Consider the following 230,686-nt stretch of genomic DNA (forward strand, 5'->3'; position numbering starts at 1 on the left):
TGAGCCCGGTAAAATACCGAACTCATACCAGCCGATTAGCTGCATAAATTAAACTCTAACTTTAAGGGGTCACTACCGAGGGTAGCTTTTTCTTATGCCATTGTTGTAGAGTTCATTGCTTCTTCAATTTTGTCCCAAGAAAGGTTCATAGCTGCTGCTACACCTTGTCCGTAAGCTGGGTCTGCTTTGTAGCAGTGGATGATGTGACGAATCTTAATGAATTCTTCTACGCCTTCCATGTTACGAGCAGTGTTTTCGAATAACACTTGTTGTTGCTCTGGGCTCATTAGGTTGAATAACTTACCTGGTTGCTCGAAGTAGTTGTCATCATCCTCGCGAAAATCCCAGTTAGTAGCTGGTCCACTAATTGGAAGAGCTGGCTCTCTGAATTGAGGAGCTTCTTTCCATTCACCATAGCTGTTTGGCTCGTAAGTCATTGTGCCGCCTCTGTTGCCGTCTACACGCATAGCACCATCGCGGTGGAATGAGTGTACTGGGCACTTAGGTTGGTTAACTGGGATTTGGTGGTGGTTAACGCCTAAACGGTAACGAGCTGCATCTCCATAAGAGAATAGACGACCTTGTAGCATTCTGTCAGGAGAGAAGCTGATTCCTGGTACTACGTTAGCTGGTGTGAAAGATGCTTGTTCAACTTCAGCGAAGTAGTTTTCTGGGTTACGGTTTAATTCGAATTCACCAACTGGAATTAGTGGGAAGTCTTTTTTATACCAAACTTTTGTTAGATCAAATGGGTTGTAAGGCATGTTGTTCGCTTGCTCTTCAGTCATCACTTGGATGTACATTTTCCATTTAGGGAAGTTACCAGCTTCAATTGCTTCGTAAAGGTCACGTTGGTGGCTTTCACGGTCAGTTGCAATGATTTCAGCTGCTTCTTGGTCTGTAAGGTTTTCGATACCTTGTTCAGATCTTAGGTGGAATTTCACCCATACACGCTCGCCTTCAGCATTGATCATAGAGAATGTATGGCTTCCGAATCCGTGCATAGTACGGTAAGATTTAGGGATACCACGATCACTCATTACGATTGTAATTTGGTGAAGTGCTTCTGGAAGTGAAGTCCAGAAATCCCAGTTGCTATTTGGATTACGTAAGTTTGTACGTGGGTCACGTTTGATAGCATGGTTTAAGTCTGGGAATTTTAATGGATCACGGAAGAAGAATACTGGTGTGTTGTTACCAACTAAATCCCAGTTACCTTGTTCTGTGTAGAAACGCATTGCAAATCCACGAATATCACGTTCTGCATCAGCTGCTCCGCGCTCACCAGCTACTGTAGAGAATCGAACAAACATATCTGTCTTTTTGCCGATTTCAGAGAATAATGCCGCGCTTGTATATTTTGTGATGTCGTGAGTTACAGTGAAAGTACCGTAAGCTCCTGATCCTTTTGCGTGCATACGACGCTCTGGAATTACTTCACGATCGAAATGAGCTAGTTTCTCAATTAACCAAATATCTTGAAGTAATAGTGGGCCTCTTGCGCCAGCTGATTGTGAATTTTGGTTGTCTACTACCGGCGCACCAGCAGCAGTTGTCATGAATTTATTTTGCTTCTCTGACATTCTTATTCCCCCTAGATTAGAATTATTATAATACAAGACTTATTATATCAAAGAGGTTTCTAGAATGCTAGATTGAATAGAAATTTTTATTAAAAATATAATAATTTTTGAACGATTGTTGACATTATAAAATCCTTCAAAACCTTGGAATGAAAGGGTTTTTATTATATTAATAAATCAAATAGTGTGCTATCATTGTTTACTACTTTATAAGAAAAGCCATTCTCATTCAGTCTGGCTAGTAGAGAAGGATAATCCTCCTTAGCCTTTAATTCAATCCCTACCAAAGCAGGTCCGCTTTCTTTATTATTCTTCTTTGTATATTCAAATGTCGTAATATCATCGTCAGGTCCAAGCACCTTATCAAGGAATTGTCTTAGCGCTCCAGCCCGCTGCGGGAAATTGACGATAAAGTAATAAAGTAAGCCTTCATGTATTAAAGACTTTTCCTTTATCTCTTGCATCCTACCAATGTCGTTATTCCCACCACTGATAATACAAACAATCGTTTTTCCTTTGATTTCTTCCTTGTAAAAATCCAATGCAGCAACTGAAAGGGCACCAGCAGGCTCTGCAATAATCGCATGCTTGTTATAAAGGTTGAGAATGGTCGTACAAACCTTGCCCTCTGGAACTAGGACGATGTCATCCACATAATTTTCTGCGATTTGGTGAGTTAGCTGGCCAACACATTTTACTGCTGCACCATCCACAAACTTATCAATTTCGTCTAAAGCGATTGGCCCTTTATTCGCAAGTGCCGCTTTCATACTCCCTGCACCCTGAGGCTCCACACCAATAATCTTGGTAGCAGGGGAGAGGTTTTTTATATAAGAAGAAACTCCTGCAATAAGACCGCCACCTCCGACACTCGCAAATACATAATCTAATGGCTCCTCAATGTCCTGCATTATTTCTACGGCTACTGTTCCTTGTCCCGCAATGATCTCATGGTCGTCAAATGGGTGAATAAATGCATGATTCTCATTCTCAGCGAATTCTATCGCACTTTTTGCTGAATCATCAAAGGTGTCACCGGTCAATAAAATCTCCACAAACTGTCTTCCAAACATCCGCACCTGATCAATTTTTTGCTTGGGAGTAGTAAGAGGCATAAAGATTTTTCCGTAAATCCCTAGTTGGGCACATGCATAGGCAACGCCCTGTGCATGGTTTCCTGCACTAGCACAGACCACACCGTTCTGCTTTGCAATTGCTTCGATCGATTTAATCTTATAGTAAGCCCCACGTAGCTTAAAGGAACGGACATGCTGCAAGTCCTCTCTTTTAAAATAAATAGAAGCGCCATACTTTTCGGATAGATAATCATTTTTCTGAAGTGGAGTGTGAACAACCACCTCTTTTAATAATTGATGTGCAATCAGCACATGCTCTAGCTGAAGAGTCTTCTCTGTTAGCTGCGTCATCAAGCAAACCTCCCGTGTTCAAGTAATTTATACATTTTAGCACACTACATCAATAAATTACTACCTTCTATTCGGATGATTCGAAATTATTTAACAATTAATTGTGAGGGTTGAAGACTGTCTTAGAATTAGAGTGAGGCACCGAGTAGAGACCACTTTCGGAGGGCGGGGGATGGAGTTGCTCTCGGATAGCCAACATATACTCTCGGTTAGGCAAGCAGCTGCAACTGGATATCCGTTACTCTCAGTTAGCGCTCGGTTACTCTCGTTTAAGGTGACTTTATTCTTATTGGAGCCGACTTTACTCTCGGATGGGCCGCTAATACTCTCATTCGAGCCGTTTACTCTCGTTCGCAGGATATTTATTCTCGGATGGCCAGCATTTACTCTCACTCAGGCAAGCCGTTTGTCCCCGGATATCCGTTACTCTCAGTTAGCGCTCGGTTACTCTCGTTTAAGGTGACTTTATTCTCGTTGGAGCCGACTTTACTCTCGGATGGGCCGCTAATACTCTCATTCGAGTCGTTTACTCTTGGTTAAGGGATATTTACTCTCGGATAGCCAACATTTACTCTCACCGAAGCAAGCGGCTGCAACTGGATATCCGCTACTCTCGGTTAGCGCTCGGTTCCTCTCGTTCGAGGTGACTTTATTCTCATTGGAGCTGACTTTACTCTCAGATAGAAAACCAATACTCTCATTCAATCCGTTTATTCTCGGTCGTGAAAGATTTACTCTCGGATAGCCAACGTTTACTCTCACTCAGCAAGCTGCTCGGTTACTCTCCTTAACAACGGGGCAACTCTAAAAAAGTAGATTGATAACTTAGAACATTTTTAATTGACATTAATGTTAAAAACGAACATAATATGTTCATAGTTAACAAAATGTTGGTAAGAGAGGAAGATTAATCTTGCAACCAGCCGTTCGTAAAAAACGCATTATGGAGGAGCTCGCTCTATCCGGAAAAGTGGAGATTTTAGATTTAGTAAATTTACTAGATGTTTCAGCGATGACGATCCGACGAGATCTCGATGAGCTTGAAAAACAGAAGAAGCTTATTCGCACGCACGGTGGTGCTGCGTTACCACAAGCGATTATTGGAGAGCAATCCTATGAAGAAAAGCTTTCTGCTGCGCATCCACAAAAGCAGGAAATAGCGAAGATTGCTGCAAGCCTGGTCAAGGATGGTATGAGGATCCTTTTGGATTCAGGTACCACCACGCTAGAAATTGCTAAGCTACTGAAGACAAAGACAAACTTAACAATTGTAACGAATGATATCAAAATAGCTGCCGAGCTTATTGACAGTAAGGTAGAGGTTATCTTACTTGGAGGTAAGTTACAAAACGGGGTAGGGGCAGTGCTAGGCTCTTATACAGAAGAAATGCTTCGCAATATACATGTCGATATTTTATTTCTAGGGGCTCATGCAGTGCATGACAAGCTGGGGATTACTTCTGCAACCTTTGAAAAGGCCACTGTAAAGAAGAGAATGATAGAAGCTAGTGAAATCGTATATTTGACGGTAGATTCTCAAAAGTTTGGGAAGAAGGCATTTGCGAAAATCGCAGATATAGATTCTATTACGGGAATTATTACAGACCATCTGATCACAAAAGAGGATGAAGCTATTTATAAGGAAAAATCTCCGTTTATAAAGGGGGGAAAATAATGAAGGTTGGAATTATCGCGGATGATTTGACAGGAGCAAATGCTACTGGGGTACGTCTAGCGAAGAATGGCTTTACATGTGCGACGGTCGTTTTTGGCGGAGATGTGCCTGATTCCGGTCAGTTTACATCTATCAGTATCGATACGGATAGCAGATACTGTCCTCCAGTGGATGCTGCATCTCGTGTAGTTAGTGCATATCAAAAGCTATCTCGCTGGGGAGCAGATGTGATTGGAAAAAGAATCGACAGCACGGTTAGAGGAAATCTAGGAGTGGAAACAGACGTTTTGCTCCAAGCAATGGGCGATAAGAGTATCGCGGTAGTTGTTGCATCATATCCTGATTCTGGTCGAGTTGTTTCGGGTGGTTATTTACTGGTAGACGGGGTGCCAGTAGAAGCAACGGATGTTGCGAAGGATCCTATGAACCCAATAACCAAATCCCATGTTCCTACTATTATGCAGGAGCAAAGCGAACTTCCGGTTTCTCATATTGGACTTGGCACTGTGTTAAAAGGTCTGCCAACTATACTCGAGGAACTAATCAAACAAGTAGAAGCTGGAAATAGAGTAATTGTGGTAGATGCGGTTACAAATGAAGAAATCGAGCATATTGCAGAAGCGATGTCTTCTATTAAAGATTATCAGTTTGTGCCAGTCGATCCTGGTCCACTTTCAGCTGCATATGGAAGAGTGATGGCTCAACAATATGTCCCAACGAATAAAATCATCGTTACAGTTGGGAGTATCACACCACTTACCGGCAGACAGCTAAACTATTTAATAGATAAAAAGAATGTGAAACCTGTATATGTGAAGGCGGCAGCATTAGCCTCCGTTACTTCCTCATGGGAAGAGGAGATAGAGCGAGCAACCAAGGAGGCCTTACAGAGGCTGGACGAAGAAGAAATTCTGATTATCACGACTTATGCTCCGGGAATGGAGAAGCTAAATCTTTCTGAAATTGCTTTACGAGAAGGGGTGACCGAGGAAAAGCTTGCGAAGCGATTGACACATGGACTTGCATCGGTTACCAATCAAGTAATCCAGCAAACGAACTATAAGATTGATGGAACCTTTTCGAGTGGGGGAGACGTAACAGCGGCACTTTGTGCAGTAAGTAATGCCAAAGCCATTGCCCTCCAGGACGAGGTGCTACCACTAGCAGCCTATGGACATTTTATCGGTGGTACATTTGATGGGATTGCTGTCATTACAAAGGGCGGCATGGTCGGAGATAAGTATTCTATCTATAAATGTGTAAGATTTTTAACAAATCAAATGGAAGAGGAAGTGCATGTACGATGACAACTAGAGAGATTATTGCCATACCAATGGGAGATGCTGCAGGAATTGGACCAGAGATTACGGTTAAATCATTAGCAAAAGAAGAAATTTATGCAATGTGTAAGCCGCTCGTTATTGGCGACGCAAAAATTATCAAAAAAGCAATTGAAGTTACAGAGGTTCCTTTAACGGTAAATGTGGTTGCGTCACCTTCAGAAGGGAAGTATGAATTTGGTTCCATTGATGTCATTGATTTAGACAATATCGATCTTGATGTATTTGAACCGGGCCAAGTCTCTGCACAAAACGGGAAAGCATCGTTTGCTTATATTAAACATTCCGTGGAGTTAGCAATGGCTGGGGAAGTAAAGGCACTTGCGACTACGCCTATCAATAAAGAATCGTTAAAAGCAGGAGAAGTTCCGTATATCGGGCACACAGAGATGCTGGAGGACCTAGGGGGAGCTCCGGATCCATTAACGATGTTCCAAGTTCATGGATTACGTATTTTCTTCTTAACTCGCCATGTATCTGTTGCAGAGGCGATTACGCAAATGACAAAAGAAAGAGTACATGATTACTTAATTCGTTGTGATAAAGCACTTCAACGTCTTGGTGTGGAGAGTAGAAAGCTAGCAGTTGCAGGACTTAATCCTCACTCAGGTGAAGGTGGTCTGTTCGGAATGGAAGAAGTAGAAGAAATCAAACCAGGGGTAGAGCTTGCAAAAGCAGATGGAATTGATGTCTACGGTCCAGTTCCAGCTGACTCTGTATTCTTCCAAGCGTTAAACGGAAAATATGATGCTGTGCTTTCCTTATATCATGACCAAGGACATATCGCTGCGAAAATGACAGATTTCCACCGTACCATCTCTATCACAAATGGACTGCCGTTCCTTAGAACTTCTGTAGACCATGGTACAGCGTTTGATATTGCGTGGAAAAATATCGCATCAGAAGTGAGCATGTATGAATGCATCAAGCTCGCTGCTGAGTATGCGCCGAAGTTTACAAGAGAATCACTTTAAGTTTGATTAATGTAGAAAAGGGCCTCGTCCCTTTTCTATTTAATATAATTTATTGAAAGGGGTTTCAAGAATGAGTTTAGAAATGCAAATGGTTTTAGGCTTAGTCATTGGTATTGCTGTGTTAATTTTATTAGTTTTGAAAACAAAGATTCATGCTTTTTTAGCACTCATCATTGCAGCTTCCATTACTGGCCTTGTTGGTGGGATGGATCCATTAAAAGTAGGAAATTCTATTACCTCAGGGTTTGGTAGTACTCTAGCATCCATTGGTATCGTTGTTGGATTCGGAGTTATGATGGGAAGAATTTTGGAGGTTACAGGAGCGGCAGAGAAGCTAGCCTATTCCTTGATTCGAATAGTAGGAAAGAAAAAAGAAGAGTGGGCAATGGCAATTGCCGGATACATAGTTTCTATCCCTATTTTCGTAGATTCAGCTTTTGTTATTTTAAATCCACTTGTGAAATCTTTATCTCGTAAAACTGGGAAATCGGTTGTGACTCTAGGGATTGCTCTAGCAATTGGGCTAGCTGCAACGCACCATGCAGTACCACCTACTCCAGGTCCTTTAGGGGTTGCTGGTATTTTTAACGTAGACATTGGTCAAATGATTTTCTGGGGATTAATCTTTGCCATTCCAATTATTATTGTTGGTGTACTGTATGCACAATGGATTGGGAAAAGAATTTATCAAGTGCCGGAAGAAGAGGGAGAGGGCTTTGTACGCGGGAAATACTCCGATAATGTATACAAAGACTTTTTAGCAGCATCTTCGGAAAGAGAAAAAGAGCTGCCAAGCTTATTCTTATCCTTGTTGCCAATTTTGCTTCCAATTATCTTAATATTCTTAAATACTACTATTTCTGCACTAGAGCTTTCTGGTGGAGCATGGGATTATATCCTTTTCTTAGGACAACCAATTATCGCACTTGCACTTGGTTTAGTAGCTGCGATTTATGGCTTAGCAAACCGTATGAAAAAAGAAGAAGCGCTTGAACGTATGGAAGAGGGGATGACAACAGCTGGTATCATCCTTTTAGTAACAGGTGCTGGTGGAGCGTTAGGTACAGTTCTGCGTGATAGTGGAACAGGTGATTACCTAGCTGAAATCATTGCCGAGTTACCGCTTCCGGCTGTACTTATACCATTTTTTATCGCTTCCATTGTTCGTTTGATACAAGGTAGTGGGACTGTTGCAATGATTACAGCTGCATCCATCTCTGCACCGATTCTTGTAAATATGGATGTAAATATGGCACTAGCTGCACAAGCTGCAGCACTCGGTGCGATGCTATTCTCTTATTTCAACGACTCATTATTCTGGGTAGTGAATAGAATGCTAGGAATCACGAAATTAAAAGAGCAAATCTTAGTTTGGTCTGTACCGACAACGATTGCGTGGGGAACATCCCTAGTAATGATTATTATTGCGAATGCAATTGTTGGTTAAATATATGATTAGTAGAGAAGACCGCCAATTTGGCGGTTTTTTTCTTCCGACATACATGGAGTATTTGCCTTTATGTCTAATGAAAAATGTATATTTATGTTAAAAAATAAGGTAATATTATGTAATAATGGTTAAAAAGGAAAGAGGGAGAGACTATTTATAAATAACTTTAAGAAATGGATCATTGCTTCCTTAATTTTAGGCCTTGTTGGATTTGTAGCAGTGTTTTTTATAGAAGACTTTGCGAGAATTTCTGGTGAATTGAATAGAAGCTTCTTGTTCATCGGAACTCTTCTAATCTTTGTTATATTAATATCTTCTTTTATTAGTCTTCTGAAAGCAAATTCAAATAGAATTAAAAAGGAGTTAGTTATCTCCGCTATTTTTGGTGTGATCCCATTTACGGCGTTAGTCTTAAATGGATTAATCTTTGTTGTGTACTTTGTTGGAAAATAGCATAGGGAGGAAGGGAATTCATAACATGACTCATACAAAGAATGTAGAAAAGGTAATAAAAGAATTAGGTGATCTCCATTTAGTAGGATTTCATGTCGTCTGTGAAGGGGATCAATATCCAGTAGAGATACCAAAAGCAGCAGCTATACTAAAGGATAGAACGTCTGAAATTAAAAATACGATGCATGCAGGTAATCAAGTAGGTGCATTTATAGTGGATGCACCATCAGAAAAAGAAGATGGCTATTGGGTTTGTGTACAGGTGTCTGAATATTTCGATATTCCGGAGGGGATGGTTACGCTTACGATACCTTCACAAAAGTATGCAACTATTATACACGATGGACCAAATTATGAAATCATGAACAGCTACGAAACGTTACATCAATGGATAGCCGACAATAATTTGAAACGTGTAACGACAAAATGGAGCTTAGAATTTTATCAAAGACCAGAAAATACTCCAGCAGATGTTTTAGTGGAGCTATGTGATCCTATTTATTAAATAGTATCTATCAGGAGAGAATGTTCCTACTGAATAATGATAAATGGTTAGCCTTTTTTTTCATCGGAATAATTGCTTACACGGTGTTGATGATTTATTTTTTTGAAGATGCGCCAATCATTGCGGGACAAATAAATAATAGTGTCATTATTGGGTTATTGATTATTTTATTAATGAAAGTAAAAAAATAACATTACTTATTTAAGTGGATGTAAAGAAGCCATTAGCGTCCTTAGGAACGTTTTTTGCTATAAACAAATGGTAGTACTCTTTGAAAACGAAGGTGAAATGATGGATAAACATTTATTTCTTTTTGGAGGCGGTCCTCCATTCACAGGTAAGATGGCTAAGCAGTTTGTAATAAAAGCATCGGCCCAGAATACTCCTGTCTCCATTTTATTTGTAGAAAGGGAAGGATGGGAACAATACATGCCAACATATACACAAGAATTGGAGGAATTAGGATTAACTGATTTCTACTATCTACCCCTTCCTTCAACCCCAATAGAAAAGGTGGTAGATTGTTTAAAAAATAGTTCAGGAATTATTATTGGCGGAGGGAATACAAATTTATATGCTGACTATATTGTGGATACTGCTATATCCAATACTATAAAAGAAAGCTATGAATTAGGAATCCCTGTTGCCGGGTTTTCGGCAGGTGCTTTAATATGTTCGGAGCATTGTATTATTTCCCCTAAAGATAACGAACAAAACGAAACTCAATACAGAAAGGGATTGGGATTAATAGCTGAAGTATTGATAGCTGTACACTTTTCCCAATGGAATGATGAAAATCATTTAAGGAACGCAGTTAATAAATTTAAAGATCATCGTAATTATGGCATCGATGAGAACACTTGTGTTTATCTCTTAAATGGATATCTTGAAGCTACAGAAGGAAATGGCGTCTATAGTATAGAGAACGACAACATTAGAAGGATAAATTAATGGAACGGTACAATTTATTGAGATGAGGTTATTCATGTTGAGTAATGCAATCGCGTTAATTAAGCAGGCAAACATAATGGAGAATGGGGATGTATTATGCAAAAATTAAAGCGTCTCATCTTACCGGTTGTCCTACTGCTTGTTGCTGGTATTCTTCTAATGTCTTTAAAATCTGATTACCATGGTGAAATAGGCAATTTATCACAAAGCAAATTTATTCTATTTCCCTTAAAAGTAAACCCAGAAGAAGAACTTTTCACTCCGGAAGTATACTTTTCAAATGATACGGAAGTGACAGGTCTCACTTGGTTAGGCGGGAGTGCAGAAGAGCTATATAATGGAATGATTGTGAAGGTATGGGTGAGTGAAAAAAACGGAAAAGAGTATGCTCGTAAAATTAAGGTGATAAATAGATGAATCTTAGTAAGACGCCATGCTAGGGCGTCTTTTTTATTTGCCGATAAATAAAGAATACACATTGAAAAAGCAGACTTGTGAATAGAGATAAGTTTATCGTTCGTCATGACGGGAATAACTCACGTTGTAAGTATCCTGCAAGAAGGAATAAACTTTTCTAGAGAAAAGGAGATATGAAGATGCCAATTAAAGTAGCAGCAATCATTGGAAGCAATCGAAAGGAATCCTATAACCGTAAGTTGGTCGAATATATGAAAAGCCGATATGCAGATAAACTCGATATCGAACTCGTGTCTATTCAAGAGGTGGAAATATTTAATTCAGACATAGAGGATAAGCCTCCAGCGGGTGCTCAGGAATTTAAAAATAAGGTTGGCAATGCAGATGCAGTGCTTTTTGCCGTACCAGAATACAATTTCTCGATTCCAGGAGTGTTAAAAAATGCAATCGACTGGCTTTCCAGGAGTGGAAATGAGCTAGTGGATAAACCGACCTTCATCGTAGGTTCCTCTATGGGAAACCTAGGTAGTGTTAGAGCGCAGCAACACCTTCGAGAAATTTTATCAAACCCTGCTCTTCTGCCAAGGCTCTTGCCAGCGAATGAGGTATACATCGGTTCTATCCATACAAAGCTGAATGACCAAGGAGAACTTACAGATGAAAGCACGATTATGTTCTTGGATCAGGTGGTTGCCAATTTTGTGACCTTCTATAAAAAATGGATATAAGGTAAAAGTACATGGATACCCACTCCATGTACTTATTCTATTGATACTGATTTAACCTCGAAAAGAATTGCACGGTAAATGCATGAAAAACCTTTTCTGATGGAGAAAGGTCTCTCGTTAACGGCCTAATCATCCCGACTGTTCTTCTAATTGGTGGACTTGAAATTGGAACTTTTGTTGTAAATCTAGGAATGGAATCATAGAACGTGCTCTCTGGCAAAATACTTACCCCGATGCCTGCAGCTACAAGCCCTTTGATTGCATCCATGTCCTCTCCCTCGGAGGCATTTTTAGGTGTAAATCCAACAGAATGGCAGGCGTCCACGATGGTTTTGTGTAAAATATAGCCTTCTGGAAATAAAACAAAGTCCTCTTCTCGAAAGTCAATAAGTGGTACGGATGGTCGCTTAGAAAAAGGGTGTGAAGAAGGAACGAGTGCTGAAAAATTCTCCGTAAATAGAATCGTTGTATCGATCGTATGATCCTTAGGGGGAAGCGGTCCTAAGAAGGCGAGATTCAATTCTCTATTTTTCACTGCATCGATAAGCTGCTCATAGGAGCCCTGCTTTAAATGGAATGCTACATCCGGGTGCTCCTTTCGAAAAGCAGAGACGACCGTTGGTAACAGATGACCGGCCAAGCTTGTCGGAAATCCGATTTTGATTGTCCCTTTCTCAGGATCTAAATATTCATCAATCTGCTTTTTGGCATAATCAATTGCCTGTAGCGCGGAAATGCTATGCTCTAAGAAAATCTTCCCTATAGGTGTCAGCTTTACATTTCTGCCAATTCGTTCAAAAAGCTCCACTCCCAGCTCCTCCTCTAAGTTAGAAATCTGTCTACTGACTGCCGACTGAGCCACGTGTAAATGGACAGCAGCATCAGAAATATGCTCCCTTTCTGCTACCTCTATAAAGTATCGTAACTGCCTGATTTCCATGGTTTCCTCCTAACCTATCTCATTATTAGATGAATTATATCCAAATTATATATTGTTTATATTATTTTGGAAACCTACAATATTCCTAAGACACTTTTTTAGAAGATGGAGGTTTTACACATGACATTTCATAAGTTACCAGAAGCCCAAGGAATGTATAACCCGGCATTCGAGCATGACGCATGTGGGATAGGTTTATATGCAAATATAAAAGGTGCTGCTTCACATGATGTAGTCAAAAAGGGATTAGAAATGTTATGTCGCCTGGACCATCGAGCTGGCAGGGGAAGTGATGGCAAAACAGGGGACGGAGCAGGACTAATGGTTCAAATACCGGATGTTTTCTTCCGTGTAGTTTGCAGTGAGTGGCATCTACCTGAAAAAGGTCAATATGCAGTAGGAATGTTATTTTTTACAGAAGACCAAGATGAACGAGAAGCGATCGAGCAAAAAATAAATGATACAATTTCACTGGAAGGGCAAGAGCTACTGGGTTGGAGAACCGTACCAACCGATGCAAGCATACTTAGTAAAGCATCTAGAGAAACTGCTCCAGTGGTTAGACAGGTATTTATTAAACGGACAGAAAATTTAGATTATCAGTCATTTGAAAGAAAACTATATGTGATTAGAAAACAGGTAGAGCATTGGGCAAAGCAGGAAGGTAAAAAATTCTATTGCTCCAGTCTCTCCAGTCAAACAATCGTCTTTAAAGGAATGCTAACACCAGCGGAAGTGGACCAGTTCTACTTAGATTTACAGGATGAGCTGTTTACCTCTGCATTTTCACTTGTGCATTCAAGGTATAGCACAAATACTTTCCCTAGCTGGGAGAGAGCACACCCGAACAGATATATCGTGCATAACGGGGAAATCAACACGCTTCGAGGTAATGTGAACTGGATGAAGGCGAGAGAGCAGCAGTTTATTTCTGAAGCATTTGGAGATGACCTAGAGAAGCTACTTCCTATTATTGATTCGAACGGAAGCGATTCCTCCATGCTGGACAACGCTTTTGAATTCTTTGTGTTAGCTGGTAGAAGTCCTGCTCATACAGCAATGATGATGATTCCTGAACCATGGAGTGAAAATCCACATATAAGCGAAGAAAAAAAGGCATTTTATAAATATCATAGTAGCTTAATGGAGCCTTGGGATGGACCAACTGCTATCTCTTTCACTAACGGGAAGCAAATTGGTGCGATTTTAGATAGAAACGGTCTCCGTCCAGCACGTTATTATGTGACAAAGGACGATATGATTATTTTCTCCTCTGAGGTAGGGGTTGTCGACATCGAGGAAGAGAATATTTTATATAAGGAAAGACTTAGCCCTGGAAGAATGCTGCTGATTGATTTAGAGCAAGGGAGAATTATTTCTGATGAGGAAATAAAAACAGAAATGGCACTTGCTCGGCCATATGCAGAATGGTTAGAGGATAACCTCACTTCAGTAAAAGTATCAAAAGAAAAGGAAGAAAGACCGGACGATCTTTTATTCCGTCAAAAATCTTTTGGATATACGTACGAGGATATTCATAAATATATGCTTCCGCTCGCGAAGGAAGGGAAGGATCCGATCGGTTCGATGGGGAATGATACACCACTTGCAGTGCTATCAGACCGACCGCAATCGTTATTTACGTATTTTAAGCAGCTGTTTGCACAGGTTACCAATCCGCCAATTGACTCTATCAGAGAGCATATTGTGACGTCTACGATGACGATGCTAGGAGCAGAGGGTGATCTTTTACAGCCAGGGGTGCAAAATAGCAAGCGAATTTATTTAGACCATCCAATCCTGACAAATGGTCAACTAGAGGAAATACTTCTAATGAAGGATTTTCCATCAGCAACTATATCGATAAAGATGTCCGAAGATTTAAAAAATGATTTAGATAGATTATCCCAACAAGCAGATAGATTCATAGAAGAGGGCATCTCTTTACTTGTTCTTTCGGATAAGCTGGAGGGCAGTAGACCAACCATTCCTGTTCTATTAGCTGCTAGTCATTTACACCAGCACCTTCTTCGTACAGGAAATAGGACGAAGGTTAGCATCCTTGTAGAATCTGGAGAGGCTAGAGAGGTACACCATTTTGCAGCATTAATCGGTTATGGTGCAGATGCGGTAATTCCTTACTTGGCATATGCAACTCTCTCTGAGGCTATTGCAGATGGACATCTGGACGGTAGCTACGAGGAAGTGGTGAAAAAGTACAGCAAGGGTATTGCAGATGGAGTAGTAAAGGTCATGTCCAAAATGGGTATCTCAACGATTCAGAGTTACCGTGGTGCACAAATCTTTGAAGCTGTCGGTATAGGGAAGGAAGTCATTGATCTTTATTTCACAGGAACCATCTCCCAGCTTGGAGGAATAGACCTTCAAACAATACGAGAAGAGGCCTACAGACGCTATGCTTTAGCGCTTGAGTCCTCGAAGGATTCTCTGGACTCGGGCAGTGACTTCCAGTGGAGAAGCAACGGAGAACATCATGCCTTTCATCCGAAGACCATCCATACTCTTCAATGGGCAACGAGAAGAGGAGACTTTGGGTTATATAGACAATATGCAGAGATGGCGAACGAGGAACGAGTTGGCTTCCTGCGCAACCTGTTAACCTTTAAGGAAAATAAAAAGAGTATTCCGCTTAATGAAGTGGAATCCGTGGACTCCATCGTGAAGAGATTTAAGACAGGGGCAATGTCCTTTGGTTCTCTCAGCAAGGAGGCACATGAGACACTTGCCATTGCAATGAACAGACTTGGAGGCAAAAGCAATAGTGGAGAGGGTGGAGAAGATCCTGCCCGCTATCAGCCAGATTCAAATGGTGATAGTCGAAGAAGCTCGATTAAGCAAATAGCCTCAGGACGTTTTGGCGTGAACAGCCATTACTTAGTTGAGGCAAATGAGCTACAGATTAAGATGGCGCAAGGGGCAAAGCCTGGAGAAGGCGGGCAGCTCCCAGGGAACAAGGTATATCCGTGGGTGGCAGATGTGCGAGGATCTACTACAGGAGTAGGACTCATTTCACCGCCGCCACATCATGATATCTATTCCATTGAGGATATGGCACAGCTGATTCATGACTTGAAAAATGCGAACAGAGCAGCAAGGATCAGCGTGAAGCTTGTTGCCAAGTCTGGTGTTGGGACTATAGCAGCGGGAGTTGCAAAAGGCGCAGCAGATGTTATTGTCATCAGCGGCTATGACGGAGGCACAGGAGCGTCTCCGAAAACGAGTATCAAGCATACTGGATTACCTTGGGAGCTAGGACTGGCAGAGGCTCATCAAACACTGATGCTAAATGGCTTAAGAGAAAAGGTTGTTCTAGAGACAGACGGCAAGCTGATGACCGGTAAGGATGTCGTGATGGCTGCATTACTTGGAGCGGAGGAGTTTGGCTTTGCTACTGCCCCACTGATTGTTATGGGCTGTGTCATGATGAGAGCCTGTCACTTGGATACTTGTCCAGTGGGGATTGCCACACAAAACCCAGAGCTGCGTGATAAATTCACAGGAGCTGCGGACCATGTGGTCAACTTCATGCGATTCGTTGCAGAAGAGGTTCGAGAATACATGGCGAAGCTTGGCTTCCGAACAGTGGAGGAAATGGTCGGTAGAACAGATGTGTTAGAGGTGAGTGAAAGAGCGAAGGCACACTGGAAGGCAAAGCAATTAGACTTGTCACCGCTTCTTTATCAGATAGAGGGACAAAGAACAAAAGCTGTTTCACAAAATCACCAGCTTGAAAAGTCATTGGATATGCGCGTTCTTTTACCTAAAGTCCAAAAGGCGATTGAACAGGAGACAAAGGTGGACCTTCAGCTTCGAATCGCAAATACAGACCGGGTAGTAGGCACCATCATCGGTAGTGAAATCTCTAAGAGATATGGAGCGAGGGGCTTATCAGAAGATACAATCACCCTACGCTTTAAAGGAGCGGCTGGTCAAAGCTTTGGGGCATTTGCTCCAAGAGGGATGACGATGTATGTAGACGGCGACGTCAATGACTATTTTGGAAAAGGCTTGTCTGGAGGAAAGCTGGCTGCCACTTCTCCATTGAAAGGGAAAGCAGAGCAAAATGTGATAGCAGGAAATGTTGCGCTATACGGTGCGACAGGAGGCACAGCTTTTATTAACGGAAGAGCTGGAGAACGTTTTGGTGTACGAAATAGTGGAGCAGATGTGGTGGTCGAAGGAATCGGGGATCATGGCTGTGAGTATATGACTGGCGGAAGAGTTGTCATTTTAGGAGAAGTAGGGAAGAACTTTGGCGCCGGGATGTCTGGAGGAATTGCTTATATTCTAATGGAGGACATAGAGGAATTAAAGCATCTATGCAATAAAGAAATGATTGGCTTCGAACGTATCGAAACGAGAGACGAAAAGCATGCTGTACGCCAATTAATCATGGATCATTATTACTACACGCAGAGTACAAAAGCGATGGAGATACTAGATAATTGGGCAGTGGCTGTAAAGAGCTTCGTCAAGGTTGTACCGAACGATTATAAGATGATGTTAGAAAAAATCACCTCCTATAAGGAGAGCGGACTGACAGATGAAGAGGCAGCAATGCAAGCCTTCCTACTGACCTCTACAAAGCAGGAGAAAAAGCAAGAGCTGATTGGAAAGAAATAGAGAGGAGGACTCTTACATGGGTAAACCAACTGGATTTATGGAATATGAAAGAGAAAAAGGAAAAGAAGAAGCTCCTCTGAAACGATTAAAAAAATGGGGGGAGTATGCCAATCGATTAACCGATGACGCATTAAGCAGACAGGGTGCCCGCTGCATGGATTGTGGCACGCCCTTCTGCCATATGGGAATCGAAATTCGTGGGACTTCCGCTGGCTGTCCAATTAATAATCTTATTCCAGAATGGAACGACCTGGTATATAAGGGGAAATGGCAGGAGGCACTGGAACGTCTCATGCTAACCAATAACTTCCCAGAGTTTACAGGAAGAGTATGCCCTGCACCTTGCGAGGGATCCTGTACGCTTGCTATTTCGGAACCAGCAGTCTCTATTAAAAACATTGAATGTGCAATCATTGATAAGGCATTTGAAAACGGATGGATTCAGCCTAGAATTCCATCCCAAAGAACTGGCAAGCGAATCGCCATTATCGGTTCAGGCCCAGCTGGTTTGGCATGTGCGGATGATTTAAACCAAGCGGGACATTCGGTGACGGTTTTTGAAAGAGCAGACCGAGCTGGCGGACTCATGATGTATGGAATTCCAAACATGAAGCTGGAGAAGGACGTAGTGGAAAGAAGAATTCAGCTTCTCCAGCAAGAGGGAATCGACTTTGTATTAAATACAGAGGTAGGAAAGGATATTACTGCCGACGAATTAAAGCAAACGTATGACGCTGTTGTCTTATGTATTGGTGCCCAAAAGCAGCGTGCACTTCATATGGAAGGCAGCGATGCAAAAGGTGTCCATCTTGCAATGGAATATCTGACAACCACAACTAAGAGCCTACTAGATTCTAATTTTGAAGATAAACAATTTATCGATACAAAAGGCAAGGACGTTATCGTCATTGGTGGTGGAGATACAGGAGCAGACTGCGTAGCAACGGCTGTCCGCCAAAAATGTAAAAGTGTCGTACAGTTCGGGAAGCACCCACAGCTACCTTTTACACGAGCAGAGGATAACCAGTGGCCAACGGATCCCAACGTATTTAAGCTAGAGTACGCCTATGAAGAAGCACTGGCTAAGTTCGGAAAGGATCCAAGAGAATACTTGATCCAAACGAAAAAGATGGTTGCAGATGAAAAAGGCAATCTAAAAGAGCTGCATACGATTCAAATGGAAAAGGTGCTAGGGGAGGATGGGTTTCATTTCTTCAAAGAAATCCCTGGAACCGAAAAAGTATGGCCGGCACAATATGTCTTTGTGGCAATCGGCTTCGAAGGTCCAGAAACTACGCTAGCGGAGCAGTTTGGTGTGAATGTCGTAAATAGAAAGCTTCATGCGAATGCGAAGGATTTCTCTACTAATGTGGAAGGTGTCTTTACAGCTGGAGACGCTAGAAGAGGGCAAAGCCTCATCGTCTGGGCAATCAAAGAAGGCCAAGAAGCCGCAAAGAAAGTAAACGACTATGTGATGAAGAAAGCTTTAACACATTAAAAAAATGCGAAACCGGTTTTCGGTTTCGCATTTTGTATTTCTAATTCTATTCGTAGTTTGAGATGTAATTGCTTTCTTCAAATATTTCCTTTGGGCTTTTGGAGGTCCATTCTTCTACTGTCGAATTGGGATGCAACTCTAAATAGGATCTGATTATTTTATAGCCTTCGCTATATCCGTAATTAGCAGGTAATCCTTTATAGCCTCCAAGTATAAAATCATTTGAACGACCACTTTCAAGATATGTTTCGATCGTATTCCAATAGTCTTTGTTATAGCTCTCGTCTACAATAGAAGCAGCACTATTTACCTTTGGGTATACTAAGGTTTCAAACATCACTGCTTGCCCTTCCATTATTATACCATCTAATAATGTATGAAAATATTCGTCTGTATAATGCTTTTCAGTCCAAACACTATGATGATATTCATGGGCAAGGCCCCACCTGCTATTGTCTTCAAAATGACTTGAATAGTAAAAAGAACGAGGATAATAATCATCATCAGGACCAAGTAATAATACGATAATTTTCCCCAATCCAATGAGCATCATATCAGATGGAAACCTCTCATCTTGAGGAAATACACAAACTGTTGTTTTCTCCTCTGACGGTAGAATATCTGATGATTTGATAAGAGATTCTTCGAATATATTATTGAGATGTTTTAGATCAACTGCTTCAATTTGTTTTCTAATATTTTCATATTTACTTTCTTCCGGAACCCACTCAAATACACTAAATCTATAACTATCACTTTTAAAACATGCATCAAAAACGGGGTCACTAATCAACTGTTGAAATAATTGGTGTGGTGATTCATCGGGATATTCCTCTAGAGCTTTAAAATAGTCATCATACAGCTTATAAGCATGAAGGATAGCGAACTCTTGACCAGTATTTGGGTTTGTAAAAGAATAAGTGATATCCTGTAGGTTATTTTCCGTATTTGATTCTCCATTGGGTGGTTCATTTTCCGAAGTAATATCTTCAGCTATTTGTTCACTTTTCATCTTTGTATCTTCTTTCGCTTGTTCTGTTTCCTCACAGGCTGATAAAACAAGTATTAATAGTAGAATAAAAACCAGATTTATAGCTTTATTTGTGATATTCATGTCCATAATCTCCTTTTTCAACTATTAGTTCTATCTCCAGTGGTCACTGGCCATGCAGTTCCCCAATCATAACCGAGAGTAAAGTAACCCTAACCGAGAATAAATCTTGCTTGAACGAGAGTAACTGGCCTAAATGAGAGTAAAAGTGGTCTATCCGAGAATATTGTTTGGCTGAACGAGAATAAGCCTTACTTATCCGAGAGTATTGCCCGGCTATCCGAGAGTAACGCCTCAACCAATAGCCAAGTGATTATTGACCAAGCCTTTCCACCAATCATACCCAGAATAAAATACCTTTACCCGAGAACAAATTCTGGTTGAACGAGAGTTTATCTACCTATACTTTCCAATTATTATAAAAGTTTCATTATATATTATTTTTTATTAGTACTTTTGATAAGTTAGAAGGAATAAATTGGATTTTACCGTATTATATAAATATGGTGTTTTTAACAAAATAAAATCCTGAATTGAGTGGATAAATGAAACCTATTTTACTTTTTATATTGCTACTGAATTGTCTAGTGCTTATTGTTGTCGGCTTTTATTTTCGAAAAAAGAAAAACAGAAAATTAGAAGGCACTACATCCATCGTAGTGGGAATACTAGGAGCTTTGTTTGGGCTGGGATATCACTTTTTTAAAATCTTATAGAAAGAGGAGAAAACATGGAATGTATAGGATTCACGTATCTAAAGCGTTTAAAGGTGCTATAAAAGGAGCCTTTTGGGGATGTATTGCCCTAACATTTCAGATCCTCTTTATGTTAGGTAGTTTTCTATTTAAAATTTATCTTTTAGATTACAGATTTGAAGATGGAGAATTACATCTACCAATAGAAGCTTATATGAATGAAATAATCTCCTGAATGAAGAAAGTGGGCTATTATGCAATTATTGAAAAAAGGATTGATAAGGGGAGTAGCTCTATTTTTGGTACTGCAAATATTCTCCGTGGGAGCGAACGGGTTGGTTGGTCATTGGCACGACACTCTAATTAATGGTTTAATCCTATTTTTTTTCGGAACGGCTAGTGTCATCTATCAGATAAAAAAATGGAGCTTTTTAAAACAAGTCGTTGTACATTATATTGCCATGCTACTTCCTATTTTTCCAACCATGTTATTAAGTGGTTCTTACGCTTTAAATTCTGTTACTGATTTTTTAAAGGTATATCTAGAATTTAATCTGTCTGGCGTTATGTTATTTTTCTTCACATTTATTATTTTTAATTTATACCGGAAGCTTAAGAATAAGAAAACAACAGTAGTTTAAATCAACTGAATCCTTGATATATACAGTCATCCTAGAGTAGGGTGGCTGTTTTTTACTTGCTTAAAGCCAGACCTCACTCTTTCCCACACTAATACTCTAGTAAGTTAAAGTTTATTCTTTTAATTTCAACAATTAGATGGCATAATAAGAGTATAGAAGAAACGGAGGCAATAGCATGATTGGAATAATAGATTATGGAGCAGGCAATTTACATAGTGTGTTAAAGGCGATTGCCCGATTAGGATATGAAACGAAACTGATTACAAACCCAACGGATCATGATGATCAGATTACGAAATTGATCTTGCCAGGTGTGGGGAATGCCAAGGTTGCGATGAACGTGTTGAACCATACAGGCTTAAGTGAATATATGAAGGAACAAGTAGAAAAAGGAATGCCGCTTTTAGGAATTTGCTTAGGGATGCAGCTGCTACTCGAGGAGAGTAAGGAAGGGAATGTTCCTTGCTTAGGTTTTTTACCGGGTACTGTTCCGATGTTTGATGACAGTATAGAAAAGGTTCCGCATATGGGCTGGAATCAAGTAAAAGATGTTCAAGGTCATTTTCTCTTTAAGGAGATCCCGGATTTAACTGACTTCTATTTTGTACATTCATACTACGCTGAGCCATCCAAGGAGGAGCATATTCTTGGAACGACTAACTATGGAACAGACTTTGCATGTGTGATTGGCAATGAACAGGTGATGGGAGTTCAGTTTCACCCAGAAAAAAGCGGGAAATACGGGATTCAGCTGCTAGATAATTATTGTAAGCAAGGAGTTATGAGAGATGCTTAGAAAACGAATCGTTCCTGCCATCGACGTACTAGATGATAAGGCAGTAAAATATGTGCAGTTTCGTAATCCAACTATTATCGGAGATCCTGCTGAGCTTGGGCGCAAGTATTCGGAGGACGGGGCAGATGAATTAATTTATCTGGATACCACTGCTTCCTTAAAGGATCAGGATTTAAAAATTGAGTGGATTCGGAGAGTTGCAGAGCAAGTATATATTCCATTCTCGGTAATTGGTGGCGTACGGACGATTGATGACTTCAAAAGACTTCTTCGAGCAGGAGCTGACAAGGTAGGGGTAAACTCGGCTGCTGTCCAGCGACCAGAGCTGCTGAAAGAGGCAGCAGAAATCTTTGGAAAGCAATGTGTCGTCCTCGGCTTAGATGCAATGCCTATTTATGAGGATGAAGAAATCGTGCGCTGGGAGGTCTACACGCATTCTGGTCACGAAAAGACAGGGATGGACGTGGTAGAGTGGGCTCAGCAGGCAACAGAGCTTGGTGCAGGGGAAATTATTTGTACTAGCATTCATAAGGATGGAATGAAGAATGGCTACGATGTTCAGTTGATCAAGCTGCTTTCTGAAAAAGTACATGTGCCAATCATAGCCTCCGGTGGTGCTGGGAAGCTAGAACATATCGAAGAAGTATTCTCCGAAGGGCAAGCAGACGCGGCACTTGTTGCCTCCATGATTCACTACGGAGATTATACAATTGGAGAAATTAAAGAATACTTGCGTGAGAAAAACATTAACGTACGATTATAATAAAAAGATAGTAAGGAGAAGGGCTCCTTACTATCTTTTTCACTTTTCATAACCTAACACTTTTCCTTCCACATTCTCCAGAGGCAAGACACCAAAATCCCTACTGTCGACGCTTCTCCACCAGTTATCTCCTAGGACAAACACAGTGTTTTCTTCTACTTTTACCGGCTCCATAGAAGTTGCAAAATATTCTTTCCAAGAGTCATCATCGCCTCTATTAACAGGATCAACTTTCTCGAAGTATTCCTCTTGTTCCATTCCCTTATTTAAAGCTTTAGAATAAAAAGTATCTAATTTTTTCCCATCGATAAATACTTGACCATTTTTTATTTCTACCGTTTCTCCCTCTAAACCAACTACCCTTGAAAGGTAATAATCGGGCATAACGTAATTAGGGTTACTCGAGAATGTGAAGTCAGGTGATCTGTAGTAGATAACATCTCCTCGTCTTACTTCCTTGTTATTAGGGTCAACGACTAATTGTGAATGGGTGTATGTGTCGTAATCGTGGTTGCCTCTATCCATATTGTCTATATGCCAATCCACTAACAAGTAGTTATCAAGAGGGTCCACTGATTCGACCTTTGGTTTTGTAACAGTGTCAGCGACCATTTCTACTTCATTTGTAGAAACCTCAAGATTTTCAAACATCTCAGGTCCCTCTTTCATAAAATATAGATACATTTCTTCATTCGGTGTTTGCGTTGTCGTTTTAATTGCATCACCTGTTTCTTTAGAGTAAATAAAGTCATCATTATTAACACTAAATTTCAAGCCGTTATGCTCGTTAAACAATTGTTCCACATATTCTTTATCAATATTTGTATATATCGCGCTTACTAACTGGTCATCGAAAAAGGAGAAACTCACTTGCCCTCCATAATTCAAAGTGAAGTCTGAACCTAATCCATCTATATAGCCTATCAGATAGTCATCTCCAAATTGCTCTATAATTCTTGATGGAGCATCTCCTAATCTTATTCCTTGAAGACTTAGAGAGCCATTCTCTTCAGTGATTTCCGGCTGACTATAATCTACTATAGATCCTTGTAAAGGAAATTCCTCGCTTCTCAAGTTTTGATCTACCATATATAGAAATTCTGCTTTTTCTAACATCCACTGATTTTCAGAAGAAAAGGACAAGGTTAGCTGTTCTCCTTCCCATGAAGCCTCTATTAGCTGATTCGCATCACGTGTATATATAAACCGACCATCAAAATCACTGTTTATAGAAGTGAAGAAAGTAAAGCCATCATACTCGTCGAACAAAGTATTAAAGTAATTCGGATCTACATGTAGGAAAGTAAGGAGCTCAAGTTTATCCTCTTGGAAATAAAACCTTGCTCGATCGTCATATTCTAGTACTAATTTTCCGTCCTCTTTTGACGTTTGATAATCCTCTCCGAAGGCTGTAATCACATCTTCCTGAGAATCACCTAATGTAACACTATTTAAATAGAGAACGCCTTTTTCCTCGGAAATAGTTGGTTTCATAAAATTGGACGATTCTTGTAGAGGGGAGAGCTCAGTAGCATTCCTTAGAAAGAACAACATACTGAAAAGTAGAGCAGCTGTAATCGCAACATATTGCCATTTGATTTTCGGTTTTCGTTGTTTTCTTTCTATTTCATGTAACACATTTCCAATGACTCGTTGTTTGCTTTCATGTAAATCCTTCACTTTCGAAGGGAAATAATTACTCATTCAATAGCACCTCCCACTCGATTCCTTTCAGCTGATTTTTTAACAGTTCTCTTCCTCTTCTTAGCCTAGTTTTTACGGTGCTTTCAGGAATGGACAACAGCTTCGCCACTTCAGGAATCGTCATTTCATTAAAATAAAAATAGATAAGAATTTCACGATGCTTCAAGGGTAACTCAAGTATTGCATCTCCTATCATGGTCTTTTCATCTTGATGAACAAGGCTGTCTTTATTGATCTTAGAAGCAGGAGGGGATAGCTTTTGCTGAAGCAAAACTTTTTTATAGGCCCAGCTTTTCAAATAATCCTTGCTTTTATTCACGGTCATTCGAGTTAAGTACGCTTTTAACTCTCCACGCTCCTCGTAGTTCTGAAGATGATAGAACTTTATAAAAACATCCTGCACAATGTCTTCTGCAGAATGAAGATCTCTAACGTAACCATAAGCAACCCGAATTAAGGGCTCTGTATATTGAAGCATTATTTGTTTTAGCTTTTCACTCGTTATCAACCCTGAATCCCCCTTTCTCTATATAGTAAACGATTGAAGAATTGTGAAAGTTTGTTTTTACCATAAAATACTTTTATCGGAAGGATAAAGCCTTTATTTTAGCGAACTAAACGGTATTGGAGGGATTCATGTGGATATATTTGAAGAGGTAGTTCGTGGGGAAGAATCTCCTACGAGAAAAAGAAAAGGGTACACGCAGATTTCCTATGAAAGGTTGAAGGTGCCTGAGCTTATAAAAGAGGAACTATCACCCATTGCTCAATTCATATTAGCGCCGTTTCTGTTCGTTGGTATGGACGGAGAATTTAGTATCCCTTTTCAAGATACCAAAACAGAAGAGTTGATTCTTTCCAAAATAGCTCCTCATTTTCATTCTGTTAGAAAAATAAACAATGGAAATGAACTTTATATGACAATGAAAGATATAAAAGAGAGTTCTATAAATATATTTCGCCAGTTAGTAGAAGAAGGGAAGATGAATCCTATTGTAGAGGACATCTATTCTCCCGGAAACCGAAGTTGGGGAGGGAATTTTCCATCAAAAGAATATCGAGTAGATCTTGAGTTGATAAATACATCAATTAAGTACTACATATTAGCCTTATGGGATTTTTTTGAGTGTACTTTCCTACAAGCAAACGATGGGATGGTAATTGTACCAAGTGACTGGTCATTTGATGAATCCTTTAAAGAAAAAGTTGCTGTTCAGTCATTTGCCGGTGTTTGTGAGGAGATGATTGTAACGATTAACTGTGAAACGAATAAAATTGCTTCTATTTATATCAAATAAAACATTAGAAAAAATTGCAAAGGGGAAACTTGCATGAAAAAGTATCTCTTCATCTTAGGTGTAATGTTCGTATTGGGGGCTTGTATCCCTAAAAACTGGCCCTCCTCTCCTGCTTTTGAACAGGTGGAGGGGAGAGTGTCTATCGGAGAGCAAGCCTATCCTATGATAGTTGATCAGTATGAATGGAAGGAAAAGAATATAGAGGTAAGTAAATTTGGCGGATCGGATATATATGTATTGGCAGAAGATTTCCCAACATTAGAAGTGAGCAAAGAGGAGAAGCTAACAATTGATATAGATCAATCCCCATCTTCGATAAAGGTAACTCAATATAATGAAGATGGAACAAGCAAAGAAATTTCGATAACGGACAACCAAATACAGGTACCGATCGAAGAGGGTCACTATATTTTTGAGGTGCAAGCAACGTGGAGTCAAGGAGAGTATATTTTTATATTTGATTTAGAAAAAAACTGACTACTATCTTAATCGTAGTTCTAGAGCAAGGAACCATCCTGTGTTTCTTACATATACTATTTTTGGGGTGAGTATATGCCGAGAGTAAAATACCGTGATTCAGATGTGGACCTAGTGGCAAGGATGATGAGGGCGGAAGCAGAAGGCGAAGGTCAGCAGGGGATGTTATATGTTGGCAATGTGATTGTGAATCGCCTAGTATCCAATTGCTTAGACTTTGTAGATTTACGTACGATAGAGGATGTCATTTATCAAGTACAAGGAAATAACTATGCTTTTGAAGCTGTGCAAAAAGGGAATTTATTCTATCAAAGAGCTAGACCCACGGAAAAAACCCTAGCGAAAAGAACGCTAGATTATTGGAGAGAACTGCCGGCGAAATACGCTTTGTGGTACTTTAATCCATATGCGCCATGTCCCGATACATGGTATGGCCAGCCGTTTGCAGGACAATATAAGCAGCATTGTTTTTACGAGCCTGCTGCCGGGACGTGCGAGGGTGTTTATCAAGGGTAACGATAACATTTCACTAAGAAAGCAGGTGAGTAGCTGAGAGCTACTACACCTGCTTTTTTGGGTTTTATTCAATAATCGTCCAGCCTCGCTGAACTGCCACTTCTCGTAGTTTCTCCTCTGGTCTTACAGCAACCGGGTTTCCGACAAGTTCTAAAATATGTAAGTCTGAATAGCTGTCTCCATATGCATAGCTGTTTTCCCAATCGACATCCTGGCCCTCAAGCAATTGTTTTATTTTAGAAGCCTTCGTCGGTCCATTCACATGTTCAAGTGGAAGGGAGGTGTCCACTTTATCAGATGTGAACTTAATCTCCGTCCCAACAATCTTTTGAAAAGGATAATCTGCTACTACCTGCTCTAAAAATTGTGTGTAGGCTCCTGAAACGAGATAAATTTGTACATTGTCCTCGTGATGCTTATGTAATGTATCAATCACTTGTTTGTTTATATTAGCTGTGATGGCTGCCTTGAACTCTTCAAAGTAGCTCATTATTTCTAGCTTACTTAAGCCTGTAAATGCTTCTAGATAGAGCTGCATCGACTTCGCTCGCATTTTGGCCTTCGGATATAGCTTTACCTTGCTCGCTAAGTATGGGAGAAGGATAGCTCTGTGAAAAATTGGATATTTGTCTTGATAGACTGGATGCTCCTTCAAATGATTCATTAACAGCTTGAAGGTTTCCTCTGCATAAATGGTTCCGTCAAAATCATAAATAGCTACTCGCAAAATAAATCCCCTCTCTAACTTTCAAGTTTAGCGGAAAATGATCTCTTTCCACCAACCTATACTATCAGTGTACAGATAAAAGGTCCAAAATACCATTTCAAAAACTTGAAAACTGCTTGCAAATCGCAAGTAAATGCAGTCTATACGTAAGTATAACGGATGCAATCGCAAGTCACCTTTACTAATTCGAAAGTAAACTTAGAAGAACCGCAAGTAAATTAATTCTAATCGCACGTATTACCATTTTCTTACCATTCCCAACTCGCTCCACTATAAGAAAAGGGTGTCCGTTTAGGACACCCTTTTGACTTATTGCTTGTACATTGGGCCTTGAGCTGTACCATAAGAACTCATGATTTGTTGCATAGTTTGCTCATCAAAGCGTGGTACTTGATACCAGCCATTCTTATTCGCATAAAGTGATAGCTCATACGCCATTTCGATACAGTTCGGAACTGAATCTTGCAAAACACGACGTACAACAGGGTTTGTAGCTTCTAATGCAGCTGTTACTTTCCCTGTTGCAGCTGCTTTTGCCGATCCTAATAAGAATCCTGTGATTAACTCATCGCTAATCTCATTTGGTCCTTGGATTGGTTTTTTCGGCTGTGATGGAGTTAATCCATACTTTGTATCATTGTCTGTTTGCATCTTATAAGATGTTGTAGTGGTAGATGGATCTTTCCCTGTTTGTAAGCATTCTACAAGGGAATTGTATTCAGCTAATGTAAAGGCATATTGACGGTCCACGATGTTTAACAGCTCTTGGTCTTGAATATGTTGACGAAAGATTGTTTTTTGGTTAAGGGCACCGATCATTGCAGAAAGGATTTCTTTAACATCTAACAGTTCATGTGCACCATGGTTGAATTGCGGTACTACTGCTTGACCATTCTCCGACTGACTGTGATTCTGGCTGTATGCGTTTTGATCCAAATTAATTTCCTCCTTTTAAAAAATGGTTTGAAACATAAATAGTTTGAACCTAAGGAGCAGAAGTATGTATGTAAATGAAGAGAAGAAAAGCAGTTTATAGCTGTTATAAGGAAAAACAGTGGAAGATTTAAAATAGGGTAGTTAGAACCTAGGAGAGGCATGTTTTCTTAGAAAATTTATCAAAATTATAGATAGGAGCCACCTTATTTTTAAAGCCCAGGTTCTCCGCTGCGTCGGACGCTTGGAGTGGAGGCCAACAGGATGTTGGTCAGGAAAACGTTGTCACACGATGTGACGTTCTTAGTTTTCCCTCCACAAGGCAAGCCAGCACCCAACGCTTTCGCGTGTGGCTGTGCTGTCTCGCCTGTCACCCTTACTCCCACAGGAGTCGCCGACGCTGCTACGAACCAATAGTTAATACTACTAACAGTATTTTAACTGATTCTACAACCATAAGAGCTTCTCGTTTGATATGTCCTAACCGCTTTTGCCCAGTTTAAATTATTTTACTTCCAAGGAAGCAACTAAATGGAACAGTAGGTTATACAAGAATTGATAAGCTTCCAAAATCGTGAAGTTTTCATCAAAACCATCGATGTAGTTTAATGGTAAATTGATTTCCCATAAACCTTCTCCGCTTGAAAAAATCATACTATATTTCATCTTTTCGCTATGATAATGCTCATCAAGGAATTTACGGATTGCCTCTCCATACTTCTTCTGTACGGAAAGACCGAATAAAGCAGTATAAACTTCAAAAACTTCATCAAACTCTAAAGTAATCGAGTCAGTTTGTAAAATAGAAAAACTGTTTGATTCTACATACATAAATTCATTCACGCGTTGCATAAAATGATTTAGCGAATTTTGTAGGAATTCCTCGTTCTCTTTCGCAATCAGCTCTTCTGTTTCTTTATCAAGGCGCTCAATCACACTGTTCTTTGAAATAATACCTGTTTCAAATACAGTCAAATTTACATCGGATGTCAGCAAGCCTTGATCTTCAGCAAATTTCTTCTCTTGATTGGTTAAGAAAATAATGTCAGTTGCTTCGTTAATTTTTTTCTCTAGTGTTTTTTTAATCAAAATAATCGTTCCTTTCTTCTTCGGCGATAGTTTGCAAATCGTAAGCATCAATTATGTAGATGGGATACTCATTTTTTTCGACGTATTGTTCCGCTAATTTTTTTATGTACTTAGGAGATCCTTCGTTTTCTTCATCATACACGAGAAGCATCGCATCTGTATTACGTATTAAGAACTTATTTTTTTCAATAAATTGCCAAGGAGCCTCATATGGTTTCTTTGTTAGGGCTGTCTGGTAATCCGCCATTGCTAATAGTCTTTGATATTTTTCTTGTTTTTGCTCATTCCAATTTTTTTCTTGTTCTAAGAAAGGGGTGATGACGGCATATTTTAAGTGAGGATATTCTTCTTTCAGCTCTATCACAAGTTCTGCAGTCCATGTTTCTACTCCTTGCTGACCACTTAGAATAATCCATTCTAAATCTTCCTCTAGAAATTGTCGAAGTTGATTTTCAAGTGCTTTTTTAATAATCGTAATACCGGGATGGCTGTCTTGAAAGATGCCAAGCTCATGTGCCTTGTAGCCCGTCACCAGTAATCTCTTTACCATACAATCATTCCTTCGTGAATCGTTGTAAATGTGTCCATCTATACCATCTTCTCATAAACTGTAGGGATTGCAAAGAAAGGATGATGTGTGTGGCAGATAAAAAATCACATGTTGGGTATATTAGTCATTTTGAAGGTTACTTAAATGAAAAAGCTAAGGAATTACTTGGGTACCATGTAGCAGTGCAAACAACTAGGAATGTGTTGACGGGGAAATTAACCTCCGTAACTCCAGACCATATTATGTTAGATGTGACAGGAGTGCCATTTTATATCCGAGTTCAGCAAATAGTATGGATTTCTCCAACTATTGCAAAATAAGAAGGGATGATTGATTGTTTAATCGGATTGACAAGTTACTCATTGATCTGCCGAACCTAGAATACGGGGATGCAAATGCTGCTTCAGCAGTCCAAGAGCTTCTAGGTGGAAAATTTGGCGAAATGTCCACACTAAATAATTATATGTACCAATCCTTTAATTTTCGTGGCAAAAAGAAGCTAAAGCCTTTCTATGACTTAGTTGCTAGTATTACCGCAGAGGAATTTGGCCATGTGGAATTGGTGGCGAATACCATCAATCTCTTGCACAAAGGAACGAGCTTTGCGGGGGATCCAGATATCACACCATTGCAGGACGCAAAGGATAAGCGGAATACGTATGCCTTTATTGCGACAGCTCAGACATCCTTAGCAGGAGACTCTATGGGAAATCCATGGCGAGGGGATTATGTATTTTCGAGTGGTAACCTTGTACTAGATTTACTTCACAACTTCTTCTTAGAATGCGGTGCCAGAACGCATAAGATGAGAGTATATGAAATGACCGAGCATCCTACTGCTAGAGAAATGATTGGCTATCTGCTAGTGCGAGGTGGCACGCATATTATCGCGTACGCAAAAGCTTTAGAGATGGCTACAGGTGCAGATGTAACGAAAATGCTTCCAATCCCGAGCTTAGACAATCGAGCATTCGACCACGCGAAGAAATATGAAGACCGAGGCTATGGAAATGTATTATTTACATGGAATAACGTAGGTGACTATAAAGACATAGATAAGATTTGGAAGGGCCAAAACCCGACAAGCGGAGATCAATTGTTTGTTAAAGAAGGAAGTCCGAAAGGCTATAAGATACCTGAGTTAGATGAGCTACCAGAAGAATTCGCCCCTGGCATCGGTCCAGAAGAATTTCAAGCAATTGCAAAGAGACTTATGTGGACAATGTAAAAAGGATGGGTACACCACTTTGGAGTGGTGTTTTTTTATGGAAAATATAGCTTAATTAGTCTTACTTTTGCCTATTGTAGCTTTGAAATAATTTAATTGAGATTATTTCTCCTCTAGTATTTCTTTGGGGTTAAATGTTTTTTCGTTAGATATTTTAATTAATGTAAATAGTCGGAAGGGCATATAGGTATGTTTGTTGAATAATTTACTTTAAAGAGAGAGTGAGAGGTTTCAATAGAGTGGAAAAACATTATGAGGGGCATATTAACAATGCAATTTTACGGGCTAAAGGTCATCAGGATTAGCTTTTTAGAGGGTGCATTAGAAAGAAGTAAGGTAAGGAGAATTGTACTTAAAGTATAAAGTATTTTGATTCAAGAAGAATAAGGGGGAAGCAATTCTGGAGCCTGGGAAAAAATTAAAAGATTTAACATTAATCGATATAATTAATCGAAAGATGAATTTTATGAAATCTCAACAAACAATTCATTTTGATAATACTGGCGAGTTACAAGCATATAACGATATGATTCAAGATATTGATAAAATGACTGAAGATGAGTTTGTAAATAAGTATCTAAAAATTGTTAAAGATATTGAACTAAAATTTTCTCAAAATGAGATAATTAGTCAAGAAGATAACCATAAGATGGGCGGATATAGTAATGGAGTTGTTAACGTTCTGTTGTTAATTAACCCATTATACGAGGAAAAATTAAGTTTGTGGGGTTTTTGTTCCGATGAATTAATAAACAGACTTAAAGAGTAATTCAATAACACAACTAGTTATATGGTTGAATATTGGATACTCATAATAATTGATATAAAAAGCCTTATCCGGATAATTAAATATTTGGACCATCTTTGTTCCAAATAAGGGTTTTATATTCCATTAAGATCAGCATTTGTAGGCAATGGACGTGATTGCCTGATTGAAGATACAAGAGGGGTAGAATGTGAATGTTACTAGTTCACATACTCGCTGTTTATTTTGAAGAATGGAAGAAGTACTTCTTTAATTAAGTATATAAAAACAGGATAAAAAGGGGGAATGTAAATGTATGAACATACTTTTGTGAAAATCGAATTAATTGGTGGGATGAAACTAAAACCAAAAACAGATTACCACGAAATCGTTTACGACTATGAAAAAGAAGGGTGGGAGTTAGTTCAAATTTTTGCACCTTCGACTAAAGGTTATGGACTTGAAGAGTATTATGAGTTAATATTCAAACGGAAAAAGATGGAATGATTTTTCTGTTTTGTTGGGCAAATGACGAGGGGGCAATATATGAAAATTATGCTATTAGGGATAGCTGTTATACTTATCGGCATTGCAATATTATCAGCATATAGTTCAACGGGACTTGGATATTTAAGTGGAACAAGAATAGGACTTGGTATATCTTTTTTAGGTTTATTTATTACAATAGCGGGTTGCTTTACTAACCAGAAAAATTAATTCTTTTTTGATTAATGGGGCTTTCTTAACGGAGACAGCAAAAAAATACTGTGCGCATTTTCATTTTTCCAATCAAGCCCTCTAAAAATCATTCAAAAAGAAGTTACCAGTCCTATAGCTCCCTAAGAAAAAATTTCATCGTTTGTATGCTCATTTCTAACGGTGACTTAGCATACCCTGTATTTTTCCAATGATAAATTAAGCCCATCGTGGCACTGGAGCAAAACGAATAATATAGCTCATAATCTATTTTTTCTTTGATATGTTTTAAAATAATTTTTTTAGGAAATTCCATATAAGTTTCAATAAAGTACGTCATATATTTAAAAGGAAGCCGATTTGAAAATAGAACATCATAAAAAGACTGATGCTTTAATATATGCTCAAATATATCAACTAAGCCTTCCTTATCTTTTGAAATTAGCCTCTCAAAAGCCTCTGCATATTCTTTATGTAAATCACTCATAATCTTTCTAAAAAACTCTTCTAATAATTCATCTATATTGGAGTAATGTGTGTAAAAGGTCGAACGATTCACCTTTGCAGCGCTACATAATTTGGTGACTGTAATATCATCAAAATCTTGTTTCATTATAAGCTCTAATAACTTTTCGAATAATATCTTTTTCGTTTTAATTACACGTAAATCTTGCTCATTCAATTGGATTGCCAGCTCCATTACTAAACACTTTTTCTAAATTTGTTGGATAAACTCCTAAAATTCTTAGGTTGTCGTGTAAGTTTTTCTTTACTAAGTTAATATTTTACCATAGAACAATAAATGAATAATATTGTGTAGGGGGAATAATTCATGAAAAACGTCGTAGTAATTACAGGTGCAGCAACTGGCTTAGGTAGAGCAACAGCTTTAAAATTAGCAAAAGAAAGTTATAAGTTAGTAATTGTGGATTTCAACGAAGAAGAAGGTTTGAATACCAGAGATATGGCGAAGGACTTAGGAGCAGAAGCGATTTTTGTGAAAGCTGATGTGTCTAACGAAGAAGATGTTAAAAATTATGTAGCGAAAGCTGTTGAGGCATTTGGTACGATTGATTATTTCTTGAATAATGCTGGGATTATGATTCCTTTCCGCTTAGTACATGAATATGATTCAAATGAATATGATCGTGTGATGAACATTAATGTAAAGGGAGCATTCTTGGGTATTAAATACGTGATACCAGTTATGCTAGAGAATGGTGGCGGTACGATTGTTAATACTGTATCCTCTAACTCCTTTAAACCAACTGCATATAACGGTCTTTATTCGGCTACGAAACATGCTGTTAACGGAATTACAAAATCGATCGGTCAAGATTACCAAAACAAAAATATCTTTGCTGTAGGTGTTGCTCCAAATAACATGAAAACGAACATTTCAGCAAGCGCTGCTGTAACGATGAATGAAGAAATTGGTTTAGCGATCCATGCTACTACTCCACCAAATATAGCAGCTACTGCAGAAGAGGTTGCGGAAGCAATGATTTTTGCAATGAAAAACGGAAAATTACTAACTGGTTCTACGATTAACTGTGCTGGTGGTCAAATCTTAATATAAATCTCGCTCTAATGCCAAATGGTGAATTGTTTAAAACAATTGACCATTTGGCTTTTTTTATGCAATGAAAGGATAAAATTCCATGCAAAGCCAAAAACATTTCAGGTCATAGCTATGCTGCAAAGAGAATAAAAAATATCATTGCACTCCTTTGAGGACAATGATATTTTCTCTTTCTAATCTTTCAGAATGGTTATGCTCCTAGCTTCCTCCATATTCCGGACACCCGCCAAGGTCATGGAAGTTTTAAATTCATCTAATATTTGCGATAACACCGTTTCGACTCCTTGCTGACCGTTATAGGCAAGTCCCCAAAGTACAGGACGCCCAATACAAACTGCTGTCGCGCCTAATGCGAATGCTTTCAGTGCATCAATTCCTCTTCTGATACCGCTGTCAAATAAAACAGGAATTTTTCCATCTACCACTTCTACAATCTTGGGCAATGCATCGATGCTAGCGATGGTTCCGTCTAGCTGTCTACCACCGTGATTGGAAACAATAATGCCATCTAATCCAAATTCTATTGCTTGAAGGGCATCGTCTGGGTGTAAGATTCCTTTTAATAAAATAGGGAGACTCGTCCTTTTTCTTATTTCCGCAACATCACTCCAGTTTAAGGTAGGGTGATTTATGTTCTCGATAATTCCTTGAACAATTGCTTCCTGTTCATTCGTTTGTAAAGAACTCATAAATACTGGATCGGATGTATAATTCCCTTGTCCATAGCCGCATGAAAGGGGAGAATACCCATTCCGAACATCCTCTTCCCGCCAGCCTAGAATAACTGTATCAACAGTTAGAACGATTGCCTCATAGCCGGCCTTTTCAGCCCTTCTAACCAAGCTGTACGCAACTTCTTTATTGCTTTGCCAATATAATTGGAACCATTTGGAACTATCAGGTGCACTTACAGCTATTTCCTCAATGGAGTAGCTAGAAACCGTACTTTGCATATAATTGTACCCCAATTTTTTGGCAGCTTTAGCGACTGCAATCTCACCATCCGGATGGGCAATCTTATTGACTCCGGCTGGAGCGATAAATAGAGGATGGGGATATGTTTTACCGAAAAGCTTTACTTGTAAATCTAACGTGGAAACATTGTTTAGAAACCTTGGGAGGATTGAGTATTTTGCAAATGCATCCGTATTTTTCTTGTAGGTTTCTCCTCTACTGGCCGAGCCGTAAATGTAACCGAATGGCTCGTTCTCTAGCTTTTCTTTAGCCAATGCCTCTAGCAATTCATAGGAAAGAGGCCCTTTATCTATTTTCATCTTATTGATTCGTAAATCATTATTTATTGTGCGTTCCATCTTCATTCCTCCAACTCAAACAGCTCCAATTTTGCAATACGGTTCATCGCTTCCTCTAGACGGTCCTCGTCTACTAATAGTCCGACTCTCACGTAGCCTTCTCCATGTGGTCCAAAGCCATTTCCTGCGGCAACTGCTACATCTGCCTTTTCTAACAATAGATTAGCGAATTCCTCGCTCGTATATCCATTAGGTACAGGTAACCAAGCGAAGAAGGACCCTGGTGGAGCTTTTATTTCCCAGCCGATTCGTTTAGCTGCCTGTACAAGCGTATTTCTCCTACGCTCATAGAGATCGACTAATTTGGCCACACATTCTTGATTTTCCTTTAAGGCTACTGCTGCGGCTGTTTGGATAGCTGGGAATAAGCTGACGAATAAATGGTCTTGGATCAGGTTAATTGCTTCGATTATCTCTTCATTCCCAACTACAAATCCTACTCGCCAACCAGCCATATTATACGTTTTAGATAGCGTGTACATTTCTACACCGACATCCTTTGCTCCTGGAGTTTGCATAAAGCTCAATGGCTTTTTACCATCAAAGCCAATTGCTCCGTAAGCAAAGTCATGCACGACGGCTATGTCATGGTCCTTTGCAAGCTGCACTGTCTCCTCGAAGAATTCTTCCGTAGCGACAGCGCCAGTTGGGTTGTTTGGATAGTTTATATACATTAACTTAGCATGTTTCTTTTGTTGCTCTGTTAGTTTGCTGAAGTCAGGCAGATAATTATTTTCCTCCAAAAGGGGCATAGTATCAAATCGAACATCAGCAAGGCTAACTCCAGACAAGTAATCAGGATAACCAGGGTCCGGCAGTAGCATCAGCTCTTGCTCGTTCATTAACGCAAGCGGCAGCTCCACTAAGCCAATCTTCGCTCCAGATAAAATAGCGATCTCTTTATCTGGATCAAGGGATACTCCATACTCTTTTTGATAAAAATCAGCGGCCGCCTGTTTTAGCTCGGAAGTTCCACGAAACGGGGAGTATTTATGATTAAGAGGGAGCTCGGCAGCATCCTGCAACGCTTTCACAATGTGAGAAGGAGTAGGCTGATCTGGGTTCCCTTGTCCTAAATTAATCACATCTCGGCCTTCTTCAACAGCCTTCGCAACCCTTTTAACTAGGGTCGCAAAAAATTGAGGCGGGAGGTTCTGCAAACGATTAGAAATTTTCATATCTATGTACCTCTTTTTCTAAATAATAAATTTTCATAACTCTCCGTATGGGTATCTATTTGTTATTTTATCATGAATTAAAAATAGGTGTGAAAACATTCTGAAAAATAGTATCTCGATAGGGACTGGATTTAAAGATAATGGATGTGAGAGTAGAAACCTTTTAATCTCTAAATTCTCTAGTTGAGCATGATATGTGCAATTGTAGAAGGGAGCCTACTTTAGGTGGGGAAATGAGAAATGATTCTTACAAAAAATGTTTTCTATGTAATGAAGCTTCCCTAAGCAAATGAGTCTACTGTTGAATAAGTTAGTTTTAATGGAATATTTCCAATTAACTCACTAGAAAGGTTGTTAAAACTAGGTTATGAAAACAATTATATTTATAGGCTGTAATAAATCAGGATCAAGTAGGGAGGCGATAAAAGCAGCGGAAAGGCTAGGGTTTTTTACCATATTGTTTACAGATAGAGAATATATGTTTAAGAATAGAATTGATTATCCAGATGTTCACAGAATGATTCTTACGGAATTGAGTAATGTTGATTTATTAATAGAAAATATAAAAGCAGTCCAAGATCAAGGGAAAGATATAGCAGCTATAATAAGCTTTATTGATCCTTACGTACATGTAGCTGCACAGCTGTCAAAAGAATTTGAAATAACAGCTGTTCCGCCAGAGCCATTAGCGAAAATGGAGGATAAGCTCTCCACACGTGAATTACTAAAAGACCTATCAGTATCTCCTTATTTTGCAAGGATTGAAAAAGAAGAAGCATGGAAGGAAACTGTCGAAAAACAAGCTGCATCATTTCCTCTCATTGTAAAAACACCTGTTTCGACTGGTTCAAAAGATGTGTTATTAGTCAAAAATAAAAAACAACTAATCCGTTCCATCAATAATTTTTTCAAAAAAGGCAACAAGGAGGTGTTAATGGAAGAATATTTAGAAGGACCTCAATATTTGATTGAGGCCTGTGTATATAAGGGTCAGGTGCAAATAATAGCAGTTATTGAGCAAGAGATCACCTTTTCTGAACGTTTTATCGTTACCGGATACTGCTTGTTGGGGAGCATGGATAAAACGTTTTATGACGAGCTCTATAAAACGGTTTGTGTGATTTTAGACCGTTTTAACCTGAAAAATGGTTCTTGTCATTTAGAGATGAGGCTGGTTAATAACCAGTGGAAATTAATTGAAATAAACCCTCGCATTTCTGGAGGGGCGATGAATAGAATAATAGAAATAGGAACTGGCATTAATTTAGTGGAAGAGACAATTAAAATCTTTTTAGGACAAGAGCCTAACTTCGAAAGAAAATATAGCAAGTTTGTGTTCGCGCAGTACTTAATAAGCGATGCGACTGGAAAATTACTAAAGGTGACAGGGAAAAACCGTTGCTCGAGGGTACCCGGTGTAGAGGAAGTTTTTATAAAACCGAAAAAAGGGAAAATCCTTCATCCGCCGCTATCCATGGGGGACCGCTATGGATATGTATTAGCAGCTTCAGATGACAAAGAAGAGGCAAGAAGTATTGCGAAAGAGGCTGCAAAAGAAATTCAGTTTTACATTGAACCAATAGAATAGGAGGGGATAAACAATGATGAAACATGGACAATCGGAGGGAGAATACAATATTGCATCCATTTTGGAATTAATCTACGAAATGCAAAGGAAAGCAAAATTGCCATTCTTTAAAGACATACTTCACGATACTATTCCAGTTGTATTTACTACTTTAGATGTTGCCAATCCATATGTTGCTTATGCATCTTCCCCGACATCTGACTCCCTGTTTAGTACTTGCTATTTCCGTATAGAAGCTGTAACCCACTCGCTTGTCCATTTGTCCTTGTTATACCCAATTGATATAGAGGGGAATACTATCAATACGATGGAATCACCTTATGGATTAAAGATAACGGAAAGTAAAATCACTGTTCCCATACAAAAGTTTTGTAGTATTCAGTGCATTAATCCGAAATTAATTAATCGTCAAATTATCATTATAGGAGATAAATAGTTTCCCATAAAAAATATGTTAAAAGAGGAGCTGAAAAAGCCATCATGACTTTAGTCGGTATGATGCATCATAGAGCAGACCCAGAAAAAGTGAAAAAAGCATACGCTTATTCGGTCGTAGCAAAAGCAGAAGGAGTAGAATTCTTTTACTTTACACCAGGGAAAGTAGATATTCCAAATCAAAAAATAATAGGTAAATATTATGAAAACGGAAGCTGGATAGAAAAGGAGTATCCTTTTCCAGACGTTATTTATAACGCTAGTTATCCATTGACTAGTAAAGCAGAGAAAATAGTGGATTATTTATACGATAGAATCCCATTTACCAGTCATTCAATCGGCAGTAAATTGAGTGTCTATAAAAGGATTCAGCGAGGGAAGGAATTTCACCATTATCAAATACCAACGATCGAACTAACAAACACGAACATTTTGTTGGACATGATTAATCTATATTCAAAAGTAGTAATAAAACCTACTGTCGGTCACCAAGGGGAGAACATTCTTTTCATTGAAAAAGAAGATGAACATTTTAAATTAAATGAAGCCGGAAAGATTGCCACTCTGACAAAAAAAGAGCTACTGGATACTGTTACTTTAAAAATGAAGGAAAAAGATTATATTGTGCAAAGATTTGTTACTTGCAGGATAAAATCTGGACATGTATATGACTTTCGTTTACATGTTCAAAAAGACGGAGAAGGTAAATGGGTGATTACGTCGGTCTACCCTCGTATTGGCCATAAAGGAAGCATCACCTCCAATATTGGCAGTGGCGGATACACAGCCTATCTGGACCGTTTTTTACAAAATGAGTTTCATGACGACTGGTTTAATATCAAAAGGGAGCTAGAGCATTTTTCCTTAAGCTTTGCAAACCATTTTGATACATTATTTGCAGGTTCTCCGTTGGACGAGTTAGGAATAGACGTTGGAATCGATGAAAATAAAAGATTATGGCTGTTCGAAGTAAATTGGCGACCAGGAATCCCAATCATATTTAACAGTGAATTAGACGTAGCAAGAAACACCATTCACTACGCCAAGTATTTAGCTATGACAAATAAAAAATCGACCTCGATAGGCCAGTAGAAATTTTGAAAGAAAACCACCAACCAGCGAAGGGAGGTGGTTTTCACCTATCAATAATCTGAATAGTTGCTTATATTAGGGAAATCTTATAATCTTTATACTATTATATCTTTAGGGTGGTGACGTTGTGAAAGTTGCTTGTGTACAAATGGATGTAGAGTTTGGAAATCCAGAGAATAACATGCTACAGGTTGAAAAAAAGATTAGAGAGACTGCGATGCTTGGTGGAGAAATCATTGTACTGCCTGAAATGTGGAATACTGCCTATGCTTTGGAGGAATTAGATTTATTAGCGGATGTTGATGGGAATAAAACAAAACAGCTACTATCTAGTCTTGCAAGTGAATTAGATGTACATATTGTCGGTGGATCGGTTTCTACCAAAAGGGGAGAAGATTACTATAATACAATGTATGTGGTTAACAATCGAGGAAAGGTAATCTCTCAGTACGACAAGGCACACTTGTTTAATTTAATGAACGAGCATCTTTTCCTCAAAGCTGGCAATGAAAAGAATCTGTTTAGCATACAGGATACGCAAATGGCCGGAGTCATTTGTTATGATTTACGTTTTCCAGAGTGGTTTCGCACGCATGCATTAGCAGGTGCTAAGGTAATTTTTGTTCCTGCTCAATGGCCTTCCAAGCGAGTGGACCATTGGAGAGTCCTCCTGCAGGCGAGAGCCATAGAAAATCAGTGCTATATCGTGGCGGTGAATAGAGTAGGGAAGGACCCTGACAATGAATTTTCTGGACATTCGATGGTTGTCTCCCCGTGGGGAGAGATTCTTTGGACGGCTGTCGACAAAGAGGAGATTGGCATTGTTGATCTGGATATGTCCGTGACAGAGGATGTTCGCAAGCGGATGTCTGTATTTCAAGATAGAAGAGAAGAACTTTATCAATAAAACAACAATCCTTATTGACCTATAGAACCCTTTTTTGTATGGTTTTGTAAAGGGGGAATGAAGGATGGGAGAAATAATAAAAGCAATACAGGATGATTATGCAGACGATTTTGCATGGTGTTATGGCTGCGGACGCTTAAATGAAGAGGGGCATCACTTCCGTACATATTGGAACGGGGAGCACACAGAAACAGTGTATCACCCGAAAAAGGAGCATACCGCAATTCCTGGTTTCGTCTACGGGGGTCTACTAGCCTCTTTGATAGATTGCCATGGAACTGGCTCTGCAGCATTAGCTTTGCACCGAAAAAATGGTTTTGAGCCTGGAAGTGGAGAGCCAGCACCACGATTCGTAACAGGCAGCCTGCACGTGGATTTTTTAAAGCCTACACCACAAAACATAGAGCTGAAAGCAATCGGCACAGTAGAAGAAATCCACCCGAAAAAGTGGAAGGTAACAGTTCAAGTCTTTGCAGGTGATACCCATTGCGCAAATGGGGAAGTTGTGGCTGTTGTCATGCCTAAAACCTTTAAAGCTGAATAAAATTATCAAGCACGGTGGTATATCCACTGTGTTTTTTGCGTTTTTATTACAAAAAATGGGGAAAGGTAGTAAGAAAGGAGGCATTTCATTGGACACTTTTTTATATTTATTTTACACAGCAGCCTATCTCGTACTACTCCTTTGGGGGTTAAAAGGAATCAATGCGACCGAACTCAAAAAGTGGAGCAGCTTCGTATATCTCATCATTCTGGCTCTCATTTATGATAATTTAATACTAGGTATTGGAAGGTGGATTGGCGAAGGGAATACACTCGAGAACTTAAACTACGCTAGGTTTTGGACACATGCATTCCTTACCCCGTTGTTAACCTTGTATTCTGTCGGGGTGCTTAGAGAAGCAGGAATTGAATGGGCAAGAAAAACTTGGCTTAGTGTAGCGGCAATCATATATACAATCGGACTTATCATTCTAGAGCTCACTACCGAGGTATTTGGCCTTACATTGAAAGCCGAGGAAAAGTTTGGGGTGCTGAGCTATGTATCAACGGAGGAAGCGGGCGGTCCACCAATAATGGTTTTATTCGTGACCGTTGTGTTATTGGCTGCCGGAATTATTCTCTGGGTGAAAACTAAATGGTCAGTATTTTTCTTCGGAGCCCTTTTAATGACCCTCGGAAGTGCAGTTCCAATGGATTTCATAGACAGCGGAGCTATTACAAATGCATTCGAGCTAATCTTATTAACAAGCCTTGTCTGGACGAAACGAAAGCTCATTAAGAACGAAATCTGGGTGAAGTAGAGAAAAAGGTAATATGGTACCCCACTGGCTAGGCAGTGGGGATTTTTTTGTTTAGTCGCGTTCGAAGTTCATTTAGTCACTTTCGAGTGAAATTTAGTCGCGTTCGAAGTTCGTTTAGTCACTTTCAGATAGAATTTAGTAACGTTCAAATAGGATTTAGTCACTTATCGGAAATTTACTGGAAATTAAATGTGGGGAGAAAACGCCAATCTCTATTGTTCTAGTAATCCCCATAGGGTAACACTCCTATTCCTTTTGATTTGTTCCATCATTAAAAGCACCGATGCAAATGCAACGGTGCTTAATTTTTTTTAAACAGCATCAACAGGAACAGCCTGTTCTTCTTTAGTAGGCTCTGGAACTCTTGATAGAATAATAATCCCGATAATGAATAATATGATTAAACTGAATACCCCGTAGGAGGATTTCCCAGTAAGCTGAGAAGTAACTGCCACTAACAGGGGTCCTAAAATAGCAGCAAATTTCCCAAAGATATTATAGAACCCAAAAAACTCATTCGAATTTTCCTTAGGAATCAGCTTGCCAAAATAAGATCTACTCAATGCTTGAATACCACCTTGAGAGGTTGCAACTAGCATTGCGAGTATCCAAAAGTCCGTGATGGTATCCAAAAATATCGCATAGCCACACACAATCATATAAATAATGATTCCAACATATAGCATCTTCTTTTCCGAAAAACGATTTGCAAGCCTGCCATATAAAATAGCAAATGGAGCAGCCACTACTTGTGTGACAAATAAAACAATCAACAAGGAATTCGTATCTAATCCGACATCTGACCCGTAAGCAGTAGACATATTAATAATCGTACCGACCCCGTCAATATAAAAGAAGTATGCTAATAAAAACAAGAATAGGGTTCGGTATTGTCTAATTTCTTTAAAGGTCTTGCCAAGCCTTCTAAAGCTTTGGGCAATAGGATTTTTTTCTCTCTCAATATAGTGTATTTGCTTCACATTCTTAAGTAATGGAATGGAGAAAATTAGCCACCACACAGCAGTGATAAGGAATGCTATTCTACTAGCAATTAAAGATGAAATCGGTAAAACTTCATTTTGGGCAAGTAATATTATTACAATGCTGATTAAGAAGGGGATAGTACTCCCAATATAACCAAGAGCGAATCCTCGTGACGAAACTCGAGCCATTCTTTCATTGCTGGTAACATCTACGATAAACCCATCATAAAACACATTCGCTCCGGTTGCTCCAAGCGCTGCAAACGTATAGCAAACTAGTAATAGAAGCCAATTATCATAGGGAATAAAAGCAAGCATCCCAGTGGCACCGACACCCATTATAAAAAAGAAAAGAAAGAACTTCTTTTTAAGACCGCGGTAATCTGCAATCGTTCCTAAAATTGGACCTATCATGGCAAGTATAAATGTGAAAATGGCAATTGTGTATCCTAGATATGCAGTAGAATCAGCTGGCGCAACCCCAGCTGCAGTAGCAGAACCCTTATAAAAAATCGGAAACACTGCAGTCGTAATGATAATCGAATAGGCAGAGCTCCCCCAGTCATAAATAGCCCAGCTCTTCTCATTTTGCGTTAACTTAAACTTCATTCATTTCCCCCTTTCTCCTTAAAGATATTGTACATGATTTGATTCAGACTTTGTTAAAAATTCTCAAAAATTACTCTGCTTTTACATAGGGATTTATAGGTTCTGAGATTCCTCGCTTACGATAAAAGCCAAATCATCATTCCCAAAGAGCTGAAGGGTATACAGTAAGGTATCGACGCTTATGTGCAAGTCATTCTTATCCGTTTCGTCTATTATTTGTTGTAGCTCTTTATTCTTTGGCTGATTTGGGTAAGCAGCCTTATATAGTGCCAACGGATCCTTTCCGTTATTCATACACCATTGCACATATAGCTGAATCATCATCTGCTCATCTTCCTGATATCTCTCTATTACTCTTTTATCCAATTCCATCTCCTCCAATCTCGTTCTTTTATCATACTTCAAAATGAAGGGGTAAGTAAAAAAGAGAAGCCTTTCGATATGGGAGGGATCAATAGAAAACTAACATGTTAAAGGCACTTCCGTGGGTGATTAGCCAGAGCAAGTTTAACCAAAATGCTCCAATTCCCAAATGAAGATTTCCAGTAAATTTCCGCTTGCAACTAAAAAAAGAGTGAACGTAACTAAACTATGTCCATAAGCAACTAAATAGGTAGCACGTGCAACTAAATTTAAAGTAAGAGCAACTAAATTATATCCAAGGACAACTAATCAAAAGTAATCGATACTTAACTTACAAATCTCAGCTACTCACTACTCATTCTAGTAGAAAAAATGTGAAATCGTGGAATTTATTGAATGACTGCAAGTAAATAGGTGGAAATCGCAAGTAACTACTCATTAAACGCAAGTAACCAGGGGCCAATCGCAAGTAACTACTCATTAACCGCAAGTAACAGTCAGCATAGCGCTTGTATTACTAATTAACTTCCAATTTTTCATCTATTGATTCAGGGTTAGATTATATAAGTATACAAAAATGTAAATTTCTCAATTATTCTGGAATTAATTAATACTTCACAAGGTGAAATGTAAAATTGTGGATTGTTATTCATCGGTATGTGGAATCAGATGAAAAGGAGGAATGATCAATGAAAAAATTAGTTATTATATACGTTACTTTAATTGCATTAATGATTGGGTTAACTATCTTTTTCATATTTCCAATAAATAAAAGCCAAGAACCTATAGAACATACGATGGAAGGCATTGTGAAAAATGTGTCTGGGAAAACTTTCGTACTTGTGGAAGGCTTAAGTACAGAAGATGTAATGAGGTTGACGGAACAAGAGATATTAGAAAAAGGAGGGGGAGTGACCTATTTCACACATGCTGACGATCGTGTACAAGTTCAAGTGGGGGATGAAGTGGAAGTTTGGTATTCAATATTAGATACATCTAATCCGGCTTATGGTATTAGTGAAAAAGTAGAAATAAAAAAGTAAGACATTGCTTATAAAAAGTGAGCATGAACGGAATAAACTTATTTGAGCATTCAAGGAAGTTACCCCTCTCGATCAACAACTCTTTTTGATATTTATTTATCAAAATTAATTTATTATAAGTAATTCTATTGGTTCGTAGCAGCGTCGGCGACTCCTGCGGGAACAGCAAATGCCATTTGCGACGAAAGTGGAGCGACAGGAGCACCGAGCGTAAGCACCCGGACTGAGCGTAGCGAGGGAGAAGCAAAGGAACAAAGGCAAAAAACGTCACTTCGTGTGACAATGCCTTTGTGACCAACATCCTGTTGGCCTCCACTCCAAGCGTCCGACGACGCGAAGAACCGAAGGTTTCAAAATAAGAAAGCACTTATGATTATTACAATCATAAGCGCTTGATTTAGCGTGAAATAAATTATTTACCTTCGATTTCTTCTGTCAATGCTTCTAACTGGTCGATTAGTGAGCCGATATAAGCAACTGTATCCTTAAGTGGCCCATCTGTTGTAATATCTACTCCAGCCATTTTTGCTAGCTCGACTGGGGTTTTTGTGCCTCCAGCTTTTAGAACTTCTAGCCATTGGTCAACTGCCACTTGACCTTCTTCCAGTACACGTTTCGCTACTTGGGTAGAAATTGTCAATCCGGCACTATACGTGTAAGGATATAATCCCATGTAGTAATGCGGTTGGCGCATCCAAGTATATTCTGCACCCTCTACAATATCCACTGCATCGCCCCAGAACTCTTCTAAAACAGAACGTTTATATTCGTTTAGTATCTGTGCGTTTACGTTTAACCCTTGATCTACTCGCTCATACACTTTTCGTTGATACGCTGCCTCTAAAAGATGCGTTACGAAGTTATGATAATAAGTTCTAGCCACAATACTAGAGATTACCCAACGCTTGAATCTTGGGTCATCAGAGCTTTGTAATAGATGGTTTGCCACCAGCATTTCGTTCATCGTAGAAGGAGCCTCGATAAAGTACAAAGATGGTCGTGAATTAAAGAGATTTTGCTCCTGGTGTGCAAAGTAGAAGTGGCCTGCATGTCCTAGCTCATGTGCTAGAACGAACACTTCATTCATACGGCTTGACCAGGAGATAAGGATATACGGATGACTGCCGTATGGACTTGAGCAGAATGCTCCAGTAGATTTTCCTTCATTTTTAGCAAAGTCAATCCAACGCTCATCATAGGAACGTTTCAACATCTCCAGATAATCATCACCCATTACACTTAGGGAATCAAAAATATATTTTTTCGATTCTTCTATCGTAATTGAAGGCTCATAGGTTGGATCTAGAGAGATTTTAAGATCTGCAAATGTCATCTTGTCTAATCCATGTGTCTTTTGAAGCAGTTTAGCATAGCGTTGCATATGTGGTGCAAGCTCTTTCATAATAATATCGATTTGTCGGTTGTAAAGGGAGCGATCCACTTCTTGGTCGAATAAGAGATATTCAAATACTGATTCATATCCACGTAAGTCTGCAGATATTTTTTCCTGCTGTAAGTGAATATCATATGTTTTAGCAGTTGTATGCTGATATTCTTTTAATTTATTGGAGAAGGCCTGAAACGCGGCTCTTCTTATTTCTGTATTAGACTCGGCTTCCCAATCATCCTCAAAAAGTACATAGCTAAGTGGATAGGATTTACCATTTACCTCAAACTCACCAAAATTAATATCGAGTAGCTTAGTTGTTTCGTACAACCCATAAGGACCATCGAAAGTAGAGGAATAGGCAGCTAACGCCTTTTCTACTTCTGGGTGCAATAAATATTTCTTTCTCTCTATTAACTTCTCTAGATAGTTTTGGTATTCAGGAGATAGCTGAGCAGCTTCCTTTAGTACCTCTTCTGGTAACTCGACAAGCTCACTATCAACGAAAGTAGTTTGGCTGGAGACCTTTGCTGCCAAGGTGCTGAATTTGCCTGCACGCATTTGAGATTCCGTGTTAGATTGGTCGACTGTAATTGCTAGACGCGCGTACGCACCTAACAAAGCGAACTTCTGATAAAGGTCCTTATAGCTTTCTAACGCACGAATAACTGTAGCTGCATCATTCATATTGCCTTTATAGAGTGCATTGAATTTAGGGACTTCTTGTTCGATCTCCTTCATGTAGTTGTTATAGTCTTCCTCTGTTTTGAATAAATCTTCTAAATTCCAAGTCTCTTCTAGTTTTACTTCTGACCTTTTGGGCATACCTTGAACTTGTACCATTCTCATCTCTCCTTATTACGGTATTCGAACTAATTAAATTATATCGAATATTAGGGTATAAGTAACTAAATTTTTAAAATATTTCACTAAAGCTATATTGCTACTAGAATATAATATTTTGGATATGTCAAATTATTATAGACTGAATAGTTGGAATGTTTTAAAATGAAGTTGTACAGAGTTTATGGTAATAATAACCTTGTTTTGTACAAATTGGAGAGAAGAATTACAAAAGAAAAATGGGGGTTAATGAATGAAAAAGTCCAAATTTGCTTCAATCCTTTTAGCATCTTCTTTAGCAGTTGGTTTACTGGCAGGTTGTGGCGCTGGTGGCACAGCAAGTAGTGGGGACACGATTAAAATTGGCGTAAATCTAGAGCTGACTGGAAGCGTTGCCTCCTATGGAACTTCTGAAGATGAGGCAATTGAGTTAGCAGTGGAGGAAATCAATGAAGCAGGAGGTATCGATGGGAAAAAAATCGAGCTTGTCAAGGTTGATAATAAGTCAGACGCTGGAGAGGCAACAAGTGGTGCGTTGAAGCTGATTGATAAAGATAAGGTCGTAGCAATTATCGGTGCTGCAACAAGTGGAAATACAACTGCACAGGTGCAAATTGCTAATGACAAAAAAATACCGCTGATTTCACCTTCTGGAACGAGTACAACTGTGACAGTAGATGATAAAGGAAAGGTACATGAATATGCATTTAGGACAGCTTTTATCGATCCTTTCCAAGGAACAGTGGCAGCAAATTTCGCTGCTAATGAATTAAAAGTAAAAACTGCCGCTATTTTTGCAGATAACGGAAGTGACTATGCAATAGGCCTAGCAGAATCTTTCAAGAAGGACTTTATTGCTGCAGGTGGAGAAATTGTTGGGGAAGAATCCTATATGGCAAAAGACAATGATTTCCGTTCTACACTAACTCGTATAAAATCTGCGAATCCAGAGTTCATCTTTATCCCTGGATATTATGAAGAGGTAGGTTCTATCGTTAAGCAGGCACGTGAGCTAGGAATTAAAGTGCCACTTATGGGGGCTGACGGCTGGGATTCTCCTGATCTAGTAGACCTTGCTGGAGCAGATGCGCTAAACAACTCTTACTTAATTACAGCTTTCTCCTCGGAGGATCCAGACGGGAAGGTAAAGTCGTTCTCGGATAAATTTAAGGAAGAGTACGGAAAAGCTCCTAACTCGTTTAATGCACTTGGTTATGACACGGTCTATCTGTTAAAGGATGCAATTGAGCGAGCTGGATCAACAGATGGTGAAAAGATTAAAAATGCGTTAGTGGAAACAAATAATCTAGAGCTAATTACGGGACTTTATTCGATGGACGAAAACCACCATCCGATTAAATCTGCTTCTATCATCGAGTTTGTGGATGGAGAGCAAGTATTTAAAACAAAGGTTAATCCATAACGAAAAGAAGGGGGGGAGAAGTCCCTCCTTTCGTATTTAGGGAAAGGGGTTCGCAGATGGAATGGATTCAGCAGTTGGTAAACGGAATATCAGTTGGTAGTATATACGCACTAATAGCGCTTGGCTATACAATGGTTTACGGGATTATTAAGCTGATTAACTTTGCCCATGGCGATGTGTTCATGGTCGGTTCCTTCATAGGTTTTTATTCGATTACCGTATTAGATTTTGGTTTTTTTCCAGCACTTATTTTATCCATGACTGCTTGTGCAATTTTCGGTGTGATGATTGAACGAATCGCCTATAGAAGATTACGAAATGCAACCAGGATTGCAGCATTGATCACTGCTATTGGGGTATCTCTTTTGATAGAATATGGCGTTATTTACATAAGAGGCGCACAGGCTGCTGCATACCCAACCATTTTTGAAAATCGCTCCATTGATTTGTTTGGTATACAAATAAGTATGCAGGCCCTTATTATTTTGACGATTGCCCTTATTTTAATGGTCCTTCTACAATTTATCGTACATAAGACGAAAACGGGGAAAGCCATGAGAGCGGTATCGCATGATATGGAAGCTGCTAGATTGATGGGAATAAACGTGGATAATACGATATCCGCAACCTTTGCGATTGGCTCTGCATTAGCTGGAGCAGCAGGCGTTATTTTTGGTATTTACTATACGAAGATTGACCCTTTAATGGGAGTCATTCCTGGAGTAAAGGCTTTCGTAGCAGCGGTATTAGGTGGAATTGGTATCATTCCAGGCGCTATGGTCGGAGGCTTACTGTTAGGAGTTATTGAATCCATTGTGAGTGCACTTGGATTTTCTTTATGGAGAGATGCTGCTGCTTTTATTATTCTCATTCTCATTTTGATTTTCAGACCATCTGGCATCTTCGGTAAAAATACGCGGGAGAAAGTGTAGGTGGATCAATGATGAAAATATCAAAACAATTTCTTCTATTCATTGGCATAGCGGTTGCCGTTTATATTGCAGTACAAGGAATGATAGTGTCAGGGCTGTTAGATTCCTATACAGCAGATATTTTAATCAAGATCATTATCAATATTATCCTTGCGGTTAGCTTGCATCTAGTCATTGGTATTACTGGACAATTCTCGATTGGACATGCCGGATTTTTGGCTATTGGTGCATATATATCTGCCATCATTACCATGAAGCTAGGGATGTCCTTCTTATTAGCAATTCTTGTTGGTGGTATTGTTGCTGCCCTTGCTGGTCTCGTTATTGGTATTCCGAGTTTGCGTTTAAAGGGAGATTACCTGGCGATTGCCACCTTGGGGTTTGCGGAAATCATTCGGATTGTCTTTTTAAATATTCCTTACGTGGGTGGAGCTGCCGGTCTTCAAGTTAGTCACCAGACGACTTGGACAATCGCTTTCATTTGCTTGGTGATTACGATTGTGGTTATCTCCAACTTCACAAGGTCGAGGCATGGGATTGCCGCTATCTCGGTAAGAGAAGATGAGATTGCTGCAGACGCAATGGGTATTAACACTACCTATTATAAGGTGCTTGCTTTTGCAATCGGAGCCTTTTTCGCAGGGGTAGCTGGAGCGCTTTATTCTCACAATTATTATATTATCCAACCCTCTCAATTTGGCTTTTTAAAATCATTTGATATTTTGATATTCGTCGTTTTAGGTGGACTTGGTAGTCTTTCAGGGGCCGTTATATCGGCGATTCTTTTAACAGTTATCTCTGCATATCTTCAGGACTATACAGAAACAAGAATGATTATCTACAGTCTTGTGCTTATTCTTGTTATGTTGTATCGACCAAAAGGGTTAATGGGAACGAAAGAGATTTCCGATTACTTTACAGGCTGGGGCTCACCGAAGGGAGGCAAACAGCATGGAAAATAAACAACCTCTGTTAGAAGTGAAAAACGCTGGGATACAGTTCGGAGGGTTAAAGGCTGTTCAAGGATTAAATATGACCCTTTTTCAGGGAGAATTAGTTGGAATGATAGGACCTAATGGTGCAGGCAAGACCACTAGCTTCAATCTCTTAACGGGAGTGTATGCTCCTACAGAAGGGGATATCGTGTTTGATGGGAATAAAATAAATGGGTTTGCTCCGTACAAGGTGACTCGAAAGGGCATCAGTCGAACATTTCAAAACATACGACTCTTTAAGGAGTTAACTGTGTTAGAAAATGTGAAGGTAGCCTATCATTCCTTGGCAACGCACTCTATCATCAGCTCCATCCTTAGATTGCCGTCTCATTTTGCTGGGGAAGAGGAGATGGAGAGAAAGTCTATTGAGTTTCTCAAAATTTTTAAGCTTGATTCCTATAAGCATGAGCTTGCTAAAAATCTGCCATACGGGCAGCAACGTCGTCTAGAGATTGCACGGGCGCTTGCAGCTGGTCCAAAGCTCTTGCTGCTAGATGAGCCAGCTGCCGGGATGAATCCTCAGGAGACAAAGGACTTGATGGAGTTAATTGCTTTTATTCGGAAAGAGTTCAATTTAACGATTCTTTTGATAGAACATGACATGAATCTTGTAATGGGTGTTTGCGAGCGAATATACGTCCTGGACCATGGGCAGTTATTGGCAGAGGGGCCGCCTGAAGTGATACGAAACGACCCTAAGGTGATAGAAGCTTATTTAGGGGAGGAGATTCATGATGCTTAAGGTAGATAATTTAGATGTTTTCTATGGAAATATCCAAGCGCTACGGAATGTTTCCATCGAGGTGAATGAAGGAGAGATTGTTACTTTAATAGGAGCAAATGGTGCTGGAAAAAGTACCTTATTGAAAACACTCTCTGGACTAATAAAATCAAAAAGTGGGACAATTGAATTCCTCGGAAAATCAATAAGTGGGAAGGCTGCGCAATCTATCGTAAAAGCAGGTGTCTCTCATGTTCCGGAAGGCAGAAGAGTGTTTGCTAACCTAACGGTTGAAGAAAATTTAGAGCTAGGAGCATTCCTTCGTAAAGGGAAAGATGCGATTCAGAAGGATTTGCATAAGGTATATGAAACCTTTCCTAGGCTACTTGAACGAAGAAAGCAGCATGCTGGAACACTTTCTGGAGGAGAGCAGCAGATGCTTGCAATCGGCAGGGCGATCATGGCAAAGCCTAAGCTTGTTTTATTGGATGAGCCTTCTATGGGTCTTGCCCCCCTTATGGTTAAAACTATTTTCCAGGTCATTGAGGAAATCAATAAAGAAGGAACAACTGTTTTATTGGTAGAGCAAAATGCACATATGGCATTATCCATAGCAAACAGGGGATATGTAATCGAAACAGGAAAAGTTGTGCTTTCCGGTTCTTCCAGCGATTTGCAGGATAGTGAGGAAGTGAAGCTAGCCTACCTTGGTGGTCATTAAAGGAAGAGGTATGGATAAAAGCAAGGAATCATATCGGTCGTTTCCTTGCTTTTATAATGTTAGAAAAGTTTTAAAAATATTGTTCCAAATTACACTAGGAATGCTATAATCAGACAATGTGCATTTATTTAAGTAATAATTTGGAGGAAGTATGTTAAAGTCTCTTCGTTTTTGGATATTAATACTAATTGTATTTACAGTGATCGGAATTTTAAGCAGTGCTTTGCTGTCTAATTATATTGTTACTAAAAATAGTTTGATTAAGAACTCGTTAGAACAGAACGAGGTGTATTCTCAGAAGCTTTCCCAGATGACTGAGGAGTTATTTGAGCACATGTGGGTCACTTTGGAGGCTCGTAAGGTGGATGTTATCGAGCATCTCGATGACAGCGAACAGCTAACGGCTATACTTGATCAGATATTGGTTAGCGGAAAAAATTTTAACTCCTTATCGGTAATAGATAAAGAGGGAGTTGCCATTGCTACCTCTCCCAATGTTGGAATAGCAGGGAACCGTATAGACTCGGAGGGAGTAAGAGAAGCGTTAAAGGTGAAAGAAAATATTGTCACTCGTCCTTATATGGCTATTACTGGGAGGCTTCTTATACTAGTGTCCACGCCTCTTTTTACTGAGGACAATGAATATCTAGGTATGTTAAATGGGACCATTTATCTTCAAGAGGATAATTTTATTCAGAAGGTGCTAGTCGAGCATTACTCACAAGATGGTTCTTATGTGTATGTGGTAGATAAGGAAGGAACATTGATTTATCATCCTCAGGAACATAGAATCGGAGAAAACGTGGGAGATAATCCTGTTGTTCAAGAGCTACTAGATAAAAACAGTGGATCTATGTCTACGGAGAATACTCAGGGTGAGGATTTCTTAGCAGGCTATTCCTATATCCCGCCAGCGGAATGGGGCGTAGTTTCCCAAACTCCTTATAAAAGTAGTCTGCAGCCGCTAGTTGGCATATTGACAAAGGTTTTTCTGTATTCATTACCACTAGCCGCACTTTTTATTTTTATCGCCTTTCATTTATCAACAAAGCTAGCGGCCCCATTGCAGCGCCTTGCTCTCTATACGATGCAGAGGGAGGGAGAAGCGGGAGAGTTAAATATCCCAACCTTTTATTTTGAGGCGAAGCAGCTTAAAGAGACGATTGAAAAATATAGAATTATGCAAGAGGAAACAGTGGAGGACTTTAAAAACCAATCCCTTACGGATGCCCTTACTGGATTGAAAAATAGAAGATATGCAGATTATTTATTTAATAGCTTAATAGAAAGTAAACAGTCCTTTTCTGTGATTATGCTAGATATTGATTACTTTAAAAAAGTAAATGATGAGTTTGGACATAAGGCTGGAGACGAAGTGCTTCAATTTTTAGCAGCAATCATGCAGGAGTCAGCTAGAGAGAAGGATACGTGTATCAGACTTGGAGGAGAAGAGTTTGCACTTGTACTTCCTGGTATTTCTGAGGAAGATGCCTATGAAATAGCGGAAGCTCTTAGGGCGACTGTTGCCAACTTCCTACCACCTACGAACAAGTATATTACCATTTCAAACGGAGTAGGAACCTTCACGAATTTCCAGGAGCCTGTTGCTGACTTTATGAATCAAGTAGACGAAGCCTTATACAAAGCAAAAGAATCCGGACGGAATCGTACAATGAAGATTAGTGAGATGGATGAATAGACCGAGGGGAATTGGTAGTAAGTAACGTTAATGTGAAAAGGGGTTTACCTAAAAGTTTAAGTTGGCACTTACAATTGATCGTTTAAAATTGTAAGTGTTTTTTATTGGGAAACGGATAAGGATATGCTGAATAAAGAGCAGGAATTATTGTTCCTTGCTCTTTTTCAGGATATATAAGATTCCTTCCACAATAAAACCGATAACCAAGCCAAAGGAAGTAAAGATGAATAAGGAAAGGATACCTAACACATCTCCTTCACCATTTGCATCGATAATGAAAGAACGAAACAAATCAATGAAACCAATTGCCAATCCAAGCGTAAACAAATAAAATGCCTTATTTAATTTATAAATAAGAAGCGCCCCTGCAAATACCCCAACAACGATGGAAAAGGCTGCAAAGGCAATGAAATTCATCAGAACTAAATCCTGGCCAAGCACGTATCGAACGCCTAAGATTAAAAGGAACATGGATAATACGATAATAGAAATGGTGATTTTTCCGTAATTTTTTAACAAAGTGAATCCCTACTTTCTCCTATTAATCATAATAGATTCAGAAGATTTTTCAAGTACACATAAAGGGGTAGATAGATTTGACCGTACACCAATTTCATTTAAAGGCTGACTGGCCGGGAAATAGAAATGACGTAGGAACCATTGAGACAAAGAATCTTCATACCAAAATCTCCATTCCAAAAGAGATGGATGGACCAGAAATCGGAACAAACCCAGATGAAATGCTGTTAGGAGCAGCTACAACCTGTTATATCATCACACTCGCCGCCATGCTGGAGAGAAGTAAAATTCCAAAAGAAAAACTGCAGGTAGAATCTACGGCCTTTGTTGATGTGACCAATGGAGTTTTTACATATCAACGGATACAGCATCGGCCATATTTAGTTGTGACAAATGCAAAAGATTTATCTGTTGCAACCAAAATAGCCTACAAGGCAGAAGAAAATTGTATGATCAGTAGGGCACTTAAAGGAAACGTGGAGATAGATGTAGAACTAACGATAGAAGCTGCGAATGAATAGGAAGGATGATGGAATATGATGTGGATTGTTTTACTTTTAATCGGTGTACCTATTACGAAGTTAATTACTTCGCATTTAGAAGAAAGACAAAGAATAAAAGCTTCTGTGATAAAGGACCAGCTAGAATTAGAAAGAATAAAAAACGATAATTTTATTATGGAAACTGAAAAGATGAGATTGGAGCTAGAAAGAATGAAGCTACAATCACCACCTGGCTATACCTTTGATATAGAAAACAAATGAGCTTGAAGTAGCGTCACTTCAAGCTTATTTTTTGTACTTCTAGTTGTTCTAGAATAACCCCAAGAATATCTTCTTTCGTCATGTTATCAGTAAAGAGTGTTTCTCCTCCTACATCTAGATAATCACCTGCGTTCCACCATTCACGCAATGAGTCTTCGCCAAATTTTGCAGCCTTTTCTCTCGAGCTATGCCTTCTTACTGTTTCTTCAAAGCTTAGGTCAAAATAATAGGTATATGTATTGTTCTCATAATGGCTAATTAAGTCCAGAATCATATCCTTGTATCTGCTAGAAGTTAGTATTCCCTCTAGAATTACATACTGGCACTTACCTTTGCCGTACTCTGTAATTTGCTTGATTAACTCAATGGACAGATTTCCTTTTCTATCTCTGGCCAAAAGCATATTTCTTCTAATCATATCTTGGGATACTAAAAGTGTTCCTTCTCCAAAATACGCTTGAAGCGCTTTCGCTATTGTAGTTTTCCCGCTACCTGAATTTCCCCTTAAAATAATAAGCTTCGATTCCATTTTCTCCTCACCATCCTATATTGCATCATAGCAAATTTTTCTTCCAGGTGGCAATTTAATCCATAAAAAAACGCCCGTCCAATGACGAGGCGCTTTCCTTATAATACATAAACATATATACAAATAAAATGACAAATCGTACCTAGTAGAATAAATAAATGGAATATCTCATGAAAGCCTAAACGTTTAATAAAAGAAATATTAGGCTTTAACCCGTAAATAATTCCTCCAATGGTATAAAGAACGCCACCTAGAACTAAATAGGTTAATCCACCAGCACCGAGACTATCCATAAGCGGAGATATAAGAAAGATGATAATCCAGCCCATTCCTATGTAAAGTGCTGTTGAAACCCATCTCGGACAATTAAACCAAATCATCTTAAAGATGATGCCGCTAATTGCAAGGGTAGAGATGATGAGGAATAATGTATATCCTGTCACGCCTTTTAGAGTAATTAAACAGAACGGAGCATAAGTTCCAGCGATTAAAAGATAGATCATCGCATGGTCTATGCGTCTCAACAATTGGATGACGTTGTCCTTTGCAATTACTGCATGGTAGATTCCTGAAGCTGCATAAAGAACAATCATACTAATCCCAAAAATGAGTACTGCGGTTATCGATAGAGGGGTCCCTCCTTGCTCTATTACCTTGAACAGCATAGCAACAAGCCCAAAGACACCAAGAACAGCACCAAACAAATGGGATAAACTATTAAACGGTTCCCTGATAAAATTATGCATCTAATCTCCTCCATCACTATATGTAGTTTCTATAACTACTTATTATGATATATGCATAATGATTAATAGTCAAGATTTACGTATTCAGATAATTACGTTACTATTATGGTTATACCCACTCTTGGAGGTTTAAACATGAGTTTTTATAAAAAAATTGAAAAAAATTTTTCGCTAGATGACAGGATTTTGCCTACTGATATACCGGATATAGATTTATATATGGATCAAGTCATTCAATTATTTGATTCCAAATATCATACTTCCTTAAGAAACGATGAAGACAAAGTCCTCACAAAGACAATGATCAATAATTACGCAAAAGGAAAACTCCTTTTTCCAATCAAAAACAAGAAGTACTCAAAGGAACACATTATGCTGATCAGTCTGATCTACCAGTTAAAGGGTTCCTTATCGATTAATGATATTAAAAGTGTACTGGAACCATTAAAGGAAGAGAATATTCGTTTGGAGGATTTTTATTCTTTCGTAACGGAGGAACAGGAAAGTCATTCACAAATGGTACTTTCGAGTATTGAATCATTAGAAAAGAAAATGGAAGTTACTGAGATGGATGATTTACATCATCAGCTTCTCTTAATTGTGGCATTATCTAATATCAGCACTCTTTATCGAAGAGCCGTAGAGTACTTAGTGGATGATTTGGCAGCTAAGAAGGAGAAGAAAGAATGAAAACGATGTGGGCGGATGGAGAAATAATCACGATGATAGCTGAAGGGGACCAAGTAGAAGCTATTTTGACAGAGGACGGAAAGATTACCAGAGTAGGTACTAAGGAAGAAATAGCTCCCTATGCTGATCAAGTAGTGTCGTTGCAAGGGGCTGCTATGTATCCCGGATTTGTTGATAGTCATATTCACTTAATTGGCCATGGAGAAAAGCTCTCCTATTATGACTTATCCAATGAGTCTTATATTAAAGAAATTATAGAGGGTGTCGAGAATCGACTTACAAAGGGTCAATGGTTTATTGCAGAAGGCTGGGATGACAACCGCTTGGAGGAGAAGCGTGCCATAACTTCTGCTGATCTCCAGCATGTGGAGGACACTCCTGTTGTCTTGAAGAGAATATGCAGACATGTTCTAGTTGCCAATAAAAAAGCAATGGAGCTAGCAGGAGTCACGGAAGACACTGAAAATCCCAAGGGGGGCGTCATTGGTAGAGATGAACATGGACGGTTAAACGGACTGTTCTATGACGAGGCACAAAAGCTAATAACGGATGCCATACCACCTGTAACTAGTGAATATTTAACGGAGGTCATTACAAAAAGCGTGAAGGATCTTCAAAAAATGGGCTTTACCGGAGCGCACACAGAGGACATGTCTTATTATGGGCATTATTCCGTTCCATTAGAAGCTTATCGTAGAGCGATTGCCGGTGATTTCAGACTTCATCTCTTAAGGCATCACCTTGTCTTTGAAGAAATGTCGGGGGAACAGGAAGAGGATTTTCTAGAGTTTGGCGCAATGAAAATATTTATAGATGGTTCGCTTGGGGGCAGAACTGCCCTATTAACGGACGATTATGCAGATGAGCCGGGTAACAAGGGATTAGCTGTCCATTCAATAGAAGAGCTGAGAAGTTTCGTGCAGCTGGCAAGGAAACACAATGAAAATATTGCGGTTCACGTAATTGGGGACAAGGCTACAGAGATGATACTAGATATAATAGAAGAATTTTCGGTTCCTGCCGGGAAAAAGGATCGTCTGATACATGTAAATATCTTACGGGCGGATCTCATTGAACGAATGAAACGACTGCCAGTGGTATTAGACATCCAACCTATATTTGTCCCTTCCGATTTCCCTTGGGCAGCTGAACGACTGGGGGACAGCCGTCTAGCGTATTCCTACGCATGGAAAACCCTACTTCAAGAAGGTCTCGAATGCTCGGGTGGTTCCGATTCTCCTATAGAGAATGCTGACCCAATTCTAGGCTTAGACGCTGCAATCAACAACAAGTGGCTACCTCAGCAATCGCTTACCGTTTTTGAGGCAATTGCTCTTTACACATTGGGAAGTGCAAAGGCAATCGGCAAGGAGCACTGCCGTGGGAAAATAGCAATCGGATATGATGCTGACTTCACCATATTTGATCAAGTGATAACAAAAGAGAATATATTGGACCGAAAAGCAATCATGACTATTGTCAACGGACAAGTAGTCTACGACGGTCGAGGTTGAATCGATTTCTGTCTAACTGAATAGGATAGAAGGATGGGGGTGTACACCTACGAGTAAGCCGAGTATGACCTGGTAGGTGGGACCTCTTGTAAGGGGTACCTCCGAGGCTAAGCAGCTTGCCTAGGACGAGGAAGTTGGCATATCGCTAACTGAGAGTAAATTCCACCTAACTGAGAGTAAACTGCCTCCGACTGAGAGTAAACGACTTGAATGAGAATAAATTGCTGCTATCCGAGAGTAAAGCTAGCTCGAATGAGAGTAACGACACCCCGAACGAGAGAAAGTACTCTCTAACTGAGAGTAACGCATCCACGTGGTCAAGCGGCTTGATCAATAGGGAGTGATTTCTGCCTATCTGAGTCTATTAGCGGACCGACGGAGAATAAAGACATAAATGGGGGCGGCTTCGCCTATCTGGCAATCAAGTTGCTTCGATTAATGGATTCCGTTTTCTGCTGGCAAGCGGGTTATCATTACTGAATGAGAATAAATGTGTGCTATCCGAGAGTAAACTGCCCCCGACTGAGAGTAAATGGTTTGAATGAGAATAAATCGCTGCTATCCGAGAGTAAAGCTAGCTCGAATGAGAGTAACGACATCCCGAACGAGAGTAAGTAGTCTCTAACTGAGAGTAACGCATCCACGTGGTCAAGTGGCTTGATTAATAGGGAGTGATTTCTGCCTATCTGAGTCTATTAGCGGACCATCCGAGAATAAAGACTAAAATGGGGGCGGCTTCGCCTATCTGGCAATCAAGTTGCTTCGATAAATGGACCCTATTTCTGCTAGCGAGCGGGCTATCATTACTGAACGAGAATAAATGTGTGCTATCCGAGAATAAATCTTCCCTGAACGAGAGTATTCCCCTTGAATGAGAATAAATTGCTGCTATCCGAGAGTAAAGCTAGCTCGAATGAGAGTAACGACATCCCGAACGAGAGTAAGTAGTCTCTAACTGAGAGTAACGCATCCCGTGTACTAGCTAATTGGCCAGCCGGCAATCCTAGAATAAGAGATTCCTTGCAAAGTCAGCATCCCACTAACAGAGAATAATGCATTTCCAGGATTCTAGCTGCCGACAACTCGAGTGGAGCCTATCAACTGCCATTTATTGCTGCCATTCTTGACCGGATGTTAGTATCAAAAACCCTATGCAAGACAATAATAAATTGTAAAGGAGCTTATCAATTGGAGAACAAAGGATTCAAAGTGCTGCTACATGCAAGTACCTGGTTTGCCCCATTCTTGGTACCTTTTTTGTTGTATTTATTGATAGATAGTTCGGAAATTAGAAGATTGTCGCTGGAGGCGGTTCTATTTCAGCTAGTAATGTATGGTTTAATGACAATCTCTGCGTTTTTGGTAATTTTTTTAATTGGTATTCCAATGCTTATAATCTTTGGTATAATGGCATTTGTCATACCGATAATAGGAATTGTAAAAGCATTGAATGATGACTATTTTCAATATCCTATCGTTGGCAACTGGATAAAATAAGCATTATCAAAGGGGAATGAACATGGCTGTAAGATTAGGGATAGATGCTGGAGGAACTTTAATAAAGATTGCATATTCAAACGAAGAAGGGGAGATGTGCTTCCAACATTTCCTTTCCTCTAATTTTCAGGCTGTAAAGGATTGGATAACAAAACATCATCCTAATGCTTCTATATGTCTGACTGGCGGTCGTGCGGAACAATTAAAAAAATTCCTATCATCAGAGAAGGATATACCATACATAGTAGAATTCGATGCTACAATGAACGGGGTCTTCTATCAGCTGCAGCAAGAGGAAATCGAAATCAACTCAGCTATTATTGCAAATATCGGAACGGGAACATCTATACATAAAATGAGTAAGAATAATCATATAAGAATTGGTGGGACAGGCGTAGGCGGTGGTACGCTAATGGGCCTTGCGGTTAGTACTACCGGAATCTCCGACTATCAAAAAATTATATCGCTATCTAAAGAAGGAAAACGTTCGTCAATAGATGTTTTAGTGAGCGATATTTATAAAGACAATAAGCTACCTATTAAGGGCTCTTTAACAGCAAGTAACTTTGGCGGAGTTTCATTAAAAAGCTCAGAAGCTAACGTCCATGCTGATCTACTTGCAGGTATCCAAGGGCTTATTGGGGAAGTAGTAGCTACGCTTTGCATTCAGGCCGCAGAATCGAATGATGTGGAAGATATCATCTTTATTGGTTCAACGCTGGAGGAAAACGAGCTTTTGAAAGAAATTATCGAATCCTACACAAAACTAAAAGGGAAGAATCCTATCTTTCTTGAAAAACATGGTTATAGTGGAGCAATTGGTGCTTTGGTGGAAAATGTATAAAAAATTTCGGTAAATTGGTTGCAATATAAGTTTTACCATGTTATATTATAAGAGGATTATTTTTGTTCGGTTAGTTAGTAGGTGGCAACACTTTTACTTAACAGTGTTGAGCAAGGATAGTAACAAAATGTATGCTGCAGTTAGCATACGAGGAGGAAACAAACATGGAACAAGGTAAAGTAAAATGGTTTAACTCAGAAAAAGGATTCGGATTCATCGAGCGCGAAGGCGGAGACGATGTATTTGTACACTTCTCAGCTATCCAAAGCGACGGTTTCAAAACTCTTGATGAAGGTCAAGAAGTGACATTTGAAATCGAGCAAGGCCAACGTGGTCTTCAAGCTACTAACGTAGTTAAAGCTTAATTTTAAACCAATAACTTGAACAGACTCTTTCGAGAGTCTGTTTTTTTGTGCTATGATAGAAGTAACATAACTTACATAAGGAGCAAATAGCATGAAAAAATGGAAAAGAGAGATTCAGATAGACGTTCCAATCGAATTTGCTTGGCCCTACTTTTATGGAAATTTGGAGAAGAAGAAAGCAATCTTTCCTAAAATAGAGGAAGAAGAGTATACGAATATAACAAATACCATTGTGGGGTCTACATTCAAACAGACATATAAACTTACAACTTATTCGGATACGTATGACATTACGATTACGAAATATGAGGACACAGAAGATTACAAAGTTATTGAGGAGAGCTTTGTGTTAAGCAATCGTTTTAATATGAAGACTGCTTATGAGCTAAAAAGTAATCCAGATGGAACGACAACCTTTATTTATACATCGGTAAACAAACCGAAAAATCCTTTATTGATTTTATTTCAGCTATTTGGAAAAGATGATGCGATTGTCAGCTTTTTGAATCGCACAAAACAAACGATTGAGGCAGCGTACAATACGCAAGCTGAGGGAGAATAATAAAAACCGATAGATTACTTAACTATTGTAGTGGTATGAATAAAAGGTTCCGTGAGGGTAAGCGAACAGCTAAAAACATAGATAAACAGACCTGATTATTTCCAATTTTCTATCTGAGGCCAACTTTGGGACAATCAGATCACCCTTTTCAAGATGACCGACTTATCCTGCTTGCAGTTCAATTTCAAGCTCGTTCCTTTAAATATTCCTCCAGAGCATCCTTTACCTTATCTGGTTTTGGGGTCACTCTGGATAGCCTCTTTTGGATATCAGCTAATAAGTATAAGCCTCTAAATAAGATGCCTACCACAATACCAAAACCAATGACGACACCAAATGGACCCATCAAAAAGAGTACTGCCCCTAAAAGTCCTGAAAGAACTATGGATATCATTAAATGCAAAGCAATTCCCCCTTCTAAATAAATATCCTTTAATTACCATATTGCTTTAAATTCCAATAAAATACAACACTATTTAATAGATGGACCAAATAAATGAAAAAACAGACCAACATAATGTAAGTTGATCTGTTTTTCTTTCTAAAACCGTATACCTTCCTATTGAGATGTCCCTTTTGCAACAGCTTCACGAGCTAGAGCATGGGCTGCTTTGTTTTGCTCGTCAGGAATCCATTTGATAAAAAATAAATCAAACGTATCGGCTATAGCCAGGATTTTTTTGAGAATTTCTGCAAATTCTTCGTTTTTAGCATATCGTTTTTCTACTGCAGCTAAAACGGCTTGAGAATCCGTTCTTACCGATACGATGGAAGGGGAGAGCTTTTGCACTTCTTCAACAGCTCGTAATAAGGCTAAAAATTCCGTTGTATGATTTGTATATTCTCCTATATATTCGCTTATTTTAATATGGTGGCCTTCTCCTTTAATGAAAACTCCAATTCCACTGGGACCTGGATTTCCAATTGTAGAGCCGTCAATATATACTTCTAGCATCAAATTTCCCCTTTATTAATCCGTCTTCATTACTTGCAAGGACGAGAAGTCTAGTTGTACAATCAATAAATATTAACTTCAAGGAGCGATTAAGTATATGAAGCATACAGATATTATGAATGAAATTGATCATTTACTGCAAACATATTGTGATGGCTGTTTGGTAAAAGCTCAGCTTCGTAGGGAAAGAGGGAAGACAAAAGCCCATCATTTCTGTATTAAAGACTGTACCGTTGGAGAGGAAATAAAGGAATTTGGTCAGAGGCTTACAGAGTCCAAATAAAAAACCCTGGAAAAGATCCCAGGGAAGGACGTATTATTGCTGCTTGATCACATTAGCAGCTTGAGGACCGCGATTTCCTTCTACAATTTCAAAAGTAACAAGTTGTCCTTCTTCCAAGGCTTTAAACCCGTCCCCTTGTATGCCGGTAAAGTGAACAAACACATCCTCGCCGTCATTGTATTCGATAAAGCCGTAGCCCTTCTCATTATTAAACCATTTTACCTTCCCCTGTTGCATTCTGTTCCTCCCTTAATCCACCAAAAATTCTGAAAATGGATAGTTTCACTATACAGAAAGTGACACAAACTGTCAATTATTTGTTGTTTTATTTAACAATTCACTTATATAGAGACTTTTAAGTGGGCCTGCTACGGTCACTCTATAAATTTTGTTATAATAGAAATACAAATCGGGATTACAAGTAAGCTTGTAAGCATTAACTATTGCTTTAATCTTCGTTTCTGTAGAACGTATACATAGATTTTATTTGCAAGAAAGGAGATACTTATGGACACGGTTACTTATTGTGAGTCGCTAGTAAAAGGAATCTATGAAAAATTTGATGCTAGCCATGATTTTCAACATATACAAAGAGTCAGGAATAATGCTATGGAAATTTTAAAGGATGAAGAGCAGGCTAACAAGGAGCTAGTGCTTCTCTCCGTCTTGCTGCATGATGTAAGTGACCCAAAATATTCTAATGGGAAAGAGTTAGAGGTCTCCATACTAGAGAAGCTATCGCTAGATAAGGAAAAGAAGGAACAAATCCAGCGAATCATTCAATCTGTCTCCTTTAATGGTGGGCATGAGCTACCTGCCGAGTCGGTAGAAGCGAGAATCGTTAGAGATGCGGATCGATTGGATGCAATCGGTGCTATTGGGATAGCGCGAACCTTCGCGTATGGAGGAGCAAAAAGCCGAAAGCTTTATGATTCTAGTGAGCAAGCAAGAGAAGAAATGACGGAGGAAGAGTATCGGTCCAAAGCAACCTCCTCAGTGACACACTTTTATGAGAAGCTGTTAAAATTATCTAAGGGAATGCTCACAAAGAGAGGGCAAGAGCTTGCTATGGAAAGACATCAGTTCATGGAACAATTTTTAGAACAATTGAGAAAAGAAGTAGGAGAAGATATATGAGTCATTTAATCATATCCAATTTAACAAAAACAGTAGGAGAGAAGACGCTTTTTGAAAACATCTCCTTCACGATACATAATCAGCACAGAGCTGGTTTGATTGGTATTAACGGAACGGGGAAGTCTACCTTTTTATCCATTATTGCAGGAGAACTGGAGGCAGATTCTATTGAGCGTGACCATCCAAACAAATTTCGTGTTGCTTATTTAGAGCAGCAGCCTGTTTTTACGAAGGATGAAACGGTGCTTCAAACTGTGTTCAGTGGAGACTCTCCTATTCTAAAAGTAAACAGAGATTATGAAGAAGCGTTAAAGAGACTATCGGCTGACCCAACTTCAGAGGTGCTACAAAATAATCTATTAGCCCTTCAGCAAAAAATGGACGAGCTAGAGGCTTGGGATGTAAATGCTCTTGCAAAGACTGCTTTAACCAAGCTTGGAATCACGCAATTTGAGCAATCGATTCTTCATTTATCTGGTGGGCAGCAAAAAAGAGTGGCGCTTGCCAAGGTGTTAATTGAGCCGGCAGATTTGTTGCTGTTAGATGAGCCAACAAACCATCTAGATAAGGAATCCACAGACTGGCTTCAGGAAACGCTTCAGCGAATAAATGGTGCGATGATTTTTGTCACTCATGACAGATACTTTCTGGATGCAGTTGCTACTCATATATATGAGCTGGCTGACAAGCAACTATATACGCATACTGGAAACTATGCAGATTACCTTGAATCGAAGGCATTAAGAGAAGAAATGAATGCAGCATCCCAGCAAAAGCTGCAAAACCTTTACCGGAATGAATTGAAATGGATTCGAAGAGGGGCAAAGGCTAGGACGACCAAGCAAAAGGCTAGAATTGATCGCTTTGAAGAGTTAGACTCGAAGATAGATAGAAATAGTGGGTCCCAATCTTTGGACATGGAGCTAGCTTCCTCTCGCTTAGGGAAGCAGGTACTAGAAGGCAAGAATATATCTAAAAGCTTTGGTTCAAAGAAAATCGTAGAGGATTTTTCCTTTCTTCTACAGGCTGGTGACAGAATTGGCATCGTGGGACCAAATGGAGCTGGCAAAAGTACGTTGCTAAAGATGCTTGCGGGTGAATTAGCTTTAGACAGTGGAGAAATCATTGTTGGTTCCACTGTTAAGCTGAAACATTTTTCCCAGCAGCTACCACCACTAAACGAGCAAACACGTATGATTGAATATATTAGAGAGTCTTCTAACTCAATTGAAGTATCATCTGGTGAGAAGTTATCTGCAGCTCAAATGCTGGAACGTTTTTTATTTCCCCTACACACACATGGTACTCAAATAGGCAAACTCAGTGGAGGAGAGAAGAAGAGGCTGATTCTACTAAAAATGTTGATGGAGCAGCCCAATGTATTGTTACTGGACGAGCCTACAAATGATTTGGACATCCAAACCTTGTCTGTGCTTGAGGACTTTATTGAATCGTTTCCAGGTGTTGTTATCACCATTTCCCACGACCGCTTTTTCTTAGACAGAATTGCCAAAAAGCTTTGGATAGTAAATGGAGATGGGACAGTAAAGGAATGGTTGGGTGTTTACTCCGATTATTTAGAGGAAAATAAAACAGCAGAAAAAGAACAGCCGGTGAAGAAAGAAGAACCAACTGTAAAGCCACAAAAGGAAAAGAAGAAGCTTTCCTATAAGGAACAAAGAGAATGGGAAGCAATTGGTGGAGAAATCGAGAAGGCTGAGCAGCTCATTATGGAGCTAGAAGAGCAGCTTACAAACGCCGGAGCCAATTACGATTTGGTAAGAGAATTAACCGAAAAACTGGAAAAAGCAAATGAAACATATGAGCAGCTTATTGAAAGATGGTCGTATTTAGAAGAGTTAGCAACCAAGTAATGGAGGGAATAGCATGAAAATCGTATCCATTGAACCAACACCTAGTCCAAATACAATGAAGGTCAATATCGACCAAGAGCTTCCATTTGGGAAGAGTCATAACTATAACAAAAACAATATCCAAGATGCACCAAAAGAAATCCAAGAGATTTTTGCGATAGAGGGAGTCAAGGGTGTCTATCATGTAGCCGATTTCTTAGCAATTGAGCGTATCGCTAAATTTAGCTGGGAATCCATATTAGCTTCTGTCGAAAACGTTTTTGGGGCAGAGAATGACAGTCAAGACAGTGACAAGCCTGCTGATCACTACGGAGAGGTCTATGTGCATGTGCAGCAATACAAGGGAATTCCTCTTCAAGTGAAGGTGTTTGATAGTGAGTCGGAAACTCGCTTTGGCCTGTCTGAAAGGTTTACAAAGGCACTAGACGAGGCGATGGAGGGGGACAAGGAAAACTATATCCTTCTTCGTAAATGGGTAGATTATGGTGTGCGATATGGAGACCAAAAGGAGATTGGAGAGCAGCTGGTGAAGGAGCTGGAGGCAACCTTCCCGGAAAGCAAGCTGCAGGACCTCATAGAGAATAAAGATAATAGTGAAGAACGCAAGCCGGTTCGTGCTCCGTTCACATTAGAGGAATTCAATCATCCAGACTGGAAGGTACGATTTCAGCTGCTAAACAACTTGATCAACCCTGAGCTGGAGGACTTACCAATCCTCGCAAAGGCATTGGAGGATGAGCAAGTATCTATTAGACGTCTAGCGACGGTTTATCTCGGACTTTTAGAGGACGAAGCAGTAATCCCATACTTAGAAATAGCATTAAAGGATAAAAGTGCTTCAGTTAGAAGAACTGCTGGCGACGCGATGAGTGATTTGGGCTTCGAGCAATTCTCTACTGCAATGAAAGAAGCATTGTTTGATAAAAACAAATTAGTAAGATGGCGTGCAGCGATGTATTTCTATGAAGTAGGGGATGAAGAAGCACTCCCTGCATTAAAAGAAGCAATGGATGACAAAGAATACGAGGTCCGCTTACAAATTCGCATGGCAATCGCACGAATTGAAGAAGGGGAAGAAGCAAAAGGATCTGTTTGGAAGCAAATGAATGAAGCGAGAAGTAAATAAAATAACATCTTTTCAATTACTCAGAAGCTAGTTTGATAGTATACCAGGGAGCCGCTATATAAATGGACATTCCTATGCAGGCTTTTGAGTTTGAGATATGCGGTAAGAGGAGCACTTATGATTCTATCATTTGATAAGAATCATAAGTGCTTTCTTATTTTGAGTGTTAGGTTCTCTGCGCGTCTCTCAAACTAAACGAAAGCCCCAATTAGGGGAGTGGTGAAATTGCTCGGAACAAAGTTGCAAAGAAACGTTTGGACTTTGTCGTACTCTTTGCTATTTTTTCTCCTATCCCCATGAATCATTTCTGTCTACATCTATAGTTCTTTACTCTCACACAGCATTGTATTATTCTTAATTTTTATCAAAAAATATAGATGAAATATTATTTTTCTGTACTTTCATATGATAAAATAATAGAAAAATTTTCTAGTCTATTTCGTCACGAGCGGTTGGAATATTTCCATATGATAAGGAGAAAAACATTTGTAAATAAAATGTAATTAAAATTTCCATAAATGTATGTGTAAACATGAGGAAAAGTGTGAATAATACAATAAAAGACGGCTTGTAGAATTGAGGGATCTGTATGGCGAAGAATTTTAAAAGAGAAGAACTGAATAAAAAGGAAGAGCTAAAGATCACTTATTATTTTACGTTGTTCATGACGTTAGTGGGTACTCTTTTGATTATGTTTTTATTAAGCTATAAGGTAGAAGAGCTCAATCTTTTTGTCGTATTGTTGTCTATCTCCGCTGGTGGTCTTCCCCTCGGAATTGTGGGCGCATACTTCGATTATCGAATGGCAATGTTGAAGAAAAAGTATCAAGAAATGAAGTACAGAGAAAGATTGTCCGGTAAAGGTTTAAATAAGTCATTAGAATAGTACTTACGGGTTCTTCTATTTATGGGAGGGCCCTTTTTTATAGAAAAGGCACACTACGATACATGTCGCCGTGTGCCTTTTAAACTTTCTCTTACCTGTTCAAATCACTTAATCCTGGACTATGCTCATTTGGCATAACAGGGAGTACAGGAACAGGGAAACCTTGCGGTGGTGGAGTAACCTGAACTTGTCCACCATTCCTGCTAGGAGACTGTCCTTGAAAGATTTCTTGTACCCTTGTTGGATCTAAGCGGAAATTGAACTGTGCATTATGATAACCCATATCTACGAACTTTTTGCACTCGGGATACTTATTGATATCGTAATTAGGTATCGGCAAGATTTTGCCCCAATCTACACCTAAGGTCTCTAATGCTTTGGCAAATACATTTTGATGTGCATTATCTCTGACAATCAAAAATGCCAAAGTTTCTCTAAATGTTTGATTGGAGCTCATTTCATAAATACGTGTTTTTTGAAGAACTCCGGTAGATTCTAACACGACATTATCCAAAAGGTCTGCAATTAGATTACCGTGAGCATATACCCAAGAACCGTTCCATGGATTTCCAGCAGCGTCTACTGGAAGAGACCCCTGTGCCCCTATAATGAAGTGATGTGGGTTTGCATGCTTCGTGGCATCATCTAGCGGTGCACCATCCATACCCGCATTACCGGCTTGATCAGACATACCAGAATCATTCAGTAATTGATTGATCGTATTTTGAACAAGCTCTACGTGAGCAATTTCCTCTAAAAAGACTGCCTTCAAGAGATCTCGGTATTGGGTTTCTGGACCGCGAAAGTTGGACCCTTGGAAGAAATACTGCATCATCGTTCTCATTTCACCGAAGTGTCCACCAAGAATCTCTTGTAAAATTTTAGCGGCTGCTGGATCCGGTTTGTCAGGCTTAATAATATTGATTAGCTCTTCCTTATAGTAATACATCTATTTTCCTCTTTTCATCAGACAATTTGTACAACCTGTTTATTAGGATGTACGGAATGTTGACTGATATACGAGGACTTTATTTCATTAAACATAGGCTTTTATTCTGGATAAATACCTTAACGTTTCCATATCGTTTGTTGTTGGAAAAGAATATTCCTGCTGATAAGTTTCACAGCCTTTTCCTGTAATAACCACCCAATCATCTTCTTTTGCTCTTTCCCATGCATAATGAATAGCCATTGTTCGATCAGGAATAATGATACATTTTTCGTGATTCCCTAATGCTTCTAACTCCATAATCATTTCCTTATAGGAAACTCCATTTAAATCATCAAATGTAAGAATGCAGCAATCACTATATTTTAAGGACATCTCCACCATTTTTCTTCTTTTGCCAGTGTCGCGATTTCCTCTAAAACCAAAGATATGAATGATATTGTTTGGCTGTTGTGACCTCACTGTATCTAAGATATGGAAGAACGCATTAGCCGTATGAGCGTAATCGACTACAAAAGTTGCACCTATTGGAGACTTAAATAATTGATATCTACCTGGTAAGCCTGAAAAAGTTCGTAGGGATACTGATATCAACTCAGGTTCGATTCCTAATGCTCTACAAGCACAGAATGCATTTGCTGCATTTTCAATGTTATGGCTTCCTTTCATTTGGGTGAGGAGGGAGTAACTTAGGAGTTGATAGTCTTGCTTTTCTATCAGCTCATTTCCATTTATTATGTATGTTGGATTTGATCCGTCAATTTGAAGTACCTTCTTTCCAATTGACTGAACGTATGTACTTAATCTTTCTCCGTAATCATTCATACAGTGAACGACTGCAGTACCATCCGGCTTTAAGAAATCAAATAAGGATTTCTTAGCTTCAAAGTATGCTTCCATATTTTCATGATAATCTAGATGCTCGTGCTCGATGTTCGTGAAAATACACACGTCAAATTCGAGACCTTCAATTCGGTGTTGTATGAGACCGTGTGAAGATACCTCCATAATTACTACTTGGTCATCACTTTCGGCAAGAAACTGGTGAAAGGTCAGCGGATCCAAGGTAGTATGTGGGGAAGGATGCTCTTCTCCATTGATAACCACAGCAATACTGCCAAATAAGGCACAAGAAATTCCTTGAGCCTCAAAAATATGCTTAACCATATAGGATGTTGTTGTTTTTCCGTTCGTACCTGTAATACCTATGAAAATCTTTACGCTAGCAGGATTGTGGTAGTACGCTTTTGCCAAATGGGCTAAGGCTCTTCGAGAATTCTCTACCTGAAAATAAGGATAGGTGGTGGATTCACTATCTCTTTCACCGATTATGGCGGCTGCACCTTTCGTAATCGCATCCTCTATAAAAAGATGCCCATCTGTATTGGTTCCTGTAATTGCAACAAAAAGATAGCCTGGCTTTACCTCTGAGGAATTAAATGCCAGTCCTGTGATGTCAATATCCTCCGTAACCTTTCCTCTATGTTGTACTGATGTTAATAATTCACTTAGCTTCATTCTATCTCGCTCCCCGTCTATTTATCTACTACTACGAGAGGAAAATCCGTTCTTTCATGTAAAGAAATGAACTGTTGGAACAGCTTTCTATTTATATGTACTGTTCTAATTGTTCACTAAGAAATTCCTTTCGATTACATTTGGTAAGCTGCCTACTAAACATATAGATGCTTTGTCGTATGTTTCTTCTTAGATTAGCCCATTTTAGAGCAAGTATTAACCCCACTAATAGTAAATACACGTTTTTGATATAAAACTAACCTAAAAAAGATAAAAATATATAAATTTTATAAAAAAGGGGTAAATGTATTTATATGAAGTATAAAGAAAGTAAGAAGAAGGTATTAGATAAATGTTTCTAAATCGGAGGAAATCCATTTATTTGTCTAAATTGTCCTATTTTTAAAGAATCATAAAGAAAGTGATTTGGAATAAAACGGAACATTCCCGTTGGTAGAGTTCAAATGAATGAAATTATATGCTGTTGGAGGTAAAATGAATTGAAAGAACAATATAAAAAGGTAATTGGAAGGAGCATGTAAGCGTGAATGCATACGATGAATATATGAAAGAGGTTGTAAAGCCAATGAGAAGAGAGCTGACGGATGCAGGCTTTACAGAATTAATAAGCGAAGAGCAAGTGCAGGAGCATATGGAGCATGCACAAGGTGTTTCACTTATTATGATCAATTCCGTTTGTGGCTGTGCAGCAGGATTAGCTAGACCAGCAGTGGTTGGTGCTATAGAAGAGCTACAGGAAAAACCGGATCATCTGGTAACTGTTTTTGCTGGACAAGACCAAGAAGCAACAGCTACGATGCGTGGATATTTTGAAGAAGTGCCTCCAAGCTCTCCTTCTATCGCAATTTGGAAGGATGGGCAGTTAGCTTATTTTATTCCAAGGGAACAAATTGAAAACCATGAGATGGAATCTATTAAAGAGCATCTAACAGGTGTTCTTGCTCAAATAATCGCAGAATGACACTCATTGTAACGACACCTGGAAGAACAGATAAGGAGCATATTAGTCAGGCAAGAAAGATTGCAGCTGAACTGAATGTTCCTTATGTAGAAAGGCGTAAACGTTCCATAGAGCGCATGCAAAAGGATACGAATGCTGATATTGTGCTTGTGAGCAAGGAAAGACTAGAGTTCTATAGTCTTGGAGCGAAGGAACCATTCTTTTTTCATCCTAACTCTGCAGCATTTCGCTTGAAAAGATTAATAAACGGAGAGCAAGATTCCATGCTCGAAGCAACAGGTCTTACCGAAGGTGATTCCTTTCTAGATACTACAGCTGGCCTTTCCTCCGACTCTATTATTGCCTCCCATGCGGTAGGGAGCAGTGGAATGGTGCATGCATGTGAGAAAAATAAGATTATTGCCTACCTCGTCGGGAAAGGATTGAAGGAATATACCTCCGATAACGAGATGCTCAATGAATGTATGAGGCGGATAAAGTTATTCCAAGAAGACTCGGTGAACTTTCTTAAGCAAAGCGAAGATAATGCTTACGACGTGGTCTATATGGATCCAATGTTTGAAGAAGAGATAACGGAGTCAAATAACTTTCAAGCGTTACGAAAAGTGGGGGTGCAAGATACATTAACCGCTGAGTGGGTGAAAGAGGCAACTCGAGTAGCCAAAAGGCGAGTAGTGTTGAAGGCACACTTCCGATCTCCTTTATTCCAACAATATGGCTTCTCACAACAAATCAGATTAACCTCCAAATTTCACTATGGAATAAAGGAGAAATAAAAGAAGAAGTTGGGACAAATCCAATGAGAAGCACTTATGGTTCTAATATATGATTAGAATCATAAGTGCTTTCTTAGTTTTTGAGACTCAGGTTCTCCGCTACGTCGGACGCTTGGAGTGGAGGCCGACAGGATGTAGGTCAGGAAAACGTTGTCACACGACGTGACGTTCTTAGTTTTCCCTCCCCCGTAAGCCAGCACCCATCGCTGACGCGCATGGCTGTGCTGTCTTACCTACCACCCTGCTCCCGCAGGAGTCGCCGACGCTTCTCCAAACCATTAATGTTTCCTACTTAAATTGAAGTTTAATCAATACATTCCAAAAAGAATATAACCCATCAAGAAAAATTTTGTCCCGGCCCTTTTTTTACTGCTTCCATCCGTTGAAGAAAATGGATATTTAGTATCTATCTAGCTTTTCAATTAATTCCAAAGAGATCAAATCCGTTATTTCTAATTGATCGGTTTCCTTTTCCAAATCTTTTTCGTTTAAGGGACCTAACACTTTACGACTGTTTACATCAATGATCCAATAAGAATTGTCACTTTTGGTGGGGTTCTTTGGAGGCTGCTCATAGCCTCTTTCATCAGCTACTAACTCTATTTGCTTAGCAACTATATAATCATCGTTCCACCAAATACCTGTGACTTCGGTTGGGACATAAAGATAATCATAGCTAGTGTCATCCTCCGAGTATTTAGGCTTCTCTCCATAAATGGCAATACAATGAGCTGATCTACGGTCTATACGAAATCCATTATCTAGTGGAATGGTATAATCGGCTAAACCTGCACAACCGACTAAAGGTAAGAATAGCAGGAGGACCAACGCTATTTTTCTGTTGTTACCAAACATTTTGAGCCATTCGTATTTTCTCAAATCAATCCTTCTTTCAAGTTGGGATTACTTTTTGGTAGAATAGATTATTTCCCCTGATTCCGATAATCCTTGAATGTTTACAGGGTATACAAACCCTTCAGATTTTAAAAAGAAAAAGCGACCTTCGTTCAGAAATAGAGCATTTTCAAAGGAGTTCTTTCCTGTCTCCGCCTTTATTTGTTTTATGTCGTTGTTCAAGACTTGACCAAAGAAATAGGCTGGACTTGAACCGGAGGCACTCCATGTAAAAGTCTCATCTCGAGAAGGAGGATAGTAGGTGGAAGCTAGTGTACTTTCTGACCCTTCGTCATTTTTAACCTCCCAAAACCCTAACCAATTTTGGTCTAATCGAGCAATCATAACAGAGTGTTTGTTTCGAAAAATGGTTAACCATTCCTCGCCAACCTTTTCAATTGAAATGACTTCCTCTGTCTCTGGATTCCAGCCCTCCGTAGCATTCCATACATCTGTTTGTGTCGGTGATTGTCGATGATTGTAAATTAGAAATACAGAAAAAATCACAACAAGTACTCCCAAAAACATATATACTTTTTTGATAGTTGGTTCCCCCTTAGTGTTACCTGTTATCCATATATTAACATATACCCTTAGAAGAAAGTTTTTTTATATAAATTAGCTTAGATAAAGTTCCTAAAATGGTTAAATATGTTAAAATTTAAATAAAATTCTGAAAAAGGAAGGGGTAACTATGAGAGCGAGGTTCCTTCTTATTCTTTTGGGACTACTATTGCTAACAGCTTGTAAGTCAACGCCAATAAAAGGGGATTTAGGACAAATCTATATCGTGGCATTGGAATCCATTTTGCACCAGGAACAAGTACTAAGTGAGAATATGGAATATATCGCGATTGATACGAGTAATTTTGAAGATACAGAGGAAGAGGACATAATTAAAATCCTAAGCTACTTCGAGGAAAAATATTCAATAGAAGTATTAGAAGCTACTCTGGAGCAGCTAAAAGAAAAAGAGCACTATGATTCAGAAACAAAGGTTTTAAACGGTGTACTTCTTAGAATAGACAAGATTCAACCCGAGTCTGATGAGGCCGTCTTGTTTGAAGGTTCCAAATACCGGTCTGGTGATGGTGCAGTGGGAGTACAAGGCAGCATATATTTTGAAGACAATCAATGGAAATCCAAAGAAGTAGCAATCACCTGGGTTTCTTAATTCCAGATCAAACAAAGGGTGGGACTGCATGCTATTAACTCCATTAGGGGAAATCAAATTACTAGTGAACGGATTAGAAGTAGAGTATGAAGCGATAGAAATAGAAAAAGATCGTTTGTGCCAAGATGTAGATGGCAGGTATATGATTTTATTTGAAGTAAAAAATGAAAATAATATAAAGGAAATTACATGCTGTATCCCAGGTTTAGATATCAAGGGCTATACGGAAAGTGGAGAGATGCTAGAAGCGATTGCATTCTATAAGGATGATATAAAGCTGACAATCGGCGTGGTTGGAGAATTCAATTATCCTATTTATCAGCAGGATTATAATGGAGTCTATTTAGATAACGGCATCCAGTATATCCCATTTCCTAATTTCGCTAGCAGAACAATTAAATTTGGGGTGTGCTGGATTCAACCAGTGACAGAAGATAATGATATCCAAACACACTTTGGGGTCGATCTTGGATATTTGGGGGAGAGAAAATGAGATTAGAATTGGTGGGTGTATTCTTTATTTTTCTAAGTGGAATATTTTTTACTGCTGAAAGAATTGCCGAGGTATTAGCGGCTGGAATGAGACTTAGTGTAGATGTTTATTATCCCGACTTCTTTGATAACTTTTTCGTTTGGTTCTTTTTTGTAATTGGTCTACTTTTAATCGTAAATAAATTCCTATTGAAGCTGTGGAAAAACTATCATTCCTTCGTCTCACAGGGGAACTCAAATATAAATTCATAACTATAAGTGATCAAATGAAAAAGGGGAACGTGATGAGTAAAAAACACATGGTATTTTTCCTGTTTTTATTGTTAGTTGGATGCGAAAATGAGAGCGATATTATCAAGAAAAATGATACACCACAAAAAGAAATTCAAGAAACCATGGCGGTTGTAAATATTCCAGATGCACTTCTCACTGAAATCTCCCAACAAATTGAAGTTCCAAAAGAAGAACTAACACATGAAGATTTAGTTTGGGTAAGCACTTTAACCATTGATAGTCAGAATAATGATGATTTATCAGCATTATCTGAAATGAAAAATTTAGAACATCTTTACGTGACGGCTCCTATAGATATTAACTCTATCAGTAAATTAAGTAACTTAAAATATCTATATCTCCAGAACACACCTATATCAGAAGTGTCTTTTTTAAGTTCTTTTAAGCAATTAAATACGTTGGAAATATCAAATAGTGGCCTAGAGGAGCTGAAGGATTTTCCAGAGTTAAAAAATATAGTAAGTCTTAATTTGGTTAATAATCGAATAGAAGATTTAGCTCCACTGGATACCTTGATTTCTCTCAAAGATTTAGATATTACCAACAATCAAGTCATCTCGTTGTCTCCACTCGAAAGACTAGTGAATCTTGAAAGTCTTATTTTGATAGACAATCCAATTAAGGACTTTTCAACACTTGGTAAATTAGAATCTTTACTTTTTCTTTCGATGAACGGAACGTCTCTTCATTCTCTTGAATTTGTTAGCTCGTTGAATAATCTGGAGAGTCTGCAGGTTTCGGATACAGAGATTTCAGATTTGTCTCCTTTATCAGATTTACGTAACCTAACATACCTAGATATTCGAGATACAAATGTAACGTCTATCCAACCGTTAAATAATATTAAGGGGCTAAAATATTTATTAATAAACAAAGAGAAAGTCAAGGATTGGAGGCTACTCGAAAACAGAGAGGATCTAGTGATCTCTGAAAATGTTATAATAGCTGAATGAGTAAGAAGAAAAGAGCACCTCCGACTAACCATAAGTTCGGAAGTGCTCTTTAATGTTTTTTAAAAGATAAGCTAATTAGTCCGTGAAACACAAAGAAGTTAAATAACCTAGTAAAAATAGAAATCCGATCCCTATTACGACTGAATTCATGAGAAATTCCTCCTTCATAAAAAACCTACTGAATGTTTCCACTTTTTATTGTACAATGAATATGAAAAAGAGGAAACCTTTTGTTCTTTTAGACGTATATGTTTATACAAGTTATGACAAATTTGTTCAAAAAGAAGGTGTTTAAGTTGAAAAAGTGGCTTCAGAAATCCATTATTATCACAGTTGCATTCTTGACGTTTGGATTAATTTCCCCGAACCATTTAATTTGGGAGCAGCTGCTTGAAAAAGAATCACCAAATACTTTCTCATCGGCTGATACGGGTATTGAATATAGTAGTGTCATAGAGGAAACCGTTGATCAAAAGGAACTTCTGGCTATTGCAGCAAAAGAACAATCATACATAAAATTTGGACACCGAATAGGACCTGTTATTCAGGATGAGTTTGAGCAGGTGATCTTCCCTAGAATGCAAGAGGCAATCGATGTCGCTGTACAGAAGCTGGACAACCAGTCCATCAAACAGCTGGGCATTACAGAAACACCATCTGGAGACTATCATGAGAGGATTTTCCATATCTTTGATGAAAAATCTAAGAAGGATATTATTAGATTTCATGTTCGTACAGATAAAAAGCCTTTAGATGGATACTATTTTAATTTCCATTATCATTTAGCCGAAGATCACTATGCAAAGCATTATGTGTTAGGTGAGATATATTGGTCTAAAAATACACCACCAAAATGGCTCTCCTAGTCGAGAGCTTTTTTTACTTGAATCAGAAAGTGAGCGATATAAATGGAGCAATATTTGAATCTAATGCGATATATTAAAGAGAACGGGGTAGAAAAAGGCGACCGCACTGGTACAGGCACAAAAAGTGTCTTTGGTTATCAAATGCGCTTTAACTTGCAAGATGGCTTTCCACTTATGACAACAAAGAAAACGGCATTTCGTTTAATTGTGGGAGAGCTTCTCTGGTTTTTAAAGGGTGATACAAATGTGAAAACGCTGATCCAAGATAATATTCATATTTGGGACGAATGGGCGTTTGAAAAATGGGTAAATAGTGAAAAATATAAAGGACCGGATATGACGGATTTCGGAAGAAGGGCAGCAAAGGATCCAGCTTTCAAAGAGATTGTTCAACAAGAAATGGAGAAGTTTTGCGAACAAATTCTTGCTGATGAAAAGTTTGCAGAGGAATTTGGTGATTTAGGACCTGTCTATGGTAGACAATGGCGTTCTTGGCCCGGAAAGAATGGGGAGACGATTGATCAATTAACGAAGCTTATTGATCAGCTAAAAACGAATCCTGATTCTAGGAGACATATCATAACAGCCTGGAATCCGTCTGAGGTGGACGATATGGCACTGCCACCTTGTCACAGCTTCATGCAGTTCTATGTGGCAGATGGAAAGTTGTCCTGTCAGTTATACCAACGTAGCGCAGACGTATTCTTAGGGGTGCCGTTTAACATTGCGTCATACGCCTTGCTGGTACACTTGATAGCAAGAGAATGTGATCTTTCAGTTGGTGAGTTTGTCCATACATTAGGAGATGCACATCTTTACTTAAACCATATGGACCAAGTCGACACGCAGCTCAGCAGAACACCAAGGACTCTTCCCGAGCTTGTCCTTACAAAGGAAGATAAATCTATCTTTGATTTTGAAATAAAGGATATTACCATTCAGGGCTATGATCCTTATCCAAAAATCAAAGCAGATATTGCCGTATAAATAGGAGGAGAAGCAATGATTTCATTAATCGTCGCACATGATCCGGACCGAGTAATCGGATATAAAAATAAATTACCTTGGCATATCCCTGGTGACCTTGCTTACTTCAAGGAAAAGACGATGGGAAAAGCAATGATTATGGGGCGTAATACGTTTGAGTCAATAGGTAGAGCACTTCCTGGTCGGAAAAGCATCGTGGTGACTAGAAATCCTGATTACCAGGCAGAGGGAGCAGTTGTCACGACTAGTTTGATGGAAGCTGTTGAAATAGCAAAAGAACACCATGAAGAAGTAATGGTAATTGGAGGAGAGCAAATCTTCCGTACGATTCTTCCGAATGCTGATCGTTTATATATCACCTATATTCAACAGAACTTTACAGGTGATACGTATTTCCCACCATATAGTGCAAGTGACTGGGCGCTTACACAGACTTCAGAGGAAATGCAAACATCTGATGGAATAACATATGTATATTTGGTTTATGATAGAAAGGTTCGTGACTAGTTTGTTTTCATCTTTAAGAACGTTTGGCTTCTTATTTGGTTATTTGCCGATAAGTATGCCAAGATTACGCAAGATAAAGGAACAGAAGGGCAAGCTCTCTACTGAAGAATATGACAAGCTTGTACATTCTGTTCCCCAAATGTGGGCAGAAGGAATATTAGAGCGTACAAAAAGTACGTTTGAAGTGAAAGGGCTGGAAAATTTGCCAGAAGGGCCAGTTCTACTGATTAGTAATCATGAAGGGAACTTTGATATCCCTACGTTACTCACTTATATTCCGAAGCCTTTTGGGTTTATTTCAAAAGTAGAAGTGAAGAAACTACCGATTATTCGAACTTGGATGGAAGAAATGAACTGTGTCTTCTTAGATAGAAGCAGTAGAAAAAGTAGCTATCAATCTATCTTAGATACAATCGAGCAGTTAAAAAAAGGACATTCCATATTAATTTTCCCGGAAGGAACGAGAAGTAAAGGACAAGGAATCGGAGAATTCAAATCGGGTTTTATTCGTATAGCGAAAGAAGCACAAGTTCCGATTGTTCCCATTGCTATAAAGGGAACTTCTGAGATTATGGAGAAAAATAATAACAAAATCCGTCCTGCGCATGTTCAAATAAGTATTTTACCAACATATAGTAGTACAGAGGTTTTAGGAACAAATAGCAAAGATATGATACAGTTAATTCAGCAAAGAATTGAGCGAGAGCTCGTTCTTATGAATAATTCCAATTAATTTACATAAAGGGTTGCTTCTTTTTAAATAGAGGCTACTAAGGAAGGATTGATATGATTGTCACAGGTTCATATTGTTACAGATTCAACAGCAGATTTACCACAGGATATTGTTGAAAAATATAATATTCATGTAGTACCTTTAACAATTCAAATTGAAAATGAATCTTACATTGACGGGGTAAATATTCAGCCAGCAGAGTTTCTAGAGAAAATGGCAAAAACGAAGGAGCTGCCTAAATCATCTCAGCCAGCTATAGGAGTGTTTAAGGAGCTCTATGATGAATTAGGAGCAAAAGGAGATTCCATCATTTCCATCCATATGACTGGTGGGATGAGTGGGACAGTGGAATCAGCAAAAAGTGCCGCTGAATTAACCAATGCAGATGTTACAGTAATTGATAGTAGATTTATCTCATTCGCGCTAAGATTCCAGGTGGAGGAAGCAGCAAAAATGGCTATCTCTGGTGAATCGAAGGAAGCGATTATAGAAAAGGTATATGATATCCGCTCTAAAACCCATCTTTTTGTTGTGGTAGACACATTAGAGAATCTGGTGAAAGGCGGAAGGATAGGAAAGGGAAAGGCGATGATCGGCTCTCTATTGTCGATCAAACCAATCGCCTCTTTAGACGATGGTGTTTATACGCCGATTGCGAAGGCAAGAAGCCATAAGCAGGTAGTAAACTATCTATTTAATCAGTTTATGGAGGACACAAAAGGGAAAGTAGTAAAAGCAGTAGGAATTTCTCACGCAAATGGACTGAAAATGGCTACTCCATTAAAAGAGCTTATAGAAGAGTCTGGCTTTCAAGATGTGAAACTGTCGATTACCTCACCAGTAATTAGCACACATACTGGCCCAGGAGCAGTAGGCTTTATGTATATGACAGAATAAATCGAAAGGCAGGGAGGTGTTTGTCCCTGCCTTTATTTATAAACCGGCTACAAATAATAGGTGAGTGTTAGGGTAGGTAGGAATAAGGTTACAGCGTTTTATAGTAAAGGGGTTAACAATGAAGTATTTCATTCAAATTTGTTGTATCGTGCTACTTCTTGCAGCGTGTAGTGGGGAAGAAATAAGAGAGGTAAGTTTTCAAGAAAAACAGACAGTTTTGTTTGAAGAGTTATCCGTTCCTGAAAAGTTTTTCCCGAAGACATTGGATATAGTCGGACTAGGTGATTCACTGACACAAGGAGTAGGGGATAGCCTTAAAAGAAATGGTTATGTTGGCAGGTTGCAGAAGGAAATTTTAGCGTATAAAGGAATAGAAGACGTGATAATAACCAATACTGCAAAAAGAGGTAGAAGAAGTGACCAATTGTTAAAGCTTTTGAGAGACGGGGATATTGATCATCATGTTCGAAGGGCAGACATCATCACCGTAACGATTGGTGGTAACGATATGATGAAGGTATTTAAGAAGGACCTTTTTAACTTGAAGGTAGAAGCCTTTGAAAAAGAATTGGTACGTTTTGAAAACAATTATGATTCTATCTTAGAGGAGATTCGAGAGATTAATAGTACTGCTCCAATTGTGATGATTGGTATTTATAATCCAATAACCATTGTATCCGAAGAAACAAGTGAAGTTGATCAAATTGTTACGGATTGGAACGATACAATTGAATCTCTTTCCTATAGTGATATAAATGCCTGCTACGCACCGATAGATACTTTATTTGATACAAACGCAAATCTTGTTTATCATACGGATTTCTTCCATCCCAATAGTAAAGGCTATGAGCTTATTACCGACAGGGTTATCGAATCGCTAGAAAATTGTGGTTTGATTGATAAGGAAAGTAGGGAATTGTTTTTTATAAGGGATTAGAAAATATTTTTTTCTAATGATTGTTTAGCTCGAGCGTTCTCGCACGAGGATAAATAGGAGCATATTGCAGTGGCCGAGTGTATACTTGCTGTGTTTCATTTGCTTTTTGCAACGGACATAGGCGCTTGCGCTTTTCTTAAGGGGTTGATGAAATGAATAAATGGAAGATAGCGTTCTTTTTGCTCCTTATTATCATTGTAGGAAGTATTGGAGCGTTCATCTATTGGATAACTGCTCCTTCTGACTACGTAGAGGAGCCTATAGAAACAGAGGCATTTGCTTCGGGACATGTGTTAACTGTCAACACGACAAAAGAGGATTTTGAAGGAATAGCGAATTCCTTTATCCATAAAGCGATGGGTGGCAAACCACTGCCTCTGAAGCTAGAGGTAGACGATCAAATTGTCCTTACATCTGAACTTACAATTTTTTCCCTATCGTTACCTGTGAAGATGTATTTTGATCCTTATGTGGAGGAAGATGGGAATATACGGATGGAACAGTCTTCTGTAGAAGTCGGAAATCTACAAATTCCTCCTGAAACAGTTTTAAAGCTGTTAAGGGATTCCGTCGATTTACCTCCTTGGATGATTGTAAAGCCACAGGATGAAGAGGTCCTACTGCAGCTAACGAGTATTCCTGTTGCCTCTGGTGTCAACGTCCGAGCAAAAGAGTTGGATTTAAAGGTAGATAAGATTATCCTAGAAATAGTCGTACCTACAAAATAAGGGGGGATCTACCATGGAATTAGCTACGTTTGCTGGCGGCTGCTTTTGGTGCATGGTAAAGCCATTTGATACCTACGACGGCATTGAGAAAGTGGTATCAGGCTATACAGGTGGACATGTAGAGAATCCGACGTATGAACAAGTTTGTTCAGAAACAACCGGCCATTATGAGGCTGTTCAAATCACTTATGACCCAGCTGTCTTCTCCTATGATCGTTTATTAGAAATCTTTTGGTTGAACATTGACCCTACTGATGAAGAAGGGCAATTTTTTGATAAAGGGTCTTCCTATCAAACAGCCATCTTCTATCATTCTGATGAACAAAGGGAAAAGGCGGAGGCATCTAAAAAGGCGTTAGAGGAATCTGGCAAATTTAACAGGAAGATAGCGACGAAGATTTTACCAGCTTCCACTTTCTATGAAGCAGAGGAATACCATCAGGATTACTATAAGAAAAATCCGATGCACTATAATCGTTATTTCGAAGGCTCTGGAAGAAAAGCCTTTGTGGAAGCGAGTAGGAGGTATCATAATGAAGGATAAGCTAACAGAAATGCAGTATTATGTGACACAGCAAAATGGTACGGAGCCACCTTACCAAAACGAGTATGATCAGCATTTTGAAGAAGGAATCTACGTGGATATCGTCTCTGGCAAACCACTTTTCCATTCGAAGGATAAGTATGATGCAGGCTGTGGCTGGCCAAGCTTCACAAGACCAATCGAAGCGCAGGAAGTAACAGAACACTTTGATGACTCCCACGGGATGAGACGAGTAGAGGTTAGAAGTAAAACGGCTAATTCCCACCTTGGACATGTGTTCCCAGATGGACCAAAAGAGGAGACAGGCTTACGCTACTGCATTAACTCTGCGGCAATGCGTTTTATTCCAAAGGATAAGCTTGAAGAAGAAGGCTACGGCGAATATTTAAAGCTATTTTAAATAAACTACCTCGAGAGTCTAGGCTCTCGAGGTGTTTTCTTTGTACTGTGTAGCCGAGCGAATTACTCACTAAAGGAAATAGGAAGTGTAGAGACGTGTTAACCGGTCGAGGATGCTATCAAACGAGTTTGGGGGCATCAATCAGTAAATGTGTTTTACCATGCGATAAAAGAAGGCTATCGCGCGGTGGGAGGCAAGGGCTTGGGCTATCAATCGAAACCAGCAGTCTATCGAGCGATAAGAGTTAGCTATCGAGCGGAAAATGGATCCTATCGCGCGGAACTAGAGCAGTATCGAGCGGTGGGAGGCAAGGGCTTTAGGTATCGATCGAAACCAATGGTCTATCCGCGATAGGAGTTAGATATCGCGCGGAAAATGGACCCAATCGCTCGGAAAATGGATTCTATCTCTCGAAAATGACGAGGTATCCCTCGAAACTGAGGAGGGGCATAGTCTACTGCTCGAATCCACGGACCTTTTGCGCTGAACGAAGTATCTACTGCTCGGAAATAGGTTGTTAATGCTCGAAACAAGGTATTTATCGCTCGGAACCGACGTCCTGTCCTTTACCCAAAGGCTCTTTTCGCCACAACACGCAAGCGATAAAAAAACGATGAGCCCCTTAGCGAGCTCATCGTTTCTCTTATAGTTTAAATTCATTTACCACTTTTCTTAGTTCATCTGCTTGATGGGAAAGCTCTACGGCGGATGCGTTGATTTCTTCCATTGCGGCAGAGCCTTCTTGGGCAGCGGCTGCGGAAGTTTCGGTGTTTGCAGCAGTGTTTTCTGCGATTTGTGTTACTTCGATGAATGATGCCGCAACCTCTTGGCTGAAGTTAAGCGTTTGTTCAATTTGACTTACCATTTTTTCAATAATGGTGATAGTCTCTTCTGTCTGCTTCATGATTTGTTCTAGGGAGCTGGTTGTTTCATTGGCAACCTCGACTCCTTTGATAACACTTTCAACACCTTCGTGATTTTGTTTCACGATAGAAACTACTTCATGCTGGATGGAAGTGACGATATTGGTTACTTCTTTTGCCGCATTCTGAGATTGCTCGGCAAGCTTTCGTACTTCATCTGCCACCACAGCAAATCCTTTCCCATGCTCACCCGCTCTTGCTGCTTCGATTGCGGCATTAAGAGCAAGTAGGTTTGTTTGTTCTGCGATTGAAGTAATCGTCTTAATGATAGAAGTGATTTCATAAGATTTCGTTCCTAAGCTCTCCACAGTTTGAGAGGTAGTAGCCATCGTTTCTTCAATATTAAGCATTACTTTAGAAGAAAGCTGAACGGATTCTACTCCTTTTTTTGCAGCTAAGGACATATGATCGGTTGCTTTCTTTACCGTTTGTGCATCCTCGTTTAAATATCTTGTTGCTTCCTCTAAGGAATTCATTTTATTAATTGCTACTGTCATGCTTTCCATTGTTTGCTCGCTACCGGATGCAATCTCACTTGTTGAGTCCGCGATCGATTGAATGGTGATGGCAGTATCATCCGAAGAGGCCATTAGCTGTTGACCGCTTGCGGATACATTTTCAGTCAAGAGGCTAACTCTTTTCACTAAGCTTGCGATGGATCCAATTAAAACATTTGTATTGGTAGCAATCTCAGCGAATTCGTCCTTAGAACGTACTTTTACTCTTCTAGTTAGATCTCCACCAGCCTGTGCAATTTCCAGTATAGACTGGTTAATAGACTGGGTACTTTTGCCGATAGAATTGAATAAAAATATTCCGAAAATTAAGGTTAGAACCACCGCGATAGCAGTTAGTGAGATAAAAAGAATCAATGCGTTTTGATTATCATTTTCCATTTGTATTATTTTAGCTGCATTCTGCTTTTGAAGTAATTCGTTCATGGATCCAATCTGGACATCCATTTTACTCATTTCAGCCTTTCCACCGCCTGCATTTACTAGCTTTTGGGCAGCCTCGAAGCTGACAGTGTCTCTTTGGTTTATAACACGATCCGAATACGCCAGATATGCCTCTAGATGCTCGCTAATTGAAGTTATTTTCTTAAACTCCTCTGGGCGATTTTTATAGGTATTCTGGAGATTTTTTAATTGCGTAATAGCAGAGTCTTTATAATTCCGATAACTTGTCTTATAATTTGATTTACCTGTTATGATATAACTCTGCTCAGCGTTGGAAAGTTGGGCTAAAGTAGTAGCTATTTCATTTACCATCAGCTGTTCCGTAATTCCTACATTTATGTATTCTTCTAGTTCATTTTGAAATTGATGCATTTTCGATGATGTTAAAAAAAGCATAGCTACTAATATAAGTATTAACATGGAAAAAGCAACTATAACTCTTCCTCGAATAGAATGCAGGAGAGTTGTTTTCTTGAAAGATTTTTCTTTCCTTTTCTGTTTTTTAGGTGACGTGTTTGTTTCTACGCCTTGCCTATGTACTTTTTTATTTGACTCTTGTCTGTTTTTTCTTTTAAATAACAAAAAGAACAATCCTTTCGTGTAGTATTTTCTTAATATTTAAAGTTTACTTGTTTTGGAATAATTTATCTACTAAATTTTCAATTTATAGGAGTCTTTATGACTAAAGGAGGGGAAAAAATGGTTCAATCCTTTTATTTATTTGCGTTAAAATTTAGAGGGGGACAAAAGGAGGATAGCAAATCAATTTTTGCAGAGGCGATGTTTATGACGCACGATTTTCCAAAAACGGAAACTTCTTTCGTGGAGATTTCTAAATATATAGAAGAATTAGCACATCCAGATATGCCGGCAACTGTATTTGACGACATTTGGAGGCTCTATGAAGAACATATCCAATAACCACTTCTGAATTGCATTTACAGATAAAAACGGTTATTATTAACACGACAACTTTAGAAAAGAGGTTAAATGTAATGAGTATTCACATTAACGCAAAAAAAGGCGATATTGCCGATACTATTCTACTTCCTGGAGACCCACTAAGAGCAAAATATATTGCAGAAACTTTCTTAGAGGATGTAACTCAGTATAATGAAGTTCGAAACATGTTTGGATATACTGGTACATATAAAGGAAAGAGAATATCTGTTCAAGGAACAGGAATGGGAGTACCCTCTATTTCTATTTATGTGACAGAGCTTATGAATGAATATGATGTTCAAAAGCTAATCCGTGTTGGAACTTGTGGTGCTATTCAAAAAGACGTAAAGGTAAGAGATGTAATCCTTGCGCAAAGTGCTTCCTCGGATTCTACCTTAAACAAAGTATTATTAGATGACCTAAGCTTCGCACCAACTGCAGATTTTGACTTGCTTTATAAAGCATACAATGCAGGGAAGGAAGCTGGCTTAAATCTGAAGGTGGGTAATATTTTCACTGCGGATTTATTCTATAACGAAAATGCTCAGAACGAAAAGCTTGCAAGCTATGGCGTGCTAGCAGTGGAAATGGAATCTGCAGCTTTATACACTTTAGCAGCTAAATATGGTCGTCAAGCATTATCCGTTCTAACTGTTAGTGACCATATTATTACTGGAGAAGCTACTAGTGCTGAAGAAAGACAAACTACCTTCAATGACATGATTGTGGTTGCACTTGAAGCTGCAATCCAAGAATAATTTTCATGGAGGGCAATAAAAATAGACTGTCATCTACTGACGGTCTATTTTTAAAAGAAGCTTTAATTGAAAAGGGTGAAAGTTTTGGAAGAAGAAAAACAACAAAGCGAAGAGCTAGCATCTACAAATAGACCTGCTTCTAGACAGATTAAAATGAAGCCATTTGTATTTCTGCTAATGATTTTTGCCCTTATAGTGGTAACTGCTGGAGTAACGATGATCGCACTTACCTGGGGAGATGAAAAGGTTGTAGAAGTAGTTCCTCAATCTACTAATGAAAGAGAAGAGTTTGCGAAACTATATTTAGCTTATGACAAACTACAAAATGAATACTATGAAGAGATAGATGCTGAATCAGTAGTAAATGGAGCAATCAATGGAATGATTGATGCTTTGGGTGATCCTTACTCCGATTATATGAATCAAGAAGAGGCTTCTTCATTTAATGATAGTATATCCTCCAGCTTTCAAGGTATTGGAGCAGAGATACAAGAACTTGACGGCGTCATAACAGTTGTATCTCCTATTAAAAATTCACCAGCAGAAAAAGCTGGCATTTTACCGAATGATAGAATCCTAGCCGTAGACGGTAAGGATATCCAAGGCTACAGTGCTTCGGAAGCGGTACTTTTAATAAGAGGTCCAAAGGGAACAGAAGTAACCTTAACTGTAAAACGTGGAGATAATTCTTCGATGGAGATAACAATCGTGCGTGATGATATACCGATTGAGACAGTCTATGCAGAAATGTTAGATAACGGTATTGCGCATATTATCATTTCAAGCTTTTCTACGAATACCTATGAGGAACTATTAGAGGCGATTGATGAAATGGAAGGCCAAGGGATGAAGGGTCTGGTATTGGATGTAAGACAAAATCCAGGCGGACTTCTTGGTAGCGCAATAGATATATCAACCCTGTTCTTGGAGGAAGGGAAAACAATCCTACAAATCGAAGAAAAGGGTATTACCGATAAAACCAATGCTTCTGGTGGAAAACAAGTAGACGTTCCGATGGCTGTTGTGATTGACGAGGGTAGCGCATCTGCCTCTGAAATTCTTGCGGGAGCACTTAGTGAATCTGCGAACATACCATTAGTTGGAGTAAACAGTTTTGGTAAAGGCACTGTTCAGCAAGTGAATGATTTACCGGACGGTTCTAACCTCAAATTGACAACTGCGAAATGGTTAACACCAAATGGCAATTGGATACATGAGAAGGGAATTTCCCCAGACTTTAAAGTAGAATATCCATCTTATGCAATGTTATCTCCTCTTGATCCATCTTATGTGCTTCGATTAAATACTGACTCGGAAGCAGTTTCGGCAGCGAAAGAAATGCTTCAAGCAGTGGGATACGAAGTAGGAGAGATTAACACTGTATTTGATCAAGAAATGCAAGATGCTGTAAAGAAATTCCAAGCGGATAATGAATTAGAAGTTACCGGTGAGCTTACTGGCGATTCTACTAATTTGTTAATGAACTTGCTTCGTGAGAAAATCATGAACGATGATCCTCAGTTAGAGAAGGCAGTAGAAGTTGTAAACGATTTATTGACGAAATAATCAATAAAGGATAGAGCTATGGTCTGTCTTAGACCCTGATAATATAGTAAAAAGGGGTGTCCAATAAGTAGAATACTTATGGGCGCCCCTTCTTTATGTAGTATAGCTCCTGTAGCGGTAGAAAAGGACCCGTCTTTAAATAACTTTTCAGACGGGTCCTTTTCTAGTACTTAATTCGTGTTAAGTGAAACTGGATATAAGAAAGGATAAGTGTAAACGAATGATTGATGTATATCTGTTAAGTGGATTTTTAGGGAGTGGGAAAACCTCTCTACTTTCTACGTTAATTGAACAGCTTAAAAAGAAGGGACTAAAGCCAGCAGTCATCATGAACGAGCTTGGGAAACTTGCATTTGATAGCAGGGCAGTGGAGGAGGATATCCCTCTAAGGGAGATGCTTGAAGGCTGTATATGCTGCACAGGCTCTGAAAAAATGGAGGCTCAGCTACAGACATTACTGGCCGGTGAACAATTTGATGTTTTATTAATCGAGACAACAGGAGCTGCCCATCCTGTAGAAGCAATGGATGCCGTGTTATCACCTCTTTTTGCTAAAGAGCTCCACATGAAAGGAATTATTACCGTTGCGGATTGTAAAAGGTGGTTAGAAAAGGATAAGATGACACCACAAACAAGAGTGCTATTCCTTGAGCAAATACGGCATGCACATTTACTAATTGCTAATAAAATCGATCTCTTATCTGAATCAGAAGCAGCAGTTGTGACGATGCAGCTACAATCATTAAATCCACATGCACCTATCATTCAAACAACAAACAGTAGAGTTCCCCTTTCAGTGGTAGAAAAGATGGAGGCTACTTTTCAAGCAGGAGAGGTTCAACAATCTGCTATTGGAAAACAACTCACCTTATCTTCTAGGGTCCATACATTTGAACAGCCGGTTGATCAAATGGAATTCGAGAAATGGGTGAAGGACCTGCCTGATTCTATTTATCGAATAAAGGGGTATGTGCCAATTAAAGGACATAAAAACCCGTTTCTATTCCAATATGCATATGGGATGGTTCAGTGGTTACCTGAATATATAAAAATGGAGCCACAGATTGTCATTATCGGTGATGCTGTGAATGAAATTGAGGTAATGGGATGAGCGATGTGATATCTAGCCTCCAGTTACTCTATAAGGATAGAAAATCTCTCCAGACTATCCAAAGTGAGGAACAGGTCCGTCAAATACTAAAAGCAGAGCTGCTAGATGAGTATACGCACCCAAGGGCGAGATTATCATTAGAAAAGAAATATACGCTAATAAAATCGAAGGTAGTTAACAGAAAGCTTCTACCGAAGGCGCAGGAGGAGCTTCTTTCTGTTCTACAAGAAGAGTATGAAAAAATGAAATGAGCGAAAAAAATAGGCAATTCTTATATGCATATTAAAAGTCAAACAACACCATTAATAAGACTGGAGAGGATTCGAGCAATTTCGGTTCCCCTACCAGTCTTTATTTAAAGTTTTATAATACGTCCAGAAAAAACGATTGTATTAGAAGCAATAAGTAGAGGTGTATCAATGGAAGAATCAATAAATACTATTCCTACATTAACTTAGAACCTTTATTTATAAAGTGGTTTTTTTCATTTCTGTATTTCCTTGATCGATTTATACCTATTTTTTTGCAATAAGATTAAGCGAGTGCCAAGTGTGATAGCTCCTAATGTCAGTCCGACAATCAATCCGACCCAATAACCGAAGGGACCAAGAGAGGAATAGGTTCCTAGTATATATCCCGTTGGAAGGCCAATTATCCAGTAAGAAATAATTGCCATTATAAACGTAATATTTACATCTTTATAGCCTCTTAATGCTCCCTGTACAGGTGCCTGAATTGCATCAGAAAGCTGGAATAACGCAGCAAAATAAAAGAATTGAATCGTCCAAGACACTACTTGTGCGTTGTCAGTATATAGCGATGCAATGGGCTCTCGAAACACAATGAGAATGGATGCTGATAGAAAGCTAAAGGCAACAGCAGCTCCCACGCTTAACCAACTATATGCTTTTGCCTCTCGATAGTTATTTGCACCAATCTCACGACCCACTAGAATCGTTGCCCCCATAGCAATGCTTAATGGAATCATATATAGCAAGGAAGTAAAGTTCATAGCAATTTGATGTGCAGAAATAACTACTGTAGAATATACACTCATCAATAAGGTTACCGCAGAAAAGATAGTGGTCTCTGCAAATAACGACAAGCCAATTGGGATACCAATTTTCGTTAGACGCTTCCATTTTTCCAGGGAAGGCTTTGGCCAGCTTTTAAATAAATCAATCTTTCGAAACTCTTTCACCTTTAGAAATATCACAATGGTAAAAAACAAAACGAACCAATAGGTTAAAGCCGATGCTAATCCAGCACCCATTCCTCCCATTGCAGGGAAACCAAGCTTACCAAAAATAAAAATATAATTTAAGAAAATATTAATAGGTACAGATAATAAGGTGATAAACATGGAAACTCTCGTCTTAGCATGTGCATCTATGACGGCACGAAGGACACTGTATAAAAATAAAGGAACAAGACCGATTGTCATCATATATAAATAATTCTTTGCTACGGAGCGTACACTAACTTCAAGAGGCATCTTTACTAGTAAAAAATCCACTAAAGAGATTATCCCTACATATACGACAAAAGCTAGTAAAAAGGCTATATAAAATCCTTGCTGTATATACGCTCTTACATCTTGCTCCTTTTTCGCGCCGATTAATTGTGCTACAATTGGCGTTATACCAAGTAGAATACCGGTTAATCCTGTATAAACTGGTACCCAGATAGAGGAACCAATAGAAACACCGGCTAGATGATCGATATGGTATTTACTAGTCATTAAAATATCAAAAAAGGTCATTAAATAAAGTGCTACCTGGGTCACTAAAATCGGTAAGACGATTTTAGACATATAAATGGCTTTTGTTCGAAGTGTTTTCTTTTCTCGCATTTCGCATACATCCTTTAAGCTATAAAAAGTTAGGAGATTCTTGAATGAATAACAATACAATTGTATTAACTGGTGGAGGTACAGCAGGGCATGTATCCCTGAATGAGGCCATCATCCCAGAATTAATTGCAAAGGGATATGAAGTCCATTATATAGGTTCACCTGATGGCATTGAAAAAACCATTATACAAAACAGCTTTCCAACTATCCCATATTATTCTATCTCAAATGGGAAGCTAAGAAGATACTTTTCTTTGAAAAATATATCGGATCCCTTCAAGGTTTTAAAAGGAACCCTCCAGTCTTTAAGAATACTTAGAAAAGTAAAGCCTTCTTTAGTATTCTCTAAGGGTGGGTTTGTTTCTGTACCTGTCGTGATGGCGGCAAGACTAGCTAATATTCCGGTTGTCATCCACGAATCAGATATTACACCTGGATTAGCAAATAAAATCGCAGGCACCTTTGCGGAGCATATTTTTACAGTTTTCGAGGAGACCCTAAAATATCTTCCAAAAGAAAAGTCTACTTCTATTGGTGCTATTCTTAGACCAGATCTTTTTCAAGGAGACGAGAAGATTGGATTAGAGCTAACAGGGTTTAGCCCATTAAAGGAAACGATAATTGTCATGGGAGGAAGTCAGGGCTCCAAAATACTCAATGATGCCATAAAAGAAAATATCGCAGAGCTTACCAAGAGGTATCAAATCATTCATTTATGTGGTATGGGAAATAATGATAAATCATTGGAAGGTACGCCTAACTATATTGCCTTTGAGTATGTGACGAAGGAGCTGCCTCATTTATTAAAGATATCGAAGTATGTAATTAGCCGGGCAGGCTCAAATTCCATTTTTGAATTTTTAGAGTTGAAAAAACCTATGCTTCTCATTCCGCTTTCTAAACATGCAAGCCGGGGAGATCAAGTGCTTAACGCACATTACTTTAGTAAGAAAGATTATGCTATTGTTTTAGAAGAGGAAAATCTCACGCCTAAATCTTTTGTTGAATCCTTATATAGACTGATTGATGAGAAGGAAACAATTATTGACGCACAATTTACTGCATCTCCCTCTAAAACCCCAGAACAGTTTACAGACCTTTTATTAACATATAAAAATTAGATGTATTGAAACGGTACCAATGCAATTGTTGGAGGAGCAGCGCCTATCGCCGATATCTATTATAGAAGTGGTAGGGACCAAACCATTCCTTTCTTGATGATTTTGGGCTGTTAGTTCGTAAAAGCGTCGGCGATTCCTGCGGTAGAACAAGACAGGTGAGACATAGCAACAGCACGCGTAAGCGTTCGGCTATGTCTCATTTTTATGGATGGAAAACTAAGGATGTCACGTCGTGTGACAACGTTCTCCTCACCAACATCCTGTTGGCCTGCTGAAAGCATCTGACGTAGTGAAGAAAGAACCTATGACTAAAAAAATAAAGAAATTAATACTATTCCTTTTGTCATAGGTGCTAATCTCGTTAAAATTTATTAATCAACTTTTTAGTTTAAGTAGTAAACAATAATTGGTTCGTAGCAGCGTCGCCGACTCCAACAGGATGAGGGAGACTGGTAAGCCTAGCAACGGCACGCGTAGCGTTCGGCTATGGCTTACCTTAAGGAGGGAAAACTAAAAACGTCACTTCGTGTGACAACGTTTTCCTGACCAACATCCTGTTGGCCTCCGACGTAGCGGAGAACCTAAACGTAAAAAGTAAGAAAGCACTTATGATTCTTATCAAGATTAAGAATCATAAGTGCTATTTTTGTCCCTACCATTTTTTTATTCAATTAGTAAATCCTATAATAGTTTCTGTAGCAGTAAACACTCCTAAATTGCTTGCTCTTCTTCTTCTACATCGCTCTGTAGCAAAGTTAAATAGAATAGATCCTTTGGTATATAGTAGAGGTCAAAAGCCTCTTGGTTTTTATTGATTGCTTCATAGATAAGGGGATGTGAATCATTTGCTTTCAGTGCATATCTTAATTTTTCAGTAGCCTTAATGCTCTTTATATTATTTTTTTTAATGCGTAAATAAACAGTATGAATATTACACTCGAAGAAAAGCTCTTCTAAGAATTGTTCTTTTGCTTTTTTATTATAGCCAAGTCCTTGGAAAGGTGTGCCTATCCATGTACCCATAAAACCAGCTCCATCTTGAATATCAAAAAGGTTAATGGTACCAATTGGCTGACCGAAATCACTGATAATTGTTCGGGAAATCACTAGTCCAGCTTGCTCATCTTCGATTATTTGCTTTGTTTGGAACCAATATTCATCTGCAGAATATGCCTTTTGCCGAACAAAAGAAAGAATAGTCGGGTCGGCCATTAGCTCATATAATGCAGTACATTCATGTAAATCTCTTTTTTTCAACACAAAAAAACGCCTCCATCTAGTACCTATACGAAAGTAGACTTTCATATGGTTCCCCTGAAATTTTTCACTAAGAATCGCATAAAAAATTTCGGGGTAGGAATCGAACCTACTAGAACCAGTTAAGACTGGTGGCGCACCATTTGCCTTCCCACGACAAGGTTCCCCTTGTCTTATAAAATTATTTGCATAAAATAATATACTTTGTTTTTATCAATTTGAAAAGTAAAAAATACTATAATTCTTCCTGTTTTGAATTAATATACTTGTATGTTTCACAAATTATTCATATGATGAAAAAAAGGCTAAGCCACAAGCTTTTTGTTGCTATTTCTAGGATTATATCTAACCCTTTTAAAAAATACAATCTTTTTTCAAGTAATCTATAAAAGAAACTCTTTTCGGAGTTTTAACAGATATTTGTATCTAAGAAGCAAGATTGCCACATTGCTGGATGAAAGAGCTTGTTACAGGAAAAACTAATGAAACAAAGTCTACATAATAATTATTAGTTTCATTCATCACCAGATGAATTTGATTTGTAAAAGGAAGTGTCCAAGTGAAACGTCATATTTTAGTCATTGAGGACGAAGTGAATATTGCAAAATTTATTGAGCTAGAGCTTAAACATGAGGGATTTGATGTAACGGTTACCCACGATGGGAGAACCGGGGCTGGACTAGCCCTTTCTAGTGAGTTTGATTTATTACTGGTAGACGTCATGCTTCCCCACTTAAATGGGATGGAAATATGCAGGAGGGTAAGGAATCAAAAGAACACGCCAATTATCCTTATAACCGCAAGAGATGCCATTATCGATCGAGTATCTGGCTTAGAGGCTGGTGCAGATGATTATGTTGTAAAGCCGTTTGCTATTGAAGAACTACTAGCAAGAATACGTGCAGTATTAAGAAGGGTAGATACCTTTGACAAGGGAGAGGTTCTAGAAATTAAAGAACTTCAAGTGGATAAGGATGCCTACCGAGTAAGCTATCAGAACAAAGATATCGAGCTGACAAAAACAGAGTTCGATTTATTGGTGTTATTCATGTCTAACATAAATAGAGTGTTAACCAGAGACTTAATTCTTGAGAACGTTTGGGGATATGAAACAGAGGTTGAAACAAATGTGGTGGACGTTTACATAAGACACTTGCGGAAGAAGCTACCTCTGGAAGTTGCGGTGCTTATTGAAACGGTTAGGGGTGTAGGGTACGTGATGCGCAAATGAAAAAATGGACTATCCAAAAGAAGTGGACTGTTTCCTCAGCGATTTCTATCTTTCTCAGCTTTTTAGTAATGTGCATTATCTTATATTTTTCCTTACAAGCCTGGCTGTTAAATGCCGAAAGGAACACAGCACAGAACACACTAAATGAGGTAGTGATGTTTCTTGAATCCCGAGGACCCATCATCTCTCTTCAAGATATTCAGGGTAACAAAACGCTTCTAAATCAGTTATTAAACCAGGAACAATCTGTCCGGATTTTAAATTCGGATGGAATTGAGATTTTAAGAATCAATGATGCAAGTCCTTTTGCAAGCTTTCAAAAGTCGGAGGAGTTTGCGCGAGGGAAAATTAACGGACAAGCATTTTATACGAAGACATCACCAATTGATTTTGGTTTGTTTACTGGCTATGTGGAAATTTCCCACAGCTTGGAGGATTTTGAGGAATTAATGGATTATATGTTCATTTCTATGACTGTCTTCGCATTAGTAGCCTTATTCGTCTCTGCATTCATTGGTTATTCCCTCTCAAGCTTTTTATTGAAGCCTTTACAGGATTTACGAGATGAAATGGTAGAGGCTAAGGAGCATAAATTTTTAAAGAGAGTTCACTTTGATGATGTTCCTTCTGATGAGATAGGTGAAATCCTTGTACTTTATAAGGAACTGATGGACCAAGTGTCAGAGACTATCACGAGACAAGATGAATTTATTCATAATGTCTCTCATGAGCTAAGAACCCCTATTCAAGTAGTAGAAGGCCATCTCGCTTTATTAAACCGATGGGGAAAAAGTGATCCAGCAGTACTGGATGAATCACTGGATATCTCATTGGAAGAAGTGAAAAGAATGAAAACTCTCATAGAAGAGATGTTAAAGCTAGCTAAGAATGAACAAACTGATTACACGGTGCAAACATCGGTGAAGGAAGTGGTGGACGAGCAGATCAAGCTCTATAAAACACTAGCACCAAATACTACTATCAGCTATGAAGAAAATACGGCTGTGTTTGTTTCGGTGCCAAAGACAGTTTTAATCCAAATCGTTAGTAATCTTATCGATAATAGTATCAAATATAATGATAAAGAACCGTTAATTAGTATAAAAGCCCGAAACTTGCCAGGAGAGTCGCATATATCCATAATGGATAACGGGATAGGGATTCCAGAGCCGCTATTAGACAAAATCTTCGATCGATTCTTTACCGTGGAAGAAGCAAGGACAAAAGCAAAAGGTGGTTCTGGATTGGGCCTTAGCATCGTCCAACGGCTTGTGCATGCATATAAAGGGAATATATACGCTAGCAGCTCCGAAAATGGAACAAAATTTGACATTAAATTCCCGAATTTAACAATTGAATAAACATTCATAAAAATTGATTATAAAAATTATAAAAAGTGTTAGTAAATTTGTGAAAAAGCATTGTAATTTTCTCCGAGAGTAGTAAGATGGAAGTGGAAAAATCTTATCAGCGTGCTATCTTTCGGACATCAAGAAAGAATGGTAAACTATAAGTGTGAATTATTTATCAATTTATTCGTAATCTTTCCGTTATGCAATTTTTGTTTTATTTATCATTAAATGCCAGTAGGCATAAAATGTTGGAGGTATTTCTAAAATGTCGAACAAGCAATCACCTTGGTCCTCCTTTTCAGGACCAAACCTTGGCTATGTCATGGAGCAATACGAACTATTTCTCCAAACTCCAGATGAGGTCGACTCTGAGTTAGCTAGTTTATTTAGCCAATACGGAGCGCCAACTGTAGAAGGTGTAGCAGCATCAGATTCAGTAAGTTCGCTGCCAGTAGTTGAAACGAATAAATTTGAGAAGGTTGTCCGTGCGATTCAGCTTGCAGATGCTATTCGTGCGTATGGCCATTTAACTGCAGATATTTATCCGTTAAATAACGGACCAAAAGATGACGCTAGAATTAACCCAAAAACCTATAGCTTAACGGAGGAAGACCTTCGAGAAGTGCCGGTTGCATTTCTATTAACGAATCCTCCTTCTGGCGTTACAAATGGTTTAGAAGCAATTGAGCATTTAAAAGCAGCTTATACAAATAAAATCGCTTTTGAATTTTCCCATCTTGTTAGCACCGAGGAAAGAAATTGGCTTCAAAGTCAGATTGAAGGAGGGCAAGTAGTAGATAGCCTTTCAAAAGATCAGAAAATGACTTTATTGGAGCGTCTTACACACGTTGAAGGTTTTGAAAAATTTATTCACCGTACATTTGTTGGAGCTAAACGCTTCTCTGTTGAAGGTTTAGATACGCTAGTAGTATTAATAGATGAGTTAGTACGTCAAGCAGATAAATCTAATACAAAACAATTAAACATTGGTATGGCACACAGAGGACGTTTGAACGTCTTAACACATGTGTTAAATAAGCCATATGAAATGATGTTTGCAGAATTTGCACATGTACAATCTGATTCCTTCTTGCCTAAGGATGGTTCTTTAGAAACTTCTGAGGGTTGGTATGGTGACGTGAAATACCATAAAGGTGGATCCTATCATAGTAAATCTGGCTTAACTATTAAGCTTGCTTATAACCCATCTCATTTAGAGGTAATTAGTCCAGTTGTAACTGGTCAAATAAGAGCGGCACAAGAGAAAACGGATGCACCAGGCTATCCTGTGCAAGACAAAAATGCTGCATTTGCCATCCTAGTTCATGGAGATGCTGCATTCCCAGGACAAGGTATTGTTACGGAGGTACTGAACTATAGTCGAGTACGTGGTTTCCAAACGGGCGGTTCTATCCACATTATTGCGAATAATATGATTGGTTTTACAACGGAGCATTACGATTCACGTTCAACCTTCTATTCTTCTGATCCTGCTAAGGGCTTTGAGGTTCCAGTATTCCATGTGAATGCAGATGATCCAGAGGCTGTTCTTGGAGTAGCGAAGCTCGCATATGGATATCGTAAGCAATTCGGAAAAGATGTTGTCATTGATCTATTAGGATATCGCCGCTATGGTCATAACGAAATGGATGAGCCAATGGTGACAAACCCGAAAATGTATCAGCTAGTGCATAAGCATCCTACTGTTCGTAAGTTGTACGGAGAAAAACTGGCAAATGAAAATATTCTTCCAGCCGAGGAAGTTCAAAAGCTCGATCAAGCTGTGTTTAGTAAAATGCAAGCTGCGTATGATCGTGTGAAGGAATTACCTCAAACAACTGCTCATGACATCGTGATTCCAGAAGTAGTTCTTCAAGGTATGCCTGAGACAGAAACAGGGGTAGCGAAAGAAAGACTGGAAAAAATAAATGAAGAGCTATTGACATGGCCTTCTGAGTTTACTCCGTTTAAAAAGCTAGAGAAGATCCTTAAACGTCGTGAGGAACCGTTTAAAGGAAAAGGGAAAATTGATTGGGGGCATGCGGAAACATTAGCTTTCGCAACCATTATCCAAGACGGTCAATCTGTTCGTTTAACTGGTCAAGATGCTCAACGTGGTACATTCTCACATAGACATCTTGTGTTGCACGATGAAAAGACTGGGGAGCAATTAATCCCGATACACAGCATTTCTGATTCCAAAGCATCCTTTGCTGTATACAATAGCCCATTAACAGAAACAGCTGTTCTTGGTTATGAATTTGGATATAACTTAGAAGATAGCAATACATTAGCTATCTGGGAAGCACAATACGGTGATTTTGCAAACATGGCACAGGTTATGTTTGATAATTTCATCAGCTCAGCTCGTGCAAAATGGGGTCTAAAATCTGGCTTAGTAATGTTATTACCGCATGCTTCAGAAGGGCAAGGGGCAGAGCATACAAGTGCTAGATTAGAGCGTTATCTACAGCTAGCGGCTGAGAATAACTGGACAGTAGCAAACTTATCAAGTGCAGCTAACTATTTCCATATCCTTAGAAGACAAGCTAAAATGTTAAATGATGAAGCAATTCGACCACTAATCATTGTTTCACCTAAGTCACTACTACGCCACCCATTAGTTGGTGCTGAAGTTGGCGAACTAGCACAAGGTAAGTTTGAAACAGTAATAGAACAGCCAGGCTTAGGCCAAGAGGTTGAAAAGGTCGAGAAAATTGTATTTGCGAGTGGTAAGCTTGCAATCGATTTAGCTGATAAAGTGAAGGACGGAGCAGGCTTCGAGTTCATGCATATTGTTCGCATTGAACAGCTGTATCCTTTCCCAACAGAAAAAATCCAAGCAATTATTGAACGTTATCCAAACGTGAAGCAGCTTGTATGGGCACAAGAAGAGCCACAAAACCAAGGGTCTTGGAATTTTGCTCTTCCATATCTGTTAGAGCTAGCAAAAGACAAAGACATTGCCTACGTGGGACGTGTAGCTCGTGCAAGTACTGCTGAAGGCGATGGAGATACGTTCAAAGTTGAACAAACTAGAATTATTGAAGAAGCTTTAAAGAGCTTGTAAGAAAGCATTAGAGGAGGAAATTAAAGTGGCAGAAATTATTGTTCCGGAATTAGCAGAGTCAATTACAGAGGGTACGATTGCTCAGTGGTTAAAACAACCAGGAGATACAGTTGAAAAAGGTGAGTTTATCGTTGAATTAGAGACAGACAAAGTAAACGTTGAGGTTATCTCTGAAGAGGCTGGTGTAGTAAGTGAGCTATTAGCTGCTGAAGGCGATACAGTTCAGGTTGGTCAAGTGATCGCTATCGTTGGAGCTGGCTCAGGTGCTCCTGCTAAAACAGAAGCGAAAGAAGAAGTGAAAGAGGAAGCGAAATCTCCTGAAGCACCGAAAGCTTCTCAAGCACCAATTGCACAAGCATCTACAACAACTGAACAAGATCGTACTATTGCTAGCCCTGCTGCACGTAAGCTTGCGCGTGAAAAAGGCATCAATTTAAGTGATATCTCTCCAGTAGATCCAATGGGTCGCGTAAGAGTACAAGACGTTGCTGCACACAATAATGCGCCAGCAGCACCAAAAGCAGCTCCTGCACCAGCAGCTGCTACAAAAGAAGATGATGGCCGTACAACTCGTGAGAAAATGTCTCGTCGTCGTCAAACAATTGCTTCTCGTTTACTTGAAGTAAAACAAAATACTGCAATGCTAACTACATTCAATGAGATTGATATGACAAATGTTATGGCATTACGTGCTCGTAAAAAAGATAAATTCTTCGAAGAAAATGATGTTCGCCTAGGTTTCATGTCATTCTTCACAAAAGCAGTTGTTGCTGCACTGAAAAAATATCCATATGTAAACTCTCAAATTGACGGAGATTACATCGTGAAAAACAACTTCTATGATATCGGTATCGCGGTATCTACAGAAGGTGGATTGGTAGTGCCAATCGTACGTGATGCAGATCGTAAAAACTTTGCAGAAATCGAAGGAGATATCGCTGCTTTAGCGAAAAAAGCTCGTGACAACAAGCTTGCTCTATCTGATATGCAAGGTGGATCATTCACTATCACAAACGGTGGAGTATTCGGTTCTCTAATGTCTACACCAATTCTAAATGGTACTCAAGTAGGTATCCTTGGAATGCACACAATTCAAAAGCGTCCAATCGCTGTTGGAAATGAAATCGAAATCCGACCAATGATGTACATTGCATTATCATATGACCACCGTGTAATTGACGGAAAAGATTCTGTTGGATTCTTAAAGACTGTAAAAGAGCTTTTAGAAAACCCAGAAGATTTAATGTTAAACTCTTAATCTATCCATCTATTTGGCAGGTATACTAAGGTATACCTGCTTTTTTGGTGTAAAGCGTATGCAATGTGACGTCGTACATTGAAAAAACAGCTTGTAAATCGTATACTAGTGATAAAAGGGAGTGCTACTATGATACATACAGATTGGATAAACAGACCAACTATGAAAAAGGTTACTTGTGTACATACTAATGCAGAGAAATTCTTAGTAAGTAATGTACTAACGGTTGGAAAAACTTATGAAGTAAAAAATGAAACAGAAGAATTTTTATTTGTAATCGATAACACTGGAAAAGTCGGTGGCTATTACAAAGAATATTTCCAAGAAAACTGATGATTTCATCAGTTTTTTTTCATAAAAAATGGTTTAGGAGGATATACATTGAGTCTTATATTAACAGAAAAGCAAAAGCGTAATAGCCGAAGTCATAATGATGCGGATCAAGAGCTCATTGGGTCAGGTGGCTATACATCACCTGTTAAGCATTTATTCGAAGATGTCTTAACCGCTGTAACTCTTAAGCATCCCGTGCTCTTAAAAGGGCCGACTGGTGCTGGGAAAACAAAGCTTGCCGAGACGGTTTCGGCATTTTTCAATCAACCAATTCAGAGCATCAATTGCTCGGTAGACTTAGATGCAGAGGCTTTACTAGGATTTAAGACAATCATCGTGAAAGATGGCGTCAATTTAATCGACTTCGTTGATGGACCAGTTATTGAGGCAATGAAAAAAGGACATATACTCTATATTGATGAGATAAATATGGCCAAGTCCGAAACACTTCCCATCCTTCACAGTGTGTTGGATTATCGAAGAATGCTGACAAACCCTTTTACCGGAGAGGTTATTAAGGCTCATCCTGACTTTTCTGTCATCGCAGCAATCAATGAAGGATATATCGGTACAACACCAATGAATGAAGCACTTAAAAACCGTTTTGTCTCCTTTTCTATTCCCTATTTAACAGGCGAACTACTACAAAATCATTTTAATAATCTCTATCCCGATGCAGAACCAAAGCTTCGTGAGTTATTCTTTCACTTAGCGGAGGATCTAATGGATCAAGTGAAACAAGGACTTCTTTCCGAGGAAGCAGCTTCGATTAGAAGTCTCCAATATGCTATTGAGCTTTCCCGTTATATCGAGCCTCTTCGCGCTATTCGCTATGCTATTGCAGAAAAGCTGGAGGATGAGCAGGAAAAAAATTTAGTGATGGAATTAGCATCTACTTGGATAAAGTGAGGGAACTAAATGTCCTCTATTGACCGTTTTATTCAATTTAATAATGAAACTATTGACGCGAGACAGCTCCTTCATCTTGAAAACCTTGCCAAAGCACTAACCAAAAATATGAATATCTCCATTAGTGAACGGAAGCTTATTGAATTTCAGCCATTTACTCAAACGATTTCTATCAGTGTCTTTTGGAGGCATAGAGAGCAGGAAACAATTGAAGCGGGGAGGCTTTCGGATCTTTACTTGATGACGGAAGGGTTTTGGAAGCATTTTCATCTAAAAGATTGGGCGGACTATCTCCAAGACAGAGAGGTAGCACTACCAAAGCTGATGGAACAGATGATTTTTTGTTTAGAAGAATTTCGTCTCCAGGAGCTGATCAAACGTAGAAGGGTAGGTACTGCAAAGTATTTTCAGGTTAGAAATGAAACATACCTGTCGTTTCATAAGCAGCAACTGAAAATAAACAGCCAAAAAGGTTTCTTAGCAGAGGCGTATATAAGCTATTTATACATTGCTTTATATGAAGGTACTCTAAGGGCAAGTGGACCAGAAATATTTGAAATGACAGATACTGTTATTCATCGAGCTTATGATATCAGGTCTACACAAGACGCTATTGACCTAGCTTATCAAATGATTGCACGCTTGCAGGGAATCCAACAGGATTTATTGCTACCTTACTATGCCATTATTTCATCTGAATTTATTCAAACGACCGATTTTACTTACCACAAAGGTGTGAAAGAAAGTTCTCCTGGATCAGAAGAAAAGAAGGAAACGATTGAAGAGATTTTTCGGACGTGGCACAGAGAATCAAAAGAGGAGGATGGAGTCCATCTACGTTATGAGCTAGAGCATGGGAACAGCGGCAAAACATTTGGGAACCCTGACGCAGAAGAAGGTAGGGAGGACCAAGAAATAACAGAAGTAGGACAAGGGAAATCAGCCGGACAGAAAGAGTATAAAAAAAATGCAGATGCCTCAGAGCGGAAAAATGAAAAGAAAACAAAGAAGGCAGCTAAGGAATTCGGATCCGAGCATTCGAAAGTAGTATATAAAGAGGAAAGAATTTCAATTGCCCCTAGCAAGAGAAACATGGAACTGTTACAAGTGTATCGTACAGAGCAAGCTCCCTATGTCAAAGCATTCGTAGCAGAAATTAGGAAGCGGATGGAGCAGAAGAAGATAGATAGGAGAGATAACCTTTCGAAAGGCAGGCTATCTTCAAAGCTGACAAGGCTTTGGACAGAAGAGAGACCAAAGCCGTTCTTTAAAAAGGATGCTCCAAGCGTGAAACTTGATGCCGTGTTTGGATTATTGGTAGATGGGTCTGCGTCCATGAGTGATAAGATGGAGGAAACGAAAAAAGCAGTACTCTTATTTCATGATGTTTTAGGGCAGTTAAACATTTCTCATGAAATTGTCCTTCATTATGAGGACGCATTTGAAGCCTCTGAAGAAGTACAACCAAATATGTTTGAGTGGATCCATAAATTAGAAGATGGCCAAAAGGATAATGGCCTGGCGATTATGTCCATGGAGGCTCATGAGGACAACAGAGATGGCTTTGCCATTCGTTGGATAGGAAATAGACTTGCCTCTAGACAAGAAAAGCATAAGTTCTTACTTGTATTTTCAGACGGTGAGCCATCCGCTTTCGGTTATGCCCAAAACGGAATAATGGATACTGCTGAAGCAGTGCTGGAGCAAGAAAAACGAAATATATCTGTGCTGCATCTATTTTTAAATGATCGAGAGGCAACCGAAGAGCAGCTAGTCTTATTTCAATTAATGTTTGGTAAAAAGACAGCAACTGCCTCCTCCTTATCTAAATTCTCGGAAGAGACGCTCCGTATCATTAAAAAAATGCTCCACTATGTGGTGAAAAGTCAAACATAATATAAGACAGTAGGATAAAACTAGCCGTCAAGATACATGCAAAGAAGCTGGGACAAAACAATCTTAACGCACTTATGATTTTAATTTTAATAAAATCGTAAGTGCCTTCTTGCTTTTAAAATGCTTGGTTCTCCCCGGGCTTTAGGCTTCCGAATCAGTGCGAGTAGAGTTGTAATTATTCATTAACATGTATAGAAATGCCCATCTTTAGCAAAAATGTACATCATGTTGCGGACATTTATAGCTATCCAGCGATTCTCCGGTTCTATCGTGCGATTCCAGACTCCTATCGTGTGGAAATGACTTTCTATTGTGCGATTCCAGACTCCTATCGTGTGGAAATGACTTTCTATCGTGCGATTCCAGACCCTTATCGTGCGGAGATGACTTTCTATCGCGCGATAACTGCATACTATCGTGCGATTCTGTGGGAGGAAGGAAAGCAGCAATAGATTTTAAATACTTATTATGTAAAAGATGGTACTACGGTATAATTGTATATAATTGGTAGTAAAGGGGAGGGGGATGGATGGTTGAAACGAAGCAATATCTTATAAAAGCGTTTCCATATTTATTATCTAAGCTAGCAGGGGCTGGGTTTTTATTATTTATGATTTTTATTTACGGAGTGCTTTTACTAGGATTAGATATGTATGAAATTGTTGCAGATATTTCTAAATTTTTTATTTGGGCTATCGCTTTAAGTTTTTTCACTATTTTTATTGACTTATTCATAAATAAATTAGCAATTAAAAGTAAAACCCTAAAAATTCTACTATATATAATCGTTGGATTTGTATTTTTTGTACCCATACTAATCTATATAATTTTTATATGGTTAGCTATTTGGGGATCTGTTATGTCATTGATTATTTACCTTGGTTCTTCCATTTCCCTTCGTTCTAAACGATTTAGATACATCTTTTCTTTTATAATTCCTATCTTTCTTTTAGTCTTGATTAATATTAACTTTACAGAGAAAAAAGGTTGGGAGGAAGTGAGAAGCTCTACTTCCTTTGAAGCCACTTTTGACTACTTCAACGGACACCACGAAATCCCTATTCACCTAGAGGCAGGAGAAACTTTGGTATATAGAATGGATTATGATAATCGTAATGGCGGTGGTATAGGTTTCCATATGACGGATGAAAATAATAGGAGAATTGGTTGGATAGGAATAAATACAAATGAAAATCAATATGTTGCCAGTAAACCTGAGGTCTATAAAATTATTCTTACGGGTGATGATGTGAGAGGTTATTTTAACGTCAAGTGGAAAATAGAATAAAGCTATATATAAGGAACATTCATGATGCAATTGTTCATCATCAAAAAAGAACCCAATTTCGTAGAGGAAATGGGTTCTTTTAGATGTGTCTCGCCCTTTTATCCTTGTAAGGGAGGAGGAGAGACCAGCTATTCGGTTTATCTGTTTTTTGATTGCTCCGCAATCATTAATAATCGCTGTTTTAGTTCTTCTTCCATACGGGCAATTTCTTGTTCGGCTGCTTTTCGTTTTACACGACCATCCGCTTGTATACGCATTGTTTCCTCGATTGTTTGTAAAAGGTTTTCTTGTGTCTTTTTCAAGGTATCGATCTCCACGATTCCTTTTTCGTTTTCTTTTGCTGTTTCGATGCTATTTACCTTCAGCATTTCTGAATTTTTTAACAGCAAGTCATTCGTTGTTTTAGTAACTTGCTTTTGTGCTTCTACAGCCTTCTGTTGACGGTTGAGCGTTAATGCAATCGCAATTTGGTTTTTCCAAAGCGGAATCGATGTCATGATAGATGACTGGATTTTCTCCGCAAGTGTTTGGTTTGTTTGTTGAATCATACGAATCTGAGGTGCACTTTGAATCGTAATTTGTCTAGAAAGCTGTAAGTCGTACATTCTCTTTTCTAAACGATCGACAAACTGGGCCATATCGTTTACTTCCTGATAAGCCATTTGATCGTTGGACTGTTCTGCTTTTCTTTTAAGCTCAGGTATCGTAACGTTCAGAATTTCATCTCTTTTTAATTCTGCGGCAGCAATATACACGTTCAGTGCTTGAAAATACGTTTTGTTTTGTTCATATAACTTATCAAGCATTTGAACGTCTTCCACAAGCCCTCTCTTAGAATGCTCTAATTGAATACCAATTCGGTCTATCTGAGTGCTGAGCTTTTGGTATTTAGTCATCAGCTCTTGGACAGAGCGGCTCACTCGCTTAAATAATTTTTTTATCCCTGATTTTTTTTCTTGGGAAAGCTCCTCTGGGTTAATTTCAGAAAGCTTGTTCATAAGCTCTCCTAGTATGTCTCCTACAGGACCAATATCCTTTTTCTGAACATGGTCAAGCATTTGGTGAGAGAAGCGGGTAAGCTCTGTTTGTGCATTTGCTCCATAGGTAAGAATCGCTTCATAATTTCCAGCAGGTATTTGGGCAGCCAATTGTTTAGCTTTTTCTTTTTCAGCATCTGATAGACGATCAATAAGCATAACAGGTGTAGACTGTGCATGCTTTTGTTCCATTTGAGGAGCTGCTTCCATCTGAAAAGGGTTGGAGAGCAGTTCATTCATTAATAAATCATCACTTGTATTCTTTTCGTTCATGGTCTGTATCTCCTTTTAAGTATAGAGGTTCTTTTTTAGAAACAGAAAGCTTGGCGAAATCTAGCTCCATCTTCAAATTTTCGATATCAGAAGCTAAGACCTGCTTTAAATCATCCTCTAATACAGTATTTAAAGATTCCAGTGTTTCTCTGGTATCTTGTAGGGCGATTTTCATATTTTTATCCTTCGTAGGCTGACTAACTAAAAATGTGTATTTCGTTGTCAGCTCTACGGCAGAATCTAAATGAGCATAGAAGAAATTCTCCGCTTGATAGAACTTTTTAGGATTCGCCTTCACCAGTGCAATTATTCGCTTTGCAAGCCTGCTGAGATCGAATAATTGTTTAAAAGCACTGATAGAACGGACCTTTAAATACTGACTATTAAGGGAACGAACCTTCTCGTTTGCTTCCTTAATTTGCGCTTGAATATGATAATACTCAGAGGGAGTAAGCTGATGTTTTCTCCTAATCGAAGTATGTTGTATTTTTTTTATTGTAAAATTAGATAAAGGATAGACAGCAATCGATAACAGAGAGCTTATCCCAAATCCTAAATCTAGAGGGAAGAAAAATAGGAACCACGATGTAATCATGATTGGAAAATTGATCATATGACGTACAATAGTAAGTAAAATTTGTGTCATATTCGGTAACCTCCTTAAATATACATTACATTATACGAATCACTGGTTAGAAGGTTTCAGTTGTTTGGTGTAAATAACTCGGAAATTCGAGTAGCGACTTGTTACTATTATAACTTAACGTATCCTGACATGTTTTTCAATTTAAATTGTCTCGACGAGTCATTAAAGTAGACAATCTTTGAGAAATGGGTAAAATATGTATTAATAAAAATGTTTAGAGGCGATATAATGTACGAAATTATTTATATGAAAGCGGATTATGAGCCTTGGTGGCAATTTGAAGGCTGGGAAGAGCATATTATTGAGCGCGCGGCATTCGAGGACGAAGCGGAGGCTGAAGATTATCTATGTACTCTTTTAAAAAAATTACGTAGCAAATTTCCCTTCGAAAAAGAAAAACAGAAGGAACAAAGATATTGGGCTTTCTGGAATATCAAAGAACAGTGCTATTGTAAAGACTGCGAAGATGATTTACAAATTTACCATGGAGTTATTTGGAAGAATTTCTAATAAACGATTTAGAATTATATAAATATTTATTGACTATTTCTATCCAAATGCTATAATTTAAATAACGTTTTATAGTGAAAAGAACCGCATTTGCTATTCACATATCCCATGTAGTGATCGATGATGTGATGTCGGTACTTCATGGAATATGTGAATTTTTCATTTTCACATATTGATTAATTTTATTTTTGGAGGTAATTGTATGAAACAAGGTACAGTAAAATGGTTCAACGCTGAAAAAGGATTTGGATTCATCGAAGTAGAAGGTGAAAACGACGTATTCGTACACTTCTCTGCAATTCAAGGTGAAGGCTTCAAATCATTAGAAGAAGGACAAAGCGTAGAGTTTGAAGTGGTTGAAGGTAACCGCGGACCTCAAGCTGCAAATGTAGTAAAACTATAAAAATACTTAGAAGCTCATCAAAGAGATGAGCTTCTTTTTTCTAAATGGTAGGAAATAAAAGAGTAGATATCCTGAAATCTTTTATTATTTTAATATATTTGCTAGAAATTCGTGAAATTATTCATGTTTTTATGTTTATTTGTCGATAACTGGGGTATATAGTTAAAAGGATTATATGACTAGGGGGAACTGTCAATGATTGACAAAGTAATTGATTCAAAAGTGAAGGATTATTTTATTTACTCTAAACAGGATTTTGAGAATGCCTTGCTTGATCAAGCTGTCAATGTTCGTGATAAAATTAATGATATATTACGAGTGGGTGATATAGATTTAATTAACAACGCCCATAGATTGGTAGGTTATATCTTAGATGGTAATAAAGAGGATGAATTGAAAGCTTTTGCTAAACAAGAGGGAATTGCCTGGGCAACATATTCCTTAACCTTATCATTTAAGTTAGAATGGGTTCAGGCTATTAGACGAACCTTATGGAATCTCCTTCAAAGATATCAAAAAAATAGCCATGATTTAACGATTGAGCAGCTATTCGATATTGAAAAACAGCTTAATAACAACATAGATTATTTCTTAAATGAATTTTTTATCAATTATTCTACATATAAAGATGCACTTATTATGTCCCAGCGGGAAGTAGTAGAAAACTTGTCAGTACCAATTATTCCAATTACTCAATCTATCTGTATCCTGCCGTTAATCGGAACAGTAGATACTTTTAGAACCACCATTATTGAAGAAAAAGTGTTAATAGAAATTGGTAGACTTCATATTCAAACATTAATCATTGATTTGTCTGGTATCGCAGAAATGGAGCCTGAAGTGATTGAGCATCTAATGAAAACTATTTATGGTACTTCCATGATGGGCTGCAATACAGTCATCACTGGCTTACGTCCAGAGGTAGTCCGAAATATGATTCGCTTGGGAGTAAAGTTCAATGAAGAGACGAAAACATATGGAACACTTCAGCATGCTCTGAGAGATTATCTCACCCTAAATAAAATTGAAAAATAAGGAATTCCCCCGTAATAGCGCATTCGGATGTAAATCTGGTATAGTGAAAGAAAAGAGAGGGGGAGTTACGTTGGAATTAAAGAAAGAGTTACCTTCCTATAAGGAGCAACAGGATTTTTATACAAAACTTCGCGCAAGAATTACAAATTACGTTGAATCTAAATCAACGAAGGCAGGAAAGTTTACACCCTATCTATTATTCGCACCAGATTTTTTTCACTTATTGATTAAGTCAATGCTGGATGATCGAATTGATAGTAAGAGTAAGACGTTAATCGGAAGTGCTATTTTATATTTTATTACTCCCATTGATGTGTTACCAGAAGGGTTGGTTGGACCTGGTGGGTTTATCGACGATTTGATAGTAGCTTCTTTTGTTATTAATATGCTGCTCAATAAGTTTACTCCCGAAGTAATCGAAGAGCATTGGGCAGGAGAGGACAAGCTCCTCAATACATTGAAAAAAGTATCGGAGACCGGGGATACCCTGCTTGGAAAACTGCCAGCTCGTTCACTGCTAGGGAGATTTATTAAAAAAACAAAAAAATAATGGCAACCCAAAGACCTGAGGGATACTTAGGTCTTTTTATTATGGATATTGCATGAAAAGACAGTACAGTTAGTCTAGCTATAAGTTAAACAGGTGTAAGAAACTTATTGCTGTTGACAAACGCAAGTATGAAGGTGGCTACCGCAAGTAAAATATGAGAAAGTGCAAGTAATTAGAAAGAGACTGCAAGTAAACCTAGTAGAATTGCAAGTATTTCCATTTCGTTGAAAAATCATCGCTTTTTTTACTTGCTCCAATATATATAACAGCGCAGAAGCTAGATATCAGCCATATAAAAAAGCTATCAAGACAAGGTCTTGATAGCTTTATATGTTTTACGCTAAGTTTTGTTGCTCTTTCCACTCTAGGAATTCATCGTATGTTAACTGTTTGTCTAGAATAGAACCATCTTCTTTAATTTCAATCACACGGTTTGCGATTGTTTGGATGAACTGATGGTCATGAGATGTGAAGACCATAGCGCCTTTGAATGCGATTAAGCCGTTGTTAAGTGCTTGAATAGATTCAAGGTCTAAGTGGTTCGTAGGATCATCTAGCAATAATACATTCGATTCAGAAAGCATCATTTTAGATAGCATACAACGAACTTTTTCTCCTCCAGATAAAACAGAAGGCTTTTTCTTCACTTCTTCACCAGAGAATAGCATACGACCAAGGAATCCGCGTAAGAAAGTTTCACTTTCATCGTCAGGTGAGTATTGGCGTAACCAGTCTACTAGTGAGTTCTCTGTACCAGAGAAATACTTCGCATTATCTAATGGGAAGTATGCTCTTGAAGTTGTCACACCCCAACGGATTGATCCTTCTTGTGGCTCTTCCTCTTCTGCAAGAATACGTAAAAGAGCTGATTTTGCTAGCTCATCGCCTAAAAGAATGATTTTATCATCTTTATTCATAGTAAAGTTCATACCAGAGAATAATTTTTTATCTTCTATTGAATAACCTAAATCTTGTACTTGAAGCACATCGTTACCGATTTCCCGCTTCATTGAAAAATTTACGTAAGGGTACTTACGAGAAGAAGGACGGATATCATCTAATTGAATCTTGTCGAGCATTTTTTTACGAGAAGTAGCCTGCTTGGATTTCGATGCGTTTGCACTGAATCGAGCAATAAAGGCCTGTAGCTCTTTAATTTTCTCTTCTTTTTTACTGTTTTGGTCTTGAGTCAATTTCAATGCAAGTTGGCTAGACTCATACCAGAAATCATAGTTCCCAACATAGACTTGAATTTTACCGAAATCTAAATCCGCAATATGCGTACATACTTTGTTTAAGAAGTGACGGTCATGGGATACGACAATAACAGTATTTTCAAAGTTAATAAGGAAATCCTCTAACCATTGAATTGCTTTGATATCTAGATGGTTGGTAGGCTCATCCAGTAGTAATACGTCTGGTTTACCGAATAACGCTTGAGCTAGAAGGACCTTTACTTTTTCAGAACCTGTAAGCTCAGACATTTTCATTTGATGCATGCTATCCGGAATTCCAAGTCCTTGTAACAGAATAGCAGCCTCAGATTCTGCTTCCCATCCGTTTAAGTCAGCGAATTCACCTTCAAGCTCAGCTGCACGCATACCATCCTCATCAGAAAAATCCTCTTTCATATAGATGGCATTTTTCTCGTTCATCACTTCATATAAGCGCTTATGTCCCATGATGACAGTTTCTAAAACTGGATATTCTTCGTATTCAAAATGGTTCTGTTTCAAGATGGCAAGACGCTCATTTGGATTCATAATAACGTTTCCTTCTTGAGGCTCAAGCTCTCCTGATAAAATCTTGATAAATGTTGACTTACCAGCACCATTTGCACCGATCAATCCATAACAGTTACCAGGGGTAAATTTTATATTTACATCTTCGAAAAGTTTGCGATCTCCAAAACGAAGACTTACGTTACTTACAGCTATCATGGGTTTACCTCCTAAAATTCACAATGATATTATTATACCATGTAGACAACATAAAAGCTATCAATCGTTGTTACAGAAGGGTTTAAGAAAACTCTTAACTCTAAAGGGACAGAGCATGTTCGGAAAAAGCAGGGGTAATAAGTTGCCTATTATCCTGTCGTATGAAACTTTCAGGGTTATGGAACGTACATAGATTTTATCATCGTTAAATGGTGGAAAGGGATTTTATCATGCATACATACACGTATCAGCTACCTGCTGTAAAAGGGAGCAAGGAACATATTCATATATTCAATGAGGAAAATCAAGTGACTTATAAAACTTATAGAAAGTATAAATCCATATTTCAAGAAATCTTAGATGCGTGGATTGGTGAGTTTCGATTGTTTTGTAATTTTGAAGGAATAGACTCGTCGGGAAATGTGATAGCGAACTCTCATAAGAAGCATTATTTTTCTAAGCGCTCTAAATCCATTCTAACAATAAATAAAGAAACATTTTATGCTGAAACGGAAGGAATGGATGCTATTACTCCTACTTACAAAATAGAAGGGGTTAATCTTCAAATGAAAACGACAATTAATGAGAATCGGCTTGTTCTTTTTTATGAGAATGGAAAAGCAGTAGCAACTATACAGCTTTCATTTTCAAAAAGACGAATATGTAAATTAGAGATAGCGGAAGCAGCTACAATTCAAAACCCATTATTATATGTAATATTTTCGCAGATGTTTTATTTTATAGGTGAATAGTTTAAAACACCTCATTAAATGCCTAATTAAATACTCGGGTAATCATTTTAAATGCTTTTTCCTATAGTACAATATAGAGGTTTTTAACGCAGCATAATTCCCAATGGCGGCATACCCATAAAACCAGCCCATAAAAATCCCGGCGAACAGATGATGGGGATGACTGATAAAAATTGATATCAATAAGCCCAGTACAAGTGCCACAGTTGGTACGTATACACGTTTGATTGGAAAAAACAATTTGATAATTTGCGTGAGAATCATCACGCTTGGGACAGCTAATACTGCATCCCAAAAGTTTGTATGTATATCCGGGAAATTCATGTCACACCTCGCTAAGACGATTTGTTTCATTGTCGTCAAAGTGGGATGAATTTAAACGCAACTTAGTCGTTCTTTTTTTGTTTAGCACCTTTACTGTAAAGTGTACAAACAAAAAAAAGACAAGCTAACAGCCTGTCTTTTCCTTGACTATTGGCCCCAATGCTTTTCAATAAATTCATCACGGCCTGAATTTTTACGGTCTTCCTTATAATGTGCTTCTTCTTTTTTATAGTAATCCTGATGGTAATCCTCCGCTACATAAAACGTTTCAGCATCACGGATAACTGTCACGATAGGCTTTGAAAATTTTCCACTTGCTGCAAGATCGGCCTTAGACTTTTCAGCTATTTGACGCTGCTCCTCGGAATGGACAAAGATTGCGGTTGTATAGCTTTCTCCTCTATCATGAAACTGCCCGTATGCATCGGTAGGATCAATCTGCTGCCAATAAACCTCTAGCAATTGTTCATATGGAAATACAGCAGGGTCAAATTGAATCTCCACCACCTCTAAATGTCCAGATGTCCCTTTTTTTACATCCTCATACGTTGGATTTTCTATATGTCCACCCATATATCCCGATGTCACTTTATGTATCCCATCCCAAGAATCGAATGGTTTTACCATGCACCAAAAACAGCCACCAGCAAATGTTGCTTTTTCAAACATTTTCATTCCCCCTAATATAGTAAAATGATTTTACCACTAGTTAAATAGATTTTGAAACAAATTTGGCTTAAATGCGTTATTATATAATTAAAGGAGAGTTGAGAAGCAATGGAAGAAGAACAACTAAGACAAAAAAGACATAAGCCGAAAAAAAAGCTTAGAGTCGGCAGAGTTATCACAACAATTATTCTCCTATCACTCGTCCTTGCTGGCGTGTATTCCTTCATTCAATATTCCAGTGGGTATAAGCTTGCGAGCGATCAAGAAAAAGAGGTCGCTAGCTTTAACGGGGATGAATGGGAGAAGGGAGAAAGAGAGAATATCCTCGTACTGGGAGTTGATTCCAGAGGGGAAGAAAAGTCCCGAACGGATACAATGATGTTAGTTTCGTGGGATAAACAAGAAAACGATATAAAAATGGTGTCTTTTATGCGTGATATATATGCAGAGATTCCAGGCTACCAATCATATAAGCTAAATACCGCATATTATCTTGATGGAGCAGATTTACTTGCAGACACCTTAAGAGGTATGTTTGATATAGAAATTCATCACTATGCCTTAATCGATTTCCAAAATTTTGAGTCGATGGTAGATATCCTTGCACCCAATGGAGTAGAAATAGAAGTTGAACAGGATATGTCAGAGCATATTGGAGTGACCTTAAAAAAAGGGATACATCATTTATCTGGGAAGGAATTATTAGGATATGCTCGATTTAGAGCTGACCAGCAAGGTGATTTTGGTCGTGTTGGGAGACAACAAATCGTATTAGAGGCTCTAAAAGACGAGTTGCTTTCCATGAAGAATTTAAAGAACGTTCCAAAATTCGTAGGAGCTACCGAGGGATTTATTGAAACAGATATGACAAGAACTGATAAAATAAAGAGAGTGCTAGACGTTGCTGTTAGCGGGAAGGTCGAGATGGATAAACTGACCTTACCAATAGAAGGCAGTTACAGCTTCAAAAACTATAGTCATGCTGGTTCTGTTATGGTAATCGATAAAGAAAAAAACAGTGCTGCTTTACATGATTTTTTAGATAAATAGGCTATTTTCTAAGGAGGAAGAAAGTTATCTTTCTTCTTCCTAGTTTAAAATAGAAAAGTAACAGGAAAGGAAGTAAGAGAACTTGGAACCAGAGAAATCGTCTTTTTTTTCAACTAGATACATAAAATTTCTAGGCGGTAAGAATACTGTATTTACATTGTTTCTTTTATTACTAATAGGGCTAGTTATATGGGTATATGATGAAATATCTTTTATTTTCGTTCCGCTAACCGTATTCCTAGGGAATGTTATTTTGCCTGGTATATTGGCGGTCATCCTTTATTATTTGCTCAGACCTTTACTCAAACTGCTAGAGAAAATAAAGATTCGCAGAGTATGGGGTATTCTCATTATTTTCATCGCTCTAGCAGGCTTAATCACTCTATTAGTTTTCCTTGTTTTCCCATTTCTGAAGAGTCAGTTCTTTAAGCTGACAGAAGAGCTTCCGAACTATTTTGTTCAGCTTATCAATTTATTAGATAGTTTTTTAAGAACCTCTTTCATTAGTGAGTATTATTTACAAGTTGAAAGTGACGTTACAACTATATTGAATGATCTCCCTAGAGAGCTGGGAGGATTTTTCCAAGATACATTCACTGGTATCGCATCAGGTATTTCCTCGTTAGTTGGGTTCTTGGCAAGCTTTGTTCTGGCGATTGTAACAGTTCCGTTTATCGTCTTTTATTTGTTAAAGGACGGAGAAAAGCTACCTGCTTACGTAATTAAGCTTTTCCCTCCTAGAATGAGAAATGACTTATCTGAGGTATTTGGAAGTATCGATCGTCAAATCAGTTCATATATTCAAGGACAGATTCTTGTTTCCATGTGTATTGGATTGATGATTTACATCGGATTCACGATTATTGGAATGGATTATGCTTTACTGTTAGGGGTTATTGCGATGGTGACAAGTGTGGTTCCTTATTTGGGACCTGTGATTGCCATAACGCCTGCTGCAATCATTGCACTTGTTTCCTCGCCTCTAATGCTTGTAAGCTTGGCGATTGTCTGGACCATTGTGCAATTAATCGAAGGGAAGTTTATCTCCCCACAAATCATGGGGAAATCCCTACATATACACCCTATTACTATCATTTTTGTGCTTATTACCTCAGGGGCACTGTTCGGAGTACCTGGTGTAATTTTAGGGATTCCAGGATACGCCATATTAAAGGTAATTGTTACACATTTGTATATGTTATTTAAAAGACGTTATAACAAATTTGAGCCTGTTATAGAAAATCATTATGAGTATACAAATCACAAGGTGGATTGAGAAGCATGGCCAATAAATTTAAATCTCGTATCGAAGTAGGGGAAATGACGATAGAAACCACGGTGGACCATCCGTTCATCGAGCATGGAATTAATCTCTCTGGAACCATATATATTGAAGGAGCCCATGAGTCGGATAGTATCGATACGATTAAGCTGGAAGTTTTTAAAATGACAGAAGGAGAGCAAAAGGTTGTTTCCAAGCATTCCTTCGAGCTTGTAGGCGGAGTAGCATCTAAGGACACACAAATGATGCCGTTTGAAATAATGCCAGATGAGCGCTGGCTTCCTGAGGGTGAGGATGAGTTCGTGAAGCTTATACTTCGTACTACCGTTTATTTTGAAAACGGGGAAGAGCTACAGGCCGAGGGTGAAATTTATTTTGATATCGAGGAATAAGGGGATGTCTCATAAGTTTTTTCTTATGGGACATCCCCTTCCTTTTTTTAAAGATATCTGCTACGTTGCATTGCTCCTGCGGTGGTCGCATCAAAATGCCACCATCCTCGTCGCAAAGGGTCCGTCTCAAAATGTCTTTTCAGACGGACCTTTTTTATGGATAAATATCCTTATCCTTCGCAACCTAACACAAGAGGTGATTAAAATGAAGCAACTGCTAATGCTTATGATAACTGTTTGTTTGTTCATTACAGCGTGTGGAGTAGATAGGAACTCCAACCAACCACCAAACGAGGAAATACAGCTGAATGGGAAGGATGCTGACAATGTGGGGGGCAACGAAGAAGTAAACAGGGAAAATGATATAGGCAATCGTGAAAAGCATACAAACGATCCGACTTTTGACGGTTATCAATAAAATCGGAATTGTCACACAAAAAGAAATGTGATATGATGTAAGTACTTTTTAGGATCGGAGGTGTAGAAGGATGAAGAAAGCTGTTATATCGCATAGTTTCATATTGGAATTTATTTCTATTAATTGTGCGATTATGCATGATTTTGCTGTCAACGGGACCTGTCTGCCCTTTTTTAAGCAAATAAATCATCATTAAAAACAGCTGATAAGCCATCTTTTCTACACGTGTGAAGACCGCTTGCTTACCAGGCAGTCTTTTTGTATGCAGAAAAATGCTTCCAGCTAGGAAAAGGAAGCGATACAAATGATATGTTCAATAAATAATATAAGTAAAATGCTAGGTGGAAACACTATCTTTGAAAACTTGTCTCTTGCAGCAAAGAGTGGGGATAGAATTGGTTTGGTCGGAAGAAATGGAACTGGCAAAAGTACGCTATTTAAATTAATTGCCGGTATCGAAAATGTGGATAGTGGGAGTATTCATTTTAAAAAGGGTACGAAAATTGGATATGTGGCTCAAATTCCTAATTACGATACGGATGTAACAGGTCTAGACATTTTGAAGGGTGCTTTCGAAGAAATTCAAATGATTGAACTTCAAATGAAGCAGCTGGAACAAAAGATGGCGATGGCTAATCCATCAGAGCTTGAAAAACTCCTAAACAAATATGGAAACCTCCAAGAGCAATTTGCAAATGAAGGTGGATATGTAATCGAAAGCGAAATAGAGAAAATAATAAATGGCTTAGAACTGTCGGATTTTGTGGAGCAAGAATTCGTCCAGCTAAGCGGTGGCGAGCAAACAAAAATTATGCTTGGAAAGATGCTACTTACGAAACCAGATCTTTTGTTGCTCGATGAACCAACGAACCATCTAGATGTACTGGCAGTGGAGTGGCTAGAGAAATATTTGCGTGACTATGACGGAACAATCCTCCTAGTATCACATGATCGTTATTTCTTGGATGAAGTTGTGACAAAAATTGCTGATTTAGAGGACGGAGAGATCACCGTCTATCATGGTGATTATTCTTCCTTTGTAAAAGAAAAGGAAGAAAAACTATTAAGGGAATTTCAGGAATACGAAGAGCAACAGAAAAAAATTAAGAAAATGCAGGAAGCGATTAAACGTCTTAAGCAATGGGCAAATGAAGCGGTACCTCCTAATGAAGGTCTTCATCGCCAAGCCAGAAATATGGAAAGAGCGATAGAGCGAATGGTCAAGGTTCGGAAGCCTTTGATTGATCCCCAAAAAATGGCCTTAACCTTCGAGGCAGCACCCCGCAGTGGTAAGGAAGTTGTGAAGATGATAGATGCCAGCTTTTCCTATGGAGAGCAGCCTATATTGAATGTCGCTTCTCTTCATGTCTATTGGAAGGACAGATTAGCTATTGTAGGGAGAAACGGAACTGGTAAATCTACAATCCTGCAAATACTTCAAGGACAACTGCCGATTACAGAGGGAACTGCTATGCTAGGTAGCAATGTTAGACTAGGGTTTCTTTCCCAGCATGTAGACATTCAAAATCCAAAGAAGCGTGTGCTCGATGTATTTCGTGACGAGGTAGAGGTCACAGAGGGAGATGCACGGCATATACTGGCCAAGTTTATGTTCTATGGACCTGATGTATTCAAAAGGTTCCAAGATTTAAGTGGAGGAGAAAGGATGCGCCTTCGCTTAGCACAACTGATGCATCAGGACATCAACCTATTGATACTGGATGAGCCAACGAACCATTTGGATATTGAATCTAGAGAGGTACTAGAAGAGGCATTGGACGACTTCCAAGGTACCATACTCGCTGTCTCTCATGATCGGTATTTCTTGAATAAGCTATTTCCTAGAACTGCTTGGCTCCAAGAAGGAAAGCTAACTACTTTTGAGGGTCCATATGACTGGGCAAAGGAAAAAATGCAGCAGACTGTATAAACGGTCTAAATACAAAAAAGCCTTGCAAAAATGTAATAACGGGTTCGGATTAGGAGTACAAAAACTTAAATAACATATCATTTTAGGTTCAAATCGCATATGATTTGAACCTTTTATAAAAAAAGAATTTGGAGGGGAAAATGATGAAAGGAAATAAAAAAGAGATAAAAATAAACAATAAATCAATTAGTTATACACATATTGAAAAGGGGTCCAAAACGATTTGCTTTATGTTTTCGGGTTCAGGTTACAATTACGATAAACCCCTATTTTATTATGCTACAATGGCAATGCTTCAAAATAACATTGATATTGTTCATGTCCATTATTCATATGAAGAAAATTTATTTAATAAGTCTCTTGAAGAAATATCCCAAACAATGATGGATGATATTAACCCTGTAATTTTAGATATACTTAAAAACGGTCAATACAATGAGACGATTTTTTTAGGCAAATCACTCGGTACAATTCCTATTGCGAATGAACTAATGAAGAGAGATGAATTTTTAAAGTCGAAAATGTTTTTGCTCACCCCTTTATTTAAGTTTGATGCAATTTTTGACTCTATTATGAATAGTCAACATCAAGGAATTATAGTTATCGGAGATAAAGACCCTCATTACAATTCAACTCAAATTGACCAATTAAGTGAATTGAATTTAAGGATTGACGTTATACATAATGCAAATCATTCCTTAGATGTTGTCGAATTTGAAACAACAAATTCAATTTTAGCCTTATCAAGGGCAATGGAAAAAATCCAAGAAACCATCAATTCTAATTAGAGATATCAAATAGTATCAAAATTAACCGATTCGTATGCTAATTAGATTGTTAAAATTAATGCAAAAGAGGTGCTAAATGCACCTCTTTTTAAATGATTATTTTTAATTTTGTACTCCAAATCCGAACCCGTTAAAAATGTAATTGCAAGGCTTTTTATAACGGAGAGACCAAACAAGGGCAATCCTCACTATGAATATTAGAATGAAAAAATTTATAAGAATATAAGGAATCTATGTTGAAATATCGAAGGTAATGAAATGCTGTTCTTAAACTAACAGAGCAGGATTGTTCAATAAGGATTAAAAATTTAGTGAGATGGGGTGGAAATGATGAAAGGAAATAAAAAAGAAATAGAAATAAATAATAAATCAATTAGTTATACACATATTGAAACAGGGTCCAAAACAATTTGCTTTATGTTTTCTGGTTCAGGTTACAATTACGATAAACCCCTGTTTTATTATGCAACTATGGCAATGCTTCAAAATAAAATTGATATTGTCCATATCCATTATTCTTATGGAGAAAATTTATTGAATAAGTCTCTTAAAGAAATATCACAAACAATGACGGATGATATTAACCCTGTAATATCAGATGTACTTAATAACGGTCAATACAAGGAGTCGATTTTTTTAGGCAAATCACTCGGTACAATTCCTATTGCGAATGACATAATGGGAAAAGAGAAATTTTTAAAGTCGAAAATGATTTTGCTCACTCCTTTATTTAAGTTGGATGCGATTTTTGATTCTATTTTGAATAGTAAACATCAAGGAATTATAGTTATCGGAGATGAAGACGCTCATTACAATTCAAATCAAATTGACCAATTAAGTGAAATTAATTTAAAGATTGATGTTATCCATAACGCAAACCACTCCTTAGATGTTGGGGAATTTGAAACAACAAATTCAATTTTAGCTTTATCGAGGGTAATGGAAAAAATCCATGAAACCATTAATTCCAAATAACAATAATTTTATTTATAACTATTTGTGATTTAATTCACTTAAAGTAACAGGGGCGTTGATCCAAGGAGGATTAATGCTCTTTTTTGTTGAATTCCTTATTGTAGAAATGGGGCAGGTAAGTTGAAGAAGGAAATAATTACTTTACAGCGAAAGATATTGTATTAAGCTAAATTAGGGGTGTTCAAAATAATAAAATTCTTTGAATATAACTGGCAAGTAAGAGATGAATGGTTTGATTGGTGTAATCAATTAACAATTAAAGAGTTGTTAAAAGACCGTATTGGCGGAGTAGGAAATATTTTATTTACACTTTTCCATGTAATCGATGTGGAATATAGTTGGGTTCGAGGTATTCAAGGGAAAGAGGATGTAGTATTTCAGTTTGAAGACTATAATACACTTGAAAAGGTTAAAACTCTTTCAGATAAATTACGGAATGAAATAGCCGAATTTTTGAGAAACACCTCTGATTTAAGGGAACAGAGCGTCTTTGTTCCTTGGGATGAAACAAAATACGCTGTGAATGATATAATTCACCATATTATTGCACACGAAATTCATCATATCGGTCAACTTTCAGTTTGGTCGAGGGAAATGGAACTACAACCTGTCTCTTCTAATTTTGTAGGCAGAGAGCTAAAATCAATTCATTCTTATTGAACTAAACCAGCTAATAGATTGTCAATAAAAATCTTTTAAAATAAAAATTACTTCATGCTATACTAAAAATGCGCAACGCAAATAACCCTCCGAATCTAATTTGGAAGGTTTTTGTTTTATTTGAAAAAGTTGTTACTAAAGCGTTTCTTGGAACGGTGTTTTTGTTTTTAACATCGCATAAATCCAGTGTAAAAGCTTATTAGCACATGCGATAATGGCTACTTTATAAGGTTTGCCCTCTTCACGTTTTAAATCGTAGAAGTCTCTTAATCGCTTATTTCGCGCAATGGTTTCATCCGTTGTTTTCTTTTTACGGCTATCTCGAATGGAACAGCGAACTGCTGTAAAAAGCATATGGCGAAGCCTTGCAGAGCCTCGTTTCGTGATATGATTTTTCGTGCCTTTAAAACGACCAGATTCAAACACACTTGGATCCAGTCCCGCAAAGGCGACTAACTTTTTTGGATGATTAAACCGATCAATCTCTCCGATTTCTGAGATAATCGTGGCTGCGATTTTTTCTCCTACACCGGGAATTGATTGGAGTAATTCATATTCTTCAAGTTGTGCCGCTAACTCATCAATCTCACGCTCCAACGTAGAAAGCTGTTGGTGGTACGCTTGAAGTAAATCAATATACATATTTAAACTAATTAAAAGGCTTTGATAAAGCGTTGATCTAAATGGATTACGTTCTGCAGCTTGGATTAATGCTTCGGCTTTTTCAATCGCCCATTTAGACGAACGTGCCTTACAGTGCGCATCAATAAATTGTGCAATCTCTTCTACACCTGATTCTAGGATGGATTCAGAGGTAGGGTAGGCCTGTAAGGTCTTTAAGGAAACCTCGGCGTATAAATCACCAAAAACTCCTTTGTACAGAGGGAATACTTGATCTAAGATGGCTTGAAATTGAAGCTTTGTTTGAACCATAATACCTGTCATATTTTCATGTTGCCTTGTCAAATGCCGAAGGTTTAGTAACTGAACCCCACGCTTTTTCTGAGGCTCTAAATCCTCTTTGTAATACAGCTCGCCTAAATGATAGGCATCTATTACATCAGTTTTTGTCTTTCGTAAGTTAGAGCTTTTAGCTCGATAAGATACTAACGGATTAACGATAATGACAATGTACTCTTTGCCTTCTAAGAACTGAACAACAGGCGCATGATAGTGACCCGTTGATTCCAATACAACTGGTGGTTTCATCCCTGTCTGACGTTCTAAATCTAGTAAATAAGCGTGTAACTCTTCTAGACCCTCCACCGTATGTTCAACCTTCACACTGCTTTTATAGGGCATTTTTTTATCCAAGAACATTTGAACCTGACTTTCACCTTTTGCGACATCCAGACCAACAACTGGATTCATAAACTATCTCCTCCTAAACGTAGTAACTCTATCTACCTTGTCATTCATATCTTCGCTTGTTATACGGGATCACCATGTCCCAACCAGCCTAATCATGTGTTAACAAGTAGAGGGCGAACAGTTTAGTTGTCGGGATCAAGTCCCACGGGGGCGTCCGTTCTACCCCGGCTACTATCAATCTATAAATTGAATAAAAAATAGTCAACCAGATTTCTCTGGCTGACCTTATAATACGATCGGGGGCTTTAGTTCAATAAGGATAGTTGAATAATATGCTAAAATGCGCTCAAATTTCTGAGCGCTTTTCTTATTTTTTATATGACTATTTCATTATTGAATATATGTTGATTAACCTGTGATTTACGTTGTTAATTTCACTTTTCTCCCCATCAACCGAACCCTTTAGTAATATGGTTCCCGTTTCATCTTCTTAAGTCTTGAAATTAACTGCTAAGCTGCTAAAAAGTAGTTTGCTTAAAAGGTGATGGTAATTTTTAAAAACAAGGAAAAATGTTATAATCATATGTTATTATCTATGTATAGTAAGAATATTTTTTATTCGAAATAAGTGAGGTTCTAGATGATGACATACAGTTTAGAAGTAATTGTAGCCGACACATCGTCAACTACTGTTAAGGGAAGATTATTAGAAAAGTTAAGCTCAGAAGTTTTAAATATATTACAATACGACGTTGTCGAAGAAATTAGAATAACAGGAATGGAAGTTGACTTATTAGCCAAAAGTAAAATCTCAAATGAGGAAATATTTATAGAATGTAAAGCACACAACAGTAATCTATCGGCAGATGTATTAACAAAACTATTAGGTAATGTATATATGAAGGGAGTCAGTTCAGGATGGCTATTTACAACAGGTCCATTAGGGAAGGATGCTAAAGGCCTGTGGGATGAATGGACAAAAAAATTACCTGATGAAAGACGAAAGTTAAATGTTTATGAGTCAGAGAATTTAATAGATGTCTTAGTTAGTTCTGGAAAGATACTTAATCCTAAAAACATAAGTAAAAAAGTTGATTTAACATATTCAGCAGAAGAATCTTTATTAATAACTGAGTTTGGAAGAATTTGGGCTTTTTAAATTATGCATGTTTCAGCAGGTGTTCCATTTGGGGCACTTTTGTATGATGCACAAACAGGAGAGTTGATTGAAGATATTAAAACTCTTACAAACATAATGCAATTACAATCATCGATATCTGGTTTAGAAATATTAAATAAAAAGCATAAGAATAATCCTCGAAATAAAGATGTCCTAAAAGAAATAAATGATGAAATACAAAATATTTCAACAGTAACAGGCGGGGATCAGTGGGCTGACTACAGACCTTCAAGACCAAAAGATTTTGTTGGAAGAGAAGAACTAATAAAAGATACCTTTGGGTTTTTTGAATCAGTAATAAATGAAAATACCAGTACTCGATTAGTAGCGATAAAATCTCCATCTGGCTGGGGGAAAAGTTCCTTATTATTGAAGATGGTCTCCAAATCTCAAACAAAACACTTTAAAAATAGATACTTCATTCACGCTGTAGATGTTCGAACTGCTATTTCAGAAAGATATAGTGAATTTGCATTATTAAATGCTTTTAAAATAGCTGTTAAAAAGGGTTTTATTACAGATACAAAAGATGATTTTTTGGTAAATAATACCATAAATCCTTTAAGTGGAGATGCTTTTAAGAAAGCTCTAAAAGAATTGAAAGAAAAAGATAAAACCATAGTTTTATTTTTCGATCAGTTTGAAGAGATTTTCTCTAAAGTTGAGTTGTCTGAACTGTTCAATAGAATCAGGGAGTTAGCTCTAGCGATTGATGCTGCAAAGGAAAATTTAATCTTAGGATTTGCGTGGAAAACTGACGGTTCAACTCCGACAGAACATCCTGCGTATTTCATGTGGCAAAGTTTATCTGATAAGAGAAGAGAATTCCCATTAACAATATTTTCAAATAAAGAAATGCAAAAAGCACTTAATATATTTTCAAGAGAGATTGGAGAAAAATTAAATCCGAACTTAAAGAAATATTTGATTGATCACTGTCAGGGATACCCTTGGTTACTTAAGAAACTATGCATTCATGTATTTTCAATGATAAAAGAAGGTATAGATCAAAGTGAAATAGTGGGTAAGGGATTAGATATTGAGAAATTGTTTGAAAAGGATTTAAGTGAATTATCTACTTCTGAATTAGCTTGTTTGAAAAAAATTGCATCTGAATCACCAATTGATATGTTCAAAATAGATCAAGACTTTGGTGCTGAAACATTACATTCATTATTAAATAAGCGATTAATTATCCGAAAGGGTCACAAATTAATTTTATATTGGGATATATTTAGAGATTATGTACTAAGTGGATCTGTACCGAAAATTTCAATGACCTATATGCCGCAAACAAACTTTAATAGATATAAAGATGTATTAGAGTTGCTTATCGCTAATCCAGAAATTAGTGTTCAAGAAATAGCAAATTCTCTTTCAATAGGAATAAAGGCTACAGATAATATAATTAGAGATATGGTAGTTATAGGAAATGCATCTAGATTTAATGACAAAATAAAATTTTCTCAGGCAAATGACTCTGAAGCAATGTCTACATTATTATATTTCTTTAAAAATCATATAGTTTATCAATATTTGATAGATATGTATGGTGAAGAATTTACGATAGATGTTCAAATTTTCGATAAAGTTGTTGGCGACATTTATAAAGATAGCGATTTTTCTGATAAAACTGTAGCTAGTTATAAATCAAAAATATTAAATTGGTTTCTTAATCTACAAATAATTAAGGTTGAAGGGGCAAATCTAAAAAATAATTTGATTGGTCAGACTCAGACACTTAGTGTTTCTCAACTATTAACTTCACAAGGAAAAATCAGAGTAAACGCAAGAATACATCCATTTTTAGCATCTGCACCTGCGGAAAGAGTTCTAGAATTAATTGATTGTATAAAAAGTGGAAATAGTTCTGAAAAGCAATTGACTATAAGAGGATTAAGAAATGCTATTACTGTTGCGAAATCCTTGGGATTGATCTATAAACATGAAGACAATTTTGTAGTTAATGATATGTTAGATGATTATAAAATGGATATAGCTATAAGAGTAAAAGAAACTGAAACAATAGGATTAATTAAAGACTATAAGCAAGAAAATGGAGAGTTACCTGACGCAAAGACCGTAGGTGTTATGGTTAGTGATTTGTTGAATAAAGTTTGGAAGGATAATTCTAAGAATCGAACGGGACTGGCACTTCTTAAGTGGCTTAGATGGGCAGATGAGCAAATTCAAAGTATAGATTAAAAATCTCATTCTTTCACTTTTTGGATAACAATCTGGATAATAAGATCTTAAAGAGATTTGAAGAATTTTGATTTATAATAAAGACTATTAAAATTACCTCTCTAGTTTTGGGAGGTATTTTTATTGGGTATTTATGTTAATATATCTATATATTAGAAATCTTGATGTTGCCAAAATATTTCTAATAAGTTGCTTAGGTTTACTTGTGATGAACTGTACCATAAGTAAGTGAGGTCATTATATCAAAGGAAAAACCGTATATGTATAAACTGGCACTGCTTTTAATTTTATATTTATTATAATCAAAGGAGTATGAAATAAAATAGACTTTTAATTTTAGAAATGGAGATAATTTTATGTATTATCAAGATTCAATAGAATATAAATCTGAAAGAATCTATCATCATAAGACTAAAGAATATTTTAATGAAGTATTGAGCTCCTATCATAATGGAAACTATCGCTCAGCAGTAGTAATGTTATATTCTGTAGTCATTTGTGACCTTATTTATAAACTCCAAGAATTATCGGATCGCTATTTTGATACCACCGCTGTATCAATTTTAACGAAAATTAAAGAGGAAAAAGGACAAAATCCGACAAATCCTAAATGGGAAAAAACACTGATAGACGAAGTAAGCACAAGAACAAATTTACTGGAACCTCAAGATAAACTTAATTTAGCATATCTCAGAGATAATCGTCACCTTTCTGCACATCCTGTTCTAGATGAGCTAGATATGTTGGTAAAACCAAATAAGGAGACAGTCCGTGCAAACATAGCAAATATGTTAGATGGACTACTTTGCAAGTCACCTTTACTTTCCAATAAAATCATAAGTACTTTTCTAACAGATTTGGTTTCGATTGACGGACAAATAGTAATGCAAATTGATTTGGAGAGATATTTAACCAGCAAGTATTTACGTAATATTAACAAGCCTACAGAACAGAAGTTATTTAGGGATCTCTGGAAATTTTCCTTTAAATTAGAAGATGCTCAAACTAATGAACACAGAACTATTATTTATAAAGCCTTGTTAGTTTTGTTTAATAAAGAACGAACATCCTTTGTGTCATTAATCCAGAGTGAAAAGAATTATTATAGCGATATTAATTTAGAAAATCCTAAGATTCTTAATATAATGCTCAATTTTTGGTCACAATACCCTGCTACATATATACATCTGGATGAAACGGTTAAAGTGATCGTACACAATAAAGTAAGAGAAGACTTTAACTTATTTGCTAATAGTGTTTTTTTATCAGACTCCTTACTAGAACATTTAGGAAAAATAAAAACTAGAATAGAAAATGCAAGTTTTATGATACGTTTGAGAGCTCGTGAAACTGAACTATTGTTTAATCTCTCCGAAGAACAAGGAGTAACAAAGGAATTTTTAGACCTCCTTATAATAAGTTTTAAAGAGAGTTGTAGTTTTATTGATGGAGATCTTAATTTCCGGGATTATATAATTCCTTATGGAAAAATATATACTAAGGAACAATTTAAAAAAATTCTCACAGCAATTAATGAAAACAACCAACTTAGTAGAAGAAGGGATGCTAGAAAAGATAATCGTTTATTAAAAAAAATGATTGATATGCGTCCATTTAAAGATGAAATAGATTACTCTGAATACTCTAACTTTGTTTTTTAAGAAAATAGGAAAATAATAAATGGAGGATTTAACCTACTCACTTTTGAATTAGAACTACCGATATTTAATTATTTTAATCCTATTTATTTAAGATTGGTAAATAGGATATATTTTTAAAAAGATAGAAGTTATAGTAAATGTTGAATTAACACCTACCGAAATAATCAATATGTACTTGCATGGTAAATCGTAACATTAAAGAATACATTAGAGTTACTAACAATAATGTAAATACCTTAAAATATGATTAGATGGGTTACCAACTATAATGTAAGTTAAATTTTTTTGTATCAACCGTATTTCTTGGCTATTATTGAATTTGGGAGTTACCAACTATAATGTTATTGGACACTCGGATTTGACTTCTATCTGCTAAATTAAGATAAGATAATAATATTATGTAAACTAAATCTTATAAATATAAATCATTGTTAACTCTACCTAGGACTTACCGTGTTTAATTTAGAACAAACTTAGAAAAACTACGGAAAAAGCTTTTATTAATTTTTATCTTTACACTTATTGAAAGTACAAAACAAATATTAAAACTGAGGGAACAAAAAATGAATATTTTTTTGCCATATGAAGAAGACATTGAAAAGTCCGTGCAAAGTCTCGATGATCGGAGACTTGTAAAGCAGGTAATGGAATGCAAAATACTACTTGATATTGCATTGGGAAAGAAGTCCGGCTATGCAAATCATCCAGTTTCGAAGCATTATAAGGATTTTCCCGCTTTTTTAATACAATATGGATTAGCCTCCTGTAAGGAATACGAGCACCGTTACAATAAAACACATCAATATTGGCCTTACTTTCAAGAAATGAAGGAAGCGGACACTTCTCCTGATTATATTCCTTATTATGCTTCAGGGAGTATAAAAAGCCCTGATTGCATCCGTACAACTGACAATGTGAGTATGTTGTTTCAGCAAAAGCTTATTCAGAAGTGGGATGACGACACAGGTAAGGGTAGAGCTCCAAAGTGGACGAATAGGGGAGCAGCAGAATTTTACGTAGATTCAGTAGAATAGACGTATGAAAAATGGTTTGGAGACCTCCAAACCATTTTTTAAATATTCCCACGAAATGTGTCAAAGACCAACATTTACTACTGGAACTATGGTAAAATGCATAAAATCATCATTTCTTACGAAGGAGAAATAAATTGCCTGATTCTATCAAATACCAGTGGCGAGTAACCAAATACAATCCAGTAAATCGAGACAAGTATGGTCATTACACTTTAATAGATGAGTGGACTTGTCCTTCAGAGATCGGTAAAACGTTCAATGGAAAAGAGTTTACATTAAGTGAATACCTTCAAGTGGAAGAAGCCTATATCCATACTGCCCTAAAATTCTTAGAGGAAAGTGGTTTAGCCACATTGAGGATTTTGCAGCTCTCTACTACATGGTTGGATAAGGAATCTAGTTTATATGAGTCTTCATTCGACCAATTAGATTTAAAAGAGGATATGCTTGTTACTCTAGAGGAAATCCCGTTGATATGTAAGATGGTTTTAAGAAGGCTATTGGATTGCCAGTTGTACCACAAAGATATGTTTTTTATCCATTTTGGTTGGGATTACTATATGTATATTGGATCTTCAATTCATTGCTCGTCAGCAGTTGCATTCGGTCTCCATAATAGACTGTTTCCTGAACCAATGAACTCACCTTATTATATCGATGAAGAACAGATAATTAGATTTATGCAATGGAGCCTACTCAATGAAAAATTTATAGTGGGAGAAGAGGAGCTAGTAGATATCCCTCTGGATAAATTTCAAAAAGTATTTCATTTATCCAGTGAGCATCCCGTTATTGGAACATTTACTATTACGGAGGAGTATAGAGAGTTCTTCCAAGAACATCTATCGCATAAAATGGATTTCACTAAGTACAAGTATAGTTTTTGGGGAGGGCGTTAAACTTCTAAAGCAGGTTTTGCTTGTGCTTTGGTCGTTAGAGTTCATCATTAGGGGGGATTACTTTGCCTATTAATATACCAAGAGGTTTGCCGGCTATACAGACGTTAAGGGGAGAGAATATTTTTGTGATGGAGAAAGAAAGGTCTCTTGCTCAGGACATTCGGCCGCTTTCTATTCTTATTTTGAATCTGATGCCTGAAAAGGAAAAGACAGAGCTCCAGTTGCTTAGATTGCTCGGGAACACCCCTTTGCAAGTCGATACTACCTTTTTAAGGACTGCCACCCATGTTTCAAAAAATGTAAGTAAATCTCATTTAAATAGCTTTTACCATACGTTTTCTGAAATAAAATACAAAAAATTTGATGGGATGATTATTACTGGAGCACCGGTCGAGCAGCTTGCCTTTGAGGAAGTGGATTATTGGCAGGAGATGCAAGAGATACTGGATTGGACCACGAAGAATGTGACATCTACCTTACATATTTGCTGGGGGGCGCAGGCAGCTCTTTATCACCATTTTGGTATCAATAAACAATCATTGATTGCAAAATGCTCCGGAGTCTTTACGCACCAGATACTAATGGGGACAGATGAACTGGTAAGAGGATTTAATGATTGCTTTCATGCACCAGTCTCCCGCTATACTACCATAGAGCTGGAGAGCATTCAAAAGGAGAAAAGGTTAAAGGTAATTTCATCTTCCGAGGAAGCGGGAGTATTCTTGATAGTTTCTGATGATAAAAAACAAGTTTTCATGACTGGCCACTTAGAATATGATGCAAACACTTTAGCCGATGAGTATAACCGAGATCTTGCCAAGGGACTAGCGATTGATATGCCAAAATACTATTTTCCTAACAATAACCCTCACAATAAACCAATGAACACTTGGAGGGCACATACCCATCTTTTATTTTCGAACTGGCTCAATTATTATGTGTATCAGGAAACTCCTTATATGTGGCGCTAAAAAAGACTCCTTCTCACAAAGAGAGGGAGCCTTTTCATTTTTGAAGAGACTAGTCTTCCTGTAAGCTATCTATTAGCTCTTTTGTCAGTCTTGCTTTAACCATATCCTCCATAGGCGGATTGTATAGGCCTGCTCGAACATTTAAATAGTAACGATGCATAGGGTGGGAGGCAGAAAGTCCTCTAGAGCCAACAATCTTCATTGCTAAATCAACCACTCGAATAGCAGCATTAGTGACCGCAATCTTCGTAATATCTAGCGCTTCACCCATTTTCCTTTTATCTGCCGCTTGCTCATAGCGTTCGACGGTACCATAAAGCATGTGGCGTGCAGTTTGTAGTTCTAGCTCCATTTCTCCGATTATTCCTTGGATATTAGGAGTTACTATGATTGGCTTCCCTAAAGAGGAAGGCACATAGGAAGCGGCAAACTTCACAGCACAATTACTAGCAGCTGTTGCGATCCCTAAATAACATGCTGGTATATGCAGCATCCAGCCTTTCGATATTGACTCGTTTCCTGTTAACTTTTTTAGGATATAGGAGGAAGGAACGGTTACGTCCTCTAAAAGTAAGGTATGGCTAGCAGTTCCTCTCATCGCAAGCATATCCCAGGTTTCGATGATCGTGACTCCCTTTGCATCTTTTGGGACAATCACGATGACAACCTCATCGTCTTCGTTTGTGGCAGTGACCAATATGTAATCTAACACAGGAGCAGCCGAGGTGTAGGTCTTTTCTCCATTAATAACAAGTTTATCTCCATTTTTTCTTACTGTTGTTCTAGGTAGGGCACCTCTTGTCGGACTGCCTGCATTTTCTTCCGTCGCAGCGCTGTTTATAATTGCTCCATTTTTTATTTCTTGTAGAAGCCAGGAAGCGATTTGTGGGTTCCAATGCTTATTCTCGGCATACTCCAGAATGATTCCATTATGCCATCCGATTGATAAACCAGTGGAGCCACTACCAGTTGATATTGCCTCTTGCGCTAAGATATATTCGTATAAGCCTAGCCCTTGACCACCGTGTTCTTTTGGTAAGGTCAGCGTATGGTATTGGATATTTCGCAGATCCTCAAAATCTGCAAAAGGGAAGGAGCCGAGTTTATCCAAGTGGGGCTCTCTATGCTGAAAGAGAGGGATTAATGGAGACAAAAGCTCCATTAATTCCTCTTGTTCTTTGGTTTTTACAAACATATTCATACATGCACCGTCCTTGCTTATTGAAAAATATCATCGATGAAAGCTACTTCAGATTCTGTTAATGTAACTTCTGTCGTTTTTAAATTATCGAGTACTTGTTGTGGCTTCTTCGCTCCAGGAATAACCGCATCAATCGTATCACGTGTTAAATACCATGCTAGTACAATATTAGCGACACCAACTGATTTTTCAGCAGCTAATTCCTTTAATTGATCAACCTTTTGCAGATTTTGTATGAAGTTCTCTCCTTGGAATAGTGGGTTTTTAGCTCTCCCATCGGTAAATGTGCTATCCTTTGTAAATTTTCCGGTTAGCAGACCTGAAGCTAAAGGGAAGTAGGGAATAAAGGATATTTGGTGCTCTTTTACGTAAGGAAGTAAATCAGCCTCGGCCTCACGTTTAAATAAGTTATAGCCTGATTGAAGCACATCGATATAGCCATCCTTGTTTCCTTCCTTCAGCTGGTCTAAAGAGAAGTTAGAAACACCTATCGCACGAATTTTTCCTTCTTCTTTTAATCGTTGCAGAGCCCCTACAGCTTCATCCTTTGGAGTGGCTTCATCTGGAAAATGAATATAAAACAAGTCTATATAGTCCGTTTGGAGCCTTCTAAGACTATCCTCCACTGTTTTCCTTAAGAAAGCAGGAGAATTATCAACTTCTATTTTGCCGTCTACTAGCTTATGGGCACCTTTTGTTGCTAAAATAATGTCCCCACGATTACCTGATTCCTTTAAAACCTCACCTATTAACTGTTCCGATGTTTCGGGTCCATAGATGTACGCAGTATCTAAAAAGTTTATACCATGTTCAATAGCTGTTCGAACGATATTCTTCCCATTTTCGTTATCGAGATTTGGAAAAAGGTTGTGTCCACCAACTGCATTTGTACCAAGACCTATCGGATTGACATACAAACCGCTTTTACCTAGTTCTATCTGTTTAGACATAGATATAAACAACTCCTTTTAGATTTATATAAACATCTTACCAATATTTCTATAAAGCTACTAATAATGTGATGTGATTGGTTGGAAGAAAGCTTGGTAATCGTGTCTTATGGTGTATTGGGGAAGGGGGATAGGAGAAGTAGACAGTGGGGGACAAAGTGAGTAGTTTATTTTTTCCGTGAAAATGGTAATACTTGCGGTTCTTAGCTATTTACTTGCGAATTGGGAGAGCATAGTTGCGCAGAGGTTTGATTTAGTGGCGGTTATGCATAGCTTAGTTGCACTTTCGCTTCATTTAGTTGCGTTTGTCAATGATTTAGTTGTCCATATCGTTAGATCGTATTCATAGCTAAAAGCTGTGACGAAGTTCAGTTAGGCCGCCACAGCTTTTATGGATTATGAATCAATAATGGTATGATTGCCTATCCTATCCTTTCATATCAAAGAATCCAGGTACATCTTTTGTAAATTTCTTTTTAATAATATGAATGATTCGTGCCTTTAGCTCCTGCTCTAAATCCTCTCTATGCTCGTAACTCGTTTGAAGCAGTACGCTTTTTAGCTTTGGTTCCAGCTGACTGATCACTTTTAGGATATCCTTGTCATCCATTCGCTTTTCCTCCTTTCTTCTTAGGCGTCGCTTGGCTGATGGATTCGGATAAATCATGGACAGAGCTTCGGAGCGATTCTAATTTGTTTTCAAAGCGATGTAACAGGTAAATCGTAATCACAATAGGAAAACCAAAATTACCGATTAGCTGGACAATATTGCTAGCATCAATCATATAAAAGCTCCTTTCGAATGATTTCTAGAATTTTCTTCCGCGACTTAGAGACGGCCTGTTGAGAAATCTGAAGCTCTGTTGCAATTTCTTTATCAGTTAACTGTTTTATATAAACAAGGGATAATATATCTTTCTGTCTCTGGGAGAGATTTTGAATGCAGAGGAACAATTTTTCAGAGGTTATTACTTCACTTATATCGTCGGTCTCATTGATTAAATCGGCATAGGGTATTTGAAAGTTTTCAGAATATAGGTCAAAGGTCAAGTCATTTTTTCTTCTGTAATCTCGTTCTTTTTTATCTAGCCTCTTGCTTTCGTAATGAAGCATCTTTATTACGTAAGAAAGGATGCGGATATTTTGATAGAACTTTTTAAACTCTTTGTCCAATTTCTCTTTTAAGTCGTCAGAGTGGCTATCCAAATAATCATCATAGAGCTTTTGGTTATCTGGATAACTTAAAAATTCATCAATTATTCTTTGCTTATCACTACTCATTTTGATCACTCCTTTCACCATATGCTGTCAATAAATTGTGTCCGGTGAACATGCTATGTGATAGCTTGAATAAAAGTAGGTTTATTATATAAAGGACAAAAAGTTATTAAATTTACAACTTACCCAGAAATTTCAAATAAAAGTAAAATACCAAGAGTTATTAACCAAATATTACTAAATATATACATAAAAAGAAAACACATTAAGTTGTGAAATTGAATGTCGAATTTGAAGATATCAGTAGGTTTTGAGGAAAACTTTCCTGCATGCAGTGAACTAATTTTACAAATGGTCGATAAAACCGTGTTTTCGTTCTATTTCATAATTCTTTTGGTTCAGAAGGGAGAATTAAAATTGAAGGAAATATGTTATATTCATAGAAGATTCTATAAATAAATATTACTTTCATAGGAGGCGGCTTTCATGAGTAGCATAGGACTTATCATCAGGCAGGAGCGGATTAACCAAAATATAAAACAAACAACATTAGCTGAAGGAATATGCTCAACGTCTTATTTAAGTAAAATTGAAAATAATTTTACAGTTCCAAGTGAGGAAGTAGTCAAGCCATTGCTAAAAAAACTACAAATCAAGCTTGAAACCATCTCTGCAGAGGATGAGTATAAGTTAATTGAAAGCCTATATAGTCATTACAGGGATGCCATCATTAAACGCGACCGCTCGAACATTAAAGAAACGCTCGAACAATATTCTATTAGAAAAATAAACTTTTCCAATCTAAAAAACTTTTACAGCTATAATTTATACATGTTTCGGTTAATTCTAATTTTGGATGAAGAGGTCGTCACCTTACAGCCCTATTATAAGGTGCTCGTAAAGATGGAAGAGGAATTCGATGATAAACAAAAATTTATCATGTATTTGAACCTTGGGATTTATCATCATATTAACGGTGAATACGAGCAATCCCTTCAAAAGCTAGAAAAGGCTTTGAGTATCATGAACCATTCTTATTATGAGGAATGGGAGCTTGCAGACTTTTACAATGTATTAAGTCTTGCCTATTTTAAACAGCAGGAATATTTTAACGCCATACATTATGCGACGAAATCTCAGAATTTTTATAAAGATCACTTATTGTTTGAGCGGGCAATCGACAGCTATATTGTGATGGGTGTCTCCTATAAGAATATGAAAAATTACAGAGAATCGGAAAAATATTATAACCTTGCTAAAAAATTGGCTGCTGACTATAAGCTTCCCCAATATAATGGGATGATTTATCAAAATTTAGGAGCTCTATATTCCATTCAACGTGATCCGATAAAGGCCATAGAATTTTTTAAAGAAAGCCTTGAATACAAGGAAAACAATCCTAACTCAATTGGCTATCTCATAACCATTTTTTCCATTATCAAAGAATACTCCAAACAAGGGAATTCAGAAATGGTCCTTCATTGGTGTGAGACAGGCTTAGAAAGTATTCGTAGTATACATAATGATGGGCCACATGAAACCATGAAATACACCTATCATTTTCATATATATAAGGAATTGCATCTTCAGTCTGAGCAACTAGAACAATGGTTAAAAAAAGGTATTTCTTATTTTGAATCTGTCCACGACGATAGGCATATACAAAAATACTCCATTCTCTTGGCAAATTTTTATTTTAATAAAAATAAGTTCAAGGCTGCAAACTTGTGTTATCAAAAAGCAAATGAGATTTTATTTAAACAAAAATCAATTATGAAATGGGAGGATTTATAAATGAAAAAAACATTCTTTCTGACAACTTCGGCTGTTTTTTTAACATTTAGCTTTGGCTCTTCCTCTATGCTATCTTTTGAAGATGAGGTTCCAAGACCAACCTCTCTTGATTTAGTGGGCTTTGAAGACGAGGTACCGAGACCGACTTCTTTTGATCTAATAAGCTTTGAGGATGAGGTTCCAAGACCAACAGCTTACGATCTAGTAGGCTTTGAGGACGAAGTGCCAAGACCGACTTCTTTTGATTTAGTAGTCTTTGAGGACGAGGTACCAAGACCGACTTCTTTTGATTTAGTAGTCTTTGAGGACGAGGTACCAAGACCAACTTCTTTTGATTTAGTAGTCTTTGAGGACGAGGTACCAAGACCGACCGCTTACGATTTAGTAGTCTTTGAAGACGAGGTACCAAGACCAACCTTTTTTGATAAGGTAGCCTTTGAAGACGAGGTGCCAAGACCAACCTCTATTGAAAAACCTTTCGCTTAAGTAATGTTCGTCGTGGATCATTCAAAATAATATTATACAACCCCGTCCAGAAATGGATGGGATTTCTTATTTTATAGAGCTTATTCCATTAGTTATATATAAATGACAATTTTTAAAGTATTTTGACATCGTTTGATTTATACTAGAAGTAATTGTTTTGTAGCAAGGGGGACATGGGATGATAGAGAAATATAATGCAGAGGAGTTATCTAGGTTTATTGCCAAGATGAATAGTTCTTCCACCTCTCACATTGGCTTTTGTGGAGAGAATGAGGAGGAGATTCTTTCTAGTTTACAAGAGGATTTTTCCGGTAACAGTATAGCTGTCAGAAAGAAGAGCGACCGAATTATTGGCTTTCTTGGATTCGATGAATACGATGGAATAGCCGAAGTATGGGGACCTTTTGTAGATGAAGCATACATCTATCAAGAGATTGCGAGAGACATGTGGGAGGAGCTAAGAAAACCGGAAATCCATACATACCAATTTTTCATTAATATAGAGAACCGTGCTGCCATTGAATTTGCTCAAAAGATTGGTGCTTCTTGGAAAGGAGACAGCCTCATATTAGAGACAAAGATACATACTTTTCTACAATCGTATTCAAATGGCATCGAGGAGTATCAAGAACAAGTAAAGCAAGCTTTTGTTGATCTCCACGATACCGAATTCCCAAGGACTTACTATTCTGCAAAGATGATTCTGGAAAGACTAGATGACCCGCAACATAAGTTATTTATATTAACCGATGGGCAAAAGCTGATGGGTTATGTTTATGTCGAGTCGGATTCGTTACATGGAGAAGGACACGTCGAGTATATAGCGGTTCATCCGGATTACCGAAAAAAGGGGATTGGTAGACAGCTTCTCGAGCATGCACTCTATTTTCTTTATCAATCGGGCCAGCATACTGTGAGGTTATCTGTCGGTGCGGAGGAATCTGCTGCTATTCATTTGTATAAATCGGTTGGATTGCAAGTGGTTCATCAAGTTTCCGCTTTCATCCGAAAGGAAGATCTTGAGCTTAATAAGGCACTCTCTTTACGAGCAGAAGGAGATTTAGCAGGCTCGAACAAGCTGCTTGTACAATTGGCTGCTAAGGAGCCTACCAATGCCTCTATACATTATCAATGTGCCTGGAGCTTTGACGTGCTTGGGGAAGAGGCAAGCGCTGTCCCTTATTATGAACGGGCAATAGAGCTTGGATTACCGAGGAATGAGCTAGAGGGGGCACTGGTTGGCCTTGGAAGCACTTATCGAACTTTAGGTAGATACGAGGAATCACAGCAGGTGCTTCAACGAGGCATTCATGAGTTTCCAAACAATAAAGTCATCCCTATCTTTTTGGCGATGACCTACTATAATTTAGAAAAAGCAGACATGGCGATGGAAATTCTATTAAAGACGATAGCCACAACCTCTAACGACGAGGAAATACATAAGTATCACAAAGCCATCCATTTTTATGCCGATAAGCTTGATAATGTTTGGGATTAGTAGAGCTTGATTTAGAAGAGGAGAAGAACATGATTGAATTACGGAAAATAACAGGGGATAACATAGACGAAGTAATAGCACTTGAAGTGGATGAAAACCAGGAAGACTTTATAACAACGACTAATCTCAAAAGCTTTGCAGATGCTCATATGTTAAACGGAGACGATATACCAGCGACTCCTTATGGGGTTTATGCTGATGAAGTGGCGATTGGATTTTTGATGTATATCTATGACACTTTGGATCATGAATCATTTGAAAAGGAAGCTTTTTATGGGAAGAAGAGCTATTTTATTTGGCATATGATGATAGATAAGCGTTTTCAGGGGAAAGGATATGGCAAACTTGCTTTTGAAAAAATGCTGATAGAAATAGAAGCTAAGCCGAATGGGGAAGCGGACTATGTCACCCTCTTTTATCACACAAGTAATGTCATAGCTAAAGCATTATACGAGTCATTTGGTTTTATAGATACTGGTATCATACAAGATCATTCGATGTTGGCTATTAAAAGTCTAGATAGAAAATTATAAATTTAAAAGGTAAAAGGCAGTAGTTTTCTTTCGGGAAATCATACTGCCGTTTTCTATGGAAGATAGAATAGTGATTATAGATAAGGGGGAGCGAGGTTGAATATACATATACCAATGCTTCAAGGGAAAAGCAACTATAAAAAAATTGAAACGGGCTATTCGAACGATGAAAAATGGATAGTCGATGATACTTATCTCGTTCGGATAACGCCAAACAGCTTAGAAACAATTAAACAGCAGGCTAATCTCATCAATGAAGTGCATGAGATGGATCCTCGTATTCCCTTTGTCTATGAGGTAGGAGAAGTAGCAGGGAATAATTATATGATTCTTGACTATCTATCTGGTGAAAACGCGGAAGTGGCTTTACCCAAATTGGCGGCTGCAGATCAATATCGAATTGGTGGCCAGGTCGGTGAGACATTAAAAAATATGCATAGTATAGCTGCTCCTTCCGATTATCCTGCTTGGGATAAAAGATGGACAGAAAGATACCATAGACTCAAACTCAGCTTTGAATCCATAGTAAGCGATAACCCTAGCTATCAAAGCGTCCTGCCTTTTATTGATGAAAATATTTCGTTACTCGCCAATCGTCCAAGTGCTATACAGCATTATGATTTTCATCCAGGTAATGTGCTGATTAATGGTATGGAATTTTCCGGATTAATCGATCTTCAAAAAATAACCTATGGGGATCCGATCAACGAATTTTATAAGCTAGAATATTTTACGGTACAGCAAAGTCGAGATTTCGCTTGCGGAATAGTAGACGGCTATCATCATTATCAGCCTATCCCAATAGAATTTTGGGAACTACACCGACTATATGCAGCCATCCATATCGTTTCTGCTGAAGTTTGGGGTCATATTGGAGCATTGGAGCAGAAGGACAAGTTCCAACAGTATACCAAATTTACATTGGAGCAGTTTGAGCATTTCCAACGGCTCATTCCTAAATGGTATACAAAAACCAGATGAATTGGACCTAGTATTTCCCAAAATATCTGTTTACAATTAGCACTAGATACTAAATTGAGAATCATAGGGGAATAAAACATGTATACATTCACAAAAAATTTAGCAAAGCTTATTATTCGTTCGATTGGAAACGTAGAAGTAAAGAATGAGCATCTCTTACCGAAGGAGCAAGGATATTTGGTCACCTGCCCACATACTGGATGGCTAGAGATTGTCATATTGGGGATTGTGCTACCACGACCGGTACACTTCATGGCAAAGAAGGAGCTTTTTAAAAACAAGCTCATCGGCTATTTCTTACACAAAATTAATGCCTTCCCTGTAGATCGGTCAAATCCTTCTCCAAGCAGTATTAAGATACCAGTAAAGCTTTTAAAGAATGGAGAGGTAGTTGGAATATTTCCAAATGGCACTAGGGCTTCAGAGGGTACACCGTTGAAAAGAGGTGCAGTGACTATTGCGAATCTTGCAAGGCAGCCGATCGTTCCTGCCTATTACGAGGGACCAAAAACATTAAAAGAATTTTGGAAAGTAAAGAAAGCAACCATCATTTTTGGTGAGCCAATGTACATAAAGGTAGAAAAGAAGGAGCAGCTGACAGAATATACAGAGAGGTTAAACGAGATAACAAGTAGCCTAGGCAGAAGTCTTGTGAAAAACTAGGTCTAGAGACGTAGTGTAAATCACGCTAGCGGTCGATTTAATTATTCCTTTATTTACATATAATGGACTTAAGAATAGAAAGGGGAGGATGAGGATGAATATGAGAAAGGTCATCATCCTGGCAGTAGGAATTTTGGTACTTGGCGCAGGGCTAAATATATTTTTTAGCATAAGAGATAGTGTGGTGGATGCTGAAGATGAAATAACCCTAACGGACAATTTTGAGAATATCGAAATATTGGTGGAGAATGCATCGGTCAATATATACCCAACCTCAGATTCTACTACAACTGTAAAATTTGAAGGGAAAATGAGGAGTAAATCAAGGTATAAGTTCACCGCTGATGTTCGGAAAGATACACTTCAAGTGGAGCTGACGGATAGAAAATGGTTCAATATCGGAATTAATTTTACTCCTTTTAGCAATAAGCTAGATGTATATGTACCTGAGAAGACTTATAAAAAAATACTGGCGGAAAGTGAAAATGGAGCATTGAGTGTAGAAGACATAGAGGCGGAGGAAATTCATTTTCAAACAAACAATGGGCGGATTTATTTCAAAGAAGTAGAAAGTAAAGTTTATGCAAATACACATAATGGCCGTATTCATTTGGAACATGTTGATGGAGACATTGAGGCTATGACGAATAATGGTCGTATCGAGCTCCATACAAAAATCCTCAATCATGATATCAATCTAAAAACCGATAATGGAAGAATATTGATTGAAACCGAAGAAGAGCCTACAAACGCAACAATTGAAGCAGATACGGACAATGGAAAAATAAGAGTGTATGGACATTCCAATAAGCACACTGTTTTTGGAAAAGGGAAGAGTAAGGTAACAATCGAAACCGATAATGGAAGTATTACGGTAAAATAAGGTATAGACAAAGTGAATGAAGAGCACATATGATTCTATTTGATGATTAGAATCACATGTGCTTTACTTTGAGTTTAAAAACATGGTGATGGTAGATATGTTATTATAGGTTTATATCATATTTTAAACGTGAACGGACTTCATTCACGTTTAAAACATTGGATACATCGTTTATAGGCGTTTAGAAAAGAGGTGCGTTGTGCCACAATATAAAATTTTTGTTAAAGAAGGTCCTTTGAAGAAAGAATTGTATGTATCAAATTCATCTAATGAACGGATTTGGCATTTAAAAAGTCACGATTCTATACTTAAAAAGGCTATAAATTTTAATCTTCGTGTTAAATTACCTTCTGTCTATTTTATTCACAATGATGACAAAGTTCTTTACCAATATATGAAAAACTCTAAACGTGAGCGTGTAATTATTAGAAATGATGAGAACTCAAAATTTAATATTGATTATTCAAAACATTTAGGAGACAAATATTTCAAATGGTCCAAGGGCGAATTTGAACTATATTCATCTTATCAAACAACTGTTCATATTAAAAAACATCAAAAAATAATTGGCTCTATCGAATTCAGTCAAACTAATTCGAATTTGAAAGGGACAGAGGATGTTATTGAAATTCGACTAGTTGAGGACATTGGGAAAGAACTTCCTATTATTATTCTTTTATATGTGAATGAATTTTATCAAGAACGAATTGGTGGACGACTTTACTGATTAAAATAATATAGAATATATTTAAATATCATTAGATAATGGGATTTAAAATACATACTTAAAAGAGCCTGGGACAAAACAATAGAACAGCACTTCAGACTTTATATTTGATGAAATCGTAAGTGCCTCTTTATTTTAAGTCGTGAGGTTCTTCACTGCGCCGGGTGCTTTCCGCGGGCACGGCTCGAGCCTGTAGTCTCTCCCTCGTGCGTTACCGCAGGAGTCACCGGCGCTGTTCCGAACCATTGGTGCTACCTTCAAAAAATAAATCTTGATAAGAATCTTGTAAAAAGAACGTGTAACAATTCATAAATAATTGTTTTGTACCATTCTTTTTCATTTAAAAATTCGGTTCTGTCCCAGCCTCTTTTTATGTAATTTTGTTATAACTAATATCAGTAATAACAAATGTCACTAAGCACAGTGTTCTTTAGAGCATTATAACCAATGTTTATAACCACTATTAAAAACAACATTTAAATTTAACAGAGCCAAAAACATAATAAAAAGCCCTTGCAAGAATATCCCCAAGTATTTAAGAAAAATGTATCAGCAGATCCTTCAACTCATCTATCACAAAATCATACTCTGGTGCCTCGCTGAATCCATACCTTGCATAAACAAAAGGTATTCCTGCATATCTAGCTGCCTTTAAATCACCTTCTGTATCTCCTACATATATAGGGTTCTTCAATTTATTCCTTTTAATTATCAGATTAATATTTTCTCCTTTAGATAGACCTGTTCTGCCCGGATTTTCAAAATCTAAGAAGTATTTGTCCAAGTGATGATAGTGATAAAATGATTCTATGTATCCCTCTTGGCAGTTACTAACGATAAATAGCTTGTATTTCTTTGAAAGCTCTTTTAACACATCTTCTAGATTGTCATAAAGCTGACCGCCTTGTTGTTTAAGGTAAAATTGCTCCTCGTTATTCCAATCCTCAAGCAATTTATCTCTCAAATCATCATCCAAAGAAGGAAACAGCTTTTTACTTATGTCAGGTAATTGTAGTCCCATGGTTCCTTCCAAATCTGTGCGAGTTAATTTTCTCTTCAGTTCAGGAAACTTATTAATACTCTTATTCCAAGCAAATAATACGGTGTCGATGGAATCCCATAAGGTGCCGTCTAAATCGAAGATAATACTATCGACTTCTATGTTCATTATCCTCTTTCCTCCTTTGTGAAATGAGTTTGTATGTAAGTCTTTATTATATCAGAACAACTTTAGTGTCTGATAACAATAAAGCATAGTATGAATTAATGTAGATTGAAAATTTTTGCTCTTAGAATCCCAATGAATAATATGGATAAATATGTTAATATGATAATCAAGATATGAAATAATTTATACGTAGAAGTGAATGGGTAGATATAGAGGGGGAAAGCAATTGAAGAAGCATTTAGTACTTATATTAATATTTACCCTATTACTGTTAGTTGGTTGTAGTGATAAGGAGCAAGTGAAAACAGATTCACCAATGAATACTGCTTTCTTTATGAAGTATCAAATTGATAGTCGAAATTACGAGGCATTTCAGAAGCTATTCTATGATGGTACAGAGGATACAATTTCAAAAGATGAGTTTGATCAATTCAAAGAAATCTCGACAGCTGGAGCAAATTTTAAAGACTTCGAACTAATCACCATGGACAACGGAGAAATGTTGCTGGTTGAATTTGCACCTCTTCTAGAAGATCAATCAGAAGACAAAATCGTAAACGTTAAACTTGTCCCGGAAGAAATGAGAGCTTTGTTTTCTAACTGAATCTTCCGTTAGAAAACGTGATGAATAACTTTATTTAGCTTTAAAATCGGTGTCCAGTAAATCACACTTATAAGCGATGAGGTATTGTTATGAAAGTGAGATTGTTTTTACTATTTATTGTCGTATTATTTACTGCCGCTTGTAGTCAAGAAGCTCATAATGAACAGCACGAAGTATATTTATCAAACAAAGAATGGAATATTAAAGAGTCAACCGAAGTTGAAACTTATATATTAGATATGCCTGATGAAGTGCTTAGTAATTATGAAGCGAGTGGGATAACATTTTTGAGCGAGTATTTAGGTGAGGAAGTTACAGAGTATTCATACGAGTTAAAAGAAAAGGATATCGAAGGAAAACATTTGAAAGCATTCATATTAGAATTAGAAGGTAAAATTATTGGAAGTTATGGAGTTCTTCCAAGCTGGGACCCAGGTCTTTTTAATTTGGATGATAAAGAACGTCTTATCAATGAACAAATAATTAAGCAATAAGAACCTACACTGGTTAGAATAAAGATCATCTTCAACTAATATAGGCTTTAGTTGAAGATGAGAAGAATAGCAAATTAAACAGAAAACGCTCAATTTAAACTATTGAGCGTTTTTGCTTACCGTGTACATTGTTACCCTAAGCTTTCGAATAACTTGTATTCCTTATCGCTAAGGTTATAGCGATTGACAAAAAAACTATACCAGCCCCATAGCCGACAACAGTAGAAATCGAAAACACATTTTGGAGGGACATTCCTCCCATGATTGATGCAACAAATAAGAACAGAAACAAAATCACAAAATTCTTCTTCATCACTACTCACCCCTTTTGTTATTATTATACTATTAAGAATACTTTAAGCAAATCGAAGGGGGGGAGGTTTGTTGGGAACGAAAAAGGACTTTGAGGAGAAAATCATAGGTGCATTTGGGGACGAAGGTGCCAAATGGTTAGAAGGACTAAATGAGACGGTGAACTACTATATACATAAATGGAAGCTGGTATCCGAAGGGCCGGTAGAAAACCTCTCCTATAATTATGTATTACGTGTTAGGGACCAGGGAAACAGGCCACTCATTCTGAAGCTTGGGGTGCCTAACTTTGATTTTGCGAATGAATGCAGGACGTTACAATTTTATGATGGGACCAGCTGTGTCCAGGTAATAAAGGAAGATGCATTGAATGGTGCGTTTCTACTGGAGAGGATAGAACCAGGGAACATGCTTCTCGATTTAGAGGAGGAGGTGGCTGTAAAAGAGTTTGCAAAGGTATGGAAAAAAATAAGAAGGCCAATGCAATCCAATCAGGATTTTCCGCTTATCCAGGATTGGTTTCATGCATTAGACCGTTACTTACTAACATATCCTGAGAATAACGGACCGCTTCCAAATGAGCAGGTAGAGCAGGCAAAAATGCTAGCTCATGACATCCTTTATCACACAGGTGATTTACACCTTCTGCACGGAGACCTACATCACCAAAACATCCTTTATTCTGATAAGTATGGTTGGACAGTCATTGATCCAAAGGGCGTTATCGGTGACAGCTATTTTGATTTGATATCCTTTCTGGTCAATGAGCTGCTTCATCAATCCTCTCCAAGAGAAGTACTGAAAAGAAGAGTCGATATTTTAGTGGAGGAGCTGAACCTTGATAGAGAAAGACTGCTACTTACCGGCTTTGTAATGAGTACCCTGTATGCTTGCTGGGGGTTAGATGATAAATCCGATTGGCATCAAGCTAATCAATGTACGAAATGGTTTCAACAATTTCTTCATGAAAATGAGTAAATTCCCCTAGGACGAATTCTGTTTGAAGAAGCATATTATAGGGAACAGTTATGTACATTGTACTAAGGGGTGATAGTATGAGTGTACAGCTGCAATACAACGGTTATGTTTTACTTTATAGCTACTTACAAAGATTATATGTAAGCGAAAAAGTTAACACCATGCTTGGGAACGGAGAAATAAAGGATGAAAAACTGGAATCCTTAAAGCTTCTGCTAAACGACCTGGGAGAAATAGGTACTTATTTTCAAGTAAATAAATCTTTGTCCGAGGAATATAAAGATTACCTTATCGGATTAACGGACAAGATACGTGGTTTTACAGATGATTATAAAAAACAAATTACTGACGCTAAGACAGCTAGGGACTATATCCCTTTGGTTGCCTCTACTTTATATGCAGAGGATCATGTGAACAATGGAATTGTCAATATGGGAAGGCTCTTTAACCCTGAGATAGCAGATCGATATATGCAAAAGATCCCGTACTTTAGACAACGGATAGGCTGGATTAACTCTATTGTATATAAGGTAGGGGAAGGGAAGTCTTTAACGGACGAAGAAACGGATCAACTAAAGAACGTTTTTTCTACTGTTTATCAGGTAAGGGATGGAATCGATAAAGATTTTGCTACTATCAAAGCATATATGTCCACTTAATTATCCTCTTAATCAGGGGATTTTTTTTATACAAATAAAAAACGTTCCCAAATACATATTTGGGAACTATAATAGATAGTATGAAAATTACCTCATAGGAGGGTGAAAATGACATCTAAGACACCGCGTATTTTAAAGGATTTCTTGGTCTATTTAACGACGATCAAAGGGAAATCCTTGCGCACAAGGAAGGAATATGAATACGATTTGCTATTATTTTTCCGTTTTCTAAAAGGAATAGAAGAGGATATAGAAGTTTCAAATAAGATGGATATAAGTGAGATAGATATTGAATGGATAAGAAAGGTGACCCTAGAGGATATTTATCTATTTTTAGAGTTCTGTGAGGTACAAAGAAAAAATAGCGCGGCATCCAGAGCAAGAAAAGCAGCGACATTAAAGTCGTTCTTTAAATATTTAAAGGGAAAGAGAAGGCTACTGGATTACAATCCCGCTGAAGAATTAGAGTCACCAAAAATCGGAAAGAGAAAGCCAGTCTATTTAGATTTGAAGGAAGCGGAAGTATTCCTGACAGGCATCAAGCAAAACAGTCATTATCATCGCAATTATTGCATGGTCATGCTGTTTCTGAATCTAGGCTTACGTGTAACCGAGTTATGCAGCCTAAATATGGATTCAATTCAAGACAACGTTCTCCATGTTACCGGTAAAGGAGACAAGGAGCGAACAGTATTCTTAAACCAAGCATGTAAGGAAGCCCTACAAGCGTACATAGAAAAGGAAAGAAAGCCAGGTAACGGTGAGCAGGATGCACTTTTCTTATCACAGAAGGGAACAAGACTTACCCGACAAGCAGTGGCAAGAATTATTAAGAAAATCAATGAAGAATCTGGGTTAGGGAAGCAAAAAATTACTCCCCATAAGCTAAGACATACGAGCGCAACGCTTATGTACCGTAGTGGAGCGGATATCCGTAGCCTTCAGCATATTCTTGGCCATACAAGTGTATCTACCACTCAGATTTACACCCATGTAGAGAATAAAGAGATCCAACAAGTCATTGATAATAATCCATTCAATAAATTGATTACACATAATAATATTATGTAAACTTAAATTGTGCTTGTTTTCTGACGAATGCCCCGATACACTATTCAAAAGGGGGAAATAGTATGTTTACATATCCATTAGATGACAAGACCTATTTAAAGCTGTTAGATCCGAGAGATGCCGAAGAACTTTATCAGCTAACGATTAATTCGAAGGAAACTCTTCGTGAATGGCTACCGTTTATAGACTATACAAAGACGGTTGAGGACACAGAAAACTTTATTAAATCAACCATGCAGCAGTTTGCCAATAACAATGGCATTCAGTGTGCGATTTGGTATGATGGGAAAATTGCCGGAGTAATCGGCTTCCATGCAATCAACTGGAGCAACAAATCCACTAGTATTGGCTACTGGCTAGGAAATGACTTTGTAGGGTTAGGTCTAATGACAAAGGCAGTAAAAGCGTTCGTGGATTACGCCTTAAAAGAGCTTAAACTAAACAGGGTCGAAATTAGAGCGGCTGTAGAGAATAAGAAAAGTCGTGCCATCCCTGAAAGACTAGGCTTCACAGAGGAAGGCCGTATCAGACAATCCGAATGGCTATATGATCACTACGTGGATCATGTCGTATATGGCATGCTGGCTGACGAATGGATGAAATAGTTTAAGAAAGTACTATAGTTATGTTCTGTTACTGAAAGTAAGTATGGGTGACTTGTCTTTAAAAGGATTAGTCACCTTTTATATAGAAGAAAGACAATCAGTTTGGGGAAGAGAACACGGAAACCTATATATTAGAGGCTTTTTAGGAGGCATTCTCGTTGCGACATATACTTTTTGTTTTCTTATCACTTAGTACAATTGTAGCTTTTTATTTGCTGTTAGATGTCTTTACTAAAACGGCCATTATTCATTTATTTATGTTCATTTTAATTGGCGTATTGGGTTTTCTAATTCAAAAAAAATTATATAATTTCTTTGTTCTAGAATTTATATTTATATACAAAGGAAAAGAAATTCAATTACCAAAAGCGTTAAAAGTGGTACGAGATACAGGTATGGAACTAGCTTTTATCTTAATTTTAGCTGCGTTTGGGATTAATCCAATTCTGGATATTATTGAAGCGAATAAGCCGTCATTTTCCATCAATTTCTTTTATATTGAACTAGCAATGACTTCTGTTAGTATTGCACTCTTGCCGACGATACTTTATTGTTATTATTACTTTTGGAGGCATCTATATGATAGTAAAAAAGGGGAGCTAAAATAATAGCTACTCTTTGTATGCTTAGAAATATGCTTTTTGGAACGCTTAAAAGATTAAATAAACATTAAAGGTGAATAAACAAATGACACTTGCTGAAGCAAAGGAAATAATTAAGAACGAGATGCTAACACGTTTCAATTGGTTTGATGAACATCCATTAAGAGAAAATGAAGTAGGAATCAAAGCTGATGGTAATGAATGGATTGTTTATGTAACTGATGAAAGAGCTAGTGTGGTTTCTGGTTCTATTAAGAAATTTATTAATGAAAGTGAAGCTTTAGACAAATTTATAAAAAGATTAAGAACAGAAAAAATATTATTTTAGTTTTTATAGCAACTACCTATGATACATATCTATCAGAATAGGAAAGGAGACATAATTTGCATGAGCTTTATTGTCTCCTCGTTTGTTTTTATTCAGATCAAGTTATAACAATTAGTTGTGGATACTTTCATACTTTAACCATTCATCAATCTCAGCTTTTAAAAAGAGTGTTTGATTATCTAGTCTGATGTAGGGGATAAATCGATACGTATCATAAGAGCTCATGCTTGCTTTCGTTAATGAATCCTCATTTATAATATTCTGTATTGATTTTTCGCTTATCTGTAGATATTCGGACAGTTGAGCTAGGGTCATAACATCAGATATTGTATGAGAGGTTGGTTGCGAGTGAATTTCTTCGCTTCCTTTATGTGAAAAAGTATCACGAATAATAAAACTAGAGACAATGATGGATACTCCCAGAATCAAAGCAACAAAGATATTAGTGAATTGTTTCATTTTTATCACCTCATGTATATTAAAAGATTTCTTCTTTCCTAACTTTGTATATTTTACAATTTGTCTGTTTCTCAAAATATAAGAAAAGGGTGTGTCTCCAGTAGCTGGAAGGAAGGAAGAAAATAAACCAAGCCTTGTAAAATCGGCACGAGCACAATCGAAATGGATTAAAAGTAAACTAAAAAAATCGAGAGGGATATGAAGTTGGAACGCAAGGGACACCAAAATTGAATGGATGGGCATACAAGTAATCAAACGAATCATTCTTCAAGGTCGCTGTACAATATGTCCAAAAATGAGCTGGGAAACTGTTCCTAGCTCATTTTTTATATCTTTTCTCTCCAATAAACGCTAATCCAAAAACTTTAATTTAATGACATCCTGCTTTTCATTGAATGTTATCGTGATTGTATATGTATCCTCTTTATAAGTTTCCAAATTAGCAGTACCGATTAAAAAGGAAAGGACATTATCGTCGAGTTTGGTAATCATATCAGCTGCATTACCAAGGAGGACTCCATCTCTACCTTGAAATTCAATGTCTATATTACTTAGATCTTTGGGCGATAATTGGACATCTTTAGATTCCATTTCAACCCAATTAACTTTTTTCTCCTCATACAATTCAGGATCGTAAATATAACTTACATTCCAAAATTCTCCTTCACCATAAAAGATAGCCTCGTCTTCCAAAACAGTTTGTTCGTTAGATGAACAGGCTGTTAGACTTATTAAAAGAACAATTCCTAACAACAATAGATTTCGCTTCATATTTAAATCACCCTTCAAAATAATAAATGGTACAAAAAACTATTCACGCAGCCATTCATACTCCAGGTCGGTTAAGTTCTCTTCATTTGCATATCCCTTACCAACCACAGTAAATCCATTCTTCTCATAAAATCGTTGAGCGTTCGTATTAATCTCAAATGTACGTAGTGTCAGCCTACCACTTGATCGTTCCTTTGCTTTCTGAAGCAAGGCACGACCAATGCCATAACCCTGATATTCCACGTGGATGTATAGCTGGTTTATTTCTTTCGAATTAAAAGCAATCATTCCAACTACTTTATCCTCTATGAACGCAAGGTAGATCTCAAATTGTTTTGGTAATATATGATCTAAAAAATAGATATGGCTATCCAAGCTATGCTTTTCTTTTTGACCAATCGCCTTTTCCTTGCTGTCTCTCCACATGGACACTATTTGCTCCGCATATTGCGGCTCATAAGAAGTGATAACAAATGCTTGTTTACTCAATGAAAAGCCTCCTTAAGGATTATTCAATGTATATGGGAGGGGGAGGTCATCCTACCTTATAGCTATAATAATCCTGTGCGTGGACAACATAGAATCCAGTAGACTCATAGAGCTTTAATGCATGCTCATTTTTCGTTTCTACCTCTAGATGAACAGAGTATCCTTTCTCTGCATTTTCTTTTACAACGTGTCGTAAAACGCTTCCGCCAATTCCTTTTCCTCGGTGCTCCGGCAGGATAGAAAAACCTGAGATCCAAGCCTCTTGGTTTTCTCGCTTTACACGTAAATAGCCTATGGGGCCATCCTCCGTCACAACCATCAACTGATCAACGTTTTCTATATCTTTCACATCTTTTTCTAGCTCCTTGACATCCTCTTCAGGTAAACCAAAGCCTTCTACAAATAAGCGAACCCGAATTTCATAGTCATCATTAGTGGTCGGTCTCAGCTGAAAATTACTATCAACGGAAAGCTCCTTAGGCTGCCATATCATCTGAGATTCAGAAAAGGCATAAACTGCTCCTATGTTAGAGAGAAAACCTTTGCCCCCTATGGAACTAGCTGGAGAATTCAATAGTATTTTTTCATAGTTTTTTTCTTTAATACGCTTCATTGCCTCCTCAAACAAACGAGAGAACACTTTCTTTCTCCGATGGGTAGGACTCACCATCCCACATACCTCTACAGTTGATGCGTATGGATATAGACCTAAGAACCCCACAAGAACGTCATCTTCATAATGAAATAAATCAAGTCGTTCCTCTCTTGCTCTTAAAGAATCCCAGTTTAATTTCAATTGAATTCCGTCTGTTTCTTCACAAAGCAATTGTAATCTATGTATTGCTTCTAATTCTGTATTATTTAGCATGTTATCTCTTCCTTTTTTGAGTATGTATTCCTTTTTATTGTACTAATTTATAAATATGGAAGATATAGATTTTTCACAAAATTATACAGAAAGAGGAGGTAGGGGGAATTAAAGTTCACTAAGGTATAGAGCCATATAAAAAGGCAAAGCCGATTTACGACTTTGCCTTGTTCTTATTCTGGTCATTTTTCTATAAACTTCAAGGCCCCGGATGGACATGTTTTCACTACTCGTTTGTTGTCCTCTCGTCGTGATCCGTTTGGTAGAATCCATGGCTTTCTGTTCACGTTAAATGTGGAGGGTAAATATTTGATACAATTAGCAGCATGGGTACATTTGGTAGGATGGAAATAAATATCTACTTCGTCTCCAACGTATTTTTTAAAGCCTGCTTTCACTAATTCTTCTTCATAATTACCTTCCATTTTGACTCATCCCTTTACTATATCTCAATGATAATTGGCAATATCATTGGTTTTCGTTTGGTTCTTGAGTATAACAGCTTTTCTACAGATTTTTTCACATTTTGTTTGAGCACTCGCTGATTGAGATTATTTTGACTCGCTTTATTCACAGCGCCAGTAACTTCTTTATTTACCGCTTGTATCAATTCCTCCGAGTCTGCGCCATATGTCAGCCCCCGGGAAATGGTGTCTGGAGAATTCACAAGCTGGCCATTTGCTTTGCTGATGGTCATAATAATGACAATCATCCCGTCTGAAGCGAGCTGCTTACGGTCTCGTAAGATGATTTCACCAACATCCCCAATACCAAGCCCATCCACATACACATCTCCGGCATCGACAGAACGAGTCTGCAATACTTCATTTTCACCCAGGATATCTACTGCGTCTCCATTTTTCAGGAGAAAGATGTTTTGCTTCTTTACACCAAGCGCCTGTGCCATCTCTCTATGAATGTGGAGCATACGGTATTCTCCATGGATTGGAATAAAATACTTGGGCTTCATAAGTGCAAGCATCAGCTTTAAATCCTCTTGATAACCATGTCCGGATACATGCATACCCGTAATACTACCGGAACCGTAGATCACATTCGCACCTAGTTTAAACAGATTGTCTACGATACGTGAGATGCTTTTTTCGTTTCCTGGAATAGGACCGGCTGCAAAAATAACGGTATCACCCTGGTGGACCTCTATATCACGGAAGCTGGAGGTCGCCAGTCTTGATAATGCTGCCATTGGCTCTCCTTGTCCACCCGTACATAAAATAGTGACCTCCTCAGGAGGAAGGTTTTGCACTTCATGCCTCTCGATAAGCATACCCTCTGGCATTTTTAGATAGCCTCTATCTGTAGCGACGGTTACCACATTCACCATACTACGACCTAGTAAAGCAACCTTTCTATTTGTTTTAATAGAAGCGTTTATAACCTGTTGTACCCTGTCCACGTTTGAGGCAAACGTTGTGACAAATATCTTGCCAGTGGCTTTTCGGAATGCCTCTTCCAGATGGTCTGTAATTTTCGCTTCTGAAGGGGTAGACCCAGGTCGCTCAGCATTGGTACTCTCAGAAAGTAAAAGTAGTACGCCGCTGTCTCCTAATTGAGCCATTTTATGAATGTTTGGATATTCCATATCAACTGGTGTCCAATCGAATTTAAAATCTCCCGTATGGACAATTGTTCCATGCACCGTATGGAATGCGACACCTAAGCAATCGGGTATACTATGGTTCACCTTAAAGAAAGTAGTCCGAATTGTACCTAATCTCAGTACAGAATCTTCATCAATCATCAAAAGCTTGGTGTCCCGTAATAAGCCGTGCTCCTTCAGCTTAATTTCTATTAAGCCAAGGGTAAGGTTGGTAGCATAGACCGGAACATTTAACTGTTTCAGAAAATAAGGAATGGCACCAATATGGTCCTCATGCCCATGGGTGATAATCATGGCACGAATCTTCTCTTTATTTTCCTTCAAATAAGTGATATCTGGGATAATTAAATCAATCCCCGGTAATGACTCATCTGGAAACATGGCACCGCAATCGACAATGACAATATCATCATCTGATTGTATGACATACATATTTTTACCTATTTCGTTGACCCCACCAAGTGGGATAACGGAAACAGTAGATTTACTAAGACTCATCTTGATTTTCCTCCTTCGAATTCTATTTTCAGTATGACCTAGCTGATATTTTTTATAAGGGTAACATAGAAGATTGCTTAGATAAAATTTGAACAGATGGTAACGGAAGATAATGGCCTATCATAGTCTAGGAAAGTAACTAGACAAGGAAATGGAGGTACCATATGTTTTATCACGTAAAGGAATTGCAGTATCATGCAAAGCCAGAAAGGCCAGATCCGTTTTTTGCTAACAAGCTACAGGAGGTACTTGGGGGACAGTTCGGAGAAATCTCTGTGGCTTTACAATATTTGTTTCAAGGTTGGAATGTAAGAGGAGACGGGAAATACAAGGATTTACTAATGGATACAGGAACAGAAGAACTTTCGCATATTGAGATGTTGTGTACGATGATTGCAAGACTGCTTGATGGGGCTCCAGTGGAAGCTGTTGAAAAGGCTGCAAAGGATCCTGTAATGGCAGCAATATTAGGAGGGATGAACCCACAGCACGCGATTGTGTCTGGACTTGGTGCCATGCCTGCAGATAGTGTAGGGAATAGATGGAATGCAGGCTATATCGTTGCAAGTGGGAACCTGCTAGCTGATTTCCGTGCAAACTTAAACGCTGAATCACAAGGGAGATTACAGGTTTGTCGCTTATATGAAATGACAGATGACCGTGGCGTGAAAGATATGCTGTCCTGGCTGATTGCACGAGATACGATGCATCAAAACCAATGGATTGCAGCTATTAAAGAGCTAGAGGCTAAGGAGAATGTTGTTGTTCCAAGTACTTTCCCGAAAAGTTTGGAAAAGAGAGAGGTTTCCTATACACTGTTCAACTATTCTCAAGGAAACGAAAGTGCAGAGGGAAGATGGGCATCCGGACCAAGCATGGACGGAGAGGGAGTATTCAATTATGTTGAATATCCACTACCATTCGCTGGTAAGCCGAAGCTGAAGCCCGCTCCACCAGAGCTGCATAACACTCCTCCAAGTGTGTTGAAGGACGACGGTGGGATGCTACCTCCAAGCTATATGTAAGGACCAAGTCTTCTTGGTCTTTTTCTGCTTTTATTTACCTAGTGGAACCTGAGAATTCTCTTTGTCTTTTCTCTAGCTTTTGCACCCAGTCACCATTATTCCATATGTCAGGATCGTTCACAGTGATATTTTCACCACGCACTAAGAAGTCATAGCTGTCCTTACCGTCAGTGTACCAATCCGTGATGACTAGTTTCCCGTTTACGTTGCGTACAAGAAATTCAGTTGCTTCGCCTCTACTACCGAGCTGTTTTTTTACTTCCACAGGCACATGCAAATAGAGGAAGCTACCATCTTCATCTTCGTTAAATTCCACCTCCCATTTCACTTCTCGATTTTCTACTACGCTTTCGACTGGGTCATCTGTATAATCTTGAAACAGTTCCATTTGATATTGAATCTTCTTCTCCGTATACCTTTTAAGATTTTCGTTTTGAATGTAAGACGATAAATCGCTCCCTATGCCATTCCAGATAGCTTTGTAATAGTCAGTCAGTGCAGCCATACATAATGCATATGCCGTATCGGCATCCTCAAGCGATAAACTCTCTATGTTTTTAGCGAGGTATTTAGGGGAATCTTGTACCACTGTCTTCTCGTTAGAGCTCTTTAACTCGGCAACTGCTTTACTTTCTTTATTCTCCACCCAAACCTCTGACGTACTGGCTTCCTCTTTGTGTGTAGACTCCTCACATGCCACAAGAAGAAATAAGAACGGTAATAACAGATAAGATTGCTTCATGGTTTCTCCTCCAATTCACTAGTTTGTCTGGAAAAATTACTCTCGGTATAGAACTAGACGAATAAAGTCCTTTTTCCGTTACGATATTTTTGTATAATAAAGAAATAAATTAAAAATATTCCGAAGATATATAGGGGACTGGTAGAATGATTATTCGTCAAATGGAGGAGAAAGATTTACAAAGCGTCTTACGAATATATAAGGAAGGACTCCAGACCGGGGTAGCTACTTTTGAAACAGAAGTACCATCCATCGAAGTCTGGGATAATGGGCACCATCCTACATTGCGTTTTGTGGCCGAGGAGCAGGAGATGGTTATCGGTTGGGTTACGATCTCTCCAGTGTCTAGTAGGCAGGTTTATAAAGGAGTAGGAGAGGTAAGTGTTTATGTGAGCGGGGAAGCTAAGGGTAAAGGTGTTGCTACAATTCTCATGAAAAATTTAATCATGGAAAGTGAGAAAGCGGGGTATTGGACATTACAATCCTCTATCTCCACCCAAAATGAGGCAAGTATTTCTTTACATAAGAAAGTTGGTTTCCGTGTTGTAGGAGTAAGAGAGAAAATCGGAAAGCGAGACGGAAAGTGGCAGGATACTGTACTAATGGAAAGAAGGAGCAAGACGATTTACTAGTTTGAAGGAGGTTAAACAATGACATTAATCCCTTTCGGTCTACAAAAGGTGCCGGCTATTGGAATGGGAACCTGGCATATGGGAGACAACAGCAGTAAGAGAGCAGAAGAAATAAAAGCTCTTCGCTCTGGCATCGAGCATGGGTTAACACTTATTGATACAGCTGAGATGTATGGCGAGGGGCTTGCGGAGCTTCTTGTAGGAGAAGCGATAAAATCTTATACACGAGAGGAGTTGGCAATTGTCACCAAGGTGTATCCGTGGAATGCAGGGCATCAAAATGTTCGCACTAGTCTAGAAAACAGTCTGAAGAGACTTCAAACCGATTATGTCGATATGTACCTACTCCACTGGCGAGGAGAGATACCGCTTAAGAAGACGGTAGATGCCTTCGAGCAGCTAAAGGAGGAAGGGAAGATCAAAGCATGGGGTGTTTCGAATTTTGATGTTTCTGATATGGAAGAATTGACGGCTTTTACAGACAACTGTGCTACGAACCAGGTGCTTTATAATTTGGGCAGCCGTGGAACGGAATATGACCTTCAGCCATGGATGAACGAGAAGCAAATGCCGATGATGGCATACACACCACTAGGACAGGGAGATACACTTCATGCAGGCTTCCGACATAATAAAGTCTTACAGGACATAGCGAATCATCACCAATGCAGCATCTTTCAGCTATTGCTTGCATGGACGATACGTAGTGGAAAAGTAATTGCAATCCCTCAATCCAGTAATGCAGAGCATGTAGTGGCCAATGCTGAGGCTCTAAGGATCTCACTTTCCCAAGAAGACATAGAGAGGATGGATCAAGCATATCCATCTCCGAGTCATAAGGTGCCTCTTGAAGAGCTATAAATAATAAAAAAGAGTTCGAAAGAGTTGATGAAAAATAAATTCCTACCCACGGTGCGATACTCCAATAAATCCTAACGGAGAGTGAATATGATTACTAAAAAGCATCTACAAGGAGCATCTATCTTAGCGTTTATCTTGTTAACTTTCACACCCTTTCTATACGTTCAAGAAAAGAAGCAGAAGTGTTTAGAGAAGGTATGGACTCGTCTGGAAGAAAAGGGCTACAGTGAATCTGACATTAGGTTGATTGAAAGTAAATATCACTTTGCAGGACTTCCAAAGTATTGGGAAACTGTTATTTTTAACAATGAACCTAACATCAAATACGTTTATTATTGTCATCGAGAGGGTCAAATGGAGTATCATTCACTAGATGGAAAAGAAGTGCCTATCGACCAATTAAAGAATTATGACGTCATTCCATTATCTGAGCTATACAAATAAACGAGTGTTGCTTAGATATTAATGGAGCGAACCTTTTCATAAAAAAAAGAGGCTTTGCTAAATTTTCTAAGTTATGAAACATAGAGTACAATCAGTTCGTATATGTTAGTAAGGAAGGGGTGTTTAAAATGAATCGATATTCGGTATCGGAATTTTTACGTAAAACGGAGCAGGTGGATAAAGGACAAGGCTTTTTTGAGCTGGAGACAGACCGTATGCTAGAGGTGAACCTTGAAGGACAGGTTTGGGCAAAGGCAGGCTCGATGGTCGCTTATCAGGGTGGCATTAAGTTTGTGCGAGAGGGCATCTTAGAGCAAGGTGTAGGTGCTATGTTTAAAAAGGCTTTAACTGGAGAAGGCGCTTCCCTCATGAAAGCCACTGGGAACGGCAAGCTATATCTTGCCGATAGCGGGAAGAAAGTAATCATTCTTCATTTACAAGATGAGTCTATTTTTGTGAATGGAAACGACCTGTTGGCATTCGAGCCTTCTATTAACCATAACATTAAGCTAATGCGAAGGGTTGCAGGCATGATGGCTGGGGGATTGTTTAATGTGAGATGTGAGGGAACAGGTTTGATAGCAATTACCTCGCATTATGATCCGCTTACTTTACGTGTGACACCTGGCAAGCCGGTAATCACCGATCCAAACGCAACGATTGCATGGTCAGGAAGCTTACAGCCGGATTTCCAAACAGATGTCAGCTTCAAAACCTTTGTGGGTAGAGGAAGTGGGGAGTCTATTCAAATGCGTTTTGAAGGGGAAGGCTTTGTCATTGTGCAGCCGTATGAGGAGGTTTATTTTCAGCGACAAGTGTAATAGCTTGGAGGAGGAACTAGCATAACAAGCAATGCAAAAATTGGAGGCCTTCTGTTTCTCACCTTATTCTGTCTGTATATGTATGGGAAAGCCCCCCAGATGTTTTTGGAAGATACACCAGGTGTTTCGAAAGAAGCAGAGGCTATCTCTCATTTAAAAGAAGCACTGCACAATATTTATATTGGAATCGATGTGAAAATAACGTCGGACAAGGAATTGCTCATACAATTTGTAGGAGATGAGGAGTATTTTCTTTCGGTTCAAAAGGATTTAGAGAGAGTAACGGAAAAAGTAATGAAAACCTCTGCTATAGGAGACTATCCGATAGTTTTCCAAAGGTTCGATTTTGTGGATGAGAAATAAAACTTGAAAGTAAAAGCTTTAAAAATGGATGGGAAAGAAGAGTTGAAAATAAATAGGAATCTAGTAGTGGATTATCTGCTTATCGCTACCTTTATCATCTCTGGTTTATCTTTAATTGCTGTCTACACAAAGAGCTACATAGCAGAGGCACATATGGCACATGCCTTACCGTTATCATTGTCATTGGCTTTACGGCCATTGCACTTGCTATAAACAATAAGAAAAGGCCCTCTAATTAGTAGGGTTCTGTGGAAGAGTACAAACAAGAAAATAGCAGCATACATGAAAATCCAATTCACAACCGAATTGGATTTCTTTCATTTATTGATAACTAAGTATTTTTAACCCTTTGGTAGATGTATTAATGTTGTTAATCATATCTTAATGAACAGAAGGCTGCTGTTCAGCAGACATACTTCGAAATAGGTGCTAAAATAGTAAAAATAGGGTGACAAACATACACTCTCCATTGAGTACGAGGTTACAAGACTGTGAAGAAATTCTTTTAACCTCTATAACTATTACTTTTGAAAAAACAATACATAACCTTAATTTTACAACGTCAAGGAGAGAAAAAGTATGTCTTGGTATATAGATAATGTTTACGACTTAAATAAAGAATCGCCATATACGTTTTATGTTCCCAGTTCAGAAGCGTTGAATCAATTAAAAGTTGGCGATTTGGTAAAGTTAATCTTCGTAACTGAAGATACAGAAGATGATGGATTCAGAGGAGAAAGAATGTGGGTTAAAATCACATACATAAAAGGAAAGAGCTATATAGGGAAACTGGACAATGAACCTTATCGTTTGCCGTTAAAGGTAGGGGATGAGATTACATTCGGTTTGGAAAACATTTGTGATACAGAATATCACGACCCGAATTCAGCTGAATGGGATTTTTATTTTAATACCTTAGTTACAGTTAGCCAAGATGTACTTGAAAACAGAGAATTCAACTTTATGCTAAGGGATTATCCACAGGGCGAAGGCGATTCAGGATGGTCTATATTGAGTGGGTATGAAGATGATGATTTTCTCAGTGAATCTGAAAACTTTCAAGTTGTATCTGTTGGAGTAATATTAAACATGGACGATTCCGTTTTGGAATTTATCCAAGAACAGCCATTATGTGCATATGAGAGAGATGATGAAGGTGACTTCTATAAGATTGAGGATTACAATTGGGACGATTATGTAAACGGTTAATTGACTCTTAAAAACGAAATGTTATTGGGTTTGTGGACCAAATTGCTATGTTGGCTATTTGCCTCTTTTATTTTTAGAGCATTTGTTGCTTTGAAGGATTTACAACCCTTTTTGTTGAAGTAATTGGCAAGAACATTGTGACGAGTTACATAATGTAATTGTTTTTACGTAAAGAGTAGATAAAACTGGGGGCAAAGATATGTCGACTTTTTCAGTAAGTGTCATTCAATTAAGGGATCACTCTTTTGATATTGGGTTAAAGATGGGAAACTATATTAAAAATAAACCTATTGTAAAAACCTTAGAGTTAATAACAAAATCAGAAATTGACTATAAAAATATGAAAGCCATTTTTTCTTACTTTGCACCTCATTTACTTGAAGAGCTTGATGGTTTATCTCAAGGATTGAAGATACCACTTAGCAGGGCAGCTTCTTTATTTAGTGGCTATGATGTGCCAAAGACGGAGGCTATGGGCTGCTCGGCATTAATCACGAAAGATTATTACGTTAGAAATTACGATTTCTCACCTGCTTTATATGATGGTGTTTTTAGTCTAGTTCAATCTGAAACAGCTTTTGCCTCAGCAGGATATAATCTTCAAATCTTAGGGCGGCACGATGGTGTTAATCAAGAAGGGTTAGTGGTAGGACTCCACTTTGTAAGTAATGATGGGTATACAAAAGGGATTTCTCCTTGGACAGCTATTAGAATGGTTCTGGATAAGTGTTCTTCCATTGATGAAGCAATTTATATGCTGAAAGAAATACCACATTCCGCTTGTTATAATTTCTCGCTCGGAGATAAAGAGGGAAATATTGCTGAGGTACAAGCTACTCCAGAAAAGATTATGGTTAGAAACGGTCAATCATTTATGACTTGTGTTAATCATTTTCAAGATGATTTGCTTAAACAAAAGAATAGAATATCAATTGAAGGTTCAATCCAACGGAATCATTACCTACTGGGTCTTAAGGATAAAAATTATACACATCGACAAATGTTCGAGGAGTTTAGAAGTATAAATTCTCCTTTATTTTTTACAGACTATAGAAATATGTTTGGAACTCTCCATACATTTTCTTACACACATAAGGATTCAAGAATTCTTACTACTATTGCTAAAAGTAATCAAGTCTTAGATATTAACTTTCAAGATTGGGTAGCTGGGGGAGAAATAAGTGATCAAGTTTTGCAAGGTGTTATAGAAGTATGATAAAGAATGAGTTCTTTGGATAACTAAGTAGAAAACAAATACTGTAAGTACGTAAATTGCCATACATTTTATAGTAAAATTAAAGTTCATATATCAATAAAAAAGACCAACAAATTAGCATACAATTTGCTGGTCTATTTGCGTATATTCTATTTTTAAGCTTATTCGCCTACCAAACCATCATTGTCTCGGTCATCCATATACGGGTATAACCAGTGGTCTCTCGTTATCGGCATACTATATCCTGCTGCTTTTGCTTCTTTTATTGTCACCTGGCCATTACCATTTGTATCTACACTAGAAATATCACCTGTCTTGTTGGAGCTAGGCGTAGTGGTAGTGGAAGGGGAAGGCTTACTACCTGTTAAACCAAGGTCAGCGTTCACTTTATCCGGGTTTACATTGTTAAATTTATCAACGACTTTGTTACCTCTGATGGTATAGGTATACTGATAACTGGAAGGAATCTGCGTTTTCGTATTAGGATAAGTGATGATTGCCTCAAAATTTGTGGCACCACCAGCTTTTCGAATCGCATCCTCCATATAAGCTTGATCACCATGTCGGTTAAGCGTACTTTCCTGTGGGGTAATGTTATAAGCATTCGAAACCCCTCCAAGAGAATCCGCAATGATATGTCCTTCATCTAAATCTGCTCTTTCCACACCAGGTACTTTTGCTTCATCACTATAGTATCTGCCAGAAGATGTTACAGGTTCGTTATCGTCATTTTGTAGAATGATTTCCTCTGCAACCACACGCACGAGCTGTCCATATTCATTTGTAAAAGCCCAATATTCTCGGTCTCCAAAACCAATATCTACAACTACGTTAGGTTGGCGATATCCAGACTTATCGCCACCATCCACTTCAATAAGTTTGTATCCTGCGAACAATGAGTCAGTTGCCTCAGGTTTTGTTTCTTCTACTGCCGGTTTTTCCTCAACTATCGTGCTAGTCTCTACTTTTTCATTGGTTTTATTTGTTTCCTCTGTCGTTTCTTCTTGTGTTTCTTCCTGTGTTTGTGTTTCTGTCGTGAGTTCTTGAGTTTCATTTTCTGTTTCTACATCTATATGGGATGTTTCCTCCGAGTCGGTACAACCAACCAAAAGGAGAATTGATAATAAAGGGATGATTAAATAGTTCCATATCTTTTTCACTTTAGGACACTCCTATAATAGTTTTCCGAATACTGACTAATTCGGCAATGATAATCCATTGTTTATAGTACAACTCATTTAGACATCTTATTAATATTTTATTAATTTTAAATAAAGGCAAAATATATTGTTCAGATGACTTTCAACTAATACAAGTTACTTTGCACTTAAAAAAGACCCTACAATGAGGGCCTTTTCAGTGTTAAAACGGTGTACCACCGTTAATATGAAGCACCTGTCCTGTGACAAAAGAGGACTCATCGGATGCAAGGTATACGTATCCAGGTGCAAGGTCGCTCGGCTGACCCGGTCTACCCAGTGGCGTTGCAAATTCGCCTTCCTTCCCAAAGCCTTCTACTTCTTCAGCGGTAAAGGAAGCTGGAATAAGAGGAGTCCAAATTGGACCTGGCGCCACCGCATTCACTCGAATCTTCTGCTTTGCAAGCGAGCCTGCTAGAGATCGAGTAAAGGTAAGAATCGCACCTTTTGTGGAAGCGTAGTCGATTAGGGATGGCGCACCCTGAAACGCAGTAATAGAGGTAGTGTTGATAATTGCACTACCAGGCTTTAAGTGGTCGAGTGCAGCCTTGGTTAAATGAAACATACTGAAAAAGTTCGTTTTGAACGTTCTCTCCAGCTGCTCCGTTGTAATATCCTTAATAGAATCCTGTGTATGCTGCTCGCCAGCATTATTGACCAATATATCAAGCTTGCCAAATTCAGCAATTACTTTCTCAATTATTTCCTTACAGAAAGACTCTTCTCCAATATCTCCTGGAATTAAAAGACAGCGTTTGCCTTCATTTTCTACAAGTTTCTTCGTTTTCTCCGCATCCTCATGCTCATCTAAGTAGGAAATAGCCACATCCGCGCCTTCCTTGGCATATGCAAGAGCAACTGCTCGTCCAATTCCACTATCCCCACCAGTGATAAGAGCTACCTTATTAGGTAAACGAAGCTTTCCCGCAAAGTTTTGAGCAAAGTCTGGTCTAGGCTCCATCTCCCTTTCAAATCCTGGTTGTCTCTCCTGCATTTGAGCAGGAATGTTTTCAGGCTTTTTATCCATGTAGATCATTCCTTTCACTGATATGTGGTTTCAAGAAACCAATACCCTTGTGTGAGTGGACAAAACATTTAAACAAGTAGAATGAAAGCGGAAATGCCTTAGTGAATGTATTCCTACTATAAGCTTCTCTGAATAAGAAAAGGGTAAAAATTATCCGCCCAGTCATAGATGCGAACCAACAAAAGATAGTAACTGTCATAATTTTTATTCGAGCAAGCTCTTCTAGGAGATAATGTTGTAAAAATAGCGGGTAATGTTGTAAAAAATTCACTTAATGTTGTAAAAATGAAGGCTTATGTTGTAATTTTCCTTCGAGCAAGCTCTTCCAGAAGATAATGTTGTAAAAATAGCAGGTAATGTTGTAAAAAGGCCCTACAATGTTGTAAAAATGAAAGCTAATGTTGTAATTTTCATTGAAAAAAATTATTCCATTCGTAATATAGCACCTTTTCCTTGTTCAATCGTCTAATAGATAAGGGGGTGCAGGATGGACGACGCTTCAAAGCTTGATATTACAGAAATTTATCGGCTACACTCTGATCATGTATTCAGATATATATTTTATATGGTCCACAATGTACATACAGCCGAAGACTTAACTCAGGAAACCTTTATAAAGGTGCATAGAAACTTAGATACTTTTCAATTTCAATCTAGTATCCATACATGGGTATACCAAATAGCTAGAAATACGACATTGGATCACTTGAAGCGAAAGAAACTTGTAAGCTTCTTTGATCCAAGTAGACTGCTCCAGCTAATAAAAGGATCAGAGCAATCAGTAATAGACGTAGTGACACATACCGAGGAAAGGGAGCAGTTGTATATGTATCTGCTTTCCCTCAAGAAAGAATATCGCGAAGTACTTATCTTACGGAAAATTAATGAGCTCTCTGTAAAAGAAACAGCTCAAATTCTAAGTTGGTCAGAGGATAAAGTGAAGTCGATGACAGCTAGAGGGTTAAAAAAACTAAAGGATGCGTTAGAGAGAAAGGAGGAGAGCTGGAATGAGTCGTTTTGATGAGCTTGATTCCTATTTTGATACACTTAAACAAGTACAACGTCCAGTGGAGCAGAAACAAAAAACACTAGTAAACGTCCTACAGGCAAAGAAAAATACCCAAAAGATACATCGTCCTTTAGCTGGAGGCATCGCTATATTAAGCGCTATCATTGCTATCTTCTTACTAATTACTACTGGAAATGACCAGAAGGACCTAACATCTACAAGCATAGAAGTTGAAGTAAGTGAAGTCTGGGTAGCAAATTCCGTTTCATCCACTTCATTCAAAGCGTATTCTACTTCTACTTTAACAGCAGCTCAAATTAAGGATGAATTATTCTATCAGGAATTAGATTCATTTCTAGGCCAGTTAACTCCTTTAGAAGCAATCCCTACTTACCAGGAGCCTTCTTTTGATATGACAATTAAAGCTATGGATGGAAATCAACTACATGTAAAGCTATGGGAAAATGAAGGGGAAATCATCTTCTATAGTTTAACCGAGGAAAAATATTATGCTAGCACCAATCAAAGCGCTATGAATGTCTATCGTATATTAAGCAATATTCCATTTGCTAAATAACAATATAAAAGTTTTTCTGATATCCAAACCAAGGAGGATTAATGCTCTTTTATGTTGAACTACTTAATGAAGTAAATGGGAGGTTCATGCAGGGAGGATTGCATGAACAAATGTACAATAAATAGAAATACTTATGATAACAAGCTAAATGAGGAGATAATACTACTTTGAATATTTTAACTCTAATTTTAAGTTATTTAATAGGTTCCATTTCATTTGCTTTATTAGTCGGTAAAATGTTTTATAAGAAGGATATTCGTGATTATGGTAGTGGTAATCTTGGTGCAACTAATGCTTACAGAGTTTTAGGGGTAATAGCAGGAGTAATTGTTGCAGTTGCTGATATTTTAAAAGGTACGTTTGTTTGTTTTCTCCCCCTAATACTTAGCTCTACAGTTAATCCCATTATATGTGGTTTATTAGCCATATTAGGGCATATATTTTCTGTGTTTGCTAGTTTTAAAGGTGGAAAGGCTGTTGCTACAGCTACCGGAGTTTTCTTGTATTTGACTCCTTTAGGTGTTTTTGTTGGTTTTGTTGTGTTTGTGTTAACTTTACTATTTACTATGTATGTATCACTTAGTTCAATGCTGGCTAGTATATCATTATTTATTTACAGTCTTATATTTGAAGACGAAGTTATCATATTACTTTCTTTACTTATAAGCGTATCAATAATCATTCTACACAGACAAAATATAAAGAGAATTGTAAATGGAACAGAGAACAAAATAGTTGAAAGATATTGAGTATGACTTGTTTAGCTAGGGGGCATTGATCAAAGAAAGATTAATGCCTTTTTTATGTTAAATTCTTATTGAAGTAAAGGAGCAGGCTATTTTAGCAAAGGGAAATTCAATTGAAAAATTTCTACCTAGGATTATTAGCGACGATGCTTATATTATCCATTGTTGGGTGCTCAAAGCATGAACCTATGACTTTTGAGGAAATATACTCAGGAGAGTTATTAGAAGTATCCAAAATAGAGATTAGACACGGTAATGGAGAGTTAAAAGAAATAACGGATAAATCAATAATAAATGCTTGGCTTGATAGTGTTAAAGACATCAGATTTGAACCTTCTACAAACCAAGATGGGAAGGAAGGTTATTTATATAATGTAAATCTATTTGAAGGGGAAGTTCTAACACTTTCCTTTTCAACTACGCAAATAAATGATTTTTATTATAAAGAAAATGAGCAAATTTTAGAGGAATTACATTCATTATTCAATGAAAACTAAACAAGTGACTGACTGTAAGTATTAGCCTGTATAGTGGGCTATTTAGAATAATGAAGCAATGTATATAGATAGAGAAGATACCATCTGTGGAGACAATACTACTTTATCCAAGGGATATTGAGTAACTTCTGTTCTCCACAGCGGGCTAATAAGCTAATTAAAGTGAGCATCATATCCAAATCGTTAGTTTAATTGCCACTCTCTACGTCTTTTTGAGTATCGTTTATAAGCTCATTTATGAGTTTCTCAGCTGTCTCATAGTCTTTTACCTTAAGAGCCTCTTTTACATCTTTTAAATCTCTTAATAGCAGCCTAGAATAGCTTTTAAAAATCAGTTTATCTTCCACATTGCATCAGCTCCTAAATTAATATCATAAGGTGTTAATTCATTTTTGTCTGAAAAATAAAAAGGCGGTCAGTTAATATAATATTGAACTTCTTATGATAGTAACGGAACAGTTTAGTTAAACAAGGAAATTCGAAGAGGGTTGGAGAAATTAACTATTAAATAGAGGAGGTAGGATAGTGAAAAGTCTATTTTATTTTATATTCATTTCTTTGATGGTCTGGCTTATATGGGGGGTTTTTACGAATGATTATTCCCCAAATGGATATAGTTTGTTTTTATCAGGTCTTATTTCAGGTTTTTTAATAGGCAGACGTAATCCAAAAGAAGAAACTGAATAAATAATGAACAATCAGGTGCTTTAGTAAAAATCTAAGCTATAAGACTGATTAGCAACTAGTCGTGATATTATGATTATTAAAATTGACGGTTATTATCATCAAGTTCTACTTACAGGTAAAAAATGTTCCGAACAACAGCTAAAGCAAAAATATTTACAAGCAAAGAAATTAACCTATGATATAAAAGACCTTCCTAATGTATTTTGTAGATTACATAATTTTGAACAATTACCTTTTGACAGTGATATTGAGGTTGAATTTCTAATGGATACTGATCTAGACAGAATTTATTCACCTTCTTATTTAACCAACGGGTGCTTTGATCCAAGAAATGATCAACGACCTTTTTATTGAATTCCGTGTTGTAGAAATGAGTCGGTTTGTTTATTGAGAAACGAAAAAAGTTTTGTTAAATGAGGGGGAGAGATTATGACATTAGATGGGTCTATAGCAATAGTCACCGGTGTAAGCCATCATAAAGGAATTGGAGCGGCTATTTGTCGTAAGCTAGCAAAAGAAGGTTCAGATATATTTTTTACACATTGGGGTTCAAAGGATGATTGGGCATTAAACTTCCAAGATGAAATAATAAGAGAAAACAAAGTTAGATGTGGCAACATAGAAATAGACTTGTCCGAACCAAACTCCCCATTTAAACTACTTGATATGGTTACTTACCAATTGGGCATACCGACAATATTAGTTAATAATGCGGCACACTCCACCAAAGATGGATATATGAAATTAGATGCAAAAACACTTGATGATCATTATGCAGTAAATATGAGAGCAACTTTTCTTCTAAGTGTTGAATTTGCTCGTCGCTTAAAGCTACAAAATAAATCGATGGGAAGAATCATCAATATGACATCAGGACAAGCACTCGGACCTATGACTGGAGAATTAGCCTATGTTGCAACAAAGGGAGCTATATCAGCTTTCACACTTTCTTTATCGGCGGAATTGGCACCATTAGGCATTACTGTAAACGCAATAAATCCAGGTCCTACGGATACAGGATGGATGACAGATGAAATAAAAACTCATTTAACAAGTAAGTTCTTGTCAGGGAGAGTTGGATTACCTGAAGATGCAGCCAGGTTAGTATCATTCCTTGCCAGTGAAGAGGCACAATGGATTACAGGACAAATAATAAACTCAGAAGGAGGTTTTTTAAGAGCTTAGGTTATTAATCTAATGGGTGTTTTCGTATTAACTTTTTTATCAAAAAGCATTGGAAATAGCAAAGGCAAACATAAACAAATTGGCTTGTCGTGTTAGAAAAGAATAAAATGCGATTGCGTTTTATAGGAGGCTGGGGTTTGTTGCAGAAGGGTCTCATTTCTTGGGTGACGTAGAGCAAACAGATATAATCATGAAGAAATCGCTCATAGAGGAGGAGTAATATGTACATACCAAAATACTTTAAGGTGTCAGATGTGGAGGAAATTCGTTCATTCATCCAGCAACATTCATTTGGCACGTTAGTTACGACAAGAAAAGGAAAGCCGATTGCGACTCATCTTCCGTTTCAGCTAGTTCAAGAAGGTGCAGATACCTTTTTGACTGGACATGTGGCTTATGGGAACCCTCAGTGGAGGACGCTAGAAAATAATGAAGAGGTACTGGTGATGTTTCAGGGACCACATGCTTATATTTCTTCAGCGTGGTATGGCCATGAAAACGTACCAACTTGGAACTATCAGGCAGTTCATATTTATGGTTCTGCTTGCCTTTTAACAAAGGAGGAGCTGGAGCAGGATCTGATTAAGCTGCTACAAAAATACGAAAAACACCGTGCCCATCCTATTCTTTGGGAGACTCTTTCTCCTGATTTGCTGGAAAAAGAGCTTAAGGGGATTGTCGGATTCAAAATAAAGATCAAAGAAATCCAGGCCGCCAACAAGCTAAGTCAAAACCGCAATGAAAGTGACTACCAATCTATTATTCAACATTTATATAATGAAGAAAACGTGCAATCGAAGGAAATGGCTGAGTTGATGGAGAAACGTGCTAGCAAGAAACCGCAGTAACACCATGATTAAATTTTTTCTTCCATATATTTTTATATTCTATCCTATAACTATAGGAAGGGAGAAAATATGAAGAGTATTTTATAGGGCTAATTATCGTTTTAGTTTTAATCTCCTAAGTTGTTTATGTTTATCATTTGGTATCAATTAAACAGTGAATTATCAATGATTAATAGTAAAGGGACATTAATAGAATTTGAACAAAAAAATAAATATTAATTCTGAAGGAAATCTTAATAAGGCACTAACCCAAAGCACTAGTAGGTAATTTAAGAGGTAGTTTGATAGTTAATAAAAAAGCCTTAATCTAAAATAACGGATAAAGGCTTTTCATTTTCAAAGCGGCTTTTGGTTATATTTTCTCAATAGTTGATGTTTTTTCTTTTTAGATGCCAAGTTTTTAATTTTTCAACATCCGATATCCAACACCTATATGTGTCTGGATATATTTTTGATTGCGATTCACCTCAATTTTTTTACGAAGTGTTGCCATAAATACTCTTAGTGATGCTACATTGTTCTCCCATCCACTTCCCCAAATTTCTTTTGTAATGTAATTATGAGTTAAGACTTTCCCTATATTTTTGGAAAGAAGGACAAGTAATTTATACTCAATTGGTGTTAAATGCAGCTCTTTGGCTTCTAAATAAGCACAGCCAGCTGCATAGTCAATTGTAAGCTCACCATTTGTAAATTTAGCATTTTGTTGTGCGTTTTCTGTGTTGCTAAAGTGAATTCGACGAATGGCCACACGTAATCGAGCAAGTAGCTCCTCTACAGAAAAAGGTTTCGTTAAATAATCATCAGCTCCTGCGTCTAGCGCATCGATTTTGTCCTGATCTGTACTTCTTGCACTGACAACAATAATAGGCATCAAGGACCAAGAACGTATTTTCTTTATAATTTCTATACCGTCTATATCGGGTAAGCCTAAATCTAGAATGACAATATCCGGATTATGTGAAATAGCCTCTAAAATCGCTTGTCTCCCATTTGCAGCTGTATGAAATCGGTAATGTTGTGTTTCTAATGTTGTGGTGATTAAATTTCTGATAGCTTCCTCATCTTCTACAATTAAAATGAATGGTTTTATCATAAGTTCACCTCCTGTGATTGTAGAGTGAATTGGAATATGGCACCAGTTGGAAAATTGTCATGGACTGTTAATGTGCCGCCATGTGCTAGGATAATGGACTTACATAAAGCTAGGCCAATACCCATCCCTCTCCGACTATCCGATATACTTTGCGATGCTGAATAAAACATGTCAAAGAGATGCTCTTTTGCTCTGTCGTCAATGCCGTGTCCATTATCTGCAACCTCTACTACAATCCAATCATCCTGCTTTTTAGTTGAAATAACAATTTCTGACCCAGCCGGTGTGTATTTAATGGCATTATCAACTAAATTGATGAGGACCTGAATAATTAGCCTAGTATCGAGCTTTGCCATAAAAAGGTTTTCATTATCTGCTACCTTAATGACATGTTCGCTACTTTTACGGTTGATATGCTTGAGTGCTTCATCAATTACTTCTTCTATTAGCTCCGCTTTCATCTGAATTTGCATTGTCCCATCCTCAATTCGCGTAATAGAAAGCAAGTTTTCAACTAAATGAATCAGCCACTTTGCATCATCATAAATATCCTTGTATAACTGAATCTTTGTATGTTCTTCGATGTGCGTGCCATTTGATATAAGAATGTTGGCATTTCCTGAAATCGTTGTCAAAGGCGTACGTAGATCATGGGAGATGGCCCGTAATAAATTGGCGCGTAATTGCTCATTTCTTGCGTGTGAAACAGCTTCTTCACGTTGCCGAATAAAATGTTCTTTTTCAAGCGCTAATGCACATTCTCCAAGCATGGACAAAACTAAATTTTTTTCAAAAGCATCCAGTGTATCGCCTTGTTTTAATGAGATGCCCATAACTCCATATACATTTAAATTAGTTCGTAATGCTAAATATAAGCATTTAGCATTACTTAATGTATTTGTTGATGCGCCAGCATGTTTACTGTTATTAAATACCCAAGTAGCAACTGCATGTTCATTTTCGGTAATAAGTGAGTCTGTATGAATAGCTTGATTATTCGAGATAACTACAGATTTTTGTAGCTCATTATCTAGTACAGGGTAGTAGACAATTGCACGATTTAATAGTTTTCGTACTTGATGTGCAGCTGTATCTAAAATGGCAACGGAATTGTTGGATTGCTGAAGCAATTGATTTGTTTCGAGTAATATTTTTGTTCGGTATGCTGTTTCAGCAGAAATATGTGCTTGTCTACGGAGCTTACTTGCTAATGTTCCAATCGTAAAAGCTGTTATAAACATAATGATGAATGTCACATGATAGCTCTGTTCATACGTTGCTAGTGAATATGTTGGGTAGATAAAAAAGAAATTAAAGGCCAGGACACCGAGCGTGGCCATTAAAATACTACAAAAAAGACTTGCCGTTACAATTGCAGTAGCAAGAACACCTAGTATATAAAGATTTATAATATTTGTTTCGCTTAAGTTTAATAGTTTAAATAAAAAACCTATGACAGTGGTGATAGCCAATATTACAGCTACTTTTGTTAAATCAGACGGTGAAAAAGTAATTTTTTTATTCCAATCCTTCTTTATTTTATAGTGCGCCTTTTGCTGGTCCGGAATGATATGGATATCTAAATTTGGTGCTAATTCTGTTAACTGTTCCGTGAAGGACTTTTTAATAGGAAATAAAGAACGCTTTGTATTAGTGCGACCGATGACAATTTTTGTGACACCAGTATACCGTGCAAATTCAGTAATTTGGAATGCGATATCGGCACCGTTGACTTTTTCAACTAAAGCACCGAGTTGTTCAGCTAAGCGTATATGTTTTTTTAATCTCGCTTTATTGTCTTCTCTCCATTGATCAAACTCAGGTGTTTCCACAAAAAGTGCAGTAAAATGCCCGTTAAATGCATGCGCCATTCGAGCTGCTGTTCGGATAATTTTTTCGTTAGAAGGAGAGGAGGATAGACAAACTAAAATGTGCTCTCCAGCATTTAAATAATCTTTTATTGTTGATTTCGATTTTTCTGCAATATAATGTACACGGTCAGCTGTACGTCGCAAGGCAACTTCACGTAATGCAACTAAATTTTCTAATTGAAAAAAACTCTGTACGGCCTTTTCAGCTTGTTTCTCCTCATAAATTTTCCCCTCATTCAACCTTTCTAAAAGCTCAGCTGGCTCAATATCAACGAGTGTTACTTGATCAGCATCATCGAAAAAATGATCTGGAATGCGTTCACGTACGATTACACCTGTTAGAGAAGCGACTAAGTCATTTAAGCTTTCAATATGCTGGACATTCACTGTAGTAAAAACATCGATGCCCGCCTTTAAAAGTTCTTGAATATCTTGATACCTTTTTACATGCCGTGCTGGTTCGATATTGCTGTGAGCAAGTTCATCTACTAATAAAAGCTGAGGTTTTCTAGCCAAGGCGGCGTCTAAATCAAATTCTTGTAAGGTCATACCTTTATGTCCAATCGTTTGTGTTGGGATTCTTTCCAGTCCTTCTAATAAGGCAGACGTCTCGGGCCTTGTATGAGGTTCAATATACCCGACAACAACATCCACACCTTGAGCCTTCATCTCATGAGCTGTTTTCAACATGGCATAAGTTTTGCCTACACCAGCGGCATAACCAAAGAAAATTTTAAGGTGACCATGGTTCTTTTCTTTTTTTATGGTATACATTCGTTGCAAAATTGTATCAGGGTTTTCTCTTTCGAAATGCATCTTTTCCCCTCATTTATCCAATTAGATTTATCCATAGTATAGCGTAATGGATGTTAATGAAGAATAAGAATCTATCTAAGTAGTATTAAGAACGTATAAAGATATTCTTATCAATCAAAGATTTCTGTTTAGTCGCCGTTCTTAATGCAAACTTAATACCAATCGTTGTTTTCCTAACACCGTATTCATTTGGTATTTTGTATTGTTAGGTTAAAGGGGGAATGGTGATGCAATTCATTGTAAATGCCATTGGAATAGGCGCAATTCTTTTGTTACTTTACTATGTTGCTATTTTGCTAAGGGGTGATCAAGGATGATGAGTAGCTTGCTCCAATACGGTTTGTATTTATTAATTGTTATACTGCTGGCAATTCCATTAGGCAAATATATCGGCAAGGTTATGAATGGCGAGCGCGTTATCATTTCAACAATTGTTATGCCGATTGAAAAAGGCATTTATAGCCTTTTAAAAATTAAATCAACAGATGAAATGGATTGGAAGAAGTACTTGTTTTCGGTATTGATTTTTAGTGGTATAGGCTTTCTATTTTTATTCGCTTTACTAGTAACTCAAGGTGTTTTATTTGGAAATCCGCAAGGAATTGCGAATATGAGTTGGCATTTATCATTTAATACAGCAACCAGCTTTATAACAAATACGAATTGGCAATCTTATACGGGGGAAGCACAGGCTACGTATTTAACGCAGATGGTCGGCTTAACGGTTCAAAACTTTGTCTCGGCTTCTACTGGTATTGCAGTCCTTTTTGCCTTAATTCGTGGATTTAAGCGGGTGAATAGTAAGGAAATAGGTAGCTTTTGGATTGATATGACGCGAGTAACGCTCTATATTTTATTGCCTATCAGCTTAGTAGTAACTGTCGGTTTAATTTCACAGGGAGTAGTACAAAACTTTGAGCCTGCACAATCAGTACAATTACTAGAACCGATTGTCATCTATGATGATGGCACAATTATTGAGGGTGTAACGATTCAAGAGGAATCAGGTAAAGTGATGGTCGACGGTGAAGTCATAAAAGGTGCACAAGTGATTACAGAGCAATTTGTACCAATGGGTCCAGCGGCTAGCCAAATTGCCATTAAACAGCTAGGTACAAATGGGGGAGGTTTTTTTGGTGTAAATTCAGCTCATCCATTTGAAAATCCAACAGCTTTTTCAAATTTACTAGAGTTGATTTCAATCTTATTAATTCCGATTGCACTATGCTTTACATTCGGTTATAGCATACAAGATAAAAAGCAGGGAACTGCAATATTTATAGCGATGTTCAGTTTACTTGTTCTTGCTATTGCTGGCTTGGCAATAGCAGAACAAACAGCTACACCACAGCTAGCTCAAAATGGGTTGGTAAATGTTTCGATGGATGAGCAGGCTGGTGGCAATATGGAAGGTAAGGAATCGAGATTTGGAATTGCTTCCTCTGTTACGTGGACATCTTTTACAACCGCGGCATCCAATGGCTCTGTGAATGCTATGCACGATAGCTATACACCGCTTGGAGGGATGATCCCCATGATACTAATGCAGTTGGGGGAGGTTGTTTTTGGCGGTGTTGGAAGTGGTCTTTACGGTATGCTGTCATTTGTTATTTTAACCGTATTTATAGCTGGTCTTATGGTAGGTCGTACACCAGAATATTTAGGGAAAAAAATTGAACCGTTTGAAATGAAATGGGCAGTGCTTTGCTGCTTGGCCACGCCTATAGCAATTTTAGTGACTGGCGGTATTGCTGCCATTGTGCCAGCAGTCATGAATAGTACAAATGATTTGGGGCCTCATGGGTTTTCACAGCTGTTGTATACATTTACGTCAGCAGGAGCGAATAATGGATCTGCTTTTGCAGGATTTGTAGCTAATACACCTTTTATAAATGTGATTTTAGGATTATCCATGGTTTTTGCTCGCTTTCTTCCAATTTATTGTACATTAGCGATTGCGGGGAGTTTAGCGCAGAAAAAAAGAATGGCTACAACCGCGGGCACGTTATCTACGAGCGACGGATTGTTTATTTTCTTACTGATTTTTGTCGTACTGTTAGTAGGTGCGTTAAGTTTCTTCCCAGCTTTAGCGCTGGGGCCAATTGCAGAGTTTTTGATCATGTGGAGTTAGGAGGTAGTTTAAATGATACAAGATACAAATAAAGGCTGGTTAAATAAACAGATCCTTGTGAGGGCTGTAAAGGATTCCTTTATGAAGTTTCATCCGAAATATCAAGCACAAAATCCCGTTATGCTACTTGTGTATATTAGTTCTATATTAACTTCATTGCTATGGATTTTCTCGTTATTTGGTATTCAAGATGCAGCTTCTGGTTACACGTTGGCTATTGCACTTATTTTATGGTTTACAGTTCTATTTGCAAACCTTGCAGAGTCAATCGCGGAAGGAAAGGGGAAGGCGCAGGCGGATACATTGAGAGCTGCCAAAAAGGATGTAGCGGCAAATAAGCTAAAGAGTCTCGATGATTTAAATACGATAGAAATCGTTCCCTCTGCGATGTTACAAAAGGGTGACTTTATTCTAGTACGTATGGGTGAACAAATTCCAGCGGATGGTGAAGTTGTTGAAGGTGCCGCATCTGTTGATGAAAGTGCAATTACTGGTGAGTCTGCTCCAGTAATCCGAGAAAGCGGTGGAGATCGTAGTGCTGTGACGGGAGGAACAACAGTCATTTCAGATGCTCTGATTATTAAAGTGACAAGTATTCCTGGAGAAAGTTTTCTAGATAAAATGATTGCAATGGTGGAAGGGGCACAACGGAAAAAAACACCAAATGAATTAGCACTTCAAATGTTACTTGTTGCCTTATCGATTATATTTATTTTAGTAACGTTATCGTTATATACGTTCTCTTCGTTTTCTGCAATTTTAGCAGAGAAAAATAATCCTGTTTCAGTAACAACGCTTGTTGCATTGCTTGTATGTTTAGCACCAACAACAATAGGCGCACTACTTTCAGCCATCGGAATTGCAGGTATGAGCAGATTAAATCAGGCGAATGTTCTAGCGATGAGTGGGAGGGCAATTGAAGCAGCAGGTGATGTAGATATTTTAATGCTCGACAAAACCGGAACAATTACAATTGGAAATCGTCAGGCGACAGAATTTATAGCTGTTGATGAAGTAAAACCAGAAGAATTAGCAAATGCTGCACAATTATCATCATTGGCTGATGAAACACCAGAAGGACGAAGTATTGTCATTCTCTCAAAAGAGAAGTTTGGTATACGGGGTCGTTCTATGAAGGAACTTGCTTTGAAATTTATCCCATTTAGTGCAAAAACGCGCATGAGTGGTGTGGATTTTGAAGGACATGAAATCCGAAAAGGTGCAGCTGAAGTGATGAAGCAGTATGTAGAGCAAAATGGTGGTACGTACAGTAAGGCGTGCGAGGATGCAGTGAAGCGAATAGCTGAAATAGGTGGGACACCGCTAGTTGTGTCGCAAAATTTTCGAATATTAGGTGTAATTTATTTGAAGGATATTGTGAAGCAAGGGGTACAAGAGAAATTTGCGGATCTTCGTAAAATGGGTATTAAAACGATTATGATTACAGGGGATAATCCTCTCACTGCTGCCGCAATTGCAGCGGAGGCAGGTGTCGATGATTTTTTAGCAGAGGCAACGCCTGAAGCAAAGCTCGAAATGATAAGAGATTTTCAAAGAAACGGGCATCTAGTAGCCATGACAGGTGACGGTACGAATGATGCACCAGCTCTTGCTCAAGCAGATGTAGCTGTTGCCATGAATACGGGCACACAGGCTGCGAAAGAGGCTGGTAATATGGTGGATTTGGATTCTTCACCAACGAAGCTAATTGAAATTGTGCGTATAGGAAAGCAACTACTTATGACAAGGGGAAGCTTAACAACTTTTTCGATTGCGAATGATTTAGCGAAATATTTCGCGATTATTCCTGCCCTTTTCGTCGGCTTATATCCCCAATTAAATGAGTTAAATATTATGCAATTACACACTCCAGAAAGTGCGATATTATCAGCGATTATTTATAATGCTGTCATTATTATTGCACTGATTCCCTTAGCGCTTAGAGGGGTGAAGTATAAAGAAGTCGCAGCTAATAAGTTGTTAGCGAGAAATATACTTATCTATGGCATTGGAGGGATTGTTACACCATTCCTGTTGATTAAATTAATCGATATGTCACTGGCAGTTTTTATTTAACAGTCTAGTTTTTTTAGAAAGGGGTATTAAAAATGAAACGGTTTAACGGAACTGTATCTAGAGCAATCGGTATTTTTGTCGTATTTACAATCATTTGTGGAGGGATCTATCCATTGCTTATGACTGCGTTTGCGCAAATGGTATATCCTGAAAAAGCGAATGGTAGTTTACTAGAGGTTGATGGGAAGGTGTATGGATCGGAACTGCTAGGTCAGCAATTTACTGAGGATTCTTACATGTGGGGAAGAATAATGCAACTGGATACAGCCACATATAAAGATGCAAAGGGAAATGTGGTGATGTATGCTTATCCTGCAAATTTAAGCCCTGCAAGTGAGGAATTTGAATCCTTAGTAGCGAAACGTGTAAATTTGATTCTAGAGGCGCATCCCACAAAGGTGGGTGAACCGATTCCAGTAGATTTAGTCACAAGTTCAGGCAGTGGCCTAGATCCAGGAATTTCAGTGGCCGCTGCTATGTACCAAGTGGAACGCCTAGCAGAAAATAATGACATATCGATAGAAGAAGTCAAAAACATCATTCGAGCATGTACTGATGTAAAATTTTTGGGGATATTTGGCGAAAAAACCGTCAATGTATTAAAGGTGAATTTAATGCTAGATGGAATTTTAAAATAAATTTTAGATAAATTTCCACCTGGCTGTAAGATTTAATTGTAAAGTACGTAACAGCATTAAGAAGATAATCGGTTCGATTATGAAATAAAAAATTTACATGAGCATTAAAAATAAGAGGTGCAATTCGCACCTCTTTTATGAAATTAGCATTAGAATGAATGTCTTTGTATATACTCCGGAAAAAGAATTATATGTAAATCACGAACATATTTGTTCAATTTAGCTACTAATTCAAAGTCGTTTGTTCTACTAATTTTCATTTTCTTTTCCCTTTGTAAAAATTCTCATCCTAGTCACAACTTCAGCTTGCTAGCTAATTTCTCTTTCAACAATCTCATGTATAGGGTACTTCACTTCCGAAAAGTTACGGATTAGTAATTCTTCATTCGTTAAATCTCCGGTCCTTTTATCAAACGTTTTTCTCCATATTTCATTTTGACGATAGTTTTTCGCGTCTTGTTTTACGAACTGATGATTCCGTTCCTCTATATGAAAGGAATAGGGGATTAGCTCATTGGAATAAATGACTCCTTTTAAATGCTTTTCCGTAACCCAGATCTTTATTTGAAAAGAGGTAGTAGTAGGATTATAAAATCGTAAATCTACGTAGTTATAAAAAACGCTTGCTCCGCTACCGAATGGCAGAGTACGACCTGAGTCAGGAAAGGGGTCAAAGCTATGATGATGCCTTTCAGTAACGACAAGAGGGGTATGTAGGACCATCCAATACAGTAGATTCGCAAGCTGGCATATACCTCCACCAATTCCCGTCTTTACTTCCCCTTGGGAAAGCTGCATCCCTTCAATATAACCTTTTCCCTTTGTAGCCTTTCCGACTAGCTTCCAAAAGGAAAAGATTTTACCAGGCTTAATGATGACGCCATCTATTTTACTTGCCGCAATCTTAAGATTTACTATCTTGTTTTCCTGCAGCTCAGGATCGCTATTGCCTAATGTCCTCCTTAATAGCGACTGGTGCTTCTTGCAAGAGTGGGGGAACGTAATGGATGGTGCTCTTTCAGTCGCAAACCTATATGTGTCTTTTAAGTTGAGCAGAGATCGAAATAGCCTTTTCTGTTGGATACGAAGATGATAGAAGATGGGATGAACTTCAGACAGTCACATTATTTTCCACCTTTCTCTTACTAAGCTCAATTCTATTTAACTTATTAATACCTACTAGGAAATATTCAATTTTACTTAGTAACATAACTTGATTTAATCAGATGTGCTTTGTTTGAACTCAAAAACCTTTTATCAAGACGAATAAATTCCTCCTGCTTTTCCATTTCACTGCACATAACACCGATGTTGTCTTCATAAATACTATCGTGTTGATGCCAAAATTCCTCTACGTAGGTTTCTCGCCTTTCCAATAAAGTTAGGATCTCTTTACCGTCGATATATGTAAAAGACCTAGGCACTTTAAAATCGAATTCCATTTGTTTAATTTTCGTGAAAGAAATAGGGTCCTGAAATAGTTGGAAGCTTATAATTGGGATGATTGCTCGTTCCTTGTTTTCGATACAGCGATCCATTCGATTCATTATTTGATGATTTTCCACATATAAAGCTTTCAAATCTTCAGGATGAAGAGCTTTGCCTAATTCCAATATGCCTATAAATTCACTTACTGGTCTTGTGAGATATAAATACGCTGTCACAGGCTCTTTACAGAAGGACTTTCTATATTCATATTTTTTAAGTCCATATAAGAGGGTTCTGAAATAATCAGGATGGAATGATAAATGATGTTTTTCTTCATGAAAAAAGCTCCTTTGAGTCTAGAGTACGAGATGTTCTTCTTAGATAAAAGAATACCATTAAATGTCAGTAAATTGAAAAATGCAGAAATATTTATTTCAAGGTTGCAAAAATGTCATCTACACGTCATCTAAAGAGAGGGCTGGGTTCCAATAACTTCCCTATAATGAACACATAGCAAAGAAAGGGGAAATAATAAATGAAAAAAACAATTTGGGGCTTCCTAGTAACCATAATCGCGATAACTACTCTCAGTGGATGCAATTTGTTGGCGAAAGCAAATGGGGTAATACTATACGGAGAAGAAGAGGAAATTGTAGCTACAATAGATAAGGAGAAGGATGAGTTAGTAAAAGAAGAACAGCATCAGATGAAGATTCTAGAAAATGGCAATAAACAAATCATGATACTTACGGACGAAACAGCACAAGCATTACTTGATAAAAAATTAATTAGAGAAATAACAAACCAAGAGAAAGGGAAATCAAAAGCTATTGAATCCCTTCCGAAAGTGACTAAAGGAGAAGGATTACTTTTTGCCAGGGAACAGAAGAATGATATCACTGCTGAAGGCGTCGATATAAAAATTAACTATGAGGGAAATCTTATCATCGGAGAAGGAAGAACATATGCGGATATGTTTTTAATCGTTCATGAGGAGGACTGGGCGTCTTTCCAAGGGACTGAAAAGATGATGGCCATATTAGAATATGACAAGGATCCAAGTGCCCAAGGAATAAGTTATGACGTAGAAAAAGCGCAGTTAGTTAGAATACAGGAATAAAAGAAGGGATTGCCCATTTATCGGGTGATCTTTTTTCATTTTAAGATGATAGGTTCAATTACTATCTAAGTGCCTACTACAAATAATAAAAACATTTTATCTTCGTCATGAATATTTCACCCACTAAGTATGTATAGTAAAAGAATCTATTACTTAGTTGAAAGGTGGAATAAGTAATCAATAATCGAGCAGGTTTCTTGATAAGATTACAAGCGAATATCATAGACTATTTTCTTTTAAACTTACTATGCGGAATCGTTATATACTGCGTGTATCTGATTTATCCAATAAAACCTATGAGTTATGATAGCTGGAGAGTCATTTATATATCTTACTTAACCATCATACCTGTCCTTTGGAAAGGATATGTAATAGGGAAGCGGATATGTGAAATTAAAATAAAACGTGCGAAAGACGGTAAAGACGTGACTTTGTTCAATATGTTCATGAGAGAAGTAGTGGGTAATTATCTCCTTGTTTTGATTACTTTCGGAATGTCGGCTATAGCCAGTATATTCATGATTATGCTTCGAGAGGATAAAAGGGGAGTGCATGATTTTATCGGAGGAACCTACGTTGAAAACACAGGAAGATGACTTGTCTTATGAAAGTTAGTTGTTGAAAACACTTAAGATTCTTTTCAAGAGTTTAGAAACTTTAGTGCTTCTCATTTGTTCTGTCCTACCTTAGCTTAAACATGTTTAATATCTAGTTTTTTAAAGCTCACAACTAAAATGAATACAAGCAGATACACCGAAGACATAAATAACGAGAAAGTCTCATAACTAACGTCAAATAGGAAGTTTACACCAAATAACAGGTCGTAAAAATTACATAAAAAAGATATTGAATGGATGCTATCATATCCAAGACAGCATAATCCATCGTAGTGTCTTCAATCATTTTGCTAACATATACAACTATTATTTTATTTCCATTATCGGCTCGAATTCTTTTAGTAGCTCATCCACCCAAGTAGTATCCACCGGACCATTTAGAATATGATAATAGTCTCCTCCATTTAAAAAAATTAATCGCTTTTCATAGATATACACTATTACTCGGTTTTCCTCCTTACTAATGAATGTTAGGTCAAAGCCTTTTTCACCTGCCACATTGCTATCCTATTCTCTGTCCTTCATCTTTTTCACTCGATAACCACTTAAAAATTCTACCATTTGTTCAGCATGTTTTTTATCATGGGAGATGAACTGATTATTCAAAACTATAGCTTCAAAATCAGTTAAATCATAGTCAATTAGTACATCTAACCCCTTTTCTCTATTTTCCATATAGTGATTAAAAATTAGAAGGGTTATTGCTGAAACAATACCGATCATGATTATTTTATTTTTCTTCATTTGAACTCCCTGTTAAATTAGTTTCATCAATCATACTATTTTTTACCATTTTATGCTACATTTATAGTTAGAATTATGCGAATTTTAAATGTGGAGAGATGAGCTAATGAAGGAAGAAATGGGCAGTCTGATCTGTAGGAAATTTATTGCTACTTTCTTTTCAGCTACAATCGTTACTATTCTTTTTTTATATCTGATGGATATTTCTAGGTTGACACATTATCGATGGATTGATTTTATCGCGTTCTTCCTGCTTTTTTATATGTATATCGGGGGAATAATCCTCGTATATGGAAACCTCGTATCTATTAGTGTTGAGAAGGTGCAAAGAAAATTGTCCAAGGAACAGGATTGGCTGTATGTCATCATACTTGGTGTTTTTGGGCTAGCGAACGGTCTCCTTTTTCAAGAATTCATATTTGGTCTACTTGGATTAGTTGCTGCTGTCATTTATGCAATTGTCGATAAGTGGTTAAGGAAAAGAATAAAGGAAGAGAAAAGTATCAAGGCGTTTTTACTGATTCCTATCGCTGCTCTTCTCATCTCCTGGGGCTATTACGGATTAACTTTTCAACCATTGTCTCCTTTAACGATGGAGGAAGCCGTTCAATATGTAACCTCCGGGGAGGGGACCTACATAGACCATTTCCCAAAGGAGATAGGTGAATGGAAAGGGACAGTTGAGGGGTATTCCTATCAAGTAAAAAGAGAGACAAGTGCCAAGGAAATCGATGAAGGTACCTATAAAGTGATCTTTACGGAAACATGGGGTAACGAGAAAAGTGAGAGAGCATGGATACTAACTTACATCGTAGAACGCGAGTCATCATTTTTATATAGTGAAGAAGGCATTAAGCCTCCATACTATTAAAAATGATGCAATTTCAAAAAGAATAGGGAATAGTATGAGGATATTTCGCTTGATACAAATATCTGTTGCTTTGTTTGTAATTAGTATCTTCTATTATTTTATAGAACCTAAGCTACCAGATAGCATGTTGCTTAAAATATTCATTTTGGCGCTGGTTCTATTAACACTTAGTTTTCTTACGGACAGATTAGATGGTCGAATACAACTTTTGGAAAAACGTATCGACAAGCAGCTAAGCGTATGGATTGTAGTTGGGTTACTTATTCTACCATTATTAATTCCTTTATTTACTTAACGGGTTGCAGCATGTCAAACTCTCGGCAGAAAGAATTAAAAAAAGAGGGACATGATTTATCAGCAGATCAGCTGGAAGAGCTTGAAGAAAATAAATCCTTCCTCACTACTTTATTAACAACAGTTAGAACTGACTTAGGAGAAGATAGCCTCGTCTGGTTCAAAGAGATTCAGTATGATTCGTCCAAGACCCAAAATAACTCTTTTCAGGACAAAGAGGGGGTGAGAATTAATACATACATCTGAGATATCTTTGTCCAACTCGTTTAATATGTAATAACTCCTACGATAACCATCCTATATGCACCCCTGCTATCCGTCTATCATATAATACGGATAAATAAGAGAGGTGAAAGAAGTTTGTCTACTTTTTTTGACCAACAAAGTACTTACCCAAAGCCATATTTAGCGAATGGGATAAACATTAGCTCGAATCAAGATTACTTTTATCTAAATGAGAAGCTAGATACCGAGAAAAGAATAACAGAACAAATAAATGAATTAGCGAGTAACTTTGAAAAAATAAATGATGAGATACTAGAAGTGATCTGTAATCATCATCAATTAAAGGATACAGTGCATCAAAATCATAAAGAAGCGCTCTTTAAACTCAATCAGCAGGCCAGATATAACCGAAATTTGTCTAAACAGATCCGTCTAAGTAAAACAGACCATACTTTCATAAAGACTCAACTGGATAATCTAAAGGGGAATAGTCAAAAATTCAGTGAAGAAATGAGTCAATTGGAAAGCGGTATTACACATCGAATAGATAAATTTACGCATGAGCAACAATTATTTAGAGATCAACATGAAATGGAAAGAAGTCTATTTACGGACCAATTAAATAGCCAACAAGAAAGGGTTCAAAATCTGAGTGAGGTAATTAGTCAAACCAAATCTGAAATAAGTCTCCCATTAGAAAGCATAGAAAAGCTTGCGAATAAAATGAAGAGAATGGTCCGAGAGCATCAAATGTTAAAAGTAATCGTTGATTCATCTATTTTATTACAAAACAATATAAACCAAGAATTTAAGAAACATCTTAGTCAATGCCATTCTAATAGCAGTGAAATGCCTGTACAAGCTGAAAACGAAGTTCATATCCTTTCTAAGCAATTTACCACTAATTTTGAGACCATTGAAGAAGTGAAACAGCAACTCGGAAAAACGGAGCAGCTACCCGTGGAGAATGAGTTGATTCAATACCCTTTTGCTTTATTTTTAAATATTTTACCCTCCAATTATCCTGCTCAAAGTATTTTCGTAAATGGGAAGCAAGAGAGGGTAACCGCATTTTTAAGCGTAAATAATCAAGAAAAGGTTGCTCTATTTCTCGAGGATGAAAAAGTAAAAAAATATGATTATCGAATTATTGAAGGTATTACGCTTGGGGAAGAATGGTAAGTAATACATTTGTTTAAGCCTGTGGCTCCAATGGAATTTCTAAAAGTTGATTGGGCGTCGTGAACGTGTGCTTATAAGAAAAGTTGCAACTTGATAGAGATCTCTTTTGGGCATGATTGTTTCATCTCAAACTAAGAATTACCAAAGCTGAGTCATTCATCTTTGCCCATCACTCTAATCAAAGTTGCAACCAGTTGCCACTTTGTATTGCCTGCACTTTTATAAAGTCTTAACGATCCTTCTTATAGCACAAGACGTGTAATTAAGAAAATTATACTTCTTCTTCTTCTACTTCAGCTTCACCAAATGCTACACCATCAATTTTATTGATGTCTAAGACTGTAATCAGTCCTTCTGCATCTATAAAGAAAGCTAGTCCTGTGTCATTGTTTAGGTTAGAAAACCTTGCAACTTCAACAGCAATTCCATTCAAGAATACAACCCCTAAAGGGTAGTTAGCCGGAATTTTTTTAAAGAATTTCTCGAAATTTTGACTCATATTCTCACCACCTTGTCTAAGATTATCCCTAATTTCTCTGCAGGGATAATATAGTATATTGCTGCTATGTATTTATACATAGACAAACATAATGACAATTAAATAATTTTTCAAAAAATCTATCAAAGCTTATATGATAGTTAACATGTAGTTTACTTACTCTCTAACAACATCTATAGAAAATCTATTTCTTAAAGTAGCAAGAGAACAAATGCTCCCTGGCTTACCAGATAAAAAAGAAGGCCCTGCAGACACAAGAAGTGAGCTGTAGGGCCTTCTAATTCAATCAAAGAGTATGGTAACAGGTAAAAACCTTAACAAATCTTCAAGTAATATCAGATGATATAACTGATTATTTCTCCACCTACTTTACAGTATCAGCAGCCTTCTTCTTCCACTTCCGCTTCACCGAATGCCACACCATCGATTTTGTTGGTGTCTAAAACTATGATCTGACCTTCCGCATCCACAAAGTATGCTAACCCTGTTTCTGTATTTAGGTTAGAAAAGTTAGCAACTTCGACTGCAATCCCGTTTAAAAAAACGACTCCCATAGGATAGTTCACGGGAATATTTTTTAACAATTGTTCAAAACTTCCGCTCATCATTTCACCACCTCATGTAAAAACACTTTATTTATAATTGGAACAATATAGTATATTGTGGGAACGGAGGTTCATCTAGACAAAAGAAACCACTCAAAACAATTTTCTTTGCAAATTATGTATGTTAAAGAGAAAAGGAGCAGGATTTAGTTGGACCATTCCATCCTGCTTCTTTTCTATATTCTTAATGCAAAACATAGTAAGCCGAATGTTAGGGACAAAAGGAAGAAACTGAAAAACCCGAGGACTAATAGGATACTTTGTTCTGTGAATGCAGATGGTGGAAGGCCACAAAGTGCAGGGTTCAAGGCTACTGCTCCAATCATGGTTCCCATCATTCCGGCAACTCCTCCATTAAAGAATCCAGCTATTAACGATTGTGTATTGAGTATCGCCCCAAATGCCATTCCTATTAATATCCCAAGTGTCATGTTTATTGCACTCATCATTCCTAGGTTAGTAGGAAATAGTAGAAAGAGATTAAGGGAGGTGACAATTCCTAGAATACTACTGCCTGTTAAAGCTACAACAAATGCAAATCGATCACTGAATAAGATTCTTGACCTGTTAAGAAACCGAAAACCTAAGTATCCAATCAAACTATTAGCCAGAAGAATAACAAACAAAAAAACCTGCATAAAAGAAACATCTCCCATTTGCTATGAAAATTTTGAAGACAACATCAACATGAAAAATGACCCGATTATAAATAATTCTAGAGATAATATAAAAAGGATGCTATCTGAAGCAGCAGCCCCGACCATTGGAGCCATAATCCCCATTAACAGACCATTTATATATCCAGTTAACAGCGTTTGATAATCGAACATCCCACCAAACAAGCTTCCTACAATCATGCCAACTAATGTAGCTGCAATCGTAATCTCTAAGTAATGCAAGGGAAAGCGGTTTATTAATAAGACTCCTGTTAATAAAGCTAACCCTCCTCCGCTAACCATAGCAATATTCATACCAAGGTGGAACCCGATTAGTTTTCGATGCTGAAAAAGATAAATATACGAGATAAAAGCAACAATAAAATTACCATACAAAAAAATACCGACCCATTGTGACAATTCTCCTCACCTCTCTTCTAACATATGAAGATTCTTGTAGTTTTTACCTTCATTTTGAAATTTTTTGTGAATAATAAATCCTTTACTCCCATACATTATGGTGAAGTACTGTGCAAGGAGGGGTTTTCTTAAACACAAGGATGAGGTTGAACGATTACATTCCGCTTTTGATGGAAAAAAGAAGGAACGAGAAGGGAAGGGAAGAGGAAATTTATGTAACAGATGAAGGATTGACTTCACCTCCAGGGACCGGATCGTCGGAAGAAATCCGTATATTCATGGATTATATGAAACAAGCAAATTTATTAAAAATTACGGAAGCGGCACCTGAAAAAAAAAAGTACTATTGTTGAAAAGATTTTTAAATATGAAACGGAACCAGCAAGTGGTCATTTATTCGAAATGTGGAGCTGATACCTTACAAACGCTTGGCAAAGTTAGCTCAGTTGGGCGTGATTTTGTGATGATAACCAATTTGAATGAGCGGATCTGGTTGCCCTATCATTCTATTGATTCAGCTAATATTGCAACGGGGATACCAAACTTTTCGAACAGTCATCAGTATTTATTGTTTGATAACGATTTAAGAAATAAGCTGCTATACAACTTCGGGGAGACAGTGTCGAAAAGAGACGTATTAATTCAGCAATTTTACGAAGAATCTTTAGCCACCAGTCTACAATCTTGGGGGAACACTTGGGTAAAGGTTCGTACAGCTAATGAAGTGAAATTTGGAAAAATAGTAACTGTCACCGAAGGAAAACTGCACATTTCACTATTAAAGGAGCAACAAGTGGTTGAGTTAGGTCAGATAGCAACCATTCATAGTATAAGGTTCTTTAGTCTGCTGACATTGTTAGGGAAGGAAAAAATACGCCAATTTTTCAAATGAGAACTGGGTGTTTCATTTCATGATGTATTGCTTATAGGAGGAGAGGAATTTTGGAGAGACCAAATGAGCATTTAGAAGACGAAAATATAGAAGAAAGCAATGATGAGAGTAGTTCAGAAACCGTGGAGGTCACTATTATTAACGAACTCGCTGGGTTTATTGGTGAAGAAATATTAATCGTCACAGAGGCTTCACAGCTGAACCTCCTGGGTCAGACATTTAGACCGATTTTTGTTGGTCCGATAGTGGAAGTCGAAGGGGGTCATATTACATTGTTCCCTGTGACGATAAAAATATTAAATGCGCCTTTCTATAGATTTCCAACACCATTATCCATTCCTTTAGAAAAGATTGCCCACTTTACACCTAATTTCGATAGTGACATTAGGTTTCCACTGGTATAACCGAGGACCCTTAAGGGAGGAGGAACAATATAATGAAACGAATTAATTCGGAACAACATGCTATTAATACGAACCATGACGTGGAACTGCTTAACCACTTTAGGGATGGAATAGGTCATAAAGTGTTTATACTCACTCCATCGTACCCGTTTATGTTTATCGGAGAGATTCTCTCTATTGTGGAGGATTCAGTTGAACTGTTCGTGGAAACAACTCAATTTTCCCAGCTAGAAAATCGAATATGGTACATTCATGTCGACAACATAGAGGTGTTTTATATCGAGCGTCCTGGAGAACCAAGAATTCCAGAGCTAAACGATATGAAGTAAGGCGGCGAGAGGAGTGAGTTAATGAACAGGAGATTTCATGTGGTTGCTATTCCCGTACGCATTGTGGTCAATAACTTTGGAGATCATAATCCGGATGGAAGAATGTATGTATTAAAGGAAAATGAATCAAAAGTAAAAGATTTGATTAAAAAAAATCCGTTCTCACCAGTCGAGCTAGTGCAGCCCCTTACTATCAGGGCTAATGCGGGAGATACGGTCGAAATTCTTTTTGAAAATCAACTTCCCTTTGATGCAGGGATGCATTTTCAGGAAGCAGATTATAATGTCTTATCCTCTGACGGGGCGAATGTGGGGTATAATCCAAGCTCGTTAGCTGCCTGTGGTGAAACGATTCTTTACCGAATCCAAACACCTACAGAGGGGATCTATTTTTTTACTGACCTTGGCAACGTCTCTAGCACAGAAGAGGGATCTAGCATACAAGGTCTATTTGGGGCATTACTTGTGGAGAGAAGAGGCTCTTGGTGGACGGATCCTGTGACCGGAGGAAATATAAATAGTGGTGTGTTTGCTGATATCCATCACCCATTTCTACCTTCTTTCAGGGAGTATGCATGGTTCTTCAATGATGAGATGGAAGTGGATGATTTAACTGGAAACAGACCGCTCAATCCTGTTACTGGTCAGGAGGGAGAGTCTTTTCATGGCGTAAATTATCGCTATGAGCCGCTAACAAATCGTCTAAAACTGATAGAAGAAGGCGTTGTCTCTCCAGAGTGTGACGGAGAAGAGGTTCATCATGATTCATGGGTATTCGGGGATCCTGCCACACCTATTTTGCGAGGATATAGGGGGGACCCTGCGGTTATTAGAATGATCCATGGTGCAAGTAAGGAAACGCATGTCTTTCACTATCATGTACACCAGTGGTTGAGAGACCCAAACAATATGCATTCGGAGGTTGTGGATGCACAGGCCATAAGTCCGCAATCTCATTATAACGTCGAACCATTATACGGACTTGGAAGCCTACATGGTGGAATTGGTGACGTGGTTATTCACTGCCACTTATATCCTCATTTCGAAGCAGGGATGTGGGGAATCAATCGTATTTTCGATACGCTTCAGGATGGTAGCCAATGTTATCCAAATGGACTTCCAATTGCTGCTCTTCAGCCTCTACCTGGTCGACCATGTCCACCGAAGCCAACAAAAGAGAGACCTGGATTTCCTAACTTCATCCCAGGAAAAGTAGGATGTAAAGCTCCTAGACCACCACTAGGAATTGTAGGTGGTCGAGATATGACTGTACTTGAAAAAAATGCAGCTGTTCCAAATGCAAGACCAGGTGCAGTTTTTGTTGATTCCTGTCTTGGAAACCCAGTGGTTGTAGAATTTGATTGCTCCATTATCGAACTTCCGATTGTGTATAACAAACAGGGCTGGAATGACCCGAAAGGGAGAATTTACGTTCTTGATAAAGATATCGAAGACGTGTTATCTGGAAAGAAAGAGCCGGAACCACTTGTCCTGCATATTCCAGCTGGTTCGTGTATTAGGTTGAACTTTACCAATCGATTGCCTACTGTGATGGACGGGGATGCATTCCAGCTCGTGACGAGAATATATGAGACTGGGTTCCATATTCATTTCGTCAAATTTGACGTGCTTGTTTCCGATGGTGCGAACGTCGGTTGGAATTATGACAGCTCTGTCTTACCTGGTGAGACTATTCGCTATGAATGGTATGCAGACACAGAGTTAAAGGCCTTTTTCTTACATGATCACCTTTTTCCTGTTTCTCATCAACAGCACGGTGCATTTGGAGCGGGAGTCATACAACCACGGTTCTCGAAAGCTTATGATTCACAAACAGGTGAGGAAACAGATAGAGGAACGCAGGTAACAATCAAAAACCCGCTTATTCCAGATTATCGGGATTTTTCTCTATTTGTTCAAGATTTCACGTTATTGTTCAATAAAGATGGAAAACCAATCCAGCCGCCTCAATTTCCTGGTTCGCAGGATGACCCCGGGGTTTTTGGAGTCAATTACAAGAATGAACCGCTCCAATTCCGACTTGGGAAAGATTGTGATCCAGCTTATTCCTTTAGCTCTTTTGTGAATGGTGACCCAGTCACACCTATCTTAAAAGCCTATGAAGGAGATCCGATTCGAATACGTTTACTACAGGGTGCTCATGAAGAGTCACACAGCTTCAACATTCATGGATTAAAGTGGAAGCAAGAACGCGCGAGTAATGATACAGTCTTAAGAGCGCAACAGCATATCGGTATATCCGAGTCTTTTACCTTGGAGATGGATATTCCACTTGCTGGAGACTACCTATGGGCTTTTGAAACAGAAGAAGATGTCTGGAACGGTACATGGGGATTGATTCGAGCGTTTGACCAGCAGGTAGAAGGGTTGATTCCATTATCCGATCGTCCATTGCCTCATCCTAGAACGAAGCCTTTGCCTAAAGTGACAGGAAAACCACCTGCCCTTGCAAACCCACAAAGCACATTTCCACCTGAAGCAGCAGCTAACGTACCAATTAGAAGGTATAATGTTGTGGCCTTTCAGACACCTATTATTTATAATTCCTACGGGGACCATGACCCTTACGGTATTGTCTTTGCTCTCGAAGAAGACGTGGATGATATTCTCGCTAAGAAGAAAAATCCAGAACCGCTCGTATTAAGAGGGAATGTCGGGGACCTGGTGGAAGTTACGTTGACTAGTCGACTGAAATTTGAGCTATTTCCTTTCCCGGACGGCATACATCCTTATCCGCCTGTAAAGGAACAAGCATTTTATCCACCATCATTAAGGATCTCTTTGCATGTAAGTTTGCTTGATTATGACGTAAAAACTTCTAGTGGGGATACTGTAGGATTTAATCCGGATCAAACGGTTGGTCCTGGAGAAAAAATCACCTATCGTTGGCATGTTAGTGAGAATGTTGGTACATGTGCAATGTGGGATATGGCAGATTTACGAAATCACCGCTCCTTTGGCACATTTGGCGCCTTCATTGCAGAACCACGCTTTTCAACCTACCTAGATCCAAAAACTCTTGGACCTGTCAAAACAGGCACTAATATAGTTTTAAGCAATCCTCTCTTAGGTAATACCAGAGAATTTGTTCTTATCCTGCATGATGGTGTTCGACTAGTCGATAAACGAGGACAGTTAATTGTGGATCCTCTTGCAGGTGCTATTCCTCAAGCAGCTCCAGATGATGATGTCGACACTTATGATAATGGGTCCAGAGGTTTTAATTATCGGTCAGAAAGATTGATCAACCGTTATACAGAAAAACCAAAGTTAGGTGATTTGTTTAGTTCGAAAGTGTTCGGTGACCCTGCGACTCCTGTTTTCGAAGCATATGCTGGCGATTCCGTTGTCATTCGCCTAACCAATCCTTCAGAGCGAAGAAGAGCGCATACATTTCATCTACATGGTCACGTGTGGAAATTTGATCCTCGAGAAATAGAATCGCGCACAGATTCCTATGTTGGTCATATTGTAGCAGGTGCAGCAGAAGATTTATATTTAATTGGCGGTGCAGGAGGCAGATTAAATTACCCGGGAGATTATATGTATCGATCAGGGAATATAAGATGGGATATAGAGCAAGGTATGTGGGGAATTATACGAGTCCATGATAAAGTGCAGTCTTATTTGCCGGTAATACAAAATAAAAACTTAGAAAATCACTAATAAAAAATGATGTTCATTTTTAAAATGAACATCATTTTCTTTTAAACGCGTATTGCGGTAGACATGTTAGACATCTACTATCTTAAAGCTCCATAAGAATATTAATGTAGATTTTCGATAGTCATTATGGAGTCGAATGGAACAATACGGGAATGCATCTTACATTTACAGTCTTTTTTCCTTTTTTTATTGTGTACTTCTTTAACCAATACTTCTGCAAAATCTGTTCCGACATTCACTAATCTACCTTGGATCCTCTCATTATCTGTAACCATTATTTTAACGTCACAATCTAATAATTGACGTAGCCTAAAGGACATACCACTTGTTAAACCACCTAAACGAATGGAAAAACGATCATCACAATAACAATTGTGATGATGCTTATGACAATCACAGTCATCGTGGTGATGGCGCTTATGGCAACCGCAGTCATCATGGTGATGATGTTTATGGCAACCGCAATCATCATGATGGTTATGATGATTATGACAACCACAGTCATCGTGGTGATGACGGTTCATATGACCATTCCAATCATCGTGATGGTCATGGTTTTTCCGACATTTACAGTCATCATGTCGGTGATGTTTCTTATGGCAATCGCATTCATTATGATGATGCTTTCTACAATCATCACAATGACAATCATTGTGTAAACTCATATACCTTTCTCCTTTAACTCGTAGAATTCTATTGCTGTTGAAACAGTCATCATTACTTCGTTTTTTTAATGGGGTTAGCAAACGAACTTTCTTTCTGGGATAACAATCATAGGGGCTTAACTCGAAGAACTTATCGTAAATACACTTGGCATGGCATTTGTTGCTACAGCAAGTTGAATGGTTCTTGTTATAACAATTGTTTGAATAGCGATGAGATTTTCCATGACTATGACAGTGACAGCTTTGAAAACTTGTCAATTCTTACACCTCCTTTCCTAGCTTCTATTATCTTATGTCTGTCCCAGTCAATAGGAATATGTAGTATACCTATCGATGATAAATAAGTAACTATGCTTAATAGAAATAGAGGGGAAGTATTTTTGAAACTAGTTTTATAAAAAAGAACAGAAACACAGAATTTTTATACGGATGTGAATAAAATAGAGGAATAGGATGCACTATCCATGAGATAGGTAATAGACAGACAAATGTGAGGGCCTATATGAATTAGCTGATATCGACGTAAAGGAAGGCTTGCATAAAATGCTTGTACAAATAGCAGATAGGAGAGTAATCCTTTGGAATTCAAACAGCGGTTAATAAAATACGTTGTTACATTCATCATTTTGCTAGGGTTCATGTTCACTTTTTATTTCTGGAATGAAAGCAAGGAAATACCGGTGCTGGATAAGGTAGAAGCTTTTGAAATGAATACCGTTTTTGGAGAGCCATATAATTTGACGAATAAAAAAGTAAAATTATTAACTTTCTTCTATACTCGTTGTCCTGATATTTGTCCAATGACCATGTTTGATTTTAAAGATTTACAGGATCAGCTTCAAAAAGAGGGACTATTTGGGACTGAGGTAGAGCTTCTTGCAATCACTCTAGATCCTGAAAATGATAGTCAGGAGATTATAAGAGAGTATGCTAATTTGTTTGAAGCAAATCCGGATGGGTGGAAATTTATGAGGGGAGAATTGGATGAAACGAAAGACATTGCTGACTCATTAAAAATGAAATATAAAAAGGTTAATGACGACTTTATTTCTCATAATACGACGATGTATTTGATAGATCAGGACAATAATATCCGCAGCCTGTTTAATATGGCAAATTCAAAAGAGCCGGTAGATAAGGAAGAAATCATGCAAACGATTCGGATTATCATTCAAGAATAACAGTTTAGGAGCAGCGTATTAAATCCGATTGTAGCTGAACACACCTGAGAGGAAGAATTTCTTCTTCTGAAAGGAGGTGATTTAATGAATAAGAAGAAAGATGACAAAGGTTTTTGTTGTCCAGAATTTGTTCCTCCAGGTGCACCAGACGATTTTTGTATCCCCGAAAGTTGCTGTCCTCCACGTCTCAAAACCCCTAAATTCCCTTCCCCCACATCGTGTCTTCCAGAGGAGCAGACACGAGAGCTTGAAGAGTTAATCGATAGGACGAATGAATTGCTATTGGATTTAGCTTTATCTAGTGAACGACCAGAAGAGGGAAGAATGAGAGCTTTTGATGGCTTATTAGGTCAATTCGTTGAAGTTATATTAGAGAGGGAAGAAGATGGAAATCAAGAAAGTAAGAAACAACAAATACCACCATTAGAATTTGAGACAACCGTTGACCTAGTATTACCAGAGGAAAAGCCTGTCCTACAGAAACAAAAGAAAAAGCGCTACTGGACAAAAAAGGTAGTGAAATTGAAGAAAAAGGAAAAAAGAAGAGGCAAGAAAGCTAGTAAAAATAAGAGAAACGCAACCATAGTAAAAGGTAATAAGAAAAGTGCGAGAGAGAGGTTAAAAGGTTATGTACATCTCTCAGGCCGAGACTTCGTTCTTTTAAGAAAAGATAAAGAAAAATTATTAATTCCTTTGAGGCGAGTTGCTTTAATCAAAGCTCGCGATCGATTTGCACAGCCTATTGATGAACCAGCATTATTAGATATTGACCCTTGCCTACGAAGAGCAATAACCTTTAATTTTGGAAAAACGGTTGCTTCTTCGCCAGAATTAATTGAAATATTTTTCAGACTGACCATCGCTATATTTTTATTAATTAACTTGGGGAAAAAGGTGAAGATAAAGATAGAGGACGAAGAAGTTCAAGGAACCTTAAGGGATGTTAACAAGGAATCTCTCGTTATTTCCATGAATAATGATAAAGAAAAGATTATACCAATCCAATCAATATCTTTTATGATTATTAGTGAGAACTAATTTAGCTAGTTGCACTAGTTGGACAAAATACAAGGCTAGTAGTGATTTTGCACAAAAGATCGAGACAATTTTTAAATCCAATGGCGCTGACTAAGCAATCTACCTTATGAAAGGACATCTATTTCTATCAATGTTTTTCAGAAAGAAATAGAAAAGTAGATTGGTATAGCTTTTTCAGCGCCATTTATTTTGTCACACATGAACTTTGTAAACTGTCTATCAAGCACTATAACCGATTTCTAACAGATCCTTGTGGGGGACCATTCTAATTACTCCAGTACTTCCACTTCTAGCTTCGGCATGTTGTGCATATTTCTTGCCGTTACATGAGCTATCACATAATAAAGGCCAGGCTCATGAAATATTTTATGGATGAAATATACCTCTTCCTCTGGATGTATTTCTCCTTCCACCGTTTCACGTTCCTCGTATCCATCTCTCCAGATCTCAAACTTCACCTCTGTCGCATCTGTCACTATTTCTTTCCCTTGGGTGATTTTTGCCTTGATCATGACCTCTTCATGAACCTTTACCGGTTGTGTCTCTACTTCTATCATTACATCAATCAATTCAGCATTTCCTGCTCCTTTTTGATCATTATTGCAACCAGTCACCAGTATAAGAGCCATAATCAGTAGACACACCACTTTCTTCAAATACAATTCTTCCTCTCTATCTATTAATTTAGGTTGCTATTGGAGCGGTAACGTAGAGGGGAAGGTAGGCTACTCTCATTTTGACACCCATCCACCCCACAAAGATCAAATAATCCCTAGAAAGCGAGTCAAATACCGAATTCCTATTATCCATCTTATGACATAACTCGATAAAATATTTAAGAACTCATTAAAACCATGTGAAGATATGCTCTACATATGAAACTAATTCAATTTTTCATAAACAGGTTCTACGTTTTTTATTATGTACCATGCATATCCAATGGAAATAGCGGACAATACAATCGCTGTGACAGTATTGAATACCAATGAACCTTCCACGGAAAAGACACTTAACGAATTAAATAAGCTATGTACAAGGATACAAGGAAACAGGCTTTTTCCCTTATAAAAAATAATCGTAAAAAGAAATCCTATAGCAGTTGCGTAGCAGATTTGTAATATAGTTAAAAATACCTCTGCACCATTCAATAAGTTGATAATATGACCTATACCAAACGTGATACTTGAAATCAATATTGCTCGGTTAAGATTTTCTTTGACCAAAGCTTTAAATAGGAAACCGCGAAATATCACTTCCTCAATAAATCCCACGCCAAACATACTTAAGATATATAGCGTCGTTTCAACCGGAGATAGATTAAACGTGACGCCATTCCACAGATTACAGGTTAGAATCAAGAAAAGTGGAATAAAGTATAAGTATTTTTTCACATCCCCTTTGAAACTACACAAACCATACTTCTCAAGTAAATTCTGTTTCTTAATCCAATACCAAAGAAAGATAACAAAGAGGATGCTCACAGGAGCAGTAACAATTTTCTCGATTCCTAAAAGGATAGATAGGTTATCCGAAAGGCTGAATAAAATAACATATACAGCAATCCACACTAACGAAAACATTAACTCATTTTTCTTATATAAACGGTTCATAACAATTCCACCTTTGAAGCGTAGATTGCACAGATGAATAGTCACTCTGGAACTTAGAATACCGGGTACATTTGTGATTCACCTTTGCTTCATTACAATTTGCGTTTTATACATAAATTACAGTACTGAAATGGTCTGAGGTCAATAGCACTTAGAGGAAAGTTATAAATTTGTCATAAAAATCGGATTTACCATTCAGTCCCTAAATTGTGGTTTCGAACCTTTTTTTATCCATAAATGAGTGTTAAAGTTTAAATAATCAATGCCAAAGCAGTGAAGGGGAGAGCCATGTTACAGTATATCGAACCATTTGTATCAAGCACGGTAGAAACATTTCAAGAAGAGGATGGGGTCCTATCTTATTTTGATGTAGATGGAAATCTATTGGCCGAAGCGTATTTCCAACATGGACATTTTTATTCTGCAGTGTTTTTTAATACAGACACTGAACAAACACAAGCACAGATTACAAAATTAGAAGCAGAAAACATCACGAAAAAAGTACAGACGATTTTTCAGCAAGAGGATCTTACCATAGAATCAATTAAACAGTCTGACTATGAATTTATTGTGAGCTTAAAAATGTTGGAGCCGGTTTATCAGATCCCGATTCACAATAGCAGTATGGATATTACCATTAGCAATTCAGGCTTTGTGGAAAGTATTACGCTTCCAGAGAAGGATTTTATCATTCATTATCCTGAAAAACTTATCTCAAAGGAGGAAGCGAGCTCCATATTAAAGCAGCAGCCTCTTTTAAAGCTTGGAATTGCACCTGAGCTGGATTGGCAATACGTATATAGGCAAAATTATGATATTTATGGGGTCGATCCAGATGGAAAAGTCCGTTTATGGAGTCAAGATGAAACATTGAAAGATGCTGGTTTTGAATCTTTACCTGATGTGGAGGATATTGACCAGCTGGAGACTTTCATACAAGGCGGAAGATTGGAGCCAGTAGTAACAGAGCACACGGAAAATGAAAAACAATGGAATATATCAAGCGATGAAGACTTGCCTTTACAGGAAGATAGCTTTATACGAGCATGCAAAATAGTAAAAAACTTAGTAGGAGAGCATTATAAACACTATTATGTTGAACGCTATCCCTATTTAAAGCAATTGTTACAAGTAGAGGGAGGTTCAACGGATACGTATCGCTTTGTATATGTTTTGGACGAGATAACCTTTGATTTTCAGGCAATTTCCATTTCAGTTAATACGAAAACGAATCAAATCAATTCTATTACCTATCCCATTATTCCATTAGAGAGGTTTTCTACCTTACCATTGCCGACCATTACAGAAGAGGAGGCAAATGCAATCGCACAACAGTTTGTGGACGTAGAACTAACGTTAGAAAGCGATATAAAGGACCGAAAGAAGTTATCCTTCGTTTATTTAATGGACTATCCGACCTCTCCAACAAAAGGACATATTCAGTATGTTGATGCATTTACAGGCGAAATTCATTGGGTTGAAACGGGCTGGTAACCATGTTGTTCTAATAGAAGGAGGGAGATTATGAAAAGAGCAGGATTATTTGTACTTATTCTTTCTATCTCATTGGTGTTTGGATGTAATGAAAAAGTAGAACTAGAGAGAGGAAGTTTAGAGCAGAGTCTTGTTATAACTGAAAAAAGTTTGCCGGATACCTTTGAACAAATTGCTACAGAGTACGATAATCAGAAGTTTGTCGTCGTAAGAGTCAATAACACAGAGGACTACCAAGAAATGTGGAGACAGTTTCAGATAAAGGAAGAGATCGTAGCCGTGAACATGGAGGACAAGGATGTTTTGTTTTTAGGACTCTTCGAATCAAGTAGCTGCCCTTATGACATTAGTGATCTATTAACCAATACAGAAAAGCATGAACTAAAAGTTTACTTTGCTCCGATAGATAGGAATTGTACGGCAGACAGTAGTCCAAGGAATTTTGTAGTTAGCATTGATAAAGATGTTTCTGAAGAATTATCAACACTTGTCTTTGTTAACCATTCTAAACAGATTTTAGTACCTATAAGTGATATGTAACCAATTTCCCGAATATCTATGATATGAAATATTTTGTTTATAAGGAAATGTGAAACGAAAATAAAGATGATAAATGGTCGTTTTATTTAACATAAGAGGAGTCATTATATGAAAATCCATGATTTCATACTTGAATTTAACCAAACATATCCTGAACAGGAGCTTTACAGAGTCGCAACAGCAACAGAAATTGCTTCATTTGAGGACTCACTCGGAATTCCACTTCCTTCATCGTTTAAAGAGTTTCTCATGACTTTTTCTAACGGAATTTTGCTGTTAGGGTGGGAACCTATAGGGGGCGTCAGTGAAGATTCCCCTTGTTCATATTTACGTCACTCTGAGCGAATAATTTATGACCTTCCATCAAGAGTTTTAATTGAAGAGACGAATGAACTCGTAGATTCCGACTGGCTTATCTCATTAACGATGTTCGATGGGGGAGAGAGTTCAAATGATCATTGGGCACTCATTTGTGAAGAGGGTCTCCCTAATAACGAATATAGGATAGGTTATATAGGTCAAGACAGTAAATCTATCGTAAAAGTTGTTCGGAATTTTGAAGAATGGTTGGGCATCTTTTGGGAAGGAAACAAGAATAACAAGGATAGTGAATTTGCAATTCCAACGTTCCGTGTAATTTACCCAGATTATGATGAACGTGGCAGAATATTGCATGAGTGGTTAAGATAATTATAGTTTGAATAACATTTAGTAATAGTTATCTTACGAAGGTTAAATGTTAAAAAGTATTGTTAAATATTTTAAAAATCCTGAAAAAAGAAGGATTATTTAAATTGGAATCAGAATTTGGGAGATATGGAAAATTTCCAAAAAGAAAGCAGGTGATGTTATGAACAAGGTTTTGGCGTTAGTAATCTTGGGAATGGGTTTTGCTGGAGCAGCTATAATTAGTACGGTCCCGGAGCTGTTCGAATCTCCAATTGGAGAAGAGACGAAGATGGTCGCTGCCACCTCTACAGTAGTTTTCGTGGTGCTCACTATCTACGCTCTAAAATTGCGTCGGGGATTGGATAACAAAAAAGAGTGAAAAACTCAGTGCTTAAAAAGGGAGTTGCCCTCGGAAATCGACAAAAGGCTTCGAATTTCACTCATTGCTTTTTGTCTTTTTATTTTGTATTTTCAATTCCTTCTGTGTGAATTTATGCTCAAATATCATTAAATCTGCATCCATCTTTTGGAGTGTCGGTTTATATGGCATTTTTGACACCTCCATAATCTGTTGGTTTTTCTTACATATTATTGTAATTATAATATGTAAGAAATATAATATATTTCCTATATTTATTCTACCTAATTAACTATATAACTATTAATAAACAAATCGATTACCCTTCAATTTTGCCTAGAACGGAGCAACTTACATATGTTAAATAACAGAGTGAAACAATTTACGGACACTTATCAATTATTTGAAAAAGATGTAATTCAACAAACACAATTACAGCATCGTATGACTTTAGTTGACTCTTTTGAGATTAAAAAAGGAATGCACGTCTTAGAGATCGGTTGTGGACAAGGGGATACAACGATGATTTTAGCCGATGCAGTTGGGGAACAGGGTCATGTAACAGCAATTGATATTGCATCTGGTGATTATGGTGCTCCTATGACATTAGCTAGAGCACATGACAACATCAAGGATTCTGTACTTGGAAAGAGTATAACATTTCGCTTAGAAACGGATTTTCTAGATTATGAGATTCAAAAGCCCGTTGATGTTATCGTTTTATCTCACTGTTTATGGTATTTTAAATCGAAAGTTCAATTAGCACAGTATTTCAAGAAAATGCATGCGATTTCTCCGAGAGTTTGCGTAGCAGAATGGGATTTAACGTTTACAAACATTGCGCAACGTAGTCATTTTTGTGCTGTGTCCATTTTAGCGTTATATTCCACCTTTACTGAAAATGACGGGAATATTCAAAATGTCTTTAGTAAAGATCAAATCATCAAGATTGCTAAGCGGGCAAACTTCCATCTAATCAAGCAAGATGTCGTAGATGCTTCCTTTTTACAAGATGGCGCATGGGAAGTAGATTATGCTAACAGTATTGCATCATCATTTAAAAACACGCCAGAAAGCATTCATATACTTGTTCAAACTTACTACGAGGTAATGAATCGCATTCAAGAAAGAGAATCTCTAAATAGCTTTGTTTGCATTTTTGAAAAAAGGTAGTGCTCTAAATAGCTTTTCAAACTAAAGTTAGAATTTTTTTCTTGGGCATTTTTCTCATAAAAGCTCTATCAACTAATCCTAGCTAATGGTTGGCAGTATGGCTTATAGTCATCTCAGACGAATTAATGATATGAATAATTATCAGAAGGTAAGGGAAAGGATTTTTTACTCTTTAAAAATATTTTAGTTTACATAATATAAATTATACTAAGTTGCGTTTCAATGAAAAAGTATACTTGTAATATTGAGATATTTGAGAAAAAATAGTTTGAAATGCTGTATTTTATAGTTTTTTATTTTTATCGTTATTCAAAGGTTTTATAACATCGTTTTATTACTTACATTATTTATTTTTATTACTTGCTGTTCATCAATTTATACCTTGTATTTGCTTATTATTTTATCTATCCATGCTATGCTTAGTTAGATCATGATTTTTCTGTTCACTATCAGATTTATGTTTCGCTCATTCAGTTACATATCATATCTATAATATCGTTATAAAAATACTGCCAAAAATGCTCTTTCTAGCAGCTTTAATATGTTTGGGCTCTTAATACCTTTCTATACTCTTAAAACAGCTTACAGCATAGCTTAATGCGTTTTTATTGTAATATTATAAGTTAAAAGAACAATTTTGCAGCTAAAGGCAGTGACTTACCTTGACTACAAGCATACATAAACGATTAGCTTATTTAGCTCTAACTTCCCTACTTGTTTTTCTGGGATTAGCTTCCAGGTCATATGATCATCTTCTACCTAATATTATCGCCATACATATCGGTGACATGCTATGGGCAATGATGATCTATTGCGGCATGCGCTTTCTATTTGCTAGTAAACCTCCTCTACTGGCCGTATTTTTAAGCTTATCCTTTTGTTTTATTATTGAATTCAGCCAACTATATCAAGCTGAATGGATTAATAGCATTCGTGAGACAACTATTGGAGCTTTAATTCTAGGAAGAGGATTTTTGCTAGTGGATCTATGGAGATATACAATGGGGATTGGTTTGGCTTTTCTGATGGACTTTATCCTAATCAAGTACTTAAAACCCTAAAAAAATTCCCGTTTATATCTGGTTTGCATAAAAAAGGAACCTTCATAAAACTAACGAGTTCGGTTGATGGGGAGAAAAATGCAATTAACAGCGTAAATCATAGGTTAATCAACATATATTTCAACAATGAAATAGCCATATAAAAACAAGTATAAGCGCTTAAATTTCTGAGCGCTTTTTAACGTAATATTCTAATATCCTTATTTAACTACCGCGCCTGTTAGTTGGAGAAAAAAGGTGAAGCTTATTCAATAATTATAGAATACTATTTCACCAATTCAATAACAATATTAAAATGCTTGAAATGAAGAATACAACAAAAAAGACAAGGATGTAATATGTTTTTACCTGTTGCTAAGCCTTAGGTTTCTTTTTATAAACCCTCCAACCAATAAACAAACCCAAAAACATTCCTATAATTCCAAAACGTAAAATCGTTATAAAATAATCAAGAAACGGTTTATGTGTAATTAGCTGACCACCGTCACCTACCTGTTGAACTTCTTTGTAATTAACAAATAAAATGGAAACAGCCAATCCGAACACTAACCCATACAGACCTGATTTTCTTAATACTTTTTCCATAGTTCTCCTATTTTCATTCTCCACAAATATCCCCTCGCAAGTCTATTTTGTTTTAATATTATAAAACTTAACTTAACATATATTTCCTAATGTTGAAAGATTCCTTGTATTCCTTCATTCCAATATCCAATTAGCAAGTGTTTTAACAAGTGAATTAGCAAAGGTACATAAATTTATGTGCCTTTGCTAATCTCTGTGCTAATTGCGGACCCCGTGCTTCTGTATAAAGCATCTATTTTTTGATATAACTACAAAAACGGGGACACTAATTCATATGCGAATTATATCCCCAAAAGGTGTGTTTTTTATTGTTTTCTCACCATCAACCGAACCCGTTATCATAAACATGGGTTCCTCTTTTCTTACCGAAGCTGTCTCTTCCTCTTATACCTAGCAAACTAAAATAAATCAATAAATATGCAATCAAAAGCATTGCATAGAACCATATGGAACGATGCCAGGTATTCTTTAATTCAATCCAAAAAATCATTCCACCTTGATGTGGTGGTAACACAGAATCCATTGATACTTCTAGATAGAACATACCAAAAAAGAATAAGAACAAAGGAAGGAATAAAATCCATATTAGTTTGGTATTCATATCCTCTACCTCTCTATTCTACCGACCAAAGCAAATATCATTTAATCTATCTTTTCTGCTATTATAGCTATTACCCTGACTGGGGCAGATTCCATAGTCGTACCGTCAAAGCCTATTTTTACTTTATCGCCAGCATTGAATTTTTCCTTTATATCATCTGGTATACTTACACTCACAGAACCCGATAATTTGGTACCAGTTGATTCCTCGATATGCACCATCAAACTCCCGGATTCATAAACTGTTTCAACTGTTCCAGAAAATGTAGCTTCCACATTAGAAGTATCAGAGTTACAAGCTACTAATAAACCACTAGAAATCAAGATTAATAATAGTATCCCTGTCTTTGTACCAAAAATCTTATCTAAGCATGTTAATAGATACATTCATTCACCCCTATTTTTCATCTACATGAGAAGTTCCACTGTTTATTAAACATAAAATTCCATATGTTTTTTGTCCATCTTATAATAATCTAACCTATCCTGCAAGGTGCCTGTATGGAATTCGAATTTATGACCATCTGGATCGGTAAAATAGATGGATTGCTTGTCTTTCTCATCTCTCGTCCGCCCAGGTAAAATATTTACTTGTAACTTTCTTAGCTTATGGACTGCCTCTTCGAAATCCTGCTCCAATACCGTAAAAGCAATATGAGTATAAGATTCCTTTATTTCATTTCTCGGGATATCCTTTTCTTCATTCAACGCAAGCCACATGCCATGTAAATCAAAATAGGCAGTGCTTCTCCCTTTGACTAATAGCTTTGCCTCCAAAACATCTTGATAAAAGGCGATTGACCTCTCTAAATCTGAAACAGAAAATAATAAATGATTTAACCCCTTAATCATCCTGCTCCCTCTCCCTTTCTTATGAGAATGTGTAGATCTTTATAAAGAGTGCACATATAAATATCGTTTACTATCTCTTAATGTAGACAGCATATTCTTTCGATTACCTTCTAGGGAATAATTTAGCTTTTCTCTGTTTTTTTAAATTGATTGTATGGTGACTTCTGCAGCGTCTTCTATAAATTATTCAGGCTTCTTTCCTAGATTAAGTGAATTACCCTTGAACAGAACATTTGTTCTCACCTCGAGAATTTCGTCATTTTGAAGGAACGGTTTGATATTATAGTCTGATTCAATTCTATATTTTGTAATATTAGGCATACTATTTTCTTCTACAATAACTTTTTATTTAGGCACATCTGTCTCCTCCTATTGATTTATACCGATTAGCAGATAGCCAAATACAATACTAGAATGAGAATAAGAGCACCTGCTCCACCCCATATTTTTTTCTTTTCTTTCTCTTTTTCTTCTTTTTAAAGTAGTATCTCTACTTAACTATTCTAGTAAAAAGTAAAAAAATCTGCATAAGCAGGTTTTCATGTCAATTCGGTATAAAGGTTTGAAAGAATTCCACCATCATCGTACTTGCATCTGGACCTAGTGGATCTGTATAAGAGCCGACTGAGCTTCCACCCGGCCATGCATGCCACATATTCTGCACTAAGATGCTCTTCATCCAGACCTTATTATCGTTAGCCTTATAGCTATTAATCGTATACGGCTTTCCAACTGGGACAACATTTTCTACCTGATCCGGCTGATTGTCAATCCATCCTCTAAACGTCCCATCTACAACTAAGTCATTCGTTGCTGCCCATTGGGAAATCACTTGTCTCGCATTAATCGGATACACCACATTGTCTAAGGCACCTTGGAACACAATCACCGGCATATGCTTTGCGCGGGACCCCATCGAATGATAGGCAAGTGTTCCTTGCTGTATCGGATTTGGACCACCATACACCATGACATGTAAAGAAGTAAGGGCACTAGTAGCTGCCTTATATTCTAGTCCTGCCACAACCCCAACTCCTGAGAATATATCCGGGTAGGTGGCTCCCATAATGACACTCATCGCACCACCGGCTGAAAGTCCAGACACGTAGATTTGATCTTTCTTAATGGAATACGACTGTTTCACTTGATTAACCATACCTGCTATAACCTTTGGCTCCCCGCTACCTCTTGATTGGTGGGCTGTATCGAACCAGTTCCAGCACCTATTCGCATTCGCATCAGTGCTTTGCTCAGGATACAACACGAGAAAGCCCTTTGCCTCTGCAAGAGCATTCATTTTTGTTCCGATAGAAAAATCCTCTGCATCCTGACCACATCCATGCAGCATCACATATAGTGGGTAGCTCTTCGCCCCGTCATAACTACTTGGCACATATACCTTATAGTCCTTTCCTTCGTAAGTACCTGAAACAAAGCTTCCATTGGCATTGGTTACTGTAGGATGATAGAGCATGGTACTGATAAACAAAAAACAGCTTGCGAGTAACCACTTACTTGTCTTCTTCCCCAAAAAACTCACTCCTTTCCAGTATTGCGAGACATTATACTAAAAAGGAGTTACAAATGAGTTACAAGCTTTTCACTAACTCTAATTCATCTCTAATCGGGATTCCGTCATTTCCTAGGTGAGGAATGGAGGGCTTTCGAATTCTCGCTTTCTCGACTGCATTTGGATAGAGCTTGCTAAGTTTATAGCCACGCTTTTGATAGAACCGAAGAGCATGCAGGTTGTCATTCGTAGTAATTAACTTTACTTCGGTACACCCTTCTTGCTTAGCCAGCTGTTCAACCTCTTCGATAAGCCGGGAGCCGATTCCTTTCGACTCTATCAAACTATCCAAAGAAATAATTTCACATGCTTGGTGTCGAATTTCAAACGTTACAAGTCCTACGATTTGCTGCGCCTCTTTCGCAATAAACCCATCAAGCTCTGCACAGTCATAAACACCTGTCGAGACGACCATCTCGCTGCTCCCCCAAAGCTCAATGAACAACTTACGTACATCTTCTCTATGCTCTTCTCCCATTCTGTCTATGGGCATATCCGATTCCCCTTTAATCGATGCCTACAGCTTCGCTTCTATATTCAAGACGTACGACATCTCTCCAGACGCCGTTTAGTTTGCCCATTCTATGATGGGTGCCTATCACTTGAAAGCCATGCTTCTGGTGAAGCTTGATGCTACCGATATTTTCAGGAAATATCATCGATTGGATCGTCCAAAACCCATTTTTCTCACTCTCTGTTAGGAGATGGCTAAGAAGCTTGCTTCCGATTCCTTTACCGGCTGCATTCTTCGATAGATAGATACTAACCTCTGCCACGCCTCTGAAGGCTTCTCTGCTGGAAATTGGACTTAATGCCACCCAGCCGATCATCTCATCTTCTATCCTCGCTACAAATCGGCATGCCTTCGTATGACCCTGATCCCATTCCTCCCAGGTTGGTACCTCTGTCTGAAAAGTAGCATTCCCAGTATCAATCCCCTCCTGGAAGATTGCTTTCACATATTCCCAATCAGTATCCTTCATTTCCCCTATCACAACTGAATCGTTCATCGGTAGTATTCCTCTCTATTATCTGAAATATGTATAATAATAGAATAATTATACGTCTGTCCTCAAAAGAAAAAAAGCATTTCCTTTCTCCGATTAGAGAAAAGAAGTGCTTTCAATAGGTTTGCAAGCTAAACATAAGACCAAGATATACTGCTCCTATGACAGCGATGCTTACTAGGAACGAAACGACTGGAGAAGCCTTTATTCGAAAACTTAAAACATTGATTGCCATCAGCAAGATTGCAAAAGCAAACATCGCAAGACCAGGAAAACCTAGCTGAAAGCCGATTTGCTCAAAGCTCACAAAGAATAAATCCAAATGATAGAACTGTAGGACATTCTCCATGATAGGTAGCTCCGTCAGATTGTGCAGTGGCTGCTGCTGGCTAAGTGCTCCGGTCGCTGAAAAAATAAGCAGGATGATGATCGATTCAAGCTTCGTCCAAGGTCTCGGATCCGCCTGCTCGTTTCTTCTGATTCTTCTTTTCATTAGCACCCCGTTTACCACTGCATATAAAACTAGTGGAATCATGAGCACATGCTTGATTAGCAGACTATGACCATAAGGCACTAACCAAGAAGCAGGATAATCACTGTATTCCATCGAATAGCCCATTAAGGATAGACCTGTAATAGCGATGATTGCTAGGCAAAAAATAGCGGTAATATGGAACCAATCTAAAAACGAAAGCCAGTTACGGGTATCTTTACTGAACCAACCAACGATGAAAACAATCCCTACCCAGACTACTACCGTCAAATAATGAGAAAGATGGGTTAGATAACCTGGAATCCCATAGACAGCGTTTGCATGACTGGTCCAGCTGAGTACGGCAATCAAAAGAAACACCAAGCCTACTCCTAACAAGTGATATACCAAAGAATCTTGCTTTCTACCAATAAGAAGATAGATTGCAATGATAACAGATAAGCAAAATGTAACTAGCCAGGCTTTCCCCACCTCAAAGGTAAATAATATGGTTGTCAGGACATAGCTAAAAGAGTAGTCTCCTAGCAAGAAAAAAAGAATGGATAAGAGTGGGATAAAAGAAAATACCATTATCCCAATTATCCCTGAAAGCTTTGCCCAGAAAGGCACTCTAATAGTCGGCTTTAAATCGCCCGGTAGCGCTTGAAGGATAAAGCTGCCCATTAGGATTGCTAAACATACATATACAAATGCTTCTGCGATTATACTGACTAACAGGATCATCTCTTCCATCTTCCCAAAAAGAATGCTAGTACTACAATCGTCACGGCAAATAGGACATAATATATCCAAGCGTTCGAACTCTCTTCTTCAGAAATGTCTGTAGAGGCTTGTTCATCCTCTATGACAGTGTCCTCTATAATTTCTGGTAAATTCTCGGCGTCTTGGCTAAATGGAATGACCCCTTGAATAGGATGACCGTCCGCCCCTATAATGCTCCATTCAATTATATAAGCACCATTTGGAATGCCTTCTACTGTTCCAGTCATTTGACGATCGGTAACAGTGATATTTTCAATTGGCATCTCGTCTCCCTCTTCATTTATTAAAGAAAAAGAGCTTGTCTTTTCAATCTTTCCCTCAAATGTTAAAACGATTTCTTGCAAAGCCTCTTGTATGACTTCTCCCTCAGCTGGAACAGAGCTTTCTAATCCAGTGTGAGCATTAGCAGGAACTGTGAGTAGAAAAAACATGAAGAAGAACAGAATCATACTATAACTAATTTTTTTCACTACGAAACCTCCAAGATATTCTAATTACCCTATTATTTATACCATAATTTTCGTATCATATGGTGTAATTTGAATTTTAGGATAAGCTAGGGTACCATGAAGAGGAAGAATAAAGAAGGAGAGATGACCAATGGCAAAATCAGCCGCAAAGCGTAAACTGATGCACAAGCGCCGCACAACTGGGAAGGATGTCACGAACTTTAGAGGAGAGGCGGCTTTTAGCTTACATGTAAGAAAAACGAAAACGAAGCAAGAGCGTCTGCTACAAATGGAGAAGAAACATAAAAAGCATTTCCAAGGCCCAAGACCTGATGGAAATGCTTTTTTATTCTTTAGAAGCCTCATTCATTTTCCAACTATATAGGATTGTTATTTGCTCTGCTGTTTTAAGGCATCGACATATTGTTTTGCTTCTACCAAAGATAGACCCAACGAATCCCTCACTACTTTTACAGCTTTCACATCTTTGCCCTCGTTTATCAGCTGTTTCAATTCATGATCTATTGGCATACCAGTTTGGTTATACATTTGGTTTAACATATATTTTAAACCTTTGACTTGACCAGTAAGCTTTATAACTGCAGAGAATAAAAACACAATTAGAAATAGCGTCATCACTTCAATAAAATTAAATTCCACGAAAATCCCCCTCAGTCATAAGAAATATCTTATCATTATACAATTTTAGCAGAAAACTTCCTTTCCCATACACTTATACGCTCCTAGACTAACTGGAGAAGCTCTCCGAAAGAATCTACGACATAGTCTGCTAGAGAAAGCTCGTCCTCCTGTGCAAAATCAAAACGAACCCCAATAGAGACTAGATGGTTATCCTTCGCAGCCAATATATCGGAGGAACGGTCTCCCACCACATAACCTGTTTCTATATGATTTTCCTCTTTCACAAGAGTAACGAGCTCAGATTTGTTCCCAGAAGCGATTTGCTCAATGCTATAGACACTCTGAATATAACGGTCCAGATTAAAAGTCTTTACGATAGCGTCTAGATATTTCTGCTGACCATTGCTTGCTATGTATAGGGGATAGTGCTTACTAAGCGCACAAAGTGTCTCCTCTACCCCCTGATAAAGCGCACCTTTGTTCATTTCTATAAGGGAGATCAATTTCTCTTGGAATATCCTATTACTTTGAATCCGTTGCTCCTCTGAATACTCAGGACATAGCGTCTCCCATACTACACCTAACGGAACTCCCATAATTTCTCTATACTTTTCAATCGGTGTCTCCCCTACCCAGTAGCCATTCTTACGAAGCACATCAAAGGTAGCCTCAAGAGCTGGCTCTAAGATGAGGTTTGTTTGAAATAATGTTCCGTCCATATCAAAAATAATTGCCTTTGTCATTTTCTCACCCCTTCTCACTATAGAACGTCTATCAAGCCTTAAAGGGTCCTTCATTCACTGCAATTAAATATAGCGAGTAATTTCTATCCCCCTAACACAAAAAAGGCTCTCAGCTTTCGCCAAGAACCTTTTCAGGTACTACTACAGGCACCCCTATTGCCTGTTTTCTCATTTGAATAAAGACAGTGAGAGATAAAGTTAAGCTTAGGAGACCAAATATAAGCATCATATACGCAAGCCCCATGATATCGAGCATTGCACCCGCAGATATAAGCACTACCTGGAAGCAAACTCGGTCTATCATGTTACGGAAGGAAAAGAATCGACCGTGATACTCCTTCGGAACCTGCTTTTGAAATATAGTAACAGCTGTTGGATAAAAGCAGCCTACCGAAAATCCAAATAATCCAAAGCTAATCAAAGTTAGTAGCGGTATATCTACAAAGTAGAGAACGAGCTCTGCAAAGCCGATTAAAAAGAGGAAGCTAAACAAGATATACTTGGAACTCCATCTTTGCCCCAGATACTTCACTGCAAAGGTACATATCTCATTTCCCATCTAGTTTAGGATTCCGGCTGTGCCTGCTTCCTAACTCGGAGCAACTGACCGTCTTTATCTATATCTATTACAAATGATCCATTTGAATAGCGATCAACCGGTCGGAATGCCGATGCTTGAATTGTCTCTTGATGTCCTTTTTCCGTTTCTATGATGATCACATCATTCTTTTCTACCAGTACGATATCAAATACTCTGTGGGCATTTGATTTTAATTCGCGAAGGGTGACAAGGCCTCGTTTTGCACGAGCTCCTACCTCCACCTCAGCTAGATGCATTTTTTTCACAGCGCCTCGGTGTGTCACTAACATGATGTCGGCTGTACTGTCTTTTTCTACTCTATTAACTGCGACAACAGTATCCTCATCCTTCAGATTAATACCTTTTACCCCTGCAGTCTTCACACCCGTAATTGGTACTTCGTCTAAGGAGAAGCGAACTGCATAGCTATTATAAGTAGTCATCAGCAGCTCATCTGATGGAGCAGCAAGCTCCGCAAAAATCATGACATCATCTTTTTTCAAGTTCATTGTTTTGATTGGGCGGTGATAGCGCTGTACCTGATAATCAGATAGTAAGGAGCGTTTTACTTGCCCATCTCTTGTTGCTGTAAGCACACTTAAATCTAAGTCAAAAGCTTCTACACCAAAGGCATTAATAATCGTCTCATTCTGGTCGAGTGGCACAATGCTAGAGATATGCTGACCTAGGTCCTTCCAGCGAATGTCCGGAAGCTCATGTACCGGCTGATATATATAGTTTCCTTTGGACGTAAATAGAAGAAGATGATGCTGCGTGTTGATTTGCCCTTGATAAAGAAGGTAATCAGATTCCTTGATTGCAAAATCCTGTCCATTGGAAGCATTGAAGGATCTAAGGCTGGTACGTTTCACATAACCATCCTTTGTAACAGTGACAATCACCTCTTCACTTGGAATAAGCACGTCAAGTGTCAGTTTAATCTCTTCAATTTCCTCTTCAATCAGAGACTTACGAGGCTCTGCAAACTGCTTTCTAACAGCTAGAAGCTCTTTTTTAATGACCTTCATTAAGGCAGATTCCTTCTCAAGAATCGTTTCTAGCTCTTTTACAAGCTTTGTTAAAGAAGCCTCTTCTTCTTGAAGCTCTGTAATATCCGTATTTGTTAATCGATAAAGCTGTAAAGAAACGATTGCTTCTGCTTGTGCTTCTGTAAATTCATACGCTGTCATAAGGTTATTTTTAGCATCTCTCTTGTCTTTAGAGGCGCGAATTGTCTTGATTACTTCATCCAGAATAGACAGAGCCTTCATGAGACCAGCAACGATATGCAGTCGGTCCTTTGCTTTCTTTAAATCGAATTCCGTACGACGAGTTACGACCTCTTTTTGATGTCCAATATAAGCATCTAACATTAATGGAAGGGTCATCATAGTAGGTCTACGATTATGGATCGCAATCATATTGAAGTTGTAGGTAACCTGAAGATCTGTGTTTTTAAATAAAAACTGCAGAATTCCGTGTGCAGCTACTTCTTTTTTCATTTCTATTACAATACGTAAACCAGTTCGATCTGATTCGTCACGGACATCAGCAATACCCTCTAGACGCTTATCCAATCGAAGCTCGTCGATTTTCTTTACAAGGTTCGCTTTATTCACCTCATAAGGAAGCTCGGTAACGACAATTTGCTCCTTGCCGCCCTTGATTTGCTCAATCGCTGTCTTTGAGCGTACAACAATTTTTCCTCTTCCAGTTTCATAAGCCTTCTTAATGCCATCGACCCCTTGAATAATTCCTCCAGTTGGGAAATCAGGGCCTTTGATCACAGTCATCAGCTCATCCACTGTAGCTGCTGGATTCTCGATACGCATCAATACAGCATCTAGTGCTTCATGTAATGCATGCGGGGGAATATCAGTGGCATACCCGGCAGAAATTCCTGTTGATCCATTTACAAGAAGGTTTGGGAACCTAGCAGGTAATACGATTGGCTCTCTGTCTGAGTCATCAAAGTTTGGAATATAATCTACTGTGTTCTTGGTAATATCGCGAAGCATCTCCTGTGAGATAGCAGAAAGTCTTGCCTCTGTGTAACGCATAGCAGCAGGTGGATCTCCATCCATTGACCCGTTGTTTCCATGCATTTCGACTAACATATGACGAAGCTTCCAATCCTGACTCATACGGACCATTGCTTCATAAACAGAGCTGTCTCCATGAGGGTGGTAGTTACCGATAACATTTCCGACGGTCTTAGCAGACTTACGGAATGGTTTGTCGTTGGTATTTCCTTCAGTGAACATAGCGAAAAGAATGCGTCGTTGAACGGGCTTTAACCCGTCCCTCGCATCCGGTAGTGCTCGGTCTTGGATGATATATTTACTATAACGACCAAACCGATCACCGATCACCTCTTCTAATGGTAAATCCTGATATCGTTCGGTTTGCGTCATACTACTTCATCCTCCGTGTGAATTCTATCGTTTTCAAGGATATTTGAATCATCCTCTAAGCTAAAGTTAACATTTGCTTCAATCCATTTACGTCGTGGTTCAACCTTGTCACCCATGAGTGTCGTAACGTGTCTTTCCGCACGAGCTCCGTCCTCTATCGTAACGCGGATCAGTGTTCTTGTATCTGGGTTCATCGTCGTATCCCAAAGCTGGTCAGCGTTCATCTCACCAAGTCCTTTATAGCGCTGAAGCATAGCATCCTTACCGATGCGCTTCATAGCTGCGTCTAGCTCCTTCTCCGTCCATACATATTCAAAGGTTTCTTTTTTACCGACACCTTTAAATACCTTATAGAGTGGTGGAAGCGCAATATAGATTTTGCCATTCTCGATTAGCGGCTTCATATAGCGGTAAAAGAACGTCAGCAGTAAAACCTGGATATGGGCTCCATCTGTATCAGCATCCGTCATGATGACAACCTTGTCATACGCGATATCTTCAATAGTGAAATCTGCTCCAACCCCGCCTCCAATAGCGTGAATAATTGTAGCAATCTCTTCATTTTTCATAATATCCGCAAGCTTCGCTTTTTCTGTATTAATTACTTTTCCTCTAAGCGGAAGGATTGCTTGGAACGTTCTGTCTCGCCCCTGCTTTGCCGAACCACCTGCAGAATCACCCTCTACTAGATATAATTCATTTTTCGAGGCATTTCGAGATTGCGCCGGTGTAAGCTTTCCAGATAATAACGTATCGGATTTTTTGCGCTTTTTACCGTTACGTGCATCCTCTCTAGCTTTTCGAGCAGCTTCACGAGCCTGCTGTGCACGGATTGCTTTTCGAATAAGAGATGCGGTAAGCTCTGCATTTTCCTCGAGCACATATTGAAGCTTTTCGGAAACTAGTGCGTCTACTGCGCTTCTTGCTTCACTTGTGCCAAGCTTTCCTTTCGTCTGTCCTTCAAATTGCAATAAATTTTCAGGGATACGGACAGAAACGATTGCAGAGATACCCTCTCGTATATCAGAGCCATCTAAGTTTTTATCCTTTTCCTTTAATAACCCCGTTTTTCTTGCATACTCATTAAACACACGAGTCAAACCAGCCTTTGCTCCCGTTTCGTGAGTACCTCCGTCTCTTGTACGCACATTATTTACAAAGGATAGAATGGTTTCTGAATATCCATCGTTAAATTGAAAAGCAAATTCTACTTCAATTTGATCTTGAGTACCTTCTATATAAAATACTGGATGTAAAACATCCTTCTCTTCATTTAAATATGCAACAAACGCCTCTATACCGGTTTCATAGAAGAATATGTCATGTGCATCCGTTCTTTCGTCCTTCAGTTCGATTTTCAAACCTTTTAGTAGAAATGCGGATTCTCTAAGGCGCTCACTTAATGTTTCATAATTGTATTTTGTGGTAGAAAAAATGGTGCTGTCTGGAAGGAAATGAACAGATGTACCCGTTTCCTTCGTAGTTCCCACTTGCTTAAGTGGCTGAACGACCTTTCCTCCATTTTCGAAGCGTTGGGTAAATTTTTTGCCGTCACGGTGGATTTCTACTTCTACAAAAGTAGAGAGAGCATTTACTACAGAAGCACCTACCCCGTGAAGACCACCACTTGTTTTATAACCACCCTGACCAAATTTTCCGCCAGCATGTAGAACAGTGAAAATTACTTCTGCCGTAGGAATTCCCGTTTTGTGCATTCCAGTAGGCATGCCTCGCCCATAATCTCGAACAGTGATGCTTTGATCTTGATGGATCGTTACTTTAATATGGTCCCCAAATCCAGCCAAGCTTTCATCTACTGCATTATCTACTATTTCATATACTAAATGATGAAGACCTCTTGCATCGGTTGACCCAATATACATACCAGGTCTCTTTCGGACAGCTTCGAGTCCCTCTAAAACTTGAATGTCATCATCCGTATAATTAGTTAAAGTATTATTTTTAGTCAAATACGTTCCCCCCAAAAAACAAAACATCTGTTCTTTCTTTCTTCTAATTTAAGCCTACAAATAGTTTGACATTATGTCAATAGCGCTGAAGGACAAGTCAGACCTTAATTGTAGTGAATAATTCATTAGAATGCAATCTGCCCATCTCTTGCATTCTCTATTCATTTTGTTTATTCCTTCTTGCTATTTTAAAAATTGACGTAATATACAATTCTATTTTTCCATACATTGAACTAATAATCTGGAACATGGTAAAATAAATGGGATAGATATATTTAAGTTTGAAAATTAAAGGAGTTTACCATGATGCTAATTGTTTTACTATTGCTAGCCTATCTAATAGGCTCCATTCCTTCAGGGCTCTGGATTGGAAAAATTTTTTACCAGACTGATATTAGGCAGCATGGGAGCGGGAACTTAGGTGGAACAAATACGTTCCGCACACTTGGCAAAAAGGCAGGCTTGGTCGTGACAGTCCTGGATATACTGAAAGGAACTGCTGCTACCACACTCGGTTTACTCCCACTGTTCAGCCAAGTAAATGTCCATCCTCTTCTATTAGGGACGCTAGCTGTTATAGGGCATATGTTCCCAATTTTCGCAGGCTTTAAGGGTGGAAAGGCGGTTGCTACGTCTGGCGGGGTCCTACTTGGATATCATTGGCCTATTTTTGTTATTTTGGTTGTAGGATTTTTCATTATATTAAAAATAACGAAAATAGTATCGCTGACTTCCATGTGTGTTGCAGTTATCGCCCTTATTTATACACTTGTTTATTATGTGACCGTGGAAAGGGACTGGCCTCTCGTTCTAATAGTAGCTATCCTTGTTGCTTTTATTTTTTATAGACATCGTGCTAACATTAAGCGTATCAAGGATGGTACTGAACCCAAGGTAAAATGGATCTAGTCCTAGAAAGTTAGGTGTTACAAATGAAAGTCTATATCTCAGAAGAAGCGCAAAAATGGTTTAAGCAAGAGATGGAGGTAGTACCAGGAGACACTATACGGTTTTATGTGAGATACGGGGGCTCAAGCCCACTCCATGAAGCATTTTCTCTAGGTATGACGAAGGATGCTCCTTTTGAACCCGCTGTCACCGTAATGCATGATGAGGTTATGTACTTTATCGAAGAGAGAGATGAATGGTATTTTACTGGACATGACCTATATGTAGATGTCCAAACAAATTCCAATGAACTTGAATACTCATACAAAAAAGGGACCGTCTGAAAAGACATGTTGTGACGGGCCTTTGGAATGGGATGTCCCATAAGTTTTTACTTATGGACATCCTCTTTTTTAAATCTTTCAAGCTGGCTTAGTAAGCCTTCCTTTGTTAAAATGTCTTGCTCGTACTTACCAAATAGATCGAAGTGTGGATAGCCTTCCTTATGATCTATCCATTCTTCCTTTAAGCCGTATTGCTTCCCCCACTCCACTAAGCGCCGCACGTCTGCACATCCAACCTTTGTAACTGTATTACACCCAGGGAATCTCTTATCCAGCCAGTAGTGAGTTAAAAAGGAGATTTCGTTTCTTTCGACGCGCCGTTTCCATTCGATTAACTCATCCCTTGTAATACCGAATGCCATCTATACGAGCTCCTTCGCTATCTCTTTATATCTAGCATCCCATTCAGGCGCAATCTTTGCCAAGGATACTGGTCGGAAACTTTCTTTTTTTACAACGACATGGTCGGTAGTAGCCGTAGAGGAAATCCTTCCATCTGGGAGTAAAATTTCATAGCCGTATGTCGTTCTCAGCTTACCGTGCTTTGCAATCCAAGTCCTTACCTTCACTTTATCTCCATATGTAACTGGTAGTCGATAATCTATATTCACATTAGTAACTGGAGAAATAAATCCATCCTTTTCTAATCCTGCGTAGGAAAAGCCTAGTTCATTAATTAAATGGGTTCTTCCAATCTCGAGCCAAATAAGGTAATTTGCGTGATACACTACACCCATCTGATCGGTCTCTGCATAGCGTACTTCTATCTCTTTTTCATGTATAACCATAGCCTTTCACCTCCTTATATATTATATCGTTAAAATTTTGGTGGAGGTAAGATTTTTCTCGCTTTTAAAAGTTTTCATCAACAGCTCCTGAAATACCCAAATAAAATAACCTCTAAAATCGCAAGGTATGAAGGTCACGAATAGAAGCAGCGAGTACGTGAATGGTAATGCTCACGTACTCGCTGTATGTTGTTATTATTAAATAATGTCTCCTATTCTATCTTTTACGGTTATTTCACTTCTTTAAAGCCTTGACTTTCTAGTAATTCAGCGGACTCCTTCATACTGATTCCTTCCTCTGTATCACCCGTGAAGTTCATACCTGGTAGGTTCTTGATTTCATCGAATTTGGCAGTCTCGTAATCTATGGTTAGTTTTTCTACTAACTGCGAGTCTCCGAATTCCATTTCATGTGTTACCCCATCGATACCTTTAAATTGTTCAGTTAGTGGTCCAAACATTTCTTGCGCTTGTTCCTTTGAGGTAACGCCAACTTGTTCGTATTGGACGATGTTTTCTGTGGATTGCTTGGTTACTTTATCACCTTCATAGGTGTACACCAATGTCGACACAACACCTTCCTGCTCTAATTGGAATTTTTTCGTTTCTTCCTTTTCATTACCGCATGCTGATAAAAATATTACGAATAAGATCATGGTAATGGATGCCGTTAATTTCTTCATCTTACACACACCTTTCGACATTATTTTATTACAGTATTAACCATACCATAATGAAATTAATTTAGGAAATGAAAAAGGAAAGGACAATCTATCTATTCGGATAAAAATGAATTATTTGTTATTTCGGCTCGTTTAGAGAATATATTTGTAATAAAATGTACACGAAAATCATATGAATAATGGCGAGCTTTCAATCTTCTATGTCTTTAAATAGCTCCTCGAATACTCTTTCTCTCGCATCGAGAAAACGCTTGGTCACAATATAATGCATAGACTCCTCGTACCTAATTCTCTCTATCGGGCCTTCGTCAAATTGATAAATGGTAGCATCGGGATACCCAAGCAATATAGGAGAATGTGTTGCAATAATAAATTGGGCTTGATCCTCCAATTCCTTCATAATCCTCATGAAGCTTAGCTGTCTTGTCGGAGATAGTGCAGCCTCAGGCTCGTCCAATAAGAAGATGGAGTTCTGTCCAAATGCATGTTTGAATAAGCTTAAGAATGCCTCCCCATGCGATTGCTTGTGAAGAGATTCTCCTCCGTATGGATCGTACTTTCCAGGTGCATTTTCCATCAAATCTAAATAGCTCGCAAACTGATAAAAGGTCTCAGCTCGTAGGAAAAAACCCTTCGTCACCTTTAGTTTCCAAGAGAGCTTTAAATATTCCGATAGATCCGATTGAGAGGAATGAACGTCATAAAGATGATTTTTGTTTCCACCTGCAGTATGAAACCCAGTAATATCTGCAATCGCTTCCAGAAGGGTGGATTTTCCAGAACCATTTTCCCCCACAAAAAAAGTGACGTTCGACGGGATATCGAGACTCTCCATATGCTGCAGAAAGGGAATATTGAATGGATACTTATCTTCGCTAGGAACATTTTCACGTAAATAGCGGACTTGTTTTAGGAACATATAGTAACCTCCTTTCCTCCATCATAACAAAAAAGCAAGCTGTAAAGATCTACTTTACAGCTAACTCATGTAATAGTTTTTTATCGATTTTGCCAACGTCCGTTCGTGGGAGCTCCTCTAGGCAATAGACCATCTTTGGAACCTTGTAGCTTCCCAAGTGCTGTCTACAGTGCGTAATGACTTCCTGTTCTGTTACATGTTCATGAAGAGAGACAAAGGCTGTGACACGCTCTCCCCATTTTTCATCATGTGTACCTATTACTGCGGCTTCTCGTATAGATGGATGCTTGATCAAGCATTGCTCAATCTCTTGAGGATATATATTTTCTCCTCCAGAGATAATCATTTCTTTTTTACGGCCAACAATAAAATAGTCACCTTGTTCATCATACCGAACTAAATCTCCTGTTTTTAGCCACTTCCCATCGAACACTTTCTCCGTTTCTGTTTCATTGTTCCAGTAGTAAGAGAAGACATGCTTTCCGGAGATATATAGCTCCCCAACCTCGTTGGGCTTACATACGTCACCGGAATCATTAACCACCTTAATCTCATTGAATTGCATGCATTTCCCGACAGAACCTCTTTTTTGTGCCGCAACCTGTGGTTCGATAAAGAAATTGTTTGGCCCTGCCTCTGTTAGACCATAGCCTTCCTTAAATAAGATTCCCTTTTTAGCAAACTCCTTATAGATTGTATGGGGACAAGGAGCTCCTCCTGATAGAAAGCATCTCACTGTTGGAAAGGTTAGAGAATGGATTAGCTCTGTCTCGAGCATTGCTTGATACATAGTTGGAACGAACAAGGACAATGTTGTTTTATATGTATTCAACGCTAACAGTGCTGCTTTTGCTTGGAAACGTCTCCCTGTTACGACAGTGCCTCCTGCCATTAATATCGGTAGACAAAGAGCGTTTAAACCTCCTGTATGAAACATAGGCATATAATTCAATGTGCAGTCAGCTTCTCCGATGTTCCAAGAGATAATTGTATTGATAGCATTCCAGTTTACCGCCTCAAAGGACAAGACAACACCCTTGGGCCGTCCCGTGGTCCCCCCTGTATAAATCATGATCCAAGGTTCATGATTGCTCCAATTTGACTCCAACCAATAGTTATCCTTATTAGATGTAGATAAATCTTGAATAAACAGTTTATCTGTATGGATGAAATTACCACTTAATTCAGCGTTCTCTTCATCATATACAAGTAGAACTGGCTCACAATCTGCCAGAATGAAGGATAATTCTGTTTCACTTAACCGGTAGTTCAAAGGGACATAGATGAGTCCTCTGAGGCCACATGCAAAAAGAATAGCAAATAGCTCAATTCTGTTTAATGAAAGGACCGCAATTCTTTCTCCCTTTTGGTAGTTTTGACTATCTATAAAAGTCAGCCATTTAGAAATTTCCTGTACTAATTCTTTATATGTCCAAGACAAATTTGTATCGCTATCAATTAAGGCAACTTTATTAGGAGAAAGCTGAGCTCTCTTGATAATCCATGCTTGCTCGCTATACATGGCGAAGCACCCCTCCTACATCATAATTCCGCCATCCACATGTAGCACATGCCCATGTACATAGCTGGATTCATCGGACGCTAAGTACAGGTAGGCATTTGCGATGTCCACTGGCTGCGCTAAACGTTGAAGAGCCACGACTGATTTCATTTGGTCAATAATCTTCTCTGGCATTTTTTCTACCATCTTTGTATTCGTAAAGCCCGGAGCTACTGCATTCACGTTAATTCCCTTTCTGCCTAGCTCCTTTGCCCACGTTTTGGTCATCCCGATTACTGCTGCCTTGGAAGCAGCATAGTTCGTCTGACCAACATTTCCATAGACTCCGCTTACTGAAGAGGTGTTAATAATTTTGCCATACCCTTGCTCTACTAAATGAGGCAAAACTGCTTGCGTGCAATGAAAAACTCCTGTTAGATTGACATCGAGCACTTTTGCAAAATCCTCAACAGTCATTTTTGAAAGCATCGCATCCCTTGTTATACCTGCATTGTTAACTAGAATATGAATCTTTCCATAGGCTTTCAGCGTCTGTTCAACAAGATTTTGCACACTGTCCTGCTGAGCTACGTTCACTTGAATAAAAATGGCTTGATACCCTTGCTCGCGAAGCTCCTGCTCCAGCTGTTTTCCGGCATGTTCATCATAATCAGCCAGCACCACCTTTGCTCCTTCCTCTGCAAAGCGTTTTGCCGCTGCTGATCCAATTCCGTTGCCTGCACCAGTAATGATTGCTACTTTATCTAGTAATCTCATGATGTTCCTCCCTCAAAAAGCCCTCTATTTTAGATATTAACTGCTCCATATCGTCTATGAGCGGAGAATGACCACAGTCTACTAAAGGAATATAGGTTGCATTTTCCCCTAAATCCTCCACAATTTCTTGTGTCATTTGCTCGGTTACAATGTAATCTCGATCTCCTCTTAAAATTAACACTGGTATGGTAATATCCTTCGCCTGATTTGTACCCTGTGTTAATCCATTATGGAACCCACTTATATTAAAGGTATTCAAAGAATGATAGACATCCGCCAGGTTTCGTTGTGTCAGCATATCGTCGACATATTCGTCATAAAGGCTAGCCTCGGGCTGATTATGTGTGTATATACCAGCATTCCATACCGCCTTTAAGCCTGCTCGATTTTTCGTATCATAAAAGCCTTGAATGACTTTTGTTTTGGAAGGGTCAGCCTCTACTTCTTCAATTGTTTGTAAGCGTTTCTCGAAATCCGATGTGCCATCAGCCTTGGTACCAAAGAATGGATATCCTCTAGTAGAAGCGGAGGCTAGCAGCACTAGCTTGTCGCAATAACCAGGGTAGTCAGCAACAAACTGCATACAGACTGCTCCCCCCGTCGACCAACCGATGAAAGTAAAATCCTTGATGCCCAGTTGATCAATAAATTCCTTTAAATCCTCTGAGAAATCTTTGATTCGGCTTATACGTCGATGATAAGTAGATTCACCGAAGCCTCTCATATCTAAGGCATAAATCGAATAAGCAGGATCTAACGCATCCATAAAAATATCCCAGTGCTTAGAGGAGGTCATATTTCCATGAACAAGCACGATTGTCTTTTCACTACCTAACCGCTCACGATAAGCGATCGACTCTCCATTTGATAGTATCTTTCGTTGGTATGTTGTATTCATGATAATCCCCCTTGTTTTCCCCATTTAATAGGAACCGCTCCCCATGCATATCCAATGCCGGCACTTACCAGTACTGCGATATCTCCATCCTTCAGCTTGCCTTGCTCCACAGCAAGCTCGAGTGAAATAATTTGATCTATCTGACCGATATGCCCATAATCACTCAAGTAAATAGATTGTTCCTCTTGTAAACCTAATTCATGTAACACGAAATCATGTGCTGACTTCTTCATATGCAAGATAGCTAGATAGTCAATATCCGTTTCGTTCAAGCCACTCTTCAACAAGGAATTTTTGATTACCTTGATAAAGTTCTGCATCGATTTTTGCTCTAATCTTGCTTTCATTCCTTCAGGGTCTAATACATCAAGTCTATATAGGCCCTGCTCAAGATGCTCAGCTCTAAGCGGCTCCTTTGTGCCCCCAACCGGGACGACCACATCCTCTGAAAAGGATCCATCGGTCATGATGTCAGCCTCTAACAACATGTTCTCAGGATGGTCTCGCTTTAGTATAATCGCCCCACCCCCTGCACCAAGGTTGAACATAAAACGTGTTCGTTCGTTCTTGTAGTCGATGAAATCACTATTGCGATAGCCACCTGCAAGCAAAACTGTTCTAATAGAAGGATCTGCCTGCATTAAACTTTTTGCAACCTTTAGAGCCATAATCGTCGTTCCACAGCGAAGGGCAACGTCAAAAGCCCAAGCATGATAAGCCCCTATCTCCTCTTGTAGCTTAATGGCTGCTGTCCAAAGTGGATATTCCTTATGCTCTTCGCCGATATAAATAATTAAATCAATACTTTTAGGATCAATCGAACCCTTTTCTAATGCTTTTTGTGCTGCCTTTATTCCCATCGCTACTGTATGGTCCTCTTCACCAGGTATAGGCTTTTGGTTAATTCCCATTTTCTTTTGAACAACCTCAAGTGGTAGACTTGCTGCTTGAGCAATTTCCTCTGCAGTCATTCTATTAGATGGGAGGTATACGCCAGTACTCGCTATTCCGACTATCATTTTGCAAGCTCCCTTCTCTTAGGGGCTACATCCACCTTTATGTTTTTATTCTTCCGTTTCCAAAGTGCATGTTGGATTGTTCCTACAATTCCTTTCGGGAAGAAGATTACTGCTAGAATGTAGACAATCCCAAAGAAAATGATCCAACGTTCGAAAATCGGATGCTCTTTTGCCATCCCTGATAAGTAATGCTGTGCGAGTTCTATCACACCTGCTCCTATGATTGGGCCGATCAATGTCCCCACCCCACCAATAATAGTCATCAGGAGTGCATCCAAGGTAATATCCATGGAGAGATAGCTCGTATTTACAAAACGAAGAGATATGGCATACAGAGATCCAGCAAGACTTGCGATGACGCCTGCTACTACAGAGGCAATTACTTTATAGTGTAGCGTCTGAAAACCAAGTGATTTTGTACGTTGTTCGTTTTCACGGACTGCTATCAACACCCTACCCATTGGAGAAGCTACAAATCTTCTTAGAAGGAAGTAGACTAACACCATACAGACAAGAACAACTAAATAGAACATCATTCGGTCCCTAAATACCTCTGGAGCTCGAAAGGTGAATCCGTCATTCCCTTGCGTAAGGCTCCTCCATTTTTCAGCTAGCACTAATATGAGCCCAGATACTGCCATCGTCAGCATTGCAAAGAAGTGACTTTTTAAACGGAGTGTTAACAGTCCAACTAAAAAGCTGACAGCTCCAGCAATCAGCATTCCAACTAAGATAGACAAAAGGAAAATGCCTAATGTTGAATCATAATGGTTGAGCATGATTGCAGTGGCATACGCACCAATACCAAAAAACATAGCGTGACCAAAGGAAACAATCCCCGTGTATCCAAGCAAGATATCATAGCTCATTGCTAAAATGGAAAAGATAAAAATTTGAGTAAGTAAAATGGTCCATGTCCTAGAATCAGAGACAAATGGGAAGATAAACAGTGATGCCACAATGATCAGCAAGATCCCGTGTTTTAATTGAAAAGTCGATTTCACTTTGCATCATCCTTTCGCTGTGAACAAGCCCTGCGGACGGAAGATTAATACGATTGCCATAAGCAACATATTGACCGCAAGGGATAAAGCAGGAACATAATAGGCCATGAAGCTTCCTGCTAGGCCTACTAGAATAGCTGCTAGAAGGGAGCCGGGAAAGCTTCCCATTCCTCCAATAACTACGACGATGAAAGCAAGAATAGCATATTCCATCCCCATCTCTGCATAAACGACACCTGAATAGGGAGCCATTAAAGCACCACTTAATGCTGCAAGAGCCGCACCAGCCATAAACACATATAAAAATACTCTCTTAATATTAATGCCCAGTGCCTGCACCATTTCTTTATTCATCACGCCTGCCCGCACTGTAAGCCCAATTTTCGTTTTCTTTAAAATGAACTGGAAGATACCGAATACTAAAAAGCCCACTAAAATGATGAAAAGACGATACTTGATAATAATTACGTCTCCTATCTCCCAGCTCCCTGCAAATGCCGGAGGGACTTTCGCTGCCAGTTGGTTAGGTCCAAAGACAACCTTTAACATCTCAGACAAGACAATCATAAAACCAAGGGTGATTAAAATTTGCTGCACGTGATTTCCATAAACAGGAGTAATAATAAGCTTTTCTGTGATAAAGCCAAGGATGATTCCTGTCGCTATTGCCCCTATAATCGCTAAAGTGAAGCTATTTGTCACGCTATAAAACCAAACGCCTGAAAATGCTCCCCAGGCAAATAATCCACCATGTGCAAAATTTAACACATCCATTAATCCGAAAATCAGGGTTAGTCCAGCAGCAAGTAAGAATATAAGCATCCCCGTAGCTAGACCATTGATCAATAGGTTGATGATCAATTCCATTTTTGTTCCTCCTTTATGCGATACCTAAGTACTTACGCTTTAATTCCTCATTCTGTACTAAATCTTTCATCGGGCCAGATTGGATGGATTCCCCATCATCGATGAGGGTGTATGTATCTCCGATGCGACTGGCCATTAGGAAGTTTTGCTCTACTAACACGATGGTCGTCTGCTTTTTCATTTCTATAATCGCTTCCATTACTTTTTCCACCACGACTGGAGCAAGTCCTTTAGAGGGCTCATCTATCAATAAAAGCTTGCTATCGTTTACAAAGGCTCTTGCCATTGCGAGCATTTGCTTTTGACCTCCTGATAGGTGTCCTCCCGCCTTTTTCCAATACTTTTTCAAATCTGGAAAAAGGTCCAGGACATATTCTTGTCTAGCTAACGCCGCATCATCTTCTTTTCTCATTGCCACTTTTAAGTTTTCTTCTACTGTAAGCCCCGCAAAAACCCCTTGATCCTCTGGGACATAGCCAATGCCATGAGTGGCAATTTGAAACGTAGGTACTTTGCTAATGTCTTTGTCTTGAAACATGATAGTTCCTGAAGTGGCTGGAGTTAGCCCCATAATCGTCTTTAAAGTAGTTGTCTTTCCCGCTCCATTTCTTCCTAAAAGAACGCTTACTTCCCCAGCTTTCGCTTCAAACGATACGCCTTGTAGTATGTGGTATTGCCCGATATGTGTATGAATGTTCTCCATTTTAAGCAAGGTGCTCATCATATAACCCTCCTAAATAAGCATTCTGTACGGTTTCATTATTCATAATTTCTGATGGCGTCCCATCCGCAAGGAGCCTTCCGTTGAATAAAACCATGATAGAATCCGATAAATCTAAAATCATATCCATCTTGTGCTCGATCAATAAGATTGTTTTATCGCCTTTTTGCTTGATTTGCTTGATTACCTCTAATATTGCAGGCACCTCCTCCAAAGACATTCCAGCGGTCGGTTCATCTAAGAGAAGAACCTCCGTGTCTAATGCTAAAAGCATGGCAATCTCTAGCTTTCTTTTTTCCCCATGAGAAAGCTGGTTTGCAATTGCATGAGATTTATTTGCAAGTAGAACCACTTCTAGAAGTTCCTCTGCTTGAGTTAACAAGTGTTTATAAGAAGTGAAATGTCGTAGCATTTGATAACGGATTTTTTCCTTAGATTGAAGCGCCAGTCGGACATTTTCTAATACCGTGAGGTTTGGAAAGACGTTCGTGATTTGAAACGAACGACCTAATCCAATTCTTGTTCTTTCAACAGCAGACATTTTGGCTAATGACTGTTCTTTGAAGAAGACATCACCCTCTGTTGGCTTTAGCTCCCCACTGATTAGATTGAAGAAGGTTGTCTTTCCTGCACCATTTGGTCCAATAATCGATTTAAAATGTCTTGGGGGCATGACAAAGTTGACGTGGTCTACCGCTGTCTGCCCTCCGAATTTAATGGTTAGATTTTCTGTTCGTAATATAGGTTCCATGAAACGATCTCCTTTCTATCTGTCACTCTCCACAAGATAGAAGCATCTATCCCATGGAGAGTGACAGGCCTACTTTAGATAGGCTGTCACTAAATGATTACTTTTTGTTTAAAATCGGTGGTTCCGTTTCTTCTGGTGTTAATTCACGTAATAATACAGGTACTGGATAAGGGAGTCCTTCCTGTTTCTCCAGCTTGATGGAATATAATGTTTGTAATGCTTGATGATCCTCCGGACGGAAAGTCATTTTCCCTTTCGGTGTCTCAAATGACATTCCTTCCATGATACTAATTAGCTCATTTCCATCTGCATTTCCTTCCGAATTCTTCAACGCTTCTACGATTGCGATAGCTGCGGACATACCACCCGGTGTAAATAGGTCTGGTACTTCTCCGTTAAAGCGTTTTTTATGCTCATCTACTAACCAATCGTTTATTTCATTGTCAGGTAATGTATGGTAGTAAACCGAGAAGCCTTCCATCCCTACTAGAGGCTCCATGATACTAAGAGCTGCAATGTCAGGTGCTCCTGTAGAAATTTTGATGCCTTTTTCCTGCAAATTTAAATCAGCAATTTGGTTCCAGGGAGAGTTAGCCCCTGCCCAAACAATGAACAAATAATCTGGCTTTGCTTGAATAATCTTTTGCAAGTTAGAAGTAAAGTCTGTCGCAGCTGGGTCTGCATATTCTTCTAATACGATTTCCGCTCCAAGCTCTTCTGCTGCAGCTTTAAATGCGGAAACGCCATCCCAGCCAAATGAATAATCTGGTGCGAATGTTGCAATCTTTACTCCTTCTTTTGCTATTGCCGCTGCCCCTGCTACCGCATCTTGTGATGAGTTACGGGCTGTTCTAAAAATAAACGGATTAAACTCGGAGCCGGTAATACTATCTGCAACTGCAGGCTCTACGATCATAATCTTTTCATATTCCTCTGCTAGTGGCAGAACAGCCAATGTATCTCCTGAGCTAGAAGCTCCAACCAAGAAGTCAACCTCATCTTCTTCCAGTAGCTTAGTTGCCTTTTGAACAGCTACCTCTGGCTTCGTTTCTGTATCCTCATAGATGATTTCAATTTTCTTGCCGGCAACCTCCATTGTTCCATCAGTAGCATACTCAATTCCTAGATCAAATCCATTTCTTGTTTGCTTACCATAGGATTCTAGAGCTCCTGTCAATGAGGCAAGTACACCGATACGTATTGTTTCTTGATTCTCCCCTGAAACAGCTACCTTTTCCCCTTCTGAATCTGAACAAGCTGCGCTAAAAACCATGATAAATAGTAGGACCAAAAGCAAACTCCATTTTTTTAACATGTACATCCCCCTATTGCATTTTGTAAGCGTTCTCATGCTTCGTGATTATCTTACAAAATAGGAGTTACAAAAGAGTTACAGGATGGATAGCTAGAAAATCGCAAGAAAAAATCCACTTAACAATTCTGTGTTAAATGGATTAATTGATTAGCTATAATTCGTTATCATCTCATACATCTGGATGGTTGTTGGCATAGGCTCGACCTTTAACTCATCTCTCAATATAGCCACGCATTTCTCATACCATCTGATAGAAAGAGATCTATTTTGCTGCTGATAATAGGCAAACATCAGCAGTCTGTATGCCTCTTCCCACGTAGGGTCTATTTTGAGAAGCTTTTCAGCCCAATAGATTGTTTGGTCAAACTCTTTTAATCTAGTAGAAGTTTGGGCAAGTCTTTCTAGAATAAATAAATATTTCTGCTCTGTCCTCTCTCTGTCATGTTGAATCCATTCGATTCCTTGTCTATCCTCTAAAATCGGTCCATGATATAGATTAACTGCTCTCATTAGCTGATCAATTGCAAATCTAGGATTTGTCTCTTTCATGCCTTTATCAGCAGATTCATGGAAAAGAGCTAAATCACTTGTGACGTTTGCCTGTGGATTCAATCTATACATGGATTGTCTTCTGGTAATAAAAAATGAATCCTCTCGGGCCATTCGAAACGGTTCAATGGTTTTCAGCAAGGAGTTTAGGACAACCTTAAAATCCCTATCCATCGTTTTTTCGTTGTTTTCTTTCCATAAAGCTCTTATTAGCTCTTCTTTCGGTACAAACCGGTTTTTGTTCATATATAAATAAACGAATAATTCCTTTGACTTATCTCTTTGCCATTTACGTTCTTCCACCTCTTCTAGACCCATATATAAGGTGAAAGAGCCTAATAGCTGTAACCTAAGCTCATAACCAGGATAGGCTATCCCTTCTTGGATGTTTAAACGGGCAGCAGCTGCTTGTAATATTTCATCTGCATCTATCTCTAATGCCTTTTGGTAAATCAAGTAATTCACCTGAAGATCTGGCGGACCAAAGATGGTTCGTTTTTGAAGGAAAAACCAAAAGTTATTGTCTATACATAGTTGCGAAAAGGAGATGCTATATTGGTGAAATAAATCATTCCTATCGAGCTTTAGATATATTCTCAGAAGCCAGTAATGAGTTAACATGAGACCGTAAACATCTTCACTCTCTTCCAAAAGCTTTTTAGCCTCTAAACAGGTTGCTTCACTTTTTTTCAAAAGATTATTTTCTAGATATACAATGGAAAGTCCCAAAAGGATATAAGCCGAAAGCCAGTAGTCATTGCTTCTTATTGTCTCTGCTAATCCTCTTTCACCATAAGAGATTGCCTCTTGAAGATTTCCTTGTCTACTTTTTAATATAGCCAGTCCGAGAAATGGCTCTGCCATTGCTCGTGAAACGTTTAAATCATCAATAAGATGTATTGCCTTCCTATAGCATGCCTCTGGGCCTTCTAAGTTATAAGGATTTATTAAGAGCTCCGCGTGTCCCTTCCTGATCCAACCTACTGCCTCCACAAATCCGGACCTCTCTTTAATTCCTGTTTGGATTCCCTTATCCGCCAATCGTTTGGCTTCTTCCATTTCTCCAATCAAGGAATAAATAAAAGACAAGAGTACATCTGTCTCCCTGTGAGAATCAGGTAAAGAAAGTTCATTTCCTAGGCGTTCCTGAAGGACATGAACCGCTCTTTCTAGCATGCCAGTCCGTAGGTATATTCTTCCGTCCAGGTTTCCCTCCTTCAAAACTTCTTCCGTTAACCTTTCGCTCTCTACCCACTGCTTGGCTTTGTTCGCTTTGCCGAGATTCACTAGATTTTCTGCTAGTAACCGCTTAAGCGTTATTTTTTCGTTCATTTTAATTTGTTTACTTTCTTCCGCCCATTTGATGGATTCCTCTAAGTATGACTTAGCCAGTGCAGGCTGTATGGTGTCCAAATATATATGAGCAATCCCTGCATTTGCTTTACTAATAAACACACTGTCCTGTGCTTCCATTGCTTTCTCTAAGCACCATTCGTAGGATTTCCGAGCCTTTTCATAAAAAGCACGATACCGATGACATTCTCCTTCATAAAAATATAATGGGTAAAATTTATCTTTAGATGACAGATGGTCTTTCATTAAATCCAGTAGCCAATCAAATTGCCCTGCTTGAATCATCGAAGGAGCAGCCTCTAGAAGGAGTGTGCCTAAAAATTCTTCGTCATTTGCTTTTACCCCATGGTGAATGGCTTGGACCATATTTTGTCTTTCTTTAAAAAATAGGGAGGCTTTTTGATGGTGCTCATCGTATAATTTTTTATTTTTTTGGAGCCATTTATTCTCTAAAAATTGCTGAAATAATGCATGAAAACGATATTCTCCATCTACACTTAGCGATTGGATAAACGTATGACCATTTGCAAGTCGCTCTAGCTGGTTTAATTCCCCCTCCCCAAAAAACGCTTGTATTATCTCTTTAGAAAATATAGAGAATATACTAAAGTTCAATAAGGATTGTTGGTCCTTCTCATTCATCAACAAGAAGACTTCTTCTGATAAATAGGAGAATAAATCTTGTAATGCTGGGTCTACTAGGTTGGTAATTTGCTTCGATGAATCTACAAACTGAACAGCAAAAAGCTGAATAGCAATCGCCCATCCTTCTGTTAACCTTTCAATCATAGCCGCTTCTTCTGCTGTTATTACTTTTTCGAAGTAATCCTCAAAAAACACCATTATTTCCTCTTCCGTGAAGGACAAATCTTTCTCGGTAATCTCTATTAGATGACTATTCATCTTTAGCTTGATTAACGCTGTCCATTTAGGACGTACTCTCGATGCAATAACTAAATGTATATGGTCAGGCAAAAACTCAATAATTTTTTCCATCATATAATTTATTTGAAAGACATGATCCACTAAATGAAAGTCATCTAACACGATTGAAAACGGTTTCTCAATGGCTGACAGCTCATTGCTGAACAAGGAATACCACCTTGTAAGCTCTGCTTCCTTTGGATACATGGAAAGTAGGTCGGTTGATAATAACTGTTGGCCAAAGGTAGGAATAGTTTTTTGAATACTTGCTATTAGGTGTCTAAGAAAAGGAAGAATATCGTCATCCTCTTCCGTTATGGAATACCAGGAAAATGTCTCATTGGAATCTATTAAGTATTGCGCGATTGCGGAGCTCTTACCAAATCCAGCACCGCTATGTAATAAGCATACCTTTTTGTCTGAAATAGTCTTTAGCTTTTTCATGAGGGAAGCTCTTCTCATATAGTGAGAAGAAGGCATTGGCGGATTTAGCTTAGACAAGATAATAGTTGGTTGCTTCATCCTTTTCCTCCTATATTTTCAACGTAATCTTACACATATCCTACCATATCTGTTATATAAATAGAATGATAATTCTGACAGGATAGCAAGAATGAATCAAGGTTCGTGTTGATGAAAAGAACTATATTGGAAAATGATTGCTTGGAAGATAGATTACTTTAGAAGCGATTTTTATTACTAATAGAGAAAGTTATAAATATATACGTTTTAACTGTGGAGCAACAAAAGAGAGGTTGGAGATCTTATCGAATGGTAGAGACTTAAATAATACGGGGATTTTTTTAGAAAATCTGAGGCATGTTAGAAAAACAGAATTCGATCAGTTGTTACCGAAAATATACAGTCGGAAAACGACCTAATGATGTTAATATTATATTAGGAGCAATAATAATCAACCGACACAATCAAGAATGATAGTTTGTACATTAAAAAAGAGAAAGTCGGATTTGAATCAATTCAAATCCGACTTTCTTCTATTGAAAGCTAATATTAAGCTTCTTGAATTTTGTTACGTAGTACCATTTGAAGGATACCACCGTGACGGTAGTAATCTACCTCAACCTCTGAGTCGAAACGTGCAAGAACCTTGAATTCTTTTACAGATCCGTCTTCTGCTTTCGCAGTAACAGTTAGAATATCACGAGGTTTTACACCTTCAGCGATGTTGATGCTGATTTCTTCTTTACCAGTTAGGCCAAGAGTCTCAGCATTTTCTCCTGGTAAGAAGTTTAATGGAAGCACACCCATCATCACGAGGTTAGAACGGTGAATACGCTCGAAGCTTTCTGTGATAACAGCTTTAATACCAAGTAAGTTTGTACCTTTTGCTGCCCAGTCACGAGAAGAACCCATTCCGTAATCTTTTCCACCAAGAACTACTAATCCAGTACCTTCTTCTTGGTACTTCATAGCTGCATCATAGATAGACATGATTTCGCCTGTTGGCCAGTAAGTTGTATAACCACCCTCTGTACCTGGAGCGATTTGGTTACGGATACGGATGTTCGCGAATGTCCCGCGCATCATTACTTCATGGTTACCACGACGAGAACCATAAGAGTTGAAGTCACGTACTTCTACACCGTTTTCACGTAGGTATTTACCTGCAGGTGTATCTTTACCGATTGCACCAGCTGGTGAAATATGGTCAGTAGTGATAGAGTCACCGAATTTAGCAACTACACGTAAACCTGATAATCCTTCGATACTACCTGGCTCAGGAGATAATCCTTGGAAGAATGGTGGGTTTTGGATGTAAGTTGATTTTTCATCGAATGTGTATAGAGACTCAGTAGATGTCTCGATCGCATTCCATGCTTCGTTTTCATCAAATACACGTGCATATTCTTTTTGGAATAGTTCACGAGTTACCACTTTGTTTAGAACTTCATTTACTTCTTCAGTTGAAGGCCAGATATCTGCGAAGAATACATCGTTTCCATCTTGGTCTTTACCTAAAGAATCTTTTTGTAAGTCAACATCTACAGTTCCAGCAAGAGCATAAGCTACTACTAATGGTGGAGATGCAAGGTAGTTAGCTTTTACAAGTGGGTGTACGCGTCCTTCAAAGTTACGGTTACCAGAAAGCACTGAAGTAACGAATAAGTCTTCTTCTACGATTGCTTTCTCGATTTCAGGTAATAATGGACCTGAGTTACCGATACATGTAGTACATCCGTAACCAACTGTGTTAAAGCCGATTTCGTCTAAGAATTTATCTAAGCCTGAATCTTTTAGGTATCCAGTTACAACTTTAGAACCTGGTGCTAAAGATGTTTTTACATATGCAGGAACTTTTAAGCCTTTTTCTACTGCTTTTTTCGCAACAAGACCAGCTGCAAGCATTACGTATGGGTTAGAAGTGTTTGTACAAGAAGTGATTGCAGCGATTGCTACAGCACCTGTTGGCATAACAACTTCTTTATCTTCAAATTTAACAGTTGCGTTTTTCGCAAATTCTTTTTCTGTTAATCCAAAGCCTTGAGTACCTTGTGGAGCTACTACAGCTTCACGGTAACGAGCTTTCATATCTGTAAGTGGAATTAAATCTTGTGGACGCTTAGGACCAGAAAGGTTTGCTTGAATGTCTGCAAGATTAATTTCAATTACGTCTGTGTAAACAGGCTCGAGTGTAGGATCAAAGAACAAATCGTTTGCTTTTAAGTAAGCTTCTACAACTGCGATGTGCTCTTCTTCACGGCCAGTTAAGCGTAAGTATTCAAGAGATTCTTCGTCGATTGCGAAGTAACCACATGTTGCACCATACTCTGGAGCCATGTTAGCGATTGTCGCACGGTCAGCAAGTGGTAGTTTAGATACCCCAGGACCAAAGAATTCTACGAATTTACCTACTACGCCACGTTGACGTAATACTTGAGTAACTTTTAATGCTAAGTCGGTTGCAGTAGTTCCGTTTGGAAGGTCTCCAACTAATTTAACACCAATTACTTCTGGGATTGGGAAGTAAGAAGGTTGGCCTAACATACCAGCCTCTGCTTCAATACCACCTACACCCCATCCTAATACTCCAAGACCATTGATCATTGTTGTATGAGAGTCAGTACCTACTACTGAATCTGGGAAAGTATCTAATGTGCCATCTGTATTTTCTTTAACGTGTACGATTGGCGCAAGATACTCAAGGTTAACTTGGTGAACAATACCTGTTGCTGGTGGAACAGCACGGAAGTTGTCATAAGCTGTTTGCGCCCATTTTAAGAAATTGTAACGCTCAGCATTACGCTCGAACTCAAGGTCCATGTTAGCTTTTAATGCTGATGCCGAACCATATTTGTCTACTTGTACGGAGTGGTCGATTACAAGGTCTACTGGAATAGCAGGGTTGATTTTATCTGGGTTACCACCCATTTCCTTCATTGCAGAACGCAAGGAAGCAAGGTCAACTACTACTGGTACTCCTGTGAAGTCTTGTAGTACAACACGTGAAGGTTTAAAAGGAACTTCTGCTTCTGGATCAGCATCTTTACCCCATTTTGCCAGTTGTT

253 protein-coding genes and 2 pseudogenes (1 of these 255 cut by a window edge) are annotated in these 230,686 nt (G+C 38.1%); 162 read left to right on the forward strand and 93 right to left on the reverse strand.

Going from position 1 to position 230,686, the window contains the following annotated elements; all coding sequences use genetic code 11:
• Positions 1-92 precede the first annotated feature (92 nt).
• Both AC1VU3_RS02550 and ilvA read right to left on the reverse strand, forming a co-directional pair.
• A complete protein-coding gene (locus AC1VU3_RS02550; RefSeq protein ID WP_480387741.1) occupies positions 93-1,583 on the reverse strand; it encodes a catalase in 1,491 nt (496 codons plus the stop codon).
• A 164-nt stretch (positions 1,584-1,747) separates the two neighbouring features.
• On the reverse strand, positions 1,748-3,010 hold the full coding sequence (gene ilvA, locus AC1VU3_RS02555; RefSeq protein WP_480387742.1) for a threonine ammonia-lyase IlvA: 1,263 nt from the start codon (positions 3,008-3,010) through the stop codon (positions 1,748-1,750).
• 913 nt (positions 3,011-3,923) lie between these two features.
• Between ilvA and AC1VU3_RS02560 the strand changes: the two genes are divergently transcribed.
• The 9 genes from AC1VU3_RS02560 (at position 3,924) to AC1VU3_RS02600 (ending at position 11,503) form a co-directional block, all read left to right on the forward strand.
• Complete coding sequence (locus AC1VU3_RS02560; RefSeq protein ID WP_482982642.1) at positions 3,924-4,685, forward strand: DeoR/GlpR family DNA-binding transcription regulator; 762 nt, start codon at positions 3,924-3,926, stop codon at positions 4,683-4,685.
• Complete coding sequence (locus AC1VU3_RS02565; protein WP_482982643.1) at positions 4,685-5,992, forward strand: four-carbon acid sugar kinase family protein; 1,308 nt, start codon at positions 4,685-4,687, stop codon at positions 5,990-5,992. Before AC1VU3_RS02560 ends, AC1VU3_RS02565 begins: the two co-directional genes overlap by 1 nt.
• Positions 5,989-6,999, forward strand: coding sequence for a 4-hydroxythreonine-4-phosphate dehydrogenase PdxA (gene pdxA, locus AC1VU3_RS02570; RefSeq protein WP_482982644.1), 1,011 nt, complete (start codon positions 5,989-5,991; stop codon positions 6,997-6,999). The genes AC1VU3_RS02565 and pdxA overlap by 4 nt, the downstream gene beginning before the upstream one ends.
• 70 nt (positions 7,000-7,069) lie before the next feature.
• A complete protein-coding gene (locus AC1VU3_RS02575; protein ID WP_482982645.1) occupies positions 7,070-8,446 on the forward strand; it encodes a GntP family permease in 1,377 nt (458 codons plus the stop codon).
• A 481-nt stretch (positions 8,447-8,927) separates the two neighbouring features.
• The gene (locus AC1VU3_RS02580) at positions 8,928-9,407 is read left to right on the forward strand and encodes a GyrI-like domain-containing protein (RefSeq protein WP_480387748.1); all 480 of its coding nucleotides are present in this window, start codon (positions 8,928-8,930) and stop codon (positions 9,405-9,407) included.
• Positions 9,408-9,427: 20 nt separating this feature from the next.
• Entirely contained in the window at positions 9,428-9,598 is a 171-nt protein-coding gene (locus AC1VU3_RS02585) for a hypothetical protein (protein ID WP_480387749.1), read from the forward strand.
• A gap of 100 nt (positions 9,599-9,698) precedes the next feature.
• Positions 9,699-10,358 (forward strand): Type 1 glutamine amidotransferase-like domain-containing protein, encoded by a 660-nt coding sequence (locus AC1VU3_RS02590; protein ID WP_482982646.1) that lies wholly within the window; start codon positions 9,699-9,701, stop codon positions 10,356-10,358.
• 96 nt (positions 10,359-10,454) lie between these two features.
• Positions 10,455-10,775, forward strand: a complete 321-nt coding sequence (locus AC1VU3_RS02595) for a hypothetical protein (protein WP_482982647.1) — start codon at positions 10,455-10,457, stop codon at positions 10,773-10,775.
• Positions 10,776-10,954: 179 nt separating this feature from the next.
• Positions 10,955-11,503, forward strand: a complete 549-nt coding sequence (locus AC1VU3_RS02600) for an NADPH-dependent FMN reductase (RefSeq protein WP_480387752.1) — start codon at positions 10,955-10,957, stop codon at positions 11,501-11,503.
• A 37-nt stretch (positions 11,504-11,540) separates the two neighbouring features.
• On the opposite strand, the gene gltC is transcribed toward AC1VU3_RS02600, so the two are convergent.
• Complete coding sequence (gene gltC, locus AC1VU3_RS02605) at positions 11,541-12,443, reverse strand: glutamate biosynthesis transcriptional regulator GltC (protein ID WP_480387753.1); 903 nt, start codon at positions 12,441-12,443, stop codon at positions 11,541-11,543.
• 120 nt (positions 12,444-12,563) lie between these two features.
• Between gltC and gltB the strand changes: the two genes are divergently transcribed.
• Positions 12,564-17,087, forward strand: coding sequence for a glutamate synthase large subunit (gltB, locus tag AC1VU3_RS02610; protein ID WP_482982648.1), 4,524 nt, complete (start codon positions 12,564-12,566; stop codon positions 17,085-17,087).
• A gap of 16 nt (positions 17,088-17,103) precedes the next feature.
• The gene (locus AC1VU3_RS02615; RefSeq protein WP_482982649.1) at positions 17,104-18,585 is read left to right on the forward strand and encodes a glutamate synthase subunit beta; all 1,482 of its coding nucleotides are present in this window, start codon (positions 17,104-17,106) and stop codon (positions 18,583-18,585) included.
• A gap of 46 nt (positions 18,586-18,631) precedes the next feature.
• Here the strand turns inward: AC1VU3_RS02615 and AC1VU3_RS02620 are convergent, their stop codons facing one another.
• Positions 18,632-19,699 carry a DUF2268 domain-containing putative Zn-dependent protease gene (locus tag AC1VU3_RS02620; RefSeq protein WP_482982650.1) on the reverse strand — a complete coding sequence of 356 codons (1,068 nt, stop codon included), beginning with the start codon at positions 19,697-19,699 and terminating at the stop codon, positions 18,632-18,634.
• A 618-nt stretch (positions 19,700-20,317) separates the two neighbouring features.
• Between AC1VU3_RS02620 and AC1VU3_RS02625 the strand changes: the two genes are divergently transcribed.
• The 4 genes from AC1VU3_RS02625 to hisF all read left to right on the forward strand — a co-directional run bounded on the left by AC1VU3_RS02625 (position 20,318) and on the right by hisF (position 22,531).
• The gene (locus AC1VU3_RS02625) at positions 20,318-20,566 is read left to right on the forward strand and encodes a hypothetical protein (RefSeq protein WP_482982651.1); all 249 of its coding nucleotides are present in this window, start codon (positions 20,318-20,320) and stop codon (positions 20,564-20,566) included.
• Between the two features lie 19 nt (positions 20,567-20,585).
• Complete coding sequence (locus tag AC1VU3_RS02630) at positions 20,586-20,972, forward strand: DUF3021 family protein (protein WP_482982652.1); 387 nt, start codon at positions 20,586-20,588, stop codon at positions 20,970-20,972.
• 175 nt (positions 20,973-21,147) lie between these two features.
• Positions 21,148-21,768, forward strand: a complete 621-nt coding sequence (hisH, locus tag AC1VU3_RS02635) for an imidazole glycerol phosphate synthase subunit HisH (protein WP_480387758.1) — start codon at positions 21,148-21,150, stop codon at positions 21,766-21,768.
• On the forward strand, positions 21,761-22,531 hold the full coding sequence (hisF, locus tag AC1VU3_RS02640; protein WP_480387759.1) for an imidazole glycerol phosphate synthase subunit HisF: 771 nt from the start codon (positions 21,761-21,763) through the stop codon (positions 22,529-22,531). Before hisH ends, hisF begins: the two co-directional genes overlap by 8 nt.
• Positions 22,532-22,570: 39 nt before the next feature.
• Here the strand turns inward: hisF and lepB are convergent, their stop codons facing one another.
• Positions 22,571-24,235 carry a signal peptidase I gene (lepB, locus tag AC1VU3_RS02645; protein ID WP_482982653.1) on the reverse strand — a complete coding sequence of 555 codons (1,665 nt, stop codon included), beginning with the start codon at positions 24,233-24,235 and terminating at the stop codon, positions 22,571-22,573.
• Positions 24,228-24,743 (reverse strand): sigma-70 family RNA polymerase sigma factor, encoded by a 516-nt coding sequence (locus tag AC1VU3_RS02650; protein WP_482982654.1) that lies wholly within the window; start codon positions 24,741-24,743, stop codon positions 24,228-24,230. Before AC1VU3_RS02650 ends, lepB begins: the two co-directional genes overlap by 8 nt.
• Before the next feature lie 130 nt (positions 24,744-24,873).
• Between AC1VU3_RS02650 and AC1VU3_RS02655 the strand changes: the two genes are divergently transcribed.
• The 3 genes from AC1VU3_RS02655 to AC1VU3_RS02665 all read left to right on the forward strand — a co-directional run bounded on the left by AC1VU3_RS02655 (position 24,874) and on the right by AC1VU3_RS02665 (position 26,526).
• On the forward strand, positions 24,874-25,533 hold the full coding sequence (locus AC1VU3_RS02655; RefSeq protein ID WP_482982655.1) for a hypothetical protein: 660 nt from the start codon (positions 24,874-24,876) through the stop codon (positions 25,531-25,533).
• Positions 25,534-25,566: 33 nt separating this feature from the next.
• Positions 25,567-26,010, forward strand: coding sequence for a hypothetical protein (locus tag AC1VU3_RS02660; protein WP_482982656.1), 444 nt, complete (start codon positions 25,567-25,569; stop codon positions 26,008-26,010).
• 75 nt (positions 26,011-26,085) lie between these two features.
• Entirely contained in the window at positions 26,086-26,526 is a 441-nt protein-coding gene (locus tag AC1VU3_RS02665) for a cell wall hydrolase (protein ID WP_482982657.1), read from the forward strand.
• Positions 26,527-26,590: 64 nt separating this feature from the next.
• Here the strand turns inward: AC1VU3_RS02665 and AC1VU3_RS02670 are convergent, their stop codons facing one another.
• The 4 genes from AC1VU3_RS02670 to AC1VU3_RS02685 all read right to left on the reverse strand — a co-directional run bounded on the left by AC1VU3_RS02670 (position 26,591) and on the right by AC1VU3_RS02685 (position 29,825).
• A complete protein-coding gene (locus AC1VU3_RS02670; RefSeq protein WP_482982658.1) occupies positions 26,591-27,253 on the reverse strand; it encodes an HAD family hydrolase in 663 nt (220 codons plus the stop codon).
• Positions 27,254-27,562: 309 nt separating this feature from the next.
• The gene (locus AC1VU3_RS02675; RefSeq protein ID WP_482982659.1) at positions 27,563-28,189 is read right to left on the reverse strand and encodes a spore coat protein; all 627 of its coding nucleotides are present in this window, start codon (positions 28,187-28,189) and stop codon (positions 27,563-27,565) included.
• A 501-nt stretch (positions 28,190-28,690) separates the two neighbouring features.
• Entirely contained in the window at positions 28,691-29,275 is a 585-nt protein-coding gene (locus AC1VU3_RS02680) for a branched-chain amino acid aminotransferase (RefSeq protein WP_482982660.1), read from the reverse strand.
• Positions 29,268-29,825, reverse strand: a complete 558-nt coding sequence (locus AC1VU3_RS02685) for an SLOG family protein (protein WP_482982661.1) — start codon at positions 29,823-29,825, stop codon at positions 29,268-29,270. The genes AC1VU3_RS02680 and AC1VU3_RS02685 overlap by 8 nt, the downstream gene beginning before the upstream one ends.
• A gap of 89 nt (positions 29,826-29,914) precedes the next feature.
• Here AC1VU3_RS02685 and AC1VU3_RS02690 point away from each other — a divergent pair, with 89 nt between their 5' ends.
• The 5 genes from AC1VU3_RS02690 (at position 29,915) to AC1VU3_RS02710 (ending at position 32,515) form a co-directional block, all read left to right on the forward strand.
• Positions 29,915-30,145, forward strand: a complete 231-nt coding sequence (locus AC1VU3_RS02690; RefSeq protein WP_482982662.1) for a DUF2642 domain-containing protein — start codon at positions 29,915-29,917, stop codon at positions 30,143-30,145.
• A gap of 14 nt (positions 30,146-30,159) precedes the next feature.
• Positions 30,160-31,053, forward strand: a complete 894-nt coding sequence (locus AC1VU3_RS02695; protein WP_482982663.1) for a manganese catalase family protein — start codon at positions 30,160-30,162, stop codon at positions 31,051-31,053.
• Between the two features lie 466 nt (positions 31,054-31,519).
• The gene (locus tag AC1VU3_RS02700) at positions 31,520-31,822 is read left to right on the forward strand and encodes a hypothetical protein (RefSeq protein ID WP_482982664.1); all 303 of its coding nucleotides are present in this window, start codon (positions 31,520-31,522) and stop codon (positions 31,820-31,822) included.
• Positions 31,823-32,110: 288 nt separating this feature from the next.
• Positions 32,111-32,305, forward strand: a complete 195-nt coding sequence (locus tag AC1VU3_RS02705; protein ID WP_482982665.1) for a DUF4177 domain-containing protein — start codon at positions 32,111-32,113, stop codon at positions 32,303-32,305.
• A gap of 39 nt (positions 32,306-32,344) precedes the next feature.
• Positions 32,345-32,515: a hypothetical protein gene (locus tag AC1VU3_RS02710; RefSeq protein WP_482982666.1), complete on the forward strand. Its 171-nt coding sequence runs from the start codon at positions 32,345-32,347 to the stop codon at positions 32,513-32,515.
• A gap of 112 nt (positions 32,516-32,627) precedes the next feature.
• Here the strand turns inward: AC1VU3_RS02710 and AC1VU3_RS02715 are convergent, their stop codons facing one another.
• Positions 32,628-33,194: a TetR/AcrR family transcriptional regulator gene (locus tag AC1VU3_RS02715; RefSeq protein WP_482982667.1), complete on the reverse strand. Its 567-nt coding sequence runs from the start codon at positions 33,192-33,194 to the stop codon at positions 32,628-32,630.
• 132 nt (positions 33,195-33,326) lie between these two features.
• On the opposite strand from AC1VU3_RS02715, the gene AC1VU3_RS02720 reads away from it, so the two are divergent.
• On the forward strand, positions 33,327-34,073 hold the full coding sequence (locus AC1VU3_RS02720; RefSeq protein WP_480387775.1) for an SDR family NAD(P)-dependent oxidoreductase: 747 nt from the start codon (positions 33,327-33,329) through the stop codon (positions 34,071-34,073).
• 176 nt (positions 34,074-34,249) lie between these two features.
• Here AC1VU3_RS02720 and AC1VU3_RS02725 read toward each other — a convergent pair whose 3' ends face one another.
• Both AC1VU3_RS02725 and AC1VU3_RS02730 read right to left on the reverse strand, forming a co-directional pair.
• Positions 34,250-35,389 carry an alpha-hydroxy-acid oxidizing protein gene (locus AC1VU3_RS02725; protein WP_482982668.1) on the reverse strand — a complete coding sequence of 380 codons (1,140 nt, stop codon included), beginning with the start codon at positions 35,387-35,389 and terminating at the stop codon, positions 34,250-34,252.
• A gap of 2 nt (positions 35,390-35,391) precedes the next feature.
• Positions 35,392-36,567 (reverse strand): aminotransferase class I/II-fold pyridoxal phosphate-dependent enzyme, encoded by a 1,176-nt coding sequence (locus AC1VU3_RS02730; RefSeq protein ID WP_482982669.1) that lies wholly within the window; start codon positions 36,565-36,567, stop codon positions 35,392-35,394.
• A gap of 367 nt (positions 36,568-36,934) precedes the next feature.
• On the opposite strand from AC1VU3_RS02730, the gene AC1VU3_RS02735 reads away from it, so the two are divergent.
• The 6 genes from AC1VU3_RS02735 (at position 36,935) to AC1VU3_RS02760 (ending at position 41,893) form a co-directional block, all read left to right on the forward strand.
• The gene (locus tag AC1VU3_RS02735) at positions 36,935-38,155 is read left to right on the forward strand and encodes an ATP-grasp domain-containing protein (protein WP_482982670.1); all 1,221 of its coding nucleotides are present in this window, start codon (positions 36,935-36,937) and stop codon (positions 38,153-38,155) included.
• A gap of 13 nt (positions 38,156-38,168) precedes the next feature.
• Entirely contained in the window at positions 38,169-38,591 is a 423-nt protein-coding gene (locus AC1VU3_RS02740) for a CotY/CotZ family spore coat protein (RefSeq protein WP_482982671.1), read from the forward strand.
• 44 nt (positions 38,592-38,635) lie between these two features.
• Complete coding sequence (locus tag AC1VU3_RS02745) at positions 38,636-39,682, forward strand: YheC/YheD family endospore coat-associated protein (RefSeq protein ID WP_480387780.1); 1,047 nt, start codon at positions 38,636-38,638, stop codon at positions 39,680-39,682.
• Between the two features lie 127 nt (positions 39,683-39,809).
• Positions 39,810-40,589, forward strand: coding sequence for a carbon-nitrogen family hydrolase (locus tag AC1VU3_RS02750; protein WP_482982672.1), 780 nt, complete (start codon positions 39,810-39,812; stop codon positions 40,587-40,589).
• Between the two features lie 64 nt (positions 40,590-40,653).
• Positions 40,654-41,133, forward strand: coding sequence for a PaaI family thioesterase (locus tag AC1VU3_RS02755; RefSeq protein WP_482982673.1), 480 nt, complete (start codon positions 40,654-40,656; stop codon positions 41,131-41,133).
• An 88-nt stretch (positions 41,134-41,221) separates the two neighbouring features.
• On the forward strand, positions 41,222-41,893 hold the full coding sequence (locus AC1VU3_RS02760) for a hypothetical protein (RefSeq protein WP_482982674.1): 672 nt from the start codon (positions 41,222-41,224) through the stop codon (positions 41,891-41,893).
• A 311-nt stretch (positions 41,894-42,204) separates the two neighbouring features.
• Here the strand turns inward: AC1VU3_RS02760 and AC1VU3_RS02765 are convergent, their stop codons facing one another.
• Together AC1VU3_RS02765 and AC1VU3_RS02770 are read right to left on the reverse strand one after the other, a co-directional pair.
• Complete coding sequence (locus AC1VU3_RS02765) at positions 42,205-43,485, reverse strand: MFS transporter (protein WP_482982675.1); 1,281 nt, start codon at positions 43,483-43,485, stop codon at positions 42,205-42,207.
• A gap of 93 nt (positions 43,486-43,578) precedes the next feature.
• Positions 43,579-43,857, reverse strand: a complete 279-nt coding sequence (locus tag AC1VU3_RS02770) for a hypothetical protein (protein ID WP_482982676.1) — start codon at positions 43,855-43,857, stop codon at positions 43,579-43,581.
• A 680-nt stretch (positions 43,858-44,537) separates the two neighbouring features.
• On the opposite strand from AC1VU3_RS02770, the gene AC1VU3_RS02775 reads away from it, so the two are divergent.
• On the forward strand, positions 44,538-44,891 hold the full coding sequence (locus AC1VU3_RS02775; RefSeq protein WP_482982677.1) for a DUF3221 domain-containing protein: 354 nt from the start codon (positions 44,538-44,540) through the stop codon (positions 44,889-44,891).
• A gap of 412 nt (positions 44,892-45,303) precedes the next feature.
• On the opposite strand, the gene pepF is transcribed toward AC1VU3_RS02775, so the two are convergent.
• The gene (gene pepF, locus AC1VU3_RS02780) at positions 45,304-47,121 is read right to left on the reverse strand and encodes an oligoendopeptidase F (RefSeq protein WP_480387787.1); all 1,818 of its coding nucleotides are present in this window, start codon (positions 47,119-47,121) and stop codon (positions 45,304-45,306) included.
• A 253-nt stretch (positions 47,122-47,374) separates the two neighbouring features.
• On the opposite strand from pepF, the gene AC1VU3_RS02785 reads away from it, so the two are divergent.
• The 6 genes from AC1VU3_RS02785 to AC1VU3_RS02810 all read left to right on the forward strand — a co-directional run bounded on the left by AC1VU3_RS02785 (position 47,375) and on the right by AC1VU3_RS02810 (position 53,612).
• On the forward strand, positions 47,375-48,544 hold the full coding sequence (locus AC1VU3_RS02785) for an ABC transporter substrate-binding protein (RefSeq protein ID WP_482982678.1): 1,170 nt from the start codon (positions 47,375-47,377) through the stop codon (positions 48,542-48,544).
• A 56-nt stretch (positions 48,545-48,600) separates the two neighbouring features.
• Positions 48,601-49,476, forward strand: a complete 876-nt coding sequence (locus AC1VU3_RS02790; protein WP_482982679.1) for a branched-chain amino acid ABC transporter permease — start codon at positions 48,601-48,603, stop codon at positions 49,474-49,476.
• 11 nt (positions 49,477-49,487) lie between these two features.
• Positions 49,488-50,438, forward strand: coding sequence for a branched-chain amino acid ABC transporter permease (locus tag AC1VU3_RS02795; RefSeq protein ID WP_482982680.1), 951 nt, complete (start codon positions 49,488-49,490; stop codon positions 50,436-50,438).
• Positions 50,428-51,213, forward strand: a complete 786-nt coding sequence (locus tag AC1VU3_RS02800) for an ABC transporter ATP-binding protein (RefSeq protein ID WP_480387791.1) — start codon at positions 50,428-50,430, stop codon at positions 51,211-51,213. The genes AC1VU3_RS02795 and AC1VU3_RS02800 overlap by 11 nt, the downstream gene beginning before the upstream one ends.
• Positions 51,206-51,913, forward strand: a complete 708-nt coding sequence (locus AC1VU3_RS02805) for an ABC transporter ATP-binding protein (protein ID WP_482982681.1) — start codon at positions 51,206-51,208, stop codon at positions 51,911-51,913. Before AC1VU3_RS02800 ends, AC1VU3_RS02805 begins: the two co-directional genes overlap by 8 nt.
• A 151-nt stretch (positions 51,914-52,064) precedes the next feature.
• Complete coding sequence (locus tag AC1VU3_RS02810; protein WP_482982682.1) at positions 52,065-53,612, forward strand: sensor domain-containing diguanylate cyclase; 1,548 nt, start codon at positions 52,065-52,067, stop codon at positions 53,610-53,612.
• A 144-nt stretch (positions 53,613-53,756) separates the two neighbouring features.
• On the opposite strand, the gene AC1VU3_RS02815 is transcribed toward AC1VU3_RS02810, so the two are convergent.
• On the reverse strand, positions 53,757-54,131 hold the full coding sequence (locus tag AC1VU3_RS02815) for a hypothetical protein (RefSeq protein ID WP_480387793.1): 375 nt from the start codon (positions 54,129-54,131) through the stop codon (positions 53,757-53,759).
• 77 nt (positions 54,132-54,208) lie between these two features.
• On the opposite strand from AC1VU3_RS02815, the gene AC1VU3_RS02820 reads away from it, so the two are divergent.
• Positions 54,209-54,652, forward strand: coding sequence for an OsmC family protein (locus AC1VU3_RS02820; RefSeq protein ID WP_480387794.1), 444 nt, complete (start codon positions 54,209-54,211; stop codon positions 54,650-54,652).
• 15 nt (positions 54,653-54,667) lie between these two features.
• The gene (locus AC1VU3_RS02825; RefSeq protein ID WP_480387795.1) at positions 54,668-54,895 is read left to right on the forward strand and encodes a hypothetical protein; all 228 of its coding nucleotides are present in this window, start codon (positions 54,668-54,670) and stop codon (positions 54,893-54,895) included.
• A gap of 13 nt (positions 54,896-54,908) precedes the next feature.
• Here AC1VU3_RS02825 and AC1VU3_RS02830 read toward each other — a convergent pair whose 3' ends face one another.
• On the reverse strand, positions 54,909-55,424 hold the full coding sequence (locus AC1VU3_RS02830) for a kinase (protein WP_480387796.1): 516 nt from the start codon (positions 55,422-55,424) through the stop codon (positions 54,909-54,911).
• A 98-nt stretch (positions 55,425-55,522) separates the two neighbouring features.
• Positions 55,523-56,170 carry a PAQR family membrane homeostasis protein TrhA gene (trhA, locus tag AC1VU3_RS02835; protein WP_482982683.1) on the reverse strand — a complete coding sequence of 216 codons (648 nt, stop codon included), beginning with the start codon at positions 56,168-56,170 and terminating at the stop codon, positions 55,523-55,525.
• A 135-nt stretch (positions 56,171-56,305) separates the two neighbouring features.
• Here trhA and AC1VU3_RS02840 point away from each other — a divergent pair, with 135 nt between their 5' ends.
• The 6 genes from AC1VU3_RS02840 (at position 56,306) to AC1VU3_RS02865 (ending at position 61,642) form a co-directional block, all read left to right on the forward strand.
• Positions 56,306-56,860, forward strand: coding sequence for a DUF1836 domain-containing protein (locus AC1VU3_RS02840; protein ID WP_482982684.1), 555 nt, complete (start codon positions 56,306-56,308; stop codon positions 56,858-56,860).
• Complete coding sequence (locus tag AC1VU3_RS02845) at positions 56,857-58,374, forward strand: amidohydrolase (RefSeq protein ID WP_482982685.1); 1,518 nt, start codon at positions 56,857-56,859, stop codon at positions 58,372-58,374. The genes AC1VU3_RS02840 and AC1VU3_RS02845 overlap by 4 nt, the downstream gene beginning before the upstream one ends.
• Positions 58,375-59,562: 1,188 nt before the next feature.
• Positions 59,563-59,871 carry a magnetosome magnetite crystal formation protein family gene (locus tag AC1VU3_RS02850; RefSeq protein ID WP_480387800.1) on the forward strand — a complete coding sequence of 103 codons (309 nt, stop codon included), beginning with the start codon at positions 59,563-59,565 and terminating at the stop codon, positions 59,869-59,871.
• 22 nt (positions 59,872-59,893) lie between these two features.
• Positions 59,894-60,715, forward strand: a complete 822-nt coding sequence (gene coaW, locus AC1VU3_RS02855) for a type II pantothenate kinase (protein ID WP_480387801.1) — start codon at positions 59,894-59,896, stop codon at positions 60,713-60,715.
• Positions 60,716-60,879: 164 nt separating this feature from the next.
• A complete protein-coding gene (locus AC1VU3_RS02860) occupies positions 60,880-61,080 on the forward strand; it encodes a cold-shock protein (protein ID WP_480387802.1) in 201 nt (66 codons plus the stop codon).
• Positions 61,081-61,171: 91 nt separating this feature from the next.
• Positions 61,172-61,642 (forward strand): SRPBCC family protein, encoded by a 471-nt coding sequence (locus AC1VU3_RS02865; RefSeq protein ID WP_482982686.1) that lies wholly within the window; start codon positions 61,172-61,174, stop codon positions 61,640-61,642.
• A gap of 184 nt (positions 61,643-61,826) precedes the next feature.
• Here the strand turns inward: AC1VU3_RS02865 and AC1VU3_RS02870 are convergent, their stop codons facing one another.
• Positions 61,827-62,036 carry a hypothetical protein gene (locus AC1VU3_RS02870; RefSeq protein ID WP_480388105.1) on the reverse strand — a complete coding sequence of 70 codons (210 nt, stop codon included), beginning with the start codon at positions 62,034-62,036 and terminating at the stop codon, positions 61,827-61,829.
• Between the two features lie 165 nt (positions 62,037-62,201).
• Entirely contained in the window at positions 62,202-62,597 is a 396-nt protein-coding gene (locus AC1VU3_RS02875) for a reverse transcriptase-like protein (protein WP_480387804.1), read from the reverse strand.
• Positions 62,598-62,694: 97 nt separating this feature from the next.
• On the opposite strand from AC1VU3_RS02875, the gene AC1VU3_RS02880 reads away from it, so the two are divergent.
• Entirely contained in the window at positions 62,695-62,880 is a 186-nt protein-coding gene (locus AC1VU3_RS02880) for a zinc-finger domain-containing protein (RefSeq protein WP_480387805.1), read from the forward strand.
• Positions 62,881-62,913: 33 nt separating this feature from the next.
• Here the strand turns inward: AC1VU3_RS02880 and AC1VU3_RS02885 are convergent, their stop codons facing one another.
• Positions 62,914-63,117 (reverse strand): cold-shock protein, encoded by a 204-nt coding sequence (locus AC1VU3_RS02885; RefSeq protein WP_480387806.1) that lies wholly within the window; start codon positions 63,115-63,117, stop codon positions 62,914-62,916.
• A 270-nt stretch (positions 63,118-63,387) separates the two neighbouring features.
• On the opposite strand from AC1VU3_RS02885, the gene AC1VU3_RS02890 reads away from it, so the two are divergent.
• The 4 genes from AC1VU3_RS02890 to AC1VU3_RS02905 all read left to right on the forward strand — a co-directional run bounded on the left by AC1VU3_RS02890 (position 63,388) and on the right by AC1VU3_RS02905 (position 67,903).
• Positions 63,388-64,017 carry an HD domain-containing protein gene (locus AC1VU3_RS02890; protein WP_482982687.1) on the forward strand — a complete coding sequence of 210 codons (630 nt, stop codon included), beginning with the start codon at positions 63,388-63,390 and terminating at the stop codon, positions 64,015-64,017.
• Entirely contained in the window at positions 64,014-65,891 is a 1,878-nt protein-coding gene (locus tag AC1VU3_RS02895) for an ABC-F family ATP-binding cassette domain-containing protein (protein WP_480387808.1), read from the forward strand. The genes AC1VU3_RS02890 and AC1VU3_RS02895 overlap by 4 nt, the downstream gene beginning before the upstream one ends.
• 13 nt (positions 65,892-65,904) lie before the next feature.
• Positions 65,905-67,017, forward strand: a complete 1,113-nt coding sequence (locus AC1VU3_RS02900) for a conserved virulence factor C family protein (RefSeq protein ID WP_480387809.1) — start codon at positions 65,905-65,907, stop codon at positions 67,015-67,017.
• A 589-nt stretch (positions 67,018-67,606) separates the two neighbouring features.
• On the forward strand, positions 67,607-67,903 hold the full coding sequence (locus AC1VU3_RS02905; RefSeq protein ID WP_480387810.1) for a hypothetical protein: 297 nt from the start codon (positions 67,607-67,609) through the stop codon (positions 67,901-67,903).
• 91 nt (positions 67,904-67,994) lie between these two features.
• Here AC1VU3_RS02905 and AC1VU3_RS02910 read toward each other — a convergent pair whose 3' ends face one another.
• Together AC1VU3_RS02910 and AC1VU3_RS02915 are read right to left on the reverse strand one after the other, a co-directional pair.
• Positions 67,995-68,852 (reverse strand): manganese catalase family protein, encoded by an 858-nt coding sequence (locus AC1VU3_RS02910; RefSeq protein ID WP_480387811.1) that lies wholly within the window; start codon positions 68,850-68,852, stop codon positions 67,995-67,997.
• Positions 68,853-68,939: 87 nt separating this feature from the next.
• Positions 68,940-70,370, reverse strand: a complete 1,431-nt coding sequence (locus tag AC1VU3_RS02915) for a UDP-N-acetylmuramoyl-L-alanyl-D-glutamate--2,6-diaminopimelate ligase (RefSeq protein ID WP_482982688.1) — start codon at positions 70,368-70,370, stop codon at positions 68,940-68,942.
• Positions 70,371-70,914: 544 nt separating this feature from the next.
• Here AC1VU3_RS02915 and AC1VU3_RS02920 point away from each other — a divergent pair.
• Entirely contained in the window at positions 70,915-71,352 is a 438-nt protein-coding gene (locus AC1VU3_RS02920) for a BrxA/BrxB family bacilliredoxin (RefSeq protein ID WP_482982689.1), read from the forward strand.
• A complete protein-coding gene (locus AC1VU3_RS02925; protein WP_482982690.1) occupies positions 71,349-72,128 on the forward strand; it encodes a class I SAM-dependent methyltransferase in 780 nt (259 codons plus the stop codon). Before AC1VU3_RS02920 ends, AC1VU3_RS02925 begins: the two co-directional genes overlap by 4 nt.
• 399 nt (positions 72,129-72,527) lie before the next feature.
• Here AC1VU3_RS02925 and AC1VU3_RS02930 read toward each other — a convergent pair whose 3' ends face one another.
• A complete protein-coding gene (locus AC1VU3_RS02930) occupies positions 72,528-73,007 on the reverse strand; it encodes a DUF3997 domain-containing protein (protein ID WP_482982691.1) in 480 nt (159 codons plus the stop codon).
• A 24-nt stretch (positions 73,008-73,031) separates the two neighbouring features.
• Positions 73,032-73,529: a hypothetical protein gene (locus AC1VU3_RS02935; RefSeq protein ID WP_480387816.1), complete on the reverse strand. Its 498-nt coding sequence runs from the start codon at positions 73,527-73,529 to the stop codon at positions 73,032-73,034.
• Positions 73,530-73,716: 187 nt separating this feature from the next.
• Between AC1VU3_RS02935 and AC1VU3_RS02940 the strand changes: the two genes are divergently transcribed.
• From AC1VU3_RS02940 to msrB, 13 genes are all read left to right on the forward strand, one after another.
• Positions 73,717-74,196: a peptide ABC transporter substrate-binding protein gene (locus AC1VU3_RS02940; RefSeq protein ID WP_482982692.1), complete on the forward strand. Its 480-nt coding sequence runs from the start codon at positions 73,717-73,719 to the stop codon at positions 74,194-74,196.
• A 28-nt stretch (positions 74,197-74,224) separates the two neighbouring features.
• Positions 74,225-74,689, forward strand: coding sequence for a hypothetical protein (locus AC1VU3_RS02945; protein ID WP_482982693.1), 465 nt, complete (start codon positions 74,225-74,227; stop codon positions 74,687-74,689).
• Positions 74,686-74,940 carry a hypothetical protein gene (locus tag AC1VU3_RS02950; RefSeq protein WP_482982694.1) on the forward strand — a complete coding sequence of 85 codons (255 nt, stop codon included), beginning with the start codon at positions 74,686-74,688 and terminating at the stop codon, positions 74,938-74,940. Before AC1VU3_RS02945 ends, AC1VU3_RS02950 begins: the two co-directional genes overlap by 4 nt.
• A gap of 32 nt (positions 74,941-74,972) precedes the next feature.
• Positions 74,973-75,935 (forward strand): leucine-rich repeat domain-containing protein, encoded by a 963-nt coding sequence (locus AC1VU3_RS02955; RefSeq protein WP_482982695.1) that lies wholly within the window; start codon positions 74,973-74,975, stop codon positions 75,933-75,935.
• A gap of 296 nt (positions 75,936-76,231) precedes the next feature.
• Positions 76,232-76,801: a YpjP family protein gene (locus AC1VU3_RS02960; protein WP_482982696.1), complete on the forward strand. Its 570-nt coding sequence runs from the start codon at positions 76,232-76,234 to the stop codon at positions 76,799-76,801.
• A gap of 42 nt (positions 76,802-76,843) precedes the next feature.
• Positions 76,844-77,788: a thymidylate synthase gene (locus AC1VU3_RS02965; protein ID WP_482982697.1), complete on the forward strand. Its 945-nt coding sequence runs from the start codon at positions 76,844-76,846 to the stop codon at positions 77,786-77,788.
• 15 nt (positions 77,789-77,803) lie between these two features.
• Complete coding sequence (locus tag AC1VU3_RS02970; RefSeq protein WP_482982698.1) at positions 77,804-78,295, forward strand: dihydrofolate reductase; 492 nt, start codon at positions 77,804-77,806, stop codon at positions 78,293-78,295.
• Positions 78,258-79,028: a lysophospholipid acyltransferase family protein gene (locus AC1VU3_RS02975; protein ID WP_482982699.1), complete on the forward strand. Its 771-nt coding sequence runs from the start codon at positions 78,258-78,260 to the stop codon at positions 79,026-79,028. Before AC1VU3_RS02970 ends, AC1VU3_RS02975 begins: the two co-directional genes overlap by 38 nt.
• Before the next feature lie 57 nt (positions 79,029-79,085).
• A complete protein-coding gene (locus tag AC1VU3_RS02980) occupies positions 79,086-79,925 on the forward strand; it encodes a DegV family protein (RefSeq protein WP_480387825.1) in 840 nt (279 codons plus the stop codon).
• Between the two features lie 118 nt (positions 79,926-80,043).
• Positions 80,044-80,862 (forward strand): GDSL-type esterase/lipase family protein, encoded by an 819-nt coding sequence (locus AC1VU3_RS02985; RefSeq protein ID WP_482982700.1) that lies wholly within the window; start codon positions 80,044-80,046, stop codon positions 80,860-80,862.
• Positions 80,863-81,014: 152 nt separating this feature from the next.
• Positions 81,015-81,590, forward strand: coding sequence for a YpmS family protein (locus AC1VU3_RS02990; protein ID WP_480387827.1), 576 nt, complete (start codon positions 81,015-81,017; stop codon positions 81,588-81,590).
• 13 nt (positions 81,591-81,603) lie between these two features.
• Positions 81,604-82,134: a peptide-methionine (S)-S-oxide reductase MsrA gene (gene msrA, locus AC1VU3_RS02995; RefSeq protein ID WP_482982701.1), complete on the forward strand. Its 531-nt coding sequence runs from the start codon at positions 81,604-81,606 to the stop codon at positions 82,132-82,134.
• Positions 82,124-82,534, forward strand: coding sequence for a peptide-methionine (R)-S-oxide reductase MsrB (gene msrB, locus AC1VU3_RS03000; RefSeq protein ID WP_482982702.1), 411 nt, complete (start codon positions 82,124-82,126; stop codon positions 82,532-82,534). The genes msrA (AC1VU3_RS02995) and msrB overlap by 11 nt, the downstream gene beginning before the upstream one ends.
• A 643-nt stretch (positions 82,535-83,177) precedes the next feature.
• On the opposite strand, the gene AC1VU3_RS03005 is transcribed toward msrB, so the two are convergent.
• Positions 83,178-84,998 carry a methyl-accepting chemotaxis protein gene (locus AC1VU3_RS03005; protein WP_482982703.1) on the reverse strand — a complete coding sequence of 607 codons (1,821 nt, stop codon included), beginning with the start codon at positions 84,996-84,998 and terminating at the stop codon, positions 83,178-83,180.
• A gap of 117 nt (positions 84,999-85,115) precedes the next feature.
• On the opposite strand from AC1VU3_RS03005, the gene AC1VU3_RS03010 reads away from it, so the two are divergent.
• The 5 genes from AC1VU3_RS03010 to AC1VU3_RS03030 all read left to right on the forward strand — a co-directional run bounded on the left by AC1VU3_RS03010 (position 85,116) and on the right by AC1VU3_RS03030 (position 89,044).
• Positions 85,116-85,337 carry a YozE family protein gene (locus tag AC1VU3_RS03010; RefSeq protein WP_480387831.1) on the forward strand — a complete coding sequence of 74 codons (222 nt, stop codon included), beginning with the start codon at positions 85,116-85,118 and terminating at the stop codon, positions 85,335-85,337.
• A gap of 74 nt (positions 85,338-85,411) precedes the next feature.
• Positions 85,412-86,116 (forward strand): purine-nucleoside phosphorylase, encoded by a 705-nt coding sequence (deoD, locus tag AC1VU3_RS03015; protein ID WP_480387832.1) that lies wholly within the window; start codon positions 85,412-85,414, stop codon positions 86,114-86,116.
• A gap of 84 nt (positions 86,117-86,200) precedes the next feature.
• Positions 86,201-87,682: a lmo1851 family serine protease gene (locus AC1VU3_RS03020; protein WP_480387833.1), complete on the forward strand. Its 1,482-nt coding sequence runs from the start codon at positions 86,201-86,203 to the stop codon at positions 87,680-87,682.
• Between the two features lie 220 nt (positions 87,683-87,902).
• On the forward strand, positions 87,903-88,793 hold the full coding sequence (locus AC1VU3_RS03025) for a CobW family GTP-binding protein (RefSeq protein ID WP_482982704.1): 891 nt from the start codon (positions 87,903-87,905) through the stop codon (positions 88,791-88,793).
• Entirely contained in the window at positions 88,790-89,044 is a 255-nt protein-coding gene (locus AC1VU3_RS03030) for a hypothetical protein (protein ID WP_482982705.1), read from the forward strand. Before AC1VU3_RS03025 ends, AC1VU3_RS03030 begins: the two co-directional genes overlap by 4 nt.
• A gap of 233 nt (positions 89,045-89,277) precedes the next feature.
• On the opposite strand, the gene AC1VU3_RS03035 is transcribed toward AC1VU3_RS03030, so the two are convergent.
• Entirely contained in the window at positions 89,278-90,645 is a 1,368-nt protein-coding gene (locus AC1VU3_RS03035; protein ID WP_482982706.1) for an MATE family efflux transporter, read from the reverse strand.
• A gap of 44 nt (positions 90,646-90,689) precedes the next feature.
• On the opposite strand from AC1VU3_RS03035, the gene AC1VU3_RS03040 reads away from it, so the two are divergent.
• The gene (locus AC1VU3_RS03040) at positions 90,690-91,766 is read left to right on the forward strand and encodes an undecaprenyldiphospho-muramoylpentapeptide beta-N-acetylglucosaminyltransferase (protein ID WP_482982707.1); all 1,077 of its coding nucleotides are present in this window, start codon (positions 90,690-90,692) and stop codon (positions 91,764-91,766) included.
• 711 nt (positions 91,767-92,477) lie between these two features.
• Here AC1VU3_RS03040 and AC1VU3_RS03045 read toward each other — a convergent pair.
• On the reverse strand, positions 92,478-93,026 hold the full coding sequence (locus AC1VU3_RS03045) for a GNAT family N-acetyltransferase (RefSeq protein WP_482982708.1): 549 nt from the start codon (positions 93,024-93,026) through the stop codon (positions 92,478-92,480).
• A gap of 556 nt (positions 93,027-93,582) precedes the next feature.
• On the opposite strand from AC1VU3_RS03045, the gene AC1VU3_RS03050 reads away from it, so the two are divergent.
• The 9 genes from AC1VU3_RS03050 (at position 93,583) to AC1VU3_RS03090 (ending at position 104,360) form a co-directional block, all read left to right on the forward strand.
• A complete protein-coding gene (locus AC1VU3_RS03050) occupies positions 93,583-94,254 on the forward strand; it encodes a response regulator transcription factor (RefSeq protein WP_482982709.1) in 672 nt (223 codons plus the stop codon).
• A complete protein-coding gene (locus tag AC1VU3_RS03055; protein WP_482982710.1) occupies positions 94,251-95,615 on the forward strand; it encodes a sensor histidine kinase in 1,365 nt (454 codons plus the stop codon). The genes AC1VU3_RS03050 and AC1VU3_RS03055 overlap by 4 nt, the downstream gene beginning before the upstream one ends.
• 256 nt (positions 95,616-95,871) lie before the next feature.
• Positions 95,872-98,676 (forward strand): 2-oxoglutarate dehydrogenase E1 component, encoded by a 2,805-nt coding sequence (locus tag AC1VU3_RS03060; RefSeq protein WP_482982711.1) that lies wholly within the window; start codon positions 95,872-95,874, stop codon positions 98,674-98,676.
• 25 nt (positions 98,677-98,701) lie between these two features.
• Positions 98,702-99,934: a 2-oxoglutarate dehydrogenase complex dihydrolipoyllysine-residue succinyltransferase gene (odhB, locus tag AC1VU3_RS03065; protein WP_482982712.1), complete on the forward strand. Its 1,233-nt coding sequence runs from the start codon at positions 98,702-98,704 to the stop codon at positions 99,932-99,934.
• Between the two features lie 129 nt (positions 99,935-100,063).
• Positions 100,064-100,267 carry a DUF6501 family protein gene (locus tag AC1VU3_RS03070; RefSeq protein ID WP_482982713.1) on the forward strand — a complete coding sequence of 68 codons (204 nt, stop codon included), beginning with the start codon at positions 100,064-100,066 and terminating at the stop codon, positions 100,265-100,267.
• Positions 100,268-100,315: 48 nt separating this feature from the next.
• Entirely contained in the window at positions 100,316-101,176 is an 861-nt protein-coding gene (locus AC1VU3_RS03075) for an ATP-binding protein (RefSeq protein ID WP_480387844.1), read from the forward strand.
• A gap of 9 nt (positions 101,177-101,185) precedes the next feature.
• Positions 101,186-103,072 (forward strand): vWA domain-containing protein, encoded by a 1,887-nt coding sequence (locus AC1VU3_RS03080; RefSeq protein WP_482982714.1) that lies wholly within the window; start codon positions 101,186-101,188, stop codon positions 103,070-103,072.
• Between the two features lie 197 nt (positions 103,073-103,269).
• The gene (locus tag AC1VU3_RS03085) at positions 103,270-103,524 is read left to right on the forward strand and encodes a hypothetical protein (protein WP_482982715.1); all 255 of its coding nucleotides are present in this window, start codon (positions 103,270-103,272) and stop codon (positions 103,522-103,524) included.
• A 77-nt stretch (positions 103,525-103,601) separates the two neighbouring features.
• The gene (locus tag AC1VU3_RS03090; RefSeq protein WP_482982716.1) at positions 103,602-104,360 is read left to right on the forward strand and encodes a hypothetical protein; all 759 of its coding nucleotides are present in this window, start codon (positions 103,602-103,604) and stop codon (positions 104,358-104,360) included.
• A gap of 137 nt (positions 104,361-104,497) precedes the next feature.
• On the opposite strand, the gene AC1VU3_RS03095 is transcribed toward AC1VU3_RS03090, so the two are convergent.
• Positions 104,498-105,670, reverse strand: coding sequence for a toxic anion resistance protein (locus AC1VU3_RS03095; RefSeq protein ID WP_482982717.1), 1,173 nt, complete (start codon positions 105,668-105,670; stop codon positions 104,498-104,500).
• On the reverse strand, positions 105,648-106,316 hold the full coding sequence (locus tag AC1VU3_RS03100; RefSeq protein WP_482982718.1) for a 5-bromo-4-chloroindolyl phosphate hydrolysis family protein: 669 nt from the start codon (positions 106,314-106,316) through the stop codon (positions 105,648-105,650). Before AC1VU3_RS03100 ends, AC1VU3_RS03095 begins: the two co-directional genes overlap by 23 nt.
• 228 nt (positions 106,317-106,544) lie before the next feature.
• Between AC1VU3_RS03100 and AC1VU3_RS03105 the strand changes: the two genes are divergently transcribed.
• From AC1VU3_RS03105 to AC1VU3_RS03120, 4 genes are all read left to right on the forward strand, one after another.
• Positions 106,545-106,826: a DUF1033 family protein gene (locus tag AC1VU3_RS03105; protein WP_482982719.1), complete on the forward strand. Its 282-nt coding sequence runs from the start codon at positions 106,545-106,547 to the stop codon at positions 106,824-106,826.
• Between the two features lie 202 nt (positions 106,827-107,028).
• Positions 107,029-107,229, forward strand: coding sequence for a cold-shock protein (locus AC1VU3_RS03110; protein WP_480387851.1), 201 nt, complete (start codon positions 107,029-107,031; stop codon positions 107,227-107,229).
• A gap of 195 nt (positions 107,230-107,424) precedes the next feature.
• Positions 107,425-108,264 (forward strand): STAS domain-containing protein, encoded by an 840-nt coding sequence (locus tag AC1VU3_RS03115; RefSeq protein ID WP_480387852.1) that lies wholly within the window; start codon positions 107,425-107,427, stop codon positions 108,262-108,264.
• A 70-nt stretch (positions 108,265-108,334) separates the two neighbouring features.
• Positions 108,335-108,814: a YkvA family protein gene (locus tag AC1VU3_RS03120; protein WP_480387853.1), complete on the forward strand. Its 480-nt coding sequence runs from the start codon at positions 108,335-108,337 to the stop codon at positions 108,812-108,814.
• Positions 108,815-109,149: 335 nt separating this feature from the next.
• Here the strand turns inward: AC1VU3_RS03120 and AC1VU3_RS03125 are convergent, their stop codons facing one another.
• Positions 109,150-110,754 carry an ABC-F family ATP-binding cassette domain-containing protein gene (locus AC1VU3_RS03125; protein WP_480387854.1) on the reverse strand — a complete coding sequence of 535 codons (1,605 nt, stop codon included), beginning with the start codon at positions 110,752-110,754 and terminating at the stop codon, positions 109,150-109,152.
• 230 nt (positions 110,755-110,984) lie between these two features.
• Between AC1VU3_RS03125 and AC1VU3_RS03130 the strand changes: the two genes are divergently transcribed.
• Positions 110,985-111,506 (forward strand): tubby C-terminal domain-like protein, encoded by a 522-nt coding sequence (locus tag AC1VU3_RS03130; RefSeq protein WP_482982720.1) that lies wholly within the window; start codon positions 110,985-110,987, stop codon positions 111,504-111,506.
• A 42-nt stretch (positions 111,507-111,548) separates the two neighbouring features.
• On the opposite strand, the gene AC1VU3_RS03135 is transcribed toward AC1VU3_RS03130, so the two are convergent.
• Positions 111,549-111,830: a hypothetical protein gene (locus AC1VU3_RS03135; protein WP_482982721.1), complete on the reverse strand. Its 282-nt coding sequence runs from the start codon at positions 111,828-111,830 to the stop codon at positions 111,549-111,551.
• Between the two features lie 147 nt (positions 111,831-111,977).
• The gene (msrA, locus tag AC1VU3_RS03140) at positions 111,978-112,499 is read right to left on the reverse strand and encodes a peptide-methionine (S)-S-oxide reductase MsrA (protein WP_482982722.1); all 522 of its coding nucleotides are present in this window, start codon (positions 112,497-112,499) and stop codon (positions 111,978-111,980) included.
• 108 nt (positions 112,500-112,607) lie between these two features.
• Between msrA (AC1VU3_RS03140) and AC1VU3_RS03145 the strand changes: the two genes are divergently transcribed.
• The 9 genes from AC1VU3_RS03145 to AC1VU3_RS03185 all read left to right on the forward strand — a co-directional run bounded on the left by AC1VU3_RS03145 (position 112,608) and on the right by AC1VU3_RS03185 (position 119,994).
• Positions 112,608-113,549 carry an LCP family protein gene (locus AC1VU3_RS03145; RefSeq protein WP_482982723.1) on the forward strand — a complete coding sequence of 314 codons (942 nt, stop codon included), beginning with the start codon at positions 112,608-112,610 and terminating at the stop codon, positions 113,547-113,549.
• An 82-nt stretch (positions 113,550-113,631) separates the two neighbouring features.
• Positions 113,632-114,825, forward strand: coding sequence for an AI-2E family transporter (locus AC1VU3_RS03150; RefSeq protein WP_480387860.1), 1,194 nt, complete (start codon positions 113,632-113,634; stop codon positions 114,823-114,825).
• A gap of 5 nt (positions 114,826-114,830) precedes the next feature.
• A complete protein-coding gene (locus tag AC1VU3_RS03155) occupies positions 114,831-115,223 on the forward strand; it encodes a sporulation protein (RefSeq protein WP_482982724.1) in 393 nt (130 codons plus the stop codon).
• Between the two features lie 205 nt (positions 115,224-115,428).
• Positions 115,429-115,641: a hypothetical protein gene (locus AC1VU3_RS03160; RefSeq protein WP_482982725.1), complete on the forward strand. Its 213-nt coding sequence runs from the start codon at positions 115,429-115,431 to the stop codon at positions 115,639-115,641.
• A 70-nt stretch (positions 115,642-115,711) separates the two neighbouring features.
• Positions 115,712-115,837, forward strand: coding sequence for an RAxF-45 family protein (locus AC1VU3_RS03165; protein WP_482982726.1), 126 nt, complete (start codon positions 115,712-115,714; stop codon positions 115,835-115,837).
• A gap of 108 nt (positions 115,838-115,945) precedes the next feature.
• Complete coding sequence (gene abc-f, locus AC1VU3_RS03170; protein WP_482982727.1) at positions 115,946-117,571, forward strand: ribosomal protection-like ABC-F family protein; 1,626 nt, start codon at positions 115,946-115,948, stop codon at positions 117,569-117,571.
• A gap of 143 nt (positions 117,572-117,714) precedes the next feature.
• A complete protein-coding gene (locus AC1VU3_RS03175; RefSeq protein WP_482982728.1) occupies positions 117,715-118,359 on the forward strand; it encodes an alpha/beta family hydrolase in 645 nt (214 codons plus the stop codon).
• Between the two features lie 330 nt (positions 118,360-118,689).
• Positions 118,690-119,334 (forward strand): alpha/beta hydrolase, encoded by a 645-nt coding sequence (locus AC1VU3_RS03180; RefSeq protein WP_482982729.1) that lies wholly within the window; start codon positions 118,690-118,692, stop codon positions 119,332-119,334.
• A 186-nt stretch (positions 119,335-119,520) separates the two neighbouring features.
• Entirely contained in the window at positions 119,521-119,994 is a 474-nt protein-coding gene (locus tag AC1VU3_RS03185) for a DinB family protein (RefSeq protein ID WP_482982902.1), read from the forward strand.
• A 135-nt stretch (positions 119,995-120,129) separates the two neighbouring features.
• Here AC1VU3_RS03185 and AC1VU3_RS03190 read toward each other — a convergent pair whose 3' ends face one another.
• Entirely contained in the window at positions 120,130-121,365 is a 1,236-nt protein-coding gene (locus AC1VU3_RS03190; RefSeq protein WP_482982730.1) for an IS110 family RNA-guided transposase, read from the reverse strand.
• Between the two features lie 583 nt (positions 121,366-121,948).
• Here AC1VU3_RS03190 and AC1VU3_RS03195 point away from each other — a divergent pair.
• From AC1VU3_RS03195 to metA, 6 genes are all read left to right on the forward strand, one after another.
• Entirely contained in the window at positions 121,949-122,464 is a 516-nt protein-coding gene (locus AC1VU3_RS03195) for a restriction endonuclease (RefSeq protein ID WP_482982731.1), read from the forward strand.
• Positions 122,465-122,467: 3 nt separating this feature from the next.
• On the forward strand, positions 122,468-124,690 hold the full coding sequence (locus AC1VU3_RS03200) for an nSTAND1 domain-containing NTPase (RefSeq protein WP_482982732.1): 2,223 nt from the start codon (positions 122,468-122,470) through the stop codon (positions 124,688-124,690).
• A 356-nt stretch (positions 124,691-125,046) separates the two neighbouring features.
• Positions 125,047-126,351 (forward strand): hypothetical protein, encoded by a 1,305-nt coding sequence (locus tag AC1VU3_RS03205; protein ID WP_482982733.1) that lies wholly within the window; start codon positions 125,047-125,049, stop codon positions 126,349-126,351.
• Between the two features lie 563 nt (positions 126,352-126,914).
• The gene (locus AC1VU3_RS03210; protein WP_482982734.1) at positions 126,915-127,385 is read left to right on the forward strand and encodes a pyrimidine dimer DNA glycosylase/endonuclease V; all 471 of its coding nucleotides are present in this window, start codon (positions 126,915-126,917) and stop codon (positions 127,383-127,385) included.
• A gap of 134 nt (positions 127,386-127,519) precedes the next feature.
• Entirely contained in the window at positions 127,520-128,284 is a 765-nt protein-coding gene (locus AC1VU3_RS03215) for a DUF7683 domain-containing protein (protein ID WP_482982735.1), read from the forward strand.
• A gap of 62 nt (positions 128,285-128,346) precedes the next feature.
• A complete protein-coding gene (gene metA, locus AC1VU3_RS03220) occupies positions 128,347-129,255 on the forward strand; it encodes a homoserine O-acetyltransferase MetA (RefSeq protein ID WP_482982736.1) in 909 nt (302 codons plus the stop codon).
• A 49-nt stretch (positions 129,256-129,304) separates the two neighbouring features.
• Here the strand turns inward: metA and AC1VU3_RS03225 are convergent, their stop codons facing one another.
• Both AC1VU3_RS03225 and AC1VU3_RS03230 read right to left on the reverse strand, forming a co-directional pair.
• Positions 129,305-130,456: an acyl-CoA dehydrogenase family protein gene (locus tag AC1VU3_RS03225; protein ID WP_482982737.1), complete on the reverse strand. Its 1,152-nt coding sequence runs from the start codon at positions 130,454-130,456 to the stop codon at positions 129,305-129,307.
• Between the two features lie 17 nt (positions 130,457-130,473).
• A complete protein-coding gene (locus AC1VU3_RS03230; protein WP_482982738.1) occupies positions 130,474-131,406 on the reverse strand; it encodes an aldo/keto reductase in 933 nt (310 codons plus the stop codon).
• Between the two features lie 178 nt (positions 131,407-131,584).
• Here AC1VU3_RS03230 and AC1VU3_RS03235 point away from each other — a divergent pair, with 178 nt between their 5' ends.
• The gene (locus tag AC1VU3_RS03235) at positions 131,585-131,755 is read left to right on the forward strand and encodes a hypothetical protein (RefSeq protein ID WP_482982739.1); all 171 of its coding nucleotides are present in this window, start codon (positions 131,585-131,587) and stop codon (positions 131,753-131,755) included.
• 78 nt (positions 131,756-131,833) lie between these two features.
• On the opposite strand, the gene AC1VU3_RS03240 is transcribed toward AC1VU3_RS03235, so the two are convergent.
• Genes AC1VU3_RS03240 through AC1VU3_RS03250 form a run of 3 tightly spaced genes read right to left on the reverse strand, consistent with a single transcriptional unit; the run spans position 131,834 to position 132,687 of the window.
• On the reverse strand, positions 131,834-132,016 hold the full coding sequence (locus AC1VU3_RS03240) for a hypothetical protein (protein WP_480387870.1): 183 nt from the start codon (positions 132,014-132,016) through the stop codon (positions 131,834-131,836).
• Entirely contained in the window at positions 132,009-132,191 is a 183-nt protein-coding gene (locus tag AC1VU3_RS03245; RefSeq protein WP_480387871.1) for a YvrJ family protein, read from the reverse strand. The genes AC1VU3_RS03240 and AC1VU3_RS03245 overlap by 8 nt, the downstream gene beginning before the upstream one ends.
• On the reverse strand, positions 132,184-132,687 hold the full coding sequence (locus AC1VU3_RS03250) for a sigma-70 family RNA polymerase sigma factor (protein WP_482982740.1): 504 nt from the start codon (positions 132,685-132,687) through the stop codon (positions 132,184-132,186). The genes AC1VU3_RS03245 and AC1VU3_RS03250 overlap by 8 nt, the downstream gene beginning before the upstream one ends.
• Before the next feature lie 423 nt (positions 132,688-133,110).
• On the opposite strand from AC1VU3_RS03250, the gene AC1VU3_RS03255 reads away from it, so the two are divergent.
• The 9 genes and pseudogenes from AC1VU3_RS03255 to AC1VU3_RS03295 all read left to right on the forward strand — a co-directional run bounded on the left by AC1VU3_RS03255 (position 133,111) and on the right by AC1VU3_RS03295 (position 140,189).
• Positions 133,111-134,418 carry a tetratricopeptide repeat protein gene (locus AC1VU3_RS03255; protein ID WP_480387873.1) on the forward strand — a complete coding sequence of 436 codons (1,308 nt, stop codon included), beginning with the start codon at positions 133,111-133,113 and terminating at the stop codon, positions 134,416-134,418.
• Positions 134,419-134,904 carry a hypothetical protein gene (locus AC1VU3_RS03260; protein WP_482982741.1) on the forward strand — a complete coding sequence of 162 codons (486 nt, stop codon included), beginning with the start codon at positions 134,419-134,421 and terminating at the stop codon, positions 134,902-134,904.
• Positions 134,905-135,349: 445 nt separating this feature from the next.
• A pseudogene (locus tag AC1VU3_RS03265) lies at positions 135,350-135,877 on the forward strand (GNAT family N-acetyltransferase); the annotation flags it as partial.
• A 30-nt stretch (positions 135,878-135,907) separates the two neighbouring features.
• Positions 135,908-136,402, forward strand: a complete 495-nt coding sequence (locus tag AC1VU3_RS03270; protein ID WP_480388106.1) for a tetratricopeptide repeat protein — start codon at positions 135,908-135,910, stop codon at positions 136,400-136,402.
• Between the two features lie 29 nt (positions 136,403-136,431).
• Positions 136,432-136,935, forward strand: coding sequence for a GNAT family N-acetyltransferase (locus tag AC1VU3_RS03275; protein WP_482982742.1), 504 nt, complete (start codon positions 136,432-136,434; stop codon positions 136,933-136,935).
• Between the two features lie 96 nt (positions 136,936-137,031).
• Positions 137,032-137,916, forward strand: a complete 885-nt coding sequence (locus tag AC1VU3_RS03280; RefSeq protein WP_482982743.1) for a phosphotransferase — start codon at positions 137,032-137,034, stop codon at positions 137,914-137,916.
• 78 nt (positions 137,917-137,994) lie between these two features.
• Positions 137,995-138,579: a lysophospholipid acyltransferase family protein gene (locus AC1VU3_RS03285; RefSeq protein WP_480387877.1), complete on the forward strand. Its 585-nt coding sequence runs from the start codon at positions 137,995-137,997 to the stop codon at positions 138,577-138,579.
• Between the two features lie 94 nt (positions 138,580-138,673).
• Positions 138,674-139,462: a DUF4097 family beta strand repeat-containing protein gene (locus AC1VU3_RS03290; RefSeq protein ID WP_480387878.1), complete on the forward strand. Its 789-nt coding sequence runs from the start codon at positions 138,674-138,676 to the stop codon at positions 139,460-139,462.
• A gap of 199 nt (positions 139,463-139,661) precedes the next feature.
• Entirely contained in the window at positions 139,662-140,189 is a 528-nt protein-coding gene (locus AC1VU3_RS03295) for a hypothetical protein (protein WP_482982744.1), read from the forward strand.
• Between the two features lie 535 nt (positions 140,190-140,724).
• Here AC1VU3_RS03295 and AC1VU3_RS03300 read toward each other — a convergent pair.
• Complete coding sequence (locus tag AC1VU3_RS03300; RefSeq protein ID WP_482982745.1) at positions 140,725-141,357, reverse strand: HAD family hydrolase; 633 nt, start codon at positions 141,355-141,357, stop codon at positions 140,725-140,727.
• Positions 141,358-141,583: 226 nt separating this feature from the next.
• Between AC1VU3_RS03300 and AC1VU3_RS03305 the strand changes: the two genes are divergently transcribed.
• Positions 141,584-141,961, forward strand: coding sequence for a hypothetical protein (locus AC1VU3_RS03305; protein WP_482982746.1), 378 nt, complete (start codon positions 141,584-141,586; stop codon positions 141,959-141,961).
• Positions 141,962-142,050: 89 nt separating this feature from the next.
• Positions 142,051-142,455: a hypothetical protein gene (locus tag AC1VU3_RS03310; protein WP_480387880.1), complete on the forward strand. Its 405-nt coding sequence runs from the start codon at positions 142,051-142,053 to the stop codon at positions 142,453-142,455.
• Positions 142,456-142,591: 136 nt separating this feature from the next.
• Here the strand turns inward: AC1VU3_RS03310 and AC1VU3_RS03315 are convergent, their stop codons facing one another.
• A complete protein-coding gene (locus AC1VU3_RS03315) occupies positions 142,592-142,768 on the reverse strand; it encodes a hypothetical protein (RefSeq protein WP_480387881.1) in 177 nt (58 codons plus the stop codon).
• Positions 142,769-142,839: 71 nt separating this feature from the next.
• Here AC1VU3_RS03315 and AC1VU3_RS03320 point away from each other — a divergent pair, with 71 nt between their 5' ends.
• The 6 genes from AC1VU3_RS03320 (at position 142,840) to AC1VU3_RS03345 (ending at position 147,010) form a co-directional block, all read left to right on the forward strand.
• Positions 142,840-143,745, forward strand: coding sequence for an aminoglycoside phosphotransferase family protein (locus tag AC1VU3_RS03320; RefSeq protein WP_482982747.1), 906 nt, complete (start codon positions 142,840-142,842; stop codon positions 143,743-143,745).
• A gap of 77 nt (positions 143,746-143,822) precedes the next feature.
• Positions 143,823-144,404, forward strand: coding sequence for a hypothetical protein (locus AC1VU3_RS03325; RefSeq protein ID WP_482982748.1), 582 nt, complete (start codon positions 143,823-143,825; stop codon positions 144,402-144,404).
• Positions 144,405-144,512: 108 nt separating this feature from the next.
• On the forward strand, positions 144,513-145,475 hold the full coding sequence (locus AC1VU3_RS03330) for a tyrosine recombinase XerC (RefSeq protein ID WP_482982749.1): 963 nt from the start codon (positions 144,513-144,515) through the stop codon (positions 145,473-145,475).
• A gap of 62 nt (positions 145,476-145,537) precedes the next feature.
• Entirely contained in the window at positions 145,538-146,080 is a 543-nt protein-coding gene (locus AC1VU3_RS03335) for a GNAT family N-acetyltransferase (RefSeq protein ID WP_480387885.1), read from the forward strand.
• Positions 146,081-146,238: 158 nt separating this feature from the next.
• Complete coding sequence (locus AC1VU3_RS03340) at positions 146,239-146,688, forward strand: hypothetical protein (RefSeq protein WP_480387886.1); 450 nt, start codon at positions 146,239-146,241, stop codon at positions 146,686-146,688.
• Positions 146,689-146,767: 79 nt separating this feature from the next.
• On the forward strand, positions 146,768-147,010 hold the full coding sequence (locus AC1VU3_RS03345; protein ID WP_482982750.1) for an Imm59 family immunity protein: 243 nt from the start codon (positions 146,768-146,770) through the stop codon (positions 147,008-147,010).
• A gap of 111 nt (positions 147,011-147,121) precedes the next feature.
• Here the strand turns inward: AC1VU3_RS03345 and AC1VU3_RS03350 are convergent, their stop codons facing one another.
• The 6 genes from AC1VU3_RS03350 to AC1VU3_RS03375 form a co-directional block, all read right to left on the reverse strand.
• Positions 147,122-147,469, reverse strand: a complete 348-nt coding sequence (locus AC1VU3_RS03350; protein WP_480387888.1) for a helix-turn-helix domain-containing protein — start codon at positions 147,467-147,469, stop codon at positions 147,122-147,124.
• A 351-nt stretch (positions 147,470-147,820) separates the two neighbouring features.
• On the reverse strand, positions 147,821-148,240 hold the full coding sequence (locus AC1VU3_RS03355) for a hypothetical protein (RefSeq protein WP_480387889.1): 420 nt from the start codon (positions 148,238-148,240) through the stop codon (positions 147,821-147,823).
• Between the two features lie 39 nt (positions 148,241-148,279).
• Positions 148,280-148,729 carry a GNAT family N-acetyltransferase gene (locus AC1VU3_RS03360; protein ID WP_482982751.1) on the reverse strand — a complete coding sequence of 150 codons (450 nt, stop codon included), beginning with the start codon at positions 148,727-148,729 and terminating at the stop codon, positions 148,280-148,282.
• Positions 148,730-148,775: 46 nt separating this feature from the next.
• Entirely contained in the window at positions 148,776-149,597 is an 822-nt protein-coding gene (locus AC1VU3_RS03365) for a GNAT family N-acetyltransferase (protein ID WP_482982752.1), read from the reverse strand.
• Positions 149,598-149,779: 182 nt separating this feature from the next.
• Complete coding sequence (locus AC1VU3_RS03370; RefSeq protein ID WP_482982753.1) at positions 149,780-150,022, reverse strand: (4Fe-4S)-binding protein; 243 nt, start codon at positions 150,020-150,022, stop codon at positions 149,780-149,782.
• Between the two features lie 17 nt (positions 150,023-150,039).
• Positions 150,040-151,713, reverse strand: a complete 1,674-nt coding sequence (locus AC1VU3_RS03375) for a ribonuclease J (RefSeq protein ID WP_482982754.1) — start codon at positions 151,711-151,713, stop codon at positions 150,040-150,042.
• Positions 151,714-151,877: 164 nt separating this feature from the next.
• On the opposite strand from AC1VU3_RS03375, the gene AC1VU3_RS03380 reads away from it, so the two are divergent.
• Positions 151,878-152,738, forward strand: a complete 861-nt coding sequence (locus AC1VU3_RS03380; protein WP_482982755.1) for a manganese catalase — start codon at positions 151,878-151,880, stop codon at positions 152,736-152,738.
• Between the two features lie 34 nt (positions 152,739-152,772).
• Here AC1VU3_RS03380 and AC1VU3_RS03385 read toward each other — a convergent pair whose 3' ends face one another.
• The gene (locus AC1VU3_RS03385; protein ID WP_482982756.1) at positions 152,773-153,480 is read right to left on the reverse strand and encodes a hypothetical protein; all 708 of its coding nucleotides are present in this window, start codon (positions 153,478-153,480) and stop codon (positions 152,773-152,775) included.
• A gap of 146 nt (positions 153,481-153,626) precedes the next feature.
• Here AC1VU3_RS03385 and AC1VU3_RS03390 point away from each other — a divergent pair, with 146 nt between their 5' ends.
• The 8 genes from AC1VU3_RS03390 (at position 153,627) to AC1VU3_RS03425 (ending at position 159,026) form a co-directional block, all read left to right on the forward strand.
• Complete coding sequence (locus tag AC1VU3_RS03390) at positions 153,627-154,112, forward strand: N-acetyltransferase family protein (protein WP_480387896.1); 486 nt, start codon at positions 153,627-153,629, stop codon at positions 154,110-154,112.
• Between the two features lie 18 nt (positions 154,113-154,130).
• Positions 154,131-154,973, forward strand: coding sequence for an aldo/keto reductase (locus tag AC1VU3_RS03395; protein ID WP_482982757.1), 843 nt, complete (start codon positions 154,131-154,133; stop codon positions 154,971-154,973).
• Positions 154,974-155,060: 87 nt separating this feature from the next.
• On the forward strand, positions 155,061-155,417 hold the full coding sequence (locus AC1VU3_RS03400) for a DUF3139 domain-containing protein (protein WP_482982758.1): 357 nt from the start codon (positions 155,061-155,063) through the stop codon (positions 155,415-155,417).
• Positions 155,418-155,545: 128 nt separating this feature from the next.
• The gene (locus tag AC1VU3_RS03405) at positions 155,546-156,238 is read left to right on the forward strand and encodes an AIM24 family protein (protein WP_482982759.1); all 693 of its coding nucleotides are present in this window, start codon (positions 155,546-155,548) and stop codon (positions 156,236-156,238) included.
• A gap of 99 nt (positions 156,239-156,337) precedes the next feature.
• The gene (locus tag AC1VU3_RS03410; RefSeq protein WP_482982760.1) at positions 156,338-156,601 is read left to right on the forward strand and encodes a hypothetical protein; all 264 of its coding nucleotides are present in this window, start codon (positions 156,338-156,340) and stop codon (positions 156,599-156,601) included.
• A gap of 3 nt (positions 156,602-156,604) precedes the next feature.
• Positions 156,605-156,814 (forward strand): hypothetical protein, encoded by a 210-nt coding sequence (locus AC1VU3_RS03415; RefSeq protein WP_482982761.1) that lies wholly within the window; start codon positions 156,605-156,607, stop codon positions 156,812-156,814.
• Between the two features lie 366 nt (positions 156,815-157,180).
• The gene (locus AC1VU3_RS03420; protein ID WP_482982762.1) at positions 157,181-157,810 is read left to right on the forward strand and encodes an immunity protein Imm33 domain-containing protein; all 630 of its coding nucleotides are present in this window, start codon (positions 157,181-157,183) and stop codon (positions 157,808-157,810) included.
• Positions 157,811-158,009: 199 nt separating this feature from the next.
• Positions 158,010-159,026, forward strand: coding sequence for a C45 family autoproteolytic acyltransferase/hydrolase (locus AC1VU3_RS03425; RefSeq protein WP_482982763.1), 1,017 nt, complete (start codon positions 158,010-158,012; stop codon positions 159,024-159,026).
• Positions 159,027-159,187: 161 nt separating this feature from the next.
• Here the strand turns inward: AC1VU3_RS03425 and AC1VU3_RS03430 are convergent, their stop codons facing one another.
• Both AC1VU3_RS03430 and AC1VU3_RS03435 read right to left on the reverse strand, forming a co-directional pair.
• Positions 159,188-160,177: a DNA/RNA non-specific endonuclease gene (locus tag AC1VU3_RS03430; protein ID WP_482982903.1), complete on the reverse strand. Its 990-nt coding sequence runs from the start codon at positions 160,175-160,177 to the stop codon at positions 159,188-159,190.
• A gap of 211 nt (positions 160,178-160,388) precedes the next feature.
• Positions 160,389-161,252 carry an SDR family oxidoreductase gene (locus tag AC1VU3_RS03435; protein ID WP_482982764.1) on the reverse strand — a complete coding sequence of 288 codons (864 nt, stop codon included), beginning with the start codon at positions 161,250-161,252 and terminating at the stop codon, positions 160,389-160,391.
• A 487-nt stretch (positions 161,253-161,739) separates the two neighbouring features.
• Between AC1VU3_RS03435 and AC1VU3_RS03440 the strand changes: the two genes are divergently transcribed.
• From AC1VU3_RS03440 to AC1VU3_RS03455, 4 genes are all read left to right on the forward strand, one after another.
• Positions 161,740-162,273 carry an RNA polymerase sigma factor gene (locus tag AC1VU3_RS03440; protein WP_482982765.1) on the forward strand — a complete coding sequence of 178 codons (534 nt, stop codon included), beginning with the start codon at positions 161,740-161,742 and terminating at the stop codon, positions 162,271-162,273.
• Positions 162,260-162,838, forward strand: a complete 579-nt coding sequence (locus AC1VU3_RS03445; RefSeq protein ID WP_482982766.1) for a hypothetical protein — start codon at positions 162,260-162,262, stop codon at positions 162,836-162,838. Before AC1VU3_RS03440 ends, AC1VU3_RS03445 begins: the two co-directional genes overlap by 14 nt.
• A 167-nt stretch (positions 162,839-163,005) precedes the next feature.
• The gene (gene plsY / locus AC1VU3_RS03450) at positions 163,006-163,587 is read left to right on the forward strand and encodes a glycerol-3-phosphate 1-O-acyltransferase PlsY (RefSeq protein ID WP_482982767.1); all 582 of its coding nucleotides are present in this window, start codon (positions 163,006-163,008) and stop codon (positions 163,585-163,587) included.
• Positions 163,588-163,697: 110 nt separating this feature from the next.
• Positions 163,698-164,081 (forward strand): hypothetical protein, encoded by a 384-nt coding sequence (locus AC1VU3_RS03455; protein ID WP_482982768.1) that lies wholly within the window; start codon positions 163,698-163,700, stop codon positions 164,079-164,081.
• A 188-nt stretch (positions 164,082-164,269) separates the two neighbouring features.
• Here the strand turns inward: AC1VU3_RS03455 and AC1VU3_RS03460 are convergent, their stop codons facing one another.
• Complete coding sequence (locus tag AC1VU3_RS03460; protein WP_482982769.1) at positions 164,270-164,428, reverse strand: hypothetical protein; 159 nt, start codon at positions 164,426-164,428, stop codon at positions 164,270-164,272.
• Between the two features lie 178 nt (positions 164,429-164,606).
• Between AC1VU3_RS03460 and AC1VU3_RS03465 the strand changes: the two genes are divergently transcribed.
• From AC1VU3_RS03465 to AC1VU3_RS03485, 5 genes and pseudogenes are all read left to right on the forward strand, one after another.
• Positions 164,607-164,768 (forward strand): tRNA U-34 5-methylaminomethyl-2-thiouridine biosynthesis protein, encoded by a 162-nt coding sequence (locus AC1VU3_RS03465; protein ID WP_482982770.1) that lies wholly within the window; start codon positions 164,607-164,609, stop codon positions 164,766-164,768.
• Between the two features lie 69 nt (positions 164,769-164,837).
• The gene (locus AC1VU3_RS03470) at positions 164,838-165,122 is read left to right on the forward strand and encodes a hypothetical protein (protein ID WP_482982771.1); all 285 of its coding nucleotides are present in this window, start codon (positions 164,838-164,840) and stop codon (positions 165,120-165,122) included.
• A gap of 75 nt (positions 165,123-165,197) precedes the next feature.
• Complete coding sequence (locus AC1VU3_RS03475; RefSeq protein WP_482982772.1) at positions 165,198-165,953, forward strand: SDR family oxidoreductase; 756 nt, start codon at positions 165,198-165,200, stop codon at positions 165,951-165,953.
• An 80-nt stretch (positions 165,954-166,033) separates the two neighbouring features.
• A pseudogene (locus AC1VU3_RS03480) lies at positions 166,034-166,173 on the forward strand (N-acetyltransferase); the annotation flags it as partial.
• A 1-nt stretch (position 166,174) separates the two neighbouring features.
• Positions 166,175-166,801, forward strand: a complete 627-nt coding sequence (locus AC1VU3_RS03485) for an FMN-binding negative transcriptional regulator (protein ID WP_482982773.1) — start codon at positions 166,175-166,177, stop codon at positions 166,799-166,801.
• Between the two features lie 400 nt (positions 166,802-167,201).
• Here the strand turns inward: AC1VU3_RS03485 and AC1VU3_RS03490 are convergent, their stop codons facing one another.
• Both AC1VU3_RS03490 and AC1VU3_RS03495 read right to left on the reverse strand, forming a co-directional pair.
• The gene (locus tag AC1VU3_RS03490) at positions 167,202-167,897 is read right to left on the reverse strand and encodes a response regulator (protein WP_482982774.1); all 696 of its coding nucleotides are present in this window, start codon (positions 167,895-167,897) and stop codon (positions 167,202-167,204) included.
• Positions 167,894-170,584 carry an ATP-binding protein gene (locus tag AC1VU3_RS03495; RefSeq protein WP_482982775.1) on the reverse strand — a complete coding sequence of 897 codons (2,691 nt, stop codon included), beginning with the start codon at positions 170,582-170,584 and terminating at the stop codon, positions 167,894-167,896. The genes AC1VU3_RS03490 and AC1VU3_RS03495 overlap by 4 nt, the downstream gene beginning before the upstream one ends.
• A gap of 313 nt (positions 170,585-170,897) precedes the next feature.
• Between AC1VU3_RS03495 and kdpA the strand changes: the two genes are divergently transcribed.
• The 3 genes from kdpA to kdpC all read left to right on the forward strand — a co-directional run bounded on the left by kdpA (position 170,898) and on the right by kdpC (position 175,429).
• Complete coding sequence (kdpA, locus tag AC1VU3_RS03500; protein ID WP_482982776.1) at positions 170,898-172,715, forward strand: potassium-transporting ATPase subunit KdpA; 1,818 nt, start codon at positions 170,898-170,900, stop codon at positions 172,713-172,715.
• An 81-nt stretch (positions 172,716-172,796) separates the two neighbouring features.
• Positions 172,797-174,791, forward strand: a complete 1,995-nt coding sequence (gene kdpB / locus AC1VU3_RS03505) for a potassium-transporting ATPase subunit KdpB (RefSeq protein WP_482982904.1) — start codon at positions 172,797-172,799, stop codon at positions 174,789-174,791.
• A gap of 32 nt (positions 174,792-174,823) precedes the next feature.
• A complete protein-coding gene (kdpC, locus tag AC1VU3_RS03510) occupies positions 174,824-175,429 on the forward strand; it encodes a potassium-transporting ATPase subunit KdpC (RefSeq protein ID WP_482982777.1) in 606 nt (201 codons plus the stop codon).
• 309 nt (positions 175,430-175,738) lie between these two features.
• On the opposite strand, the gene AC1VU3_RS03515 is transcribed toward kdpC, so the two are convergent.
• Both AC1VU3_RS03515 and AC1VU3_RS03520 read right to left on the reverse strand, forming a co-directional pair.
• Positions 175,739-176,548 carry a VanW family protein gene (locus tag AC1VU3_RS03515; RefSeq protein WP_482982905.1) on the reverse strand — a complete coding sequence of 270 codons (810 nt, stop codon included), beginning with the start codon at positions 176,546-176,548 and terminating at the stop codon, positions 175,739-175,741.
• Positions 176,549-176,625: 77 nt separating this feature from the next.
• Entirely contained in the window at positions 176,626-177,093 is a 468-nt protein-coding gene (locus AC1VU3_RS03520) for a hypothetical protein (RefSeq protein ID WP_480387917.1), read from the reverse strand.
• A 299-nt stretch (positions 177,094-177,392) separates the two neighbouring features.
• On the opposite strand from AC1VU3_RS03520, the gene AC1VU3_RS03525 reads away from it, so the two are divergent.
• On the forward strand, positions 177,393-177,977 hold the full coding sequence (locus AC1VU3_RS03525) for a lipoprotein BA_5634 family protein (protein ID WP_480387918.1): 585 nt from the start codon (positions 177,393-177,395) through the stop codon (positions 177,975-177,977).
• Positions 177,978-178,174: 197 nt separating this feature from the next.
• On the forward strand, positions 178,175-178,573 hold the full coding sequence (locus AC1VU3_RS03530; protein WP_482982778.1) for an RDD family protein: 399 nt from the start codon (positions 178,175-178,177) through the stop codon (positions 178,571-178,573).
• 327 nt (positions 178,574-178,900) lie between these two features.
• On the opposite strand, the gene AC1VU3_RS03535 is transcribed toward AC1VU3_RS03530, so the two are convergent.
• Both AC1VU3_RS03535 and AC1VU3_RS03540 read right to left on the reverse strand, forming a co-directional pair.
• A complete protein-coding gene (locus tag AC1VU3_RS03535; protein WP_482982779.1) occupies positions 178,901-179,092 on the reverse strand; it encodes a hypothetical protein in 192 nt (63 codons plus the stop codon).
• A gap of 9 nt (positions 179,093-179,101) precedes the next feature.
• Positions 179,102-179,338 (reverse strand): hypothetical protein, encoded by a 237-nt coding sequence (locus tag AC1VU3_RS03540; protein WP_482982780.1) that lies wholly within the window; start codon positions 179,336-179,338, stop codon positions 179,102-179,104.
• 106 nt (positions 179,339-179,444) lie between these two features.
• Here AC1VU3_RS03540 and AC1VU3_RS03545 point away from each other — a divergent pair, with 106 nt between their 5' ends.
• The 4 genes from AC1VU3_RS03545 to AC1VU3_RS03560 all read left to right on the forward strand — a co-directional run bounded on the left by AC1VU3_RS03545 (position 179,445) and on the right by AC1VU3_RS03560 (position 181,910).
• Positions 179,445-180,209 carry a hypothetical protein gene (locus tag AC1VU3_RS03545; RefSeq protein ID WP_482982781.1) on the forward strand — a complete coding sequence of 255 codons (765 nt, stop codon included), beginning with the start codon at positions 179,445-179,447 and terminating at the stop codon, positions 180,207-180,209.
• A gap of 49 nt (positions 180,210-180,258) precedes the next feature.
• Positions 180,259-180,504 carry a hypothetical protein gene (locus AC1VU3_RS03550; protein ID WP_482982782.1) on the forward strand — a complete coding sequence of 82 codons (246 nt, stop codon included), beginning with the start codon at positions 180,259-180,261 and terminating at the stop codon, positions 180,502-180,504.
• 11 nt (positions 180,505-180,515) lie between these two features.
• On the forward strand, positions 180,516-180,749 hold the full coding sequence (locus tag AC1VU3_RS03555) for a hypothetical protein (protein ID WP_482982783.1): 234 nt from the start codon (positions 180,516-180,518) through the stop codon (positions 180,747-180,749).
• Positions 180,750-180,863: 114 nt separating this feature from the next.
• Positions 180,864-181,910: a hypothetical protein gene (locus AC1VU3_RS03560; protein ID WP_482982784.1), complete on the forward strand. Its 1,047-nt coding sequence runs from the start codon at positions 180,864-180,866 to the stop codon at positions 181,908-181,910.
• 271 nt (positions 181,911-182,181) lie between these two features.
• On the opposite strand, the gene AC1VU3_RS03565 is transcribed toward AC1VU3_RS03560, so the two are convergent.
• From AC1VU3_RS03565 to AC1VU3_RS03580, 4 genes are all read right to left on the reverse strand, one after another.
• Positions 182,182-182,409 carry a hypothetical protein gene (locus AC1VU3_RS03565; RefSeq protein WP_482982785.1) on the reverse strand — a complete coding sequence of 76 codons (228 nt, stop codon included), beginning with the start codon at positions 182,407-182,409 and terminating at the stop codon, positions 182,182-182,184.
• A 377-nt stretch (positions 182,410-182,786) separates the two neighbouring features.
• Positions 182,787-183,014 carry a hypothetical protein gene (locus tag AC1VU3_RS03570; RefSeq protein ID WP_482982786.1) on the reverse strand — a complete coding sequence of 76 codons (228 nt, stop codon included), beginning with the start codon at positions 183,012-183,014 and terminating at the stop codon, positions 182,787-182,789.
• 176 nt (positions 183,015-183,190) lie between these two features.
• Positions 183,191-183,652, reverse strand: a complete 462-nt coding sequence (locus tag AC1VU3_RS03575) for a hypothetical protein (protein ID WP_480387926.1) — start codon at positions 183,650-183,652, stop codon at positions 183,191-183,193.
• A 21-nt stretch (positions 183,653-183,673) separates the two neighbouring features.
• Positions 183,674-184,090 (reverse strand): hypothetical protein, encoded by a 417-nt coding sequence (locus AC1VU3_RS03580; protein WP_480387927.1) that lies wholly within the window; start codon positions 184,088-184,090, stop codon positions 183,674-183,676.
• 146 nt (positions 184,091-184,236) lie between these two features.
• On the opposite strand from AC1VU3_RS03580, the gene AC1VU3_RS03585 reads away from it, so the two are divergent.
• The 8 genes from AC1VU3_RS03585 (at position 184,237) to AC1VU3_RS03620 (ending at position 192,286) form a co-directional block, all read left to right on the forward strand.
• On the forward strand, positions 184,237-184,443 hold the full coding sequence (locus AC1VU3_RS03585) for a hypothetical protein (protein ID WP_482982787.1): 207 nt from the start codon (positions 184,237-184,239) through the stop codon (positions 184,441-184,443).
• 14 nt (positions 184,444-184,457) lie between these two features.
• Positions 184,458-184,982: a hypothetical protein gene (locus AC1VU3_RS03590; RefSeq protein ID WP_482982788.1), complete on the forward strand. Its 525-nt coding sequence runs from the start codon at positions 184,458-184,460 to the stop codon at positions 184,980-184,982.
• 50 nt (positions 184,983-185,032) lie between these two features.
• Positions 185,033-185,386: a hypothetical protein gene (locus tag AC1VU3_RS03595; protein ID WP_480387929.1), complete on the forward strand. Its 354-nt coding sequence runs from the start codon at positions 185,033-185,035 to the stop codon at positions 185,384-185,386.
• A 32-nt stretch (positions 185,387-185,418) separates the two neighbouring features.
• Positions 185,419-185,715: a hypothetical protein gene (locus AC1VU3_RS03600; RefSeq protein WP_480387930.1), complete on the forward strand. Its 297-nt coding sequence runs from the start codon at positions 185,419-185,421 to the stop codon at positions 185,713-185,715.
• A 21-nt stretch (positions 185,716-185,736) separates the two neighbouring features.
• Positions 185,737-189,402, forward strand: a complete 3,666-nt coding sequence (locus AC1VU3_RS03605) for a multicopper oxidase domain-containing protein (protein WP_482982789.1) — start codon at positions 185,737-185,739, stop codon at positions 189,400-189,402.
• A 386-nt stretch (positions 189,403-189,788) separates the two neighbouring features.
• Complete coding sequence (locus tag AC1VU3_RS03610; RefSeq protein WP_480387932.1) at positions 189,789-190,061, forward strand: hypothetical protein; 273 nt, start codon at positions 189,789-189,791, stop codon at positions 190,059-190,061.
• Positions 190,062-190,645: 584 nt separating this feature from the next.
• Positions 190,646-191,248, forward strand: a complete 603-nt coding sequence (locus tag AC1VU3_RS03615; protein ID WP_482982790.1) for an SCO family protein — start codon at positions 190,646-190,648, stop codon at positions 191,246-191,248.
• An 84-nt stretch (positions 191,249-191,332) separates the two neighbouring features.
• Positions 191,333-192,286 carry a hypothetical protein gene (locus AC1VU3_RS03620; protein WP_482982791.1) on the forward strand — a complete coding sequence of 318 codons (954 nt, stop codon included), beginning with the start codon at positions 191,333-191,335 and terminating at the stop codon, positions 192,284-192,286.
• A gap of 269 nt (positions 192,287-192,555) precedes the next feature.
• On the opposite strand, the gene AC1VU3_RS03625 is transcribed toward AC1VU3_RS03620, so the two are convergent.
• Positions 192,556-192,933 carry a FixH family protein gene (locus AC1VU3_RS03625; RefSeq protein ID WP_482982906.1) on the reverse strand — a complete coding sequence of 126 codons (378 nt, stop codon included), beginning with the start codon at positions 192,931-192,933 and terminating at the stop codon, positions 192,556-192,558.
• A 234-nt stretch (positions 192,934-193,167) separates the two neighbouring features.
• The gene (locus AC1VU3_RS03630; protein ID WP_482982792.1) at positions 193,168-193,896 is read right to left on the reverse strand and encodes a CPBP family intramembrane glutamic endopeptidase; all 729 of its coding nucleotides are present in this window, start codon (positions 193,894-193,896) and stop codon (positions 193,168-193,170) included.
• A 288-nt stretch (positions 193,897-194,184) separates the two neighbouring features.
• On the opposite strand from AC1VU3_RS03630, the gene AC1VU3_RS03635 reads away from it, so the two are divergent.
• The 6 genes from AC1VU3_RS03635 (at position 194,185) to AC1VU3_RS03660 (ending at position 199,191) form a co-directional block, all read left to right on the forward strand.
• Positions 194,185-195,390 (forward strand): hypothetical protein, encoded by a 1,206-nt coding sequence (locus AC1VU3_RS03635; RefSeq protein ID WP_482982793.1) that lies wholly within the window; start codon positions 194,185-194,187, stop codon positions 195,388-195,390.
• Between the two features lie 30 nt (positions 195,391-195,420).
• A complete protein-coding gene (locus tag AC1VU3_RS03640; RefSeq protein WP_482982794.1) occupies positions 195,421-195,930 on the forward strand; it encodes a hypothetical protein in 510 nt (169 codons plus the stop codon).
• 108 nt (positions 195,931-196,038) lie between these two features.
• Positions 196,039-196,620 carry an SMI1/KNR4 family protein gene (locus tag AC1VU3_RS03645; RefSeq protein WP_482982795.1) on the forward strand — a complete coding sequence of 194 codons (582 nt, stop codon included), beginning with the start codon at positions 196,039-196,041 and terminating at the stop codon, positions 196,618-196,620.
• A 160-nt stretch (positions 196,621-196,780) separates the two neighbouring features.
• Positions 196,781-196,978, forward strand: coding sequence for a hypothetical protein (locus tag AC1VU3_RS03650; protein ID WP_482982796.1), 198 nt, complete (start codon positions 196,781-196,783; stop codon positions 196,976-196,978).
• 336 nt (positions 196,979-197,314) lie between these two features.
• Positions 197,315-198,130: an SAM-dependent methyltransferase gene (locus tag AC1VU3_RS03655; RefSeq protein ID WP_482982797.1), complete on the forward strand. Its 816-nt coding sequence runs from the start codon at positions 197,315-197,317 to the stop codon at positions 198,128-198,130.
• Positions 198,131-198,792: 662 nt separating this feature from the next.
• Entirely contained in the window at positions 198,793-199,191 is a 399-nt protein-coding gene (locus AC1VU3_RS03660; RefSeq protein WP_480387941.1) for a ribosomal maturation YjgA family protein, read from the forward strand.
• 354 nt (positions 199,192-199,545) lie between these two features.
• Here AC1VU3_RS03660 and AC1VU3_RS03665 read toward each other — a convergent pair whose 3' ends face one another.
• From AC1VU3_RS03665 to AC1VU3_RS03705, 9 genes are all read right to left on the reverse strand, one after another.
• Entirely contained in the window at positions 199,546-199,800 is a 255-nt protein-coding gene (locus AC1VU3_RS03665) for a hypothetical protein (protein ID WP_482982798.1), read from the reverse strand.
• A gap of 298 nt (positions 199,801-200,098) precedes the next feature.
• A complete protein-coding gene (locus AC1VU3_RS03670; RefSeq protein WP_482982799.1) occupies positions 200,099-200,377 on the reverse strand; it encodes a hypothetical protein in 279 nt (92 codons plus the stop codon).
• A 41-nt stretch (positions 200,378-200,418) separates the two neighbouring features.
• The gene (locus tag AC1VU3_RS03675; protein ID WP_482982800.1) at positions 200,419-200,763 is read right to left on the reverse strand and encodes a hypothetical protein; all 345 of its coding nucleotides are present in this window, start codon (positions 200,761-200,763) and stop codon (positions 200,419-200,421) included.
• A gap of 45 nt (positions 200,764-200,808) precedes the next feature.
• Positions 200,809-201,228 carry a FosM family fosfomycin resistance protein gene (gene fosM, locus AC1VU3_RS03680; protein WP_482982801.1) on the reverse strand — a complete coding sequence of 140 codons (420 nt, stop codon included), beginning with the start codon at positions 201,226-201,228 and terminating at the stop codon, positions 200,809-200,811.
• Between the two features lie 544 nt (positions 201,229-201,772).
• On the reverse strand, positions 201,773-202,759 hold the full coding sequence (locus tag AC1VU3_RS03685) for an extracellular catalytic domain type 1 short-chain-length polyhydroxyalkanoate depolymerase (RefSeq protein WP_482982802.1): 987 nt from the start codon (positions 202,757-202,759) through the stop codon (positions 201,773-201,775).
• 58 nt (positions 202,760-202,817) lie between these two features.
• Positions 202,818-203,291, reverse strand: a complete 474-nt coding sequence (locus AC1VU3_RS03690; protein WP_482982803.1) for a GNAT family N-acetyltransferase — start codon at positions 203,289-203,291, stop codon at positions 202,818-202,820.
• Between the two features lie 13 nt (positions 203,292-203,304).
• Positions 203,305-203,808: a GNAT family N-acetyltransferase gene (locus AC1VU3_RS03695; protein ID WP_482982804.1), complete on the reverse strand. Its 504-nt coding sequence runs from the start codon at positions 203,806-203,808 to the stop codon at positions 203,305-203,307.
• A 112-nt stretch (positions 203,809-203,920) separates the two neighbouring features.
• On the reverse strand, positions 203,921-205,021 hold the full coding sequence (locus tag AC1VU3_RS03700) for a copper resistance D family protein (RefSeq protein ID WP_482982805.1): 1,101 nt from the start codon (positions 205,019-205,021) through the stop codon (positions 203,921-203,923).
• Complete coding sequence (locus AC1VU3_RS03705; RefSeq protein ID WP_480387949.1) at positions 205,018-205,530, reverse strand: copper resistance CopC family protein; 513 nt, start codon at positions 205,528-205,530, stop codon at positions 205,018-205,020. Before AC1VU3_RS03705 ends, AC1VU3_RS03700 begins: the two co-directional genes overlap by 4 nt.
• Before the next feature lie 130 nt (positions 205,531-205,660).
• On the opposite strand from AC1VU3_RS03705, the gene AC1VU3_RS03710 reads away from it, so the two are divergent.
• Positions 205,661-205,894, forward strand: coding sequence for a hypothetical protein (locus AC1VU3_RS03710; protein ID WP_482982806.1), 234 nt, complete (start codon positions 205,661-205,663; stop codon positions 205,892-205,894).
• 5 nt (positions 205,895-205,899) lie between these two features.
• On the opposite strand, the gene AC1VU3_RS03715 is transcribed toward AC1VU3_RS03710, so the two are convergent.
• From AC1VU3_RS03715 to parE, 5 genes are all read right to left on the reverse strand, one after another.
• Entirely contained in the window at positions 205,900-206,169 is a 270-nt protein-coding gene (locus AC1VU3_RS03715) for a hypothetical protein (protein WP_480387951.1), read from the reverse strand.
• An 83-nt stretch (positions 206,170-206,252) separates the two neighbouring features.
• Positions 206,253-206,894 (reverse strand): HAD hydrolase-like protein, encoded by a 642-nt coding sequence (locus AC1VU3_RS03720; RefSeq protein WP_482982807.1) that lies wholly within the window; start codon positions 206,892-206,894, stop codon positions 206,253-206,255.
• 109 nt (positions 206,895-207,003) lie between these two features.
• A complete protein-coding gene (locus AC1VU3_RS03725) occupies positions 207,004-207,453 on the reverse strand; it encodes an MFS transporter (protein WP_482982808.1) in 450 nt (149 codons plus the stop codon).
• A 5-nt stretch (positions 207,454-207,458) separates the two neighbouring features.
• The gene (parC, locus tag AC1VU3_RS03730) at positions 207,459-209,888 is read right to left on the reverse strand and encodes a DNA topoisomerase IV subunit A (protein ID WP_482982809.1); all 2,430 of its coding nucleotides are present in this window, start codon (positions 209,886-209,888) and stop codon (positions 207,459-207,461) included.
• Complete coding sequence (gene parE / locus AC1VU3_RS03735) at positions 209,885-211,885, reverse strand: DNA topoisomerase IV subunit B (RefSeq protein ID WP_482982810.1); 2,001 nt, start codon at positions 211,883-211,885, stop codon at positions 209,885-209,887. Before parE ends, parC begins: the two co-directional genes overlap by 4 nt.
• 276 nt (positions 211,886-212,161) lie before the next feature.
• Here parE and plsY (AC1VU3_RS03740) point away from each other — a divergent pair, with 276 nt between their 5' ends.
• Positions 212,162-212,767 (forward strand): glycerol-3-phosphate 1-O-acyltransferase PlsY, encoded by a 606-nt coding sequence (plsY, locus tag AC1VU3_RS03740; protein WP_480387955.1) that lies wholly within the window; start codon positions 212,162-212,164, stop codon positions 212,765-212,767.
• Positions 212,768-212,790: 23 nt separating this feature from the next.
• The gene (locus AC1VU3_RS03745) at positions 212,791-213,090 is read left to right on the forward strand and encodes a HesB/YadR/YfhF family protein (protein WP_480387956.1); all 300 of its coding nucleotides are present in this window, start codon (positions 212,791-212,793) and stop codon (positions 213,088-213,090) included.
• A 47-nt stretch (positions 213,091-213,137) separates the two neighbouring features.
• Here the strand turns inward: AC1VU3_RS03745 and AC1VU3_RS03750 are convergent, their stop codons facing one another.
• From AC1VU3_RS03750 to acnA, 15 genes are all read right to left on the reverse strand, one after another.
• Positions 213,138-213,452: a hypothetical protein gene (locus tag AC1VU3_RS03750; protein ID WP_480387957.1), complete on the reverse strand. Its 315-nt coding sequence runs from the start codon at positions 213,450-213,452 to the stop codon at positions 213,138-213,140.
• A complete protein-coding gene (locus AC1VU3_RS03755) occupies positions 213,453-213,878 on the reverse strand; it encodes an acyl-CoA thioesterase (protein WP_482982811.1) in 426 nt (141 codons plus the stop codon).
• 230 nt (positions 213,879-214,108) lie between these two features.
• Positions 214,109-214,561, reverse strand: coding sequence for a YehR family lipoprotein (locus AC1VU3_RS03760; protein ID WP_480387959.1), 453 nt, complete (start codon positions 214,559-214,561; stop codon positions 214,109-214,111).
• 190 nt (positions 214,562-214,751) lie between these two features.
• Positions 214,752-215,480, reverse strand: a complete 729-nt coding sequence (locus AC1VU3_RS03765; protein WP_482982812.1) for an AAA family ATPase — start codon at positions 215,478-215,480, stop codon at positions 214,752-214,754.
• Between the two features lie 49 nt (positions 215,481-215,529).
• Positions 215,530-217,002 (reverse strand): AMP-binding protein, encoded by a 1,473-nt coding sequence (locus AC1VU3_RS03770; protein WP_482982813.1) that lies wholly within the window; start codon positions 217,000-217,002, stop codon positions 215,530-215,532.
• A gap of 15 nt (positions 217,003-217,017) precedes the next feature.
• Entirely contained in the window at positions 217,018-217,758 is a 741-nt protein-coding gene (fabG, locus tag AC1VU3_RS03775; protein ID WP_482982814.1) for a 3-oxoacyl-ACP reductase FabG, read from the reverse strand.
• Entirely contained in the window at positions 217,742-218,656 is a 915-nt protein-coding gene (gene phaZ, locus AC1VU3_RS03780) for an intracellular short-chain-length polyhydroxyalkanoate depolymerase (protein ID WP_482982815.1), read from the reverse strand. Before phaZ ends, fabG begins: the two co-directional genes overlap by 17 nt.
• The gene (locus tag AC1VU3_RS03785; protein ID WP_480387964.1) at positions 218,653-219,675 is read right to left on the reverse strand and encodes a 3-oxoacyl-ACP synthase; all 1,023 of its coding nucleotides are present in this window, start codon (positions 219,673-219,675) and stop codon (positions 218,653-218,655) included. Before AC1VU3_RS03785 ends, phaZ begins: the two co-directional genes overlap by 4 nt.
• Entirely contained in the window at positions 219,672-220,679 is a 1,008-nt protein-coding gene (locus AC1VU3_RS03790) for a branched-chain amino acid ABC transporter permease (protein WP_482982816.1), read from the reverse strand. The genes AC1VU3_RS03785 and AC1VU3_RS03790 overlap by 4 nt, the downstream gene beginning before the upstream one ends.
• A 6-nt stretch (positions 220,680-220,685) precedes the next feature.
• A complete protein-coding gene (locus tag AC1VU3_RS03795; RefSeq protein WP_482982817.1) occupies positions 220,686-221,546 on the reverse strand; it encodes a branched-chain amino acid ABC transporter permease in 861 nt (286 codons plus the stop codon).
• 13 nt (positions 221,547-221,559) lie between these two features.
• Complete coding sequence (locus tag AC1VU3_RS03800; RefSeq protein WP_482982818.1) at positions 221,560-222,267, reverse strand: ABC transporter ATP-binding protein; 708 nt, start codon at positions 222,265-222,267, stop codon at positions 221,560-221,562.
• The gene (locus AC1VU3_RS03805; protein WP_480387968.1) at positions 222,251-223,018 is read right to left on the reverse strand and encodes an ABC transporter ATP-binding protein; all 768 of its coding nucleotides are present in this window, start codon (positions 223,016-223,018) and stop codon (positions 222,251-222,253) included. The genes AC1VU3_RS03800 and AC1VU3_RS03805 overlap by 17 nt, the downstream gene beginning before the upstream one ends.
• Positions 223,019-223,115: 97 nt before the next feature.
• Positions 223,116-224,333 carry a substrate-binding domain-containing protein gene (locus AC1VU3_RS03810; RefSeq protein WP_480387969.1) on the reverse strand — a complete coding sequence of 406 codons (1,218 nt, stop codon included), beginning with the start codon at positions 224,331-224,333 and terminating at the stop codon, positions 223,116-223,118.
• A gap of 147 nt (positions 224,334-224,480) precedes the next feature.
• On the reverse strand, positions 224,481-227,681 hold the full coding sequence (locus AC1VU3_RS03815; RefSeq protein ID WP_482982819.1) for an AfsR/SARP family transcriptional regulator: 3,201 nt from the start codon (positions 227,679-227,681) through the stop codon (positions 224,481-224,483).
• Positions 227,682-228,170: 489 nt separating this feature from the next.
• Positions 228,171-230,686: the 3' portion of an aconitate hydratase AcnA gene (acnA, locus tag AC1VU3_RS03820; protein WP_482982820.1), read on the reverse strand. It continues 193 nt past the right edge of the window; only the last 2,516 of its 2,709 coding nucleotides appear in the window; its start codon lies beyond the right edge, outside the window; it ends in the stop codon at positions 228,171-228,173.

The sequence above is a fragment of the Psychrobacillus sp. Z16_25 genome (assembly GCF_056856695.1).

Excerpts from the sequence above, each read along its gene's own strand:
- AC1VU3_RS03125 (WP_480387854.1), bottom strand. The coding sequence starts at position 110,754 with ATGATAGCTGTAAGTAACGTAAGTCTTCGTTTTGGAGATCGCAAACTT.
- AC1VU3_RS02825 (WP_480387795.1), top strand. The coding sequence starts at position 54,668 with ATGATGTGGATTGTTTTACTTTTAATCGGTGTACCTATTACGAAGTTA.
- hisF (WP_480387759.1), top strand. The coding sequence starts at position 21,761 with ATGCTTAGAAAACGAATCGTTCCTGCCATCGACGTACTAGATGATAAG.
- AC1VU3_RS02885 (WP_480387806.1), bottom strand. The coding sequence starts at position 63,117 with ATGCAACAGGGGAAGGTAAAATGGTTTAATAATGAGAAGGGCTACGGC.
- AC1VU3_RS02785 (WP_482982678.1), top strand. The coding sequence starts at position 47,375 with ATGAAAAAGTCCAAATTTGCTTCAATCCTTTTAGCATCTTCTTTAGCA.
- AC1VU3_RS03380 (WP_482982755.1), top strand. The coding sequence starts at position 151,878 with ATGTTTTATCACGTAAAGGAATTGCAGTATCATGCAAAGCCAGAAAGG.
- AC1VU3_RS02910 (WP_480387811.1), bottom strand. The coding sequence starts at position 68,852 with ATGTATTACTATAAGGAAGAGCTAATCAATATTATTAAGCCTGACAAA.
- AC1VU3_RS03650 (WP_482982796.1), top strand. The coding sequence starts at position 196,781 with ATGAACAAGGTTTTGGCGTTAGTAATCTTGGGAATGGGTTTTGCTGGA.
- msrA (WP_482982722.1), bottom strand. The coding sequence starts at position 112,499 with ATGTTTGAAAAAGCAACATTTGCTGGTGGCTGTTTTTGGTGCATGGTA.
- AC1VU3_RS03475 (WP_482982772.1), top strand. The coding sequence starts at position 165,198 with ATGACATTAGATGGGTCTATAGCAATAGTCACCGGTGTAAGCCATCAT.
- AC1VU3_RS03590 (WP_482982788.1), top strand. The coding sequence starts at position 184,458 with ATGAAACGGAACCAGCAAGTGGTCATTTATTCGAAATGTGGAGCTGAT.
- AC1VU3_RS03395 (WP_482982757.1), top strand. The coding sequence starts at position 154,131 with ATGACATTAATCCCTTTCGGTCTACAAAAGGTGCCGGCTATTGGAATG.
- AC1VU3_RS02925 (WP_482982690.1), top strand. The coding sequence starts at position 71,349 with ATGACACTCATTGTAACGACACCTGGAAGAACAGATAAGGAGCATATT.
- abc-f (WP_482982727.1), top strand. The coding sequence starts at position 115,946 with ATGATATGTTCAATAAATAATATAAGTAAAATGCTAGGTGGAAACACT.
- AC1VU3_RS03110 (WP_480387851.1), top strand. The coding sequence starts at position 107,029 with ATGAAACAAGGTACAGTAAAATGGTTCAACGCTGAAAAAGGATTTGGA.
- AC1VU3_RS03400 (WP_482982758.1), top strand. The coding sequence starts at position 155,061 with ATGATTACTAAAAAGCATCTACAAGGAGCATCTATCTTAGCGTTTATC.
- AC1VU3_RS03700 (WP_482982805.1), bottom strand. The coding sequence starts at position 205,021 with ATGATCCTGTTAGTCAGTATAATCGCAGAAGCATTTGTATATGTATGT.
- parC (WP_482982809.1), bottom strand. The coding sequence starts at position 209,888 with ATGACGCAAACCGAACGATATCAGGATTTACCATTAGAAGAGGTGATC.
- AC1VU3_RS03635 (WP_482982793.1), top strand. The coding sequence starts at position 194,185 with ATGTTACAGTATATCGAACCATTTGTATCAAGCACGGTAGAAACATTT.
- AC1VU3_RS03620 (WP_482982791.1), top strand. The coding sequence starts at position 191,333 with ATGAATAAGAAGAAAGATGACAAAGGTTTTTGTTGTCCAGAATTTGTT.
- gltC (WP_480387753.1), bottom strand. The coding sequence starts at position 12,443 with ATGGAAATCAGGCAGTTACGATACTTTATAGAGGTAGCAGAAAGGGAG.
- AC1VU3_RS03630 (WP_482982792.1), bottom strand. The coding sequence starts at position 193,896 with ATGAACCGTTTATATAAGAAAAATGAGTTAATGTTTTCGTTAGTGTGG.
- fosM (WP_482982801.1), bottom strand. The coding sequence starts at position 201,228 with ATGATTAAGGGGTTAAATCATTTATTATTTTCTGTTTCAGATTTAGAG.
- AC1VU3_RS03720 (WP_482982807.1), bottom strand. The coding sequence starts at position 206,894 with ATGACAAAGGCAATTATTTTTGATATGGACGGAACATTATTTCAAACA.
- AC1VU3_RS02585 (WP_480387749.1), top strand. The coding sequence starts at position 9,428 with ATGTTCCTACTGAATAATGATAAATGGTTAGCCTTTTTTTTCATCGGA.
- msrA (WP_482982701.1), top strand. The coding sequence starts at position 81,604 with ATGGAATTAGCTACGTTTGCTGGCGGCTGCTTTTGGTGCATGGTAAAG.
- AC1VU3_RS03540 (WP_482982780.1), bottom strand. The coding sequence starts at position 179,338 with ATGAAGAAAAATAAAATAATCATGATCGGTATTGTTTCAGCAATAACC.
- AC1VU3_RS03200 (WP_482982732.1), top strand. The coding sequence starts at position 122,468 with ATGCATGTTTCAGCAGGTGTTCCATTTGGGGCACTTTTGTATGATGCA.
- AC1VU3_RS03245 (WP_480387871.1), bottom strand. The coding sequence starts at position 132,191 with ATGATTGATGCTAGCAATATTGTCCAGCTAATCGGTAATTTTGGTTTT.
- AC1VU3_RS02870 (WP_480388105.1), bottom strand. The coding sequence starts at position 62,036 with ATGATATCCATAGTTCTTTCAGGACTTTTAGGGGCAGTACTCTTTTTG.
- AC1VU3_RS03350 (WP_480387888.1), bottom strand. The coding sequence starts at position 147,469 with ATGAAACAATTCACTAATATCTTTGTTGCTTTGATTCTGGGAGTATCC.
- phaZ (WP_482982815.1), bottom strand. The coding sequence starts at position 218,656 with ATGAATACAACATACCAACGAAAGATACTATCAAATGGAGAGTCGATC.
- AC1VU3_RS02600 (WP_480387752.1), top strand. The coding sequence starts at position 10,955 with ATGCCAATTAAAGTAGCAGCAATCATTGGAAGCAATCGAAAGGAATCC.
- AC1VU3_RS02730 (WP_482982669.1), bottom strand. The coding sequence starts at position 36,567 with ATGAAAATTTCTAATCGTTTGCAGAACCTCCCGCCTCAATTTTTTGCG.
- AC1VU3_RS03575 (WP_480387926.1), bottom strand. The coding sequence starts at position 183,652 with ATGCAGGTTTTTTTGTTTGTTATTCTTCTGGCTAATAGTTTGATTGGA.
- pepF (WP_480387787.1), bottom strand. The coding sequence starts at position 47,121 with ATGGTACAAGTTCAAGGTATGCCCAAAAGGTCAGAAGTAAAACTAGAA.
- AC1VU3_RS02775 (WP_482982677.1), top strand. The coding sequence starts at position 44,538 with ATGAAAAAATTAGTTATTATATACGTTACTTTAATTGCATTAATGATT.
- AC1VU3_RS02685 (WP_482982661.1), bottom strand. The coding sequence starts at position 29,825 with ATGGTAAAGAGATTACTGGTGACGGGCTACAAGGCACATGAGCTTGGC.
- AC1VU3_RS02595 (WP_482982647.1), top strand. The coding sequence starts at position 10,455 with ATGCAAAAATTAAAGCGTCTCATCTTACCGGTTGTCCTACTGCTTGTT.
- AC1VU3_RS03310 (WP_480387880.1), top strand. The coding sequence starts at position 142,051 with ATGAAAGTGAGATTGTTTTTACTATTTATTGTCGTATTATTTACTGCC.
- AC1VU3_RS02620 (WP_482982650.1), bottom strand. The coding sequence starts at position 19,699 with ATGAATATCACAAATAAAGCTATAAATCTGGTTTTTATTCTACTATTA.
- AC1VU3_RS03470 (WP_482982771.1), top strand. The coding sequence starts at position 164,838 with ATGATTATTAAAATTGACGGTTATTATCATCAAGTTCTACTTACAGGT.
- AC1VU3_RS02805 (WP_482982681.1), top strand. The coding sequence starts at position 51,206 with ATGCTTAAGGTAGATAATTTAGATGTTTTCTATGGAAATATCCAAGCG.
- AC1VU3_RS03325 (WP_482982748.1), top strand. The coding sequence starts at position 143,823 with ATGAGTGTACAGCTGCAATACAACGGTTATGTTTTACTTTATAGCTAC.
- AC1VU3_RS03115 (WP_480387852.1), top strand. The coding sequence starts at position 107,425 with ATGATTGACAAAGTAATTGATTCAAAAGTGAAGGATTATTTTATTTAC.
- AC1VU3_RS03755 (WP_482982811.1), bottom strand. The coding sequence starts at position 213,878 with ATGGTTATACATGAAAAAGAGATAGAAGTACGCTATGCAGAGACCGAT.
- AC1VU3_RS02950 (WP_482982694.1), top strand. The coding sequence starts at position 74,686 with ATGAGATTAGAATTGGTGGGTGTATTCTTTATTTTTCTAAGTGGAATA.
- AC1VU3_RS03785 (WP_480387964.1), bottom strand. The coding sequence starts at position 219,675 with ATGATAGTCGGAATAGCGAGTACTGGCGTATACCTCCCATCTAATAGA.
- AC1VU3_RS03695 (WP_482982804.1), bottom strand. The coding sequence starts at position 203,808 with ATGAACGATTCAGTTGTGATAGGGGAAATGAAGGATACTGATTGGGAA.
- AC1VU3_RS03040 (WP_482982707.1), top strand. The coding sequence starts at position 90,690 with ATGAATAACAATACAATTGTATTAACTGGTGGAGGTACAGCAGGGCAT.
- AC1VU3_RS03175 (WP_482982728.1), top strand. The coding sequence starts at position 117,715 with ATGAAAGGAAATAAAAAAGAGATAAAAATAAACAATAAATCAATTAGT.
- AC1VU3_RS03025 (WP_482982704.1), top strand. The coding sequence starts at position 87,903 with ATGATTGATGTATATCTGTTAAGTGGATTTTTAGGGAGTGGGAAAACC.
- AC1VU3_RS03260 (WP_482982741.1), top strand. The coding sequence starts at position 134,419 with ATGAAAAAAACATTCTTTCTGACAACTTCGGCTGTTTTTTTAACATTT.
- AC1VU3_RS03760 (WP_480387959.1), bottom strand. The coding sequence starts at position 214,561 with ATGAAGAAATTAACGGCATCCATTACCATGATCTTATTCGTAATATTT.
- AC1VU3_RS03745 (WP_480387956.1), top strand. The coding sequence starts at position 212,791 with ATGAAAGTCTATATCTCAGAAGAAGCGCAAAAATGGTTTAAGCAAGAG.
- plsY (WP_480387955.1), top strand. The coding sequence starts at position 212,162 with ATGATGCTAATTGTTTTACTATTGCTAGCCTATCTAATAGGCTCCATT.
- AC1VU3_RS02810 (WP_482982682.1), top strand. The coding sequence starts at position 52,065 with ATGTTAAAGTCTCTTCGTTTTTGGATATTAATACTAATTGTATTTACA.
- AC1VU3_RS02550 (WP_480387741.1), bottom strand. The coding sequence starts at position 1,583 with ATGTCAGAGAAGCAAAATAAATTCATGACAACTGCTGCTGGTGCGCCG.
- AC1VU3_RS03375 (WP_482982754.1), bottom strand. The coding sequence starts at position 151,713 with ATGAGTCTTAGTAAATCTACTGTTTCCGTTATCCCACTTGGTGGGGTC.
- AC1VU3_RS03095 (WP_482982717.1), bottom strand. The coding sequence starts at position 105,670 with ATGAACGAAAAGAATACAAGTGATGATTTATTAATGAATGAACTGCTC.
- AC1VU3_RS03180 (WP_482982729.1), top strand. The coding sequence starts at position 118,690 with ATGAAAGGAAATAAAAAAGAAATAGAAATAAATAATAAATCAATTAGT.
- AC1VU3_RS03210 (WP_482982734.1), top strand. The coding sequence starts at position 126,915 with ATGAATATTTTTTTGCCATATGAAGAAGACATTGAAAAGTCCGTGCAA.
- AC1VU3_RS02590 (WP_482982646.1), top strand. The coding sequence starts at position 9,699 with ATGGATAAACATTTATTTCTTTTTGGAGGCGGTCCTCCATTCACAGGT.
- AC1VU3_RS02575 (WP_482982645.1), top strand. The coding sequence starts at position 7,070 with ATGAGTTTAGAAATGCAAATGGTTTTAGGCTTAGTCATTGGTATTGCT.
- AC1VU3_RS03425 (WP_482982763.1), top strand. The coding sequence starts at position 158,010 with ATGTCGACTTTTTCAGTAAGTGTCATTCAATTAAGGGATCACTCTTTT.
- AC1VU3_RS02735 (WP_482982670.1), top strand. The coding sequence starts at position 36,935 with ATGAAAACAATTATATTTATAGGCTGTAATAAATCAGGATCAAGTAGG.
- AC1VU3_RS03815 (WP_482982819.1), bottom strand. The coding sequence starts at position 227,681 with ATGAAGCAACCAACTATTATCTTGTCTAAGCTAAATCCGCCAATGCCT.
- AC1VU3_RS02710 (WP_482982666.1), top strand. The coding sequence starts at position 32,345 with ATGAAAATTATGCTATTAGGGATAGCTGTTATACTTATCGGCATTGCA.
- AC1VU3_RS02875 (WP_480387804.1), bottom strand. The coding sequence starts at position 62,597 with ATGCTAGAAGTATATATTGACGGCTCTACAATTGGAAATCCAGGTCCC.
- AC1VU3_RS02970 (WP_482982698.1), top strand. The coding sequence starts at position 77,804 with ATGATTTCATTAATCGTCGCACATGATCCGGACCGAGTAATCGGATAT.
- AC1VU3_RS02880 (WP_480387805.1), top strand. The coding sequence starts at position 62,695 with ATGAAGCATACAGATATTATGAATGAAATTGATCATTTACTGCAAACA.
- AC1VU3_RS03230 (WP_482982738.1), bottom strand. The coding sequence starts at position 131,406 with ATGTCTAAACAGATAGAACTAGGTAAAAGCGGTTTGTATGTCAATCCG.
- AC1VU3_RS03420 (WP_482982762.1), top strand. The coding sequence starts at position 157,181 with ATGTCTTGGTATATAGATAATGTTTACGACTTAAATAAAGAATCGCCA.
- AC1VU3_RS02705 (WP_482982665.1), top strand. The coding sequence starts at position 32,111 with ATGTATGAACATACTTTTGTGAAAATCGAATTAATTGGTGGGATGAAA.
- AC1VU3_RS02665 (WP_482982657.1), top strand. The coding sequence starts at position 26,086 with ATGCCGAGAGTAAAATACCGTGATTCAGATGTGGACCTAGTGGCAAGG.
- AC1VU3_RS03600 (WP_480387930.1), top strand. The coding sequence starts at position 185,419 with ATGAAACGAATTAATTCGGAACAACATGCTATTAATACGAACCATGAC.
- AC1VU3_RS03205 (WP_482982733.1), top strand. The coding sequence starts at position 125,047 with ATGTATTATCAAGATTCAATAGAATATAAATCTGAAAGAATCTATCAT.
- AC1VU3_RS03605 (WP_482982789.1), top strand. The coding sequence starts at position 185,737 with ATGAACAGGAGATTTCATGTGGTTGCTATTCCCGTACGCATTGTGGTC.
- AC1VU3_RS02580 (WP_480387748.1), top strand. The coding sequence starts at position 8,928 with ATGACTCATACAAAGAATGTAGAAAAGGTAATAAAAGAATTAGGTGAT.
- AC1VU3_RS03445 (WP_482982766.1), top strand. The coding sequence starts at position 162,260 with ATGAGTCGTTTTGATGAGCTTGATTCCTATTTTGATACACTTAAACAA.
- AC1VU3_RS03365 (WP_482982752.1), bottom strand. The coding sequence starts at position 149,597 with ATGCTAAATAATACAGAATTAGAAGCAATACATAGATTACAATTGCTT.
- AC1VU3_RS02890 (WP_482982687.1), top strand. The coding sequence starts at position 63,388 with ATGGACACGGTTACTTATTGTGAGTCGCTAGTAAAAGGAATCTATGAA.
- AC1VU3_RS02795 (WP_482982680.1), top strand. The coding sequence starts at position 49,488 with ATGAAAATATCAAAACAATTTCTTCTATTCATTGGCATAGCGGTTGCC.
- coaW (WP_480387801.1), top strand. The coding sequence starts at position 59,894 with ATGGCTGTAAGATTAGGGATAGATGCTGGAGGAACTTTAATAAAGATT.
- AC1VU3_RS03725 (WP_482982808.1), bottom strand. The coding sequence starts at position 207,453 with ATGGGAAATGAGATATGTACCTTTGCAGTGAAGTATCTGGGGCAAAGA.
- AC1VU3_RS02840 (WP_482982684.1), top strand. The coding sequence starts at position 56,306 with ATGAGTTTTTATAAAAAAATTGAAAAAAATTTTTCGCTAGATGACAGG.
- AC1VU3_RS03145 (WP_482982723.1), top strand. The coding sequence starts at position 112,608 with ATGGAAGAAGAACAACTAAGACAAAAAAGACATAAGCCGAAAAAAAAG.
- AC1VU3_RS02720 (WP_480387775.1), top strand. The coding sequence starts at position 33,327 with ATGAAAAACGTCGTAGTAATTACAGGTGCAGCAACTGGCTTAGGTAGA.
- AC1VU3_RS02740 (WP_482982671.1), top strand. The coding sequence starts at position 38,169 with ATGATGAAACATGGACAATCGGAGGGAGAATACAATATTGCATCCATT.
- AC1VU3_RS03410 (WP_482982760.1), top strand. The coding sequence starts at position 156,338 with ATGTTTTTGGAAGATACACCAGGTGTTTCGAAAGAAGCAGAGGCTATC.
- AC1VU3_RS03130 (WP_482982720.1), top strand. The coding sequence starts at position 110,985 with ATGCATACATACACGTATCAGCTACCTGCTGTAAAAGGGAGCAAGGAA.
- kdpA (WP_482982776.1), top strand. The coding sequence starts at position 170,898 with ATGATGAGTAGCTTGCTCCAATACGGTTTGTATTTATTAATTGTTATA.
- AC1VU3_RS02790 (WP_482982679.1), top strand. The coding sequence starts at position 48,601 with ATGGAATGGATTCAGCAGTTGGTAAACGGAATATCAGTTGGTAGTATA.
- AC1VU3_RS03675 (WP_482982800.1), bottom strand. The coding sequence starts at position 200,763 with ATGTATCTATTAACATGCTTAGATAAGATTTTTGGTACAAAGACAGGG.
- AC1VU3_RS02905 (WP_480387810.1), top strand. The coding sequence starts at position 67,607 with ATGGCGAAGAATTTTAAAAGAGAAGAACTGAATAAAAAGGAAGAGCTA.
- ilvA (WP_480387742.1), bottom strand. The coding sequence starts at position 3,010 with ATGACGCAGCTAACAGAGAAGACTCTTCAGCTAGAGCATGTGCTGATT.
- AC1VU3_RS03010 (WP_480387831.1), top strand. The coding sequence starts at position 85,116 with ATGGTTCAATCCTTTTATTTATTTGCGTTAAAATTTAGAGGGGGACAA.
- AC1VU3_RS03770 (WP_482982813.1), bottom strand. The coding sequence starts at position 217,002 with ATGTATAGCGAGCAAGCATGGATTATCAAGAGAGCTCAGCTTTCTCCT.
- AC1VU3_RS03345 (WP_482982750.1), top strand. The coding sequence starts at position 146,768 with ATGACACTTGCTGAAGCAAAGGAAATAATTAAGAACGAGATGCTAACA.
- AC1VU3_RS03105 (WP_482982719.1), top strand. The coding sequence starts at position 106,545 with ATGTACGAAATTATTTATATGAAAGCGGATTATGAGCCTTGGTGGCAA.
- AC1VU3_RS02800 (WP_480387791.1), top strand. The coding sequence starts at position 50,428 with ATGGAAAATAAACAACCTCTGTTAGAAGTGAAAAACGCTGGGATACAG.
- AC1VU3_RS03435 (WP_482982764.1), bottom strand. The coding sequence starts at position 161,252 with ATGGATAAAAAGCCTGAAAACATTCCTGCTCAAATGCAGGAGAGACAA.
- AC1VU3_RS03370 (WP_482982753.1), bottom strand. The coding sequence starts at position 150,022 with ATGGAAGGTAATTATGAAGAAGAATTAGTGAAAGCAGGCTTTAAAAAA.
- AC1VU3_RS02830 (WP_480387796.1), bottom strand. The coding sequence starts at position 55,424 with ATGGAATCGAAGCTTATTATTTTAAGGGGAAATTCAGGTAGCGGGAAA.
- AC1VU3_RS03135 (WP_482982721.1), bottom strand. The coding sequence starts at position 111,830 with ATGAATTTCCCGGATATACATACAAACTTTTGGGATGCAGTATTAGCT.
- AC1VU3_RS03640 (WP_482982794.1), top strand. The coding sequence starts at position 195,421 with ATGAAAAGAGCAGGATTATTTGTACTTATTCTTTCTATCTCATTGGTG.
- kdpB (WP_482982904.1), top strand. The coding sequence starts at position 172,797 with ATGAAGTTTCATCCGAAATATCAAGCACAAAATCCCGTTATGCTACTT.
- AC1VU3_RS02700 (WP_482982664.1), top strand. The coding sequence starts at position 31,520 with ATGAAATCTCAACAAACAATTCATTTTGATAATACTGGCGAGTTACAA.
- lepB (WP_482982653.1), bottom strand. The coding sequence starts at position 24,235 with ATGAGTAATTATTTCCCTTCGAAAGTGAAGGATTTACATGAAAGCAAA.
- AC1VU3_RS02660 (WP_482982656.1), top strand. The coding sequence starts at position 25,567 with ATGAAAAAGTATCTCTTCATCTTAGGTGTAATGTTCGTATTGGGGGCT.
- AC1VU3_RS03190 (WP_482982730.1), bottom strand. The coding sequence starts at position 121,365 with ATGAATCCAGTTGTTGGTCTGGATGTCGCAAAAGGTGAAAGTCAGGTT.
- AC1VU3_RS03070 (WP_482982713.1), top strand. The coding sequence starts at position 100,064 with ATGATACATACAGATTGGATAAACAGACCAACTATGAAAAAGGTTACT.
- AC1VU3_RS03240 (WP_480387870.1), bottom strand. The coding sequence starts at position 132,016 with ATGGATGACAAGGATATCCTAAAAGTGATCAGTCAGCTGGAACCAAAG.
- AC1VU3_RS02615 (WP_482982649.1), top strand. The coding sequence starts at position 17,104 with ATGGGTAAACCAACTGGATTTATGGAATATGAAAGAGAAAAAGGAAAA.
- AC1VU3_RS03495 (WP_482982775.1), bottom strand. The coding sequence starts at position 170,584 with ATGCATTTCGAAAGAGAAAACCCTGATACAATTTTGCAACGAATGTAT.
- parE (WP_482982810.1), bottom strand. The coding sequence starts at position 211,885 with ATGTTTTGTTTTTTGGGGGGAACGTATTTGACTAAAAATAATACTTTA.
- AC1VU3_RS02940 (WP_482982692.1), top strand. The coding sequence starts at position 73,717 with ATGAGAGCGAGGTTCCTTCTTATTCTTTTGGGACTACTATTGCTAACA.
- AC1VU3_RS03525 (WP_480387918.1), top strand. The coding sequence starts at position 177,393 with ATGAAAAAAACAATTTGGGGCTTCCTAGTAACCATAATCGCGATAACT.
- AC1VU3_RS03275 (WP_482982742.1), top strand. The coding sequence starts at position 136,432 with ATGATTGAATTACGGAAAATAACAGGGGATAACATAGACGAAGTAATA.
- AC1VU3_RS02860 (WP_480387802.1), top strand. The coding sequence starts at position 60,880 with ATGGAACAAGGTAAAGTAAAATGGTTTAACTCAGAAAAAGGATTCGGA.
- AC1VU3_RS03765 (WP_482982812.1), bottom strand. The coding sequence starts at position 215,480 with ATGTTCCTAAAACAAGTCCGCTATTTACGTGAAAATGTTCCTAGCGAA.
- gltB (WP_482982648.1), top strand. The coding sequence starts at position 12,564 with ATGACATTTCATAAGTTACCAGAAGCCCAAGGAATGTATAACCCGGCA.
- pdxA (WP_482982644.1), top strand. The coding sequence starts at position 5,989 with ATGACAACTAGAGAGATTATTGCCATACCAATGGGAGATGCTGCAGGA.
- trhA (WP_482982683.1), bottom strand. The coding sequence starts at position 56,170 with ATGCATAATTTTATCAGGGAACCGTTTAATAGTTTATCCCATTTGTTT.
- AC1VU3_RS02915 (WP_482982688.1), bottom strand. The coding sequence starts at position 70,370 with ATGAAGCTAAGTGAATTATTAACATCAGTACAACATAGAGGAAAGGTT.
- AC1VU3_RS03795 (WP_482982817.1), bottom strand. The coding sequence starts at position 221,546 with ATGGAATTGATCATCAACCTATTGATCAATGGTCTAGCTACGGGGATG.
- AC1VU3_RS03195 (WP_482982731.1), top strand. The coding sequence starts at position 121,949 with ATGACATACAGTTTAGAAGTAATTGTAGCCGACACATCGTCAACTACT.
- AC1VU3_RS03385 (WP_482982756.1), bottom strand. The coding sequence starts at position 153,480 with ATGAAGCAATCTTATCTGTTATTACCGTTCTTATTTCTTCTTGTGGCA.
- AC1VU3_RS03610 (WP_480387932.1), top strand. The coding sequence starts at position 189,789 with ATGACAATCACAGTCATCGTGGTGATGGCGCTTATGGCAACCGCAGTC.
- AC1VU3_RS03670 (WP_482982799.1), bottom strand. The coding sequence starts at position 200,377 with ATGAATACCAAACTAATATGGATTTTATTCCTTCCTTTGTTCTTATTC.
- AC1VU3_RS03315 (WP_480387881.1), bottom strand. The coding sequence starts at position 142,768 with ATGAAGAAGAATTTTGTGATTTTGTTTCTGTTCTTATTTGTTGCATCA.
- AC1VU3_RS02630 (WP_482982652.1), top strand. The coding sequence starts at position 20,586 with ATGCAATTATTGAAAAAAGGATTGATAAGGGGAGTAGCTCTATTTTTG.
- AC1VU3_RS03355 (WP_480387889.1), bottom strand. The coding sequence starts at position 148,240 with ATGAAGCGAAATCTATTGTTGTTAGGAATTGTTCTTTTAATAAGTCTA.
- AC1VU3_RS02565 (WP_482982643.1), top strand. The coding sequence starts at position 4,685 with ATGAAGGTTGGAATTATCGCGGATGATTTGACAGGAGCAAATGCTACT.
- AC1VU3_RS03800 (WP_482982818.1), bottom strand. The coding sequence starts at position 222,267 with ATGAGCACCTTGCTTAAAATGGAGAACATTCATACACATATCGGGCAA.
- AC1VU3_RS02900 (WP_480387809.1), top strand. The coding sequence starts at position 65,905 with ATGAAAATCGTATCCATTGAACCAACACCTAGTCCAAATACAATGAAG.
- AC1VU3_RS02975 (WP_482982699.1), top strand. The coding sequence starts at position 78,258 with ATGTATATTTGGTTTATGATAGAAAGGTTCGTGACTAGTTTGTTTTCA.
- AC1VU3_RS03300 (WP_482982745.1), bottom strand. The coding sequence starts at position 141,357 with ATGAACATAGAAGTCGATAGTATTATCTTCGATTTAGACGGCACCTTA.
- AC1VU3_RS03810 (WP_480387969.1), bottom strand. The coding sequence starts at position 224,333 with ATGTTAAAAAAATGGAGTTTGCTTTTGGTCCTACTATTTATCATGGTT.
- AC1VU3_RS03405 (WP_482982759.1), top strand. The coding sequence starts at position 155,546 with ATGAATCGATATTCGGTATCGGAATTTTTACGTAAAACGGAGCAGGTG.
- AC1VU3_RS03155 (WP_482982724.1), top strand. The coding sequence starts at position 114,831 with ATGGCCAATAAATTTAAATCTCGTATCGAAGTAGGGGAAATGACGATA.
- AC1VU3_RS03545 (WP_482982781.1), top strand. The coding sequence starts at position 179,445 with ATGAAGGAAGAAATGGGCAGTCTGATCTGTAGGAAATTTATTGCTACT.
- AC1VU3_RS03645 (WP_482982795.1), top strand. The coding sequence starts at position 196,039 with ATGAAAATCCATGATTTCATACTTGAATTTAACCAAACATATCCTGAA.
- AC1VU3_RS03570 (WP_482982786.1), bottom strand. The coding sequence starts at position 183,014 with ATGAGCGGAAGTTTTGAACAATTGTTAAAAAATATTCCCGTGAACTAT.
- AC1VU3_RS02770 (WP_482982676.1), bottom strand. The coding sequence starts at position 43,857 with ATGGAATTGGATAAAAGAGTAATAGAGAGATATCAGGAAGATGAGCAG.
- AC1VU3_RS03330 (WP_482982749.1), top strand. The coding sequence starts at position 144,513 with ATGACATCTAAGACACCGCGTATTTTAAAGGATTTCTTGGTCTATTTA.
- AC1VU3_RS03090 (WP_482982716.1), top strand. The coding sequence starts at position 103,602 with ATGGTTGAAACGAAGCAATATCTTATAAAAGCGTTTCCATATTTATTA.
- AC1VU3_RS03485 (WP_482982773.1), top strand. The coding sequence starts at position 166,175 with ATGTACATACCAAAATACTTTAAGGTGTCAGATGTGGAGGAAATTCGT.
- msrB (WP_482982702.1), top strand. The coding sequence starts at position 82,124 with ATGAAGGATAAGCTAACAGAAATGCAGTATTATGTGACACAGCAAAAT.
- AC1VU3_RS03750 (WP_480387957.1), bottom strand. The coding sequence starts at position 213,452 with ATGGCATTCGGTATTACAAGGGATGAGTTAATCGAATGGAAACGGCGC.
- AC1VU3_RS03255 (WP_480387873.1), top strand. The coding sequence starts at position 133,111 with ATGAGTAGCATAGGACTTATCATCAGGCAGGAGCGGATTAACCAAAAT.
- AC1VU3_RS02725 (WP_482982668.1), bottom strand. The coding sequence starts at position 35,389 with ATGGAACGCACAATAAATAATGATTTACGAATCAATAAGATGAAAATA.
- AC1VU3_RS03055 (WP_482982710.1), top strand. The coding sequence starts at position 94,251 with ATGAAAAAATGGACTATCCAAAAGAAGTGGACTGTTTCCTCAGCGATT.
- AC1VU3_RS03390 (WP_480387896.1), top strand. The coding sequence starts at position 153,627 with ATGATTATTCGTCAAATGGAGGAGAAAGATTTACAAAGCGTCTTACGA.
- AC1VU3_RS02965 (WP_482982697.1), top strand. The coding sequence starts at position 76,844 with ATGGAGCAATATTTGAATCTAATGCGATATATTAAAGAGAACGGGGTA.
- AC1VU3_RS02715 (WP_482982667.1), bottom strand. The coding sequence starts at position 33,194 with ATGGAGCTGGCAATCCAATTGAATGAGCAAGATTTACGTGTAATTAAA.
- AC1VU3_RS02745 (WP_480387780.1), top strand. The coding sequence starts at position 38,636 with ATGACTTTAGTCGGTATGATGCATCATAGAGCAGACCCAGAAAAAGTG.
- kdpC (WP_482982777.1), top strand. The coding sequence starts at position 174,824 with ATGAAACGGTTTAACGGAACTGTATCTAGAGCAATCGGTATTTTTGTC.
- AC1VU3_RS03250 (WP_482982740.1), bottom strand. The coding sequence starts at position 132,687 with ATGAGTAGTGATAAGCAAAGAATAATTGATGAATTTTTAAGTTATCCA.
- AC1VU3_RS02945 (WP_482982693.1), top strand. The coding sequence starts at position 74,225 with ATGCTATTAACTCCATTAGGGGAAATCAAATTACTAGTGAACGGATTA.
- AC1VU3_RS03165 (WP_482982726.1), top strand. The coding sequence starts at position 115,712 with ATGAAGAAAGCTGTTATATCGCATAGTTTCATATTGGAATTTATTTCT.
- AC1VU3_RS03035 (WP_482982706.1), bottom strand. The coding sequence starts at position 90,645 with ATGCGAGAAAAGAAAACACTTCGAACAAAAGCCATTTATATGTCTAAA.
- hisH (WP_480387758.1), top strand. The coding sequence starts at position 21,148 with ATGATTGGAATAATAGATTATGGAGCAGGCAATTTACATAGTGTGTTA.
- fabG (WP_482982814.1), bottom strand. The coding sequence starts at position 217,758 with ATGAGATTACTAGATAAAGTAGCAATCATTACTGGTGCAGGCAACGGA.
- AC1VU3_RS02865 (WP_482982686.1), top strand. The coding sequence starts at position 61,172 with ATGAAAAAATGGAAAAGAGAGATTCAGATAGACGTTCCAATCGAATTT.
- AC1VU3_RS03710 (WP_482982806.1), top strand. The coding sequence starts at position 205,661 with ATGGCAAAATCAGCCGCAAAGCGTAAACTGATGCACAAGCGCCGCACA.
- AC1VU3_RS03335 (WP_480387885.1), top strand. The coding sequence starts at position 145,538 with ATGTTTACATATCCATTAGATGACAAGACCTATTTAAAGCTGTTAGAT.
- AC1VU3_RS03655 (WP_482982797.1), top strand. The coding sequence starts at position 197,315 with ATGTTAAATAACAGAGTGAAACAATTTACGGACACTTATCAATTATTT.
- AC1VU3_RS03565 (WP_482982785.1), bottom strand. The coding sequence starts at position 182,409 with ATGAGTCAAAATTTCGAGAAATTCTTTAAAAAAATTCCGGCTAACTAC.
- AC1VU3_RS03100 (WP_482982718.1), bottom strand. The coding sequence starts at position 106,316 with ATGACACAAATTTTACTTACTATTGTACGTCATATGATCAATTTTCCA.
- AC1VU3_RS03555 (WP_482982783.1), top strand. The coding sequence starts at position 180,516 with ATGTCAAACTCTCGGCAGAAAGAATTAAAAAAAGAGGGACATGATTTA.
- AC1VU3_RS03440 (WP_482982765.1), top strand. The coding sequence starts at position 161,740 with ATGGACGACGCTTCAAAGCTTGATATTACAGAAATTTATCGGCTACAC.
- AC1VU3_RS02985 (WP_482982700.1), top strand. The coding sequence starts at position 80,044 with ATGAAGTATTTCATTCAAATTTGTTGTATCGTGCTACTTCTTGCAGCG.
- AC1VU3_RS02765 (WP_482982675.1), bottom strand. The coding sequence starts at position 43,485 with ATGAAGTTTAAGTTAACGCAAAATGAGAAGAGCTGGGCTATTTATGAC.
- AC1VU3_RS02895 (WP_480387808.1), top strand. The coding sequence starts at position 64,014 with ATGAGTCATTTAATCATATCCAATTTAACAAAAACAGTAGGAGAGAAG.
- AC1VU3_RS03225 (WP_482982737.1), bottom strand. The coding sequence starts at position 130,456 with ATGAATATGTTTGTAAAAACCAAAGAACAAGAGGAATTAATGGAGCTT.
- AC1VU3_RS03285 (WP_480387877.1), top strand. The coding sequence starts at position 137,995 with ATGTATACATTCACAAAAAATTTAGCAAAGCTTATTATTCGTTCGATT.
- AC1VU3_RS02955 (WP_482982695.1), top strand. The coding sequence starts at position 74,973 with ATGAGTAAAAAACACATGGTATTTTTCCTGTTTTTATTGTTAGTTGGA.
- AC1VU3_RS03290 (WP_480387878.1), top strand. The coding sequence starts at position 138,674 with ATGAATATGAGAAAGGTCATCATCCTGGCAGTAGGAATTTTGGTACTT.
- AC1VU3_RS02990 (WP_480387827.1), top strand. The coding sequence starts at position 81,015 with ATGAATAAATGGAAGATAGCGTTCTTTTTGCTCCTTATTATCATTGTA.
- AC1VU3_RS02755 (WP_482982673.1), top strand. The coding sequence starts at position 40,654 with ATGGGAGAAATAATAAAAGCAATACAGGATGATTATGCAGACGATTTT.
- deoD (WP_480387832.1), top strand. The coding sequence starts at position 85,412 with ATGAGTATTCACATTAACGCAAAAAAAGGCGATATTGCCGATACTATT.
- AC1VU3_RS02845 (WP_482982685.1), top strand. The coding sequence starts at position 56,857 with ATGAAAACGATGTGGGCGGATGGAGAAATAATCACGATGATAGCTGAA.
- AC1VU3_RS03030 (WP_482982705.1), top strand. The coding sequence starts at position 88,790 with ATGAGCGATGTGATATCTAGCCTCCAGTTACTCTATAAGGATAGAAAA.
- AC1VU3_RS03160 (WP_482982725.1), top strand. The coding sequence starts at position 115,429 with ATGAAGCAACTGCTAATGCTTATGATAACTGTTTGTTTGTTCATTACA.
- AC1VU3_RS03085 (WP_482982715.1), top strand. The coding sequence starts at position 103,270 with ATGCCCATCTTTAGCAAAAATGTACATCATGTTGCGGACATTTATAGC.
- AC1VU3_RS03805 (WP_480387968.1), bottom strand. The coding sequence starts at position 223,018 with ATGGAACCTATATTACGAACAGAAAATCTAACCATTAAATTCGGAGGG.
- AC1VU3_RS03060 (WP_482982711.1), top strand. The coding sequence starts at position 95,872 with ATGTCGAACAAGCAATCACCTTGGTCCTCCTTTTCAGGACCAAACCTT.
- AC1VU3_RS03490 (WP_482982774.1), bottom strand. The coding sequence starts at position 167,897 with ATGATAAAACCATTCATTTTAATTGTAGAAGATGAGGAAGCTATCAGA.
- AC1VU3_RS03080 (WP_482982714.1), top strand. The coding sequence starts at position 101,186 with ATGTCCTCTATTGACCGTTTTATTCAATTTAATAATGAAACTATTGAC.
- AC1VU3_RS03690 (WP_482982803.1), bottom strand. The coding sequence starts at position 203,291 with ATGCCCATAGACAGAATGGGAGAAGAGCATAGAGAAGATGTACGTAAG.